General features: G+C 63.0%; 205 protein-coding genes, 2 tRNA genes, 3 rRNA genes and 5 pseudogenes (2 of these 215 cut by a window edge). 99 read left to right on the top strand and 116 right to left on the bottom strand.

All coding sequences use genetic code 11. The annotated features are described in order from the left end of the window. The 13 genes from J3A71_RS04145 to dksA form a co-directional block, all read right to left on the bottom strand. Positions 1–1644, bottom strand: the 5' portion of a protein-coding gene (locus J3A71_RS04145) for a DUF748 domain-containing protein (protein WP_070087006.1). Its footprint begins 1293 nt before the window's first position; only the first 1644 of its 2937 coding nucleotides appear in the window; it begins with the start codon at positions 1642–1644; the stop codon falls past the left edge of the window. Between the two features lie 78 nt (positions 1645–1722). After that, positions 1723–2592: an oxygenase MpaB family protein gene (locus tag J3A71_RS04150; RefSeq protein ID WP_016489159.1), complete on the bottom strand. Its 870-nt coding sequence runs from the start codon at positions 2590–2592 to the stop codon at positions 1723–1725. Between the two features lie 42 nt (positions 2593–2634). Beyond that, positions 2635–4569 (bottom strand): acetate--CoA ligase, encoded by a 1935-nt coding sequence (acs, locus tag J3A71_RS04155; protein ID WP_096426766.1) that lies wholly within the window; start codon positions 4567–4569, stop codon positions 2635–2637. Between the two features lie 198 nt (positions 4570–4767). After that, the gene (pgi, locus tag J3A71_RS04160) at positions 4768–6432 is read right to left on the bottom strand and encodes a glucose-6-phosphate isomerase (protein WP_096426765.1); all 1665 of its coding nucleotides are present in this window, start codon (positions 6430–6432) and stop codon (positions 4768–4770) included. Positions 6433–6669: 237 nt separating this feature from the next. Further along, on the bottom strand, positions 6670–7533 hold the full coding sequence (panC, locus tag J3A71_RS04165; RefSeq protein ID WP_060519959.1) for a pantoate--beta-alanine ligase: 864 nt from the start codon (positions 7531–7533) through the stop codon (positions 6670–6672). Continuing rightward, on the bottom strand, positions 7530–8330 hold the full coding sequence (panB, locus tag J3A71_RS04170; protein WP_016489155.1) for a 3-methyl-2-oxobutanoate hydroxymethyltransferase: 801 nt from the start codon (positions 8328–8330) through the stop codon (positions 7530–7532). Before panB ends, panC begins: the two co-directional genes overlap by 4 nt. Before the next feature lie 262 nt (positions 8331–8592). Further along, positions 8593–9072: a 2-amino-4-hydroxy-6-hydroxymethyldihydropteridine diphosphokinase gene (folK, locus tag J3A71_RS04175; protein WP_016489154.1), complete on the bottom strand. Its 480-nt coding sequence runs from the start codon at positions 9070–9072 to the stop codon at positions 8593–8595. Further along, positions 9069–10451, bottom strand: a complete 1383-nt coding sequence (locus J3A71_RS04180; RefSeq protein ID WP_016489153.1) for a polynucleotide adenylyltransferase PcnB — start codon at positions 10449–10451, stop codon at positions 9069–9071. The genes folK and J3A71_RS04180 overlap by 4 nt, the downstream gene beginning before the upstream one ends. Before the next feature lie 967 nt (positions 10452–11418). Then, positions 11419–12864, bottom strand: a complete 1446-nt coding sequence (locus J3A71_RS04185; protein ID WP_016489152.1) for a sigma-54 dependent transcriptional regulator — start codon at positions 12862–12864, stop codon at positions 11419–11421. A gap of 4 nt (positions 12865–12868) precedes the next feature. Continuing rightward, positions 12869–15844, bottom strand: coding sequence for a sensor histidine kinase (locus J3A71_RS04190; protein WP_016489151.1), 2976 nt, complete (start codon positions 15842–15844; stop codon positions 12869–12871). Beyond that, positions 15828–16004, bottom strand: coding sequence for a hypothetical protein (locus J3A71_RS04195; RefSeq protein ID WP_003250005.1), 177 nt, complete (start codon positions 16002–16004; stop codon positions 15828–15830). Before J3A71_RS04195 ends, J3A71_RS04190 begins: the two co-directional genes overlap by 17 nt. 157 nt (positions 16005–16161) lie before the next feature. Continuing rightward, entirely contained in the window at positions 16162–17049 is an 888-nt protein-coding gene (gene gluQRS / locus J3A71_RS04200; RefSeq protein ID WP_060519912.1) for a tRNA glutamyl-Q(34) synthetase GluQRS, read from the bottom strand. Between the two features lie 62 nt (positions 17050–17111). Next, positions 17112–17555 (bottom strand): RNA polymerase-binding protein DksA, encoded by a 444-nt coding sequence (gene dksA, locus J3A71_RS04205; protein ID WP_016489149.1) that lies wholly within the window; start codon positions 17553–17555, stop codon positions 17112–17114. 210 nt (positions 17556–17765) lie between these two features. Between dksA and J3A71_RS04210 the strand changes: the two genes are divergently transcribed. After that, positions 17766–18938 (top strand): pyridoxal phosphate-dependent aminotransferase, encoded by a 1173-nt coding sequence (locus J3A71_RS04210; protein ID WP_096426764.1) that lies wholly within the window; start codon positions 17766–17768, stop codon positions 18936–18938. Further along, positions 18938–19651, top strand: a complete 714-nt coding sequence (gene sfsA, locus J3A71_RS04215; RefSeq protein ID WP_023049291.1) for a DNA/RNA nuclease SfsA — start codon at positions 18938–18940, stop codon at positions 19649–19651. Before J3A71_RS04210 ends, sfsA begins: the two co-directional genes overlap by 1 nt. Here sfsA and J3A71_RS04220 read toward each other — a convergent pair. Then, positions 19641–19958 carry a Rieske (2Fe-2S) protein gene (locus J3A71_RS04220; protein WP_016489146.1) on the bottom strand — a complete coding sequence of 106 codons (318 nt, stop codon included), beginning with the start codon at positions 19956–19958 and terminating at the stop codon, positions 19641–19643. The genes sfsA and J3A71_RS04220 overlap by 11 nt on opposite strands. Positions 19959–20105: 147 nt before the next feature. Here J3A71_RS04220 and J3A71_RS04225 point away from each other — a divergent pair, with 147 nt between their 5' ends. Genes J3A71_RS04225 through J3A71_RS04240 form a run of 4 tightly spaced genes read left to right on the top strand, consistent with a single transcriptional unit; the run spans position 20106 to position 23694 of the window. After that, positions 20106–20990, top strand: a complete 885-nt coding sequence (locus J3A71_RS04225; RefSeq protein ID WP_023049290.1) for an ABC transporter substrate-binding protein — start codon at positions 20106–20108, stop codon at positions 20988–20990. 50 nt (positions 20991–21040) lie between these two features. Beyond that, entirely contained in the window at positions 21041–22024 is a 984-nt protein-coding gene (locus J3A71_RS04230) for an iron ABC transporter permease (RefSeq protein WP_161775545.1), read from the top strand. Then, positions 22024–22791, top strand: a complete 768-nt coding sequence (locus J3A71_RS04235; protein ID WP_016489143.1) for a heme ABC transporter ATP-binding protein — start codon at positions 22024–22026, stop codon at positions 22789–22791. Before J3A71_RS04230 ends, J3A71_RS04235 begins: the two co-directional genes overlap by 1 nt. A gap of 12 nt (positions 22792–22803) precedes the next feature. Continuing rightward, positions 22804–23694: a ChaN family lipoprotein gene (locus J3A71_RS04240; RefSeq protein ID WP_060519906.1), complete on the top strand. Its 891-nt coding sequence runs from the start codon at positions 22804–22806 to the stop codon at positions 23692–23694. Positions 23695–24017: 323 nt separating this feature from the next. Here J3A71_RS04240 and J3A71_RS04245 read toward each other — a convergent pair whose 3' ends face one another. From J3A71_RS04245 to J3A71_RS04305, 13 genes are read right to left on the bottom strand one after another with little or no spacing between them, the layout of a single operon-like run. Continuing rightward, complete coding sequence (locus J3A71_RS04245) at positions 24018–24263, bottom strand: DUF2274 domain-containing protein (RefSeq protein WP_000108283.1); 246 nt, start codon at positions 24261–24263, stop codon at positions 24018–24020. Beyond that, positions 24260–25540, bottom strand: coding sequence for a TrbI/VirB10 family protein (locus tag J3A71_RS04250; protein ID WP_003092274.1), 1281 nt, complete (start codon positions 25538–25540; stop codon positions 24260–24262). Before J3A71_RS04250 ends, J3A71_RS04245 begins: the two co-directional genes overlap by 4 nt. Positions 25541–25542: 2 nt before the next feature. Beyond that, positions 25543–26535: a P-type conjugative transfer protein TrbG gene (gene trbG, locus J3A71_RS04255; RefSeq protein ID WP_000776560.1), complete on the bottom strand. Its 993-nt coding sequence runs from the start codon at positions 26533–26535 to the stop codon at positions 25543–25545. Next, a complete protein-coding gene (gene trbF, locus J3A71_RS04260) occupies positions 26532–27236 on the bottom strand; it encodes a conjugal transfer protein TrbF (protein ID WP_001211312.1) in 705 nt (234 codons plus the stop codon). Before trbF ends, trbG begins: the two co-directional genes overlap by 4 nt. Before the next feature lie 18 nt (positions 27237–27254). Continuing rightward, positions 27255–28622: a P-type conjugative transfer protein TrbL gene (gene trbL, locus J3A71_RS04265; protein WP_209953645.1), complete on the bottom strand. Its 1368-nt coding sequence runs from the start codon at positions 28620–28622 to the stop codon at positions 27255–27257. Beyond that, positions 28619–28945, bottom strand: a complete 327-nt coding sequence (locus J3A71_RS04270; protein ID WP_014603538.1) for a hypothetical protein — start codon at positions 28943–28945, stop codon at positions 28619–28621. Before J3A71_RS04270 ends, trbL begins: the two co-directional genes overlap by 4 nt. A gap of 12 nt (positions 28946–28957) precedes the next feature. Then, positions 28958–29701, bottom strand: a complete 744-nt coding sequence (gene trbJ, locus J3A71_RS04275) for a P-type conjugative transfer protein TrbJ (RefSeq protein ID WP_003092277.1) — start codon at positions 29699–29701, stop codon at positions 28958–28960. Then, the gene (gene trbE, locus J3A71_RS04280; protein ID WP_000933135.1) at positions 29698–32148 is read right to left on the bottom strand and encodes a conjugal transfer protein TrbE; all 2451 of its coding nucleotides are present in this window, start codon (positions 32146–32148) and stop codon (positions 29698–29700) included. Before trbE ends, trbJ begins: the two co-directional genes overlap by 4 nt. Before the next feature lie 12 nt (positions 32149–32160). After that, positions 32161–32430 carry a VirB3 family type IV secretion system protein gene (locus J3A71_RS04285; protein WP_003092280.1) on the bottom strand — a complete coding sequence of 90 codons (270 nt, stop codon included), beginning with the start codon at positions 32428–32430 and terminating at the stop codon, positions 32161–32163. Continuing rightward, complete coding sequence (locus J3A71_RS04290; RefSeq protein ID WP_000150010.1) at positions 32427–32813, bottom strand: TrbC/VirB2 family protein; 387 nt, start codon at positions 32811–32813, stop codon at positions 32427–32429. Before J3A71_RS04290 ends, J3A71_RS04285 begins: the two co-directional genes overlap by 4 nt. Then, positions 32810–33880: a P-type conjugative transfer ATPase TrbB gene (gene trbB / locus J3A71_RS04295; RefSeq protein ID WP_023093367.1), complete on the bottom strand. Its 1071-nt coding sequence runs from the start codon at positions 33878–33880 to the stop codon at positions 32810–32812. The genes J3A71_RS04290 and trbB overlap by 4 nt, the downstream gene beginning before the upstream one ends. Next, positions 33877–34353: a ribbon-helix-helix protein, CopG family gene (locus J3A71_RS04300; protein ID WP_000085131.1), complete on the bottom strand. Its 477-nt coding sequence runs from the start codon at positions 34351–34353 to the stop codon at positions 33877–33879. The genes trbB and J3A71_RS04300 overlap by 4 nt, the downstream gene beginning before the upstream one ends. Beyond that, positions 34350–36347, bottom strand: coding sequence for an IncP-type conjugal transfer protein TraG (locus tag J3A71_RS04305; RefSeq protein WP_001163195.1), 1998 nt, complete (start codon positions 36345–36347; stop codon positions 34350–34352). Before J3A71_RS04305 ends, J3A71_RS04300 begins: the two co-directional genes overlap by 4 nt. Positions 36348–36652: 305 nt before the next feature. Here J3A71_RS04305 and J3A71_RS04310 point away from each other — a divergent pair, with 305 nt between their 5' ends. The 10 genes and pseudogenes from J3A71_RS04310 to J3A71_RS04355 all read left to right on the top strand — a co-directional run. Next, positions 36653–37558: a LysR family transcriptional regulator gene (locus tag J3A71_RS04310; RefSeq protein ID WP_023093368.1), complete on the top strand. Its 906-nt coding sequence runs from the start codon at positions 36653–36655 to the stop codon at positions 37556–37558. Positions 37559–37839: 281 nt separating this feature from the next. Further along, entirely contained in the window at positions 37840–38118 is a 279-nt protein-coding gene (locus J3A71_RS04315) for a hypothetical protein (protein ID WP_245353430.1), read from the top strand. 96 nt (positions 38119–38214) lie between these two features. Further along, positions 38215–38535 carry a transposase gene (locus J3A71_RS04320; RefSeq protein WP_010954361.1) on the top strand — a complete coding sequence of 107 codons (321 nt, stop codon included), beginning with the start codon at positions 38215–38217 and terminating at the stop codon, positions 38533–38535. Continuing rightward, positions 38532–38867, top strand: a complete 336-nt coding sequence (gene tnpB / locus J3A71_RS31290; RefSeq protein ID WP_004575513.1) for an IS66 family insertion sequence element accessory protein TnpB — start codon at positions 38532–38534, stop codon at positions 38865–38867. The genes J3A71_RS04320 and tnpB overlap by 4 nt, the downstream gene beginning before the upstream one ends. Before the next feature lie 63 nt (positions 38868–38930). Further along, a pseudogene (locus tag J3A71_RS04330) lies at positions 38931–39593 on the top strand (IS66 family transposase zinc-finger binding domain-containing protein); the annotation flags it as partial. A 187-nt stretch (positions 39594–39780) separates the two neighbouring features. Then, the gene (gene istA / locus J3A71_RS04335; RefSeq protein WP_019437638.1) at positions 39781–41295 is read left to right on the top strand and encodes an IS21-like element ISPpu7 family transposase; all 1515 of its coding nucleotides are present in this window, start codon (positions 39781–39783) and stop codon (positions 41293–41295) included. Positions 41296–41312: 17 nt separating this feature from the next. Beyond that, complete coding sequence (istB, locus tag J3A71_RS04340; RefSeq protein WP_019437637.1) at positions 41313–42068, top strand: IS21-like element ISPpu7 family helper ATPase IstB; 756 nt, start codon at positions 41313–41315, stop codon at positions 42066–42068. Positions 42069–42175: 107 nt separating this feature from the next. Beyond that, positions 42176–43069, top strand: a pseudogene (locus J3A71_RS04345) (IS66 family transposase); the annotation flags it as partial. Positions 43070–43100: 31 nt separating this feature from the next. Beyond that, positions 43101–43364 (top strand): hypothetical protein, encoded by a 264-nt coding sequence (locus J3A71_RS04350; RefSeq protein ID WP_245353429.1) that lies wholly within the window; start codon positions 43101–43103, stop codon positions 43362–43364. A gap of 95 nt (positions 43365–43459) precedes the next feature. Beyond that, a pseudogene (locus J3A71_RS04355) lies at positions 43460–43645 on the top strand (integrase core domain-containing protein); the annotation flags it as partial. 228 nt (positions 43646–43873) lie between these two features. Here the strand turns inward: J3A71_RS04355 and J3A71_RS04360 are convergent. The 4 genes from J3A71_RS04360 to J3A71_RS04375 form a co-directional block, all read right to left on the bottom strand. Then, positions 43874–44191, bottom strand: coding sequence for a multidrug efflux SMR transporter (locus J3A71_RS04360; RefSeq protein ID WP_000539741.1), 318 nt, complete (start codon positions 44189–44191; stop codon positions 43874–43876). 58 nt (positions 44192–44249) lie between these two features. After that, complete coding sequence (locus tag J3A71_RS04365) at positions 44250–44513, bottom strand: EexN family lipoprotein (protein ID WP_000717310.1); 264 nt, start codon at positions 44511–44513, stop codon at positions 44250–44252. A 32-nt stretch (positions 44514–44545) separates the two neighbouring features. Further along, on the bottom strand, positions 44546–45451 hold the full coding sequence (locus J3A71_RS04370) for a LysR family transcriptional regulator (protein ID WP_000405670.1): 906 nt from the start codon (positions 45449–45451) through the stop codon (positions 44546–44548). 93 nt (positions 45452–45544) lie between these two features. Beyond that, the gene (locus J3A71_RS04375; protein WP_000078291.1) at positions 45545–46948 is read right to left on the bottom strand and encodes a TolC family protein; all 1404 of its coding nucleotides are present in this window, start codon (positions 46946–46948) and stop codon (positions 45545–45547) included. A 100-nt stretch (positions 46949–47048) separates the two neighbouring features. Between J3A71_RS04375 and J3A71_RS04380 the strand changes: the two genes are divergently transcribed. The 9 genes from J3A71_RS04380 (at position 47049) to J3A71_RS04420 (ending at position 56733) form a co-directional block, all read left to right on the top strand. Further along, complete coding sequence (locus J3A71_RS04380; protein ID WP_023093369.1) at positions 47049–47690, top strand: TetR/AcrR family transcriptional regulator; 642 nt, start codon at positions 47049–47051, stop codon at positions 47688–47690. 131 nt (positions 47691–47821) lie between these two features. Then, on the top strand, positions 47822–48853 hold the full coding sequence (locus J3A71_RS04385; protein WP_225984323.1) for an efflux RND transporter periplasmic adaptor subunit: 1032 nt from the start codon (positions 47822–47824) through the stop codon (positions 48851–48853). A 24-nt stretch (positions 48854–48877) separates the two neighbouring features. Next, entirely contained in the window at positions 48878–51982 is a 3105-nt protein-coding gene (locus J3A71_RS04390; RefSeq protein ID WP_003092293.1) for an efflux RND transporter permease subunit, read from the top strand. A gap of 80 nt (positions 51983–52062) precedes the next feature. After that, positions 52063–52410 carry an SMR family transporter gene (locus tag J3A71_RS04395; RefSeq protein WP_038421338.1) on the top strand — a complete coding sequence of 116 codons (348 nt, stop codon included), beginning with the start codon at positions 52063–52065 and terminating at the stop codon, positions 52408–52410. Between the two features lie 15 nt (positions 52411–52425). Then, positions 52426–53046, top strand: coding sequence for a DUF3313 family protein (locus tag J3A71_RS04400; protein ID WP_000837791.1), 621 nt, complete (start codon positions 52426–52428; stop codon positions 53044–53046). Continuing rightward, positions 53043–54200, top strand: a complete 1158-nt coding sequence (locus J3A71_RS04405) for an ABC transporter permease (RefSeq protein WP_209953647.1) — start codon at positions 53043–53045, stop codon at positions 54198–54200. Before J3A71_RS04400 ends, J3A71_RS04405 begins: the two co-directional genes overlap by 4 nt. Then, complete coding sequence (locus J3A71_RS04410; protein ID WP_023093371.1) at positions 54197–55018, top strand: ATP-binding cassette domain-containing protein; 822 nt, start codon at positions 54197–54199, stop codon at positions 55016–55018. Before J3A71_RS04405 ends, J3A71_RS04410 begins: the two co-directional genes overlap by 4 nt. 91 nt (positions 55019–55109) lie before the next feature. Further along, positions 55110–56039: an MlaD family protein gene (locus J3A71_RS04415; protein WP_000433686.1), complete on the top strand. Its 930-nt coding sequence runs from the start codon at positions 55110–55112 to the stop codon at positions 56037–56039. A 94-nt stretch (positions 56040–56133) separates the two neighbouring features. Beyond that, positions 56134–56733 (top strand): ABC-type transport auxiliary lipoprotein family protein, encoded by a 600-nt coding sequence (locus J3A71_RS04420; protein ID WP_003124411.1) that lies wholly within the window; start codon positions 56134–56136, stop codon positions 56731–56733. A 66-nt stretch (positions 56734–56799) separates the two neighbouring features. Here J3A71_RS04420 and J3A71_RS04425 read toward each other — a convergent pair whose 3' ends face one another. The 9 genes from J3A71_RS04425 to J3A71_RS04465 all read right to left on the bottom strand — a co-directional run bounded on the left by J3A71_RS04425 (position 56800) and on the right by J3A71_RS04465 (position 64258). After that, positions 56800–58803: a relaxase/mobilization nuclease and DUF3363 domain-containing protein gene (locus J3A71_RS04425; RefSeq protein WP_000132148.1), complete on the bottom strand. Its 2004-nt coding sequence runs from the start codon at positions 58801–58803 to the stop codon at positions 56800–56802. A gap of 448 nt (positions 58804–59251) precedes the next feature. Continuing rightward, positions 59252–59839, bottom strand: a complete 588-nt coding sequence (locus J3A71_RS04430; protein ID WP_003092304.1) for a S26 family signal peptidase — start codon at positions 59837–59839, stop codon at positions 59252–59254. Next, positions 59836–60393: a DUF2840 domain-containing protein gene (locus tag J3A71_RS04435; protein WP_023093372.1), complete on the bottom strand. Its 558-nt coding sequence runs from the start codon at positions 60391–60393 to the stop codon at positions 59836–59838. The genes J3A71_RS04430 and J3A71_RS04435 overlap by 4 nt, the downstream gene beginning before the upstream one ends. Beyond that, complete coding sequence (locus tag J3A71_RS04440; RefSeq protein ID WP_000147048.1) at positions 60390–60653, bottom strand: hypothetical protein; 264 nt, start codon at positions 60651–60653, stop codon at positions 60390–60392. The genes J3A71_RS04435 and J3A71_RS04440 overlap by 4 nt, the downstream gene beginning before the upstream one ends. Beyond that, complete coding sequence (gene parA / locus J3A71_RS04445) at positions 60650–61288, bottom strand: ParA family partition ATPase (RefSeq protein WP_003092312.1); 639 nt, start codon at positions 61286–61288, stop codon at positions 60650–60652. The genes J3A71_RS04440 and parA overlap by 4 nt, the downstream gene beginning before the upstream one ends. Before the next feature lie 241 nt (positions 61289–61529). Then, the gene (locus J3A71_RS04450; protein ID WP_022652188.1) at positions 61530–62375 is read right to left on the bottom strand and encodes a replication initiator protein A; all 846 of its coding nucleotides are present in this window, start codon (positions 62373–62375) and stop codon (positions 61530–61532) included. 26 nt (positions 62376–62401) lie between these two features. Further along, entirely contained in the window at positions 62402–62686 is a 285-nt protein-coding gene (locus J3A71_RS04455; RefSeq protein ID WP_001247107.1) for a helix-turn-helix domain-containing protein, read from the bottom strand. Between the two features lie 111 nt (positions 62687–62797). Then, on the bottom strand, positions 62798–63568 hold the full coding sequence (locus J3A71_RS04460; RefSeq protein WP_003092318.1) for a DUF2285 domain-containing protein: 771 nt from the start codon (positions 63566–63568) through the stop codon (positions 62798–62800). Positions 63569–63910: 342 nt separating this feature from the next. Continuing rightward, positions 63911–64258, bottom strand: a complete 348-nt coding sequence (locus J3A71_RS04465; protein WP_016487838.1) for a DUF2958 domain-containing protein — start codon at positions 64256–64258, stop codon at positions 63911–63913. A 287-nt stretch (positions 64259–64545) separates the two neighbouring features. On the opposite strand from J3A71_RS04465, the gene J3A71_RS04470 reads away from it, so the two are divergent. Beyond that, positions 64546–64839, top strand: coding sequence for a helix-turn-helix transcriptional regulator (locus J3A71_RS04470; RefSeq protein WP_006379425.1), 294 nt, complete (start codon positions 64546–64548; stop codon positions 64837–64839). A 312-nt stretch (positions 64840–65151) separates the two neighbouring features. On the opposite strand, the gene J3A71_RS04475 is transcribed toward J3A71_RS04470, so the two are convergent. The 4 genes from J3A71_RS04475 to J3A71_RS04490 form a co-directional block, all read right to left on the bottom strand. Beyond that, complete coding sequence (locus tag J3A71_RS04475; protein ID WP_001273857.1) at positions 65152–65466, bottom strand: DUF736 domain-containing protein; 315 nt, start codon at positions 65464–65466, stop codon at positions 65152–65154. A 775-nt stretch (positions 65467–66241) separates the two neighbouring features. Continuing rightward, positions 66242–66451: a hypothetical protein gene (locus tag J3A71_RS04480; RefSeq protein ID WP_022580212.1), complete on the bottom strand. Its 210-nt coding sequence runs from the start codon at positions 66449–66451 to the stop codon at positions 66242–66244. Between the two features lie 61 nt (positions 66452–66512). Beyond that, on the bottom strand, positions 66513–68582 hold the full coding sequence (locus tag J3A71_RS04485; protein ID WP_000994919.1) for a ParB/RepB/Spo0J family partition protein: 2070 nt from the start codon (positions 68580–68582) through the stop codon (positions 66513–66515). An 80-nt stretch (positions 68583–68662) separates the two neighbouring features. Further along, a complete protein-coding gene (locus J3A71_RS04490; RefSeq protein ID WP_003092327.1) occupies positions 68663–69490 on the bottom strand; it encodes a DUF932 domain-containing protein in 828 nt (275 codons plus the stop codon). Positions 69491–69882: 392 nt separating this feature from the next. On the opposite strand from J3A71_RS04490, the gene J3A71_RS04495 reads away from it, so the two are divergent. Next, positions 69883–72339 (top strand): AAA family ATPase, encoded by a 2457-nt coding sequence (locus J3A71_RS04495; protein ID WP_001223964.1) that lies wholly within the window; start codon positions 69883–69885, stop codon positions 72337–72339. 66 nt (positions 72340–72405) lie between these two features. On the opposite strand, the gene radC is transcribed toward J3A71_RS04495, so the two are convergent. The 5 genes from radC to J3A71_RS04520 all read right to left on the bottom strand — a co-directional run bounded on the left by radC (position 72406) and on the right by J3A71_RS04520 (position 77959). Further along, on the bottom strand, positions 72406–72915 hold the full coding sequence (radC, locus tag J3A71_RS04500; protein ID WP_003092330.1) for a DNA repair protein RadC: 510 nt from the start codon (positions 72913–72915) through the stop codon (positions 72406–72408). A gap of 351 nt (positions 72916–73266) precedes the next feature. After that, positions 73267–74331 (bottom strand): PDDEXK nuclease domain-containing protein, encoded by a 1065-nt coding sequence (locus J3A71_RS04505; protein ID WP_003092331.1) that lies wholly within the window; start codon positions 74329–74331, stop codon positions 73267–73269. Beyond that, positions 74328–75527 carry a site-specific integrase gene (locus J3A71_RS04510; RefSeq protein ID WP_001062689.1) on the bottom strand — a complete coding sequence of 400 codons (1200 nt, stop codon included), beginning with the start codon at positions 75525–75527 and terminating at the stop codon, positions 74328–74330. The genes J3A71_RS04505 and J3A71_RS04510 overlap by 4 nt, the downstream gene beginning before the upstream one ends. A gap of 339 nt (positions 75528–75866) precedes the next feature. Continuing rightward, positions 75867–76145 carry a TfoX/Sxy family protein gene (locus tag J3A71_RS04515; RefSeq protein ID WP_016489141.1) on the bottom strand — a complete coding sequence of 93 codons (279 nt, stop codon included), beginning with the start codon at positions 76143–76145 and terminating at the stop codon, positions 75867–75869. Positions 76146–76396: 251 nt separating this feature from the next. Next, positions 76397–77959 carry a bifunctional aminoglycoside phosphotransferase/ATP-binding protein gene (locus tag J3A71_RS04520; protein ID WP_070086835.1) on the bottom strand — a complete coding sequence of 521 codons (1563 nt, stop codon included), beginning with the start codon at positions 77957–77959 and terminating at the stop codon, positions 76397–76399. Between the two features lie 114 nt (positions 77960–78073). On the opposite strand from J3A71_RS04520, the gene mrcB reads away from it, so the two are divergent. The 20 genes from mrcB to J3A71_RS04620 all read left to right on the top strand — a co-directional run bounded on the left by mrcB (position 78074) and on the right by J3A71_RS04620 (position 105987). Beyond that, complete coding sequence (mrcB, locus tag J3A71_RS04525) at positions 78074–80395, top strand: penicillin-binding protein 1B (protein ID WP_016489139.1); 2322 nt, start codon at positions 78074–78076, stop codon at positions 80393–80395. 15 nt (positions 80396–80410) lie between these two features. Further along, positions 80411–81214 (top strand): tetratricopeptide repeat protein, encoded by an 804-nt coding sequence (locus J3A71_RS04530; RefSeq protein WP_016489138.1) that lies wholly within the window; start codon positions 80411–80413, stop codon positions 81212–81214. Continuing rightward, entirely contained in the window at positions 81214–81546 is a 333-nt protein-coding gene (locus J3A71_RS04535; protein ID WP_016489137.1) for a YqcC family protein, read from the top strand. Before J3A71_RS04530 ends, J3A71_RS04535 begins: the two co-directional genes overlap by 1 nt. Positions 81547–81956: 410 nt before the next feature. Continuing rightward, complete coding sequence (locus J3A71_RS04540) at positions 81957–83681, top strand: acetolactate synthase 3 large subunit (protein WP_096426994.1); 1725 nt, start codon at positions 81957–81959, stop codon at positions 83679–83681. Between the two features lies 1 nt (position 83682). Then, a complete protein-coding gene (gene ilvN / locus J3A71_RS04545) occupies positions 83683–84174 on the top strand; it encodes an acetolactate synthase small subunit (protein WP_003250040.1) in 492 nt (163 codons plus the stop codon). Between the two features lie 54 nt (positions 84175–84228). After that, entirely contained in the window at positions 84229–85245 is a 1017-nt protein-coding gene (gene ilvC / locus J3A71_RS04550; protein ID WP_003250043.1) for a ketol-acid reductoisomerase, read from the top strand. Positions 85246–85395: 150 nt separating this feature from the next. Further along, positions 85396–86247, top strand: a complete 852-nt coding sequence (gene pssA, locus J3A71_RS04555; RefSeq protein WP_003250045.1) for a CDP-diacylglycerol--serine O-phosphatidyltransferase — start codon at positions 85396–85398, stop codon at positions 86245–86247. A gap of 79 nt (positions 86248–86326) precedes the next feature. After that, entirely contained in the window at positions 86327–87340 is a 1014-nt protein-coding gene (msrP, locus tag J3A71_RS04560; RefSeq protein WP_095117288.1) for a protein-methionine-sulfoxide reductase catalytic subunit MsrP, read from the top strand. Further along, the gene (msrQ, locus tag J3A71_RS04565; protein ID WP_023046899.1) at positions 87340–87951 is read left to right on the top strand and encodes a protein-methionine-sulfoxide reductase heme-binding subunit MsrQ; all 612 of its coding nucleotides are present in this window, start codon (positions 87340–87342) and stop codon (positions 87949–87951) included. The genes msrP and msrQ overlap by 1 nt, the downstream gene beginning before the upstream one ends. A 903-nt stretch (positions 87952–88854) precedes the next feature. After that, positions 88855–90391, top strand: a 16S ribosomal RNA gene (locus J3A71_RS04570). 77 nt (positions 90392–90468) lie between these two features. Then, positions 90469–90545: transfer RNA gene (locus tag J3A71_RS04575), tRNA-Ile, on the top strand. Positions 90546–90551: 6 nt separating this feature from the next. Further along, positions 90552–90627: transfer RNA gene (locus J3A71_RS04580), tRNA-Ala, on the top strand. 235 nt (positions 90628–90862) lie between these two features. Next, a 23S ribosomal RNA gene (locus J3A71_RS04585) occupies positions 90863–93755 on the top strand. A gap of 134 nt (positions 93756–93889) precedes the next feature. Continuing rightward, a 5S ribosomal RNA gene (gene rrf / locus J3A71_RS04590) occupies positions 93890–94005 on the top strand. The 16S, 23S and 5S rRNA genes sit together here with 2 tRNA genes alongside, the layout of an rRNA operon. Positions 94006–94283: 278 nt before the next feature. Beyond that, positions 94284–97766 (top strand): exodeoxyribonuclease V subunit gamma, encoded by a 3483-nt coding sequence (gene recC, locus J3A71_RS04595; RefSeq protein ID WP_096426762.1) that lies wholly within the window; start codon positions 94284–94286, stop codon positions 97764–97766. Further along, a complete protein-coding gene (gene recB, locus J3A71_RS04600; RefSeq protein WP_096426761.1) occupies positions 97763–101437 on the top strand; it encodes an exodeoxyribonuclease V subunit beta in 3675 nt (1224 codons plus the stop codon). Before recC ends, recB begins: the two co-directional genes overlap by 4 nt. Next, on the top strand, positions 101434–103521 hold the full coding sequence (gene recD / locus J3A71_RS04605; protein ID WP_096426760.1) for an exodeoxyribonuclease V subunit alpha: 2088 nt from the start codon (positions 101434–101436) through the stop codon (positions 103519–103521). Before recB ends, recD begins: the two co-directional genes overlap by 4 nt. Before the next feature lie 135 nt (positions 103522–103656). Further along, on the top strand, positions 103657–104223 hold the full coding sequence (locus tag J3A71_RS04610) for a YfiR family protein (protein WP_016489130.1): 567 nt from the start codon (positions 103657–103659) through the stop codon (positions 104221–104223). After that, on the top strand, positions 104220–105491 hold the full coding sequence (locus tag J3A71_RS04615) for a diguanylate cyclase (RefSeq protein WP_023046901.1): 1272 nt from the start codon (positions 104220–104222) through the stop codon (positions 105489–105491). The genes J3A71_RS04610 and J3A71_RS04615 overlap by 4 nt, the downstream gene beginning before the upstream one ends. Positions 105492–105495: 4 nt before the next feature. Then, positions 105496–105987, top strand: coding sequence for an OmpA family protein (locus J3A71_RS04620; protein ID WP_016489128.1), 492 nt, complete (start codon positions 105496–105498; stop codon positions 105985–105987). A 142-nt stretch (positions 105988–106129) separates the two neighbouring features. Here the strand turns inward: J3A71_RS04620 and J3A71_RS04625 are convergent, their stop codons facing one another. Next, complete coding sequence (locus tag J3A71_RS04625) at positions 106130–107080, bottom strand: LysR family transcriptional regulator (RefSeq protein WP_023046902.1); 951 nt, start codon at positions 107078–107080, stop codon at positions 106130–106132. A gap of 132 nt (positions 107081–107212) precedes the next feature. Here J3A71_RS04625 and J3A71_RS04630 point away from each other — a divergent pair, with 132 nt between their 5' ends. Beyond that, positions 107213–108739 carry a CoA-acylating methylmalonate-semialdehyde dehydrogenase gene (locus tag J3A71_RS04630; RefSeq protein WP_096426759.1) on the top strand — a complete coding sequence of 509 codons (1527 nt, stop codon included), beginning with the start codon at positions 107213–107215 and terminating at the stop codon, positions 108737–108739. 9 nt (positions 108740–108748) lie between these two features. After that, complete coding sequence (gene mmsB, locus J3A71_RS04635) at positions 108749–109627, top strand: 3-hydroxyisobutyrate dehydrogenase (protein ID WP_096426758.1); 879 nt, start codon at positions 108749–108751, stop codon at positions 109625–109627. A 232-nt stretch (positions 109628–109859) separates the two neighbouring features. On the opposite strand, the gene J3A71_RS04640 is transcribed toward mmsB, so the two are convergent. The 8 genes from J3A71_RS04640 to J3A71_RS04675 all read right to left on the bottom strand — a co-directional run bounded on the left by J3A71_RS04640 (position 109860) and on the right by J3A71_RS04675 (position 117128). Then, positions 109860–110204 (bottom strand): cupin domain-containing protein, encoded by a 345-nt coding sequence (locus tag J3A71_RS04640; RefSeq protein WP_003258412.1) that lies wholly within the window; start codon positions 110202–110204, stop codon positions 109860–109862. 119 nt (positions 110205–110323) lie between these two features. Next, positions 110324–111256, bottom strand: coding sequence for a phosphatidate cytidylyltransferase (locus J3A71_RS04645; RefSeq protein WP_016489124.1), 933 nt, complete (start codon positions 111254–111256; stop codon positions 110324–110326). Between the two features lies 1 nt (position 111257). Beyond that, complete coding sequence (locus J3A71_RS04650) at positions 111258–111881, bottom strand: lysophospholipid acyltransferase family protein (protein WP_016489123.1); 624 nt, start codon at positions 111879–111881, stop codon at positions 111258–111260. 10 nt (positions 111882–111891) lie between these two features. Next, a complete protein-coding gene (locus J3A71_RS04655) occupies positions 111892–112323 on the bottom strand; it encodes a hypothetical protein (RefSeq protein WP_023046903.1) in 432 nt (143 codons plus the stop codon). Next, positions 112320–113771, bottom strand: coding sequence for a phosphatase PAP2/dual specificity phosphatase family protein (locus J3A71_RS04660; RefSeq protein WP_096426757.1), 1452 nt, complete (start codon positions 113769–113771; stop codon positions 112320–112322). The genes J3A71_RS04655 and J3A71_RS04660 overlap by 4 nt, the downstream gene beginning before the upstream one ends. Beyond that, positions 113772–115526: a bifunctional alpha/beta hydrolase/class I SAM-dependent methyltransferase gene (locus tag J3A71_RS04665; RefSeq protein WP_096426756.1), complete on the bottom strand. Its 1755-nt coding sequence runs from the start codon at positions 115524–115526 to the stop codon at positions 113772–113774. It abuts the gene before it with no gap. Between the two features lie 31 nt (positions 115527–115557). After that, positions 115558–116163, bottom strand: a complete 606-nt coding sequence (locus tag J3A71_RS04670; protein ID WP_023046905.1) for a CDP-alcohol phosphatidyltransferase family protein — start codon at positions 116161–116163, stop codon at positions 115558–115560. Between the two features lie 83 nt (positions 116164–116246). After that, entirely contained in the window at positions 116247–117128 is an 882-nt protein-coding gene (locus J3A71_RS04675; protein WP_096426755.1) for a LysR substrate-binding domain-containing protein, read from the bottom strand. A 77-nt stretch (positions 117129–117205) separates the two neighbouring features. Here J3A71_RS04675 and J3A71_RS04680 point away from each other — a divergent pair, with 77 nt between their 5' ends. Further along, positions 117206–117970, top strand: a complete 765-nt coding sequence (locus J3A71_RS04680) for a sulfite exporter TauE/SafE family protein (protein WP_023046907.1) — start codon at positions 117206–117208, stop codon at positions 117968–117970. On the opposite strand, the gene J3A71_RS04685 is transcribed toward J3A71_RS04680, so the two are convergent. Next, the gene (locus J3A71_RS04685) at positions 117960–118274 is read right to left on the bottom strand and encodes a putative quinol monooxygenase (RefSeq protein WP_023046908.1); all 315 of its coding nucleotides are present in this window, start codon (positions 118272–118274) and stop codon (positions 117960–117962) included. The genes J3A71_RS04680 and J3A71_RS04685 overlap by 11 nt on opposite strands. A 163-nt stretch (positions 118275–118437) precedes the next feature. On the opposite strand from J3A71_RS04685, the gene J3A71_RS04690 reads away from it, so the two are divergent. From J3A71_RS04690 to ggt, 3 genes are all read left to right on the top strand, one after another. Further along, complete coding sequence (locus J3A71_RS04690; RefSeq protein ID WP_016489115.1) at positions 118438–119031, top strand: NAD(P)H-dependent oxidoreductase; 594 nt, start codon at positions 118438–118440, stop codon at positions 119029–119031. Positions 119032–119213: 182 nt separating this feature from the next. After that, complete coding sequence (locus tag J3A71_RS04695) at positions 119214–120110, top strand: LysR family transcriptional regulator (RefSeq protein WP_096426754.1); 897 nt, start codon at positions 119214–119216, stop codon at positions 120108–120110. Between the two features lie 117 nt (positions 120111–120227). Continuing rightward, complete coding sequence (ggt, locus tag J3A71_RS04700) at positions 120228–121895, top strand: gamma-glutamyltransferase (RefSeq protein WP_016489113.1); 1668 nt, start codon at positions 120228–120230, stop codon at positions 121893–121895. Positions 121896–122029: 134 nt separating this feature from the next. On the opposite strand, the gene J3A71_RS04705 is transcribed toward ggt, so the two are convergent. Together J3A71_RS04705 and J3A71_RS04710 are read right to left on the bottom strand one after the other, a co-directional pair. Then, the gene (locus J3A71_RS04705) at positions 122030–123949 is read right to left on the bottom strand and encodes a methyl-accepting chemotaxis protein (RefSeq protein ID WP_060517399.1); all 1920 of its coding nucleotides are present in this window, start codon (positions 123947–123949) and stop codon (positions 122030–122032) included. Between the two features lie 173 nt (positions 123950–124122). Then, positions 124123–125016, bottom strand: coding sequence for a neutral zinc metallopeptidase (locus J3A71_RS04710; RefSeq protein WP_016489111.1), 894 nt, complete (start codon positions 125014–125016; stop codon positions 124123–124125). 201 nt (positions 125017–125217) lie between these two features. Between J3A71_RS04710 and pcaH the strand changes: the two genes are divergently transcribed. Together pcaH and pcaG are read left to right on the top strand one after the other, a co-directional pair. Beyond that, positions 125218–125937 (top strand): protocatechuate 3,4-dioxygenase subunit beta, encoded by a 720-nt coding sequence (gene pcaH / locus J3A71_RS04715; RefSeq protein ID WP_016489110.1) that lies wholly within the window; start codon positions 125218–125220, stop codon positions 125935–125937. Between the two features lie 10 nt (positions 125938–125947). Further along, positions 125948–126553 (top strand): protocatechuate 3,4-dioxygenase subunit alpha, encoded by a 606-nt coding sequence (gene pcaG, locus J3A71_RS04720; RefSeq protein ID WP_003251601.1) that lies wholly within the window; start codon positions 125948–125950, stop codon positions 126551–126553. Positions 126554–126651: 98 nt separating this feature from the next. Here the strand turns inward: pcaG and trmA are convergent, their stop codons facing one another. From trmA to J3A71_RS04735, 3 genes are all read right to left on the bottom strand, one after another. Next, on the bottom strand, positions 126652–127737 hold the full coding sequence (gene trmA / locus J3A71_RS04725; RefSeq protein WP_016489109.1) for a tRNA (uridine(54)-C5)-methyltransferase TrmA: 1086 nt from the start codon (positions 127735–127737) through the stop codon (positions 126652–126654). After that, positions 127734–129029 carry an NCS2 family permease gene (locus J3A71_RS04730; RefSeq protein ID WP_016489108.1) on the bottom strand — a complete coding sequence of 432 codons (1296 nt, stop codon included), beginning with the start codon at positions 129027–129029 and terminating at the stop codon, positions 127734–127736. Before J3A71_RS04730 ends, trmA begins: the two co-directional genes overlap by 4 nt. Positions 129030–129251: 222 nt before the next feature. Then, positions 129252–130472 (bottom strand): MFS transporter, encoded by a 1221-nt coding sequence (locus J3A71_RS04735; protein WP_016489107.1) that lies wholly within the window; start codon positions 130470–130472, stop codon positions 129252–129254. A 356-nt stretch (positions 130473–130828) separates the two neighbouring features. Between J3A71_RS04735 and J3A71_RS04740 the strand changes: the two genes are divergently transcribed. From J3A71_RS04740 to J3A71_RS04750, 3 genes are read left to right on the top strand one after another with little or no spacing between them, the layout of a single operon-like run. Further along, on the top strand, positions 130829–132265 hold the full coding sequence (locus J3A71_RS04740; RefSeq protein WP_016489106.1) for a cytochrome ubiquinol oxidase subunit I: 1437 nt from the start codon (positions 130829–130831) through the stop codon (positions 132263–132265). A gap of 3 nt (positions 132266–132268) precedes the next feature. Next, positions 132269–133276, top strand: coding sequence for a cytochrome d ubiquinol oxidase subunit II (gene cydB / locus J3A71_RS04745; protein ID WP_016489105.1), 1008 nt, complete (start codon positions 132269–132271; stop codon positions 133274–133276). A 9-nt stretch (positions 133277–133285) separates the two neighbouring features. Further along, positions 133286–133441, top strand: a complete 156-nt coding sequence (locus J3A71_RS04750; RefSeq protein WP_016489104.1) for a DUF2474 domain-containing protein — start codon at positions 133286–133288, stop codon at positions 133439–133441. A 174-nt stretch (positions 133442–133615) separates the two neighbouring features. On the opposite strand, the gene J3A71_RS04755 is transcribed toward J3A71_RS04750, so the two are convergent. Together J3A71_RS04755 and J3A71_RS04760 are read right to left on the bottom strand one after the other, a co-directional pair. Next, entirely contained in the window at positions 133616–134740 is a 1125-nt protein-coding gene (locus J3A71_RS04755; protein ID WP_016489103.1) for a methyltransferase, read from the bottom strand. A 96-nt stretch (positions 134741–134836) separates the two neighbouring features. Further along, complete coding sequence (locus J3A71_RS04760; RefSeq protein ID WP_060517403.1) at positions 134837–135544, bottom strand: autoinducer binding domain-containing protein; 708 nt, start codon at positions 135542–135544, stop codon at positions 134837–134839. Between the two features lie 212 nt (positions 135545–135756). Here J3A71_RS04760 and J3A71_RS04765 point away from each other — a divergent pair, with 212 nt between their 5' ends. Further along, the gene (locus J3A71_RS04765; protein WP_024718028.1) at positions 135757–136533 is read left to right on the top strand and encodes a ferredoxin--NADP reductase; all 777 of its coding nucleotides are present in this window, start codon (positions 135757–135759) and stop codon (positions 136531–136533) included. A 33-nt stretch (positions 136534–136566) separates the two neighbouring features. On the opposite strand, the gene mscL is transcribed toward J3A71_RS04765, so the two are convergent. Further along, positions 136567–136986 carry a large-conductance mechanosensitive channel protein MscL gene (gene mscL / locus J3A71_RS04770; RefSeq protein WP_016489100.1) on the bottom strand — a complete coding sequence of 140 codons (420 nt, stop codon included), beginning with the start codon at positions 136984–136986 and terminating at the stop codon, positions 136567–136569. Positions 136987–137162: 176 nt separating this feature from the next. Here mscL and radA point away from each other — a divergent pair, with 176 nt between their 5' ends. Then, positions 137163–138533 carry a DNA repair protein RadA gene (radA, locus tag J3A71_RS04775; protein WP_016489099.1) on the top strand — a complete coding sequence of 457 codons (1371 nt, stop codon included), beginning with the start codon at positions 137163–137165 and terminating at the stop codon, positions 138531–138533. A 172-nt stretch (positions 138534–138705) separates the two neighbouring features. Here radA and J3A71_RS04780 read toward each other — a convergent pair whose 3' ends face one another. Further along, on the bottom strand, positions 138706–140223 hold the full coding sequence (locus tag J3A71_RS04780) for a nucleobase:cation symporter-2 family protein (RefSeq protein ID WP_016489098.1): 1518 nt from the start codon (positions 140221–140223) through the stop codon (positions 138706–138708). 263 nt (positions 140224–140486) lie between these two features. Next, positions 140487–140852, bottom strand: coding sequence for a PilZ domain-containing protein (locus tag J3A71_RS04785; protein WP_023047384.1), 366 nt, complete (start codon positions 140850–140852; stop codon positions 140487–140489). A gap of 177 nt (positions 140853–141029) precedes the next feature. Here J3A71_RS04785 and J3A71_RS04790 point away from each other — a divergent pair, with 177 nt between their 5' ends. From J3A71_RS04790 to yjiA, 3 genes are all read left to right on the top strand, one after another. After that, positions 141030–143096 (top strand): carbon starvation CstA family protein, encoded by a 2067-nt coding sequence (locus tag J3A71_RS04790; protein WP_209952692.1) that lies wholly within the window; start codon positions 141030–141032, stop codon positions 143094–143096. Between the two features lie 17 nt (positions 143097–143113). Further along, complete coding sequence (locus J3A71_RS04795; RefSeq protein WP_003251633.1) at positions 143114–143311, top strand: YbdD/YjiX family protein; 198 nt, start codon at positions 143114–143116, stop codon at positions 143309–143311. 144 nt (positions 143312–143455) lie between these two features. Further along, positions 143456–144433: a GTPase gene (gene yjiA, locus J3A71_RS04800; protein WP_024718027.1), complete on the top strand. Its 978-nt coding sequence runs from the start codon at positions 143456–143458 to the stop codon at positions 144431–144433. On the opposite strand, the gene J3A71_RS04805 is transcribed toward yjiA, so the two are convergent. Beyond that, positions 144393–145880: a methylenetetrahydrofolate reductase C-terminal domain-containing protein gene (locus tag J3A71_RS04805; protein WP_023047382.1), complete on the bottom strand. Its 1488-nt coding sequence runs from the start codon at positions 145878–145880 to the stop codon at positions 144393–144395. The two genes, yjiA and J3A71_RS04805, sit on opposite strands and share 41 nt — an antisense overlap. A gap of 208 nt (positions 145881–146088) precedes the next feature. On the opposite strand from J3A71_RS04805, the pseudogene J3A71_RS04810 reads away from it, so the two are divergent. Next, positions 146089–146865, top strand: a pseudogene (locus tag J3A71_RS04810) (5-methyltetrahydropteroyltriglutamate--homocysteine methyltransferase); the annotation flags it as partial. An 85-nt stretch (positions 146866–146950) separates the two neighbouring features. Here J3A71_RS04810 and J3A71_RS04815 read toward each other — a convergent pair. Beyond that, positions 146951–148129, bottom strand: coding sequence for an acetyl-CoA C-acetyltransferase (locus J3A71_RS04815; RefSeq protein WP_024718026.1), 1179 nt, complete (start codon positions 148127–148129; stop codon positions 146951–146953). A gap of 175 nt (positions 148130–148304) precedes the next feature. Between J3A71_RS04815 and J3A71_RS04820 the strand changes: the two genes are divergently transcribed. Together J3A71_RS04820 and J3A71_RS04825 are read left to right on the top strand one after the other, a co-directional pair. Then, positions 148305–148571: a PepSY domain-containing protein gene (locus tag J3A71_RS04820; RefSeq protein ID WP_016489091.1), complete on the top strand. Its 267-nt coding sequence runs from the start codon at positions 148305–148307 to the stop codon at positions 148569–148571. After that, on the top strand, positions 148568–149101 hold the full coding sequence (locus J3A71_RS04825; protein WP_060517407.1) for a cytochrome b/b6 domain-containing protein: 534 nt from the start codon (positions 148568–148570) through the stop codon (positions 149099–149101). The genes J3A71_RS04820 and J3A71_RS04825 overlap by 4 nt, the downstream gene beginning before the upstream one ends. Positions 149102–149225: 124 nt before the next feature. On the opposite strand, the gene J3A71_RS04830 is transcribed toward J3A71_RS04825, so the two are convergent. The 4 genes from J3A71_RS04830 to J3A71_RS04845 are packed head-to-tail and all read right to left on the bottom strand — an operon-like array spanning position 149226 to position 153360. Then, positions 149226–150335, bottom strand: a complete 1110-nt coding sequence (locus J3A71_RS04830; RefSeq protein ID WP_016489089.1) for an agmatine deiminase family protein — start codon at positions 150333–150335, stop codon at positions 149226–149228. A 3-nt stretch (positions 150336–150338) separates the two neighbouring features. After that, on the bottom strand, positions 150339–151424 hold the full coding sequence (locus J3A71_RS04835) for an extracellular solute-binding protein (protein WP_096426752.1): 1086 nt from the start codon (positions 151422–151424) through the stop codon (positions 150339–150341). 2 nt (positions 151425–151426) lie between these two features. Further along, on the bottom strand, positions 151427–152323 hold the full coding sequence (gene aguB / locus J3A71_RS04840; protein ID WP_023047706.1) for an N-carbamoylputrescine amidase: 897 nt from the start codon (positions 152321–152323) through the stop codon (positions 151427–151429). Continuing rightward, positions 152320–153360 carry an agmatine deiminase family protein gene (locus tag J3A71_RS04845; protein ID WP_095116116.1) on the bottom strand — a complete coding sequence of 347 codons (1041 nt, stop codon included), beginning with the start codon at positions 153358–153360 and terminating at the stop codon, positions 152320–152322. The genes aguB and J3A71_RS04845 overlap by 4 nt, the downstream gene beginning before the upstream one ends. 135 nt (positions 153361–153495) lie before the next feature. Here J3A71_RS04845 and J3A71_RS04850 point away from each other — a divergent pair, with 135 nt between their 5' ends. The 3 genes from J3A71_RS04850 (at position 153496) to J3A71_RS04860 (ending at position 156917) form a co-directional block, all read left to right on the top strand. Beyond that, positions 153496–154350, top strand: coding sequence for a LysR substrate-binding domain-containing protein (locus J3A71_RS04850; RefSeq protein WP_016489085.1), 855 nt, complete (start codon positions 153496–153498; stop codon positions 154348–154350). A 291-nt stretch (positions 154351–154641) separates the two neighbouring features. After that, entirely contained in the window at positions 154642–155853 is a 1212-nt protein-coding gene (fabV, locus tag J3A71_RS04855; RefSeq protein ID WP_016489084.1) for an enoyl-ACP reductase FabV, read from the top strand. 161 nt (positions 155854–156014) lie between these two features. Further along, on the top strand, positions 156015–156917 hold the full coding sequence (locus J3A71_RS04860; protein ID WP_096426751.1) for an alpha/beta fold hydrolase: 903 nt from the start codon (positions 156015–156017) through the stop codon (positions 156915–156917). Positions 156918–157028: 111 nt separating this feature from the next. Here the strand turns inward: J3A71_RS04860 and J3A71_RS04865 are convergent, their stop codons facing one another. Genes J3A71_RS04865 through J3A71_RS04880 form a run of 4 tightly spaced genes read right to left on the bottom strand, consistent with a single transcriptional unit; the run spans position 157029 to position 159000 of the window. Then, entirely contained in the window at positions 157029–157370 is a 342-nt protein-coding gene (locus tag J3A71_RS04865) for a HopJ type III effector protein (protein WP_016489082.1), read from the bottom strand. Beyond that, on the bottom strand, positions 157363–157659 hold the full coding sequence (locus J3A71_RS04870; protein WP_010955294.1) for a DUF1244 domain-containing protein: 297 nt from the start codon (positions 157657–157659) through the stop codon (positions 157363–157365). Before J3A71_RS04870 ends, J3A71_RS04865 begins: the two co-directional genes overlap by 8 nt. A gap of 9 nt (positions 157660–157668) precedes the next feature. Next, positions 157669–158406 (bottom strand): dihydromonapterin reductase, encoded by a 738-nt coding sequence (gene folM, locus J3A71_RS04875; protein WP_016489081.1) that lies wholly within the window; start codon positions 158404–158406, stop codon positions 157669–157671. Between the two features lie 33 nt (positions 158407–158439). After that, on the bottom strand, positions 158440–159000 hold the full coding sequence (locus J3A71_RS04880; protein WP_016489080.1) for an antibiotic biosynthesis monooxygenase: 561 nt from the start codon (positions 158998–159000) through the stop codon (positions 158440–158442). A gap of 218 nt (positions 159001–159218) precedes the next feature. Here J3A71_RS04880 and J3A71_RS04885 point away from each other — a divergent pair, with 218 nt between their 5' ends. Next, complete coding sequence (locus J3A71_RS04885) at positions 159219–160154, top strand: MerR family transcriptional regulator (RefSeq protein WP_096426750.1); 936 nt, start codon at positions 159219–159221, stop codon at positions 160152–160154. Here J3A71_RS04885 and J3A71_RS04890 read toward each other — a convergent pair. Together J3A71_RS04890 and J3A71_RS04895 are read right to left on the bottom strand one after the other, a co-directional pair. Beyond that, a complete protein-coding gene (locus tag J3A71_RS04890; RefSeq protein ID WP_023047711.1) occupies positions 160139–160756 on the bottom strand; it encodes a PilZ domain-containing protein in 618 nt (205 codons plus the stop codon). The two genes, J3A71_RS04885 and J3A71_RS04890, sit on opposite strands and share 16 nt — an antisense overlap. A gap of 59 nt (positions 160757–160815) precedes the next feature. Further along, positions 160816–161244, bottom strand: a complete 429-nt coding sequence (locus tag J3A71_RS04895) for a PAS domain S-box protein (RefSeq protein WP_060517415.1) — start codon at positions 161242–161244, stop codon at positions 160816–160818. A gap of 116 nt (positions 161245–161360) precedes the next feature. Here J3A71_RS04895 and J3A71_RS04900 point away from each other — a divergent pair, with 116 nt between their 5' ends. Continuing rightward, positions 161361–161816, top strand: coding sequence for a flavodoxin (locus tag J3A71_RS04900; protein ID WP_016489076.1), 456 nt, complete (start codon positions 161361–161363; stop codon positions 161814–161816). 126 nt (positions 161817–161942) lie between these two features. On the opposite strand, the gene J3A71_RS04905 is transcribed toward J3A71_RS04900, so the two are convergent. Continuing rightward, a complete protein-coding gene (locus J3A71_RS04905) occupies positions 161943–162836 on the bottom strand; it encodes a LysR family transcriptional regulator (RefSeq protein WP_016489075.1) in 894 nt (297 codons plus the stop codon). A gap of 97 nt (positions 162837–162933) precedes the next feature. Here J3A71_RS04905 and J3A71_RS04910 point away from each other — a divergent pair, with 97 nt between their 5' ends. From J3A71_RS04910 to J3A71_RS04925, 4 genes are all read left to right on the top strand, one after another. After that, a complete protein-coding gene (locus J3A71_RS04910; RefSeq protein WP_016489074.1) occupies positions 162934–163320 on the top strand; it encodes a CidA/LrgA family protein in 387 nt (128 codons plus the stop codon). Then, positions 163310–163996: an LrgB family protein gene (locus tag J3A71_RS04915; RefSeq protein WP_016489073.1), complete on the top strand. Its 687-nt coding sequence runs from the start codon at positions 163310–163312 to the stop codon at positions 163994–163996. Before J3A71_RS04910 ends, J3A71_RS04915 begins: the two co-directional genes overlap by 11 nt. 176 nt (positions 163997–164172) lie before the next feature. Continuing rightward, the gene (locus J3A71_RS04920) at positions 164173–165078 is read left to right on the top strand and encodes an alpha/beta hydrolase (protein WP_016489072.1); all 906 of its coding nucleotides are present in this window, start codon (positions 164173–164175) and stop codon (positions 165076–165078) included. Positions 165079–165192: 114 nt separating this feature from the next. Beyond that, positions 165193–166104 carry an SDR family oxidoreductase gene (locus tag J3A71_RS04925; protein ID WP_060517420.1) on the top strand — a complete coding sequence of 304 codons (912 nt, stop codon included), beginning with the start codon at positions 165193–165195 and terminating at the stop codon, positions 166102–166104. 386 nt (positions 166105–166490) lie between these two features. Here the strand turns inward: J3A71_RS04925 and J3A71_RS04930 are convergent, their stop codons facing one another. After that, positions 166491–167273 carry an IclR family transcriptional regulator gene (locus J3A71_RS04930; protein ID WP_016489070.1) on the bottom strand — a complete coding sequence of 261 codons (783 nt, stop codon included), beginning with the start codon at positions 167271–167273 and terminating at the stop codon, positions 166491–166493. A 173-nt stretch (positions 167274–167446) separates the two neighbouring features. Here J3A71_RS04930 and hmgA point away from each other — a divergent pair, with 173 nt between their 5' ends. From hmgA to maiA, 3 genes are read left to right on the top strand one after another with little or no spacing between them, the layout of a single operon-like run. Continuing rightward, positions 167447–168748 (top strand): homogentisate 1,2-dioxygenase, encoded by a 1302-nt coding sequence (gene hmgA / locus J3A71_RS04935; protein WP_016489069.1) that lies wholly within the window; start codon positions 167447–167449, stop codon positions 168746–168748. Between the two features lie 3 nt (positions 168749–168751). After that, positions 168752–170044: a fumarylacetoacetase gene (gene fahA, locus J3A71_RS04940; RefSeq protein ID WP_096426748.1), complete on the top strand. Its 1293-nt coding sequence runs from the start codon at positions 168752–168754 to the stop codon at positions 170042–170044. Positions 170045–170056: 12 nt separating this feature from the next. After that, the gene (gene maiA, locus J3A71_RS04945; RefSeq protein WP_016489067.1) at positions 170057–170689 is read left to right on the top strand and encodes a maleylacetoacetate isomerase; all 633 of its coding nucleotides are present in this window, start codon (positions 170057–170059) and stop codon (positions 170687–170689) included. Here maiA and J3A71_RS04950 read toward each other — a convergent pair. Further along, entirely contained in the window at positions 170683–171489 is an 807-nt protein-coding gene (locus J3A71_RS04950) for a tetratricopeptide repeat protein (protein ID WP_016489066.1), read from the bottom strand. The two genes, maiA and J3A71_RS04950, sit on opposite strands and share 7 nt — an antisense overlap. Before the next feature lie 123 nt (positions 171490–171612). Between J3A71_RS04950 and J3A71_RS04955 the strand changes: the two genes are divergently transcribed. Next, positions 171613–172632 carry a Glu/Leu/Phe/Val dehydrogenase dimerization domain-containing protein gene (locus J3A71_RS04955; protein WP_016489065.1) on the top strand — a complete coding sequence of 340 codons (1020 nt, stop codon included), beginning with the start codon at positions 171613–171615 and terminating at the stop codon, positions 172630–172632. A gap of 107 nt (positions 172633–172739) precedes the next feature. Here the strand turns inward: J3A71_RS04955 and J3A71_RS04960 are convergent, their stop codons facing one another. Continuing rightward, entirely contained in the window at positions 172740–173003 is a 264-nt protein-coding gene (locus J3A71_RS04960; protein WP_016489064.1) for a YebG family protein, read from the bottom strand. Between the two features lie 322 nt (positions 173004–173325). On the opposite strand from J3A71_RS04960, the gene J3A71_RS04965 reads away from it, so the two are divergent. Then, a complete protein-coding gene (locus J3A71_RS04965; protein ID WP_023048378.1) occupies positions 173326–173796 on the top strand; it encodes a phosphate-starvation-inducible PsiE family protein in 471 nt (156 codons plus the stop codon). Positions 173797–173799: 3 nt separating this feature from the next. Here J3A71_RS04965 and J3A71_RS04970 read toward each other — a convergent pair whose 3' ends face one another. After that, a complete protein-coding gene (locus tag J3A71_RS04970) occupies positions 173800–174090 on the bottom strand; it encodes a DUF3509 domain-containing protein (protein WP_016489056.1) in 291 nt (96 codons plus the stop codon). Positions 174091–174232: 142 nt separating this feature from the next. On the opposite strand from J3A71_RS04970, the gene J3A71_RS04975 reads away from it, so the two are divergent. Then, a complete protein-coding gene (locus J3A71_RS04975) occupies positions 174233–176191 on the top strand; it encodes a TadG family pilus assembly protein (RefSeq protein WP_231995291.1) in 1959 nt (652 codons plus the stop codon). Here the strand turns inward: J3A71_RS04975 and J3A71_RS04980 are convergent. Beyond that, positions 176176–178821: an ATP-binding protein gene (locus J3A71_RS04980; RefSeq protein WP_209952694.1), complete on the bottom strand. Its 2646-nt coding sequence runs from the start codon at positions 178819–178821 to the stop codon at positions 176176–176178. The genes J3A71_RS04975 and J3A71_RS04980 overlap by 16 nt on opposite strands. Further along, entirely contained in the window at positions 178818–179261 is a 444-nt protein-coding gene (locus J3A71_RS04985; protein WP_016489053.1) for a TadE/TadG family type IV pilus assembly protein, read from the bottom strand. The genes J3A71_RS04980 and J3A71_RS04985 overlap by 4 nt, the downstream gene beginning before the upstream one ends. A 75-nt stretch (positions 179262–179336) precedes the next feature. On the opposite strand from J3A71_RS04985, the gene J3A71_RS04990 reads away from it, so the two are divergent. Then, positions 179337–179774 carry a prepilin peptidase gene (locus J3A71_RS04990; RefSeq protein ID WP_016489052.1) on the top strand — a complete coding sequence of 146 codons (438 nt, stop codon included), beginning with the start codon at positions 179337–179339 and terminating at the stop codon, positions 179772–179774. A 279-nt stretch (positions 179775–180053) separates the two neighbouring features. On the opposite strand, the gene J3A71_RS04995 is transcribed toward J3A71_RS04990, so the two are convergent. Genes J3A71_RS04995 through cpaB form a run of 8 tightly spaced genes read right to left on the bottom strand, consistent with a single transcriptional unit; the run spans position 180054 to position 187463 of the window. Further along, positions 180054–180317, bottom strand: a complete 264-nt coding sequence (locus J3A71_RS04995) for a DUF3613 domain-containing protein (RefSeq protein ID WP_016489051.1) — start codon at positions 180315–180317, stop codon at positions 180054–180056. A gap of 15 nt (positions 180318–180332) precedes the next feature. Continuing rightward, the gene (locus J3A71_RS05000) at positions 180333–181034 is read right to left on the bottom strand and encodes a tetratricopeptide repeat protein (protein WP_024717469.1); all 702 of its coding nucleotides are present in this window, start codon (positions 181032–181034) and stop codon (positions 180333–180335) included. A 10-nt stretch (positions 181035–181044) separates the two neighbouring features. Continuing rightward, entirely contained in the window at positions 181045–181932 is an 888-nt protein-coding gene (locus J3A71_RS05005) for a type II secretion system F family protein (RefSeq protein WP_016489049.1), read from the bottom strand. A 2-nt stretch (positions 181933–181934) separates the two neighbouring features. Next, positions 181935–182816 (bottom strand): type II secretion system F family protein, encoded by an 882-nt coding sequence (locus J3A71_RS05010; protein ID WP_096426745.1) that lies wholly within the window; start codon positions 182814–182816, stop codon positions 181935–181937. Continuing rightward, the gene (locus J3A71_RS05015; RefSeq protein WP_016489047.1) at positions 182813–184069 is read right to left on the bottom strand and encodes a CpaF family protein; all 1257 of its coding nucleotides are present in this window, start codon (positions 184067–184069) and stop codon (positions 182813–182815) included. The genes J3A71_RS05010 and J3A71_RS05015 overlap by 4 nt, the downstream gene beginning before the upstream one ends. After that, positions 184066–185256 carry a pilus assembly protein gene (locus J3A71_RS05020; RefSeq protein ID WP_095116087.1) on the bottom strand — a complete coding sequence of 397 codons (1191 nt, stop codon included), beginning with the start codon at positions 185254–185256 and terminating at the stop codon, positions 184066–184068. Before J3A71_RS05020 ends, J3A71_RS05015 begins: the two co-directional genes overlap by 4 nt. Next, complete coding sequence (locus J3A71_RS05025; RefSeq protein ID WP_016489045.1) at positions 185253–186491, bottom strand: type II and III secretion system protein family protein; 1239 nt, start codon at positions 186489–186491, stop codon at positions 185253–185255. Before J3A71_RS05025 ends, J3A71_RS05020 begins: the two co-directional genes overlap by 4 nt. Positions 186492–186509: 18 nt before the next feature. Continuing rightward, positions 186510–187463, bottom strand: coding sequence for a Flp pilus assembly protein CpaB (gene cpaB / locus J3A71_RS05030; RefSeq protein ID WP_096426744.1), 954 nt, complete (start codon positions 187461–187463; stop codon positions 186510–186512). Between the two features lie 292 nt (positions 187464–187755). Between cpaB and J3A71_RS05035 the strand changes: the two genes are divergently transcribed. Together J3A71_RS05035 and J3A71_RS05040 are read left to right on the top strand one after the other, a co-directional pair. Further along, a complete protein-coding gene (locus tag J3A71_RS05035) occupies positions 187756–187926 on the top strand; it encodes a Flp family type IVb pilin (protein WP_016489043.1) in 171 nt (56 codons plus the stop codon). 22 nt (positions 187927–187948) lie between these two features. Then, a complete protein-coding gene (locus J3A71_RS05040; RefSeq protein WP_016489042.1) occupies positions 187949–188356 on the top strand; it encodes a response regulator in 408 nt (135 codons plus the stop codon). 65 nt (positions 188357–188421) lie between these two features. On the opposite strand, the gene J3A71_RS05045 is transcribed toward J3A71_RS05040, so the two are convergent. Next, positions 188422–188769: an HPF/RaiA family ribosome-associated protein gene (locus J3A71_RS05045; RefSeq protein WP_016489041.1), complete on the bottom strand. Its 348-nt coding sequence runs from the start codon at positions 188767–188769 to the stop codon at positions 188422–188424. 605 nt (positions 188770–189374) lie between these two features. Further along, positions 189375–189690, bottom strand: a pseudogene (locus tag J3A71_RS05050) (hypothetical protein); the annotation flags it as partial. A 327-nt stretch (positions 189691–190017) separates the two neighbouring features. Here J3A71_RS05050 and J3A71_RS05055 point away from each other — a divergent pair. From J3A71_RS05055 to J3A71_RS05080, 6 genes are all read left to right on the top strand, one after another. Beyond that, positions 190018–190323: a DUF3649 domain-containing protein gene (locus J3A71_RS05055; RefSeq protein WP_016489040.1), complete on the top strand. Its 306-nt coding sequence runs from the start codon at positions 190018–190020 to the stop codon at positions 190321–190323. Beyond that, positions 190320–191894: a PepSY-associated TM helix domain-containing protein gene (locus tag J3A71_RS05060; protein ID WP_016489039.1), complete on the top strand. Its 1575-nt coding sequence runs from the start codon at positions 190320–190322 to the stop codon at positions 191892–191894. Before J3A71_RS05055 ends, J3A71_RS05060 begins: the two co-directional genes overlap by 4 nt. Continuing rightward, entirely contained in the window at positions 191894–192220 is a 327-nt protein-coding gene (locus J3A71_RS05065) for a DUF3325 domain-containing protein (RefSeq protein WP_016489038.1), read from the top strand. The genes J3A71_RS05060 and J3A71_RS05065 overlap by 1 nt, the downstream gene beginning before the upstream one ends. A gap of 4 nt (positions 192221–192224) precedes the next feature. Further along, positions 192225–192800, top strand: a complete 576-nt coding sequence (locus tag J3A71_RS05070; RefSeq protein WP_016489037.1) for an RNA polymerase sigma factor — start codon at positions 192225–192227, stop codon at positions 192798–192800. Beyond that, positions 192797–193777 (top strand): FecR family protein, encoded by a 981-nt coding sequence (locus tag J3A71_RS05075; protein WP_096426743.1) that lies wholly within the window; start codon positions 192797–192799, stop codon positions 193775–193777. The genes J3A71_RS05070 and J3A71_RS05075 overlap by 4 nt, the downstream gene beginning before the upstream one ends. Before the next feature lie 217 nt (positions 193778–193994). Continuing rightward, positions 193995–196385 carry a TonB-dependent receptor gene (locus J3A71_RS05080; protein WP_096426742.1) on the top strand — a complete coding sequence of 797 codons (2391 nt, stop codon included), beginning with the start codon at positions 193995–193997 and terminating at the stop codon, positions 196383–196385. A gap of 113 nt (positions 196386–196498) precedes the next feature. Here the strand turns inward: J3A71_RS05080 and J3A71_RS05085 are convergent, their stop codons facing one another. Then, positions 196499–197374 carry an AraC family transcriptional regulator gene (locus tag J3A71_RS05085; protein WP_016489034.1) on the bottom strand — a complete coding sequence of 292 codons (876 nt, stop codon included), beginning with the start codon at positions 197372–197374 and terminating at the stop codon, positions 196499–196501. A gap of 252 nt (positions 197375–197626) precedes the next feature. Between J3A71_RS05085 and J3A71_RS05090 the strand changes: the two genes are divergently transcribed. Continuing rightward, complete coding sequence (locus J3A71_RS05090) at positions 197627–198529, top strand: DMT family transporter (RefSeq protein ID WP_016489033.1); 903 nt, start codon at positions 197627–197629, stop codon at positions 198527–198529. A 72-nt stretch (positions 198530–198601) separates the two neighbouring features. Here the strand turns inward: J3A71_RS05090 and J3A71_RS05095 are convergent, their stop codons facing one another. Both J3A71_RS05095 and J3A71_RS05100 read right to left on the bottom strand, forming a co-directional pair. After that, positions 198602–199576, bottom strand: coding sequence for a D-glycerate dehydrogenase (locus tag J3A71_RS05095; RefSeq protein ID WP_096426741.1), 975 nt, complete (start codon positions 199574–199576; stop codon positions 198602–198604). Between the two features lie 194 nt (positions 199577–199770). After that, positions 199771–200718 carry a LysR family transcriptional regulator gene (locus tag J3A71_RS05100; RefSeq protein WP_016489031.1) on the bottom strand — a complete coding sequence of 316 codons (948 nt, stop codon included), beginning with the start codon at positions 200716–200718 and terminating at the stop codon, positions 199771–199773. 192 nt (positions 200719–200910) lie between these two features. Here J3A71_RS05100 and J3A71_RS05105 point away from each other — a divergent pair, with 192 nt between their 5' ends. Genes J3A71_RS05105 through J3A71_RS05120 form a run of 4 tightly spaced genes read left to right on the top strand, consistent with a single transcriptional unit; the run spans position 200911 to position 205675 of the window. Next, positions 200911–202440 (top strand): efflux transporter outer membrane subunit, encoded by a 1530-nt coding sequence (locus J3A71_RS05105; RefSeq protein ID WP_016489030.1) that lies wholly within the window; start codon positions 200911–200913, stop codon positions 202438–202440. After that, a complete protein-coding gene (locus J3A71_RS05110) occupies positions 202437–204614 on the top strand; it encodes an FUSC family protein (RefSeq protein WP_060517435.1) in 2178 nt (725 codons plus the stop codon). Before J3A71_RS05105 ends, J3A71_RS05110 begins: the two co-directional genes overlap by 4 nt. Continuing rightward, positions 204604–204804 carry a DUF1656 domain-containing protein gene (locus J3A71_RS05115; protein ID WP_009685040.1) on the top strand — a complete coding sequence of 67 codons (201 nt, stop codon included), beginning with the start codon at positions 204604–204606 and terminating at the stop codon, positions 204802–204804. Before J3A71_RS05110 ends, J3A71_RS05115 begins: the two co-directional genes overlap by 11 nt. 10 nt (positions 204805–204814) lie before the next feature. Continuing rightward, positions 204815–205675 carry an HlyD family secretion protein gene (locus J3A71_RS05120; protein ID WP_016489028.1) on the top strand — a complete coding sequence of 287 codons (861 nt, stop codon included), beginning with the start codon at positions 204815–204817 and terminating at the stop codon, positions 205673–205675. A 36-nt stretch (positions 205676–205711) separates the two neighbouring features. On the opposite strand, the gene J3A71_RS05125 is transcribed toward J3A71_RS05120, so the two are convergent. Further along, complete coding sequence (locus J3A71_RS05125; protein ID WP_096426740.1) at positions 205712–206164, bottom strand: universal stress protein; 453 nt, start codon at positions 206162–206164, stop codon at positions 205712–205714. Between the two features lie 272 nt (positions 206165–206436). On the opposite strand from J3A71_RS05125, the gene J3A71_RS05130 reads away from it, so the two are divergent. From J3A71_RS05130 to J3A71_RS05145, 4 genes are all read left to right on the top strand, one after another. Beyond that, entirely contained in the window at positions 206437–207342 is a 906-nt protein-coding gene (locus J3A71_RS05130; RefSeq protein WP_060517440.1) for a LysR family transcriptional regulator, read from the top strand. A 116-nt stretch (positions 207343–207458) separates the two neighbouring features. Beyond that, complete coding sequence (locus J3A71_RS05135) at positions 207459–209000, top strand: MFS transporter (RefSeq protein WP_096426739.1); 1542 nt, start codon at positions 207459–207461, stop codon at positions 208998–209000. A gap of 28 nt (positions 209001–209028) precedes the next feature. After that, complete coding sequence (locus J3A71_RS05140) at positions 209029–210090, top strand: HlyD family secretion protein (protein WP_096426738.1); 1062 nt, start codon at positions 209029–209031, stop codon at positions 210088–210090. After that, entirely contained in the window at positions 210087–211538 is a 1452-nt protein-coding gene (locus tag J3A71_RS05145) for an efflux transporter outer membrane subunit (protein WP_096426737.1), read from the top strand. The genes J3A71_RS05140 and J3A71_RS05145 overlap by 4 nt, the downstream gene beginning before the upstream one ends. Positions 211539–211567: 29 nt before the next feature. Here the strand turns inward: J3A71_RS05145 and J3A71_RS05150 are convergent, their stop codons facing one another. The 14 genes from J3A71_RS05150 to J3A71_RS05215 all read right to left on the bottom strand — a co-directional run. After that, the gene (locus J3A71_RS05150; protein WP_016489022.1) at positions 211568–212380 is read right to left on the bottom strand and encodes an SDR family oxidoreductase; all 813 of its coding nucleotides are present in this window, start codon (positions 212378–212380) and stop codon (positions 211568–211570) included. A gap of 87 nt (positions 212381–212467) precedes the next feature. Continuing rightward, positions 212468–212932, bottom strand: coding sequence for a hypothetical protein (locus J3A71_RS05155; protein WP_016489021.1), 465 nt, complete (start codon positions 212930–212932; stop codon positions 212468–212470). Between the two features lie 141 nt (positions 212933–213073). Beyond that, on the bottom strand, positions 213074–214528 hold the full coding sequence (locus J3A71_RS05160) for a mannose-1-phosphate guanylyltransferase/mannose-6-phosphate isomerase (RefSeq protein WP_024717464.1): 1455 nt from the start codon (positions 214526–214528) through the stop codon (positions 213074–213076). 33 nt (positions 214529–214561) lie between these two features. Then, positions 214562–215209, bottom strand: a complete 648-nt coding sequence (locus J3A71_RS05165; protein WP_096426736.1) for an alginate O-acetyltransferase AlgF — start codon at positions 215207–215209, stop codon at positions 214562–214564. A 20-nt stretch (positions 215210–215229) separates the two neighbouring features. Beyond that, positions 215230–216387: an alginate O-acetyltransferase gene (locus J3A71_RS05170; RefSeq protein ID WP_096426735.1), complete on the bottom strand. Its 1158-nt coding sequence runs from the start codon at positions 216385–216387 to the stop codon at positions 215230–215232. 10 nt (positions 216388–216397) lie between these two features. Continuing rightward, a complete protein-coding gene (locus J3A71_RS05175) occupies positions 216398–217855 on the bottom strand; it encodes an MBOAT family protein (protein WP_016489017.1) in 1458 nt (485 codons plus the stop codon). A gap of 198 nt (positions 217856–218053) precedes the next feature. Next, positions 218054–219157, bottom strand: coding sequence for a mannuronate-specific alginate lyase (locus tag J3A71_RS05180; RefSeq protein ID WP_016489016.1), 1104 nt, complete (start codon positions 219155–219157; stop codon positions 218054–218056). Between the two features lie 8 nt (positions 219158–219165). Then, positions 219166–220605: an alginate O-acetyltransferase gene (locus tag J3A71_RS05185; RefSeq protein WP_209952697.1), complete on the bottom strand. Its 1440-nt coding sequence runs from the start codon at positions 220603–220605 to the stop codon at positions 219166–219168. Between the two features lie 13 nt (positions 220606–220618). After that, on the bottom strand, positions 220619–222178 hold the full coding sequence (gene algG, locus J3A71_RS05190) for a mannuronan 5-epimerase AlgG (protein ID WP_060517450.1): 1560 nt from the start codon (positions 222176–222178) through the stop codon (positions 220619–220621). Positions 222179–222200: 22 nt separating this feature from the next. Beyond that, the gene (locus tag J3A71_RS05195; protein ID WP_060517452.1) at positions 222201–223679 is read right to left on the bottom strand and encodes an alginate export family protein; all 1479 of its coding nucleotides are present in this window, start codon (positions 223677–223679) and stop codon (positions 222201–222203) included. After that, positions 223676–225103: an alginate biosynthesis TPR repeat lipoprotein AlgK gene (gene algK / locus J3A71_RS05200; RefSeq protein ID WP_096426734.1), complete on the bottom strand. Its 1428-nt coding sequence runs from the start codon at positions 225101–225103 to the stop codon at positions 223676–223678. The genes J3A71_RS05195 and algK overlap by 4 nt, the downstream gene beginning before the upstream one ends. Positions 225104–225115: 12 nt before the next feature. Further along, positions 225116–226282, bottom strand: a complete 1167-nt coding sequence (locus J3A71_RS05205; RefSeq protein ID WP_023047937.1) for an alginate biosynthesis protein Alg44 — start codon at positions 226280–226282, stop codon at positions 225116–225118. A gap of 37 nt (positions 226283–226319) precedes the next feature. Continuing rightward, positions 226320–227801: a glycosyltransferase family 2 protein gene (locus tag J3A71_RS05210; protein WP_033731751.1), complete on the bottom strand. Its 1482-nt coding sequence runs from the start codon at positions 227799–227801 to the stop codon at positions 226320–226322. A 70-nt stretch (positions 227802–227871) separates the two neighbouring features. After that, on the bottom strand, positions 227872–228514 hold the 3' end of the coding sequence (locus J3A71_RS05215) for a UDP-glucose/GDP-mannose dehydrogenase family protein (protein WP_023047936.1). The gene runs 674 nt beyond the window's last position; only the last 643 of its 1317 coding nucleotides appear in the window; the start codon falls outside the window, past its right edge; its stop codon occupies positions 227872–227874.

Here is a 228514-nt window from a genome sequence, read left to right on the forward strand (position 1 = left end):
GGTGCGGTCTTCGTTGATGATGAAACGCGCATACGGCTGCAGCAGGGTGACCTTGTCGATCGACAGTGCATCGCCGTGCACGTAGGACAAGCCGTCGACATTCACCTGCTGCCATTTAACGAAGTCGCGGCTCTTGATGGTGTCCAGGGTATGCAACTGGTTGACCTGCGCTTTGCCGGTAATAGTGAAAGCCAATGGCGCGGTGTTCTTCAGGTCGACCTTGAGGTCGCTGGCGAGCATGCCGCTGCGCAGCTCCAGCAGGATGAACGGGTTGATATAGGCCTGTGCCACACGCAGGTCGATGTCGCGGGTGCTCACATCCAGCTTGGCCCATATCGGCGCCAGGTTGACCTGGCCGGCCGCCTGCAGCTTGCCTTGCCTGCCTACGCCGGTGTCGAGCTTAAGCGTGAAGGGTGACTGGTTGAGGCTGTCGAAACCTTGCAGGTCGGCGTTGAGCGGGCCAATGTCCAAGGCTACCGGTTCTTTCTGGCTGCGGTCTGCCAGGTGCACCAGGTAGTTGCGCAGTTGCACGTCCTTGAGCAGCACTTGCCAAGGTTTGCCTGGCTCCTTGGCAGCTTTCTCTTCAGGCGTAGGCTCGGCGGCAGCGGGCTCGGCTTTTTCCTTTGGCGTGGCCTTGGCCGGTTGGCTGGCGAACAGCTTCTGCCAGTCGAGCTGGCCGTCTTTTTCCAGCGCCGCCCAGGTTTCCAGTTTTTCGCTGCGGATCTTGCCGACACTGACCCGTTGCTTGACCAGGTCGACGGAGGTTTCGCTCACGTCCAGGCTGGCCAGGCGCGCCAACGGGCGGCCATCCGGTGCCTTGATGGCGAACGGCGCGATGCGCACCGACACGTTATCCAGCAGCAGCTCGGTCTGTTTGGCGAGGTTGAGCGTGTAATGCGCATCAAGGCTGAGCACGCCATCTTCCAGCACCAGTGGCACGGCATCGCGCACGTAGGGCCAGAACAGCTTCATCTTGGCGTCGGTAACCTTCAGTGTGCCTTCGGAAGCGATCGGCGACAGGCTCAGGGTACCTTTCCAGTCGATCCGGCCACCATTGGGGCCGTTGGCCACCAGCGTCATGTCGGCATTGTCGTTGGGCAGGGTGCTGAGGTTTTTCAGCTCCAGGTTCATGTTGTCGTAGAGAAACTCGATTGGCTCGCTGGGGCGCAGGTCCTCGAAGTGCAGGTAGCCATCGACCAGCTTGATGCTGCCAATGCGTAGCGGGAACGGGTCGCTGGGCGGCTCGTCGGGTTTGGCCTCACTGGCTGGCAGCTTGAACAACCCGGTGAGGTTGAGGGAACCGTCCTTGGCGAACAGCACCTCGTTGCGTGGTTTGTCCAGTTCCACCGCTTGCACATGCAGGGCTTTGGTCCACAGGCTGTCGAGCGAAACGTTAGCGTACAGACGCTCGAAACCGACCTGCTCCTTGCCCGGCTCGCCGATCTGCAGGCCCCACAGCGTCAGCTCAAGGCTGAAGGGGTTGAGTTCGATCCGTTCGAGGTGGGCCGGCACGGTGGCGTACTGGGCCAACTGCTGGTTGGCGACGCGCAGCGCGACACCAGGAAGAATGAGGAAGCCGAGCAGGCTATAGAGGGCTACCAGGGCCACGATTGCGCCGGCGGCGCGAGTCAGTCCTTTGTACATGTGTCGCTTCGTCTGTCTAAGCAGGAGTGCTTGGAGTATGGCACGTTAAATCAGTTCCGCAGGCGCGACCACTTGGCCTCATTCGATGCCCATGCGCCGTTTGGCCCGATGCGCCGAGCCGTCGCGCATGGCCCAGCGCAGTACCGGTGCGGTGCGTTGCAGGCCCAGGCGAATCAGGCGCTGTTGCAAGGCTCCGTGCTGCAGGCCGAGCATGGCCTGTGCCCAGCCCGGCAGCAGGTCGATACCGGCGTGCAGCATCAGCTTGCCAACTGGCTGTGCCAGGCGGCTGGGGGCAGGGGCGTCGAGCAGGATCTGTATGACTTCATGGCTGCGCGTATCGCAATGCAGCTGCGGGCGCATGCGTTGCAGGTAGTCTTCGACCTGCTGACACGAACGTGGCACGTCACGGGCGCCAAGGCGCTCGGCGATCAGGGCGATTTCGTTGTAATAGGCATCCTGCTCGGTGCGCGGCAGGTGCGGGTTGCGATAACGCAGGTGGGCGGCGAGGAAACTGCTGACCTCCGCCACATGCACCCAGGTCAGCAGGTCCGGATCGCTGGCTGCGTAGGGGCGGCCGTCCGGTGCCGTGCCGGTGACCTGCAGGTGAATGGTGCGCACCTTGTCGATCAGCCATTCGGCATCGCCGGTGGCACCAAAGGTGGTACCGGAAATGAACTGGCTGGTGCGGCGCAGGCGGCCGAGCAGGTCTTCACGGAAATTGGAGTGGTCCCACACGCCGGCCAGGGCCAGCGGATGCAGCAGCTGCAGCATCAGCGCGCTGATGCCACCGACCAGCATGCTGGGGAAGTCGCCATGTACCTGCCAGCTGATGCTGTGCGGGCCGAACAGGCCGGGGTCGCCCTTGGGCGATTCCAGGTCGAGCTGGCCGAGGGCCAGCCCGGTGAGGCTCATGACCTGGGTTTCGATGCGGCGACGAAGGGCTTCCATGGCGACCTGAGGTTCAGGGCGGCCATGGACAGTGGCCGCCGGTTACTGGTTGAGGCGTTTATCGATCAGGCCCTGTACCACGCTGGGGTCGGCCAGGGTCGAGGTATCGCCAAGGTTGTCCAGCTCGTTGCAGGCGATTTTGCGCAGTATACGCCGCATGATCTTGCCTGAGCGGGTCTTGGGCAATGCGGGCGCCCACTGAATCAGCTCGGGCTTGGCGAAACTGCCGATTTCCTTGCTGACCAGGGCCAGCAGTTCGGCCTTGAGCGCATCGTCCGGGGTCACGCCATTCATGGGCGTGACGAAGGCGTACACGCCCTGGCCCTTCAGGTCGTGAGGGTAACCGACCACCGCTGCCTCGGCGACGCGGTCATGCAGCACCAGCGCGCTTTCCACTTCAGCGGTGCCGATGCGGTGCCCTGACACGTTGATCACATCGTCGATGCGCCCGGTGATCCAGTAGTCGCCATCGGCATCGCGGCGGGCTCCGTCGCCGGTGAAGTAATAGCCGGGCATGGGCTTGAAGTAAGTGTCGACCATGCGCTGGTGGTCGCCATAGACGCTGCGGATCTGGCCAGGCCAGCTGGCCTTGATGACCAGCAGGCCAGCGCCGGGGCCTTCGATCAGCTGGCCTTTTTCGTCCAGCAGTGCCGGTTGCACGCCGAACATGGGCTGAGTGGCGCAGCCGGGCTTGAGCGATTGCGAGCCGGGAAGCGGGGTGAGCATGATGCCCCCAGTTTCGGTCTGCCACCAGGTATCGACGATGGGGCAGCGTTTTTGCCCCACTTCCTCGAAATACCATTCCCAAGCTTCGGGGTTGATCGGCTCGCCGACGCTGCCCAGCAGGCGCAGGCTTTTGCGCGAAGTGCCCTGCAGCGGTGCGGACCCCTCGCGCATCAGTGCGCGCAGGGCGGTCGGTGCGGTGTAGAAGATGTTCACCTGATGCTTGTCCACCACTTGCCAGAAGCGCGAGGTGTCCGGGTAGTTGGGCACGCCTTCGAACATCAGCGAGATCGCGCCATTGGCCAGCGGGCCATAGACAATGTAGCTGTGGCCGGTAACCCAGCCTACGTCGGCGGTGCACCAGAACACCTCGCCGTCGCGGTAATCGAACACTACCTTGAAGGTCATCGTCGCCTGCAGCAGGTAGCCGCCGGTGGTGTGCAGCACGCCTTTGGGTTTGCCGGTGCTGCCGGAGGTGTAGAGGATGAACAGCGGGTCTTCGGCCTCCATCGGCTCGGGTGGGCAGTCGTCGCCGGCTTTGTCGGTCACCTCGTGGTACCAGACGTCGCGGCCTTCGGCCCAGCTCACATCGCTGCCGGTGCGGCGTACCACGAACACGCTGCTGACCGCGGGGCAGCTGGCCAGGGCCTTGTCGACGTTCTGCTTCAGCGGGATGCGCTTGCCACCGCGCACGCCTTCATCGGCGGTGATCACAGTGCGGCAATCGGCGTCGAGGATGCGGTCACGCAGGGCGTCGGGGGAGAAACCGCCGAACACCACCGAGTGGATGGCACCGATGCGGGTGCAGGCGAGCATGGCGAAGGCGGCTTCGGGGATCATCGGCATGTAGATGCATACCCGGTCGCCTTTTTTCACGCCGCGGGCCTTCATCGCATTGGCCAGGCGGCAGACCTGGCGGTGCAGTTCGCGGTAGGTGATGGCCTTGGCGTCGTGGGGATCGTCGCCTTCCCACAGCAGCGCGGTTTGCTCTGCGCGCTGGGCCAGGTGACGGTCGATGCAGTTGTAGCTGACGTTGAGCTGAGCGCCGTCGAACCAGCGAGCCTTGCCGGTGTTCAAGTCGCATTGCTGCACGCTTGACCAGGGCTTGACCCAGTCAAGGCGCTTGGCCTGTTCGGCCCAGAAGGTGTCAGGGTCGTCGACTGACTGGCGGTAGAGGCGGCGGTAGTCGTCGGGGGTGAGGCTGGCAGACTGGCTGACGGCCAGTGCCTGGGGGTAATTGCGGATATCGAACATGGCGGGTGGTCCTGCTCTTGTAAGGGGCGATGGACTGCAACGGCTATTCGATAGGACAGTGTAGCTGGGAGCGGTGTTCAACCTGTGCTGGCCTCTTCGCGGGTGAACCCGCTCCCACAGGGACCGCACGATGCTTGGAACTTGTGCAGTACCTGTGGGAACGGGTTTACCCGCGAATAGCCCCGTGCAGGCGTTAGATCACCCGCGGTGACGGCCGCGGAAGTAGTTGATCAGGCCTTGGGTGGAGCCGTCTTCGGCGCTGTCTTCCAGGGTGCCAACCAGGCGTTGGTACACACCCTTGCCCAGCTCTTTGCCCAGCTCCACGCCCCACTGGTCAAAGGCGTTGATGCCCCAGATGACGCTCTGCACGAACACCTTGTGCTCATACATTGCCACCAGCGCGCCGAGGCGGCGTGGGCTGATGCGCTCCACTACCAGGGTGTTGCTAGGGCGGTTGCCCGGGATCACCTTATGCGGGGCCAGCTTCTCGATGTCCGCTTCGTTCAGGCCTTTGCTGCGCAGTTCGGCCTCGGCTTCTTCACGTGTCTTGCCCTGCATCAGCGCCTGGCTCTGCGACAGGCAGTTGGCGTACAGCCACTGATGATGGTCGGCCACCGGGTTGAAGCTCACGACCGGCACGATGAAGTCGGCCGGAATCAGCTGGGTGCCCTGGTGCAACAACTGGTGGTAGGCATGCTGGCCGTTACAGCCGACGCCGCCCCAGATCACCGGGCCGGTGGCGGTTTTCACCGGGGCGCCGTCCTGCAGCACGCTCTTGCCGTTGGACTCCATGTCCAGCTGCTGCAGGTGCTTGGTAATGTTGCGCAGGTAGTGGTCGTACGGCAGGATCGCGTGGCTGCTCGCGCCCCAGAAATTGCCATACCACACACCCAGCAGGGCCAGCAGCACCGGCATGTTCTTGTCGAACGGCGCGGTCTGGAAGTGCTGGTCCATGGTGTGGGCACCTGACAGCAGCTCCTTGAAGTTGGCGGTGCCGATGGCCAGGGCAATGGGCAGGCCGATGGCCGACCATAGCGAATAGCGCCCACCCACCCAGTCCCACATCGGGAAGATGTTCTCTTCGCGAATGCCGAACGCCACTGCGGCGGCCTTGTTGCTGGAAACCGCGATGAAATGGCGGTACAGCTCGGCTTCCGAGCCGCCCTGGGCCAGGTACCAGGTACGCGCAGCCATGGCGTTTTTCAGGGTCTCGAGGGTGTTGAACGACTTCGACGAGACGATGAACAGGGTGGTTTCGGCGCGCAGGTTGGCCGAGAGCTCGTGGAATTCACTGCCGTCGATGTTCGCCAGGTAGTGGCAGCGTACGCCACGCTGGGCGTAGGGCAGCAGCGCTTCGGAAACCAGCTCGGGGCCGAGGAACGAGCCACCGATGCCGATATTGACCACGTCGGTGATCGGCTTTTCGCTGTAGCCGCGCCACAGGCCGTCATGGATGCGGCCGACCAGTTCGGTGATCTGGTTGAGTACCTTGTGCACTTCCGGCATGACGTTCACGCCGTTGACGCTCAGCTTGTCGCCCACCGGCCGGCGCAGGGCGGTGTGCAGCACCGGGCGGCCTTCGGAAGCGTTGATGATTTCGCCGCTGAACATCGACTTGATGGCGTCCTGCAGGCCCACTTCGTTGGCCAGGTTCACCAGCAGGTCGCGGCTTTGTTCGGTGATCAGGTTTTTCGAGTAGTCGAGGAACAGGCCGCAGCAGCTCAGGGAGAACTGGTCGAAGCGTTGGGCATCGGCGGCGAAGGCTTCGCGCATGCTGAAGCCTTGCATGGCGTCGCGGTGTTGCTGAAGCGCCTGCCAGGCGGGCAGCGCCGTCACATCGTGGGGTGTACGGTAATACGCCATTGCGCGGGGTTCCCTTGGTGCGTGATGAGGCCTTGGACACGGCAGTCATTGCCGGGTTCAGGCTGGCATCATTATAGGCAAAGGCCACGCACTGGGAATGGGTATGGCAGGGTGATTTTGGGGAGCGCTTTGCGCCCCATTCGCGGCACAAGGCCGCTCCCACAGTTTCTGTGTCGGGCTTGACGGCTGTGGGAGCGGGCTTGTCCCGCGAATGGGCTGCATAGCAGCCCCAGGCCGTTATGCGGTCTTTTCTTCCACATGCAGGTAAAGGTTGTCGATCAACCTGGTGTTACCCAGATAAGCCGCAGCAATCACCACCAAATCGCGATCATCGATCATTGCCGGGCGTAGGCTCACGGCATGGCGCACTTCCAGATAATCCGCGCGCAGCCCCGCAGCACTCAGCTGCGCCTGCCCCTCGGCGACCAGCGCGGCAAAGTCCCGTTGGCCACGGCCGATGGCCGCTGCGATGTGCTGCAGCGTGCGGTACAGCACCGGCGCGGTCGCACGCTGCTCCGGCGTGAGGTAGCCATTGCGCGACGACAGTGCCAGGCCATCCTCGGCACGCACAGTGGGCTCGCCAATGATCTGAACCGGCATGTTCAGGTCGCGCACCATGGCGCGGATCACCGCCAGTTGCTGGAAGTCCTTTTCACCGAACACGGCAAGGTCTGGCTGGACCATGTTGAACAGCTTGCTGACCACGGTGGCCACACCTTCGAAATGCCCCGGCCGGCTGGCGCCGCACAGGCCTTCGGACAGGTGGGGCACGCTGACGCGGGTTTGCACGCTCATGCCGTCGGGGTACATCTCTTCCACGGTGGGCGCGAACAGCAGGTTGCAGCCGGCCTGTAGCAGGCGCTCCTGGTCTGCGGCCAGGGTGCGCGGGTACTTGTCGAGGTCTTCGTTGGCGCCAAACTGCAGCGGGTTGACGAAGATGCTGGCCACCACGAAATCGGCGCGCTGCGCAGCCTTGGTTACCAGGGCCGCGTGGCCGCTGTGCAGGTTGCCCATGGTGGGCACGAAGCCGATGCGCTTGCCTTCACCGCGAGCGCGGGCGACGGCGGCGCGCAATTCACGGACGGTCTTGACTGTATTCATGCACTGAACCCGTGTTCGCTAGCAGGGAAGCTGACTTGCTTGACCGCCTCGACGTAAGCGACGAGCGCGCTGTGGATATCGGGCTGGCCTTGCATGAAGTTCTTCACGAACTTCGGCACTCGGCCGCTCAGCGACAGGCCGAGCATGTCGTGCAGTACCAGCACCTGGCCATCGGTGGCGCTGCCGGCGCCAATGCCGATCACCGGGATGCCCACGGCGTTGGTGATTTCTGCCGCCAGTTCGCTGGGTACGCATTCGAGCAGCAGCATGGCCGCGCCGGCCTGTTCGAGGGCGATGGCGTCGGCGCGCATCTGCCGGGCCTGGGCCTCCTGACGGCCTTGCACCTTGTAGCCGCCCAGCACGTTGACGGTCTGCGGGGTCAGGCCCATGTGTGCGCACACCGGCACACCGCGCTCAGCCAGCAGGCGGATGGTTTCGGCCAGCCAGGCGGCGCCTTCGATTTTGACCATGTGGGCGCCGGCGCGCATAAGCGTGGCGCTGTTGGCAAAGGCTTGCTCCGGGGTGGCGTGCGCCATGAATGGCAGGTCGGTGAGTATCAGTGCACCGTCATTACCGCGTTTGACGCTGGCGGTGTGGTAGGCCATGTCCGCCGTGGTGACCGGCAGGGTGCTGTCGTGCCCCTGCAGGACCATCCCCAGCGAGTCGCCTACCAGCAACACTTCAATGCCGGCCTGGCTGGCGGCCTTGGCGAAGGTCGCGTCGTAGCAGGTCAGCATGGTGATTTTTTCACCCTTGGCCTTGAGGCCATTGAGGGTGGTAAGGGTTACTTCAGGCATGTCGGAAAATCCTCGTTCAGGCGCTGTAAAAAACGACTGCATTCAACGCGTGTAGTCATCTTCCGGAGCGGCACATCATCGCGCGTGATGTTCGGGCACAGGTCCGTCCGGGCCTAAATACGGGTATGCGGCACTTTGGGGCCGCACGGGACGCCTATAGTCGTGAGCGAGGTGGGGGAAGTCAATCACCCTGTTACCGCATTGTTACGATCAGGGTGTTACTGGCGTTACCGTGCCAGTGTGCAACGCTGGAACGCCCGGTTTACAGGCGTTCAAGGCCGACGAACGGGCAGTCGCCGAGCAATTGCGCGAGGGCGCGGCCATCTGCCAGGTGGAAGTCGTCCGGCACCAGTTCGGCCAGTGGGTACAGCACGAAAGGCCGGGCATGCATGTGGTAATGCGGCACTTTCAGGCGTGGCTCGTCGAGTACCAGGTCACCGAACAGCAGGATGTCCAGGTCCAGCGTGCGCGGGCCCCAGCGCTCCTTGCGCACGCGGCCCTGGCCGTTCTCGATGGCTTGCAGTGCATCGAGCAGCGCCAGAGGCGGCAGCGCGGTGTCCAGGGCGGCGACAGCGTTGGTGTAACGCGGTTGGCCGGGCAGCAGCGAATCGCTGGTGTACAAGGCCGAAGCCGCCACCAGGCGAGTACCCTCCACCTGGTCAAGCGCCTGCAAGGCACTGCGCAGTTGTTCGGCGGGTGCGTCCAGGTTGCTGCCCAGGCCGACGTAGGCGCGAGTCTTCACTCGGACGCCTCGTCACCACCGCGTTTGCGTTTGCTGGTGCTGCGTTTGCGTTTGCGCGGGCCGGCACCTTCGTCACGGCTGCCCAGCTCGCGAATCATCTCGCGACGCTCGCTGTCGTTGGCATCCTGGTAGTCGGTCCACCACTGGCCGAGGTCGTCGGTATCTTCCCCGGCGCTTTCACGCAGCAGCAGGAAGTCGTAACCGGCGCGGAAGCGAGGGTTGTCCAGCAGCATGTCGGCGCGTTTGCCGCTGCGCCGTGGCAGGCGCTCCTGCATGTCCCAGATCTCGCGGATCGGCAGCGTGAAACGCTTGGGGATGGCGATGCGCGCGCATTGCTCGGCGATCAGGTCGTGGGCCGCGCCGTTCATGGCGGGTATCGGCGGCACGCCCTGGTTCTGCAGGTGCAGCACGCGGGCCGGCAGGGCTGGCCACAGCAGTGCGGCGAACAGGAACGCCGGGGTTACCGGTTTGCCCTGCTTCACGCGCAGGTCGGTGTTTTGCAACGCTTGGCTGATCAGTGTGTGGGCGTAGGTCGGGCGCTCGTCCAGGGCGTGTGCGCTGGCCGGGAACAACGGCTCGAACAGCTGCAGGTCGACCAGCATCTCGAAGGCCATGGCGCCTTGGCCTGAGAGGAACAGCTTGAGGCTTTCCTCGAACAGGCGTGCGGGCGGAATCTCGCGCAGCAGCGGGGCAAGCTCGCGGATCGGCTGGACCGTGTGCTTCTCGATACCGAAGTCCAGCTTGGCGGCAAAACGCACCGCGCGCAGCATGCGCACAGGGTCTTCCTGGTAGCGGTGGGTCGGGTCGCCGATCAGCCGCAGCAGGCGGTTGCGCACATCGTGCACACCGTTGGCGTAATCGAGAATGCGCTCGCTGACCGGGTCGTAGTACAGGGCATTGATGGTGAAGTCGCGGCGTTGCGCGTCTTCTTCCAAGGTGCCGTACACGTTGTCACGCAGGATGCGGCCACTGGAATTGTGCGACGAACGGTGGCTGTCGCCCTGGTCGTCTTCCGAGTGAGGGGCGCGGAAGGTGGCAACTTCGATGATCTCACGGCCGAAATGCACGTGGACCAGTTTGAAGCGGCGACCAATGATGCGCGCGTTACGGAATTCGGCACGGACCTGTTCGGGGGTGGCGCTGGTGGCGACGTCGAAATCTTTCGGCGTAATGCCCAGCATCAGGTCGCGGACACAGCCACCGACCAGGTAAGCCTGGTAGCCGGCGCTCTGCAGGCGTTCCACGATATTCACCGCGTGGCGGCTGAACTGGTGGCGCTGCAGCGAGTGCTGGCTCTTGTTGATCACCTCAGGCGTAGTGCGCCTGTGGTGCGTGCCCGGTACGGGCGGGCGGAAAGACTGGAACAGCTTCTTCAGCATGGGATGCACTGTGTGAAGGAATGTTCGGCCAATAATAGGAGAATGGCCGCATGATGGGCGGGGATTCTAGCATTTACTCGGGGAATGGTGTAGGCGGGTAGCAGGATGCCTGCCAGAAGGGTAGAAACGACAAGGGGAGCCTAAGCTCCCCAAGAAGTCGTTGCGTGCTCTTATTGTTTTTTTTGCTGGGCTTTTTGTTTTTGTTGAGTGCCCTGTCCACAAATCTCGAAGCTTGTGGACGACCCCCAATCCAGGGGTTAAGAGCAAACGGATTGCTTTGGCCGCTGATGTCACGTTGATCTGTCGATCCAACCAGTTCAGGCGCTGCTTTTTAGTGCAGTTTTTGTTGTTCTCTGCCTGGTCGTGGGGCAAGCCCCAAACACGCATCCTCTCCAAAAGAATCAGTTAGCTGCGCCTCCGCCGTCTTGTTTTTATTGTGCGTGAGCCGTTTCGTCTTGTTCTTATTTTAGGTTGCAGTGCTTGTTATTGTTTTTGTACTAAGCATATAGCAGGTGCCGTGCCAACTTTTGCAAACCCAGTAAAATCAAGGGGTTGAGGCATTTCAGCAGTTTTCACGGCGCTCAAAATGTCGCAATTTCGTTACCGTACGCCTCGGGAACTGTTACGGCGGAAAGGTTGGGTAACAGATTTTTGTGGGAACTGATGTGTTACCTGGGGTGTTTCCGGGCCCGATGTGTTCGCCACACCCTGTTTAGCGCCTATGCGATCGAGCGCCGCCCGCGCGGCGCTTCGCGGGGCAAGCCCGCTCCCACATTTGTTTCGGGCCAATCAATCCTGAGGCATCGGAGCTCGCCCCTCTGTTGTTCCATTCAATCACGTCGTGCAGCAAGGGGCCGCGCGCCAATGGTGGCAGGACATATTGGCCCGAAACAGATGTGGGAGCGGGCTTGCCCCGCGAAGCGCCGCGCGAGCGGCGCTCGATCTCGAAGGCGACGCTGTGCCGAACTCAATTATCGCTGGTAGCGTTGCTCTTGCGCCGTGGAATGCCCAGGCGCTGGCGGCGTTCCCACAGGCACTTGCGGCTGACGCCAAGCTTGCGTGCCAGTTCGGTCTCGGTCATGTGGTCCTGATGCTCGAGTACGAAGTGCTGGAAGTAGTCTTCCAGCGACAGGTCCTCGGTCGGCTCGTGGCTGGCATTGGCAGCGCTGGCCACCACCAGGGCGTTGTTGAGGATCTCGTCCTCTTCCAGGTCGCTCAGCTCGATGTCGATGCCCAGCAGTTCGGCAGAAATTTCCGCGCTCTCGCTGAGGATCACCGCGCGCTCCACGGCGTTTTCCAGCTCTCGCACGTTACCCGGCCAGCTGTAGTGACGAATGGCTTGCTCGGCTTCGGCCGAGAAGTGCAGGTCGTCGCGGCCGATACGCGCGCTCTGGCGCGCCAGGAAGGCGCTGGCGATTTCGTTGACGTCGCTGCCGCGCTCGCGCAGGGCAGGCAGTTTCAGGGCGATCACGTGCAGGCGGTAGTAAAGGTCTTCGCGGAACTGGCCGGCCTTGGCCAGGTTCTTCAGGTCGCGGTGGGTCGCGGCGATCAGGCGCACATCGACCTTTTGCGATTGCACCGAACCCACCCGGCGAATCTCGCCTTCCTGCAGCACGCGCAGCAGGCGGGCCTGGGCTTCCAGCGGCAGTTCGCCGATTTCGTCGAGGAACAGCGTGCCGCCGTCGGCGGCTTCTACCAGGCCCGCACGCCCGGCGCTGGCGCCAGTGAACGCGCCTTTTTCGTGACCGAACAGTTCGGACTCGATCAGTGTCTCGGGGATGGCTGCGCAGTTCACCGAGATCATCGGTGCCTTGGCGCGGCGCGACAGGTTGTGCAGGGCGCGGGCCACCAGCTCTTTACCGGTACCCGATTCACCCTGGATCAGCACGTTGGAGTCGGTGGGCGCAACCTTGCGGATCTTGCTGTACATGTCCTGCATCGGCGGGCACGAGCCGATGATGCCGATTTCGCCATTGGCCGCAGCCGCGCTGCCTTTGTCGGCCGGGGCGGCCTTGCCATTGGCGGCGCGTGGCTCGGCAGCCGGTGCGGCGGCCGGGGTGTTCTGCCGGTCGCGCAGGATACGCGCCACGGCCTGCAGCATCTCGTCGTGGTCGAATGGCTTGGCGATGTAGTCCACCGCGCCCATTTTCATCGAGTCTACCGCCGAGCGCAGGCTGGCGTAACTGGTCATGATCAGCACCGGGGTGCCCTGACCAAGCTTGATCAGCTCGGTACCGGGTGCGCCTGGCAGGCGCAGGTCGCTGACGATCAGGTCGAAGGTGGCAATGCTGAAGCGTTCCTGGGCTTCCTGCACCGAGCCGGCTTCGCTGACTTGGTACTGGTTCCGCTCGAGCAGGCGACGCAAGGCCGAGCGGATGATGGTTTCGTCTTCGACGATCAGAATATGCGGCATTGATTCAATTCTCTCGACGGTCTCGAATTTCAGGGGACGTCGCTACGACATGCCGGGGCAGGGTCACGCGGATCCGGGTGCCACGTTGCCGTTCGATATCGGCCGGGCTGTCGATGGTGATTTGCCCATAATGCTCTTCCACGATGGAATAGACCAGAGCGAGCCCCAGTCCGGTTCCCTCGCCAGGGTCCTTGGTGGTGAAGAAGGGCTCGAACAGGCGGTCCATGATGTTCTTCGGTATCCCGCTGCCCTCGTCCTCGACGATCAGGTCGACGGTGTGTTCGCTGACCTCGGTGCGCACGCGCACGGCACTGCCGGGCTTTGATGCGTCGCGGGCGTTGGAGAGCAGGTTGATCAGCACCTGGGCCAGGCGCTGCGGGTCCCCTTCGGCCCAGTGGTCGGGGTTGCAGAGGTTGAAGAACTGGACTTCGAAATTGCGCCGGTTCAAGGCCAGCAGACCGATGGCGTCCTGCGCCACTTCGGCCAGGCACACCGGTTCTTCGCTGTTCTGGTGGCTGCCGCCGGCATGGGCGAAGCTCATCAATGACTGGACGATGCGCGACACCCGCTTGGTCTGGTCGAGGATCTGGCTGGACAGCTCGATGATTTCGCCATCGCCCTCGCGTTCCTCGCGCAGGTTTTGCGCCAGGCAGGCGATGCCGGTTATCGGGTTGCCGATTTCGTGGGCCACGCCGGCGGCCAGGCGCCCAATGCTGGCCAGGCGCTCGGAGTGCACCAGCTTGTCTTCCAGTGCCTGGGTTTCGGTAAGGTCTTCCACCAACAGCACAAGGCCGCTGTTACCGGGTGCCAGGGGCTCGTCAATGGCTGCCTTGTGCAGGTTCAGCCAGCGCGGTTGCCCGTCCAGTGCCAGGCGCTGCTTGTGCAAGTGCTCGTCGGGCAGGTTGATGAAGCCTTGCAGCAGGCCGCGCCAGGGCTCGTCGATGGTGAGCAGACGCGAGCCGACCACGTGCTTGGCGGCGATGCCGGTGAGCTCTTCCATGGCCTTGTTCCACATCAGGATTTCCTGGTCCTTGGCCAGCGAGCACACGCCCATGGGAAGCTCTTGCAGGGTCTGGCGATGGTAGCGGCGCAGGGCGTCGAGCTCGGCGGCCAGGCCGGTCAGGCGCGAGTGGTAGTCTTCCAGGCGGCTTTCGATGAAATGGATGTCTTCGGTCACATAGTTTTCGTTACCGGACTTGTAGGGCAGGAAGGTTTCGACCATGTCCTGGGCCACGCTCGGGCCCATCAGGCCGGACAGGTTGGCCTCGATGCGGTCGCGCAGGCGGCGCAAGGCGTAGGGGCGGCGCTCGTCGAACGGTAAGTAGAGGTCACGCAGGGCCTGCTCCACTTCTTTTTGTGCAGCCTTGGCACCCAGCGGCTTGGCCAGTTGGGTGGCAAACTCCTGCGGCGAGGCGGCGTGCAACTCGCGGCGCTGCGGGCGGCGTACGTTGTCCACGGCGCAGGCTTCTGCCGCGCTGACTTCTTCGCTGCTGGCGTTGGTGAACAGCGAGATCAGGGTGAACAGCAAAACGTTGGCCGCCAGCGAGGCAATGGCCGCCATGTGCCAGCTGGTATCGTCCAGCACATAGATCATGTCCAGCAGCGGTATATAGAAGCCCTGCAGGTTGCCCAGCAGCGGCAGCAGCATGGTCACCATCCACACCAGGGTGCCGGCCAGCAACCCGGCGATGAAGCCGCGCCGGTTGGCGGTGGGCCAGTACAGCACCGATAGTACGCCCGGCAGGAACTGCAGGGTGGCGACGAAGGCGACAATGCCCAGGTTGGCCAGGCTCTGGTGGTTGTTCTGGGTCAGGTAGAACATGAAGCCGGCGGTAATGATGGCGACGATCAGCGCGCGACGGGTCCACTTCAGCCAACGGTAGATGTTGCCTTCGGCCGGGGGCTGGTACAGGGGCAGCACCAAGTGGTTGAGGGCCATGCCCGACAGTGCCAGGGTGGTGACGATGATCAGGCCGCTGGCGGCTGACAAGCCGCCGATGTAGGCCAGCAGCGCCAGTGCTTCGTTGTTGGCGGCAATCCCCAGGCCCAGGGTGAAGTACTCGGGGTTGGTGCTGGCGCCCAGGCGCAGGCCGGCCCACAGCACCAGCGGCACGGCCAGGCTCATCAGCAGCAGGAACAGCGGCAGGCCCCAGCTGGCACTGACCAGCGAGCGCGGGTTGAGGTTTTCGGTGAAGGCCATGTGGTACATGTGCGGCATGACGATGGCCGAGGCGAAGAACACCAGCAGCAGGGTGCGCCATGGGCCTTCCTGCAGCGGGGTGTGCAGGGCGGCCAGGGCGGTCTGGTTCTGCAGTAGCCAGACCTCCAGCTCGTGCGGGCCGCCGAATACGCCGTACAGGGCGTAAAGGCCTATGCCGCCCAAGGCCAGCAGCTTGATCACCGACTCGAAGGCGATGGCGAATACCAGCCCTTCGTGTTTTTCGCGCGTGGCAATGTGTCGCGAGCCGAAGAAGATGGTGAACAGAATGATCAGCGTACAGAACGCAAAGGCTACCCTGGCCTTGACCGGCTCACCGGTGAGGATGCTGATCGAGTCGGCCACCGCCTGTATCTGCAGCGCCAGCAAGGGCAACACGCCGATCAGCATGATGATGGTGGTCAATGCGCCGGCCCAGGTGCTGCGAAAGCGGAACGCCAGCAGGTCGGCCAGCGATGAAAGCTGGTAGGTGCGGGTGATCTTGAGGATCGGGTAGAGCAACACCGGTGCCAGCAGGAATGCGCCGGATACCCCCAGGTAACAGGCCAGGAAGCCATAGCCGTACTGGTAGGCCAGGCCCACCGAGCCATAAAAGGCCCAGGCACTGGCATACACGCCCAGCGACAGGGTGTAGGTGAGGGGGTGGCGAATGATCGAACGCGGGATCAACCCGCGCTCGCTGATCCAGGCCACGCCAAACAGCACCATGAGGTACCCGGCGCTGATCAGGATCATCTGGGTCAGGCTAAAGCTCATCGGCATCTCGTTGGCTCTGCAGGATGAAGGTGACGACGATCAGGATCAGCCAGAGCAGGTACGGGCGGTACCAGGCTCCGGTCGGTTCGATCCACCAGTCCATGATGGCCGGGGAGAACAGGTAGATCCCCACGACCAGAAGCAGGACCAAACGATAGATGTACATGCTGGCCTCGATGGTTGGGCGCTGCGGGCTTGGACTTATTATTGGCGCAAATGACTGGGGGGATGCTAGCGGGAATCCATTGCGTTAGCCAAGGGTTTGAAATTATTGGGCTTTTGTTATTGAGGGTTGGTTTACCCGCGAAAGCGCCGGGCCTGCCTCAGCGCAAATCAGCCTCAGGCACCGTGGTCCGCTGCGCGATCGCCTCCGGCCGCCACTGCTTGCGGGCTATCGCCAACACTTCAGCCGGCGTAGCCAGTAGTAAATCGGGGTCTGTTTCTTGCCCCAGCGCCCGCAATGCCCGCAACAGCAGCGGTGTAGCCTGCTCAGCCTGCAGGGGTGGCGACCGGTACGACTTGCCCAGCTTGTGCCCATCCGGCTGCACGATCAGCGGAATATGCAAATAGCGCGGCTGTGAGAAGCCCAGCAGCTCCTGCAGGTACAGCTGACGCGGGGTGTTGTCGAGCAGGTCGGCGCCGCGCACGATGTCGGTAACACCCTGCCAGGCATCGTCCAGCACCACCGCCAGCTGGTACGCATACAGCCCGTCGCGGCGCTGGATGACAAAGTCGCCCACCTCACGCCCCAGGTGTTGCTGGTACTCGCCCTGCACCCGGTCGGTAAAGCGGTAGATCAGCTCTGGCACGCGCAAGCGGATCGCCGCACCTTCACGGGCATGGCCGGCATTGCGGCACAGGCCTGGGTAAATGCCGTTGTAACCCTCCAGCTGCTTGCGCGAGCAGGTACAGGCATAGGCCAGGCCCATGTTGAACAGGCGGTCGACGACCGCGGCATAGGCGTCGTGCCGCTGGCTCTGGAACACGACCTCGCCATCCCATTCCAGCGCGTAACGCTCCAGGGTTTGCAGGATGGCATCACGGGCACCGGGCATTTCCCGGGGTGGGTCGGTGTCTTCCATGCGCAGCAACCAGCGACCGTTCACGGCGCGGGCGTCGAGCCAGGAGGCCAGGGCGGCGACCAGCGAGCCGAAGTGCAAAAAGCCGCTGGGGGTGGGGGCGAAGCGCCCGATGTAGCTGGAGTCGGTCATGTCAGGCTGGGCATATAAATGAAACGGGGCGCATGAAGCGCCCCGTTCAGGTGGAAGAAAGGTCAGCCTTTACCGACCGTTTTTTCCTTTTTCTCGGCAATTTCCTTGCAGTCGAAACACAGGTCTGCGGTCGGACGGGCTTCCAGACGGCGCAGGCCGATCTCGATGCCGCAGGAATCACACCAGCCGTACTCTTCGTCCTGGATCTTCTGCAGGGTCTTGTCGATTTTCTTGATCAGCTTGCGCTCGCGGTCACGGTTGCGCAGCTCAAGAGCAAATTCTTCTTCCTGGCTGGCACGGTCGGCCGGGTCCGGGAAGTTCGCAGCTTCATCCTTCATGTGGTCTACGGTGCGATCCACACTGTGCATGAGCTCGCCTTTCCAGGCATTGAGAAGCTTGGTGAAGTGCTTCTTCATGGGCTCACCCATGTACTCTTCGCCCTTGGTCTCTTTATAGGGCTCGACACCGTACATGGTTCCGGTTTTTTGCTTTTCTACGGTGGACATGAATAGACCGCCTCTCACTCATCTGATCCAATGCGCAGGATGCTCCATCCCCGGCGACCGCCGGCCCTGCGACTGCGAGCCGCCGAACTTACCAGATAGATCGGGGGTGCGCTACCCCGCCCGATCCTGCTTATTGACATCGGCGCGAGCCGTACGTTCGTTGGCGTGCAGAGGTAGAATCTCCAGTTTAGACCCAATTGAGAGAAGGTCATGGCCCACCCCTACAGTGCGCGCAGCCGCGCCATCGAACCCTTCCACGTCATGGCGCTGCTGGCCCGGGCCAACGAGCTGCAGGCGGCCGGGCACGACGTGATCCACCTGGAAATCGGCGAGCCGGACTTCACCACGGCCGCACCGATCGTCGCCGCCGGCCAGGCCGCGCTGGCTGCCGGGCACACCCGCTACACCGCTGCACGCGGCCTGCCGGTACTGCGTGAAGCGATCGCCGGCTTTTATGGCCAGCGTTATGGCCTGAATATCGACCCGCAGCGCATCCTGATTACCCCAGGTGGTTCTGGCGCGCTGCTGCTGGCCAGCAGTCTGCTGGTCGACCCGGGCAAGCACTGGCTGCTGGCCGACCCGGGTTACCCGTGCAATCGCCACTTCCTGCGCCTGGTCGAGGGCGGGGCGCAGCTGGTGCCGGTGGGCCCGGAGGTGAACTACCAGCTGACCGCCGACCTGGTCGAACGTTACTGGGACAAGGACACGGTCGGTGCCCTGGTCGCGTCGCCGGCTAACCCGACTGGTACTGTGCTGGGGCGCGAAGCGTTGGCCAGCCTTGCCAAAGCCACCCATGAGCGGCATGGCCACCTGGTGGTGGACGAGATCTACCATGGCCTCACCTATGGCATGGACGCGCCAAGTGTGCTGGAAGTCGACGACTCGGCGTTCGTCCTGAATAGTTTTTCCAAGTATTACGGCATGACCGGTTGGCGCCTTGGCTGGCTGGTGGCCCCACCCGGCGCAGTGGCCGACCTGGAGAAACTGGCGCAGAACCTGTACATCAGTGCACCGAGCATGGCCCAGCATGCCGCGCTGGCATGCTTCCAGCCCGAGAGCCTGGCCATTTTCGAGGAGCGCCGCGCCGAGTTCGCCCGCCGCCGCGACTACCTGCTGCCCGCCCTGCGCGAACTGGGCTTCCGCATAGCCGTCGAGCCGCAGGGGGCGTTTTACCTGTATGCCGATATCAGTGCCTTTGGCGGTGATGCGTTTGCCTTCTGCCGGCACTTTCTGGAAACCGAGCACGTGGCCTTTACGCCGGGCCTGGACTTTGGCCGTCACCTGGCTGGGCACCATGTGCGCTTTGCCTACACCCAGAGCCTGCCGCGCCTGGAAGAGGCGGTGCAGCGCATTGCCCGTGGCCTGCGGAGCTGGCAAGGCTGATGCAGTTCTATCCCCCACTCGAACAGGGCCGCCTGCTGCGCCGTTACAAGCGCTTTCTGGCGGACATCGAACTGGCCAGCGGCGAACAGCTGACCATTCACTGCCCGAACACCGGTTCCATGCTCAATTGCATGCGTGAAGGCGGGCAGGTGTGGTTTAGCCGCTCCAACGACCCCAAGCGCAAACTGCCAGGCACCTGGGAAATCAGCGAAACCCCACAGGGGCGGCTGGCCTGTGTGAACACTGGGCGGGCTAACGCGCTGGTCGAAGAGGCACTGCGGGCCGGCGTCATCGCCGAACTGGCCGGTTTTACCGCGCTCAAGCGCGAAGTCGCGTACGGAGAGGAAAGCAGCCGCATCGACTTTCGCCTGGAGTTCGACGGTGCCCCTGCGTATGTCGAGGTGAAGAGCGTGACCTTGGGTTACCCCGACAGCACGGTCGCGGCTTTTCCCGATGCGGTGACACAGCGCGGTGCCAAGCACCTGCGCGAGCTGGCGAAGCTGGCCCGGCAGGGCGTGCGGGCGGTGCAGTTGTACTGCGTGAACCTGACTGGCATCAATGCCGTACGCCCAGCTGAGGAAATCGACGCAGCCTATGCCCAGGCCCTGCGTGCGGCGGTGGCGGACGGGGTGGAGGTGCTGGCCTACGGCACCCGCCTGAGCGCCGAAGGCATTGTTATTGATTGCCGCCTGCCGGTGCTGCTTACGCCGTGAGCCAGATGCCTTGGCTGTCTTCGTGACAGCCCAGGGCCAGCAGTTGCTCACCCTCGCAAGGGCCGGCTACGCACTCGCCGCTTTCAATCAGGAACAGCGCGCCATGGTGGGCGCAGTGGATGAGGCTGGCGCTGTCATCGAGAAAGGCATCTTGCGTCCAGTTCAGCGGGATGCTGCGGTGCGGGCACCGGTTGCGGTAGAGGTACACCTGGCCCTGGCGGCGCACGCCGAACAGTTCGAGGCCGTCTACGCTGAAGGCGCGGCTTTGGCCTTCGGCCAGGGTGTGGGAGGTACAGAGCAAGTGCATGGCGAGGACGACTCATGAAACAGATGATGACTTGACGCGTCAATGCGAATAATTATCAAATTGCCCGCATTCGCTGCGCCTGGCCCCTATGGTGCGCAGTTCTGTCGCCCGCCACAAGGCGCGCGGCTCGCCTTCAGAAGGAACCCCATGATGCGCCGTCCAGTCGCCTTGCTCGCCCTCTGCGCAAGCCTTGTGCTCTCCACCACGGCCCTGGCGGCCGAGTTGCCGCAACGCTGGGTCAGCGCGGGTGGCGCCCTGAGCGAGTGGATAACTGCATTGGGCGGCGAAGCGCGGCTTGTCGGTGTGGACACCACCAGCCAGCACCCGGCATCGCTGAAATCACTGCCCAGCGTGGGTTACCAGCGGCAGTTGTCCGCTGAAGGCATTCTCAGCCTGCGCCCGGATGTACTGGTGGGCACCGAGGAAATGGGCCCGCCGCCGGTACTGGCGCAAATTCGCAAGGCCGGTGTGCAGGTGGAGTTGTTCTCCAGCAAGGCCGAACTGACGGCGGTGGATGAAAACCTCAAGCATCTGGGGCAGTTGCTTGGCGCAGAGCAGCAAGCTTCGGCGTTGGCGGCGGGCTACCACCAGCAGATCGAGGCGGTGCAGGCCAAGGTCAAGCAGGCTCAGGCAGGGCAAAAGGCACCTGGGGTGCTACTGCTGGTCGGCCATGCCGGGGCCAAGCCGCTGATCGCCGGGCAGGGCACTGCGGGTGACTGGCTGCTGGGCCAGGCGGGTGGGCACAACCTTGCAGAACATCAAGGCTACAAGAACTTCTCCAACGAAGCCTTGGCGGCGCTGGACCCGGATGTGATCGTGTTTTCCGACCGGGCGCTGGCCGATGAGCAGGCCTTGCAGGCGCTGTTGAAAGAAAACCCCGCGCTGGCTGCCTCGCGGGCTGTGCGTGAGAAACGCCTGGTGTCACTGGACCCGACGCTGCTGGTAGGCGGGCTTGGCCCACGCCTGCCATCGACCTTGCAGTCGCTGGCAGCCACCTTCTACCCGGCGGCCCAGGCCAGCTTCGCGCAATGAAACAGCGGGTCCAGCCACGTACGTTGTTCATTTGCCTTAGTCTGCTGTGCCTGTTGGCGGTGTGGTTGTCGCTGGCCTTGGGGCCGGTCAGCCTGCCGCTGTTCGACACCCTGCGCGCCGGCCTGCGCCTGTTGGGGCTGCCGATTGCGGCTGACGGCCTGCAGCAGGCCGAGATGATCCTGGGCCAGATCCGCCTGCCGCGTACCTTGCTCGGGCTGGCGGTGGGCGCGGTGCTGGCGCTGTCCGGCGTGGCCATGCAGGGGCTGTTCCGCAACCCGCTGGCCGATCCAGGGCTGGTGGGGGTTGCCGCTGGGGCGGCGATGGGTGCAGCGGTCGCCATTGTCGGTGGTGCCTGGTTTGGCGGCATGCCGGACGCTTTCGCGCCCTATCTGTTGTCGTTCTGCGCTTTTGTCGGGGGGCTTGGGGTGACCGCGTTGGTCTACCGACTGGGGCGGCGCGATGGCCAGACCAACGTTGCCACGATGCTGCTGGCGGGCGTGGCCATGACTGCGCTGGGCGGCGCGGCCGTTGGGCTGTTCTCTTACCTGGCCGACGACGCCACCCTGCGCACACTGACATTCTGGAACCTCGGCAGCCTGAACGGTGCCAGCTACGAACGGCTGTGGCCGTTGCTACTGGTGGCGGCGGGGGTAGCGGTGTGGCTGCCGCGCCGGGCCAAGGCGCTGAATGCCCTGTTACTGGGTGAGTCGGAGGCGCGCCACCTGGGCGTTGACGTGGAGCGACTCAAGCGCGAGCTGGTGTTCTGCACGGCGCTGGGCGTAGGTGCGGCAGTGGCAGCAGCAGGGCTGATCGGTTTTATCGGCCTGGTGGTGCCGCACCTGGTGCGCTTGCTGGCAGGGCCTGATCACCGCGTGGTGCTACCGGCCTCGTTGCTGGCCGGGGGCGTGCTGATGCTGTTCGCCGACCTGGCGGCGCGGCTGCTGCTGGCACCTGCCGAGTTGCCGATTGGTATTGTCACGGCCTTCATCGGTGCGCCGTTCTTTCTGGTCCTGCTGATAAGAGGGCGCAGCTGATGTTGCAAGTCGAAGGCCTGCACCTGCGGCGGGGGAGCAACGAAGTGCTGCACGACATTCACCTGCAACTGAGCCCGGGGCAGGTGGTGGGTGTGCTCGGCCCCAACGGTGCCGGCAAGAGCAGCCTGCTGGCTGTGTTGTGTGGCGAGCTGGCGCCCGAGCGAGGGCGGGTGACGTTGCAGGGCCGGCCCCTCACCGATTGGCCTGGGCAGGAGCGGGCCAGGCGCCTGGCAGTGTTGCCACAGGTGTCCAGCCTGGGCTTCTCGTTCCGGGTCGAGGAAGTGGTGGGCATGGGGCGCATGCCTCATGGCACCGGGCAGCAGCGCGATGCGCAAATTGTCGAAGCGGCGTTGCAGGCGGCGGATGCCTGGCACCTGGTGGGGCGCAGTTACCTGGCGCTCTCCGGTGGCGAGCGCCAGCGGGTGCACCTGGCCCGCGTGCTGGCCCAGCTATGGCCGGGCGAGGAGGGGGCCACGCTGCTGCTCGACGAACCGACCTCGATGCTCGACCCACTGCACCAGCACACTACCCTTGAATCCGTGCGCCGCTTCGCCGACCGCGGCGCTGCGGTGCTGGTGATCCTGCATGACCTGAATCTGGCTGCGCGCTACTGTGACCGTATCCTGTTGCTGGAGCAGGGGCGCTGCCATGCGTTTGCCACGCCCGAAGCGGTATTGACGCCAGCGGCACTGAAGGCGGTGTACGGTATCGACGTACTGGTGCAGGCGCACCCAGAGCGTGGGCACCCACTGATCATCACACGCTAGGAGGCATTGTCGATGCGTCATCTGCTGCTGTCGGGTTTCTCGCTTTGCCTGATGTTTTCACTGGGCGGCTGCCAGGCCAGCCTGCCGCCACTGCCCTCCTGGCAGAGCAGTGAAGGGCGCACGCATGCCGAGTTGGGGCACATCATCGATCTTGCCAGTGGCCGGGCGATCAGCCCTGAGCAACTGGTGCAGCGCCTGGCAGGCACCCCTCGCGTGCTGGTGGGCGAAAAACATGACAACCCGGACCATCACGCGTTGCAACTCTGGCTGCTACGCGCGATGCAGGGGAAGCGCGTGCAAGGCAGTCTCCTGCTGGAAATGCTGCAGCCTGAGCAGCAACCGCTGGTCGACAAGGTTCAGGGGCAGCCGCTGCCGGCGAACTTGCCCAAGGCGCTGGCCTGGCAGGAAGGGTGGGATTGGCAGCTGTACGGGCCGATAGTGCGTGAGGCCTTGCAGGACCGAGTGCAACTGCTGGCCGCCAACCTGTCGCCGGGTGAGATGCGTCAGGCCTATCGACAGCCAGCCCCGCTGACTGGCAAAAGGTCCAATGCACCGGCGGTAAAGGGTGCTTTGCTCGAGCAGGTACGCGCTGGCCATTGTGGGATGCTGCCGGAAAGCCAGTTGCCGGCGATGCTGGCTGTGCAGCAGCAGCGCGACCGGCGCATGGCCGAGCGGTTGCTGTCCGCGCCGCAGCCAGCGTTGCTGTTTGCCGGGGCCTATCACGTGCGCAAGGACCTGGGCATACCCTTGCACCTGGCAGATCTGGGGGCGTCGGCGTCGGGGGAGACCAAGGTATTGCTGCTGGCCGAGGTGGGCGAGCAGGTTGAGCCAGGCCAGGCTGATTACGTGTGGTACACCGCGGCGATGCCGGAGCAGGATTACTGCGCGCAGTTTCGCCAGTAGTGTGGGCCAGGCGGCACAAACCCCCAGGCAAAAAAGTGCCGGTGTCAATTCTTTCGCGCAAATCAAGAAGGACTTGAAACCGTATATGGGACAGTAGGTTAGCTCCTTTCGGGGCCGCTTAGAAGAAGAGCGGCGTTGTCGGCTAGGAGCGACATAGGAGCGTTGGGAGAGAAAGCCGCATCGCACTGTGTAGTGCTGGATTGCCGAGGAACGGCGGGCCTGTCGCATCATCATAGCCCAACAGGCTCGGCGGCATCCAGAATGAAGAACGCGCAGCCTGGGCTGCGCGTTCGATGGATGCCGTTGAATAGCATGCGGTGCAATCATGGCGGCTTCGGTGGTGTGCTGCGGGTCGCCGTGCCCTTCCTGAATCCTCGATCCCCCGCCATGAACGCTTCCAGCATATGCGGGATCAGCGTCGCCGCATCAACGGCCTCGCCATACGCCTGCGCGTGTAGCGCGGCGTAGCGGTCGAGGTCGACTTTCAAGCTGGTCGGGCAAACGAAAGTCAGCTTGGTGCTCTCGGTCTTCGGCAGCGGGCCGAGCCGCAGCTTCTTGGTCGTGCTCATCGTGAAGTCCCCCGGTTGAAGAACAGCGGCTGGTACGGCCGCAGCACCAGATCCCGGTTGACGATGATGCGAACCGGCAGGCCCGGCCGTTGCGTTAAGGTCGGCTGGATGTTGAGGTTGCGCCGGGTCATCTCCTGGCCGACCTGATTGATGCTGTCCTGCGCGCTGTCGCGCCCAGCGATGATGACGCGATCACCATCCTGCCGGTTCTCCGGCGCGGCCAGCTCGGCACCGACGCCCAGCAGCGTGGTGAGTGCCGCACCGGCAAAGATGCGGCCCCAGTGGTAGTCCACATCGTCCTCCAGCCCGGCATAGCCGGCTGGGTCGGTGCCGGCCAGGTTGTCGAGCGTGAGCGAAGACGTGTCCGGCAGGATGATCCGGTTCCAGACGACTTGAACGCGGCTCTGCCCGTAGCTGACCTGGCTGTTGTATTTGCCCAGGATGCGCGAACCCTGCGGAATCAGCAGGAAGCGCCCGGTGGCTGTGTCATAGACCGGCTCCGTCACCGTGGCGATCACGTCGCCGGGCAAGTCCGACTTGATGCCCGTCACCAAGGCACCTGCGACCACTGTTCCGGCCATAACCTGATACGGCGAAATTGGCAGAGTCAGATTGCCGGAATTACGGGTTTCAGTGGGGCCAGCTTTCATGAAAGCCTCTTTCTGGTCTTGCCGGTTTTGCACCGCTGTCGGGTCAGCAGGTTGGGCCGCCGTGGAGGCCGGCCCGGCCGCCAGCGGGTCAAACGCCGCATTGGCGGCGAAGCCCGGCGCAGCGGCCACCTGTGTCTGCGCTACCGGCGCCGCATTCTGCCCACCCGAGCGGAAGAACACGGACGAGGCCGCGGCCGCCTCGGCTTCTTTTCGCAGGGCATCGTTCGGGTCGTGACCGGGGGCCGCGTAGGCAGCCGTCGCCGGTTGCTGCGACTTCACGATAGCCGGGCCAAGATCGCCCGGCAGCGGTGGCCCTAGTTCGGGAACGGCAGGCAGCAACGCCGGCGGCAGCTTGGAATAGTCCGTCGGCAGCGCATCCAGTCCTTCCGACTTTGACACGCGATCGACGTTGTAAAGCTCGGTCTGCTCGCCTGTGCTGCGTCGATGAGGTTGCAGCGACCACATCAGCGCGCCGAGCACGGCGACCGCTAGGACGCCGGCAAGGATGGCCAGCGAGCGCCGGTTCAGGCGTGTGACTGGACGCGGCTGGGCGCGCAGCGCCACTGCCTCCGGCGCCACCTTGTCCGCCTGCGGCGCGGCAAGGTCGGGAGTGTCATCCTGGCTCATGGTCAGTTCCTCCGTGCAACACCATCGGTGCGCTCGATCCGCACCACGTCGCCGCCATCGCCGCCCAGCCGCAGTTCGGCCGCGCCGAACAGGCGATCCACGACGTAGTACGGCGAGCGAAAACGGTAGTTCACCAGTTGCCCGTCGCCCTGCGCGCCGATGACAAACAGCGGCGGCAGCTCGCCCTGGGCGATGCCCGGCGGGAACTGGATATAGACCTTCTCTCCATCATCGAAGGCGCGCAGAGGCTTCCACGGCGGGTTGCTGCCCGATACCGCGTAGCGGAAGCGGATCTTGTCCAGCGACAGGCCCGTATCGACAGGCGTTGTTGCCTGCGCTGCCTGCGCCTGGCGCTGCAACGCGAGCATTCGGTCTTTCGGATAGTCCCAGGACACCGACGCCATCCATGCCCTCTCGGTCGAGGTCAGCTCCAGCAGGTAGGTGCGCCGACTGGTGGTGATGACGAGATTGGTTTTCAGACCGGAGCGGATAGGCTTGACCAGCACATTGACGCGCAGATCGGCCCCGCCGCCGCTGGACGTGTCGCCCACGATCCAGCGCACGGTATCGCCGGCGGCGACCGTTACCAGTTCCTCGCCCGGTTGAAGCGAAACCACCGTCACGCGCCCCGGCGACGCATAGACCTGATAAAGCGCGCCATCGGTGAACGGCCACACCTGAATCGCGTTGACGTAGCCCTCACGGGTAGGCGCGATACGCGCTTCTGCATTGGCACGGGAAACGCGCACCTTTTCGTCGGCCGGCTCCGGCGCAACGGGGGCCTCATCGAGTTCCGGCAGGGGCTTCAACTGCGCCGGCAGCGCCAGCGGTTCAGGGACGGCGACGACTTCGACGGGCTTGGGCGGTTCGGGCAACGGCTGGGCCAGCACCGTCTCGTCGAGCGAGATGGATGGCGGCGGCTTCCCCTGCGAGGCGCAGCCCGCGAGGGCCAGCAGCGTCAAAGGAACAACGTAAAGGCGGAAACGAAGTTTCATGGTTTGGCTCCTTCGGAAGAATCCAGTTCGCGGCTCCATGACAGGCCGTTGACGTAGATACCCAATGGGTTCTTGAGCAGGCGCTGTTCAGTACGCGGGGTTTGCAGGACGGTCGAAAGCACGGCGTTCCAGCGTTCGGTGCCGGCGGGCGCACCGTTGACATAGCGCTGCTCTGTCCAGCGCACGTTGAAAGACGTGTCGCTCGCGCGAACCACGCTGGTGATTTGCACCGTTACCGATTCCTTGCCGATGCGGGCGAATGGGTCATTGGTGCGGGCGTAGTCGTTGAGCACCGCCGCGCCCTTGTCGGTGGTGTAGTCGTAGGCATCGAGCCAGTTCTGCCGCACCACGATGGGGTCGATGGACAGCGAGCGAACCAGCGTCACGAAGCGCGCCAGGTGGTGCGCGATCTGCGCGTCGCCGGGCCGGTACGGCGTGGCGGCCTCTCCCACGGCGCGCACCTGCCCGGCTTGATCGACCTCGATGACATAGGGCGTCACGATGGACTGCGCCGAGCGCCACACCAGGCCGCCGGCCATCAACAGCGCGAGCACTAGGCAGCCGAAGGCCATCAGGCGCCAATTCTTCGCCTGCACGCGGGCGGAGCCGATACGGTCGTCCCACACCTGGGCGGCGGCTTGATACGGGGTGGCAGGCTGCGGCGTATCGGCGTAGCGCACCTGCGGTCGTTTGAATCGCATGGGTGTTCTCCTTGAAGGTTAGGTATCGGAATCCCGCAGGCTCGGGCCTTGCCCGGAGCCGCCGCCGTCGCCGCCGCGCAGCGTGTGGGCGGCAGTGGTCGCGGCATGGGTAGCCTGCTGGCGGCGGTGCATCCGCTTGGCCCAGGCCGGTTGCTGTTGCTTCTGCGAGCCTGCGGTGCCGTCTGCGGTCTGGCCGGGGCCAGCACCGTCGCTGCCGGCTTCTGTGCCGTTCCAGCCAGCGCGGAAGGAGTCGGCCACCTTCTGCCCAACAGCGGAAGCACCAGAGGTGACGCTGCGGCCTGCGGCTTGTGCGCCAGTCTTGGCGACATTGCCGAGGCCAGCCGCCGCGCCCTTGGCACCGCCGCCGGCCGCAGCGGAACCGGCCTGGAACGCCGATCGGGCACTGCCGGCCGCCGAAGTCGCGGCACGCGCACCGGCACCGGCCAGCTTTGCGGCCGCCGGGACCATTCGTGCCCCGGCCATGACGGCGCCGCCCACGCCCGTTACGGCGGCGCCGATGGCAACGCCGGTGCCGACAGCCCCGACCGCAGCACCAGCCATCGCGCCCGCACCAAGCTGTGGCGCACCGGACACCAGGCCGGTGGCGATACCGGGGCCGAAAATGCCCAGCGCCAGCAGCGCGAGCGAGGCCAGCATCACGACCAGCGCGTGGTCGATGGATGGTTCGTCGGGATGCACCTGGAACTCGGCGAACAGGCCTGAACCGATGCCGACGATGACGGCCAGCACCAAGACCTTGATGCCTGACGACACCACGTTGCCTAGCACCTTTTCCGCGAGGAACGAGGTCTTGTTCCAGAGTGCAAACGGGATCAAGACGAAGCCGGCGAGCGTAGTCAGTTTGAACTCGATCAGCGTGATGAAAAGCTGTACGGCCAGCACGAAGAAGCAGAGGATCACCACCAGCCAGGCGATGAACAGAACCACGATAGGGTCGATGTTCACGAACACCTCGGGGAACCCAGCCATGTCCCCGATCTGTTCCAGAATCGGCGCGGCTGCGTCGATGCCGGTCTTCGCCAGCCGGCCCGGCTGAAGGAAGTTCTCCATCGTGATGGCCGAGCCGGTAGCGGTAATTCCCAAGCCGGCGAACGAGCGGAACACGATGCTCGCCAGCCAGTTGAAGTTGCCGATGATGTAGGCGAACGCGCCGACACAGAGCACCTTGCGCAGCAGCTTGGCGATCACGTCGTCGCCCTGGCCGGTGGCGTGGCTCATGGCCCAATACAGGCCAGCGATCGTCATGTCGATGACGATGAGCGTGGCGGTGAGAAATGCCACTTCGCCCTGCAATAAGCCGAAGCCCGAGTCGATGTAGCGCGAGAACGTATCGAGGAAACGGTCGATGATGGTCACGTCGTTCATGGCGAATCCTCGGGCGGAGTGAGCGGAACGGCGCCCTCTGGCAATTCATCTGCGGGCGTATCGAAGCTCGGCGGAATCGGCGGGAGTTCAGCCAGCGAGTTGTATTCATCCGGCCCGGTATGGCCGGCGAAGAAGCGCCGCCGGAAGGCTTCAGCGGCGGCGCGGCAGGCATCCTCGCCCACGGCCTGCCGGTCGGCCGCGCATTGCCCGCGCAACGCCTTGAGCCGCACCGGATCTGCGGCCAGGGCGTCGGCCAGGTTCTCGGCCGGCTGCTGGCCGCACGCGGTCAGCAGCACGGCCATCAGGACGGAAGCGCATCGCATGGCCGCCTCCGGTCAGTTGTTATAGAAGTTGACGGACTGCGGCGTGTACGGCGTGCCGGTGCCCAGAAAGCGCCGCCGCACTTCGCGGGCGCGCTCCATAGCCGCCGCTTGCCGCGCCAGTTCCAGTGAAGCGGCCCGGTCTTGCGTGATCTGGAGCTGCTGCGCCTGGATCGACTGCTTGGCCTGCAAAGCCAGGAGCTGGTTCGTCGCCTGCATCGCTTGCAGCGCGCCGGTGGCCGACTGGCTCTGGCTCACGAGATCGGCCAGCGCGCTTTCGTCTTGGGCGAGGTTCTGCGACACCTGCGCCTGCATCCGCATCGCGGTGTGCAAGCCGTTCAAGGTGTTCTGCCAGCGTTCGCGGGCGTCCTGTGCCATGCGGTCGCCGCTGATGGTGGCGGCGTACTGTTCCGGGTACAGGCGGGCGAACGTGGCATCCATGCTCTGCACGTCGTAGGCCAAGCCGCGCGCCTCGGCGATCAGGCGCTCGGTGGTGGCGAGCGTCGAGCGCAGGCGGTTGACGATGTTGAAGTCGAGATTTGCCAGGTTCCTGGCCTGGTTCATCAACATCTGCGCCTCGTTCTGAAGCTGGTTGATCTGGTTGTTGATCTGTTCCAGCGTGCGCACGGCGGTCAGCGTGTTCTGCACGAAGTTGGACGGGTCGAACACCGTCAGCGCGGATGCGGGCTGCACGGCCAGCAGCGATACCGACAGCACGGCAGCGAGTGAGACAGAGAGCAAACGGGGCTTGGTCTTCATGGTGAAACCTCCAGCGGTTGAGAAGCGAGAAAGGAAGCTGCCGCCGGAGCGGACGGCAGCAGGTCGGCGGCCCAGCCGAGGCCGCGATGGCGCAGCCACGCGCCGGCGAAGCCGGGAGCGCCGGCCTGCGTCAGCACGCGGTCAATATCGCGTTGGTCTTGAGGGGTGGATGCGCCCGCGAATGCGAGCGCGACAGGCCCCAGGTCGAGGTCGAACAGGCGATTGCCGAGGCGCGACTGGTAGTAGTAATCGCGCTTGGGCTGTGCGGTCGCCACGATCTCAATCTGGCGGCTGTTCAAGCCGAAGCCTTCGTAGATCGTGCGAATCTGCGGCTCGGTGGCCTGCGGGTTAGGTAAGAAGATCCTGCTCGCGCAGCTTTCGATGATGGCTGGCGCGATGGTCGAGTCCTTGATGTCGGCCAGCGACTGCGTGGCAAAGATGACGCTGACGTTCTTTTTTCTGAGCGTCTTGAGCCATTGCCGGATGCGGGCCGCGAAGGACGGCTCATCGAGGAACAGCCACGCTTCATCGAGGATCAGCAGCGTGGGCGCGCCGTCAAAACGTTCGTCGAAGCGGGCGAACAGGTAGCGCAGCACTGCTTGCACGGCGGCGGGGCTGTGCATCAGTTCTTCCATCTCAAAGCCCTGCACGTCGGCCATGCCCAGCCGGTCGTGGTCAGCGTCCAGCAGCTTGCCGTGGGCGCCGCCCAACACATAGGGCGCGAGCGCTTGGCGCAGCGCGTTGGACTGCAATAACACCGACAAGCCGGTCATGGTGCGCTGCTCCACTGGCGCACCGGCAAGGCTTCGCAGCGCCGACCAAATGGCAGCCTTCTCGTCCGGGCCGACCGTCACGCCTTCGTGCAGCAGCCGGCCCTCCACCCATTCGGCGGCCCAGGTGCGGTAGCCCTCGTGGGCTATTCGCGCGAGTGGCTGGAAGGCGATGCCGCCATCGGCACCGAGGTCGTAGTGCTCACCGCCAAGGCCGAGGATGGTGGCGCGCATCGAGCGCCCCATGTCGAAGGCGAAGATCCGCGAGCCGAAGTAGCGCCGGAACTGCATGGCCAATATGGCGAGCAGCACCGACTTGCCCATGCCGGTCGGCCCGGCGACAAGGGTGTGCCCCACGTCGCCGATGTGCGTCACCAGCCGGAACGGCGTCGCGCCATCGGTGCGGGTGACGATCAGCGGCGGGCCATCGAGGTGTTCGTTCTTCTCCGGCCCAGCCCATACCGCTGACATCGGCATCATGTGCGCCAGGTTCAGCGTCGAAACGATGGGCTGACGCACGTTCGCGTATGCGTTGCCGGGGACGGACGACAGCCAGGCATCGACTGCGTTGAGGGTTTCGGGGATGGTCACGAAACCCCGGCCCTGGATGACGCGCTCCACCATGCGCAGCTTCTCGTCGGCCACGGCCGGGTCGGCGTCGAGCACCGTCACCGTGGCGGTGAGGTAGCCGAAGGCGACTTGATCGCTGCCCAGCTCCTGCAAGGCGGCATCGGCGTCGGCGGCCTTGTTGCTGGCATCGGTATCGACCAGCGGGCTTTCCTGCTGAAAGATCGTTTCGCGCAGCAGCGCGATGACGTTCTTGCGCTTGGCGAACCATTGGCGCCGCAAGCGCCCCAATTCCCGTTCCGCCTCGGCTTTGTCCAGGCACAGGAAGCGCGTACTCCAGCGATACGCAAAGCCCAGGCGGTTGAGGTCGTCCAAGATCCCCGGCCAGGTCGAGGTCGGGAAGCCTCGTACCGACACCACGCGCAGGTGCTGATCGCCCAGCATGGGCGCCAGGCCGCCGACCAGCGCGGCATCGGCCAGCAGTGCGTCGATATGGAACGGCACGTCGGGCACGCCGACGCGATAGCGCCGCGTGGAGACTGTGGCATGCAGGTAGGTCAGCGTCTGGCTATCGTCCAGCCAGGCAATCTCCGGCATCACACCATCGAGCAGGTCGAACACGCGATCGGTCTCTGCCACGAAGGAATCAAGCCGACCACGCCAGTCCACACCCTCAGTGGGCCGGTTCTCGTACAGCATCCCAGCCGCACGGGCGCGAGACTCTTGCGGCGGTAGGTGTTGCAACGTGAAGTGATAGACGCTCTCGAAATGGCCATCCGACTCCTCGAACGCCGCGCGTCGCTCCTCATCCACCAGCCAGGACAGTGGTTCGGGAAAGGAGGATTGCGGATAGCTCGATGCCCGCATCCGCTCGGCCTCGATATAGAAGGCCCAGCCAGACCCGGTACGGCGAAGCGCGTTGTTCTGCCGCGCCGACGTGGCAATCAGCTCGCCCTGTGTCGCACTGTCCAAGTCGGGGCCGCGAAACTGGAACGTGCGTTGAAACGAACCATCTTTGTTCAGCACAACGCCCGGCGCGACCAGCCCGGCCCAGGGCAGCCAGTCGGCAAGCAAGGCCGGGCGCTGACGATATTCGGCAAGGTTCAGCATGGCGTCCTCCCCTCACACGTCCAGAAGCGGGCGGTGTTTGATATGCCGCGCGAAGACCTGCATGAACTGCGGATCGACGCGCGCACCCCATACGGCCAGCGAGTGGCCGACGATCCAGAGCACCACGCCGGGAATCCACAGTTGCAGGCCCAGCCCGACGGCGGCGGCTAGCGTGCCGTTGGCAATCGCCACGGTGCGCGGCGCACCGCCCAGCAGGATCGGCTCGGTCAGCGAGCGATGCAGCGGCACTTCAAAGCCCGGAAGATCGGTGGCCTTACTCATACGACGGCCCCTCCGGAGAAGCTGAAGAACGACAGGAAGAACGAGGACGCGGCGAACGCGATGGACAGGCCGAACACGATCTGGATCAGCTTGCGAAAGCCGCCGCTGGTATCACCGAACGCCAGCGCAAGCCCCGTCGAGATGATGATGATCACCGCCACGATCCGGGCGACTGGCCCTTGGATGGATTCGAGGATGGAGGTCAGCGGCCCTTCCCACGGCATCGAGGAACCGGCGGCCTGCGCCGTGCCCGCCAGCAACAGCATCAGCGCGGCCAGCAGCAGCCCTTGCCCTGCGGGACGGGCCAGGTGGCGCAGCCGCGCCATGCTGGACAGGCGAGAAATAGGATTTACGGAAAGACGGAAAGCATCAACGTGCGTCATGGCAGTTCTCCAGGTTGGTCAGGGGTCGAGGAAGGCGCAGCGGCAGCGGCTGCAAGAGGAACCGGCGGCAGCTCGGGAAACGGCGTTTCCAGCGCATCTGTCAGGCGATAGCCCGCACCGTCGAAGCCGACGACACGGGAGATGGTTTCGACGTGACGTTTGCGGCCACGGCCTGCGATGTGAATCACCACGTTGACCGCCTCGGCGATCAGGGCGCGGGGCGGATTCACTGCCACTTCGAGGATCAGTTGCTCCAGACGCAGCAGTGCGCCCAAGGCGGAGCCGGCATGGATGGTGGCAATGCCGCCGGGGTGGCCGGTGCCCCAGACCTTCACCAAGTCCAGGGCTTCGCCGCCACGCACTTCGCCGACGATCACGCGGTCAGGCCGCAGGCGCATCGTGGCCCGCACCAGCTCGGTCATTGTGACGACGCCGGCGCGGGTGCGCAGCGGCACATGGTCGCGGGCCGCGCATTGCAGCTCGATGGTGTCTTCGAGCACCAGCACGCGGTCGCCTGTGGCGGCGATCTCGGCCAGCAGCGCGTTCGCCAGCGTGGTCTTGCCGGTGCTGGTGCCGCCGGCGATCAGGATGTTCTGCCGCTCGCGCACGGCGCGGCGCAGGAACTCGGCCTGCCCGGCGGTCAGGATGCCGTCGGCCACGTAGCGATCCAGGCCGATGATGCTCACGGCCCGCTTGCGTAGCGCGAAGGCTGGCCCCGGGGCGGCCGGAGGCAGGATGCCCTCGAAACGCTCGCCGGTTTCCGGCAACTCGGCGGTCAAGAGCGGCTGGCCGCGATGCACCTCCGCGCCGACATGCGCGGCGACCAGGCGGATGATGCGTTCACCATCGGCCTCGGGCATCTCCACGCCCAGCGGCGAGCGACCCGACGACAGCCGATCCACCCACAGGGTGCGATCGGGGTTGAGCATGATTTCCACAACATCCGGATCTTCGAGCGCAGCGGCGATCAGCGGCCCCATCGCCGTGCGCAGCATCTGGATGCGGCGATCCTGGGACGCCGCGGCGGATGAGCGAGATTCAGGCGGAATCTGCGGAACGGCACTCATGACGCACGCTCTGCAGCTCGCTCATCGGCGGACGCCATCGCTGCTGCGTCATCCATCCGCATCGGATCGGGGTGCAGTTCCTCCACCACGTCGCGCACCAGACTGCGGCCACGCAGCAGGTGGCGACCCAACTGCTCGACGAACTGCTCGAAGCGCGCTTTGCCCTGGGCGCGGGCCGCGTCCTTGTGGGCTTCTGGCACCGGCGTGCTGATGGTCAAGAAATAGCGGATGAACAGCGCCAGCGTTTCGATCTGGATGTTCTGGTCGCGCTCCATGCGTTCGGTCTGCCGCGACAGTCGATCCAGCCGCTTGGCAATGGCGGCCTCACGCTGGTCGCCCGCATCGGGTGACAGCCAGGACGCCAAGGCCGCTGCGACGATGGAGGACTTGGACACGCCTTTCTTGGCGGCAAGTTCATCCAGGCGCTTGGCGTGCTCGGGCTGGATGAAAAGATTGAGGCGGTATTGGCTCATAGGTCGATTCCGTCGTTGGGGTCGAGAGAAGCCAGCCGGGCCGTGCGCTGCATGGCCGGGTCGAGCTGGCCGGGAAGCGGGAGCGCCAGGTCGTCGTCATCGAGCAGCTCCAGGTCGTTCGCACACGCGTCCAACTCGGGCTCGTAGGCGACGGTTTCGGAGAGTTCGAGCTGGCGGCGCGGGCCGCCGTCATCGGTGCCGCCCGGACCATCGGCGGATACCGAGGTCGGCGCCGTAGGTACGGCCGGGATCGCCAAGCCGCTCCAGTCGTCGGGGCGGGCTGGCGGCGCGTCGGCGTACCTCCCGACTGCGAGCACGGGCGGTGGCAGGACGCGATCCTTGAAATTGGCGTCGACGTAGTAACGCAGCTTCTTCGCGCGGATCGGGGCAACGCTGGACACCATGACTACGGCGTCCTCAGGTGGAAGCTGCATCACCTCGCCGGGCGTCAGCAGCGGACGTGCAGTTTCCTGACGCGACACCATCAGGTGCCCCAGCCACGGAGCGAGGCGGTGGCCCGCGTAGTTGCGCTGCGCGCGAAGCTCGGTGGCGGTGCCGAGGGTTTCGGAAATCCTTTTCGCCGTCCTTTCGTCGTTGGTGGCGAAAGTCACCCGGACATGGCAGTTGTCGAGGATGGAATGGTTCTGCCCATACGCCTTGTCGATCTGGTTCAGGCTTTGAGCGATGAGAAAGCTGCGGATGCCGTAGCCGGCCATGAAGGCAAGCGCGGACTCGAAAAAATCGAGGCGACCCAGCGCCGGAAACTCGTCCAGCATCAGCAGCAGCTTGTGCCGGCGCGCGATGCCATCGCTGCCGTCGAGCGATTCGGTCAGCCGCCGCCCGATCTGGTTCAAGATGAGCCGGATCAGCGGCTTGGTGCGGCTTATGTCGGAGGGCGGCACCACCAGATAGAGCGATACCGGGTGCTCGGCGGAAATCAGGTCGGCGATGCGCCAATCGCAGCGCGATGTGACTTCGGCCACGGTCGGGTCGCGGTACAGGCCGAGAAACGACATGGCGGTGGAGAGCACGCCCGATCGCTCGTTGTCCGACTTGTTGAGCACTTCGCGGGCAGCGGATGCGACAACCGGGTGAGGCGCATCGCCCAGGTGCTTCGTCGTCATCATCCGGTGCAGCGTCAGCTCGAACGGACACGCCGGGTCGCTGAGGAAGTTGGCGACGCCGCGCAGCGTCTTGTCCTCGCCTGCGTACAGAACATGCAAGATTGCACCGACCAGTAGCGCGTGGCTGGTCTTCTCCCAATGATTGCGCTTCTCTAACGCACCTTCAGGGTCAACCAGAATGTCGGCGATGTTCTGCACGTCGCGCACTTCATGTGCGCCGCGCCGGACTTCAAGCAGCGGGTTGTAGGCGGCCGACTGCCTATCGGTGGGGTTGAAAAGCAGGCAGTGCGAAAAGCGCGAACGCCAGCCCGCCGTGATCTTCCAGTTCTCTCCCTTAATGTCGTGAATGACGGCGGACGCCGGCCACGAAAGCAACGTAGGCACCACCAAGCCCACGCCCTTGCCCGAGCGCGTGGGTGCGAAGCTCAGGACATGTTCCGGCCCCTCATGTCGGAGGTATTGGTCGTCGTGTTGGCCGAGGAAGACGCCCGCCGGGAGGGTCAGTCCAGCTTTGCGGATGTCGACGGCATCGGCCCAGCGTGCCGAACCATAAGTCGTAACCAGCCGCGACTGCCGAGAACGCCATACCGACATGGCGATGGCGACGAGTAAAGCGAACAAACCGCTACCACCCGCAATCGCACCGCCTGTGTCGAAGACGTGCGGCGCGTAGGCATCAAAGAAGAACCACCATTCGAACAAGCGCCACGGGTGATAAACCGGTACACCTAGAAGATCGAACCAGGGCGATCCGAGGCGTACTTGATAGCCAAGGGTCGCTGCTGTCCATTGTGTGGCGCCCCAGACGCCGGCGATCACGATGCCGATTACCACAGCGATCTGGCCGAACAGAACGTTCGTCCCTTGCATGACCTGTCCTCCGATTTCTCCTGCGCTGGTGTCTCATTGAAAGCGTTGCACAGGGGGTGTCGCAGGCGTCAGGATCGGTTCTGGGCTAGTGCCGGTCAAAGACCGTTCGCAGCACAATGGTCGAGGGAAAAGAAAGAATGAGCGCGGTGGCGAGTCAAAGAAAAGCGCCGCAAGCGAAAGCGCACTGCGGCGCATACAGAGTTCCAAGCAAGTTACCCAAAAAAAGCCGTCAATGGGCCTTGCTTCCACTCATAGGCAATATTTAGATATCATGAAAAACGATGATATTTAAGATTGGAATAAAAATGAAAAATATCAAGAGTATGGATCTCAACTTGCTCAAGGCGCTGGACGCATTGTTAGACGAACGCAATGTGACACGGGCGGCGGCCCGTCTGGGACTAACCCAGCCGGCCTTGAGTGGCATGCTGACGCGGTTGCGCGAGAGCTTCGGTGACCCGCTTTTCGCGCGCTCGCAGCGGGGTATCGTTCCAACGCAGCGGGCGCTGGATCTAGGGATGCCTGTCAAGCAGGTGCTCGCCGAAATCGACGCGCTGCTCCAGCCACCTTCCTTCAATCCGGCCACCGCACAACTGACCTTCTCCATCGCCGCGACGGACTATGCGCTGCGTGCCGTTGCTGTCCCATTTCTATCGGCACTTAAACGGCACGCACCGCGTGTACGAGTCTCATTAGTGCCAGTCGAGAGCGGGCAGCTACAGAACCAGCTTGAGCGCGGTCAGATCGATTTAGCCCTCCTGACGCCAGAGATCACTCCGCCAAATCTGCATGCCCGAGAGCTGTTCAAGGAACACTATGTGTGTGTCCTGCGGGAAGACCATCCTGCGGCTATGGGGCGCAAGCTGACCGTTAAACAGTTCTGTGCTCTCGACCATGCGCTTGTTTCCTACGATGGTGGAGGTTTCCGCGGCGTCACCGACGATGCGCTAGAACAGTTGGGCAAACGACGCAGCGTCACACTGTCGGTCAAGAGCTTTCTGATCTTGCCAGACATCCTGCGTGCCAGTGACATGGTTGCGATCTTGCCGAGCCGCTTGGTCGCCGGTATGGACAAGCTGGCTATCTCCCTGCCGCCGGTGAAGATACCGGGGTTCACCAAGACGGCTGCTTGGCACGAACGCACCCATCACGATCCAGCACATCGCTGGATACGAGCACTGCTGTTCACTTCCTGTGCTAACAACAAGTAGGCAAGATCGCTCCTATCGTCATGCTCAGCACAACTCTACCTCGCACTACAAATAAGCAATCAGTCGGCTCAATTGGAGACGCGCCCTTTCGTAGCGCCGCTGCGAGATAGCCTAGTCGGTGGATGGCAGAACCTAGGCCTTGATATCATATTTTATGATATCAAAAATAGAAACTTAGGATTTCACTTATTGCAGATGGAGGCTCATGATTTGCTCCATGACCACTTGAATGACGCAGCCACCCCTGTTGCGTCATCGACATTTTGTGAAGGAGCTTCGATATGAGCAAGCAACAGAACGCCATCCTCTGGCCCGAAGGCTACACGCCGGGCTTTACTGAGAATTTCGCCTCCAATGAGATCATCGCCGCCGGCTTGAGCGCGGCCGACGTATGGCCTCTACTCGTCACACCATCGCTGTGGCCAAGCTACTACGCCAACTCGGCTAACGTGTGCTTTCATGACGGCAAAGGCCCGGTACTGGCCGACGGCGATCGGTTTTACTTCGAGACCTTCGGCTTCCCGGTAGAGGGGCAGTGCAACGAATACGTGCCACCGTAAGCGTCCGGCGAACTCACCTTCCGAACTCCAGCATTAAGGGCGATGGTGTCCGCGTATTTTTAAGCGGACGCGATCACCCTTATCGCCAGGATTTCTATGCGCCAACGAAGCTCTTATCCGAAACCGTTCAAAGCCCAGGTCGTTCAGGAATGCCTGCAACCTGGCGCAACCGTGTCCAGTGTCGCCATCAACCACGGCATCAATGCCAACGTCATCCGCAAATGGCTGCCGCTCTATCGAGATCAGCCCGCAGCGGCTTCACTACCAGCTTTCGTCCCGCTAAAAGCCGCACCTAAACGGCCAGTCGAAGCGTCAGTGATCATCGAGTTGCCCGTGGCCGGGCAAGTGATCACGGTGAAATGGCCAGCCTCGGATCCCGAGGGTTGTGCGCAATTTATTCGGGCTTTCGCTCAATGATCCGCATCGATGCCATCTGGCTGGCCACCGAGCCGATGGACATGCGCGCTGGCACCGAGACAGCATTAGCCCGGGTGATTGCGGTGTTCGGTGCGGCGAAGCCGCACTGCGCTTATCTGTTCGCCAATCGCCGGGCTAACCGGATGAAAGTGCTGGTGCACGATGGCGTCGGTGTCTGGCTGGCAGCGCGTCGACTGAACCAAGGCAAGTTCCACTGGCCCGGCATTCGCCACGGCTGCGAGGTCGAACTCGACAGCGAACAACTCCAGGCGTTGGTGCTGGGCCTGCCGTGGCAGCGCGTCGGTGCAGGCGGTGTGATTAGCATGCTGTAAACGCCGGCCATTTGGCCGGTCTACTTGTCGTCGCCCCGCGCCTGCTCTGGCACAATCGGCGGCATGACTTTCTCGCCCAACCTCGACCAGATGACCCCGGAACAGCTTCGTGCCTTGGCGGCACAGGCGTTGCAATTGCAATCCCAGGTCGAGGCGATGAGCAGGAAGATTCAGAACGATGAAATCCTCATCGAACAGTTCAAGTTCGAAATCGCCCTGCTCAAACGGCACAAGTTTGCCAAGCGCAGCGAGCAAATCAGCCCGGCGCAAAGCAGCTTGCTGGATGACCTGCTCGACACAGACCTTGAAGCTATCGAGGCCGAGCTAAAACAGCTTCTCCCAGATGCGCCACAGGCCGAACCACGACAATCCCCGAAACGTGCGCCTTTGCCGCCGCAGTTTCCACGCACGGTGATTCGTCACGAACCCGAAAACACCCAGTGCGTCTGTGGCTGCCAACTTCAACGCATCGGCGAAGACGTCAGCGAGAAGCTGGATTACACGCCGGGCGTGTTTACCGTCGAGCAACATGTGCGGGGCAAATGGGCCTGTCGCCAGTGCGAAACCCTGATCCAGGCCCCGGTGCCAGCCCAGGTTATCGACAAAGGTATCCCGACCACAGGTTTGTTGGCCCACGTGATGGTGGCCAAGTTTGCCGATCACTTGCCACTGTACCGGCAGGAGAAAATCTTTGGTCGCGCCGGACTGGCTGCGGATTCCACGCTGACTCGGACACCCATTCCACGCGCATCCGGACAGTGATTCCACGCTGATCCGGACACTCATTCCACGAGCATCCGGACACCGACTCCACGGTCATCCGGACACTTTTCTGGCAGGCAGCCACGCAGGATTTATTCACTACCATCGATCTCTTTTTCGAAGCAGAGAGGTCGTTGTGGAGCGTTTATCCATGCGTAAAATCCGAGAGGTGTTACGCCTCAAGTTCGACTGCGGCCTGTCCGTGCGCAAGATCGCCCGCAGCCTGGGCATTGGCCACAGCAGTGCCGGTGATTACCTCTGCCGTTTTGCCGCCAGCGGCCTCACCTGGCCCTGTTCGTTGTCCGATGCCGAGTTGGAGCAGCAACTGTTCCCGCCGGCCCCGGCGGTTGCCAGTGAGAAGCGGCCTTTACCCGATTGGGCATGGGTGCATGCCGAACTGCGCCGCCCCGGGGTGACCCTGGCGCTGCTCTGGCAGGAGTACCGCCTGAGCCAGCCTCAGGGCTTTCAGTACAGCTGGTTCTGTGAGCACTACCGAGCCTGGCAGGGCAAGTTGGACGTGGTGATGCGTCAGGAGCACCGCGTCGGCGAGAAGCTGTTCGTCGACTATGCCGGCCAGACGGTGCCGGTTATCGATCGCCACAGCGGCGAGATCCGCCAGGCGCAGGTGTTCGTCGCGGTGCTCGGCGCGTCCAGCTACACCTTCGCCGAAGCCACCTGGTCGCAGCAGCTGCCGGACTGGCTAGGCTCCCATGCCCGCTGCTTCGCCTTCCTCGGCGGCGTGCCGGAGATCGTGGTGCCGGACAACCTGCGCAGCGCGGTGAGCAAGAGTCACCGCTACGAGCCGGACATCAACCCGAGCTACCGCGATCTGGCCGAGCACTATGGCGTGGCGGTGGTGCCGGCGCGGGCACGCAAACCGCGCGACAAGGCCAAGGCCGAAGTCGGCGTGCAGGTGGTCGAGCGTTGGATCCTCGCCGCACTGAGGAATCGGCAGTTCTTCTCCCTGGATGAACTCAACACGGCCATCGCCGGGCTGCTGGAGCGGCTCAACCAACGCCCGTTCAAGAAGCTGCCGGGCTCCCGGCAGTCGGCCTTCGACAGCCTGGATCGTCCGGCGCTGCGCCCCCTGCCGGAGCAACCCTACGTCTACGCCGAGTGGAAGAAGGCGCGGGTGCACATCGACTACCACGTCGAGGTCGATGGGCATTACTACTCGGTGCCGTATCAACTGGTGAAGAAGCAGCTGGAGGTGCGCCTGACGGCGCGCACCGTCGAGTTTTTCCACGCCAACCAGCGAGTGGCCAGCCACCTGCGCTCAATGCACAAGGGCAGGCACAGCACGCAGGCCGAGCACATGCCCAAGAGCCATCGCGAGCATGCCGAGTGGACGCCGCAACGGCTGATCCGCTGGGCCGAGCAGACCGGGCCGAACACCGCCGGCGTGATCCGGCACATCCTCGAACGGCGCATCCATCCGCAGCAGGGCTACCGGGCCTGCCTGGGCATCCTGCGCCTGGGTAAAACCCACGGTGAGGCGCGTCTGGAGTTGGCCTGCCGTCGCGCCATCAGCCTCGGCACGTGCAGCTACAAGAGCCTCGAATCGATCCTGCGCCAGGGGCTGGAAAACCTGCCGCTAGCTCAAACCAACCTGCCGCTACTACCGGACGACCACGCCAACCTGCGCGGATCCGCCTACTACCACTGACCCCAAGGAATCCCACCATGCTGCCCCATCCGACCCTGGACAAGCTGCAAACCCTGCGCCTGCACGGCATGCTCAAGGCGCTGAATGAACAACTGAAAACCCCGGACATCGACAGCCTGAGCTTCGAAGAACGCCTCGGCCTGCTGGTCGACCGCGAGCTGACCGAACGCGATGACAAGCGCCTGAGCAGCCGCCTGCGCCAGGCCCGGCTCAAGCACAACGCCTGCCTCGAAGACATCGACTACCGCAGCCCGCGCGGACTGGATAAGGCGCTGATCCTGCAACTGAGCAGTGGTCAGTGGCTGCGCGACGGCCTCAACCTGATCATCGGCGGCCCCACCGGTGTCGGTAAAACCTGGCTGGCCTGCGCCCTGGCCCACCAGGCCTGCCGGGAGGGCTACAGCGTGCGCTACCTGCGCCTGCCACGTTTGCTGGAAGAACTGGGTCTGGCCCATGGCGACGGCCGCTTCGCCAAGCTGATGAGCAGCTACGCCAAGACCGACCTGCTGATCCTCGACGACTGGGGCCTGGCCCCGTTCACCGGCGAGCAACGGCGCGACATGCTGGAGCTACTGGACGACCGTTACGGCCAGCGCTCGACCATCGTCACCAGCCAGATGCCGGTGGACAACTGGCACGAACTGATCGGCGATCCGACCCTGGCCGATGCCATCCTCGACCGCCTGGTGCACAACGCTTATCGGATCAATCTGAAGGGTGAATCAATGCGCAAACGGACGCAGAAATTGACGACGCCAGCCAACCCGGACTAACAATGCCACCCCTGCGTCGCTGCGCTCCGACTGCCTGTCCGAATGAGCGTGGAACAGGTGTCCGGATCAGCGTGGGCTGAGTGTCCGAATGGCGTGGAATCCGCAGACTGGCAATTGCTCGTTCGACCTTGGCGCAATGGGTCGGACAAACTGGCGTGAGACTTCAGCCGCTAGTTGATGCGCTGCGTGAAGCGGTGCTGAACCAGGGCGTGATCCACGCTGATGAGACACCGGTGCAAATGCTTGCGCCAGGCGAGAAGAAAACCCACCGGGCCTATGTCTGGGCGTACAGCACGACGCCGTTTTCAGGGCTCAAAGCGGTGGTTTACGACTTCAGCCCAAGCCGTGCTGGCGAACATGCGCGCAACTTCCTGGGTGACTGGAACGGCAAGTTGGTCTGCGACGACTTCGCTGGCTACAAAGCCGGTTTCGAACAAGGCATCACTGAAATCGGCTGCATGGCCCACGCCCGGCGCAAGTTCTTTGATTTGCACGTGGCGAACAAAAGTCAGCTGGCTGAACAGGCCCTGCACTCGATCAGCGGCTTGTACGAGGTCGAACGTCAGGCGCGGGACATGAGTGATGAAGAGCGCTGGCGAATACGACAAGAATTGGCGGTGCCGATCCTCAAAAAACTGCATGACTGGATGTTGGCTCAGCGAGACCTGGTGCCCAATGGATCAGCCACGGCCAAAGCCCTCGATTACAGCCTGAAACGCTGGGTAGCGCTGACGCGCTACCTGGATGATGGGGCTGTGCCCATCGACAACAACCAGGTCGAAAACCAGATACGGCCATGGGCACTCGGGCGCTCGAACTGGTTATTTGCGGGATCCCTGCGCAGCGGTAAGCGGGCTGCGGCAATCATGAGTTTGATCCAGTCGGCGCGCATGAATGGGCATGATCCGTATGCCTATCTCAAAGATGTGCTGACGCGGCTGCCGACCCAACGGGCCAGTGAGATCGGACAGTTGCTGCCGCATCAGTGGGTGCCGGCCTGACTTACGCAAGGTGAGTTCGCCGGACGCTTACGTGCCACCTGCGGATGGGCAACCCGGCCGCGTGGCCTGGCACGGCTGGTCCGGCGAGGAAGGCACAGATACGCGCCTGGATGTGCATCACGCCTGGCTGGTTGAGAACCTGGACGGCAGGCGCGTGCGCATCCTCACGCAGGAAACTCAGAAGGGCAAACCGGCCGAGGAGCTGCACAACGCCAAACCCAACCCGATGATCAACGGCCATCAGGACTGGCTCGACAGCTTGGTCGAGGCAGCGCGCAAAGCCAAGCAGGCGTAGTGGTCTCCGGCCGCTTGATCCCAAGCGTCTGAACGGAGAAAACCATGATGAGAACTCCCCTCAGGATTCTGCTGGTCCTGACTTCGCAGGCAACGATGGGCGACGAACTGCTCAACCGCGAATGGTTCCGCAGTCGGACCGAAGCGAAGGTGCTGATCGAACGTTGGCGACAGTTCTACAACGAGCAGCGGCCGCATAGCGCGCATGCTTACAAACCGCCGGCGACGATCCGGCGCAACTGGATCCAATCCGATAGCATCCCCTCCGAACTCACTGCCTGACTGGCTACAAAGTTCGTACTCAGGTCACCTTGGCGCAGGCACTGAAGGTGGAGCCACCCGGAATGGGTGCTCCCACCGCCTTACGCGCACTGGCTCGAACTCTCCCGAGGCGCCGGCAAGCTCGTCACATAGCGACTAGAGAGAGGAGGTGACCGTACGAGTTCCCAGCGCCCGATCCACTCTGGGAGCTGGGTCGCCTAGCGACTACGCTACCAATGGAGCTAGCGATCAACTCGATAACTTGAGCGTGATAACGCCCAGGATGATCAACGCCACGCCAAGGTATCGCATCAGGGAGGTTGGGTCGCCATAGAAATGAATTCCGACTAAGAAAGTTCCCGCCGCTCCGATACCCGTCCACACCGCATAAGCAGTCCCAATCGGTATCTGACGCTGAGCAAGCCATAGGAAGGCGCCGCTAATTGTCATGAAAGAGACGGCTACTGCGACCCCACTCCAACGCGATGTTGGCTCTTGCGCCATTTTCAGCCCGACCGGCCATCCGATTTCAAACAATCCAGCCAAAACAAGATAGATCCAACCCATTGCGATTCTCCTTCAAATTTTTCATATCCGGCATACATACTCCGGCATGACCACCAGCTTAGAACTTCGGCGGCTCTTTAGGCGTGGTGTGGGGCACATCGCCATCTTCGTAAAAGCGCTTTCGCGTAGCCTCGGCAACCCGGTTACATAGTTGGTCGCCCAGCATTGGTCGATCCAACTTGCATTGCTTGCGCAACTCTTTCAGACGCTCAGGATTGAGCGCTAATTCATCGACTGTCGGAAGGTTGGCTTTATCTGGTTTCCCAGATGGGCTGCAGGCTGCCAATGTCGAGGAAAGCAATATGAGAGCAATCTTCTTCATGGTTAATTTTCTTTGGGAGATTGTGTGATGGTTTACCGCCGACCTTTGGCATCTGGAGATTTGATCGAATGAACGCGTTCCATGAAGCGAGTCAGCATTTCTGACGGCTCGCTGGCCGGCCGTAGTAGATAGGTCGTGAGCATTGGCGAACGTCCAGTCAGCGGCCGTGCGACCACCCCCTGTTCCCTGCTGGCTGTGATATGCGCGCCTCCTGTGAGGCCTAGTGCAAGTCCCGCCGAAACCAGGACCATCATTAGATCGCTGGAAGTCACGCGTTCGGCAATCAGTGGCTCTATGTCCACGCGACGTAGCACCCGTTCAACTTGCCGAGCATGGCCCTCACACGCCACCGCGTCGCAGAGCACCAGCGGATACCGCAACAGCTCTTCTAGGGGAATCTGTTTGTGGGATAGCAAGGGGTGCCGTGCGGGCACAGCTACCATCAGAGGGTCACTCCACACCGGCACGGCGATGATGCCTTCGCCGACTTCATCCGATTGAGCGAAGCCGAGATCGTACAGTTCGCCACACAATCCCTTGATTTGCTGTGCCAAAGGCACCTCGAAGAAGCGAACTTCCACTTCCGGCTCTTCCTGCCGGCAGAGCGCCAACAACGCAGGCAGGCGCGATGGCGTGATTCCATCAGACAATGCAATACGGAGCTGGCAATGAAAGCCATTGGCTGCGGCGTTCACACTGTCGCGCGCCTGCTGCAAAGCTGCGAAGACACGCGGCACGCTCTCAAAGAAGAGCCTGCCCGCACGAGTCAAGCGGGTGCTCCGAGTGGTTCTCGCAAATAGCGCTACGCCCAACTCTTCCTCAAGTTCCTTGATGGCGCGCGACAGCGGCGATGTCTCTATGTGGAGGCGCTCTGCGGCTCGGGCAAAGTGCAGCTCCTCTGCCACCGCCAGAAAGTAGCGCAGGTGTCGAATTTCCATGTTCGCATTCCTCATCACTCAGGCCTCACCACCTTCGCCTTGCGTCACGCTATTTAGCTAGCCTTCGCAAGCTGCTCCAGCATGTTTCTGCGATCAAACAGGAGAGCCGGATAATGCTTTTGCCAGGACGCCCCATTGCATGGCTGTCTCGGCCCGCGTGCGGATCAGCGAAGCCTGCGCTGACAGCACCCCGGCCTCAGCCTCGGCCACCACCGTGGCGTCCACTTGTCCCGCCTCGAACAGACGTCGGCTGCGATCGAGCTGACGCTCCGCGACTGCGACACCCTCGGCCTGATGCTCCAGTGCTGCGTGCTGCGTATGCCAACCGAGATATGCGTTCTCTACGTCCTGCAAAGCACTCAACAAAGTGCGCTCGAACTCCGCACGGGCAGCTCGGCTGCGCGCCTCTCCGGTCTCGATGCCGGCACGGATCGCGCCACCATCGAAGATCGGCAACGACACCCCGGCCCCAAGTGAAAAAATGTTTCCAGTGATGCGGGTTCCCACACTCTCTACGCGCTGCCGTCCGCCGCTCAGGTCCAACACCAGCCTGGGGAAGCGTTCGCCTTCGGCTGCGTTCCAGCGCGCGGTTTCGGCGGCGAACTTCGCTTCGGCGGCGCGCACGTCGGGCCGCTCACTCAGCAGGTCCGCAGGTATGCGTGTCGGTGTCCAGTCCGGGACGGCGAGCGACGCAAGAGTTGGGGAAGCTGCAGGCGCTCCGGGCGTTTGTCCCACTAGTACATCGAGTGCATGCGTCGCCTCGCCGCGCGCACGCCGCAGTTGCTCTTGCTCCACGCGCAGTGCGACGACGCCGGCGCGGGTACGCTCGATGTCGAAGCCGGTAGCTTGTCCGGCCTCGAACTTCCGTTGCATCAGCAAGACGAGTCGTTCTGCGGATGCCAGCCGCGCCGCGGCTAGCGCTTCGAGCTCACTGGCTTGGCGCTGCTGCACAGCCGCCGACACTGTTTCAAACGCGACCTGCCACCGCGTGGCAACCCACGCTTGTTCGGCTGCCACCGCATCCAGGCGCGCACCTTCTGCTGCCTGCGAAAGCCGTCCCGACAGGTCTGCCTCCCACGATGCGGACAACGTGGCGCGGCCATCATTGCCGATTGCAACGTTCTCTGAATAGTCGCGTCCTCGAGTTGCCTGCGTGCCCGCGGACAACGAGGGGAGCAGGGAGGCCCGTGCTCGCCGCGTGGCGGCCGATGCCTCGTCCACGCGCGCTCGCGCAATCGTCAGTTCGGTATTGCGCTCCAGCGCCGCCCGGACCAAGGCATTGAGGTGCGGATCGCCGTAGGCCGTCCACCAATCGACGGGAAGAGTACGGCGGGACGATTTGTCCAAGATGCCTTCACCTCCCTCTTCATTTGAGAAATGGGCCGGTACATCCAGGCGAGGTGGATCGGCAGAGTGCGGGGCATGGCTGCAGGCCGCAAGAAGCAGTAGCGGAGAAATCATGGCAATGAGGCGATAGCGTTCAAGAATTTGAGACATGGCAGCTCCTTGCGCTCCGAAAAAGTCTTGACGGACTGTTGTATGGCTTCTACTATACCGTCTGGACTGTATATGACTCAAGCTTTTTTGGAGCACGACCATGCCGCCCCGCGCGAAAACAAAGTTGCCCCCCCCGTCCACTGCCCATAGCAGCGCCGATGCGCAGCCCGGCCTCCAGCAAGGAGCCCAGCGAACTCGCGACCGCATCCTGCAGGCCGCCCGCGAACTGGTGCTGGAGGAAGGTGCCAGTCGCTTGACACTGGACGCCGTCGTTGTGCGGGCCGGGTTGAGCAAAGGGGCGTTTCTCTATCACTTCAAGACCAAACGCGATTTGTTCGTGACACTGATCGACGAGATGATCCGGGCGTTCGACGCGGTACAAGCCAATCACGAGCGCAGGTTTGCCGGAGATCCGGACCCCTGGCTGTCGAGCCAGGTGGAAGCGATGCCCGACGACGAGATGCAGAAGATGGGCGCAGCGCTGCTCGCGGCAGCTGCGGAAGATCCAACACTTCTCGACCCACTGCGCGAGTGGTACCGCGTGCAGTACGAACGCGTGCGTCGATCCCCGCGTGGCACCGAGACCGCGGCACTCATCATGCTGGCATTGGATGGCGCCCTGTTCGCCGATCTTCTGGGTTTGCCAATACTCGCACCCGCAGAGCGGCGGCATTTCTTTCGGGCGCTCCAGGATCTCGCCTCGGGCCATCTCGAACTTGTCCCGGCAAAAGGACGCACATGAGTCGCGTCCGTAGCGGTGTCATGACCGCGTGCGCACCGCGCTCCTTGGCGGTTGCTTGCACACTATCCATTTCGACTCTGCTCTCAGGGTGCGGAAACTCGCAATCCACCGTATCCGAGCCTCCGCGCGCAGTGAAGCTCGCCGCCGCGCAGTCGGATCTCCCGCATAGCTCTCGCATCGAATTGACTGGCTCGGCGCGAGCAACCGAGCGCAGCATCCTAGGATTTGAAACAGGAGGACGGATCGCCAAGTTGAACGTCGACGTGGGTGAACGGTTCTCCCGCGGCCAAGTCCTGGCAGAACTTGATGCGCAACCTGACCGGCTTCGCGTGACACAAGCGCAAGCATCCCTGGCGGCCGCCGAAGCCGGCCTGATGGATCGACGTGTACAGACAGATCAACAGCGCCGGTTGCTCGAAAGCGAAGTCATCTCCCCTGCTGCGTTCGAGAGCGCGAAGGCGCAGCTAGCGGTCGCAGAGGGTCAAGCGCGCACTGCCAAGGCGGCGCTTGGCCTGGCCGAACGAGCACAACGTGGCACGATGATCGTCGCTCCTTTCGATGGTGTCGTGGCGGAAAAGCTGGCTTTGGCGTTCACCGACATTGCTGCTGGTGCGCCGGTATTTCAGGTCGACGGCGTGCGCAGTGGCACTGAGATCATCGCGAACGCGTCTACTACACAGGCACCTCACATAGATGTCGGCCAACGCGCAGAACTGAGCTGGAGCGGAGCCGAACAACCAATCCGAGCGGTGGTACGTCGTGTCGGTCTGCGCGCCGAAAATGGCTCGCTCCTACCCGTGGTGCTAGTGCCTGAAGATAACGCGCAAGCGCGCGCACTTCGGCCAGGTATTCCCGTACAGGTCGTGCTCGACGCACCTGCGGCAACCTCCAAGACCTCTCGGCCCGAGACTGTATCCATACCTTATGCCTCGCTGGTGCTCGGCACGAAGCCGGGCGAGGCTTCCGTCTTCGTCTACACCCCTGAAGATAAGAAGGTGCACCGTCGCGCGGTGCGCTTCACGCCGGTACAGGAAGGAGACAGCGCGCGCGTCCTCGCTGGACTCAAGCCCGGCGAGACGGTGGTTGCCGCCGGAGGAGGATGGCTCACCGATGGACAGCCAGTGACACCACTGGAAGCCACCACTCAATTGACCAAGCGCTAACGCGATCCACCAGGTTACTTCATCATGAAGATCACCGAGATGGCGCTGCGCGCCAGTCGACTTACCTACTTTGTAGCGCTCATCATTTTCGTCGCCGGCATCGCGACCTTCCTGAATTTTCCTTCTCAGGAGGAGCCGACTGTCACGGTCCGCGATGCGATGGTCACGGCGTTGAACCCGGGGCTGCCCGCCGAACGCGTTGAGCAACTCATTGCCCGGCCGATCGAGGAGCGCTTGCGCGAACTGGCAGAGGTCAAGCGCGTGACGAGCACCGTGCGCGCAGGCAGCGCCATGATCCAGGTCACGATCTGGGACCGCTACACCGACTTGGCACCGATCTGGCAGCGCGTCCGGGCCAAGGTCGCCGATTCGAAGGATGCCTTACCACAGAGCACGATGGGGCCTTTCGTCGACGAAGACTTCGGCCGCGTCGCGGTTGCCTCGATTGCGGTCACTGCACCAGGTTACTCCATGAGCGAGATGCGCGTCGCGCTCAAGCAGATGCGCGACCGCCTGTACACCGTGCCTGGTATTGAGCGCATCACTTTCTACGGCCTGCAGGAAGAGCGCGTCTATCTCGAATTCGATCGGCCTAGGCTCGCGCGATTGGAGCTGACACCACAGGGGGTGATCGACCAACTCGTCAAACAGAACGTCGTCGCTTCGGGTGGACAAATTGTTGTCGGCGGCATCAATGCAACCTTGGCGGTCAGTGGCGAAGTGCGTGACGCTCCCTCCCTGCGAGCAATGCCGATCGCGCTGCCACGACCGCAAAGTAGTACGGCGCCCGTGCCGACGATCGCATTGGGTGAACTGGCGCAGGTGAGTGTGCGGCCAGCCGATCCGCCGGAATCTGCTGCCATCTACAAAGGCCAGCCCGCTGTCGTCATGGCGGTTTCGATGGCCTCCGGTCAGAACGTGGAGCAGTTCGGAAAAGCGCTCAAAGCACGGGTTGCAGACCAGGAGAAGCTGCTGCCGGCGGGTTTCGATCTGTCATACGTCACTTTCCAGGCCGATGTCGTCAAGCACGAGATGGGCAAAATGAACCACGTCATGATGGAGACGATCATCGTCGTCCTCGGTGTCGTCGTGCTATTTCTCGGTTGGCGCACCGGGATCATCGTGGGCATGATCGTGCCGTTGACGATCCTCAGTGCACTCATCGTCATGCGCGCGATGAACATCGAGCTTCAGAACGTCTCGATGGGCGCCATCATCATTGCGCTCGGCTTGTTGGTGGACAACGGCATTGTGATTGCCGAAGACATCGAACGCCGCCTGGCCGGTGGCGAAGATCGTAAGCATGCCTGCCTCGAGGCGGGCCGCACGCTCGCCATTCCGCTGCTCACGTCCTCGCTCGTGATCGTGATCGTGTTCTCGCCGTTCTTTTTTGGCCAGAACGCCACGAGCGAGTATCTGCACAATCTCGTGGTCGTGCTGGCACTGACGTTGTTCGCTTCGTGGCTGCTGTGCCTGACTGTCACGCCCCTATTGTGCTACCACTTCGCCAAACCCCATCACAAGCAGGAGCAGGGCGACGCCTATGACACCCGCTTCTACCGTGGCTACCGGCGCGTACTGGAGTGGGTGCTCCACCATAAGGCGGTCTATGTAGCGTCGATGATCGCGGCGCTTGCCATTGCGCTGTATGGCTTCACCACCCTGCCGTACGATTTCATGCCCAAGTCCGACCGGCTTCAGTTCCAGATTCCGGTGCAGCTCGCCCCCGGTACCGACTCGCGCGAAACGCTCGCCCGCGTGAAGCAGATCAGTGGTTGGCTGGGCGACACGAACATCAATCCAGAAGTCTCCGATCACATCGGCTACGTCGCCGATGGTGGCCCGCGCTTCATCCTTAGCCTGAATCCACCACTGCCGGCATCGAACATCGCGTACTTCGTTGTCACATTGAAGCCGAAGAGCGACATCGACGCCGTCCTCGCCCGCACCCGCAGCTACTTTGCGCAAGCACATGGCGACGTGCGCGCCGAGCCCAAGCGTTTCTCGCTCGGTGCGACCGAGTCAGGGACTGCCATTTATCGCGTCAGCGGTCCGGATGAGGAGGTATTGTTGGGGGCCGCGTCCAAAATCGAAGCAGCGCTGCGCAAGCTGCCCGGCACCATCAACGTCAAGAACGATTGGGATACGCGCGTTGGCCGCATCGACGTACGGGTCGACCAGGACCGCGCGCGTCGGGCGGGCGTGACGACTGAAGACATCGCTGGCGGGCTGGATGTCCGCTACAGCGGCAGATCGATCTCGGTTATTCGCGACGGTGACACCTCCGTCCCGATCGTCCTGCGCAGTATCGTAAGCGAGCGTCGCAGCACGGCAGACGTAGGCGCGACGCTCATCTATCCCACCAACGGCGGTCCAGCGGTGACGCTGGCTCAGGTCGCAGACGTATCGCTCGCGAGCGAGCCCTCGGTCATCCAACGGCGCAATCTCATCCGCACGATCACCGTGCAAGGACAGAACACCTCTTACACCGCCCAGGAGATCATCAACCGCCTGGCGCCTAGCGTCGCTGCCCTGGACCTGCCCGCGGGCTACTCGGTTGAACTTGGCGGCGAGATCGAGGAAGCCGCCGAATCGAACGCCGCGCTGTCGACCTACATGCCCCTCGCATTTCTGGCGATGCTGATGCTGTTCGTATGGCAGTTCAATTCTTTCCGCAAGCTCGGTGTGATCCTCGCGACGATCCCTTTCACGCTTATCGGCGTGGTATTGGCTCTGAAGCTGACCGGCACACCTTTCAGCTTCATGGCGACCTTCGGCGTACTGGCCCTGTTCGGGATCATTGTCAACAACGCCGTGCTCTTGCTGGAACGCATCGACCAGGGGCTAGCGGAAGGCCTGCCACGCCATGAAGCCTTGGTTGGGGCCGCGATACAACGGCTTCGTCCAATCGTGATGACCAAGGTCACCTGCATTTCGGGACTGGTGCCACTCATGCTCTTCTCCGGACCATTATGGAAAGGGATGGCGATCGCGATGATCGGTGGGCTGGCACTCGGAACGCTGGTGACGTTGGGCTTGATTCCGCTGCTTTACGAAGTCCTGTTTGGAATCAAGCGAATTGGGCCGTGGAACCTGAGTGTCGCCACCGCGCATGGAGATCGCTCATGAGTCTCTTGCGAGCCGCCGCGTGCTGCGCATTCTCAGAATTCGTATGCACCCACGCTTCATGCGTATGTCTCGCTAGGCTTATGCGATTCAGCACCCATCCGCTGATCTGGAAATCCTGGTCGATTGTCATTGCCGCAGGGGTTCTAGGAGCGGGCTATCCACTGGGCCTGCGGGCCATCACGGCGGGCGGTCCGATGCGCTGGGTCGGCCTCTGTGTGGCAGTGACGTGCATGGCGGCCAGCGGCGCACTTTTGTGGTTCGCGCTCAAGCGGATTCCGATCAGCGCGGCCTCTGCAGCCTGGGCAGGAATCGGGCTACTTGGAAACTTGGGCGTCGGCGCCCTCCTACTAGGCGATGTCGCATCGGTAACGCGCTGGTCTGGCACCGCCCTCATCGCAGCAGGCATTGCCTGTCTTAGTTTCGTTTGATCAAGGAGACCCATTATGAAGAGCAAAACTGCATTGATCCGCGGCGGCATCTTTTTTTGCGTAGCAGGCGCGCTCTCTGGATGCGCGACCAACAGCATGACGCGCTCCGGATTTCTCGGCGACTACGAGAAGTTATCGCCGACACGATACGAGAACGTACTGATGTACCGCGCAGCGGGATTCGAGCCCAAGCGTTATGCCGCTGTCGTGGTGGAAGAAGCGCAGATCAAGACCGCCTCGGGTCGCATCGATGGGCTCGATGACGCGCAGCAGCGCGAAGTGCTAGACCATGTGACGAGCGAACTGAAACGCCAGGAAGGCAAAAGTCCCGCCCCCCCAGGTGGCGCGGGACAGGTTCGGGTGCGTGTAGCGGTCACCGAACTGCAGACACCGAATCGGGCAGTCAATGCAATGACGACCCTGCTGGTTGGACCCGTGACGACGGGTGGTGCCAGCCTAGAGTTCGAAGCAGTCGATTTAAGGACGGGACGCCGGGTTGCTGCCGCCAGTTGCTTCGAGCGCGGCAACGTCATTAAAGAGTTCGCCGGTTCGTACACATTGCTGGGTCATGCCAAAGCGGCGATCACGAACTGCATCGAGCGCATCGACAGCGCTTGGCGGGACACGCAGCCATGAGCAACGCTTCACAGGCTTGGCTCCGGCAGGATGCCATGGTCGGCGGTGATCACAAATGGCTGGCGGGTGGCGACTGGACGATAGAGCACTACGCCAGTCTGGCAAAATCCGTGTCCGCCGCCCGCATCAGTCATGCCGAGGGGTACGCCACTCCCTTACTCGACTGGACGCAAGTCCAGAGACTGGACACCGCCGGCGCGGCTCTGCTGGTGGAAATTCTCGGGCCAGACTCGATACTCGACCGGCCGGAGGCAGCTCCAAATCTGTCCTCGGATCGCCTCGCCCTAATGAGAGCGCTGGCCGCCGCTGCTACCGATCAGCAGAAGACGGAGAAAGCAGCGGTGAGCGGGAATCCTCTGCTCCGCGGTCTGGGACGCATAGGCCTGACCTTGGAACAGGGCTGTCGTGCGTGTCTTGGTCTGGCCGGGTTCGTGGGCCAGATCATCGAAACATGGAGCCGTACCGTTCGTCACCCGCGTCGCTGGCGCGCGACCTCGGTGATCGCTCAAATCCAGCGATCAGCGGTGGACGCCATTCCCATCGTGGCGCTACTGAGCTTCATGGTAGGAATGGTGGTGGCGTTCCTGGGAGCAACGGTGCTGGCCAACTTCGGTGCGAGCATCTTCTCGGTGCATCTGGTCGCCTTCTCGTTCATGCGCGAGTTCGGAGTGCTGCTCCCGGCCATATTGATTGCAGGCCGTACCGCAAGCGCGTACACCGCCCAAATCGGTTCGATGAAGGTAAATGAAGAGATCGATGCGCTTCGCTCCAACGCGCTCGACCCCATCGAGTTACTGGTGCTGCCACGCGTGCTGGCGCTTCTTGTGTCCTTGCCACTGCTCACCTTAGTAGGCATCTTGGCTGGCATTGCGGGCGGCGCCACCGTATGCGCACTGAGCTTGGAAATTCCTCCCGCACAGTTCCTTGCCATCGTGCAGGAAAAAATCGAGGTGCGCCATTTTCTTGTCGGAATGAGCAAGTCCCCGCTCTTCGCGGTGATGATCGCCGCTATCGGCTGCCATGAAGGGTTCAAGGTCGCCGGTAGCGCTGAGTCGGTAGGCGACCACACGACGTCTAGTGTCGTGCAATCAATCTTCATGGTGATCCTGATAGACGCCATCGCTGCACTGTTCTTCATGGAGATGGGCTGGTGAGCGCGGTGAAGCAAGACACCGACAACGGTGTGCGACACGCTATTGAAGTGCGCGGCCTGGACAACAGGTTTGGAACCCAGCAGGTCCATCAGGACCTAGACCTGGACGTGCGGCGCGGGGAAATCCTTGGCGTGGTGGGAGGGTCAGGCACCGGGAAATCCGTGCTCTTGCGTAGCGTCGTCGGGCTGCAGAAGCCGCATTCGGGCGTGGTCCGTATCGGGGGGCGCGACCTACTGCGAGCCCAATGGCTTGCGCGCGCGCGTATGGAGCGAAGGTTCGGCATTCTGTTCCAGAAGGGCGCGTTGTATTCATCGCTGACCGTCTTGGAGAACGTCGCTCTTCCTTTGATCGAGCATGTCGGTCTGGCGCGGCCTCTTGCCGAGCGTTTGGCAAGAAGCAAGCTGGGCTTGGTGGGGTTGCCTGCCGGAGCGGGAGACAAGTATCCGGCCTCGTTGTCCGGAGGCATGGTGAAACGAGCAGCACTGGCGAGAGCCTTGGCGCTTGATGCGAACATCCTGTTTCTTGACGAACCCACCGCAGGACTGGATCCAATCGGGGCTGCATCTTTCGACCAATTGATTCTGACCCTGCGCAATGCACTGGGCCTCACGGTGTTTCTGGTAACCCACGACCTCGATACGCTGTACACCATATGCGACCGTGTCGCGGTCCTGGCGAACCAGAAGGTACTCATCAACGACGGCATCGAGGCAGTCGAGCGCTTCAAGCACCCGTGGATACAGGAATACTTTCACGGCCCCCGTGGCCGTGCGGCCGCACAGGCCACTGGTGCTTCCAGCCAAGAGACGCAGCCATGAAACCCCTCCGCATCTGCATCATTCTTCCGTCGCGCACGCATTGGGCTGGGCGCACGCAATATTTAAACTCTGAGAACGAGGTGGTCTGATCATGGAACCACGTGCCCATCATGTATTCATTGGTCTGTTCGTCGTGCTGCTCGGTGCGATTGGTATTGGCTTCGCGCTTTGGCTCAGCGACACACGTTCCGACCACGATTACCAGTATTACCGGATTATGTTCGATGAGCCAGTGACCGGGCTTACGCCCGGCAGCCAGGTTCAGTACAGCGGAATCACGATTGGCGAAGTCGTTGCACTTTCTCTTTCACCGCGAGACCCAAGGCGGGCGATAGCGCGCGTACGCATCAATGCCACCATCCCGGTCCGGCAGGATACCCGCGCTGAATTGGTCATCACGGGAATTACCGGCAACGCGGTGATCGAGTTGAGCGACGGTGGGCCAAACGTGCCATTGCTGGATCGGAGAGAGGACGAGGAACCGTTGATCCTCGCACCACGTTCGGCGATGGCATCCCTGGTCTCCGGTGAGGGGAACAGCATGACGACACTCAACGGCATCTTGCTGCGCACGCAGGAGTTACTGTCGAAGGAGAATTTGGCTCTTGTGCACCGCAGTCTGGTGAATCTTGAACAGACCACGGGCGCGGTCGCTGACCAGAGGGCCGAGATCGCGACGTTAATCAGCAATCTGACCGAAGCAAGCAGAGAATCGACAGCTGCCGTGCGCCAAGCAAATAGCACTCTTCGCGATGCCAACCTGCTACTAAATAACGATGGTAAGCAAATCATGGTGAACACGCGTGATGCAACGGCATCCCTCGAACGCGCCGCTTTCAGGGTTGAGACGCTACTGCAAAACAATCAGGAATCGCTGAACCAGGGCTTGGCCGCCACAGGTCCTGCCATGCACGAACTCCAGCAGGCGCTGGCCAATCTAAACACCGTGCTGCGCCGACTGGATCGCAATCCGGCGCAATACCTGCTCGGTGGAGAGAACATTGAGGAAACCAAGCCGTGAACACTTCCGCCAGGATGATTCCCGTCGCTGCCGTGACTATGACGCTAGTACTCGGCTTGTCCGCGTGCAGTGTGCTTCCCAAAGCTAAGCTCCAATGGTCACCTACAAATTGCCCGACTATCACATCGCCCAGGCGGAGAGTACGCCGCGCGCCGTTCCGGGACCCGGGGCGCTGCGCGTCTACGCCCCTGAGAGTAGTCGCGTCCTGGATTCGGAGCGGCTGTTCATTGCGCAGCCCGATGGTCGCTTGTCGGCTTGGCAAGGAGTGCGTTGGGCCGACCCCGCACCGGTGCTGCTGCGTGACCGAATCGTCGAAGCCTTCATGCGCGATGGGCGGTCGACTTCCGTGATTACCGATAGCACCCCAATGAGCGCCGATATGGAGTTGCGCAGTACGCTGCGGGCGTTCCAGCTCGAATACCGCGGCACTGAAGCGATCGCCGCGGTTCGGCTCGATGTGCAACTGGTCGATCCGGCCAAACGGACTGCTATTGCCAGTAGACGCTTCGAAGCAATCCAAGCCACAGGCAGCAAGCGAGAGGCCGATGTGGTGAGCGCGTTCGGTGTCGCCACGGATATATTGGCCGGGCAGATCGTTGAATGGGCAGTTCAGGTCGGGGCAGCGCGTTTGCGAGTTGCACCGGAATTGGCAAGCAACCATGCACCCACAGCGTCGTCGATAAGCACAGACTAGTCGTCTTAACGGAGCACAGAAGCTAGGGCCAAAACGCTGCTCGACACCTTAACTCGGTACGACAGCCTACGGCCCCGATCCAATCCCAGGACCTCTTTGCCGTCCAACCTCCCATGACACACCGCCGCCGCGTACAGTCGCGGCGATCTGCTGCCCCAGTCGTGGCTCGATTATCGGCCGCCAAGGCACCAGACTGAATCCCATGCCGTCATCGAGCAGCGCATAGCGACCGCTGGCGAGCATGACCGAGCGCCGGTAGATGCCGGCTACGCGCTGCCCGTCTGTGACGTGCCGATGCTCCAATCCGCTATCGGCGGCAATGTGCTGGGCGGCCTGCGCCAGCTCCCGATTGCGCAGCGTTTCCAGCAGATTCCGGGAGAGAATCAGCCGCTGCCCGCGCCGCTGGGCCAGCCCCTGTTCTTCGAGGAAGTCGGCGCGCTGCTGCAAGGCTTGCCTAGCATCGCCGCCAAAGCCCAGGTCGCCCAGTCCCTTGCCGCCGCCGATCAACTGCTGATCCAGCCAGGTCGCGCCGATGACGCGGGCCTGCCGTTCAATCGGCAGATGCGATTTCAGTTCGACCGCCACGCCGCCCAGCCGCTGCGCGTCGTACTGGCGGCCACGCTCGGCCAAGTCGTCCGGCACCTTCCATAACCCCTCGGCCACGCGCTCCACGATGCCGGCCCGCCGTAGGGCTTCCAGCCGGCGGATATGGGCCGCCACAGCCTCTTGCGGGTCGCGGCCGGGCTTGGCTCGGCCTTGCTCGATCGCCAGGTGGTGATCGGTGCGGTACAGGCCATTGCTCGCCAGCGTGGCGATGTTCTTGTCGGCCGCCCGCACCTCGGCGGAACCGCGTACCTCCACCACCGCGCCGATGGGATAGTTCGCCAGCTCGTCGCGGGCGTCCAACGCGACGTAGTGGGCTTTGCCGTCCAACCCGTCGATGACCAGATAGCCGCGGTCGTGCAGCTCGTCGGCCAGACCCTTAGCAGCCACGCGACCGACGATAGTGCGGCCGTCGTCGCCCGGCTCGAACACCGCCAGCTCGCGAGGCTTGCCGCTCATGGCCCGCTGCATCGTTCGGATGATGTCGCCACGCTCGCCCAGGGCACGCAAGGTCTTCTCCGCGTCCGCATGGACGGCCCAGGTGCCGGGCTGCACCTCGTCGGCCAGGCCCAGGCGCTGCAAGTGTTGCAGGCGGCCGATCAGCAGCAGGCGCTGGCGTTGCAGCCGGGGTTCGTTGAAGCGTTCGATCTGCACCCGGCCATCCTCGCCGGCCTCGCGCTGCAACGTGCGGTCGAGGCTCGTCCACCGCTCTTGCTCCACCTCGCGCTGCAAGGTCTGCTGGATCTCCAGTTCGGTGCGCGGCCCCAGCCATTCCGTCGCCAGCTCGGCGGCGCGATGGCGGAAGCCGTGGGCGATGTAGTCGCCCGCGATGATGAGGTCTTTGCCGGTATCGTCGCGTCCGCGCACGATCAGGTGCGTGTGCGGGTTGTCGGTGTTCCAGTGATCGACCGCCACCCAATCCAGCCGCGTCCCCAGGTCGGCCTCCATCCGGTTCATCAGGTGCCGGGTGTAGGTGCGCAGGTCGTCCAGCTCCGCACTGTCTTCAGGTGAGACGATGAAGCGGAAATGATGTCGGTCGTCCTGGCAGCGTTCCTTGAAGGCATCGAGGTCGGCTTCGTCGGTCTGCGGCCCGTAGGCACGGCCCGGCTCGCCGTTCCGGCCGGCACCGTCGCGCTCGATGTAGCGCAGGTGCTTGGCGAGCGACTGCGGACTGGCGTTGCGCTGGTTGACCAGCAGCGTCTTGATGGTCACGCGCCGTGACATAGGGGTCAGCTTTGCGCCTGCGAAGCGCGCCGCCGTATGGCCGCGTCCAAGCCGTGAGCCGGGCCGCTGGCCGGCGTGCTGGCCGCTCCCGCCAGCGGTAGGACGGCGCACCGCCGACTTGCCGCCGCTGGCCTTGCCAGCCTGCTTGAGCACCTTGGAAACGAAGCTCTGGCCCTGGCCTTTGCCTCGGTTCTTCGGCGCGCCAGGGCGCACCCAGAAATCATGGTCGCCGCGGTCGGTCATGGCTGTGCTCCCTGCAAGCTCCGGCGTGTCCGAGCGTGCGAAGCACGCGGACATGCCTGCATCGGCGCGTGCCTCGCGCCCCACGCGGCACGGCGGCGAAGCCGCGCCGTGCCGCGCCACCCCCACGTGCAGACTGGCTTTGCGGGCGGCAGAGTGCCGAACCCTTTTGTCTTGCCTTCCGCCTTTGCCCCTCGCTCCCGCTCCGGGCATCGGCGGCCCGGCGGCGCTGCTGCACGAGCAGCCAGCCCGCCGGCGAACACGCCAATGGCCGCAGGCCAGGCGCGTTCGAGGCAAGACGCCTGCACGTTGGGCGGCTGCGCCGAAGGCAGCGCGAAGTGCGGTGCGAATGCACCCGCACTGCACGCGCGACGACACGGCGACGAACAGTAGAACGACATGCCCGATGGCACGATGAGAGGCGCGGCAAAGTGCAGCGAATCGGCGGCCATCATGGACGTGTCTCCAGCCAGATCGGATGCGCAACGCCGATCACGGCGAACGCGCTGACCGGCCCGAAATAGCGGCTGTCGAACGACGCCGGGTTGGTCGCGCTCAACAGGAACAGTTCGCCCGGTTGGAGACGGCGGCAAAGCTGCAAGGATGGCAGCGGCCGGCCCAGCCGGTCGGCAGGCAGGGCGGCGGCCACCGGCACGCCGTCGATGCGAACCTGGCCGGCGACGATGCAAACGTGTTGTGGCGCGACTGCGCCCACACGTTTGAGCAGCGGAACGCGGGTCGGCAGGTAGCCGCGCTGCGCAGCCAGCATGGCGGCCCTGTCGGGCAGCGGCATCAGCACGATGCTGTCCACGGACAGCGGACGTGGCCGCGAGGCGGTGCGCGGGTCGAACGGTTCGATGCGATACCAACCGACCGCCACGCTGTCGGACGGGTTGTAGGCCATTCGCGGCAGGGGCTGCACGAACGCCGCCCAGGCCAGCGCAGCGAGGCCGACGGTGGCGAAGCCTGCCAGCACGAGGCGAGCGCGCAGGCGCGAGCGAGGATGCGGCACGGGGCCGGTCGTGGAAATCGTGGTCATGGCAATGCCCTCCCGGCCAGCCAGGCGGCGTGCCGTTCTGCGGTGTATGTGGGTAGCGCCGAGCGCGCTGCGAGCCGGTTCGCGAGCGTGCGCCAGTACGCGGGCGATGTGTCTGCGGCTGCGATGCCCAGCGCCTCGATGCCGTCGATGCGTTCCAGCACGGCGCGCACGTTGGCATCGCCTTCGGCGTGCAGCAGCAGACGCGCGCCCGGCTGCACGCCGGGGATGCGCTGCACGGCGTCCAGCGGCGTGGCGGTCTGCATCACCATGAGCTGCCAGCGGATCGTGCCGTAGTCGTTGGCCTGCCAACGGATGCGGCACAGAACCGCGTTCGGCAGGAACACGGCGCAGCGCCGCCAGCGGTCGAGCTGGAGCGTGCGCGCCGGTTCGCCGAAGCGCAGGTAGAGCTTGAAGCGCGGTTCGATGTAGGCCAGCGCCACGCGCGTCAGCGGCACGTTGCCGGCCTGGCCGGCGAGTGTCGAAGGCGCCGGCGGCGGCGCAGCCGTGGGCGCACTTGCTTTGGGGGTGTGGGCGGTCGAAGCGGATGCGTTCACGGCGTGCCCTCCGGGGGAAACTCCCGCTCCAGCAGGTCGCGCAGCAGTTCGGCTACGGTCACGCCTCGCGTGAAGGCCGACACCTTGATGCGCGCCCGCATGGCGGGCGTGATGTCGAGCGTCAGTCGAGCGGTGTAGAGGTCGCCTTTCTGCACGGCATCTGCGTCGCCCTGGCGAATCCACGCTTCGGCGTGCGGATTCGCTGGGGGACGCGCACCGATGCCGACGCGCTTGCTGCGTGGTGGTGGCTTCCCAGTCATGTCGGCCACCGCAGCAGTTCGTCGGTGAGCGCGGCGATCTCGCGGGCAGCGGCGCTGTCGGGCGCGGTTTCGCGGGCGAGCCGGCCAGCGGCTACGCTGTCGGCAAAGACGATGCGCTGGTGGATCTCCGAGCGCAGCGCGGGCAGCGGCTGTTCGGCCAGCGATTGCCGTGCCTCCCTGCCGATGATGGTGGTGCTGACGCGCCGGTTGATGACGAAGGCCGCGCGCAGCGCTGGCCGGAACACCTGTGCTTCGCGGATCAGTGCGACCATCTCGGCAGAAGCCCATACGTCGTAGGGGCTGGGCTGCACGGGGATCAGCACGCGCTCGGCCGCCAGCAGCGCGGAACGCGCGAGGGCGGCGATGCGCGGCGGGCCGTCGATGATGATGTGATCGGCCCGCCTGGCGAGTTCTGGCGCTTCCTGATGCAGCGTTTCGCGGGCAAGGCCCACGGCGCTGAACAGACGGGGCAGGCCCTGCTGGCTACGCCGCTGCGTCCAGTCGAGCGATGACCCCTGCGGGTCGGCATCCAGCAGGATGACATGCAGGCCGCGCATCGCCAGTTCGCCGGCGATGTGCGTGGCGAGCGTGGTCTTGCCGACGCCGCCTTTCTGGTTGAGAAACGCGAAGATCATGGCGCGGCCCTCCGAGCTGGAAAGCCGGCCTGGCCGTGCCGTTTCGTGGTTGTCCACCGAAACGGCGCGCTTCTACTAAAAGTTATGTATTTCTTGTTAGGTAAGTTAGAGGGAACGCAAACCCGCGCCGTTGTTGGCTTTCCGGCGTTTTCGTACTCCTGATAGCACGAGGGTCGTACTCCTGATAGCACGATACCCGGTACTCCTGATAGCACGAGGCCGTCCACAGGTTCTCCCGCAGTTATCCCCGTGCCGCGTGCGGCACGGGCCGGAAGGTCAGCAGCTCGGTGTTGTCGTCCGGCATCCGCTCGATGCCGAGGACGTAGCCGGGCAACGACTGCCGCGCCACCAGGGCGCGCACGTCGTAGGCGAAGTCCGAGAAGCGGGCCGCGCTGCCGGATTTGCGGTACAGGTGTCGGAAGTCGAATTGCCAGCCGTGCTCCTGCCGCCCGCCATGCTTGCGCACCAGGCGGTACAGCCAGCGTTCGATACCGCCCTTCAAGCGGAAATAGGCCGGGTCGATGGTCAGCACCAGGGCGGCGTCGAGCACGCCGGCATAGAACCAGTCCGGCAAGATCAGCTCGATGCCCAGCGGGGTGCCGCTGGCGTCGGCGAGTTCCTTCCACTCGTTGATCCACGAGAAGCGATGCAAGCGCCTTCCCGTGGTTTCGCGGATGGACGTGGCCACCGTGGTCGATTGCAGCCGGTCGAGGGCGGCCTTCAGGCGCTGGTAGTCGTTGAGGGACGTGCCGCGCCCGATGAAGCGCAAAATCTCGTAAGGCGTGGCGCGTATCCAGCGCGACGGGCGCAGGCCCGCGTCGCGCGCCTCCACGATCTGCGAGGCGGCCCATATCAGCACGTCGGCATCCCATATCGTTGCGATGCCGTGCTCCTGCGTGCCTTCCACGCGAATGGTGACGTTCCCGCTGCGGAAGTCGATCGGCGCCGTGCGCCGCGACTTGGCAAGCGAGAAGAACGGAAAGGCCATCAAGTCCTGGGAATCGCGTGGCGCCATGTCGCCCGGCAGCGCGCGGAACAGATCGAGCTGTTCGCGCTGCGGCAAGGCTTGCCCTGGCGGGCTGGACATGGCGAAGGCCACCCACGCGCCGACGATCAGCGGCCATCACGGTAGTCGCCCGCGTGGCGCTCGGCGTATTCGGGATCGGACGTGGCCTCGTAGCTGCGCTGGTCGGCCCAGGCATCGAGGTCGGACACCGCGTACATGACGCGGCGGCCGAACTTGCGGAACTTGGGGCCGCCGCCGATCACCCGCTGCTTCTCCAGCGTGCGCGGCGACAGCCGCAGGTAGTCGGCGGCTTCGTCGTTTGTCAGGTAGCGTTGAGGCTGCGAGGTCGCAGTGACGGCAGCGGCGGCAGGCCGCGAGGGAGCAGGTCGCATGGGATGTACCTCCATCAAGCCCGGCCACACCACGCGGCCGGATAGAGGCACTCTCAAGAAAGCAAGGCTTCTTGCTAAGGGACGATTCGCACGGGTCGAGAAACGTCCCCCCTAATGCGACGGGAACATTGGAAGCTGCGCTAGTCGGCGGTAGCCGCCGTGCATCAGCTCATCGCCGCGGCGTACCAGCCGCCGTACGCGGGCACGCAATGCACTGTCTTTGTGCCAGTCGGCCGCGACGGCATCCGCGCCGAACAGACCTTCGCCCACCTCGCGCAAGGAGGCTCCCGCGAGGGTCGCGTCGAGCGCTTGCAAGGTATGCAGTTCCAGCAGCGCGGCGGGCGTGGGGCGGGAGCGGGCTGTTGCCACAGGCGTGGCCACGGTTGCGGCAGATAGCGCATCCAGCTTCGCAGCGAGCGTGCGGTAGCGCGCACAGGGCGTGGCGCAGGCGCGTGTGGCGTAGAGATAGGCCGAACCATCTTCCAGGTCGGGTGCGAGTGCCAGCCGAACGCAGCAGCCTGGCCAATGCGATACGAGCACCAGGCGCTTGCCGTCGTGGGTCAGTTGCTTGCGCCCAGGAATGCGCCAGAACTCGAAGGTATGCGCATCGGGTGGTGGGTCGGCGTCGGGGTATAGCTGCACCACGGCATCGTGATCGGGGAACCAAGCAGGATGTGCGTCGCGCGCATCCAGGCCGGGATCTTCCAGCAGGCGCAGGCCCCAGGCCTGCGCCGCATCAGGCTTGCGACGCCGGCGTAGCCAGTCGCGCCGGTAGCTTGGATTCCTGCGCAAATACTCCCAAGCCAGCGCTGGGCCATCGAGGTGCAGCGTGTAGAGATACGCGGCCGTGGGATACCAGTGTTGGCTGCTGCGGTCAGTCATGGCGAAACCTCCCTGTTTCTGGGAACGTCGCCACAATTCCGCTGTGCGGGAGCTATCGAATCGCCATCAAGTGGTCATCAAACTCGGGTTACGCTTTAACTGCTGGTGTCAAGACAGATTCGCTCCAGTGCATTGCCGAAATCGTCTAAATGCGACGACTGCACCGCCCGGAAATGGGGTGCAGCATTGAACACCGTGCCGAATCTCGCGCCTGGCATCATGACTGTTTTGGTCAGGAGCGCACCACCCTGGTGCAAGCATGCGGATCAAGACTTGCCAGGTCTTGGCTAAGACCGAAATAGTCACAATGCGATACTTTTTGCCTGGTCGCGCTGGAATGCGTCAATCGGTGATCGAACCGTTTTCCTGAGCCAGTCGAACGTATTCCGACAGCGGCCGCGTCGGCTGGAAATACCGATCTCGTATCACGGGCTGCTTGAGCGGCCCGACGATGGACGCCAGATCGGACAGCTTCACCGTCGCCAGGGCAGGCATCCCGATCCCGAGGTCGATCAGGCCGTAGGCCGTATCGCCATCGGTCGGATCGAGCGCGGCCAATAGCCAGGTCGCATGTGCGTCCGGTGTGAACAGGCGCACCACGGGCAGCGGGTCACATTCCTGGCCTGCGGCGCGGGTGAGGCCGTGGGCCAGTAGGTGCACCCGGTCTTCCTCGGTGACAAGCGTGGTCAAGGCCGCGCCCCTTCCACGAACACACGCAATCGCCGAGGCGCATCTGTGCCTGCGGACGGATGCACGTATGCGCAAGCGCACGAAGCCGCAAAAGCGGAGAGGCACGAAGGCGTATTGGTGGAAGTCAGGAAAGACACGGATGCGGTTCCCTGGGTCTGAGGAAATCCGCAGATGCGGATCTCCGTAAAAGCACGGAAAAGGAAAACATCACCACCAAATGAACACTATAGATTGTAGTCCTATAGGGCGCAATGGGCTGTCATCTTGGTTTTTTGGGGAAACCATAGGTGGCAGCGAAGAACTCATTGGCAGCGGCGATTCGGACGGTAAGGAAGGCGCGTGGTTTGAGCCAGGAAGCGTTCTCCAACGTGTCCAGTCGCACCTACATGAGCACGCTGGAGCGCGACCTGAAAAGCCCAACCATCCAGAAGCTGGCCGATCTGTGCGAGGTCATGGAAGTGCATCCGCTCACGCTGCTCACATTGGCTTATGCCGGTGACAGCACCCGCGAAGCTGATGAATTGCTGGCACAGGTGCGCCAGGAACTCAGGGCGATATTGGAAGAGCCCGACACGCCTTAGCGCGTTGGCGTGTGGTACTGAATTGCAGCAAGCGGAGCGCGCAGCGCCGCAGGCGCGAAGGCGTGAGGGATTGAAGCCGGATGGCCGTGACGGCTTGCCGGCACGGGGCGAAGCCCGAAAGCCCGGCGGCGCTTACAGCGCCGACACGCCACACACCGCTCGTTGACACGGATTGCGAGCCACAAGGCACGCATGCAGGCCCGCCGTGACGGGCGTATCCAGCACGCGGCAGCAGCAGAAATCCTGCGCGTGCGGTGCTGCGATCAGCAGCATCGCGCCCCGCCGCAGTGGGCGGGACGCGGTAAGCGGCTGTCAGGCCGCCTTCGGCTTGTTGCGCGACCAGATCAGGTCGTGCGTGCCGTCCTCGTTCTCGATCAGGCGGGCATAGACCGTCGCCGGGAACGAAGGGTCGTCGATGGATACGGACAGGTATTCCCGCCCGGCCTCGCTGGTCTTCTTCCACGCTGCGCCGACTTCGTGGCCAGCCGCTTGCAGGTGGAAGTCGGGGGCGTTCTCGGTGTCGCCCTTGTCGTTGGGAACCAGCTTGACCTTGACGTTGAGCGTCAGGGTGCGAAGCGTGCCGGTGAAGCCGTCTTTCTCTGCGGTGAAGGTGCCGATGTTAGCCATGATGTTTCTCCTTTCGGGTTGAACAAGGTCGCGCCAGTGCGTCCTTGTTGTGATCCGGCCGGCGGGGGATGGGCTGGTCGCACCGCACAGCGGTCGCAACAACGTGGAGAACCTGGAAGCGAAAAGAATTTGTCCCGCGAGGAATGCGCGCAGCGCAGGGGAAATTGTTTTCGCTGCAAGGTTGCGGCCATCAAGCACAAGGCGCAGCCGCGCCACCGCCAGGATTCACAACAAGACAAGGACGCACAGGCCGCCCGCTCCCGAATGGAGACGTGGCCAACTCGGCATCCCCGCGTGACGGCTGCACCGGCTTGCGCCCTGACGCGGGCCAGGTCAATGCCCCGACGACAAGGCCAGAGCGCCCCTGCCGCAGCTCACGGCCACATACTGAGGCGTGGTGTGGAAGCTCCATAGAAGCGAGGCTGGGCGGCGTGTCGGTGAACCGTCTTTCGTGACGTACAGACAACGAACCGCCAGCGTCGGGGACGGCACGCTTTCGTGCAACCTGCCGCAGCAAGCCGGGGCGTAGCCACACCAGCCCCGCCCATTGCGGCGGGGCTCGGTCGAATCGTTGGCGGCGCGATGCGCCGCCACACTTGCTGGCTTCGTGGATTTCGCGCACGAGCGCCCTTGTGCGTGGCCCCATCGCCGCCTGTCCGAAGGCGGCGATGGGGCGTTTTGGCTTTGAGCAGTGAAACCGGGCGCGGCCACCGCCGCGCCCGGAGTTTTCGACCACCGGCCCCAAGGCGGCACGGCTTGGGGCCGGTGCGGCTCGTTATTCCTTGGTTTCGATGATCCACCACACGGCGCGCGGCAAGGCGCGGCCCGTGAGGGGATGCAGATCGGTCAGGTCGGCGCGGGCCGTCCAGCCACGCGGCGGACGGTAGCCGCGCACGTCGCCGTCGCCGTGCCAGCGGCGGGCGCGCACCGTGCCGGAGGCATAGGTCGCAGCTATGCGGGGGCGGTTTGCGGGTTGGTGGGTCATGGCAGGCATCCTCAACATGAAGCGCCCCGGCCGGAACCGGGGCGCTATCTACGGTGCGAAGTCACGCGGCCAAAGCCTCGGCCTGCGGCTGGTCATCCGCCACGGCGGCCACTTCTTCCTGTGCTTCGGCTTCGCCATCCGCCGGCGCGTCCTGCCCGGTCTGCTGCGGGCCTTCGGAGCGGAAGATGGCGGGCATCCAGCCGGTGCCAGCGGCCAGCCGTTCGGCTTCGCTGGCAATGTCGCCCTTCTTCAACTTCGCCAGTCGGGTGACGTGCGAGGGCGCGAACCCGCCAACGGCTTCCAGAATCGCGGCCTTCGGCACATGCCGGAAGTAACCCTCATTGGTGGGCTGCCACCACGCGGCCATATCCAGCCCCACGGCCTGCGCCAGTTCCGCGCCGGGCTGGTGCGGCGTGGCGCGAGGCGTCACCACGTCCACCGTGGAAGCTAAGCACACGGCCAACAGCCGCACCAGTTCATCCTGTGATTTCGCCAGCAGCGCGGCGAACAGTTCGGCGCTGTCCTCCGGCAAGGTTTCGCCTGCCACCTGTTGCAGTTCGCGCAGCGCCACGGCGGCGGGTGATTCCGGCCAGTCCGGGGCCATGCCTTCCAGCCGGTCTTGCACCGTGAGGCGCACACCCAGCGGCAGGTCGTGCCCGTAGTGCCTTTCCTGCAAGACGGTCTGCACCATGCCATGCACCACGGCGGCCAGCGCTGCTTGCGGATGCCGTGCAACTTCGATTTGCAGCGCAGCGGTACGGTGCGCGCTCAACCGCTGCGCCAGTCGGTCAGACATGGCGGCGGTCTTGGGCTGCTCGTCGTCCTCGCCTGCGTCCTCGTTCGCGGCTTCGCCTTCGCTGCCGAAACCCTGCCGCAGCCGCTCCAGCGTGCGCAGTGCCTTGGCCTCCGCTTCGCGCAGCAGCCCGCGATGAATCGCGGCCTGCCCGTCGCGGTCGATGGTGACAATGGCACCGGCTGCGGCCTTCACGTTGGCCGCATAGTCCAGCAAGCCATCTTCCAGCGCCTGCAACTGCTCGCCCAGGCGTTCGCCTTCTTCCTGCAAGGCATCGGCCTTTTCCTCGTCCTCGTCGTCCAGCGCGGCATCCACCGCCTCGGCCAGTTCGTGCAGCTTGGTTTGCAGCTTCTCGATGCGCTGCGCGTCGCGCTTGTTCGGACTGCGGCGTTCCCTTGGCGCACGCTGGAAGGCTTGCAGATCGGCATGGGTCATGCCCGGCGTGGCATCCACCCACGCCCAGCCCTCGGCCTGCACCTTGGCGGCGATACCTGCCAGCTTGTCCTGCGCCAGCCGTTCCAGCAGTGCGGCATCGGTCAGATACACGCCTTTGTCGCCCTCCGCGAACAGGTCGCGGCGGATGCCACCGCCTTCCTGCTCGTAGCCGTCCAGCCCGACAAAGCGCACCAGCGGATGCCGGTAGGCGTCGATTTCGCGTTCGGTCAGGCGGTCGCGCAGGTTGTGCGGGCCGCGCTGCCATGTGGGCGCATCGTAGAACGCGGCTTCCTGCGCAGCATGGTCGTCGGTGATGGCGAGGGCCATCAACTGGTCAAGGCTCACGGCCTCGGCCCGGTAGTCGGCCAGCAGGCGCGGCGACACGTTGGCGAGTTTCAGACGGCGCTGCACCACCAGCGGCGTGACGCTGAAATCCGCTGCAATGTCCTCGATGCTGCGGCCTTCGGCCACGAGCGCGGCGAACGCCTCGAACTGGTCGGCGGGGTGCATGGCTTCGCGCTGCACGTTCTCGGTGAGGCTGGCCGTGCGGGCGGTGCCATCGGCCACCAGCAGGCAAGGCACCTCCCATTCCTTGCTAATGCGGTGCTTTTTCGCCAGCAGCTTCAACGCTGCGAGGCGACGGTCACCGGCCACGACCTCGTAATGCTCGCCATCGGCGGCGGCAATCACGATGAGGTTTTGCAGCAGGCCGACACGCTGGATGCTGGCGGCGAGTTCGGGAATGGACATGCGCGGGGTCTTGCGCACGTTGCGGCCAGTGGGACGCGACACCAGCCGCGACAGCGGAACCAGAATCAGGTTCTTGGTCGGATCAGCGGCTTCCAGCGGGATAGCGGCGGCGGTGTTGATGGCGCGGGCTTCGGTTTGGGTAACGGCGTTCATGGTGATAACTCCTATCGGTTCAGGGATGCAGCAGCGAAGAAAGCGACAAGGGCTGCTGCCTGCCCCTGCCGCGTGGGGATTCAGGCTTTCAACTGGCGCATGCCATCGGCCAGCAGCCAGAGGGCGCGATTTAGTCGGATGTTTTGGTCGATGCCCTGCACCGGGCGGGTTTGCTGTCGGCGCCCGTTGGCGCTGCGGCCACGCAGCCCGCCTTGGGTCAGGTTTTCTTGGGTGCGGTTGAACACGCTCCACAGGTCGGGGCGGCGGTCGTCGAAGCGGCGCGGCATCAGGATTTGCGATTCCGTGATGGGCGCGGGCTTGTCGGGGTCGTCGTACTTGAGGGCGAGCGCGGCGCGGGCGAACACTTCGGATTCGCCATCGTCCAAGGTGATGCCGCGCATGGCATCGCGCGATTCCTTCACCCGATCGAAACCGCTCAAGACTTCGTAAGCCCCCTCAATGACCAGACCGGCCACGTCGCCTTTATGGGGCACTCGCACATCGGCCACGGTGTTGCCGCAGACAAGGCCATTGCTGCACACGAACCGGAACATTCCGGCCAGCATCTGATAGCTGCTGGTGCCGTCGTGCGAGTTCAGCAGCACGATTTCGTTGGCCTCCGCGCCGTTGATCTGGCTGGCATGGCGCAAGCGAATCATGTGTTTGGTGTGCTCGCGCTTGCCTTCGTCGCGCACGCGGGTTTGCGTCACCATGAAAGGCTGGAAGCCTTCTTTGCGAAGCTCGGTCAGCACGGCGGCGGTGGGGATATAGGCGTACCGCTGCGAACGGCTCTCGTGCGGGGCATCCGCGAAGATGGACGGGGCCACGCGGTGAATCTGGTCGTCGGACAGCGGGTAATCGCTGCGCAGCGAGGGGGAGCGGAAAGCGAAACGGGATGCGAGTTGCATGGTCTTTCTCCTGACAAAAGAGGTTTGCTGTTCACACCGCACACCGGATTTCTAGATTCGGAGCCCAGCCTTTCGGCTGTTTGGTGCGGTCGGCACGAGGAACCCGGTTGGCCCTGTTGCCACCGTCTTTCCTGAGTTCATCGCCCGCGCCCAAAGGAGCGCGCGGACGGGGGCCGTCAAGGAGCCAAGCGCAGGGTTGGTGCGGCCCGCAGGCGCAGCCGAGGACACGGCCCTGCGCGCCTTGACGGCACACGGTCGCGGGCTACGGTCGCGGGTAAGGTGATGAAGTCAGGGGAGACGGCTGGACAAGGCAACGGCCATCCCTTTGTGCTGACCGCACGCAAGCGAAGCGCGCAGGCCCGAAGCTGGAAGCCGGGCCGTAGGCGTCAGCGATGCGGAAGGCTGGCGAAGCCAGTCCCGCCAGGGATGAGCGACTAGCGAACCTGGAGCAGCGCGATCCGCGAAGCGGAGACGCAAGAGGACTCTTCGTTTACCATTTGTTTCGCAAGCAAATGATGGGAAAGCAAGAACACGGAGATATAGAGATGATTGTCTGCATCAACCGCCTCAAACAGTTCGGAATCTTCAGCGACTTCAATGGAACGAAGATCCAAAAGTTCGGCCGGTACAACCTGGTCTATGGTTGGAATGGAACAGGCAAGTCAACGTTATCGAATCTATTCTCTTGCTTTGAGCTTCGCTCGATGGTTCCCCGCTTCAGCACGGGCCAATTTTCAGTAGTTCTGGAGGATGGCTCAACGATCACGGAATCCACACTCCACTCATCCCAATTGAATATTCATGTTTTCAATCAACGCTTCGTGCATGAGAACATTGATTGGGACAAATCCGTAAAGAGCATCCTTCTTATTGCGAAAGAGAAGATTGATGACTTGCAGAAGCTGGAGAAGCTGAAGAGCGAGCTTCAGTCGAAAAAGAAGGCTCACGACGACAAGCAAAGCGATATCAAGAAGCAGCGTGAGGCATTAGAGAAGTTCCTGACCAATGCTGCCAAGAAAATGAAGCTTGGACTTCAGGCGATTGATACGAGCGACAGTTATTACTTGAATTACGACCGCCGCAAGCTCTTCAACTTCATACAGAATAACGGCGAGACAATTATCAAGGCGGAGTCGGTTCTTCCAGATGAGAGGGTTATCGACCTTACGAATGCCGCCAAGCCAGATCAGCTTCCAAGCATTGCTTTCGCCTCAACGGCCATTGAGCCGGACTACTTTAAGAAAGCGGCGGGCCGCATCAGAGATTTGATTGGGACTACGGCGGTCAATCAAGCAATCCAGCGGCTGACCGATAACCCGGAAATCCGCGAATGGGTTCAAGCAGGCTTGGAAATCCATAAAAACCACGACTCGCAATCCTGCGAGTTCTGCGGCTCTCCGTTCGCCCAGCTTCGTGCCGAGGCGCTTGCTGCCCACTTCAGCAAGGAGTTCACGGAGTTTCAGAGCCGACTTCAGAACGCGGCGACATGGATTGAATCTCAAGGCGCTCCAGCTAATCAGTTTCCCGCATCGACCGAGTTTTATAAAGAACTATCGGCCGAGGCAGAGAAGCTTCAAAAGGACTACGCAACTGCTGCTGAAAAGATCGACCAGCAAATCGACGCCTGGCGGGAAGCCCTGAAGGCCAAGATCACAGACCCTGGGAAGACAGACATTCAGATCTCGGATGTGGTTGAAGACGATGTCACCAATTTCAATGACATCCTGAAATCGATTGTTGCTCTCGTTGGAAAGCACAACAATAAGACTTCAAATTTCAAATCTGAGACCTCAAAAAGCAAGGTGGCACTGGAGCTTCACTTTGCTGCGGCTGAGGTGCAAGAGTTTGACTATGCTGGAAGTGAGAAGAAGTGCAATGACCTTGAGTCAGAAGCAAAGAACGACCATAAGGAAATTGAAAAAATTAGTCTAGAGGTCGGAGCCATAGAAGCGGCGCTCTCGAATGAAACGGTCGGGGCAAAGGAGTTCAATGACATCCTGCATCGCTTCATTGGCCGCTCTGAGCTTTGCCTGAACTTCAATCAGAAGAAGAAAGGCTATGAGATCATCAGAAACGGGGTTGGTGAGCACGATGGGAATTTGAGCGAAGGTGAGAAAACTGCGATTGCATTTGTCTATTTCATCACGAAGCTCAAAGAAAATGGAAATAACATCAAGGATACGATCGTCGTCGTTGACGATCCGGTCTCAAGCTTTGATTCTAATCACTTGTTTCACGCCTACTCGTTTTTGAGAACGCAATGCACTGAAGCCAAGCAACTTTTTGTGCTGACTCACAACTTCACTTACTTTAAGCTAGTGAGAGACTGGTTCACTGGCACCAATAGGAATCGAGTCAAAAAAGGCAACGCCGAGAATTGCTTCTTTTATCGCCTGGATGCGCCACCTGGCTCCCCTCGTCACTCCCTACTTGTGGATGCCGACGACTCACTCAAGAACTACGGTTCCGAGTACCACTATATCTTCAAGAAGCTCTACGAATATAGGGCGCACACAACACTCAATCGAGATGAGGCGTTCTTGACCGCCAACCTCGCCCGAAAGCTTGTTGAATCGTTTTTCACCTTCAAATATCCAAGGCGTCGAAGCGACATTAGTCAATTGATGGAGGCTGGCCTAAAAGATTGCACCATCACGACACCAGAGCTTAAAGAAAAAATCTACCGCTTTATCAATAAGTATTCACATAGCGACGTTATTGAGATAACAGAGGAATCCGCAGAAAACTTGGCAGGCGAAAGCCACAGCGTCATCGGGAACATCTTCCAGTGGCTGGAAGAGGTGGACAAGAAACATTACGACGAGATGATTCAGGTTGCGACGGCCTGAGCATCAGGCCGCGAGGGCCATAGCTATGCCACCAGGCGCAGCAAAAAGGGGCCGAAGCCCCTTGGGCTAGATCAGCCCATGCTCGGCGAACGATGCCGTTTCGTTGCCCGCAACGATGATGTGATCGAGCACGCGCACGTCCACCAGACCCAACGCTTCCTTGAGCCGCTGGGTCAGCGCCCGGTCAGCCGCGCTCGGCTCGGGGTTTCCGCTCGGATGGTTGTGCGAAACGACGACCGCCGCCGCATTGAGCCGCAGCGCCTCCTTGACCACTTCGCGCGGATACACCGACGCACCGTCAATAGTGCCGTGGAACATCTCCCTGTATTCGATCAGACGATGGCGCGTATCCATGAACAGCACTACGAACACCTCATGCTCGAAGCTGGCCAACTTTGTACGCAAGTATTCCTTGACCGCCGCCGGCGAAGTGAACTCTGCTCCGCGCCGCATTTTCCGGTCAATGACCTGGCGCGCAGCTTCCAGAATGTCGTCGGCCGATGCCGGTAGATAGCGCCCGTGCGCGTCGCGCACCAGCAGACAGGAATCGAACGAGGGAAAGGACAGTTGCGACATGATCGTGCTCCGGTTGCTCGGGCGGAATTGCCCGGAACCGGCGGCAGCACGGCGCAGCGCAAGCAGTCAGGGGTCGCAGACGGCCGCCAGGACGCAAGCGCGCATGGCGCGCGCCGCCCTTGACGGCGAGAACGCCGTGATACGGTGAAGGGAACAGCAAGACCGCCCACACCCGCCCACTGCACAGAGTCGATTTTTGGCAAGCGGAGCGCGCAGGCCCGGATCAACGAGCCGGGACGGAGGCGTCAGTGATGGAAGCCCGACAGGGGCGAGACTCGCGCAGCGAAGCTCGATGCGCAGCACGACAGCGCGACGGCGGCACGCCGGGACGCCCGACTGCTTGGGACAGGACTACTCGTTGTCCGTCTTGCGCTGCTCGATTTGCAACTGCGCCCGTTGCGTTGCCTGTTGCAGCCGCTCCACCAGCACGCCCCTCGGCGGCAAGGCGGTCAGATACTCGGCAACGTGGATGCCGGACTTGTCCAGCTCCAGCAATTCGATCTGCTCGCGCTTCTTGCCGGTGCAAAGGATGATCCCGAGCGGCGAGGCTTCCTCCGGCTCCCGTTCGTGCTTGTCTAGCCACCGAAGGTAAAGCTCCATCTGCCCTTTGTAGGCCGCCTTGAAGTCACCTACCTTCAACTCCACCGCAACCAGCCGCCGCAGCTTGCGGTTGTAGAACAGAAGGTCAAGGTGGAAATCCTCGTCGTCGATCGGAATGCGCTTCTGCCGGGCGACGAATGAGAAGCCCGCGCCCAGCTCCAGCAGGAAGGACTCCATTTCACGGATGATCGCCGCTTCCAAGTCGCCTTCCTGCCAAGTGTCCCGCAGGCCCAGGAAGTCGAGGATGTACGGGTCGCGCATGACCAGGGCCGGCGACATGCGCTGCGCATCGCGCAGGGTCGCCAACTCCTGCGCTATGGTTTCTTCCGGCTTTTGGGAAAGCGCCGTGCGCTCGTACAGCATCGAGTCGATACGCTCGCGCAGCGTCCGCACGCTCCAGCGTTGGGTGCTGGCCATCTGTGCGTAGTAGTCCCGCTGGAGCGGGTCTTTCAGCGGCATCAGGGCGATGAAGTGCGTCCAGCTCAATTCTCGTATCAGTGATACGAGAATTCGCTCGTCGGGGAAGGTGGCGGCGAACTGCACCATGCGGCGCAAGTTCTGCTCTGCAAAGCTGCTGCCGTACTCCTCCACCAACTGCGCAGCCAAGGTGGGCAGAACTTCCTTGCCGTAGGCGCCCCGGCGCCTGTCCAAGACCTGCGTGTGGATGCGTTGGCCGATGCGCCAGTAGAGCATCGTAAGCTCGCTATTCACCGTCGAGGCGGCGCGCAAGCGCGCCGCCTCGATCAGTGCCCGAATGTCGCCCAGCAGCGCCGCGGGCGCTGCGAGCGATGCTGCTGATGGCCGGCGCCCGTTCATGCCACCGCCTCCGCAAGCTGCCGCGCGCCCGTGATGGCTTGGCGGCGGCTGGCCACCAGCTCGGCCGCCTCGCGCACCGGCTTGTCCTCGGTGTGGACGTAGTGCATGAACATCGCCACGGTCTTGTGGCCCGTCAGCTTCATTCCCACTTTGGTCGGCACACCGGAATTGGCAATGTCGGTGGTCGAGCGATGACGGATGCCGTGCGTGCCTACGTGCGGCACGCTGGCGGCCTTGAGCGTCCGGCACCAGCCGCCATAGTGCTCGCCAAAGGTCAGGTGCTTGGCCGGGTCGTTCGGCGACGGCAGGACGTAAGGGCAGCCTTCCAGACGCGGCGCCGTCGAAAGCAGCCGATAGGCTTCCTCGCTCATGGGCTTGGAAATGCCGCCAACCTTGCTGTCGGGCCACACCACGCGCCGGTTCTCGAAGTCCAGCCAGCTCCATTCGAGCGGGCAGATTTCGGAGCGCCGCGCCGCAAACTCGAATTGCAGCCGGATCGCCAACGGGATGACGTAGTTCTCCAGCCCCTCCGCCTCCAGTTTCTCCAACTGGCGGAAGATCCGCACCATTTCCTCGTCCACGATGAGCCGGGTTTCCTTGCCCGGCGGGTACATCGGGACGTGGCGGCACGGATTCGTGCCGTCCGGGCGGAAGCCCCAGACTTCGGCCAAGTTGAACATCTTGCGCAGCACGCCGAAGGTCTTGTTGGCCTCGGTCGGCTTGTAGGCCAGCTTTTCCATGAGCCCCGCAATGTCGGGCCGCTTCACGTCATGCACCTTCTTGCGGCCCAGCAGCGGGATGATGTTGCGGTCGATGACGCCCTGGTAGCCGTCCTGCGTGCTGACCTTGTTGCGCTTCTTGGAGTAGTCCTCCATGAACTTTTTGCACAACTCGGCCATCGTGGGCGCCTTGCGCGCCTCGGCCTTGGCACCGCCGGGATCACCACCCCGGCGAACCTCGGCCAGCCAGTCCTGCGCTTTGACCCGCGCCTGTTCGACGGTTAGCTCCCCGTAGAGTCCCAGCGAGGGCTTGCGGGGCTGGCCAGAGTTCGTGCGGTACTGGAGCATGAACACCCGGCGTCCCGTCGAGGTAATCTTGCAAAGGAAGCCGGGCACGACGGTATCCCGTAGTTCGATGTCCTTCGCCTGGGGTTGCGCCGACTCTACGGCGGTCTTGGTGAGCTTGATCTTTGCCATGATGACTCCTTGGAACGACCCGGATTCCAGGAGCCAGATAGGAGCGGCGCGAGGGAGAACCGGGTCAAGTTTCAGAAAGCACCGGCATATGATGGAAGCGCGTAAGCTATTGATAAACCTGCTGTATCGGGCTACGTCGCAGTCCAGCGAACTACCGGGCTGGAGTCATCGTGAAACAAAAAAAGACCCGGCAAAATGCCGGGTCAATAACCGTGATTAGCCTGATGAGGAGATAATCTGAGAGTCCGAACCAGGGGCTCTTAGGTTATCCAACCAGTCTCGCGACCAGCTGTGATAATCATAACAATTCTCATTCAGGCGTCAATCCCTTCCCCACGATTATTTTGGATTTTTTTGCGTAGGATTTTTCGCGTCCAGTTGTTGATTGAGCGCTTCTTTGCGTTCGAGCGGCAAATCGTTCCAGTGCATGTCCAGCAAGGCGCCCTCAATGGCGTACAACAGCACCTTGGAGGCGCGGAACCCTCGAGTCTTGACGGCCTGGTAGGCACCCACCGCACCCAGGCGACGCAGATCCGATGCGCTGTGGATGCCGGCGGCATGCAGCCACTGCGCAGAGGTCTTGCCAAGGTTCTTCAGGTGCTGCAATTCATCGTTCATCGAGCCTCCTTGCGATGGCTGAACGTGGATTGGAGGATAAATCGCGAGCAGGTCAGAGAGGAGTGTAGCGGGGGTTAAGAAATGCGCGGCCTTTTGCCATCGGGGGCGATGAACTGCCTTTGGGAAGTAGCCTGTTCTGACCCCATCGCCGGCAAGCCAGCCCCACAGGTACACCGCAGGCCTTGAGGGCGAGGGTGTAACTGTGGGAGCTGGCTTGCCGGCGATAGGGCCGGTACAGGAAAACGGCGAACTTACAGGCCTGGCAACCGCTGGCGAATCTGCTCGATCACCTGGTCCATGCTGCCAGCATCCTGGGTATCGACCCGTGTGCTCTGCACCAGCTCCTGCGCATCCAACGCTTCACGGCTCGCCTGCTGGGCCTTGACCACATCCAGGGTGGCATCGGAGGGGTCGGTGTTTTCGGCCTGACGCTGCTCCAGCCAGCTGGCGATGACGGCCTCGGGTGCGTGGCAGTCGAGGATCAGGAACGGCACACCGGTCTGGCTGGCGACGTCTGCAGCAGCCTGGCGCTGTTCACGCTTGAGGTAGGTGGCATCCAGCACCACCGGGAAGCCGGCGCGCAAAACGGTGGCTGCCACTTCATGCAAACGTTGGTAGGTGGCGGCACTGGCATCCGGGTCATAAATGCCGGCAGTCAGTTGGCCGGCGTGGTCGTGCGGCTGATCGCCGAACAGGCGCTTGCGCTCGACGTCGGAGCGCACGCGAATGGCGCCCAAGGCCTCGACCAGGCGCATTGCCACGTGGCTCTTGCCCACTGCCGAGACACCATGGGTGATGGCCAGCAGCCGCGAAGGGATGGCGCTGTAGCTTTCCGCCAGGTTGGCGTAGTTGCGGTAGGTGCGCAGGGTAGTGGCCCGCTGCACGCCATCGGCATTGGCCGGCATGCTGAACAGCGCGACCTTGGCCCGTACCAGGGCGCGATAGGCTTTGTAGAAGTTGAGCACCTCCAGGCCTTCATAATCGCCGGTCAGCTCCAGGTACTGACTGATGAAACGTCGTGCCAGGCACTTGAGGCCGCGATCTTCCAGGTCCATGGCGAGGAAGCCGGTGTCGGCCCAGACATCGGTCATGCGGAACGGTTCGTTGAACTCGATGCAGTCGAAGATCACCACCTGGCCGTTGATCAGGGTCGCGTTGCCCAGGTGGATGTCGCCATGACACTCGCGGGTAAAGCCATTGGCCTTGCGCGAGGCGAACAGGCCTTGCAGCCGCTCGAAACTGCTCCGCGCCCACGCCTGCAGGTTGTCCAGTTGCAGCAGGTCGGCCTTGTCGCTGAGGAATGGGCGGATCTGCTCGAAGTTCTGCTCGACCGGGGCCATGACGCTTTCAGGCGAACCGTAGGGCTGCTCGGCAGATACCTTGGGGGTCTGCAGGTGAAACTCGGCGATTTGCCGGGCCATCTGGTCAATGTGCGCGGCATTCAGTTCACCATTGGCCTGCAGGGTGCTGAGCATCTGCCCCTGAGGGAACTGGCGCATCTTCAGCGCGTATTCGATGGCCTCGCCGTCGCCACCGATCTGCGGCGCTTCGACACTACCGGTCACCGCCAATACCTCCAGGTACAGGCCATCGGTCATGCGCTGATTCAGGCGCAACTCTTCGTTACAGAAATGCTGGCGCTGACCCAGTTCGGTGAAATCGAGGAAGCCGAAGTTCATCGGTTTCTTGATCTTGTAGGCGTACTCGCCGGTGAGCAGCACCCAGGAGATATGCGTCTCGATGAGCTGGAACCCATCCACGGGGTGAGGGTACAGGGCGGGGTTCTGCAACGCAGTGATAAGAGCTTGGCTCACGGCAAATCCTTCCGGGGCAGGGAATTCGAATGCGCCATTATGGTCAATGGTGCCGTCCCTGCCTACCGCTGGGCCGTCTGCCCAGCCTTTATAAAGTGCGTATAATCCGCCGCCATGACCCGATCTCGAAATCCTCGTACCCCTCAGAAACCCTCGACCAGCCGTTCTCGCGCCTGGCTGGGCTGGGCTTTGAAGCTCAGCCTGGTAGGCCTGGTGATCGTTGCCGGCTTCGCGGTTTACCTCGATGCTGTCGTGCAGGAGAAGTTCTCCGGCAAGCGCTGGACCATCCCGGCCAAGGTGTATGCCCGGCCGCTGGAGCTCTTTACTGGTCAAAAACTGAGCAAAAACGACTTCCTTACCGAACTCGATGCGCTCGGCTACCGGCGTGAGAGCGCGGCCAACGGCCCGGGTGCGGCGGCCGTCAACGGCAATACCGTCGACCTCAACACCCGTGGCTTCCAGTTCTACGAGGGGATGGAACCGGCGCAGTTCGTGCGCGTGCGCTTCTCCGGCGATTACGTGGCGGGCCTTTCTGCGGCCAACGGCAAGGCGCTCGACGTGGTGCGGCTGGAGCCGCTGATGATCGGCGGCATCTACCCGAAGAACCTCGAAGACCGCATCCTGATCAAGATCGATCAGGTACCCAAGTACCTGCTCGAAACACTGGTAGCGACCGAAGACCGCGACTTCTACAGCCACTACGGCGTGTCGCCCAAGTCCATCGCCCGGGCAATGTGGGTCAACACCTCGTCGGGGTCCATGCGCCAGGGGGGCAGTACCCTGACCCAACAGCTGGTGAAGAACTTCTACCTCAGCAGTGAGCGCAGCCTCAGCCGAAAGCTGACCGAGGCAATGATGGCGATGCTGCTTGAGCTGCATTACGACAAGCGCGAGATTCTCGAGGCCTACCTCAACGAGGTGTTCGTCGGTCAGGATGGCCAACGTGCAGTTCACGGTTTCGGTCTGGCCAGCCAGTTCTTCTTCAGCCAACCGCTGTCTGAGCTGAAACTGCACCAGATCGCCCTGCTGGTAGGCATGGTCAAAGGCCCGTCCTACTACAACCCGCGGCGTTACCCTGACCGTGCCCTGGCTCGCCGCAACCTGGTGCTCGACCTGGTGGCCGAGCAAGGCGTGGCCAGCCAGGCGGAAGTCGATGCAGCGAAGAAGATGCCGCTGGGCGTGACCAAGCGCGGCAGCCTGGCTGACAGCTCGTTCCCGGCCTTCCTCGACCTGGTCAAGCGTCAACTGCGCCAGGACTACCGCGACGAAGACTTGACTGAAGAAGGCCTGCGTATTTTCACCAGCTTCGACCCGATCCTGCAGATGAAGGCCGAAACTTCGATGAGCGAGACCTTCAAGCGCCTGTCGGGGCGCAAGGGGGCTGACGAGGTGGAATCGGCAATGGTCGTGACCAACCCGGAAACCGGTGAGGTACAGGCGCTGATCGGCAGCCGCCTGGCAGGCTTCGCCGGTTTCAACCGGGCCATTGATGCTGTGCGGCCGATCGGCTCGCTGGTAAAACCGTCGGTGTACCTGACTGCGCTGGAGCAGCCGAGCAAGTACACCCTGACCAGCTGGGTGCAGGATGAGCCATTTTCGGTCAAGGGTGCCGATGGTCAGGTCTGGCGCCCACAAAACTACGACCGTCGACCGCATGGCACCATCTATCTGTATCAGGGGCTTGCCAACTCGTACAACCTTTCGACTGCCAAGCTTGGCCTGGAAGTGGGCGTGCCCAATGTGATCAAGACTATTGGCCGGCTAGGGGTAAATGTCGACTGGCCAGCCTTCCCGGCCATGCTGCTGGGTGCTGGTGGCATGTCGCCGATGCAGGTTGCAACCATGTACCAGACCATCGCCAACGGCGGTTTCAACACCCCGATGCGCGGTATCCGCAGCGTGTTGACTGCCGAAGGCGAGCCGCTCAAGCGCTACCCGTTCCAGATCCAGCAAACCTTCGACCCGGGCGCCATCTACCTGGTGCAGAACGCCATGCAGCGGGTCATGCGCGAAGGTACCGGGCGCTCGGTGTACAACACCTTGCCGCGCTCGCTGACCCTGGCGGGCAAGACCGGTACCAGTAACGACTCGCGCGACAGCTGGTTCTCCGGCTTCAGCCAGGACCTGCTGGCCGTGGTGTGGATGGGCCGTGACGATAACGGCAAAACACCCTTTACCGGTGCCACCGGTGCCCTGCAGGTATGGACCAGTTTCATGAAAAAGGCCGACCCGCTGCCGCTGGACATGCCGCAACCGGACAACGTGGTGCAGGCCTGGATCGACCCTTACACTGGCCATGGGTCTGATGCCAGCTGTCCGGGAGCGGTGCAGATGCCGTATATTCGCGGGAGTGAACCGCCCGCCGGTGCGACCTGTGGCGGCGAGCAGAATCCTGCCGAGTCGGTCATGGACTGGGTCAAAGGCTGGATGAATTAAGCACAGGCTGCATTGATGAGGTGTGACGTGAACAAGTGGCTGTTTCCTGCCGTGACGGCGTTGGCTGTGCTCCAGGGGTGCTCAAGCGTCCCGCGCGGCAATATACCGGTGGTCGATTCGAGCACCCGCGTGTCCAACAGCGAGCGCGTGACGGCTAACCGCTCGGCGGGTGGCTATAACACGGGCACCGCGCAAGCGCAGACGCTGCCCGAAGACTCCGGTGTTACCGTGATGATTCCGCAGGGCGCTGGCGCTTCAGGTATCCAGACGTTCCCGGCTGCCAATGGCGCGGCACCGATCAGCACCTCGCCTATCACGCCTGGCCCGATTACCCCGGGCCCGGTCAGTTCGGCGCCGATGACCACAAACCCGAACCCGATCGCCGACGAGCCGTTCGACATCGCGGCCATGAACAGCGCCCCGGCAAGCACCAGCGCGCCAACCGGTATTCCGCGCAGCAGCACCGCTGCCGGTGGTCTGTCGGCCGACGAGCAGCTAGATGGCCCGGTGCTGGCCCTGTTGACCACCGCGCAGACCCAGCAGGGCAGTGGTGACTTCAACGGCGCTGCTTCGAGCCTTGAGCGTGCCCAGCGCATTGCCCCGCGCGAGCCGCAAGTGCTGTACCGCCTGGCCCAGGTACGCCTGTCGCAGGGTGATGCCGCCCAGGCCGAACAGTTGGCGCGTCGCGCCCTGACTTACGCCAACGGCCGGCCAAGCCTGCAGGCCGAGCTATGGAACACCATCGCCCAGGCCCGTGAAAAGCAAGGTGACAGCGCTGGCGCAGCACTGGCCCGGCAGAAGGCACGGGTCAATTCGTGATGATCGAGCAACGTATTCTGGATATTGCCGACCACCTGTTGCTGATCGAACGTGAACTGGTGGTGCAGGGGTGGTGGGATGACGAGCCACCCAGCGACGAGGCATTGGCCAGTACTGTGCCGTTCGCTGTCGATACCCTCAGTTTCGAGCAGTGGCTGCAATGGATTTTCCTGCCGCGCATGAAGATCATCATCGAGCTGGGCCATCCCCTGCCCAACGCCTCCAGCATCCTGGTCATGGCCGAGACCGTGTTTACCGACCGGCCGGAGCAAAGTCGTGAGCTGCGCCGACTGTTGGCAGCATTTGACCAATTGATCGCTCCTTCCGCCTGATTTCTTCAGTTTTTCCTTCAAGGGCCGCAGATTGTGGCCCTTTTTTGTGGAAATCTTATTTATTCTGCTGCTGAAGCGATTTTTAGTGGTGGCAGGAATTCATCTTGGGGAAAAATTGGCAATAATTTTTCTTGACATGTTGGCGCCGAATCACAAGAATCCAACTTCCGCTGTAGAGGGACTGCCAGAAGCAGACCCGCTAGGCAGATCATGAGGTGCACACCCGCGCCGACCTGTTACACCCCGCAACGCGTTACCTCGCGCTGGGTGGGAAAACCCCGCAACACTCTGGGGTGCTCCCAATACTTGCTCAGTCAGTGCTGACGTTTTCGCTCATGCTCTGCTTGGCAGTAAACCTATTAAGACCCGTCCACTAGGGACGGTATTCTGGCGTTTTAGAGGTGAACAACGTGGAGCTTTTATCTGGCGCTGAGATGGTCGTCCGCTTTTTGCGTGACGAAGGCGTTAAGCACATCTACGGGTACCCTGGTGGTGCTCTCCTGCATGTTTACGACGCGCTGTTCAAAGAACCGGAAGTGGAACACATCCTGGTTCGTCACGAGCAGGCGGCAACCCATATGGCGGACGGCTATGCCCGCGCCACCGGCAAGGCCGGTGTGGTGCTGGTAACCTCCGGCCCGGGCGCGACCAATGCCATTACCGGCATTGCCACCGCCTACATGGATTCGATTCCGATGGTCATCCTGTCCGGCCAGGTGCCTAGCACCATGGTGGGTACCGATGCCTTCCAGGAAACCGACATGATTGGTATCTCACGGCCGATCGTGAAGCACAGCTTCATGATCAAGAACCCGACCGAGATCCCTGAAGTCCTCAAGAAAGCTTTCTACCTGGCGCAATCCGGTCGCCCAGGTCCGGTCGTGGTCGACATTCCAAAAGATATGACCAACCCGGCCGAGAAGTTCGAATACGTCTATCCGAAAAAGGTCAAGCTGCGTTCCTACAGCCCGGCGGTCCGTGGCCATTCTGGCCAGATCCGCAAGGCTGCCGAGATGCTCCTGGCTGCCAAGCGCCCGATCGTCTACTCCGGTGGTGGCGTGATTCTGGGCGGTGGCTCCGAAGCCCTGACCGAAATCGCCAAGTCGCTGACCCTGCCGGTCACCAACACCCTGATGGGGCTGGGTGGCTTCCCGGGTACTGACCGCCAGTTCCTCGGCATGCTTGGCATGCACGGCAGCTACACCGCCAACATGGCCATGCACAATGCCGACGTGATCCTCGCTGTGGGCGCACGCTTTGACGACCGTGTGGTCAACGGCCCGGCCAAGTTCTGCCCGAACGCCAAGATCATCCACATCGACATCGACCCGGCGTCGATCTCCAAGATGATCAAAGCCGACGTGCCAATCGTTGGTCCGGTCGACAGCGTGCTCAGCGAAATGCTCGGCATCCTCAAGGAAATCGGCGAGCAGCCTGACAAGGCGGCGCTGGATGCCTGGTGGAAGCAGATTGACGAATGGCGTGGCGATGGCGAGCTGTTCCCTTACGACAAGGGCGATGGCAACGTCATCAAACCGCAGAAAGTCATCGAGACCCTGTGCGAAGTGACCAATGGCGATGCCTTTGTGACCTCCGACGTGGGCCAGCACCAGATGTTTGCGGCGCAGTACTACCGCTTCAACAAGCCGAACCGCTGGATCAACTCCGGTGGCCTGGGCACCATGGGCTTCGGCTTCCCGGCGGCGATGGGCGTGAAGCTCAACTTCCCGGACCAGGACGTTGCCTGTGTGACCGGCGAAGGCAGCATCCAGATGAACATCCAGGAGCTGTCCACCTGCATGCAGTACGGCCTGCCGGTGAAAATCGTCAACCTCAACAACGGTGTGCTGGGCATGGTCCGCCAGTGGCAGGACATGGCCTACAACGGTCGTCACTCGCACTCGTACGTCGAGTCGCTGCCTGACTTCATCAAGCTGGCCGAGGCCTATGGCCATGTGGGTATCCGCATCACCAGCCTGAAGGACCTCAAGCCGAAGCTGGAAGAAGCGTTTGCGATGAAGGACCGCCTGGTGTTCATCGACATCGCGGTTGACCGCAGCGAGCACGTCTATCCGATGCAGATCAAGGATGGCTCGATGCGTGACATGTGGCTGAGCAAGACGGAGCGTACCTGATATGCGGCACATCATTTCCCTGCTGCTGGAAAACGAACCAGGTGCGTTGTCCCGTGTGGTCGGCCTGTTCTCCCAGCGCAACTACAACATTGAAAGCCTGACCGTGGCGCCGACCGAAGACCCGACCCTGTCGCGTCTGACGCTGACCACCGTTGGCCATGACGAAGTGATCGAACAGATCACCAAGAACCTGAACAAGCTGGTCGAAGTGGTCAAGCTTGTCGACCTGTCGGAAAGCGCTCATATCGAGCGCGAACTGATGCTGGTCAAGGTCAAGGCCACCGGTGCCCAGCGCGCCGAGATCAAGCGCACCACGGATATCTTCCGTGGCCAGATTGTCGACGTGACCGCCAGCGTGTACACCGTGCAGCTGAGCGGCACCAGTGACAAACTGGACAGCTTCATCCAGGCGATCGGCACTGCATCGATTCTCGAAACCGTGCGCAGCGGCGTTACCGGCATTGCCCGTGGCGACAAAGTGCTCAGCATCTAAATTCAAAAATTAGCGATGGCTCCGCAGGGGCCGAGATATAACCAGGGGTATTTCATGAAAGTTTTCTACGATAAAGACTGCGACCTTTCCATCATCCAGGGCAAGAAAGTCGCCATCATCGGTTACGGCTCCCAGGGCCACGCTCAAGCGTGCAACCTGAAGGACTCCGGTGTAGACGTTACCGTCGGTCTGCGTAAAGGTTCGGCTACCGTTGCCAAGGCTGAAGCCCACGGCCTGAAAGTTGCCGACGTTGCAACCGCTGTCGCTGCGGCTGACCTGGTCATGATCCTGACCCCGGACGAGTTCCAGGGCGCGCTGTACAAGAACGAGATCGAGCCGAACATCAAGAAGGGCGCTACCCTGGCCTTCTCCCACGGCTTCTCGATCCACTACAACCAGGTTGTTCCGCGTGCCGACCTCGACGTGATCATGATCGCACCGAAGGCCCCGGGCCACACCGTTCGCTCCGAGTTCGTCAAAGGCGGCGGCATCCCTGACCTGATCGCTATCTACCAGGACGCTTCGGGCAATGCCAAGAACGTCGCCCTGTCTTACGCTTCGGGCGTTGGTGGTGGCCGTACCGGCATCATCGAAACCACCTTCAAGGACGAGACTGAAACCGACCTGTTCGGTGAGCAGGCCGTTCTGTGCGGCGGTACCGTCGAGCTGGTCAAAGCCGGTTTCGAAACCCTGGTCGAAGCTGGCTACGCGCCAGAAATGGCCTACTTCGAGTGCCTGCACGAACTGAAGCTGATCGTTGACCTCATGTACGAAGGCGGCATCGCCAACATGAACTACTCGATCTCCAACAACGCCGAATACGGTGAGTACGTTACCGGCCCGGAAGTCATCAACGAAGAATCCCGCAAGGCCATGCGCAACGCCCTGAAGCGCATCCAGGACGGCGAGTACGCGAAGATGTTCATCTCCGAAGGTGCTACCAACTACCCATCGATGACCGCCAAGCGCCGCAACAACGCCGCTCACGGTATCGAAATCATCGGCGAGCAACTGCGCTCGATGATGCCATGGATCTCGGCTAACAAAATCGTCGACAAGACCAAGAACTAAGTCTTATCGATAGATGAAAAACGCGGCTTCGGCCGCGTTTTTTCGTTCTGGGAGCCCGCTTCTGGTATAAAGCAGACCAGTGGCCTGCTGTCAGAACCTGTTTCGCGGGCCCGTGTCGAACATTTTCCATCCTGTTGCAAGGTACCCTTTATGAGCGAACGTCCCGAAGAGCCGAACAAGCCCTCCGACGCCGAAAGCCTGCTACCTGTCGATGAGCACGTTGAAGAAGGGCATGACGCCGAAGGCCGCAAGGTGCGCCACCGCGGCATCTACCTGCTGCCCAACCTGTTTACCACCGCCAACCTGTTTGCCGGCTTCTATTCCATCATCAGCTCGATGAGCGCACAGAGCGCCCTGAGTGCCGGTGACCCGCGCGAGGCGAGCAAGTACTTCGCCTTTGCCGCCATCGCCATCTTCGTGGCCATGGTGCTCGATGGCCTGGACGGCCGCGTTGCACGCATGACCAATACCCAGAGTGCCTTCGGTGCCGAGTACGACTCGCTGTCGGACATGGTTGCCTTCGGCGTGGCCCCTGCTTTGCTGGCATTTGGCTGGGCGCTGGGTGACATGGGCAAGGTCGGCTGGATGGTCGCCTTCATTTATGTGGCCGGTGCCGCGTTGCGTCTGGCACGCTTCAATACCCAGGTCGGCACTGCCGACAAGCGTTACTTCATCGGCCTGGCCAGCCCGGCTGCCGCAGGGGTGGTGGCGGGTACCGTGTGGGCGTTCAGCGATTACGGCATTCAGGGCTCCAAGCTGTCGTTCCTGGTGGCGCTGCTGGTAGCGGCTGCCGGCATGCTGATGGTCAGCAACATCAAGTACAACAGCTTCAAGGAGCTGGACCTCAAGGGGCGCGTGCCGTTCGTGGCCATCCTTGCCGTGGTGCTGGTATTTGCCGTCGTGTTCAGCGACCCGCCGCGCATCCTGCTGCTGATCTTCCTCGCCTATGCGGCATCTGGCCCGATCCAGTTCCTGCTGAAGGCGCGCCGGCGCAAAGCGTGAAAATCGCTTAACGCTGGAATAACCTTCCGGCTCCATAGTCATACTGGTACATCCGTTACCCAGTGCTATGGAGCCGCCCATGCTCATCAAGCTTCCCAGGTCTTCCGAGTGCAAGGCCTCGCAGATCACGCCAGAAGGCATCTACCTTTCCCGTCGCACATTGCTGGGTGGCTCGTTGGCCGGTCTGGCGCTGGGCGCCCTGCCAGGCGGGGCTGGGGCTGCAGAAGTCTCGCGTTATGCCGATGTGCAGGCCGGCACCGCGCCAGCCTGGTTCGCCGACAAGCTCGCTGCCACGCGCTGGCAGGCGATGACGGTGAAGGACGAGGCGATCACGCCGTTCAAGGATGCCACCCATTACAACAATTTTTACGAGTTCGGGCCCGACAAGGGTGACCCGGCAGCCAATGGCGATAGCCTGAAGACCGAGCCGTGGTCGGTTGTGGTGGATGGTGAGGTGGGCAAGCCTGGGCGCTATGCGCTGGAAGACTTCGTCAAGCCTTATCAGCTTGAAGAGCGGATTTATCGGCTGCGTTGCGTAGAGGCTTGGTCGATGGTTATCCCTTGGTTGGGATTCCCTTTGGCGCAGGTGCTCAAGCAGGTGGAGCCCACGTCCAAGGCGCGGTATGTGCGCTTCGAAACATTGAAGGATCCGCAGCACATGCCCGGGCAGCGTTCGGGGTTCGCCCTGATCGACTGGCCTTATAGAGAGGGGCTTCGCCTGGACGAGGCAATGCACCCTTTGGCGATCCTGGCGGTAGGCATGTATGGCCGCGAACTGCCGAACCAGAATGGCGCGCCGTTGCGCCTGGTGGTGCCGTGGAAGTATGGCTTCAAGAGCATCAAGTCGATCGTGCGCATCAGTTTGGTGGCTGAACAGCCCGGCACTACCTGGGAAGGGCTGGCGCCGGATGAGTATGGCTTCTATGCCAATGTGAACCCTACGGTCGATCACCCGCGCTGGAGCCAGGCACGTGAGCGCCGATTGCCCAGCGGGTTGTTCAGCCCCAATGTGCGAGAGACCCAGATGTTTAATGGCTACGCCGATGAAGTGGCGTCGCTGTATACCGGGCTCGATCTGCGGAAGAACTATTGATGCGTTACCCCTGGTTTCGCCTGGCTATTTTCGTCGTGGGATGTCTGTTCCCGGCGTGGTGGTTATATGAGGCAGCGATGAACCTGCTGGGGCCTGACCCCGGGAAGATCATGATGGATCGCCTTGGGCTTGGGGCACTCACCTTCCTGTTGGTGACCTTGAGCATGACGCCACTGCAGAAGGTGACGGGCTGGTCGGGGTGGATCGTGGTGCGTCGGCAGCTGGGGTTGTGGGTGTTTGCTTATATAGTGCTGCACATCCTTTGTTACCTGTTCTTTATTCTTGGGCTGGATTGGGGGCAGTTGGCGGTGGAGCTGAGTAAGCGGCCCTACATTATTGTGGGTGCGCTTGGGTTCCTGTGCTTGCTGGCCTTGGCGGCTACCTCGAATCGGTATAGCCAGCGGCGGCTGGGGGCGCGGTGGAAGAAGCTGCACAGGTTGGTGTATCTGGTTCTTGGGCTGGGGTTGCTGCACTTTTTGTGGATTGTGCGTTCGGACCTGCGGGAGTGGGCTGTCTATGCGTTTATTGGTGCTGTGCTGATGGTGCTGCGGATTCCTGCTGTTGGGCGGGGGCTTTCGAGGGTTGGTCGGAAGCAGGGCAGGGCGGTTTGAGAGTGAGGTGGGGCTGCCAAGGGTCGGTCTCGAGATAGTAGTGGCTGTGAAAGGTGCTTGCCTTTGATCTTATGGCGCCTGTGAGATCGAGCGCCGCCCGCGCGGCGCATCGCGACGCAAGGCCGCTCCCACATTTGTTTCGGGCCAGTTACTCCTGCCTCTTCCGCACTCGCACCCTGGGTGTATGGCTGGAGATTGCAGTGAAGGGGCGGCGCAACCTTCAATATTGAAGGGAACAAACAAGGGGGCGCGCGCCAATGGCACAGGCTGGACTGGCCCGAAACAAATGTGGGAGCGGCCTTGCGTCGCGATGCGCCGCGCGGGCGGCGCTCGATCTCACAGGCGCTGACTGTGTTGTGGCGGATACCTGGTGGCCTTTCTACGGTGTTTCCTGCTTATATTTCAGTTTCTTGAAATTAAAGGTTGACGCCCTTCTGAATCCCCTTATAATGCGCCCCACTTCCAGCGACATCGGAACGACAAACTCCTTGAGATTCAATGAGTTAAGTAGTTAAGGTGGCGTTGAAAGGGCTACGATCGAATGATCGCAAGCGGTTGAAATGGTGGTTGACAGCGCTTCTAAACGCTGTATGATTCACCTCCCGCTACGAGAGATCGCAGCGAGTTAAGTGTTTGAAGCTAAACGAGTTTCTCGCAAAAAACTTCAAAATAAACGCTTGACAGGCTCTGAGGAAAGCGTAGAATGCGCGCCTCGGTTGAGACGAAAAGCTCTTAACCAAACGCTCTTTAACAAATTGAATCAAGCAATTCGTGTGGGTGCTTGTGAGTATGGACTGATAGTCAAAAAGATTATCAGCATCACAAGTGACCATGCGAGAAATCACATAGTCATTTGAGATTGCTGAGCCAAGTTTAGGGTTTCTTAAAAACCCAAGCAGTATTGAACTGAAGAGTTTGATCATGGCTCAGATTGAACGCTGGCGGCAGGCCTAACACATGCAAGTCGAGCGGATGAGAAGAGCTTGCTCTTCGATTCAGCGGCGGACGGGTGAGTAATGCCTAGGAATCTGCCTGGTAGTGGGGGGCAACGTTTCGAAAGGAACGCTAATACCGCATACGTCCTACGGGAGAAAGCAGGGGACCTTCGGGCCTTGCGCTATCAGATGAGCCTAGGTCGGATTAGCTAGTTGGTGAGGTAATGGCTCACCAAGGCGACGATCCGTAACTGGTCTGAGAGGATGATCAGTCACACTGGAACTGAGACACGGTCCAGACTCCTACGGGAGGCAGCAGTGGGGAATATTGGACAATGGGCGAAAGCCTGATCCAGCCATGCCGCGTGTGTGAAGAAGGTCTTCGGATTGTAAAGCACTTTAAGTTGGGAGGAAGGGCATTAACCTAATACGTTAGTGTTTTGACGTTACCGACAGAATAAGCACCGGCTAACTCTGTGCCAGCAGCCGCGGTAATACAGAGGGTGCAAGCGTTAATCGGAATTACTGGGCGTAAAGCGCGCGTAGGTGGTTTGTTAAGTTGGATGTGAAAGCCCCGGGCTCAACCTGGGAACTGCATCCAAAACTGGCAAGCTAGAGTACGGTAGAGGGTGGTGGAATTTCCTGTGTAGCGGTGAAATGCGTAGATATAGGAAGGAACACCAGTGGCGAAGGCGACCACCTGGACTGATACTGACACTGAGGTGCGAAAGCGTGGGGAGCAAACAGGATTAGATACCCTGGTAGTCCACGCCGTAAACGATGTCAACTAGCCGTTGGAATCCTTGAGATTTTAGTGGCGCAGCTAACGCATTAAGTTGACCGCCTGGGGAGTACGGCCGCAAGGTTAAAACTCAAATGAATTGACGGGGGCCCGCACAAGCGGTGGAGCATGTGGTTTAATTCGAAGCAACGCGAAGAACCTTACCAGGCCTTGACATGCAGAGAACTTTCCAGAGATGGATTGGTGCCTTCGGGAACTCTGACACAGGTGCTGCATGGCTGTCGTCAGCTCGTGTCGTGAGATGTTGGGTTAAGTCCCGTAACGAGCGCAACCCTTGTCCTTAGTTACCAGCACATTATGGTGGGCACTCTAAGGAGACTGCCGGTGACAAACCGGAGGAAGGTGGGGATGACGTCAAGTCATCATGGCCCTTACGGCCTGGGCTACACACGTGCTACAATGGTCGGTACAGAGGGTTGCCAAGCCGCGAGGTGGAGCTAATCTCACAAAACCGATCGTAGTCCGGATCGCAGTCTGCAACTCGACTGCGTGAAGTCGGAATCGCTAGTAATCGCGAATCAGAATGTCGCGGTGAATACGTTCCCGGGCCTTGTACACACCGCCCGTCACACCATGGGAGTGGGTTGCACCAGAAGTAGCTAGTCTAACCTTCGGGAGGACGGTTACCACGGTGTGATTCATGACTGGGGTGAAGTCGTAACAAGGTAGCCGTAGGGGAACCTGCGGCTGGATCACCTCCTTAATCGACGACATCAGCCTGCTGATGAGCTCCCACACGAATTGCTTGATTCATTGTCGAAGACGATCAAGACCCTATATAGGTCTGTAGCTCAGTTGGTTAGAGCGCACCCCTGATAAGGGTGAGGTCGGCAGTTCAAATCTGCCCAGACCTACCAATATGCGGGGCCATAGCTCAGCTGGGAGAGCGCCTGCCTTGCACGCAGGAGGTCAGCGGTTCGATCCCGCTTGGCTCCACCACTCGCTTTACTTGATCAGAACTTAGAAATGAACATTCGTAGATGAATGTTGATTTCTGACTTTTGTCAGATCGTTCTTTAAAAATTCGGATATGTGATAGAAATAGACTGAACACCAGTTTCACTGCTGGTGGATCAGGCTAAGGTAAAATTTGTGAGTTCTGCTCGAAAGAGCGACGTGCGAATTTTCGGCGAATGTCGTCTTCACAGTATAACCAGATTGCTTGGGGTTATATGGTCAAGTGAAGAAGCGCATACGGTGGATGCCTTGGCAGTCAGAGGCGATGAAAGACGTGGTAGCCTGCGAAAAGCTTTGGGGAGTCGGCAAACAGACTGTGATCCAGAGATCTCTGAATGGGGGAACCCAGCCAGCACAAGCTGGTTATCTTGTACTGAATACATAGGTGCAAGAGGCGAACCAGGGGAACTGAAACATCTAAGTACCCTGAGGAAAAGAAATCAACCGAGATTCCCTTAGTAGTGGCGAGCGAACGGGGACCAGCCCTTAAGTTGGTTTGAGATTAGTGGAACGCTCTGGAAAGTGCGGCCATAGTGGGTGATAGCCCCGTACACGAAAATCTCTTATCAATGAAATCGAGTAGGACGGAGCACGAGAAACTTTGTCTGAATATGGGGGGACCATCCTCCAAGGCTAAATACTACTGACTGACCGATAGTGAACTAGTACCGTGAGGGAAAGGCGAAAAGAACCCCGGAGAGGGGAGTGAAATAGATCCTGAAACCGTATGCGTACAAGCAGTGGGAGCCTACTTTGTTAGGTGACTGCGTACCTTTTGTATAATGGGTCAGCGACTTATATTCAGTGGCGAGCTTAACCGAATAGGGGAGGCGTAGCGAAAGCGAGTCTTAATAGGGCGTTTAGTCGCTGGGTATAGACCCGAAACCGGGCGATCTATCCATGGGCAGGTTGAAAGTTAGGTAACACTGACTGGAGGACCGAACCGACTACCGTTGAAAAGTTAGCGGATGACCTGTGGATCGGAGTGAAAGGCTAATCAAGCTCGGAGATAGCTGGTTCTCCTCGAAAGCTATTTAGGTAGCGCCTCATGTATCACTGTAGGGGGTAGAGCACTGTTTCGGCTAGGGGGTCATCCCGACTTACCAAACCGATGCAAACTCCGAATACCTACAAGTGCCGAGCATGGGAGACACACGGCGGGTGCTAACGTCCGTCGTGAAAAGGGAAACAACCCAGACCGTCAGCTAAGGTCCCAAAGTCATGGTTAAGTGGGAAACGATGTGGGAAGGCTTAGACAGCTAGGAGGTTGGCTTAGAAGCAGCCACCCTTTAAAGAAAGCGTAATAGCTCACTAGTCGAGTCGGCCTGCGCGGAAGATGTAACGGGGCTCAAACCATGCACCGAAGCTACGGGTATCACCTTTTGGTGATGCGGTAGAGGAGCGTTCTGTAAGCCTGTGAAGGTGAGTTGAGAAGCTTGCTGGAGGTATCAGAAGTGCGAATGCTGACATGAGTAACGACAATGCGAGTGAAAAACTCGCACGCCGAAAGACCAAGGTTTCCTGCGCAACGTTAATCGACGCAGGGTTAGTCGGTCCCTAAGGCGAGGCTGAAAAGCGTAGTCGATGGAAAACAGGTTAATATTCCTGTACTTCCAGTTATTGCGATGGAGGGACGGAGAAGGTTAGGCCAGCCTGGCGTTGGTTGTCCAGGTTTAAGGTGGTAGGCTGAAATCTTAGGCAAATCCGGGATTTCAAGGCCGAGAGCTGATGACGAGTTGCCTTTAGGCGACGAAGTGGTTGATACCATGCTTCCAAGAAAAGCTCCTAAGCTTCAGATAACTGGGAACCGTACCCCAAACCGACACAGGTGGTTAGGTAGAGAATACCAAGGCGCTTGAGAGAACTCGGGTGAAGGAACTAGGCAAAATGGCACCGTAACTTCGGGAGAAGGTGCGCCGGCGAGGGTCAAGGACTTGCTCCGTAAGCCCATGCCGGTCGAAGATACCAGGCCGCTGCGACTGTTTATTAAAAACACAGCACTCTGCAAACACGAAAGTGGACGTATAGGGTGTGACGCCTGCCCGGTGCCGGAAGGTTAATTGATGGGGTTAGCGCAAGCGAAGCTCTTGATCGAAGCCCCGGTAAACGGCGGCCGTAACTATAACGGTCCTAAGGTAGCGAAATTCCTTGTCGGGTAAGTTCCGACCTGCACGAATGGCGTAACGATGGCGGCGCTGTCTCCACCCGAGACTCAGTGAAATTGAAATCGCTGTGAAGATGCAGTGTATCCGCGGCTAGACGGAAAGACCCCGTGAACCTTTACTATAGCTTTGCACTGGACTTTGAATTTGCTTGTGTAGGATAGGTGGGAGGCTTTGAAGTGGGGACGCCAGTTCTCATGGAGCCATCCTTGAAATACCACCCTGGCAACTTTGAGGTTCTAACTCAGGTCCGTTATCCGGATCGAGGACAGTGTATGGTGGGTAGTTTGACTGGGGCGGTCTCCTCCCAAAGAGTAACGGAGGAGTACGAAGGTGCGCTCAGACCGGTCGGAAATCGGTCGTAGAGTATAAAGGCAAAAGCGCGCTTGACTGCGAGACACACACGTCGAGCAGGTACGAAAGTAGGTCTTAGTGATCCGGTGGTTCTGTATGGAAGGGCCATCGCTCAACGGATAAAAGGTACTCCGGGGATAACAGGCTGATACCGCCCAAGAGTTCATATCGACGGCGGTGTTTGGCACCTCGATGTCGGCTCATCACATCCTGGGGCTGAAGCCGGTCCCAAGGGTATGGCTGTTCGCCATTTAAAGTGGTACGCGAGCTGGGTTTAGAACGTCGTGAGACAGTTCGGTCCCTATCTGCCGTGGACGTTTGAGATTTGAGAGGGGCTGCTCCTAGTACGAGAGGACCGGAGTGGACGAACCTCTGGTGTTCCGGTTGTCACGCCAGTGGCATTGCCGGGTAGCTATGTTCGGAAGAGATAACCGCTGAAAGCATCTAAGCGGGAAACTTGCCTCAAGATGAGATCTCACTGGGATCTTGAATCCCCTAAAGGGCCGTCGAAGACTACGACGTTGATAGGTTGGGTGTGTAAGCGCTGTGAGGCGTTGAGCTAACCAATACTAATTGCCCGTGAGGCTTGACCATATAACACCCAAGCAATTTGCTGACGCAGATTGCGGTGGTGAAGATGATACGAACCGAAAGTTCGCAACAAACCACAAACATCACATATCCGAATTCGCTGGGCTGTCCATCTGGACATTCTGGCTACAGAATTTCTTGACGACCATAGAGCATTGGAACCACCTGATCCCATCCCGAACTCAGCAGTGAAACGATGCATCGCCGATGGTAGTGTGGGGTTTCCCCATGTGAGAGTAGGTCATCGTCAAGATTCATTTCGCAAAACCCCTATCTGCGCATGCAGGTAGGGGTTTTGTCTTTGTGGGCAAAAAATTCAGCCCAGCTCGAATCCCTGTGGGAGCGGGCTTGCCCCGCGAACACGGGCGAAGCCCGTGCCATCCACCTCGCAGCCTGTTTCGCGGGCACGCCCGCTCCTACAGTGAAAGGGGCAACGCCAGCCAAGGGGGCTCAAAATGATGGCATTCGGCCCTTTCATGTTCGCGTGATATCGTTCCCCCTCAGCCACCAGCGCCTGCCAGAGACCCGCCGATGCCCAACATCACCCACCTCCACCCCGGCTTCATGATCGTCCACGGCAACCGCCTCGACGACCTGCGCAGCCTGGTGGTGAGCTGGATGCGTCGCTACCCCTTGGCGCCGCTGGAAAACGAAATTGCCCTGGTGCAAAGCAATGGCATCGCCCAATGGCTCAAACTCGCGCTGGCTGAAGACCCGCAGGCAGATGACCTGGGCGGCTGCGGCATCGCCGCCGCAATCGATGTGCAACTGCCCGGCAGCTTCATGTGGCAGTTGTACCGAAGCGTGCTGGGCCGTGACGAAATTCCCGAGGTTTCCCTGCTCGACAAGGCCCCGCTGACCTGGCGACTGATGCGCCTGCTGCCGGCCCTGATCGAGCGCCCGCATTTCGAGCCGCTGCGGCGCTTCCTCACCGACGACAGTGACCTACGCAAGCGTTACCAGCTCGCCGAGCGCCTGGCTGACCTGTTCGACCAGTACCAGGTCTACCGTGCCGATTGGCTCAAGGACTGGGCTGCGGGCGAGCACATCCTCAACACCGCCCGCGGCGAGCGCAAAGCGCTGCCCCCGGGCAACCGCTGGCAAGCCGAACTGTGGCGTGCGCTGCTGGAGGATGTTGGCCAAGAGGGGATGGCACAGAGCCGCGCCGGCGTGCATCAACGCTTCGTCGAGCGTATCAACAGCTTGCAGCAGGCACCCGCAGGGCTCCCGCCGCGGGTGATCGTGTTCGGTATCTCTTCGCTGCCTGCCCAGGCCCTGGAGGCATTGGCGGGCCTGGCGCGTTTCAGCCAGGTGCTGCTGTGCGTGCACAACCCCTGCCGCCACCACTGGGCCGATATCGTTGCCGACAAGGATCTGCTGCGCCATCAGTACAAGCGCCAGCAGCGCAAGCAGGGCATGCCCCTGCAACTGGACGACCAGTCGCTGCATCAACATGCCCACCCGTTGCTGGCAGCCTGGGGCAAACAAGGTCGCGACTGTATCAACCTGCTCGACAGCTATGACGACCCTGGCAGCTACCAGGGTGTGTTCAGCGATGGCCGCATCGACCTTTTCAGTGACGGTTCGCCCACAACCCTGCTTAACCAACTGCAGGACGACATTCTTGAACTGCGCCCGCTCGCCGAAACCCGCGAGATGTGGCTGCCAGTCGACACGGCGAAGGACCGCTCTGTTCGATTCCACATTGCCCACAGCCCGCAACGTGAAGTGGAGATCCTGCACGACCAACTGCTGGCCCGCTTCAGCGCCGACCCGACGTTGCGCCCGCGTGACGTGATCGTCATGCTGCCGGCTGTCGACACCTATGCGCCTCATATCCGCGCAGTGTTCGGCCAGTTGCACCGCAATGATCCACGCTACATTCCGTTCACCCTCACTGACCAGGGCCAGCGCGGTCGCGAGCCTTTGCTGATCGCCCTCGAACACCTGCTCAAGTTGCCAGACAGCCGCTTTGCGGTCAGCGAAGTACTTGACCTGCTGGACGTCCCGGCAGTCCGCGCCCGCTTCGGTATCCGCGAAAACGAATTGCCCACGCTGCACCGCTGGATCGAGGGCGCAGGTATCCGTTGGGGCATCAACGCCGAGCAGCGGGCCAGCCTGGGCTTGCCCGGCGGGCTTGAACAGAACAGCTGGCGCTTCGGCCTGCGGCGCATGCTGCTGGGCTATGCCGTGGGGGTGGGCGAAGCCTGTGACGGCATCGAACCCTATGATGAAATCGGTGGCCTGGACGCGGCACTGATCGGCCCGCTGGTCGCACTGCTTGATGCGCTCGAAGTGGCCTGCCAGGCCTTGTCCGAGCCTGCGACCGTCAGCGAGTGGGGCGAGCGCCTGCATGCTTTGCTGCAGGTGTTTTTCCTCGCTGAGGGCGAGCGTGACGAGCTCCTGCTGATGCAGCTGCAGGAGCTGCGCGATGGCTGGCTTGAAGTGTGCGAGGCCGTCGGCCTGCAAGACCCGTTGCCGCTCACCGTAGTGCGTGAAGCCTGGCTGTCGGGCCTCGACCAGGGCAAGCTGTCGCAACGCTTCCTCGCCGGCTCGGTGAACTTCTGCACCCTCATGCCTATGCGCGCCATCCCGTTCCGAGTGGTCTGCCTGCTGGGCATGAACGATGGTGATTACCCGCGCGCCCAGCAACCACTGGACTTCGACCTGATGGCCAGCGACTACCGCCCCGGTGACCGCTCACGGCGCGAAGACGATCGTTACCTGTTGCTGGAAGCGCTGCTGTCGGCGCGTGACCAGCTGTACGTCAGCTGGGTCGGGCGCAGTATCCGCGACAACAGCGAGCGACCTGCCTCGGTCCTGGTCGGCCAGTTGCGTGATCACATCGCTGCAGGCTGGCATCTGGCCGGGGCGCAGGAGGGTTCGCCAGCGCAACCGGGCGAGCAACTGCTGCACGCACTGACCCAGGAGCATCCCCTGCAGCCTTTCAGCTCACGCTACTTCCAGAAGGGCAGCCCGTTGTTCAGCTTCGCCCACGAATGGCAGCTGCTGCACCAGCAGGGCGAGGAGGATGAGCAGATTGATACCGGCCTGCCGCCTTATCTTGACGATGAAGCCCTGAGCCTGACCCAGCTCAATGACTTTTTGCGCCACCCGGTGCGGCATTTCTTCAGCCAGCGCTTGAAGGTGTACTTCGAGGCGCTGGAAGCGCCCACTCCGGACGAAGAACCTTTTGTCCTTGATACCCTGCAGCGCTATGGCGCCAGTGAAAGCCTGCTTGGCGCCGCGCTGGCCGAACCGGATAACGCCGAACAGGCCTTGCGGGCCCAGGCCAGGCGCCTTCAGGCCTGTGGTTTGCTGCCGCTGGCCGGTTTCGGCGAGCTGCTGCAAAGCGAGTTGATCGAACCGCTCCCCGACCTGCTGCAACGTCACCAGCAGTTGCTGCAACGCTGGCCGCAGCCGGTCGAGGGCGCCTTGCCGGTGCATTTCAAGCACGGCCAGCACCGCCTCGAAGGCTGGCTGGGGCGGGTCTTCCAGGCGGATGACCAGAGCCTGCTCAGTATCACCACCGTACCCAATACGATCAGCGCAGGGCGCAACAACCTTAAGTGGCACCGCCTGATCGCCCCTTGGGTTACGCACCTGGCGGCCTGTGCGGCGGGCTATTCCTATTACAGTGCCTTGGTAGCCAGCGACCTGACCCTGTTGCTCGCACCGCTGGCGCAACAGCAGGCTGCGCAGCTGTTGGGCGACCTGCTGGTGGCCCGTCAGGCGGCGATGAATGCGCCGTTGCCCGTCGCGGCCAAGACCGCGTTCGCCTGGCTGGCCGAGGACGATGCGGATAAAGCCCTGGCTGCAGCTGCGCGCGCCTACGAAGGCGATGAACGCACCCGTTTCGGCGAGCGAAGTGAGAGCATTGCCTTGGCCCGCCAGTTCCGCGACTTTGCCGCACTCACCGCTGACGAAACCTTTGAAGGCTGGTGCGAAACCTTGTACCGCCCATTGTTCACCGCCCCTTGGCAGACCCTGGGCAACTCGGAGAAAGGCGCATGACCCAGGACCGTCCCCTGGCACTGAGTTTCCCCCTGCACGGCAGCCAGCTGATCGAGGCCAGCGCTGGCACGGGCAAGACCTTCACCATCTCGGCGCTGTACTTGCGCCTGATCCTCGGTCATGGGGGCGAGCAGGGCTTCGCACGCGAGCTGCTGCCACCGCAAATCCTCGTGGTCACCTTCACTGATGCAGCCACCAAAGAGCTGCGCGAACGCATCCGCGCGCGCCTGGCGGAGGCTGCACGGTTCTTCCGTGGCGAACTGGAAGGCGCCGATCCGCTGTTGCACCAACTGCGTGACGATTACCCGCAAGAGGCTTGGCCACGTTGTGCCGGCCGCCTGGAAATCGCCGTGCAGTGGATGGACGAGGCGGCGGTATCGACCATCCACGGCTGGTGCCAGCGCATGCTGCGTGAGCATGCCTTCGACAGCGGCAGCCTGTTCACCCAGACCCTGGAAACCGACCACAGCGAGTTGCTGGGCCAGGTGATGCGCGATTACTGGCGGCGCTTCTGCTATGGCATGCAAGGTGACGCACTGGCCTGGGTGCGTGATAACTGGGGTAGCCCCGATGCTTTGCTGCCGCGCATTCGCCCACTGTTCGGCCGCGTGCGTGCCCAGCAGGATGGGCCAGAGCCAGCCGCATTGATCCAGTCCTCGCTGCAGCAACGTGGCGAACAGTTGGTCAGGCTGAAAGCACCGTGGGCGCAGTGGGCCGAAGAACTGCGGCAGATCTGCCGCGATGCGCTGGCTGCCAAGCAGGTCGATGGCCGCAAGATGCAAGCCCGTTACTTCGAGCCTTGGTTCGACAAGCTCTGCGCCTGGGCCGGGGATGAGCAACGGGTAGAGCTCGACTTGGGCACGGGCTTCACCCGCCTGACCCCGGCGGGCATGGCCGAGGCCTGGAAGGGGGAACCGCCCGAGCACCCGGGCCTGAACGCCATGCAGAGCTTGCAGCAGCAATTGCAGGCCCTGGACAGTCCGGATGCCGCCCTGCTCGAGCACGCGGCCAATTGGGTATCGGCGCGTTTCGAAGTGGAGAAGCGCCGGCGTGCAGAAATGGGCTTCGACGACATGCTCGTGCGCTTGCAGCACGCCCTCGCCAGCGAGGCCGGCGAGCGCCTGGCCAGCCTGATCCGCGAACAGTTCCCGGTAGCCCTGATCGACGAGTTTCAGGATACCGACCCGGTGCAGTACGGCATTTTCGAGCGCATCTACCCTGTCAGCGAAAACCGCGCAGAAACCGGGCTGTTCATGATCGGCGACCCCAAGCAGGCGATCTACGCCTTTCGAGGGGCCGACATCTACACCTACCTTGCTGCCCGGCGCGCCACCAGCGGCCGCCTGCACAGCCTGGACACCAACTACCGGTCCAGCAAGGCCATGGTCGCGGCGGTCAACCAGGTGTTCCTGCAGGCCGAGGCGCGTGAGGCGGGGCGGGGGGCGTTTCTGTTCCGCGAGGCCGATGACAACCCGTTGCCGTTCGTCGAGGTCCGCGCCAAGGGCCGTGGCGAACAGCTGCTGATTGACGGGGTTGCCAGTGCAGCCCTGCACTGCTGGCAGCTGCAAAGCGAAGAACCAGTCTCCAGCAGTGTCTACCGCCAGCAGCTGGCAGCCAGTTGCGCCAGCCATATCGTCGCCTTGCTCAATGGCGGTCAGCAGGGCACGGCGGGCTTCCAGAATGCCGAGGGCGAATTGCGCCCGTGCCTGCCCTCCGACATTGCCATCCTGGTGCGTGACGGGCATGAAGCGCAGATGGTGCGCGCCGAATTGGCCGCACGCGATGTGCGCAGTGTGTACCTGTCAGACAAAGACTCGGTATTCACGGCTCAGGAGGCCCACGATGTGCTGGCCTGGCTCAAGGCCTGCGCCGAGCCAGACTCGGAGCGCCTGCTCAAGGCGGCCCTGGCCAGCCTCACCCTGGGCTTGTCGCTGGTAGCGCTGGACCGCTTGAACCAGGACGAACGGGTCTGGGAAGGCTGGGTCATGCGTTTTCGCCATTATCGCGATACCTGGCAACGCCAAGGCGTGTTGCCCATGCTGCGGCACCTGCTGCATGACTTCGAGCTGCCGCGCACGCTGGTCCGCCGCAGTGATGGCGAGCGTGTCCTGACCAACCTGCTGCACCTGGCCGAGCTGTTGCAGCAGGCGGCGGGTGAGCTGGACGGCGAACAGGCGCTGATCCGCCACCTCGCCGATCACCTGGCCAGTTCCGGGCAGGCCGGTGAAGAGCAGATCCTGCGCCTGGAAAGCGATGAGCAGCTGGTCAAGGTGGTGACCATCCACAAGTCCAAGGGCCTGGAGTATCCCTTGGTCTACCTGCCGTTCATCTGCACCAGCAAGCCGGTGGATGGCAGCCGCCTGCCACTGGCCTGGCATGACAGCGAAGGTAACGCCCACCTCACCCTCACCCCGGACCCGCTACAGATCGAGCGCGCCGATGACGAGCGCCTGGCCGAAGACCTGCGTCTGCTCTACGTAGCCCTGACCCGTGCCCAGCATGCTTGCTGGCTAGGTGTTGCCGACCTCAAGCGCGGTAACCAGAAGACTTCGCAGCTGCACCGCTCGGCTTTTGGCTACCTGCTGGGTGGCGGCCTTGCCCTGGCGGGCTCGGAGCAGCTTGCAGGCTGGTTGCAAGCGTTGGCGTCAACATGCCCGTACATCACCTGCTCGGGCCTGCCGCAGGCTGATGACCGGGTGTATCGCATGCCGCACGCCGAATGTGAGCGTGTGCCCGCACGCAAACCGCGCCGCGCGGCAGCCGAGCATTGGTGGATCGCCTCGTATAGCGCCCTGCGCATCGGCGATCAGACGCTTGTTGCCGACAGCTCGCAGGCACAGCAGTTGCTGGATGACGAAGTGGTCGATGCCCAGATACTGCGAGAGGTACCGGCCGACAGTGGCGATATCCACCGCTTTCCGCGAGGGCCGAACCCTGGCACTTTCCTGCATGGCTTGCTGGAATGGGCCGGCCGGGAGGGCTTCAGCCAGGTCAGCGAAAACCCTCAGCAGATCGAGCGTACCGTGGGCCAGCGCTGTAATCGCCGTGACTGGGCGGGCTGGATTCCCACCCTCAGCCACTGGATGCAACGCCTGCTGGGCGAGACGCTGCCATTGCCGGGCTGTGAAAAGGGCGTGACGCTCGGGCAGTTGCGTCATTACCAGATCGAAATGGAGTTCTGGTTCGCCAGCCACCGGGTCGACACCGAACAACTCGACCGCCTGGTGGCGCGCCACACCCACCCCGGCCTGGCGCGCCCGGCGGCGCAGCCGACCGTGCTCAACGGCATGTTCAAAGGTTTCATCGACCTGGCGTTCGAGCTGGATGGGCGTTACTACGTGACTGACTACAAGTCCAACTGGCTGGGCCCGGATATCCAGGCCTACGACGCCATGGCCATGGAAAAGGCCATTCTCGAGCACCGCTACGACCTGCAGTACGTCTTGTACCTGCTGGCCCTGCACCGCCAGTTGCGCGCTCGCTTGCCGGACTACGATTACGACCGCCATGTTGGCGGTGCATTGTTCATCTTCCTGCGGGGCGCCAGCAGCAGTGGCCACGGTGTGTATCACACCAAGCCACCGCGCGAGCTGATTGAACGCCTTGATGCGCTGTTCCGTGGCGAGCACCCGCCGGCACAGCAAGACCTGTTTGCCGGAGCCGTGATATGAGCCGCGCCAAGAGCCGAAACCTGGTCGACCTGTTGCCCACCCCGTTGCACGCCGAACACCTGCTGGCGCTGGCGCCACAGCATGACAGCGGTGACCTGCTGCAACTGCTCGACCGCTGGGTAGAGCGGGGCTGGCTGCGTGCCCTGGACCGCGCGTTCGTCTCGTTCCTCGAAGAGCGCGCCCCCGGTAGCGACCCCCTGCTATTGCTGGCGGCGGCGCTGGCCAGCCACCAACTGGGCCACGGGCATGTCTGCCTGGACCTGCAACAAACCCTGGCCGAGCCCGATTTTGCATTGTCACTGCCGCCGGAAGGCGACGCCTTGACAGGCCCCTTGCTGCTGCCCTCGCAGTTGCTGGCCGACCTCGATTTGAAGGACTGGCGCCAACGCATCGCCGCCAGCGCGCTGGTGGCTGCCGGCGATACCCCGGGGCAGCAGGCGCGGCCACTGGTGCTCAGCGGTGAGCGCTTGTACCTGCGCCGCTACTGGCGCTACGAGCGGCGCATCGACCAGATCCTGCGCCAGCGCCTGACCCAGGCCGAGGCGCCGCTGGCCGATCTGTCAGGTCGCCTATCGCAACTGTTCGAAGGGGGAGCGCCAGCTGGCCAGGTGGACTGGCAGAAGCTTGCCTGTGCGCTGGCAACCCGTGCCGGTTTCAGCATCATCACCGGTGGCCCCGGCACAGGCAAAACCACTACCGTGGTGCGCCTGCTGGCCTTGCTGCAGGGGCCGGCAGTGGAGCAGGGCAGGCCGCTGCGCATCCGCTTGGCCGCGCCGACCGGCAAGGCTGCTGCGCGCCTGACGGAGTCGATTGGCCAGCAAGTCGAGCGCTTGCAGGTCAGCGCCGAAGTACGTGATCAGATCCCCACTGAAGTCAGCACTGTGCACCGTCTGCTCGGCAGCCGCCCCGGCTCGCGGCACTTTCGCCACCATGCAGGCAACCCGTTGCCGCTGGACGTGCTGGTGGTCGATGAAGCGTCGATGATCGACCTGGAAATGATGGCTAACCTGCTCGACGCCCTGCCACCCCGCGCGCGCCTGGTGCTGCTGGGCGACAAGGACCAGCTGGCTTCGGTCGAGGCCGGTGCGGTGCTGGGCGACCTGTGCCGGGATGCCGAGGGGGGCCACTATTCGTCGGCGACCTCTGCGTGGCTGGAACAGATCAGCGGTGAGTCGCTGGCCGCCAGCGGCCTGAAGGCCGGTGATGAGCAGCGCAACCCGCTGGCCCAGCAATTGGTGATGCTGCGCTTCTCACGGCGCTTCGGGGAAGGCAGCGGTATTGGTCAACTGGCGCGGCTGGTCAACTGCCAGGACTCCCATGCGGCGCGCAACCTGCTGGCCACGCCGCCGGCCGATGTGCACAGCCTTGCCCTCAAGCACGAGCAGGACCGGGCTTTCGACCGCCTGCTACTCGACGGCCTGAACCGCGGTGCCGAAGGCCCGCAAGGCTATCGCAGCTACCTGCGCACACTTGGCCGCTACCGGCCTCCACTCGAAACTGCATTTGACGACCCCGCGTGGGAGCAATGGGCGGGCAAGGTGCTGCACAGCTTCGAGGACTTCCAGTTGCTGTGCGCGGTGCGTCGTGGCGCCTGGGGTGTCGAAGGCCTCAACGAACGGGTGGCGCGGGTGCTGCACGCTGCCGGGCTGATCGATAGCCAGCAGCCCTGGTACGAAGGCCGTCCGGTGCTGGTGACCCGCAACGACTACGGGCTGGGGCTGATGAACGGCGACATCGGTATTGCCCTGCGCCTGCCGGACGAGCGTGGTGAGCCGCTGCTGCGGGTGGCCTTCCCGCGTAACGACGGCAGTGGTGGTGTGCGTTTCGTGCTGCCGAGCCGGCTCAATGAAGTGGAAACGGTATTCGCCATGACCGTGCACAAGTCCCAGGGCTCGGAGTTCAGCCACACCGCCCTGGTGCTGCCGGATGCGCTCAACCCGGTGCTGACCAAGGAACTGGTGTACACCGGCATCACCCGGGCCAAGCACTGCTTCAGCCTGGTCGAGCCACGCCAGGGCATTTTCGAAGAAGCGGTGGCGCGCAAGGTGCGGCGTATTTCCGGGTTGATGCTCGAACAGGTGTAAGACCGCGAGGCCCTAGCGCTGGCTTGCCGGCGAAAGGGCCATCAATCCCGATACATGAGGGGCTCCTTCCTACAACGATGCGGCCATGTGCTATCGTTGCGCCGATAGCGGTAAGGACTTTAAGAGATTTCCCACATGAACGTGGCCGCAAGGCGAGTGACAAGCTGTGCGCTTTCGCTACTGCTGGCCGGCCTGTTCTATTGCGCAGACCCTGCCCGGGCAGACCCCGGCACAACCGCCGCCCAGGCGCAGCAACGTGCAAAGGCCGTCACCCAGGTGGTCCTGGGCATCTTCAGTTACGCCCGCTGGCCCGTCGAACCCTCACCCTTGCGTTTGTGCCTGGTCGGCCCGACCGAGTACGCCGATGACCTGATCAAAGGCCATGTTCAGGAGTCCGGGCGCCCGCTGCAGGTGCGGCGCCTGCTGGCAGAAGACACCCAGGTCGCCCAGGCCTGCGATGCCATCTACATCGGCAAACTCGACCAAGGCCAGCGCGACCGGCTGTTCGAGCGCGTCAGCGGCCACCCGGTACTGAGCATCAGCGAAGCGAACGACCCGTGCACGGTTGGTAGCCTGTTCTGCCTGCGGGTCAGCGATCAGCAGGTGGCCTTTGACGTCAACCTCGACTCGGTGGCGCGTTCCGGCGTACGCATCCACCCCAGTGTGCTGCAATTGTCGCGGCGCCGGGCGGTGCAGCCATGAAGCCGACCCGCAAGCATGGCGTGCGCCCAACCCTGCGTTCGGTGCTTGGGCGTGGCCACCTCAGCGTTGCCTTGCTCGCCGTGGGCCTGGCCGGTATTTCACTTACCCTGCTGGGCGTGCTGGCCTTGCGTGTCTATGCCAATCACAACCTGCACCTGATCGCCCGTTCGATCAGCTACACCGTGGAAGCGGCGGTGGTATTCGATGACAGTGCCGCAGCCAATGAATCGCTGGTGCTGATCGCCAGCAAAGAGGAGGTGGCCGAGGCCAAGGTCTTCAACGACGAAGGCGAGCTGCTGGCGCACTGGCAACGGGGCGATACGGGCATGCTCGCCAAGCTTGAAGTGCAGGTTGCCACCGCCTTGCTGGATGAACCGATCAACCTGCCGATCCTGCACCAGCAGCAGCAGGTCGGGCACATCGAACTGGTTGGCCAGGGCCGTAGCCTGTTGCTGTTCCTGCTGAGTGGCTTGGCCGGCATCCTGTTCTGCACAATACTCAGTGCCTTGGCTGCGCAATACCTGTCGCGGCGCCTGCTCAGCGATATCGTCCGCCCGCTGCGTGGCTTGGCCAGCGTCGCCCACGCCGCCCGCCGCGAGCGCAGTTTTGACCGGCGCGTGCCGGAAGCGGGGATTGCAGAACTCAACGAACTGGGCAACGACTTCAATGCCTTGCTCGACGAACTCGAGGTATGGCACAGCCACCTGCAGAACGAAAACCAGACCCTGGCGCACCAGGCCAGTCACGACAGCCTGACCGGCCTGCCCAACCGCGCCTTCTTCGAGGGGCGGCTGAGCCGTAGCGTGCGTAACGCGGCGCGGCAGCAGGAACACTTGGCGCTGCTGTTCCTCGACAGCGACCACTTCAAGCAGATCAACGACACGCTCGGCCATGCCGTGGGCGACGAAGTGCTGATCAGCGTGGCCGACCGCGTGCGGGCCCAGCTGCGCGAACACGACCTGGTGGCACGCTTGGGCGGTGATGAGTTCGCGGTGCTGCTGACGCCTTTGCAGTCGCGCGAGGACGCCGAGCACATTGCCGAAAAGATCATTGCCAGCATGCAGCTGCCCGTGCAGTTGGACAGTGGCCGCAGTATCGCCACCTCACTGAGTGTCGGTATTGCCTATTACCCGGATGACGGCGCTGACCCCGCCAGTCTTCTCAATGCCGCCGATGCGGCGATGTACCAGGCCAAGCGCAAGCGCCGTGGCCATTGGCAAGTGGCGCAGACGGAACGGTCCGCCAGTGAAATCAAGAACAGGAGTTGAACACGTGATACACGCTTTACGCTTTTCCCTTTGGACCTTGTTACTCGCCGTGCTGGCGCTGACCGGTTGCCAGAGCGCACCCCCCAAGGGCCTTACCCCAGAACAGATTGCCGTACTCAAGCGCGAAGGGTTTACCCCGACCGATGAAGGCTGGGCTTACGACTTGTCTGGCAAGGTGCTGTTCGGCAGCGATCTGGACGGCCTCAATGGCCAGAGCCAGGCGATTGTCGAACGCATTGGCAAGGCGTTGCTTGGCGTTGGCATCCAGGGCGTACGGGTGGATGGCCATGCCGATTCGTCGGGCAAAGCGGCGTACAACCAGCAGCTGTCCGAGCGCCGCGCGCAGAGCGTGACCAGGGCGCTGGTCGGGGTTGGCATGCAGGCGCAGAACATCCAGAGCCGCGGCCTGGGCAGCACACAACCGGTGGCGGACAACCGTACCAGTGCGGGGCGCACCGAGAACCGTCGGGTGTCGATCGTGGTGGCGTCCTACTGACCGCTGTCCGCTGAGCTATCACACTTCTTTGTATGAGCAGCCTTGTGCTGCGAAGAGGCCAGACCAGGCACAGCAGCCGTATTGCCATGACTGGCCCCTTCGCAGCACAAGGCTGCTCCTGCAAAGGCGCTACGCAGCACCGTCACTCCTGGGCAAAGCGCATCTCGCGGGTTTCCCCCATCAACAACGGTGCATTCGCCTCGGTCACCCCACGGATGTAATCCCACAGCAAGGTAATGCGCTTCAACTTGCGCAAATCCTCCCGGCAGTACATCCAGAACTGCCGCGTCACCTCGATCTCCTCGGGCAGCACCGTCACCAGTCGCGGGTCTTGCGCCGCAAGGAAGCACGGCAGTATTGCCAGCCCACGCCCCTGCAACGCGGCGGTGTACTGCGCAATCACACTGGTACTGCGCAAGTGTGCGCTGGCGCCGGGAATCAGGTTGGCCAGGTACAAAAGCTCCGAACTGAACGCCAGGTCATCCACGTAACTGATGAACGGGTGTTTGGCCAAGTCCGCTACCTGGCGGATCGGTGCATGGCTGTCCAGGTAGTCCTGGGTCGCATACAGCCGCAAGCGGTAGTCGCACAGCTTGCAGCACACATAAGGCCCATGCTCCGGTCGCTCCAGGGCAATTACGATGTCCGCCTCACGCTTGGACAGGCTGATGAAGTGCGGCAGCGGCAGGATATCCACAGAAATCGCCGGGTAGGCATCGACGAAGTGGCTTAGCTGCGGGGTAACGAAAAAGCTGCCGAAGCCTTCGGTGCAGCCCATGCGTACATGCCCCGACAATGCCACGCCCGACCCGGACACCTGCTCGCACGCCATGTGCAGCGTGCTTTCGATCGATTCGGCATAACCGAGCAAGCGCTGCCCCTCGGCGGTAAGGACAAAGCCGTTGGTCCGCGACTTTTCAAACAACAGCGTGCCCAACGCCCCCTCCAGCGAGCTGATGCGCCGCGACACCGTGGTGTAGTCCACGCTCAGGCGTTTGGCAGCGCTGCTGGCCTTGCGGGTGCGCGCCACTTCGAGGAAAAACTTCAGGTCGTCCCAGTTGAGCGCGCTCAGGGATGTGAGGTCTTTTTGCATGATGATCCGGTTTTTTTGTGCGTTCTTGTTGGATGTTTGCACATCTATACTCGAAACAAGCCTCAGGACGCCACCTCGCGTTTGCTTGGCGCTGGCGATCTCGTCCCGACAATAATTCCAAGGAGAACGCAGATGAACGCACCGCAATCCCCAAACCAGGCCAAGGTAGAGCAGGTGAAGCTGCTGATCGACGGCCAGTGGGTCGAGTCAAAGACCACCGAATGGCGCGACATCGTCAACCCGGCCACCCAAGAGGTGCTGGCGCGGGTGCCGTTCGCCACCGTCGAGGAAGTCGACGCTGCCGTGGCCGCTGCCCACCGCGCCTTCCAGACTTGGCGAAACACCCCGATCGGCGCGCGCATGCGCATCATGCTCAAGCTGCAGGCGCTGATCCGCGAACACACCAAACGCATTGCCCAGGTGCTCAGCGCCGAGCAGGGCAAAACCCTGGCCGACGCTGAAGGCGATATTTTCCGCGGCCTGGAAGTGGTCGAACACGCCGCGTCCATTGGCACCCTGCAAATGGGCGAATTTGCCGAGAACGTCGCCGGCGGTGTCGATACCTACACCCTGCGCCAGCCAATCGGCGTATGCGCCGGTATCACCCCGTTCAACTTCCCGGCCATGATCCCGCTGTGGATGTTCCCCATGGCCATCGTGTGTGGCAACACCTTCGTGCTCAAACCGTCCGAGCAAGATCCGCTGTCGACCATGCTGCTGGTCGAGCTGGCGCTGGAAGCCGGCGTACCGGCCGGCGTGCTCAACATGGTGCATGGCGGTAAGCAAGTGGTGGATGCCATCTGCACTCACCCTGATATCAAGGCCATTTCGTTCGTCGGCTCTACTGAAGTCGGCACCCACGTGTACAACCTCGGCAGCCAGCACGGCAAGCGCGTGCAGTCGATGATGGGTGCCAAGAACCACGCAGTGGTGCTGCCCGATGCCAACCGCACGCAAACCATCAACGCCCTGGTCGGTGCCGCCTTCGGCGCGGCGGGCCAACGCTGCATGGCCACCTCGGTGGCGGTGCTGGTGGGCAAGGCCCGTGAGTGGCTGCCCGACATCAAGGAAGCGGCAAGCAAACTTAAGGTCAATGCCGGCTGCGAACCGGGCACCGACGTTGGCCCGGTGGTTTCCAAACGCGCCAAGGAGCGTGTGCTGGGCCTGATCGAAAGCGGCATCAAGGAAGGCGCCAAGCTGGAACTCGATGGCCGCGAGGTCACGGTGCCCGGTTACGAGCAGGGCAACTTCGTTGGCCCAACCCTGTTCTCGGGCGTGAAGACCGACATGCAGGTCTATACCCAGGAAATCTTCGGCCCGGTACTGGTTACCCTGGAGGTCGATACCCTCGACGAGGCCATCGCCCTGGTCAACGCCAACCCGTTCGGTAATGGCACCGGGCTGTTCACCCAGAGCGGCGCGGCAGCGCGCAAGTTCCAGAGCGAAATTGATATCGGCCAGGTCGGCATCAACATCCCGATCCCGGTACCGGTACCGTTCTTCAGCTTCACCGGCTCCCGCGGCTCCAAGCTCGGCGACCTCGGCCCGTACGGCAAGCAAGTGGTGCAGTTCTACACTCAGACCAAGACCGTCACCGCTCGCTGGTTCGATGACGACAGCGTCAATGACGGTGTGAACACCACCATCAGCCTGCGCTAAGGAGAAGTCATGCGTATTGCATTCATTGGTCTGGGCAATATGGGTGCGCCCATGGCCCGCAACCTGATCAAGGCCGGGCATCAACTGAACCTGTTCGACCTCAACAAGGCCGTGCTGGCCGAGCTGGGTGGGCAGATCAGCCCATCACCCAAGGACGCGGCAGCCAACAGCGAGCTGGTGATCACCATGCTGCCGGCTGCTGCCCATGTACGCAGCGTGTACCTGAACGAAGATGGCGTGCTGGCCGGTATTCGTGCCGGTACGCCTACCGTGGACTGCAGCACCATCGACCCGCAAACCGCCCGTGATGTGTCCAAGGCGGCAGCGGCCAAAGGCGTAGACATGGGCGACGCGCCGGTGTCCGGTGGCACTGGCGGCGCGGCGGCCGGCACCCTTACCTTCATGGTAGGCGCCAGTGCCGAGCTGTTCGCCACGCTCAAGCCGGTACTGGAGCAGATGGGCCGCAACATCGTGCACTGCGGTGAAGTCGGCACCGGGCAGATCGCCAAAATCTGCAACAACCTGCTGCTGGGCATCTCGATGGTCGGTGTGTCCGAGGCCATGGCTCTGGGCAACGCGCTGGGCATCGATACCAAGGTGCTGGCCGGCATCATCAACAGTTCGACCGGGCGTTGCTGGAGTTCGGACACCTACAACCCGTGGCCGGGCATTATCGAAACGGCGCCGGCATCGCGTGGTTATACCGGTGGCTTTGGCGCCGAGCTGATGCTCAAGGATTTGGGGCTGGCCACTGAAGCGGCACGCCAGGCTCACCAACCGGTGATCCTGGGTGCTGTGGCCCAGCAGCTGTATCAGGCCATGAGCCTGCGTGGCGAGGGTGGCAAGGACTTCTCGGCCATCGTCGAGGGTTATCGCAAGAAAGATTGACGCAAGAGGTGGGCTTCATCGCGGGCCAGGCGGCCTTCCCTCTGTAACTGCGCACCAGAGGGAAGGGCACCTGCCCCGCGATTTTTTTTGCCCGTATTTCAGGCTAGAGATGGTTGTAGGAGCAGCCTTGTGCTGCGAAGAGGCCAGCCAAGACAACACAACTGCTGTGTCTGAACTGGCCTCTTCGCAGCACAAGGCTGCTCCTACACAGGGCTATGTGTAGCTTCAGGGATCAGGCGAAGACAAAATACTTGCGCACGGTCTCGACCACTTCCCAGGTGCCTTTCATACCTGGTTCGATCACGAACACGTCGCCGGCCTTCAGGTGCTTCGGCTCTTCGCCTTCCGGGGTGATGATGCAGTAGCCATCGAGGAAGTGGCAGAACTCCCACTTCTCGTAGTTGACCTCGAACTTGCCCGGGGTGCAGATCCAGGTGCCCATGATCTTGCTGCCGTCGGCCGACAGGTAGGCATTGAGGTTGACGGTGTGCGGATCGCCGCCGATGCGCTTCCACTTGGTGGCGTCCACGACCGGCGTCGGGCAGGTTTCGCGCAGGACGGTGATGAAATCGGACATGTGGCAACTCCTGGTGACTGGCTGAATGACGGGTCACCATAGGGCCATCGGCCGAGCCGCAGTTGCCTGGGCTCGACGTCCAGCTGTCTGGTCGCGCTATGCCAGACGTTTGATATTCGCTACGCCCACCAGTACCGCACAAAGTGGAAGAACACTGGCGCGGCAAAGCACACCGAGTCCATGCGATCGAGCATGCCGCCGTGGCCTTCGATCATGTGGCCCCAGTCCTTCACCCCGCGGTCGCGCTTGATCGCCGACATCACCAGCCCGCCGAAGAAGCCCATGGCGTTGACCGCCAACGCCATCAGCGCGGCCTGCCAGAAGGTGAACGGGGTGATCCAGCACAACAGGGCGCCGATCAGGGTGGCCAGTGCCACGCCGCCGGCCAACCCTTCTACGGTCTTGGACGGTGACAGGTTGGGGGCCACCTTGTGCTTGCCAAACAGCTTGCCGCACACGTACTGCAGCACGTCGCTGATCTGCACCACCAGGATCAGCCAGGCGATCAGCAGCAGGTTCCGCCCCTCGTAGCCGGGGATGTCCAGGGTCATCAAGGCGGGCACCGACGATACGCAGTACACCGCGATCATCAGCCCCCACTGCACCTTCGACGCACGTTCGAGAAAGCGCGTGGTATCGCCGCCGAAGCTGGCCAAAATCGGCAGCAGCAGGAACAGGTACACCGGGATGAAGATGCTGAACAGGCCGTACCAGTCCATGGCGATCAGCACGTACTGCACCGGCAGTGCCACATAAAACGCTGCCACCAGCGCCGGGTAGTCGCTGCGCCGGGTCGGGGTGAGGGTCATGAACTCGCGCAGGGCGTAGAACGACACACCATAGAACAGCACGATCACGCCGTATTTACCGAACAGGAAGGCAATGCCGATTACCAGCACCATCACCCACCAGGCGTTGATGCGGGCGTTGAGGTTGTCGATTACCGCGTGTGGCGCCGGGCCGGCGCGCCACTTGAGCAGGCGGCCGGTCACGCTGGCGAGCAGCAGCAGGGCGCCGATGCCGGCGAACAGGGAAAGGGTGTTGTCGTCCATCTCAGGCATCCTTCGGGGCCAGGTTCAGCAGGGCCTGGCTGGCCCGCTCGAGAAAAGCCTGCTTGCTTTCGTCAGCGTGCAGGTGCAGTGGTTCGCCAAAGCTCAGTGTGCACAGCAACGGCAGGGGCAGGGCACGGCCCTTGGGCATCACGCGGTTGAGGTTGGCGATCCATACCGGTACCAGCTCGACATCGGGATGGGCCGCGGCCAGGTGGTACAACCCGCTCCTGAACGGCATCAGTGGCTCGTCACCCAGGTTACGCGTGCCTTCCGGGAAGAAGATCAGCGAGTCGCCTTGGGCCACGGCTTCAAGGATCGGCTGTAGCGGGCTGCCTTGCCCTTCGCTGCGTTGGCGGTCGATCAATACGCCGTTGAACACCTTGCGAATGAGAAAATCGCGGATGCCCGGCTTGGCCCAGTAGTCCGCGCCGGCCACCGGGCGGGTGCGTTTGCGCAAGGGCTGCGGCAGTGAAGCCCACAGCAATACGAAGTCACCGTGGCTACTGTGGTTGGCGAAGTACAGGCGCTGCACTGGCAGCGGCGTGCAACCCAGCCACAGGGCGCGGGCGCCCGTGATCAGGCGGGCGGCGGAGGTGATGAGGTAGGCGGTCAGGTTGGCGAGCATGGATCGGTGGTCATCCCTTCAAAGGCAGTGTCAGCAGGGTAGCCAAGGCCAGCGACAACTGCAGGCCCAGGCACACTGCCTGGCGGCGCAACAGGCCCAACGCGGCCTGGCTGCGTTCAGGCCAGGCGCGGGCGTCCGTGGCCTGCGGTTTCAGTTTCAGCTCGAACAGGGCGCGGTCCAGGGCCTGGGTGTCCGCTGCCAGGTGGTTGCTGCTGGCGAGGTGGGTGAACAGTTCGGCATCCATGGCCACGCGGATGGCCCAGTACTTGTGCACTACGCCAAGCACCAGCAGCACGCCGCACAGCAAGCTGGCCAGCGTTTGAAGGGGCGCACCCAGCAACGGCGCAAGGCCGTAGGCCAGGGCCAGCAGGGTGAACCCGTCGGACACGCGTTCCAGCTGTTTGCCGCGGCCCAGCAGGCAGGCCACCACCCGCAGGTTCATGGCTGTGCTCCAAGTTGTTGCAGGGCCCGGCGGTGTGCCGGGTGCAGGACGATGCCGGGGCGGGCTTTGCGGATCAGTGCTTCGGCCTGCTGGGCGTCGCTGCAGCGGCCGGAGAGCAGCAGCCAGGCGGCCACGGCGCTGGCGCTGCGTGAATAGCCCAGAGCGCAGCAGACCAGTACGGGGCCTTGGGCGCGCAGGCGTTCGATGGCGTCGGCGGCCTGCTGTAAAAGGGCAACGTCCGGCGCTATCAGGTCCAGGGTAGGGAAACACTGATACTCAAAGGCTGGCGCGGCCGTTGTAGGAGCGGCCTCGTGTCGCGAAAGGGGCGCGAAGCGGCCCCGGTTTTTCAGCTTTGCGGCAGACATCGCCGGGGCCGCGGCGCAGCCCTTTCGCGACACAACGCCGCTCCCACAAATGTGCGCAGCAGGGCGGCTGAGAGCGCACGGCAGCTCGGCGCACAAATCGACAATTGCGGCGAACGGCGTGCTGCGCCCAGGGACCCTCCCCAGATACACGCCATCGCACACCTCATCGGCCTGCGGGTGGTGCCAGGTCCAGAGCCGCGAATTGACCCACGCTCCGACCAGGTACGGTGTCAGCAGCCATATGGCCGCGCTCGACAAGCGCCCATCGGCGCCTTTCTGAAACCCGCCTGCACCGAACACGGCATAATTCAGCGCAACCAGCGCCAGCGATAGACTCGGCCAAGCCAACCACAACCAGGCACCGCTCAATTCAACGGCAGGCACTGCGCACAACACTGCGCCCAGGGCATAACAAAACGCGACCCACCAGCGCTTGGCATCCCGTGCAAAGTGCACCTGCTGCCAGGGCAGCCGCCCTTGATACGGCCACAGCCAGACGCAGGCAAACCCCGCCAATGCCCCCGTGGGTACATCGATGAAATGGTGCTGCCAGGTGGTCAGTACCGACACCCCGATCAACGCCATCCAGCCATGCATCAGCCATCGCCAGGGCTGACGCCGCACATGCCGGGCAAACATCGTCCAGATGATCACCAGCAGCGCAATGTGCAGCGAAGGCGCCTGGTTGAACGGCTTGTCGAACCCCATTAGCACATCGAACAGCCAGCCGAACAGCCCGCCCAGCTCCGGCCGTTCGAAGGTGAACCGCAGCGGCCACAGCAGGAAGCAGGTGACACTGATCACTTGTGCGCTGAGCAGTGCCAGCGCATGCCGGTCCATTTCCTGGCGCGTACGCGGCAGCAGAAAGGACAGCCCGTAGAGCAAGTCGATCGACCAGTACGGGATGATCGTCCAAGGCCACAGCGGCATGCTGCGCTCCCAGCCGAACACCAGGCTGCCGACATCACTGCGGCCGGCGGTATGGTTGTTCGCCAGCCCGTAACTGAGGAAGAACAACGGCCCCAGCAGCAGAAGCCAGAACACCCCTCGGCGTACCAGCCCAGGCTCGCGTGGTGGGTTCATTCAGCGCACCCGCTGTGCCAGGCTGACGCTGAAAATACCCCATTCATCGATGCGCTGGGCCAGCTTGCGGAAGCCGGCTGCTTCTACCAACTGGTCCATTTCGGCCTGGCTGCGGCGTCGCATCACCCAGGCCTCGCCGCCTCGGTGGCTGGTGAGCGCGCGGGCGATCATTTCCAGTTGTGGGTGCCACGGCTGGCCGGTGTAGACCAGATAACCGCCATCTTCCACGGCATCGGCCAGGCCGGCCAGCGAATTGCCCACCAGTTGGTTGCTGGGGAACAGTTCGTAGAGCCCCGATACAACGGCCAGGGTCGGTGGCTGTTCCAGCGTGGCGAGGCTCTGGCGGTCGAAGGCATCGCCCTGGACGAAACGGGCGATGTCAGCCAGGCCCTTTTCGGCGATCAGCGCGCTGCCTTGCTGCACGTTCAGCTCGCTGTAGTCGCGCAGCAGGATCGAATCAGGCAACTGCTCAAGGTCTTGCAGGGCTTCGAGGATGTAGCGGCCATGACCGGCGGCGATATCGACAATGTGCACTGGCCGTTGTTGTTCGCGCAGCCGGTTGATGGCCAAGCGCAGCAGCTCTTCGACGTGGAGCTTGCGCTGGCGAATACCGCGCCAGCCGATAGCGTCGAGGTAGTGCTGGTCGATCAGGCGGCCCAGCTTGCCCTTGCCGGTCGGTTGGTTGCGGTACACATAGTCGAGCGTGCTGCCCGAGTCGAAGCCGGTGTCAAAGCCCAGTTTCACACCCGCAGACAGTCCCTTGCCCAGGCTTAGCCCAGCGCGGCTAGCGCGCCAGTAAAGGTCACGCGGCGAGTGGCGTGGCAATGGTGCGGCCAGGCTTTCGGCTTCGGCGCAACTGGCGCCGGTCTTGTCGGCATCGAGCAGTGAGGGCAGCGCGGCGGGGCTGGCGAAGCAATGCTCCACAAATCGCTCGATGCGCTTCAGGGCATGGGCCCGGTCACGTTCGCCAAGGGTATCGTGGAAGAAACCCGGCAGGAGGTGCATTTCCTTGCGCGTGCTGCCCAGCCGTTCGAAAAAGCGTTCCTGCGGCTGGCGCTCGACCACGAAATCGGCCCCGGATACCAGCAACTGGGTCGGTACCTGAATGGCCTGGGCATCCGCCACCACCCGGTCAGCGGCTTCGTACAGGCCCAGCAGCATGGTCACCGAAATCGGCCGGCTGATCAGCGGGTCGGCCACGTATGACATGACCCGCTCGGGGTCGTGCGTGAGCAGGCGGGGCTTGACGTAGCTGTTGACGAAGAAGTTGCCGCGCAAGGCCTTGAGCAGCTTCAGGCCCGGGCGGGCGAACGGCACGTAGAGCTTGACCTTGAACGCTGGTGAGGCCAGTACCAGGCAGCGCACCTTGGGTGCATAGTCGTGGGCCCAGGTGGCAATCAGTACAGCGCCGACGCTTTGCGCCAGCACCACCATGTCGTGCTCGGCGATGCCGTGATGTGCCTGGATATGTTCGATGAAGGTTTGCACGTCGCGCACGCTGGTGGCAAACCCCGGGCTGTCGCCACGTGCGCCTGGCGACTGGCCATGGCCGCGGGCATCCCAGGCGAAGAAGTCATAGCCCTGCATGTCCAGTTCATCGGCCAGGTGGGCCATGCGCCCGCCGTGTTCATGGCCGCGGTGGAACATCACCACGGCCCGGCGTGGCTGGTGCTCGTTGCGGTTGGCAGGCCAATGACGGTAGTGCAACTCGACACCGTCATGGGTGGAGAAGTGCAGCGCTTGCGCTTGGCGCATGATCAACGTCCTTTTTGCGGCGGCTTTGGGCTCAGCGGGTTTCGGCCAGCCCCTGGCGAACCCGGTTGTAGAGGGTATAGAGCGAGAGCGCGAGGATGACCAGCAGCAAGCCATTGACCCAGCTGCCGTTCAGCAGGCCAAAGGCGACCCCGGTGCCCAGCACGCCGAAGGCAAAGGCCCGGTCGCTTTTGCCCATGGGGCCGTCATAACGCCGCGATGCACCGGCCAGCGGGCCCATGACACCGGCGTATTCACTGAAGGTGGCACACAGCACCAGCAGCACCACCAGCGTTGGTGAAACCCCGGCCAGCAGGGCGAAGGGCAGGTACAGGGCGGCGTCGGCGATTACGTCGCAGAGTTCATTGAGGTAGGCGCCGAGGGTGGATTGCTGGCCGAACTCCCTGGCCAGCATACCGTCGACCGCATTCAGCGCCATGCGCAGCAGCATCCAGACCGGTATCAGGATGAACAGCCAGGTAATGTGGGGCAGGCTGGCCAGCAGCAGGCCCAGCAGGATCGACACCACTGCGGCGGCGACGGTGACCTGGTTGGCGGTGACACCGCGGTCGTAAAGGCGCTGGACTGCCGGGCGCAGCAGGGCCTGGAAGCGTGGTTTGAGCTGGTAGATCGATGCCACTGTGAAATCCTTTTTCGTGGTGCGATGGGAGGATTGTGTGCGACCGGCCAAAAAAATGCACTTCCTGTGCAGGAACTACCGCTTCAACGGGTGAGGGTGGTTACCAATGCTGCGGCATAGCCCGGTAACGCCGCAAAATCCCGCGCGCACACCAGCAACTTGCGGTTGGCCCACGCCTCTTCCAGCGCCACCCAGTGCATTGGCAACACGCCCTGCCAGCGCTTCACGGCTGCCAGCGGCACCACCCCGACGCCGGCCCCGCCAGCAACCATGCGGATCACCCCATCGAAACCCTCGGCCCGCACCCGTACTTGCATGCGGCGCCCCTCGCGCAGTGCCTGCTCCTCCAGATACTGCGCCAACGCGCTACTGGCGCCCAGCCCGACATGGCCATGGACCAGGCTGTCGATGAAGCGGGGCGCGGCCTCACTGGCCAACGGGTGGCCCAAGGGTGTCACCAGCACCAGCGGGTCATCGCGAAACGGGCGGGTCTGCAGGTGTTGATTGGGCGCGGCGGTCGATACGATGCCAAGGTCCGCCATGCCCTGGGTAATCGCCTGCACGATGCGCAGGCTCGGCAACGCCTGCACATCCACGCTGACCCCGGGGTTTTCAGCCAGATAGCTGGCCAGCAGCTCCGGCAGGTACTCTGTAAGTGCTGCTGTGTTGCACAGCAAGCGCACCTGGCCCTGCTGCCCTTGCGCGTACTGGCCCAGATCAAACTGCAGGCGCTCGACCTGCTGGCCTATCAGACGTGCATGCTGCAGCAGTGCCTGGCCAGCCGGGGTCGGCTGCACGCCACGGCGGTTGCGCGCCAGCAACGGGATACCCAGCGATGCCTCCATGGCGCGGATGCGCGCGCTGGCGGCCGGCAGCGACAGGTGGCTGCGGCTGGCGCCGGCGGTGATGTTGCCGCATTCCAGGGTGTGCTGGAACAGTTTGAGGTCGATCAGGTCGAAATGCATGTGGCTCTGTCATTGCAAGAGTCTGGCTGAGTATATGGCAGATTTTCCCGCAGCCCGGAACCGGCCATCATCCGCCCATGACTACTTCGCTCGCTTTCTACCAGAACATTGGCCCGGCATTGTCGCTGCTGGTGGTACTGACCTTCCTGCTGGCGGGTGCGGTGAAGGGGGTAATCGGCCTGGGCCTGCCGACCATCGCCATGGGCCTGCTGGGCCTGGCTATGCCACCGGCGCAGGCTGCAGCATTGCTGATCGTGCCTTCGACCCTCACCAACATTTGGCAACTGGCCAGCGGCGGGCACCTGCGTGCGTTGCTGGCGCGGCTGGGGCCGATGCTGGCGCTGATCTTCATTGGCACCCTGCTGGGCAGTGCCTGGTTGGGGATCGACAGTGGCCCATGGGCCGCGCACGCACTGGGTGCGGCCTTGTTGGCATATGCGTTGTACGGCCTGCTCGGCCCAAGCTTGCACCTGGCGCCCGCGCACGAGCGTTGGCTAGGGCCGGTCTGCGGGCTGATGACGGGGGTGATCACGGCGGCAACCGGGGTGTTCGTGATACCTGCTGTGCCCTACCTGCAGAGCCTGGGCCTGAGCCGTGAACAGATGATCCAGGCCCTGGGCCTGTCGTTCACGGTTTCAACCGTGGCGCTGGCGGTTGGCCTGGCCGGGCAGGATGCCCTGGGGGGCCAGGCGTTGGGGGCTTCGCTGCTGATGCTGGCGCCCGCCTTGCTCGGCATGCTGGCCGGGCAGTGGTTGCGTCAGCGCATCAGCGCGCTGCTGTTCAAGCGTTGCTTTTTCATCGGCCTGGCCGCACTCGGCGGCCACTTGCTGATCAACGGCTAGCGGACGAGGCACTGAGCATGTCGACCCGCTGGATATCGAAATCGCGCTCCAGGTAGTCCATGCGCTTTTCAAAAAACGCCTTCATGTGCGGCAAAGCCGAGTGCACGTCCAGTGCAGCCTGGTCGGCCCACACTTCAAAGAACACGAACAGGCTTGGGTCCTGCTGGTCGCGCAGCATGTGGTACTCGATGCAGCCCGGTTCCTGGCGGCTGGGCTCGACGTAGGGGCGGAACAGGGTTTCGAACGCATCAGCCATTTCCGGGCGGGTCTTGGCTTTGAGGATGAAGGCGAACTGCTCACTCATGGGGCACTACTCGATGATGGGTGGTGAAACGATTCTAAGGCAATAATGCTTTACCCATTCGTGACTTCTGCTCAATTGTATTTTGCCCCGTCATTGCTGTATCCCAGCCCCGCGAGCCTCTAACCTGCCGGCATCAAATTTTCACTCGGCCCGGGAGGCCAGCATGAAAAAGATCCTTCTGCTTAATGGTGGTAAACAGTTCGCCCATTCCGAAGGCCGCCTCAACGCGACCTTGCACGAAGCGGCCATCGCTCACCTGGACCGTGCCGGTTACGATGTGCAGCAGACCTTCATCGACGGCGGCTACGACGTGCAGGCCGAGGTCGAGAAGTTTCTCTGGGCCGATGTGATCGTGTACCAGATGCCGGGCTGGTGGATGGGCGCACCCTGGACCGTGAAAAAGTACATCGACGAAGTCTTTACCGCGGGCCATGGCAGCCTTTACGCCAACGATGGCCGTACCCGTTCGGACCACTCGCAGAAATACGGCAGCGGTGGGCTGGTGCACGGCAAGCAGTACATGCTGTCGCTGACCTGGAATGCGCCGCAGCAGGCGTTCGATGACCCGAGCGACTTCTTCGAAGGCAAAGGTGTGGATGCCGTGTACTTCCCGTTCCACAAGGCCAACCAGTTCCTTGGCATGACTGGCCTGCCGACTTACCTGGCGGTGGATGTGATGAAGCGCCCGGATGTGCCGGCGGCGTTGGCTGCTTATGAGGCACATCTGGACAAGGTGTTCGGCAGGGCACAGCAGTAGGTTGCCTTTTCCGGCCTCTTCGCGGGGCAAGCCCGCTCCCACAAGTTCTCCACAGTTCCTGATTGTTGTGCAAAACCTGTGGGAGCGGGCTTGCCCCGCGAAGAGGCCGGTAAAGGCGCTGCTGGACGTGGCCTCGACAAGCGGCTATCTAATCCTTGCGCAGACCAACCACAGGCCCAGATGTGAAAACCCGATCCGAAGAACTCCAGGTATTCGTCGCCGTCATCGACTGCGGCTCGATTTCTGCTGCCGCCGATCAGATGGGCCAGACCCCATCCGCCGTCAGCCGCACCTTGTCGCGCCTGGAGGGCAAGCTGGGTACCACCCTGGTCAACCGCACCACCCGGCGCATGGACCTCACGGAAGAGGGCCGTTACTTCCTTGAGCGCTCGCGGCAGGTTCTGGAGCAGATGAACGAGATGGAAGAGCGTCTGTCGATGAACCGCCAGACACCCAGCGGGCGCTTGCGTATCAACGCCGCTGCGCCGTTCATGCTGCATGCCATCCTGCCGTGGATCGGCGAGTTTCGTCGCCAGTACCCCGGCATCGAGCTTGAACTGAACACCGATGATCTGATCATCGACCTGCTGGAGCAAAGCACCGATGTGGCGATCCGCATCGGCGAGCTGGCCGATTCCAGCCTGCACGCACGCAACCTGGGGTGCAGCCCGGTACAGGTGCTGGCCAGCCCGGCCTACCTTGAGCAGCACGGCACGCCGCAGCGGGTCGAAGACCTTGCCAGCCACTGCCTGCTCGGTTTCAGCCAGCCCGAATCGCTCAACCATTGGCCGCTGCGCCACGCTCAGGGTGACCGCTTCAGCATCCGCCCGGCGCTGATCGCCTCCAGCGGTGAAACCCTGCGCCAGCTGGCGTTGGCCGGCGAGGGCATCGTCAGCCTGTCGCACTTCATGACCCACGAGGACATCCGCACCGGGCGTCTGCAGGTGCTGCTGAGCGAGGCCAACAATGGCTACCGCCAGCCGATCCACGCGGTGTACTACCGCAACACCCAGCTGGCGCTGCGTATCCAGTGCTTCCTCGATTTCATCCAGCGCAAGCTGGCGATGTACGCCTGCTGAGTTGCCTGAACGCGACAGATCCTGTCCACAGGCGGCGAAATTTCCTACGGTTGATTGCACAGTCGAAACGCTTGGGTCTTACTGAGTGCTCAACAAAAACAACACCAAGGAAGTGTCATGCGTATTGTCCCGTTCCAGTACCTGGCTCTCGCAGCCGCGATCCTGAGCTGTTCCTCGGTTTATGCCGCCACGCTGGAGGGCGGCGCGGTGGCTGCACCCGATCAATATGGTGCACAGGTGGCCGCCGATATTCTGAAAAAGGGCGGTAACGCGGTAGATGCCGCAGTGGCCACTGCCTTCACCCTGGCGGTGACTTATCCGGAGGCCGGTAACATTGGCGGTGGTGGGTTCATGACCCTGTTCGTCGACGGCAAACCGTACTTCCTCGACTACCGCGAAGTCGCGCCAAAGGCCGCTACACGCAACATGTACCTGGACGACAAGGGTGAGGTCATCGAAAACCTGAGCCTGGTCGGGGTTCGCGCTGCGGGTGTGCCAGGCACGGTGATGGGCCTGTGGGAGGCGCACCAGAAGTTCGGCAAGCTGCCCTGGAGCGAGCTGCTGACCCCGGCCATCGGCTATGCGAAAAACGGTTTCAAGGTGGCTGAAAAACAGTACCAGTACCGCAACGATGCCCAGGGCATGTTCAAGACTGCGACCAACTTCAATGACTACTTTGGCAACATGAAGGTCGGCGAGTTGTTCAAGCAGCCAGAAATGGCTCAGACCTTGGAACGCATTGCCGACAAGGGCGTGAGCGAGTTCTACCAGGGCAAGACCGCCGACCTGCTGGTGGCACAGATGCAGGCTGACAAGGGCCTGATCACCAAGGATGACTTGAAGGATTACAAAGCCGTATGGCGTGAGCCGATGGCGGTGAGCTGGCGTGGCAATGTGGTCTATACCGCACCACCGCCAAGTTCTGGCGGTGTCGCCCTGGCCCAGCTGTTGGGCATCAAGGAAGACCGCGCGGCGGACTTCAAGGGCGTAGCGCATAACTCGGCGCAGTACATTCACCTGTTGGCCGAAATCGAGAAGCGCGTTTTCGCTGACCGTGCCGACTACCTGGGCGACCCGGCCTTTACCAAGGTGCCGGTGGACCAATTGGTGGCCAAGGACTACCTGGCCAAGCGCGCCGCGCAGGTCAACCCCAAGGCCATTTCCGACACCGACAAGGTCAAACCGGGCCTTGAGCCGCACCAGACCACGCATTTCTCGATCGTGGACAAGCAGGGCAATGCGGTCAGCAACACCTACACCCTCAACCTCGACTACGGCAGTGGCGTGGTGGTGAAGGGCGCAGGCTTCCTGCTCAACGATGAGATGGACGACTTCAGCGCCAAGCCAGGCGCTGCGAATGCCTTTGGCGTAGTCGGTGGCGATGCCAACGCAATCGAACCGGGCAAGCGCATGCTGTCCTCGATGAGCCCCAGCCTTATGACCCGTGATGGCAAGGTCGAGCTGGTCATCGGTACCCCAGGCGGTTCGCGGATCTTCACCTCGATCTTTCAGGTGATGAACAACCTGTACGACTACGGTATGCCGCTGGACAAGGCGGTGGCGGCACAGCGCGTGCACCATCAGTTGCTGCCCAAGGACACTATCTACTTTGACAGCTATGCACCCCTGACCGGGCCGGTGGCGGATGAGCTGAAGAAGATGGGCTACGTGCTTGAGGACCAAGGCTGGGAGATGGGCGATATCCAGGCGATCCGGGTGGATGGGGCGAAGCTTGAGACCGCTTCCGATCCGCGTGGGCGTGGGGTGGGGATGATCGTCAAGTAAGCGGACACCTGTACCGGCCCTATCGCCGGCAAGCCAGCTCCCACAGGGACCGCACAGGCCTCGTGGGCATCGGCATCCCTGTGGGAGCTGGCTTGCCGGCGATAGGGCCGCAAAGCGGCCCCGGGTTACCCAGGTCAGACGCGGAACTGGCTGACCAGCATTTGCAACTGCCCACCCAACCGCGCCAGCTCCACACTCGACGCTGCCGTCTCGTCACTGGCCGCCGCCGTCTGCTCGGACACATCACGCACATTCAGGATGCTGCGGCTGATCTCTTCAGCCACCGCACTCTGCTGCTCCGCCGCCGCCGCAATCTGCTGGTTCATCGACTGGATGCCCGACACCGTACTGGTGATGTTCTCCAGCGAGGCTCCGGCCTTGCGCGCCAGCTCGACGCTGCTGTCGGTCAAGCTACGGCTGCCCTGCATGGCGTTCGCCACTTGCTGGGTGCCATGCTGCAGGCTGGCAATCAGCTCTTCGATCTCTTCGGTGGACTTTTGCGTGCGCTGGGCCAAGCCGCGCACTTCGTCGGCGACCACGGCAAAACCACGCCCGGCCTCGCCAGCCCGTGCCGCCTCGATCGCCGCATTGAGCGCCAGCAGGTTGGTCTGTTCGGCCACCGACTTGATCACGTCCATGACGCTACCGATCTTCTGGCTTTCCTGCTGCAGCAGGTTCATGGCTTCGGTGGAACGGTGCATGTCCTCCGCCAAGCGCTCGATCTGGCCAATCGCTTCGCCGACCACGCGGTCGCCGGCGCGGGCTTCGTCGTCGGCACCGGTGGCGGCATGCGAGGCCTGCTCGGCGTTGCGCGCCACTTCCTGAACGGTCGCGGCCATTTCGTGCATGGCAGTGGCCACCTGGTCGGTTTCGACCTTCTGGCTGTTGGCGCCGGCACTGGTCTGCTCGGTGACCGCCGACAGCTCTTCGGCGGCGCTGGCGATCTGGGTGACGCCATCACGGATGCCGCTGATCAGCTCGCGCAGGGTGGTGCCCATGCGCGCGATGCCTTGCTGAAGCACGCCCAATTCGTCGCGGCGGGTGATGCGCGCGTGGTGGGTGAGGTCGCCGCTGGCGATCTTTTCCACCGCTACCAGGGTTTCACGCAGTGGGCCGGTGATCTGGCGGGTGATCAGTACCGCTGCCAGGATGCCGACCAGCAGTGCCAGCAGGGTAGCGATGGCCTGCAGGCTACGGGCCTGGGTGCTCTCGATGTCGCGGCGTTCCAGCTGGATCTGGTACAGCGCATCGCTGCGCTTGACGATATCGGCGCCCTGCACGGTCATTTCGGCGCGTGAGGTGGTGATGTTGGCGACCGCGTCGCGGAACTGGCGCACGGCGTCACGGTAGGCCAGTACCGCGCTTTCGAACTGTTGCAGGCGGGCGTCTTCGGTGGGCAGCTGGCGCTTGAGGTTGTCGATATCGGCTAGCGCTGCATCCAGCTGGCGCAGGGCGGCCTGCTCGTTGGCAGCGCTGTTGTCGGCAATGTAGCCGCGCACGTCGATGCGCACCTGCAGCAGTTGCTGGCGGGCCTTGCTGATCAACAGGTACTGGGCCAGGCGTACGCTGTCGGCCTCTGGGCGCGCCATGACTTCCTGGCTGAGGGCGTCCATCGCCTGATCGGCGCGGGTGGCCGAGCTGTCCATGGAGACGCGGGCTGCGCGGGTGGCGTCGTAGCCTTGGCGCATCTTGTTGAGCGATACCTTGTAGGCGCTGATGGTTGCGCCCAGCTCATTCAGCAGTTTGACGTTGTCCGGGCTGTTGAAGGTGCTGGCCAGGTAGGCCTGCTGCTTGCTGAAGGCATCCAGCTTGGTCTGGGTGTTGGCGGCGGCGGCATCGTCGCCGTTGGCGATCATGTACTGCAGACGCGCAATACGCAGGTCGGTCAGGTCTTTGTTGAGCTGGCCGATGTCACCCATCCAGTTGCTGCGGTCGATGAGGCTGCCCAGGCTGGTCCAGCCAGTCAGGGCCAGCAGGCCAGTGAGGATCAGCACCAGGCCGAAGCCCAGGCCAAGTTTTAGGTTGACGCTGATGTTGGCGAACCAGCTGTTCATGCACGCACTCCAGAAGTAGTTTTCGCTCTCTTGATCTTCGATCGCAAGGCGTTGTTGTTCTGGGTGCCCGCTGACTCGTGCAGGGGTTATCGGCAATGATCCGGGAAGCTGAAACGCTTTTTCAGCAGATTTGTAACTGGATAACCAGGGGCCGCTATGCAGCCCCGGCAGTTTCAGAGGCTGCGCGCGCTGAAGGTATCGCAGCTGTTCACCTCACCTTGCGCAAACCCGGCCTTGAACCAGCGCACTCGCTGCGCCGAGGTGCCATGGGTGAAGGAGTCCGGTACCACGCGGCCGCGGCCTTGCTGTTGCAGGCGGTCATCGCCAATGGCGTTGGCCGCGTTCAGCGCTTCCTCGACGTCGCCCGGCTCCAGCCAGTTCAGGCGTTTTTGCGCCTGGTAGGCCCATACGCCGGCCAGGCAGTCGGCTTGCAGCTCCTGGCGTACCAGCAGCCCGTTGTCGCCCTCCATGCGCTGGCCGTTGCGGCGGGCGGCGTCGACCTTGGCCGAAACGCCCAGCAGGGTCTGCACATGGTGGCCGATTTCGTGGGCAATCACGTAGGCTTGGGCGAAGTCGCCGGCCGCAGCGAAGCGGGTTTCCATTTCACGGAAGAACGACATGTCCAGATAAACCCGCTGGTCTGCCGGGCAGTAAAAGGGCCCCACGGCCGCCGAGGCAAAGCCGCAGGCCGAATTGACCTGGCCACTGAACAGCACCAGCTTGGGGTCACGGTATTGCTTGCCGGCTTCGGCAAACAGCGCTTTCCAGGTGTCTTCGGTGTCGCCCAGGACCGAGGCAACGAACTCGGCTTGCTGGTCGTTGGCCGGTGGCGCCTTGCCGCCCGCACCACTGGGCGCTGTCTGCTGTTGCTGCTGCGCCATCTGGCCGGTGAGCTGGCCAAGAATCTGCAACGGGTCCTGCCCGGTGAGCCAGCCGATGCCGACGATCAGCAGAATTGCGCCGAGCCCCAGCCCCTTGCCGCCGCCGAAGCGCATGCCGCCGCCACCGCCACCTTCGCCCCGGGCATCGACCACGTTGTCGCTGCGTCGGCCTTTTCGCCATTCCATGTGTGCTCTCCCGAGCCGTGAAACAAGAAGACAAAGATTAGTTCACGGCAGCGTCAGGTGTCAGGCCAAAGTGTTCATGCATAACCATTTGGTTATGGAACTAGTGGTCGATTTCAATATTCAATGGCCGCGACCTGCCGGAAACTGTAAGTCCGCCTGCCACGCCCAGGCGTTCACATAATTCCAAGAGAGGAAACCGGCATGCCCGCCCAGGACAACAGCCGCTTCGTGATCCGTGATCGCAACTGGCACCCCAAAGCCCTTACGCCTGACTACAAAACGTCCATTGCCCGCTCGCCGCGCCAGGCACTGGTCAGCATTCCACAGTCGATCAGCGAAACCACTGGTCCGAACTTTTCCCACCTGGGCTTCGGCGCCCACGACCATGACCTGCTGCTGAACTTCAACAACGGTGGCCTGCCAATCGGCGAGCGCATCATCGTGGCCGGCCGCGTCGTCGACCAGTACGGCAAGCCTGTGCCGAACACCCTGGTGGAGATGTGGCAAGCCAACGCCGGTGGCCGCTACCGGCACAAGAACGACCGTTACCTGGCACCGCTGGACCCGAACTTTGGTGGTGTCGGCCGTTGCCTGACCGACAGCGACGGCTACTACAGCTTCCGCACCATCAAGCCGGGCCCGTACCCATGGCGCAACGGCCCGAACGACTGGCGCCCGGCGCACATCCACTTCGGCATCAGCGGCCCGTCGATTGCGACCAAGCTGATCACCCAGTTGTATTTCGAGGGTGACCCGCTGATCCCGATGTGCCCGATCGTCAAGTCGATCGCCAACCCTGAAGCTGTACAGCAGTTGATCGCCAAGCTCGACATGAGCAACGCCAACCCGATGGACTGCCTGGCCTACCGCTTTGACATCGTGCTGCGCGGCCAGCGCAAGACCCACTTCGAAAACTGCTGAGGAACCCGCCATGCCAATCGAACTGCTGCCGGAAACCCCTTCGCAGACCGCCGGCCCCTACGTGCACATCGGCCTGGCCCTGGAAGCGGCCGGCAACCCGACCCGCGATCAGGAAATCTGGAACCGCCTGGCCAAGCCGGACGCGCCAGGCGAGCACATTCTGCTGCTCGGCCAGGTGTATGACGGTAACGGCCATCTGGTGCGCGACTCGTTCCTGGAAGTGTGGCAGGCCGACGCCAATGGCGAGTATCAGGATGCCTACAACCTGGAGAACGCCTTCAACAGCTTCGGCCGCACCGCCACCACCTTCGATGCTGGCGAGTGGACGCTGCACACGGTCAAGCCGGGTGTGGTGAACAATGCTGCTGGCGTGCCGATGGCGCCGCACATCAACATCAGCCTGTTTGCCCGTGGCATCAACATCCACCTGCACACGCGCCTGTACTTCGATGATGAAGCACAAGCCAACGCCAAGTGCCCGGTGCTCAACCTGATCGAGCAGCCGCAGCGGCGTGAAACCTTGATTGCCAAGCGTTGCGAAGTGGATGGGAAAACGGCGTATCGTTTCGATATCCGTATTCAGGGGGAAGGCGAGACCGTCTTCTTCGACTTCTGAGTTGAAGCCCGGGGCCGCTTTGCGGCCCATTCGCGGGGCAAACCCGCTCCCACAGGTACTGCACTGTCCTGTGGGGGCGGGCTTGCCCCGCGAATGCTTTAACGCCGAACCAGCAACACCCCACTCTCCATGTGGTGGGTATAGGGGAACTGGTCAAACAGCGCACAGCGCTCGATGCGGTGGGTGTCCTGCAACTGGGCGATGTTCGCCGCCAGGGTTTCCGGGTTGCACGAGATGTACAGAATCCGCTCGAAACGCCGGGTCAGCTCGCAGGTGTCCGGGTCCATCCCTGCCCGCGGCGGGTCGACGAACACCGTACCGAACGTGTAGCTCTTCAGGTCGATGCCTTCCAGGCGACGGAACGGCCGCACCTCATTCAGCGCCTGGGTCAGCTCTTCTGCCGACAAACGCACCAGTCGCACGTTATCCACAGCGTTCTCTTCGAGGTTGCTGAGCGCAGCATTGACCGAGGTCTTGCTGATTTCGGTCGCCAGTACCTGACGCACGCGGGTGGCCAGTGGCAGGGTGAAGTTGCCGTTGCCGCAGTACAGTTCCAGCAAATCGTCCTGGCGCTCGCCAATGGCCTCGTAGGCCCAGCTCAGCATTTTCTGGTTCACCGCGCCGTTGGGCTGGGTGAACGCACCTTCCGGCTGGCGATAGCTGAACACACGGCCGGCCACGTCGAGTTTTTCCACCGCGTAGTCGCGGCCGATCACCAGGCGCTTGCCCTTGGAGCGGCCAATCACGCTCACACCCAGCGCTTCGGCCAGTTGCCGCGCTTGCGCTTCCCAGGCCTCGTCCAGCGGGCGGTGGTAACACATCGTGATCATCGCATCGCCGGCCAGGGTGGTGAGGAACTCCACCTGGAACAGGCGATTGCCCAGTTCCTCACTGGCTTGCCAGGCCGCCTTCAGGCGCGGCATCAGTGCATTGATGCGCTCGCTGGCAATGGGGAAATCGTCGATCAGAATCGCCTTGTGCTTGTCGCCCGGGGCGAACATGGCGTAGTGGCGCTGGCCGTCCTCGCGCCACAGGCGGAACTCGGCGCGCAGGCGGTAGTGCTCGCGCGGCGAGTCGAAAACTGCGGGTTCCGGCGCACCGAAGGGCGCCAGCAGCTCGCGTAGCCGGGCCACCTTGGCGTCCAGCTGGGTGGCGTAGGAGGAGGGGTCGAAAGCAGCACTCATGCGTTGAACCAGCCCAGCTTGATGACGAACAGGATGGAAAGGATCACCAAGGCCGGGTTCAGGTCGCGGTGGCGGCCGGAGATCAGCTTGACGGCGGTCCAGGAGATGAAGCCGAAGGCGATACCGTTGGCGATCGAGTAGGTCAGCGGCATGGCCAGGGCGGTCACTACCACCGGCGCGGCTTCGGTGACGTCGTCCCAGTTTATTTCTGCCAGGCCCGAGGCCATCAGCACCGCGACGAACAGCAGCGCCGGTGCGGTGGCGAACGCCGGCACGCTACCGGCCAGCGGAGCGAAGAACAACGCCAGCAGGAACAGCACGGCAACCACGATGGCGGTCAGGCCGGTGCGGCCACCGGCGCTCACGCCCGCAGCGGACTCGATATAGCTGGTGGTGGTCGAGGTCCCCAGCAGGGAACCGGCCATGGCGGCGGTGCTGTCGGCGATCAGGGCGCGGCCCATCTTCGGCATGTGGCCGTCCTTGCCCATCAGGCCGGCGCGCTTGGCCACGGCGATCAGGGTGCCGGAGTTGTCGAACAGGTCAACGAACAGGAATGCGAAGATCACGCTGATCAGGCCCACGTCGAGGGCACCGGCGATGTCCAGCTGCAGGAAGGTGGGTGCCAGCGAAGGGGGCATCGACACGACCCCGCCGAACGGCGTCACACCCATTGCGATCGACGCGACGGTGACGGCCAGGATGCCGATCAACACCGCGCCGCGCACCTTCAGCGACTCAAGGCCGACGATCAGGAAGAAGCCCAGCGTGGCGAGAATCACCGAGGGCTGCTTGAGGTCGCCCATGCCCACCAAGGTGGCTGGGTTATCGACGACGATGCCCGCGTTATGCAAGGCGATCAGCGCCAGGAACAAACCAATACCAGCAGCGATGGCCGAGCGCAGCGGCAGCGGGATGCTGTTAACGATCCACTCGCGGATGCGGAAGATCGACAGCAGGAAGAACATCACCGCCGACAGGAACACCGCGCCCAGCGCGACTTGCCAGGTGTGGCCCATGTGCAGCACCACGGTGTAGGTGAAGAACGCGTTCAGGCCCATGCCCGGCGCCAGGGCGATTGGGTAGTTGGCAATCAGGCCCATGGTGGTGGAGCCGATGGCCGCTGCCAGGCAGGTGGCGACGAAGATCGCGCCCTTGTCCATGCCGGTCTCGCCGAGGATGCTCGGGTTGACGAACAGGATGTAGGCCATCGCCAGGAAGGTGGTGACGCCCGCGAGAATCTCGGTGCGCACGTTGGTGTTGTGTGCTTTTAGTTGAAACAGCCTTTCCAGCATGCCCGCTCCCCAAGGCGCCCCCGGCGCCATGAATGTATCGACCCCATCAGCAAAGCACAGACCGTACCGGTTGCCGTGGTTTTGTGTGGGGAGGAAAAAAGCCGCGCATCATACCAGCATGCTTGGCGGGGGCCTATGGCCGTTGGGGAATGGGTTTCCATAGCCGGTACCGGCCCTGTGGGAGCGGGCTCGTCCCGCGAAGAGGCCGGCACAGGCAACTGATCAACCGTTATGCAACCGGTCCCGCTTGGCCAGTGTCGGGAACATTTTAATCCACACCCCGGTCACCACCAGCGTGCCCACCCCGCCCATCACCACTGCCGGCACTGTGCCAAACCAGTGCGCCGTCACCCCGGATTCGAACTCGCCGAGCTGGTTCGAGGCACCAATGAACAACCCGTTCACCGCGCTTACCCGGCCACGCATTTCATCTGGTGTCTCCAGCTGCACGAACGAACTGCGAATGACCATGCTGATCATGTCCGCCGCGCCTAGCACCACCAGCACCGCCAGCGAGAACCAGAACGAGGTCGACAGGCCGAAGGCGATGGTGGCCACGCCGAACACGCCGACAGCGGTAAACATGGTCCGCCCGACGTTGCGCTCGAACGGGAAGCGTGCCAGCCACAGCGACATGCACAACGCCCCCACCGCCGGTGCCGAGCGCAGCAGGCCCAGGCCCAGGGGGCCGGTCAACAGGATGTCCTTGGCGAACACCGGCAGCAGCGCGGTGGCCCCACCCAGCAATACAGCGAACAGGTCCAGCGAAATGGCGCCGAGAATATCGGGCCGGCTGCGGATGAAGCGGATGCCGGCCAGCAGTGATTCGATGCTGGCGCGACCGCGCTGCACGACCTGGCCGCGTGCCTGCAGGCTCAGGGTGAGCACGCAGGCGATGGCGTACAGGGCCACGGTGGGGCCATACACCCAGAGGCTGCCAAAGGCATACAGGAAGCCGCCCACCGCCGGCGCCACGATGGTTGCCGACTGGGTCGCCGACGCCGACGCTGCTACTGCCCGAGGGAACAGGCCGGGCGGCACCACGTTGGGTAACAGCGCCTGGGTTGCCGGCATTTCGAACGAGCGCGTGGCGCCGAGCAGGAAGGCGAGGGCGAAGATCAACTCGCGGGTGACGTTGTCGGTGGCGCTGCCTACGGCCAGTGCCAGGGCAATCAGCCCCTGCAGGCTCTGGCACAGGGCAGCGACCTTGCGCCGGTCATAGCGGTCAGCCACATGCCCGGTGTGCAGCATGAACAGCACACGCGGGGCGAACTCGACCAGGCCGACCAGCCCCAGGTCCAGCACATTGCCGGTCAACTGGTAGAGGTGCCAACCAATGGCCACGGTGAGCATCTGAAAGCCGCTGGCGGTGAATACACGGGCCAGCCAGAAGGCCAGGAAGGGACGGTGGTGACGCAACAACTGCGGTGCGGAATCGGACATCGGAAACCAAGGGCCTCGGCGCAGTAGAGGGGGTGCGCAGCGTATCACCTGTTTGTAACAAGTGGTTACTGTTTGCCCGGATCGGCACTTTTTCACGCTGTATGAAAGAGGGTGGGGCAACGGGTCACGCGACAAACAACCACACGGCTCGCCGGCCTATTCGGGACTATGCTTCTAGGCATTCGTTGATCTGGGTCAACCGTTGCTTTTGCAACAACCGACGAACGAATTGGCCTGCGGGCCGGAATCCCCACGATCGAACAGAACAATTCCAACGCGCCGCACTCGACTACCGTGGGGGCAGTGGGCGACGGGGCCACAAGCCCGGACGCCGGATTATCTGAAGAGGAAGCACCATGTTCGGAATAGAGGCCTTAGAGCTCGCCCGAATGCAGTTTGCCTTTACCGTGTCGTTCCACATCCTGTTCCCGGCCATCACCATTGGCCTGGCCAGCTACCTGGCAGTCCTCGAAGGGCTATGGCTGCGCACCCACCAGCAGGTCTACCGCGACCTCTATCACTTCTGGTCGAAGATCTTCGCCGTCAACTTCGGCATGGGCGTCGTCTCTGGCCTGGTCATGGCCTACCAGTTCGGCACCAACTGGAGCCGTTTCTCCGAGTTTGCCGGCGCCGTGACCGGACCGCTGCTGACCTATGAAGTACTGACCGCCTTCTTCCTCGAGGCGGGTTTCCTTGGCGTCATGCTGTTTGGCTGGAACCGTGTGGGCCGCGGCCTGCATTTTTTCTCCACGTGCATGGTGGCGCTCGGCACGCTGGTCTCCACGTTCTGGATCCTCGCTTCCAACAGCTGGATGCAAACCCCCCAAGGCCACGAGATCATCGATGGCCGGGTGGTGCCGGTGGACTGGTTTGCAGTGGTGTTCAACCCATCGTTCCCCTACCGACTGATGCACATGGCCACGGCCGCGTTCGTTTCCACAGCCTTTTTCGTCGGCGCCTCGGCGGCCTGGCACCTGCTGCGTGGGCGTGACAACCCGGCTGTGCGCAAAATGCTGTCGATGGCCATGTGGATGGCGTTGATCGTGGCTCCGGTCCAGGCGGTGATCGGCGACTTCCACGGCCTTAATACGCTCAAGCATCAGCCGGTGAAAATCGCGGCGATCGAAGGGCATTGGGAGAATGTACCTGGCGAGCCGACCCCGTTGATCCTGTTCGGTATCCCCGACATGAAGGCCGAGACCACGCGCTTCAAGGTCGAGATCCCGGCGCTCGGCAGCCTGATCCTGACCCACAGCCTGGACAAGCAGGTGCCGGCGATGAAGGAGTTTCCACCCGAGGACCGGCCCAACTCCACCATCGTCTTCTGGTCGTTCCGGATCATGGTCGGGCTCGGCTTCCTGATGATCTTCGTTGGCCTGTGGAGCCTGTGGCTACGCAAGCGCGGCACGCTCTATACCTCCCGCCCGTTCCTGTATATGGCGCTATGGATGGGGCCCTCCGGGCTGATCGCATTGCTCGCCGGCTGGTTCACCACCGAGATCGGCCGCCAACCGTGGGTGGTGTATGGCCTGATGCGTACGGCGGACGGTGTGTCGAATCACAGCTACGCCCAGCTTGGTTTCACGTTGGTGGCCTTTGTGGTGGTGTATTTCGCCCTGTTCGGCACCGGGCTTGGCTACATGATGCGCCTGGTGCGCAAGGGCCCGCAGACTGGAGAAGGCGACGCGCCTACACCGGGCGGACCTGGCCAGAAGCGCACGCCCGCGCGGCCGCTGTCTGCCGCCGATGATGGCCATGAGGCCAAGACTGCCAGCCTGAGCAAGGAGGACTGAGCCATGGGTATCGACCTTCCGCTGATCTGGGCCGTAATCATCATCTTCGGCGTCATGATGTACGTGGTGATGGACGGTTTCGACCTGGGGATCGGCATGCTTTTCCCCTTCGTCAAGGGCGAGCAGGACCGTGATGTGATGATGAACACCGTCGCCCCGGTATGGGACGGCAACGAAACCTGGCTGGTCCTGGGCGGTGCCGGGCTGTTCGGGGCGTTCCCGATGGCCTATGCAGTGATACTCGAAGCATTGTACCTGCCACTGATCCTGATGCTGATTGGCTTGATCTTCCGCGGTGTTGCCTTCGAGTTCCGCTTCAAGGCCACGTCCGACAAGCGGCATATCTGGGACAAGGCGTTCATCTGGGGCTCACTGGTCGCTACCTTCTTCCAGGGCGTGGCCCTGGGCGCCTTCCTCGAAGGCTTCAAAGTGGTCGACCGGCATTTCGCCGGGGGTACCCTCGACTGGCTCACCCCGTTCAGCCTGTTCTGTGGCGTGGGGCTGATCGTTGCCTACACCCTGTTAGGGTGCACCTGGCTGATCATGAAGACCGAAGGGTCGCTGCAACAGAAGATGCACGATCTTGCACGGCCGCTGGCGCTGGTATTGCTGGTAGTGATCGGTATCGTCAGCCTGTGGACACCCATCGCTTATCCACAGATCGCCGACCGCTGGTTCAGCATGCCTAACCTGATCTGGTTCATGCCGGTGCCGCTGCTGGTACTGGTGACGTTCTACGGGCTGCTCAAGGCGGTGGCGCGCAATGCGCACTACACGCCGTTCCTGCTCACCCTGGTGCTGATCTTCCTCGGCTACAGCGGGCTGGGTATCAGCCTGTGGCCGAACATCATCCCGCCGTCGATTTCGATCTGGGATGCTGCAGCGCCACCGCAAAGCCAGGGCTTCATGCTGGTGGGCACGCTGTTTATCCTGCCGTTCATCCTCATGTACACCTTCTGGAGCTACTACGTGTTCCGCGGCAAGGTGACCCATGAAGACGGCTATCACTAGGAGGGCCGCATGATGACCGGCAAACATGGCCTGGAAGAGAAGAAACCGCTGTGGCAGCGACTGGGTTGGCTGGTGCTGATCTGGGCAATGAGCGTTGCGGCCCTGGGGGTGGCAGCGTGGGTGATGCGGCTTTTCATGGGAGCAGCAGGATTGACCACCCATTGAGAACAACGGGGACATCTGTGGGAGCGGGCTTGCCCCGCGAACACCGGCAAAGCCGGTGCCATGCACCGCGCGGCCCCCTTCGCGGGACAAGCCCACGCCCACAATGACCGGTGTTCTCTGCGTGACAGCGCAGCCCAAGGGCTGGGCAACCTCCCACAGGATGCCCGCAGGGGCTTACTTGCGGGCTTTCAGGATGACGAACTTGGGCGTCGCCGCCACCTGCTCCACCCCTCGGAACAACCGCGCCAGCTTGCTGTGATAGCCCAGGTGGCGGTTACCCACGATATACAACGCCCCACCCACCACCAGCGCTTCGCGCGCCTGCTGGAACATGCGCCAGGCAAGGAAATCGCCCACCACCTGCTGCTGGTGGAACGGCGGGTTGCACAGCACTACATCGAGCGACTGCTTCTCCACCCCTGCCAACCCATCGGCTGCAATGAAAGTCGCCGGGCGCTCGCCCAACGCGGCTTGCCAGTTTTCCTGCGCCGATTGCACCGCCATGTACGATTCGTCGACTAGCGTGTACTGGGCATCGGGGTTGGTCAGTGCGCTGGCAATTGCCAGCACGCCATTGCCGCAGCCAAGGTCCGCCACCCGTGCGTTGCCCAAGTCGCGTGGGAGGTGTGGCAGGAATGCCCGGGTGCCGATATCCAGGCCTTCACGGCAGAACACGTTGGCGTGGTTGACCAGCTCCAGCGCAGGCGCGTCGAGGCGGTAGCGGCTCGGGTAGGGCGAGCTTGCGGCCGGCCGTTCGGCCAGCGTCGCGGTCAGCAGGCGAGCCTTTTTCTGCGCCAGCGAGGCTTGCACCGGGCCGATGTACTTTTCCATCAGGTCGCCGGCTGCGTGTGGCAAGTGCTTGATCATCGCCCCGGCAATCACCTGCGCGCCTGGCGCCAGGTGGCCCTGCAGGCGGATCAGTTGTTCTTCAAGCAGGGCCAGTGTCTTGGGCACGCGCACCAGCACCCGGTCGAACGTGCCATTCCAGTGTTCGCTGGCCGGTACGAAGGGCACGCTGTCGAACGGCAAACCGTTGCGCGCCAGGTTCTTTTCCAGGGCAAGGTGCGCCAGGTGAGAATCGCCGCTGCTGACCACCTGCAGCCGGCCCGCCAGGCTGGCGGCCAGGGCACCGAAGCTGTCATTGAGCAGCAGTACCCGGCAGTTGGCGTCGGGTGCCTGTGCGTGCAACTGCGCAAGCAGGTACTCGTCGGCGGCGTCGAACGCCTGCAGCGGGTCGTTGGCCTGTTCCGGCTGGCGGATCAGGTCGAGTTCGGCGTAGGGGGTGGTCAACAGGGGCATGGCGTCTGGCTCGGGTATGAAACTGCCCGTTGCGGTTCGCCCCGGGCTTTGCCGGGCAATTCTACAGGGCTTTGCCCAAGGTCGCAGGTCTGAAGGTCAGATCCAGCCACGCAGGGCAGCGATGGCGATGGCGCCGGCCTTGTTGGCGGCGTTGGTCTTGGTGATCACGCTGCGGATATGGAAGTTCACGGTGCTCTGCGACAGTGACAGGATGCAAGCCACGTCGGCTGCGGTCTTGCCAGCGGCCGACCATTTCAGTACTTCCAGTTCACGCTCGCTCATTTTAGGTTGCGGTGGGCACAGTGCGCTCAGGTGGTGTTCGCCGAGTACGGCATGCAGGGTATGGCACAGCCACTGTACGCTGCCGGCCTTGTCGTACAGCTCCACGATGTCGATTGATTGGGCTGGTCTGGCCACGCTGATCTGGCTTTCATTGTGCTGCAGGTCGTGCAGTGATTGCGTCCAGCCATGACGCAAGCCGTACTGGCAGGCCGCTTCGCGAAACTGCGGGGCCTCACGATACAGTTCGTCGGTCCACAGCACCGGCATGGTCGAACTGTGGCTGACGCTGGCGGCCGGGTCCTGCTTGTAGAACTCATCGCGCTGGTAGCGCTCGATCCACTCCGCCGGGTAGTTGCTGTAGAGGTACACCCTGGGTGTCTGCGTGGCGATCTGGATGCGCATGTTCAGCCCGAGGTACTCCATGTCCAGGTCTTGCGCCAGATGTACCGCGATGTCGAACAGCTTCCGTGGGCTGCGTTCGTTGACGAACGCTTGAAGGTGTTCGGGATTCCAGTGAAGCATCAGAAATTCCTCGGGTGCGTCGGATCCAATCCATTTGGGTACCCGGCTTATTGTAGGAAAAGACCTACCATGGCGTTGGGAATTTTTTGTTATAGCGCTTAGGGGTTTCTGCAAATTCGGCACGATCCGGTTGTGTGAGGCCCTACAAAGCAGTGGTTTTTATCCGCGCCACTTTGCGCGACACTGTGCGCACGTCAACCCTGGAGCCCGATATGACCGCTAGCGCCGAAAAGTTCACCCGCCAGACCCTGCTCGATGTTCAGCCGCTCACGCCGAACCTCTTCAGCCTGCGGGTTACGCGCGATGCGGGGTTCCGCTTCCGTTCCGGACAGTTCGCCCGCCTTGGTGTGACCAAGGCCGATGGCAGCGTGGTGTGGCGCGCCTACTCAATGGTCAGCGCACCCCATGACGAGCACCTCGACTTCTTCTCCATCGTGGTGCCAGGGGGGGAGTTCACCAGTGAGCTGAGCCGGCTGGGGGCGGGTGATACCTTGCTGATCGACCGCCAGGCCTTCGGTTTCCTTACCCTTGACCGCTTCGTGGGCGGGCGCGACCTGTGGCTGCTGGCGACCGGCACCGGTATTGCGCCATTCATGTCGATCCTGCAGGACTTCGAAGCCTGGGAGCGTTTTGACAGCATCAAGCTGGTGTATTCGGTGCGTGAAGCGAAAGAGCTGGCCTACGTGGATGAAATCGCAGGGCTGGAGCAGCGCGACTATCTGGCTGAGTATGCCGGCAAGCTGCAGTTCATTCCGGTGGTGACCCGTGAGCAGCACCCCGGGGCTTTGAATCAGCGGATTACCACGCTGATCGAGAATGGCGAGCTGGAGCAGGCGGCGGGGTTGGAGCTGTCGCCCGAGCATTCGCGGGTGATGCTGTGCGGTAACCCGGAGATGATCGATGAAACTCGCAAGGTGCTGAAGGCGCGTGACTTGCAGCTGAGCCTGAGCAAGCGGCCGGGGCAGGTGGCGGTCGAAAACTATTGGTAATGCTATTGGGGCCGCAAAGCGGCCCCAGCAACCTCAAGGCAACCGATTCTGGTTCTGCGTCTTGAGCAAATCGCGAATTTCGGTCAGCAGCGTCTCTTCAGCAGAAGGCACCGGCGGCGCAGTCGGTGCCACGGCTTCTTCGCGCTTGAGCCTGTTGATCGCCTTCACCCCCATGAAGATGGCAAAGGCAACGATCAGGAAGTCGATCACGGTCTGGATGAACTTGCCATAGGCCAGCACCACTGCCGGAATGTCACCGTCGGCAGCCTTCAGGGTAATGGCCAGGTCGCTGAAGTCCACCCCCCCGATCAACAGGCCCAGTGGCGGCATGACCACGTCGCCGACGAAGGACGAGACGATCTTGCCGAAGGCCGCGCCGATGATGATACCGACCGCCATGTCGACGACATTGCCTTTGACCGCGAAGGCCTTGAACTCACTGATCATGCCCATGTTTGGTTCCTTGTAACAAAAGGTAAGGTTAACGCAGTGTAAGCCACTAAAACGCTTCATGCGTTGTGTTCAGGGCTACTGACTGCGCTTAGAACGAATAGTTTTGTCGCATCCCGAAGCGTTCGAGACACGTCCTGCTCGGCTATGATGGCGGTTTTTTCCAGGAGACCCCACCCATGGCCAAGGCCAAGCGCTTGTATGGCTGCACCGAGTGCGGCGCGACCTTCCCCAAATGGGCCGGCCAGTGTGGCGAATGCGGAGCCTGGAACACGCTGGTCGAAACCATGATCGAAAGCGGTGGTGCGGCTGCGCCCAGCAGCGGCCGCGCCGGCTGGACCGGCCAGCAAGCGCAGATCAAGACCCTGGCCGAAGTCAGCGTTGAGGAAATCCCGCGCTTCACCACCAGCAGCACCGAACTGGACCGCGTGTTGGGCGGTGGCCTGGTGGATGGCTCGGTGGTGCTGATTGGTGGCGACCCAGGCATCGGCAAATCGACCATCCTGCTGCAGACCTTGTGCAACATTGCCTCGGGCATGCCGGCGCTGTACGTCACGGGTGAAGAGTCGCAGCAGCAAGTGGCCATGCGCTCGCGGCGCCTGGGCTTGCCCCAGGACAAGCTCAAGGTCATGACCGAAACCTGTATTGAAACCATTATCGCCACCGCGCGGGTCGAGAAGCCTCGGGTAATGGTGATCGACTCGATCCAGACTATTTTCACCGAGCAGTTGCAGTCGGCTCCTGGTGGGGTAGCCCAGGTGCGCGAGAGCACGGCGCTACTGGTGCGTTACGCCAAGCAGAGCGGCACGGCGATCTTCCTGGTCGGCCACGTGACCAAGGAAGGCTCGCTGGCCGGCCCACGGGTACTGGAGCACATGGTCGATACCGTGCTGTATTTCGAAGGTGAGTCCGACGGCCGCCTGCGCTTGTTGCGAGCGGTGAAAAACCGCTTTGGTGCGGTCAACGAACTGGGCGTGTTCGGCATGACCGACCGGGGCCTGAAAGAGGTGTCCAACCCGTCGGCGATCTTCCTTAACCGTACCCAGGAAGAAGTACCGGGCAGTGTGGTGATGGCGACTTGGGAAGGCACCCGGCCAATGCTGGTCGAGGTACAGGCGCTGGTCGACGACAGCCACTTGGCCAACCCGCGCCGGGTAACCCTGGGCCTGGACCAGAACCGCCTGGCCATGTTGCTGGCGGTGCTGCACCGCCACGGCGGTATTCCCACCCACGATCAGGACGTGTTCTTAAATGTGGTAGGCGGGGTCAAGGTGCTGGAAACGGCGTCGGACCTGGCGCTTCTGGCGGCAGTGATGTCCAGCTTGCGTAACCGGCCACTGGCCCATGGGCTGCTGGTGTTTGGCGAGATCGGCCTGTCGGGCGAGGTGCGGCCGGTGCCTAGCGGGCAGGAGCGGTTGAAGGAAGCGGCCAAGCATGGCTTCAAGCGGGCGATCGTGCCCAAGGGCAATGCGCCGAAAGAGGCGCCGGCGGGGCTGCAGGTAATTGCCGTCACCCGCCTGGAACAGGCCCTGGATGCATTGTTCGAGTAATCCGTAGTCAGGCCCGGCCCTATCGCCGGCAAGCCAGCTCCCACAGGACAACAGTTTCCAGGTCCTGTGCAGTACCTGTGGGAGCTGGCTTGCCGGCGATAGGGCCAGTACAGTCAAACGAAAAAGGGGCCGACGATGCGCGTCGGCCCCCCTCTCACCGCTCAGTCAGCGGTCAATGCTCGGCAACTGCCTCGCGCCTGACCGTCTGGTTGCCGTGCTCGTCCAGCTCCAGCATCGGCACTTCGTTGCCTTCGGCATCGAACAGCTTGCCATCCTTGAAGTAGTCGCCATCACGCAGCGCGGAAATGTCGGAGTACTGGATGGTGCGTTCGTAAGCTGCAGCGAACACGGACTGGTTTTCCGAGTTGCCGGTGGTGAAGTGGTTGAATATCAGGTTCAGCAGGATGGCCATGATTGCCGCCGAGCTGATGCCCGAGTGGAAGATGGTCTCGAACCAGTTCGGGAAGTGGTGGTAGAAGGTTGGTGCGGCGATCGGGATCATGCCGAAGCCCAGCGAAGCCGCGACGATGATCAGGTTGACGTTGTTCTTGTAGCTGACCTTGGACAGGGTGCGGATACCGCTGGCCGCCACGGTGCCGAACAGCACGATGCCCGCGCCGCCCAGTACCGGGGTCGGTACTGCCGCAATCACCCGGCCCATGACCGGCAGAAGGCCGAGTACCACCAGAATCACGCCACCCGTGGCCACCACGTAACGGCTCTTGACCCCGGTCACGGCCACCAGGCCAACGTTCTGGGCGAACGCGCTCTGGGTAAACGAGCCGAAGATCGGCGCCAGGATGCTCGATGCCATGTCGGCGCGCAGGCCGTTGCCCAGGCGTTTGGAGTCAACCTTGGTCTCGATGATCTCACCCACGGCGAGGATGTCGGCCGAGGTTTCCACCAGGGTTACCATGATCACGATGCACATCGACAGGATCGCGGCGATGTGGAATTCCGGCATACCGAAGTGGAACGGCGTGGGGAAGGCGAACATCGGGCCTTCGGCGACCTTGCTGAAGTCGGTCATGCCCAGCGCCCAGGCGATGAGGGTGCCGAACACCATGGCCAGCAGGATCGACAGGCGCGAGATGGTCGCGCTGCCCAGCTTGCTCAGCAGCAGCACGATGGCAAAGGTCAGCCCCGCCAGGCCGATGTTGGCCACGCTGCCAAATTCCGGCGAAGCGCTGTTGCCGCCCATCACCCAACGAGCGGCGACCGGCATCAGCGTCAGGCCGATGGTGGTGATGACGATGCCGGTCACCAGCGGCGGGAAGAACTTGGTGATGCGCGAGAACACCGGGGTGATCAGAAAGCCGATCAGCGATGCTGCCATGACTGCGCCGAGCACACCGGGCAGGCCACCGCCGCCCTCGCTGCTGAGGATGGCACCCATGGTCGCCACACCGGCAAACGACACGCCCTGCACCAGCGGCAACTGGCAGCCGAAGAACGGCAGGCCGAGGGTTTGCAGCAGGGTGGCCAGGCCACCGGCAAACAGCGAGGCGGCAATCAGCATGCCGATCTCGGCGCCGTTGAGGCCTGCGGCCTGCCCCAGGATCAGGGGTACCGCGACAATCCCTCCGTACATGGTCAGCACATGTTGCAGACCGTAGGCCAGGTTGGCACCAAGGCCGAGGTTTTCGTCCTCGGGGCGCTTGGCGGGAGACGTGCTAGGGGACGTAGTCATGGAGCAGGCTCTCTGTTTATTTTTGTGTCGCTACTGTAGACAGTTCCTGCAAATGATTGCCACTAGAATTGTATACAATATTTTGATCGGAGCGCGCACATCGGCGGCCTCCGGATGTGCGAAAACCCAATGCAGAAGGCGTACCAACTCATCAAATGCTGTATTAGAGGGGTGTGTACAAAGTGCAGCTACCCAGCCTTAAAGCTGTCTGGGTAGACAGGAAACACAACGCGGGAAGGCTATTAGCTAGCTAAAAGATTTCATTATTCGATGAGTTCGCGCAGCTCACGCATCATTCTGGTGCTGTCAGCCCCGTTCAATTCCACAAGACGGTGCAAATGGCTCATCGAATCAATGTCGATGTACAAGCAGATGAAGCCCAGTCGGTTCGGTTCTTCGTGGCGCAGTTCGACCTGCATCTGCACCTCGGTCACTTCGTCGTTGAGCACAATGTAGGCTTCGAAGTCCTGGCTCAGGTCGGGATCCCAGGGTTGCGGGCTTTCGACCAGCAGGCCTTTGAGGGACAGGTCGAGCAGTTTCACCTCCCAGCAACGTTCGCCCTGGCACAGCCTGGTCGGGGCGTCGAACGGGATACGCAGGAAACGGCGGCGTTCGTCGTGATCGCTCATGGCATGGATCCTCGGGTAGGTCCTAAAGTGACATCCTGACTATAGTTAAAATGCTACGTGCATCAGGTACCGCAATCTGGCCGCAGAGGCTCTAGACCAAAGCAAGTGTGGCAATGCGCGATGACTCGCCCTAGACTCGGTGGGCGGTCTTTCCAATCCACCAGCTGGAAGCTAACCATGAACAACAATAATAGCCTGCTACGCCACATTCCGTGGCTGGCGCTGGCAGTCATAGGGGCCTGCGCGCTGGGTGTGGTCGCCCTGCGTCGCGGTGAGGCAATCAACGCCTTGTGGATCGTGGTCGCGGCAGTGGCCATCTACCTGGTTGCCTACCGTTACTACAGCCTGTTCATCGCTACCAAGGTGATGCAACTGGACCCGCGCCGTGCTACCCCTGCGGTGCTCAACAACGACGGCCTGGACTACGTCCCGACCAACAAACACATTCTTTTCGGTCACCACTTCGCTGCCATCGCCGGCGCAGGCCCCTTGGTCGGCCCGGTGCTCGCCGCGCAAATGGGCTACCTGCCCGGCACGCTGTGGCTGATCGCCGGCGTGGTGCTGGCCGGTGCGGTGCAGGACTTCATGGTCCTGTTCCTGTCCACCCGCCGCAACGGCCGTTCGCTGGGCGACATGGTGCGCGAGGAGATGGGCCGCATTCCGGGCACCATCGCCCTGTTCGGCTGCTTCCTGATCATGATCATCATCCTCGCGGTGCTGGCGCTGATCGTGGTCAAGGCCCTGGCCGAGAGCCCGTGGGGCATGTTCACCGTCATGGCGACCATCCCGATCGCGATGTTCATGGGCATCTACATGCGCTATATCCGTCCGGGCCGCATTGGCGAGATCTCGGTCGTTGGCGTGGTACTGCTGCTGGCCTCGATCTGGCTGGGCGGCGTAATTGCTGCGGATCCGGTCTGGGGCCCGGCGTTCACCTTCACCGGCGTGCAGATTACCTGGATGCTGGTGGGCTACGGCTTCGTCGCCGCAGTGCTACCGGTGTGGCTGGTGCTGGCGCCGCGTGACTACCTGTCGACCTTCCTCAAGATCGGCACCATCGTTGGTCTGGCCATCGGTATCCTGATCATCGCGCCCGAGCTGAAAATGCCCGCGCTGACCCAGTTCACCGACGGCACTGGCCCGGTATGGAAGGGCACCCTGTTCCCGTTCCTGTTCATCACCATTGCCTGTGGTGCGGTGTCCGGCTTCCACGCGCTGATCTCTTCGGGGACCACGCCCAAGCTGCTGGACAACGAAACCAACGCCCGCTACATCGGTTACGGCGGCATGCTGATGGAATCGTTCGTTGCCATCATGGCCATGGTCGCCGCGTCTGTGATCGAGCCGGGCGTGTACTTCGCCATGAACAGCCCGGCCGCCGTGGTGGGCGCAGACGTTGCCTCGGTGGCGCAGACGGTCAGCAGCTGGGGCTTCCTGATCACCCCCGAGCAGCTCGAAGCCGTCGCCCGTGACATCGGCGAGCACACCATCCTGGCCCGTGCCGGCGGTGCGCCAACCCTGGCGGTCGGTATCGCGCAGATCCTGCACCAGGTGTTGCCAGGTGAGAACACCATGGCGTTCTGGTACCACTTTGCGATCCTGTTCGAGGCGCTGTTCATCCTCACGGCGGTGGACGCCGGTACCCGTGCCGGGCGCTTCATGCTGCAGGACCTGCTTGGCAGCTTCGTGCCGGCGCTCAAACGCACCGAGTCGTGGGGGGCCAACCTGCTTGCCACCGCGGGTTGCGTGGCAATGTGGGGTTATCTGCTGTACCAGGGCGTGATCGACCCGCTGGGTGGCATCAACACCTTGTGGCCGCTGTTTGGCATCTCCAACCAGATGCTGGCCGGTATCGCCTTGATGCTCGGTACTGTGGTGCTGATCAAGATGAAGCGTCAGCGTTACATCTGGGTCACCTTGGTGCCGGCCGTGTGGCTGCTGATCTGCACCACTGCCGCAGGCCTGATCAAGCTGTTCGACCCGAACGCGGCCGTTGGCTTCCTGGCCCTGGCCAAGAAGTACAGCACTGCACTGGACGCCGGCCAGGTACTGGCCCCGGCCAAGGACATCGGGCAGATGCAGCACGTGATCTTCAACGCCTACACCAACGCGGGCCTGACGATTCTATTCCTGCTGGTGGTCTTCAGCATCCTGTTCTTCGCCATCAAGGTCGGCTACGCCGCCTGGGGCCGCAAGGAGCGCAGCGACAAGGAAACCCCGTTCCAGGCCCTGCCTGACGCGTAATCGAGAGGACTGCAATCATGTTCAACGACTTGGGTCGACTGGGAAAATACCTGGGGCAGGCAGCCCGCCTGATGGTCGGTATGCCCGACTACGACAACTATGTCGAACACATGCAGAAGACGCATCCGGACAAGCCGGTGATGAGCTACGAGGCGTTCTTCCGCGAACGCCAGGAAGCCCGTTACGGCGGCAAGTCCGGGCCCAAATGCTGTTGAACCCTAAGCGTTGACCTGTCCGGCCTCATCGCCGGCACGCCAGCTCCCACAGGTACTCCATAGGCCACAAGTCTGTGCAGTACCTGTGGGAGCTGGCTTGCCGGCGATGAGGCCACTGTTTTTTCCGCACAGGAGATGTTCTGCGTGCAGACGCCTATTCCCGTAACCGTACTCACAGGTTTCCTTGGTGCTGGCAAGACCACCTTGCTCAAGCACATGCTCAAGGCCGAGCACGGCCTGAAGATTGCCGTGATCGAAAACGAATTCAGCGAGGCCGGCATCGACAGCCAGCTGCTGGGCGACGAGCCGGTGCAGGTGATGACCCTGGCCAATGGCTGCGTGTGCTGCAGCATCCACGGCGACCTCACGCGCGCCTTGTACCTGCTGCTCGAACGCCTGGACGCAGGCGAGATCGCCTTCGAGCGCCTGGTCATCGAATGCACCGGCCTGGCCGACCCGGCGCCGGTGGCGCAAACCTTTTTCATCGACGAGGAGCTGCGTGAGCGCTATATCCTTGACGGCATCATCACCCTGGTCGATGCGGTTCATGCCGAACTGCACCTGACCCAGACCATCGCCCAGGCCCAGGTCGGCTTTGCCGATCGCCTGCTGCTGAGCAAGACCGACCTGGCTGAACCGGCTGCGGTGCAGGCTCTGCGCGAGCGCCTTGCGCGCATCAATGGCCGGGCCGCCATCGGTGTCGTCGAACACGGCCGCATCGACCTGGCTGAGCTACTGGATGTGCGTGGTTTCAACCTCAACCCTGACCTGGGCGCAAACCTGAAACCGGCGCTTCGCCCGGTGCTCAAGCCCGCCACGCCGGACAGGATCTCGACGCTGGTGCTGCGCACGGAAACCGCGCTGGATATCGACCGCCTCAGCGGTTTCATGAACGAGTTGCTGGAAACTCATGGCAAACAGCTGCTGCGCTACAAGGGCGTGCTGAACATCGCCGGTGAAGACCGCAAGCTGGTCTTCCAGGGCGTGCTCAAGCTCTACGGCTTTGACTGGGACGCCCAGTGGGCCGAGGGTGAACCCCGTGAGAGCGTGATGGTGTTCATCGCCGATGAACTGCCCGAGGCTATGATTCGGGCTGGCTTCGAGGCGCTGGCTGCGGGCTGACCCGCCGCGGCGTTGCGGCCTGGAACCACTGCGGCCACGAGCTGCGGTGGCGGGTTTCAACCTCGATGCACGGGATCAGGCGCTCGGTCAGCACAGCGGTCTGCCGCACTGCCTTGGCGGTGCGGTACTTGACGCTGTGGATGCACTCGCGGTCGCCGAACTCGCAGCGGTTCAGTGCGGTACCGCCGCAAGGGCCGTTGGCCAAGCCCTTGGGGCAGGTTTCCGGGCAGACGTACAGCGTGTCTTCCAGACGGCAGCGGCCGCACGTATCGCAACCCACCCATGGCCGTTTCACCGCACGTTCCACTTTGTGCAACACCTGAGCACCAACGCGCGTAGCCCACAGCGGCCGGCGAACCGCCCAGCCAAATGCCTTGCTCAAGCCATTGCGGCGGCTGAACAGCAGCGAATGCATGCCGTGCATCAGGTGATAGCGTGCTTTCTCTTTGAAGGAGGCATCGACCCGCGATTCGCCCTGCCGCCAGGCCGCTTGCGGCGGATGGAAGATCACCGCCGGCAGCCCGGGCATCTGCCAACTGGCCTGCCAGGCGGGCGCCCACTGCTCCAGCGTGTGGACCTGGGTTTGCCAGTGCTCGATACGGGCTTCCAGGGCCAGCAGCTGTTTGAGTTCGTGAACCCCTGACAGGTGCACACCGGCGTAACCCATCAGCTTTACACCGATGATCTGCAAGGCCAGGCGGTCAACACTGCGCGCCTGGGCAAACACCTTGGACTGCGCGGTCTCCGCTTCGAGCATGTCACGCATGGACGGGGTGACAGTGACGCCGGCCACGTGGTCGAGCATGGCCGCACGCCCGTGGGTAAGGCTCATGAGGCAGGCCAGCATGGGCAGGGGCGTGGGCTGGCGGCGCATCCAGTGCATGGCTTCCTGATGCTTGGCGGCGTCGAAGCCCAGTTGCAGCGTGAGGAAGTCGGCCCCCGCTGCCAGCTTTTTCTCGGCCTTGAAATACTGGGCGCCGCCTTCTTCCTCACAGTACTTGAACGGGTTCAGGGCAGCGCCCAGCAGCCAGTGCGGGCAAGCCTGGCGGGCGAGCTGCAGGGCGGCGACCGATTCCAGGTAGCGTACGGGGCGTTGGCCGGGCTCGTGGCCGGGCAGGCGGTCGCCGGTCAGCAGCAACAGCTGGTCGAGGCCCGCGGCGTCCATACGCTGCAGTTGGGCGAGCAGGTGGTGACGCTCGCGGTCCTTGCCGGAAAAGTGCGGCAAGGCAGGTACCGGGTTGCTGAAAGCGGCGAGGGCGTCCAGCGGCGACATGTCCAGCGGGCTGCCGACGCGATCGCCGATGGCCACGGTCATCGGCCAGCCGCACAGGTGCGCACGGGCCATGATCGCTTCCATGGCGGCGAAGCGTTCTGTGGAAGGCTTGGGGACGAACTCCATGACGCAGACGAAGTTCTGTTCGCGCAGCGCGGTTTTCAGCAGGCTCATGTGGCCGGGCACCTGGTGTGGTCAGGGTGGCATTGTGCGGCACAAGGCGGGCGGGGTCATGTCCGGATGCGCAGGGTGGTGCTCTGAATGAGACATCAGCATGATCATGAAAAAATCTTGGGTTCATCTCAAATTTAATGAGTTTGTCTCAAACCATTGTCAACCGGACAATCCCCTCATTCATTTATGCATGCTGAAGGGACAAGACATGGCACTGGCACACAACCTGGGCTTTCCACGCATCGGTGGCAACCGCGAGCTGCGTGCCCGCCACTGGCAGGTGCAGAAAGACGCCGGCATCGAACTGCTGCCCGTTGGCGACTTTGCCTGGCTTGACCAACCGTTCGACCTTGGCTGGGCGCAACTCTTCGACGAAGTGGCGCAAGCCAAGGCCTTGGGCCACGCGGTCAAGCCAGTGGTAATCGGCCCATTGACCTATTTGTGGCAGGGCGAATACAACGACGGGACCGACAAGCTGGAGCGCCTCGAGACCCTGCTGCCGCTCTATGACCAGTATCTCAACCGCCTGGCTGCGCTGGGCGTCGAGTGGGTACAGATCGATGAGCCGATTCTCGCCGAAGATCTGCCTCAAGACTGGAAAAACGCTTTCGAGCGCGTCTATAACATCCTTCAGCGCGCGCCCTTGAAGAAGCTGATTGCCACCTACTCGGGTGGCCTTGGCGGCAACCTCGGCCTGGCCGCCAACCTGCCGGTCGATGGCCTGCACATCGACCTGGTGCAGGCACCCGACCAGTACGTGACCATCCTCGACCGCCTGCCGGCCTACAAAGTGCTTTCGCTGGGCCTGGTTGACGGCGTCAACCCCGCGCCTTGCAACCTGGGACAGACCCTGGACCTGCTGCACGATGCCCATGAACGCCTGGGAGAGCGGCTGTGGCTGGCGCCATCTTGTGCGCTGCTGCACTGCCCGCTGGACCTGGCTGTGCAGAAGTGCCAGGAAGTCGCGGTGCTGGCTGCTGCACTGGAACAGAACCGCGCTGCGGCTTGATCATCGGCTGCCTGTGCCGGCCTCTTCGCGGGTTTACCCGCGAATAGGCCGGGCCTGCTGATCAGCGCTCGATCGCCAGCGCCACGCCTTGCCCACCCCCGATGCACAAGGTCGCCAGGCCTTTCTTGGCGTCCCGCTTGATCATCTCGTGCAGCAAGGTCACCAGCACCCGGCACCCGGAAGCGCCAATCGGGTGGCCCAGGGCAATCGCCCCGCCATTCACGTTGACCCGCGCAGCATCCCATTCCAGCACCTTGCCCACTGCCAGCGCCTGTGCGGCAAAGGCTTCGTTGGCTTCGATCAGGTCCAGTTCGGCCAGTTGCCAACCGGCCTTGTCCAGGCAACGCTGAGTCGCTGAAACCGGGCCGATACCCATGATTGCCGGGTCTACCCCTGCACTGGCATAGGCGGCGATCTTCGCCAGTACTGGCAAGCCCAGGGCTTTGGCCTTGGCGGCACTCATCAGCAGCACGGCGGCGGCGCCGTCATTCAGGCTGGAGGCGTTGCCAGCGGTAACGCTGCCATCCTTCTTGAACGCAGGACGCAGTTTGGCCAGGGAATCAGCGGTGGTGTCCGGGCGTGGCTGTTCGTCCTGGGCGAACACCTTGGGCTCACCTTTTTTCTGCGGCAATACGATCGGGGTGATTTCATCGTTGAAGCGCCCGGCCTCGATGGCCGCCACGGCCTTGCGCTGCGACTCGGCGGCAAAGGCGTCCTGCTGTTCACGGCTCAGGCCGTACTTGTCCACAAGGTTCTCGGCGGTGATGCCCATGTGGTAGTCGTTGAAGGCATCCCACAGGCCATCGGTGATCATGCTGTCGATCAGCTGGCCATGGCCCATACGCTGGCCAGTGCGGGCTGAAGGCATCACATAGGGGGCAAGGCTCATGTTTTCCTGGCCACCGGCAATCACAACATCGGCATCACCGCAGCGGATGGCCTGTGCGGCCAGGTGCAGTGCCTTGAGGCCCGAGCCGCAGACCTTGTTCAGGGTCAGTGCCGGTACGCTGTAGGGCAAGCCGGCCTTGATCGCGGCCTGACGCGCCGGGTTCTGGCCGGCACCGGCGGTGAGCACCTGGCCGAGGATCACTTCGTCCACCTGCGCCGGGTCCAGCCCGGTCTGCTCCAGCAGGCGCTTGATCACGGCGGCACCGAGGTCGACCGCAGGTACCGTGGCCAGGGCGCCCTGAAAGCTGCCGATGGCGGTGCGGGTAGCGGCGACGATGACCACGTCATTCATGTTGTTGTTCTCCGTGCGATGGGCGTAATGCCCAAGCATCGGTGGCTTTGGCTCATTTGTTAAGTTTGTTTTTCTTTCGGATTGATGTGAAAAACAAATCAATGGGCGCTCGGCGGGCTATCCAACTAAGCTGAATTCCGTGCTGTTTTCACTCAACTGAATGGAGCCCATACCCATGCGCACCCTCATCGCCTTGATGCTACTGATCGGCAGCAGCACAGCATTCGCCGCCACCCAATGCACCACCGCAGACAAAAGCACCTGGCAAGACCAGGAAAAGTTCCAGGCCCAGCTCAAGGAGCAGGGTTACAAGATCAACAAGTTCAAGGTTACCAAGGGCAACTGCTACGAGATCTATGGTCTCGACAAGGATGGCCGCAAGGTCGAGATCTACCATGACCCGGTGAGCGGCAAGGCGGTCAAGTCCGAGTACCACGATTGAACAGCGACGGCACGGTGCAGCTGTGGGACCCGCTCCTGCGGCTGTGCCATCTCTCCATCGCCGGTGTGTTCTTCGCCGACTATTTTTTCAACGAAGAAGGTGACGACTGGCACCAGTGGCTGGGTTACTACGCACTGGCCTGTGTCGTGGTGCGCGTGGTCTGGGGCTTTGTCGGGCCACCCAGTGCGCGCTGGGACGATTTCTGGCCAACCCCGGCGCGCCTGGCAGTGCATGCCCGTGCGCTGATGCGCGGCGAGCCTTGTCATCGCCTGGGGCATTCGCCAATTGGCGCCCTGGTGATGCTGTTGATGCTCACCGGTATCGCAGGGCTGGTCCTGACCGGCTGGGCGTCCCAGGAGGTGGACGCGCTGTGGGGCGCCGATTGGCCGACCGACCTGCACAGCTGGTTGGCCGATGCGGTGTTGGCGTTGGTGTGTGTGCATGTGCTGGCGGCCATCTACGAGAGTGTGCGCCTGCGCGAGAACCTGCCGTTGTCTATGATCACCGGGCGTCGACGGCGCCGGGATTGAATTTAACTGTGCCGGCCTCTTCGCGGCTAAAGCCGCTCCCACAGGTATTACACAGCCCTTGATAGCGGCGGGGCCCTTGTGGGAGCGGCTTTAGCCGCGAAGAGGCCAGGTCAGGCAACACAACTCAAACAGCCGGACACTGATGGGTCACACAGTGAATCCCGCCACCCCCGGCGGCAATGGCATCAATATCCAGCTGCACGATATCGCGCCCCGGGTACAACGCCGCCAGCAACGCCCGAGCCTCTTCATCCGCCTGCGCATCACCAAACTGCGGCGCGATGATCGCGCCATTGATCACGAAGTAATTGACGTATCCGGCCGCAAAGTCTTCATTGCCCTTGCTGAACCTGTTACGCCGCCCGCGCTGTGGCGGTGACACGACATGAATCTGCAACGTCCGGCCTTCTGCATCGGTGGCGCGCTTGAGAATCTCAAGATGCTTGCGCGTCACGCCGTGGTCATACGATTCCGCGTCGTTGTCCAGGTTGGCAATCACCACCCCCGGCCGCACGAAGCGGGCATAGAAATCCACATGCCCGTCAGTGATGTCCTCACCGGCGATGCCCGGCAGCCAGATAACCTTGCTCAACCCCAAGCGCTCCTTGAGCTCGGCCTCGACCTCGGCCTTGCTCCAGCCCTTGTTGCGGTTGGCATTGACCCAGCTGCTTTCGGTCATGATGCCGGTGCCATGGCCATCCACTTCGATGGCACCTCCTTCACCGACCAACTCGCTGCGCTGATAGCGCGCGCCGGCGAGTGTGGCGATCCGCTTGGCCAGCTGTGCATCGTTGCGGTGGCGCTGCTTGTTGCCCCAGCCGTTGAAGTTGAAATCCACCGCGCCCAGCGCGCCGTCGTCATTGAGGACGAAGTTGGCGCCGATGTCGCGCATCCAGATGTCGTCCAGTTCGCACTCGACAAAGCTTGTGCGCGGGCTGGCGCAGTGCTGCTCGGCCAGCTTTCGTTCGCTTGCCCGGCAGAACACGGTGACCGGCTGATAACGCGCGATGGCTTGGGCTATGCGGCCCAGGGCAGCTTGCACATCGGCGGTGAAGTCTTCCCAGATGACATCCTGGGCGCCGAAGGCGATGAAGGCGCGCTGCTGCGGTTCGCCCTCGTCAGGCATGAGCCAGCGCCCGGGCTCGTCGGCGCGAGTCAGGCCCAGGGGCAAGCCAAGGCCGGTGCCGAGGCCGGCCGCCAGTGACAGTTGCAGGAAGGTTCTACGGCTTGGCATGGCTCAGTCCTGTGCAGTCTTGAAGCGTGTCCACACGCGCATGCGTGCCTGCATGTCAGCCTGTGGAATATCGCGGCCCGGTATTAGTCGGGCATAGGTTGCTTCGTCGAGGTAGATATCGGGGTTGTCGCGCATGCGTGGGTCCACCGCCTGGCGCGCCTTGGCGCTGGCTGTGGGGTAACCGGTGAAGTTGCTGATGGCAGCCATGTTCGCCGGGCGCATGACGAAGTTGATGAAACGATAGGCGTATTCCGGGTGCCTGGCGTCGGCCGGGATGGCCATGGTGTCCATCCACACCGTGGTGCCTTGGCGGGGCACGCGGTACTGGAAGTCCAGGTGCTTGCCTGCGGCCTCGGCCGTGCGCTGGGCCTGGATCACGTCGCCGCTATAGCCCAGGGACACGCACAGGTTTTCGTTGACCAGTTCGGTCACCGGCTGCGACTGGAACTTGCGCACATACGGGCGTATGGCCTTGAGCAGCTCGCTGGCGGCGGCCAAGTCTTCACGCTTGGCGCTGCGTGGCTCGCGCCCCAGGTAGTTGAGGACCACAGCCAACACTTCGTCGGGCGAGTCGATGACCGAGATACCGCAGTCGGCGAACTTGGCCGCCAGCTCCGGCTTGAACAGCAGGTCGAGGTTGTCCAGCGGCGCATCGGGCATGCGCTGGCGGACTTTCTCGGCATTCACCGTCAGGCCGATGGTGCCCCAGGTGTAGGGGACGGTCGCCTGGCTGGCCCTGGGGTACCGGGCATGCAGCTGGCGCAGGCCAGGCTCGATGTCGTCCAGTGCCTCAAGGCGGCTGTGGTCCAGTGGCTGCAGGCTGCCGGCGCGCATCAGCCGTTCGGCAACGGTGTCACCGGGGAACACCAGGTCGTAGCCACTGCGCCCGGACATCAGCTTGGCTTCGAGTACTTCACTGCCGTCCATGACGTCGTAGATGACCTGGATGCCGGTTTCGGCCGTGAACTGCTTCAGGGTGTCCTCGGCAAAATAGTCGGCCCAGTTGTACAGGCGCAAAACGGCCTGTTCGGCCTGGGCCTGGCTGGCGCAAATGGCCAGCGCCCATGCGGCTAGAACGTGGTGTTTCATGCTCAGGCCCTCAGGGTATGTGGATGCTTGCCGTCCAGAGTCAGCAGTGGGGCGTACATTTCCGGGCGACGGTCGCGGTAGATGCCCCAGCTCAGGCGGTCATCGCGCATGCGTGCCAGGTCCAGGTCGTGCAGCCAGATGCCGCCGTTGTCACGGTCGGCCTCGGCGAGCATGGCGCCCTTGTGGTCGCAGATGAACGACGAACCATAGAAGCGCATGCTCAACGAAGCGTCGCTGGCGGCGACTTCATCGCCTACGCGATTGGCCGCCACCACCGGCAACAGGTTGGCGGCGGCGTGGCCGCGCATGGCCACCTGCCAATGGTCGCGTGAGTCCAGTTCGGCGCAGCCGGGCTCGGAGCCGATGGCGGTGGGGAACAACAGCACTTCGGCGCCCATCAGTGCCAGGCAGCGAGCGGTTTCGGGGAACCACTGATCCCAGCAGATACCAATGCCCAGGCGGCCAAAGGCGGTATCCCAGACCTTGAAGCCGGTGTCGCCAGGGCTGAAGTACTCCTTCTCCTGGTAGCCGATAGCGTTGGGGATGTGGGTTTTGCGGTACACCCCGAGCAGGCGGCCGTCGGCATCGGCCACGGTCAGCGAGTTGAAGAAGGCATTGCCGGCGCGCTCGTACCAGCTCAGCGGCAGCACCACGCCCAGCTCGCCGGCCAGCGCAGCGAAGCGCTGCAGCATCGGGCTGCCGGGGTAGGGCTGGGCGAGGGCCTGGTGCTGGTGGTCCTGTTCGATGCAGAAGTACGGGGTAGCGAACAGCTCCTGCAGCAGGATCACCTGGGCGCCTTTGGCAGCGGCTTGGCGCACAAGCTGTTCGGCGCGGTCGAGGTTATCGGGCAGGTTCCAGCTGCACGGCATCTGAGTGGTGGCCACCCGTAGCAGGCTCATGGCTGTACCTCCGGCTGCTGCTGGGTAATGCAGTGGATGCCGCCACCGCCGTGGGCTATGTGGTCGATACGCACGGGTACGATCTGCCGGCCCGGGAAAGCGTGGGCCAGCTGTGCAGCGGCCTCCTTGTCGGCGGCGATGCCATAGGCCGGCATGATGATTGCGCCGTTGGCGATGTAGAAGTTGGTGTAGGACGCACAGAACACTTCGGCGTTATGGTCGACCGCGGCGGTGGCTTCGTACAGGTCCAGCAGTTCGAAGTGTCGGCCCCGGGCGTCCGTGGCCAGTTCCAGGGCACGGCGGTTTTCCCGCACAACTTCGGCGTACAACGAGCCTTGATCATGCGTGGCGTCGACCAGCAATACGCCTGGCCGGGCGAAGGCACACACGCCGTCGATGTGGCCGTCGGTCATGTCGCCGGTGACGTATTGCGGGTCACCCGGCAGCCAGACGGTCTTGCTGATGCCCAGATGGCGGGCAAAGCAGGCTTCGAACTCGGCCTTGCTCACACCAGGGTTGCGGTTGGGGTTAAGCAGCACCGATTCTGTGGTGATCAGCGTGCCTTCACCATCGACATGCACCGCGCCACCTTCGTTGCATAGCGAGGTGCTGAAACCGTCGAGGCCTAGCTGGTCGAGGATGCGCCGGCCCAGGCTGCGGTCCAGACCATGCTGCGACTTGTCGCCCCAGGCATTGAAGCGCCAGCTCAGGCCGGCCAGGCCATGCTGCGGGTGGCAGACGAAACTCGGGCCGCTGTCACGGCACCAGCTGTCGTCCACTGCCAGTTCGATCAGCTCGATGTTGGCACCGCAGAGCGCGCGGGCGCTGGCCACGGCAGACGGGTCGACCACCATCTTCACCGGCTCGAAACGAGCGATGGCCGCTGCGACCCGAGCGTAGTCCTGCTGTACATCGGCCAGGCGCACGTTCCAGGCGCTTTCCCACAAGTCCTGATTGTGTGGCCAGATCATCCAGGTTGCCGCGTGCCGTGCCCATTCGGCGGGCATGCGCCAGCCACTGTCGAGGAACAGGTGCATAGTGAACTCCGATCTATGAAGGATTTTTATCAACGAAGCCCGCCGTCGCGGGTTTTGGTATTCATGCTATGGCTAGGCCTGGCGGGCGACAAACGATAGATTTAGCGCACATCTGATTAGCAGGGCTTATCAATCATGCTTAAACACTGGCCACCTCTTAATGCCCTGCGCGGTTTCGAGGCTGCGGCGCGGCTGGGCAGTTTCCATAAGGCTGCCGAGGCGCTGAACCTCACGCAGTCGGCCATCAGCCAGCAGATCCGCAGCCTGGAAACCTACCTGGAGCAGCCGCTGTTCCACCGCAGCGGGCGTAGCGTGAGCCTGACCGATGCCGGGCATGACCTGCTCAGCACCACCCAATCGCTGTTGCAGCACCTGGCCGTGGGCATTCGTCGGCTTGACCAGTACCGCAAGCCTGACCAGTTGGTGGTCAACACCAGCCCGGCATTTGCCAGGCATTGGCTGTTGCCGCGGCTGGCTGACTTTCACCGGCGTTGCCCGCAGGTCGACTTGTGGTTGTTCACCAGCTTCGAGGTGCCGGACATGGCCACCGAGACCATCGACCTGGCCATCCGCGATGACCTCAGTGCCCAGGCCGAGTGCAGCTTCAGCGTGCTGCATCAGGATCAACTGTACCCGGCCTGCCATCCTTCAATGGCCGCTTCGGTTGTGCGCACTACCTTGCATGGCGAGCGGGAGATGGACTGGAGCCATTGGCAGCTGGAGGGTGGCGAGGATGTGGGGCAGCAGGGCAAGGGGCTGAATTTTTCCGATCCCGGGCTGTTGCTGGATGCGGCGAGCGAGGGGCTGGGGGTGGCCCTGGTCAGCCAGTTGCTGGCACAGCGGGCGATGGAGGAGGGGCGTCTGCAGGCGTTGTCGGCGCAGCGGGTACGGGGGCCGGCGTGGGCTTGCCTGGTGCATCGGGACAGTCAGGAAGATCCGCTGGCCCGGCAGTTTCTGGAGTGGTTGAAAGGTGCTTTGGCCTCAGAGTGATGTTGGCATTACTGGCCCTATCGCCGCCAAGCCAGCCCCCACAGGTACCCCACAGGGCGGAAGGTTTGCGCAGTCCTTGTGAGAGCTGGCTTGAACTGGCCTAATGATTTTGGACACCTTCATCGGGCGCTATGCCGACGATAGGGCCGGTACAGGTAAACCCAGGTTTTGCATCCTTTTGATCACCCCGTAATATGTGTCGGATAACCTGCGGGGGTAGTCTCACCCTCTGATCAATCGGAATCGCCCCACGCGGCGCTTCCCCGGCATAAACCTGACGAGGTACAGACATTGGCCATCATTCATCCTAAGGTTCGCGGTTTTATCTGCACCACGACTCACCCGAAGGGCTGCGAGCTCAACGTCCGTGACCAGATCGAAGCCACCCGCAAGCTGGGCGTGCGCGAGGATGGCCCGAAAAAGGTCCTGGTCATCGGTGCTTCCAGTGGCTACGGCCTGGCCGCACGTATCACCGCAGCGTTCGGTTTCAAGGCCGACACCTTGGGCGTGTTCTTCGAAAAACCAGGCACCGAAACCAAGGCCGGCACTGCTGGCTGGTACAACTCCGCTGCCTTCGACAAGTTTGCCAAGGCCGAGGGCCTGTACAGCAAGTCGATCAACGGTGACGCCTTCTCCGACGAGGCCCGTGCCAAGGTCATCGAGCTGATCAAGAACGAGATGGGTGGCAAGGTCGACCTGGTCATCTACTCGCTGGCCTCGCCTGTGCGCAAACTGCCGCAGACCGGTGAAGTCATTCGCTCGGCACTGAAGCCGATCGGCGAGCCTTACAAGTCGACCGCCATCGACACCAACAAGGACACCATCATCGAGGCCAGCATCGAGCCGGCCACCGAGCAGGAAATTGCCGACACCGTCACCGTCATGGGCGGCCAGGACTGGCAGCTGTGGATCGACGCCCTGGCAGGCGCCGACGTATTGGCCGAAGGCGCTCGCACCGTGGCCTTCAGCTACATCGGCAGCGACATTACCTGGCCAATTTACTGGCACGGTGCGCTGGGCCAGGCCAAGCAGGACCTGGACGAAACTGCCTTGCGCCTGAACGAGAAATTGGCCAGCGAAGTGAAAGGCGGCGCTAACGTGGCCGTGCTGAAATCGGTGGTCACCCAGGCCAGCTCTGCCATTCCGGTGATGCCGCTATACCTGTCGATGGTCTTCAAGATCATGCAGGAGAAAGGCGTTCACGAAGGCACCCAGGACCAACTGGACCGTATGTACCGCGACCGTCTGTATCGCGCCGATGGTGCGCCGGCCGAAGTCGACGAGAAGGGCCGTCTGCGCCTGGACGACTGGGAGCTGCGCGACGACGTACAGGACGAGTGCAAGGCCCTGTGGCCAAAGGTCACCACCGAGAACCTGTTCGACCTGACCGACTATGCCGGTTACAAGAAGCAGTTCCTCAACCTGTTCGGCTTCGAGCGTGCTGACGTCAACTATGACGACGACGTGGCCACCGATGTGAAGTTCGACTGCATCGAGCTGTAAGCCGAACCGGGCTGGCCCTATCGCCGGCAAGCCAGCTCCCGCAGCTAGACCACAAGCCTCATGGCCTGTGGAATTCTGTGGGAGCCGGCTTGCCGGCGATAAGGCCAGCACAGGTTCAAGATTTTTTGCTAGTTTTGGCGCACAACAACAGGGAATGCGCCATGAGTAGCCTCACCCAACCCGCCACCCCTTTTCGCCAGGCCACAGCCGATGGCTACAGCCTCGGCGGCTTCTGCTGGCGTCACGCCCAGCCTGACCCCCAGCGCCCGCTGGTGATCATCAACGCGGCCACTTCGGTACGCTGCCGCTATTACTCCCGCTTTGCCGACTACCTGTTTGCCCAGGGCTGCGATGTGCTGACCTACGACTACCGTGGCATCGGTGAATCTCGTCCGGCTTCGTTGCGTGGCTTCCAGGCATCGTGGAGCGACTGGGGCCGTCTGGACTTCGAAGCGATGTTGGCGCATGCGGTCGAGCGTTTCCCCGGCCAGCCAATAGACGTGGTGGGGCACAGTTTTGGCGGTTGTGCAGTCGGCCTGGCACCGTCGGCCGGCCAGATACGCAGGGTAGTGATGGTAGGCGCACAGTTTGCCTACTGGCGCGATTACGCGGCTGATCAACGCTGGCGGCTGTTCGGCAAATGGCATGTGGTGATGCCTTTGCTAACCCGCGCTTTGGGCTACTTCCCTGGCAAGCGCCTGGGCTGGATGGAAGACACCCCGGCAGGGGTGGTGGATGACTGGACCACCCGTACGCCACGCTATGAGCACCGGCCAAGTGGGCGCCGGCTGGAGAGGGTACCGTTTGCACACGTCCAGGCAGCGACGCTGGCCATCAGCTTGACCGATGACCCGTTTGGCACTGTGGCGGCGACCGAGCGCTTGCTGAGTTATCTACAGGGTGCCCGTCACCTGCGTATTGCGCCTGTGGATATCTCAGTCGAGGAAATTGGCCATTTCGCGTTTTTCCATGACCGGTTTCGCGAGAGCCTGTGGCCGGTGGCCTTGCATTGGTTGATGCAGGGAGCGCTGGATGAAGGTGGGCCTGGCACCCTCATGGATTGAGGGTGCATTCTGTAGGAGCGGGCTTGTCCCGCGAATGGAGCCACGCGGTGCCTGGCACCGGCTTTGCCGGTGTTCGCGGGACAAGCCCGCTCCCACAGAGCCCCGCTTGTCTCACGGCTTGCGCGACAGCGGCTGCCCGGCAAATTTCACACCGGCCAAACCATGCTCGATCAGCGCACGGATATTGCCATGGTCGCTGCCCTCAGGCGTGGCCAGCACATCACGGTAGTGCTCGCCAAAGGCCAGCAGCGCTTCCTGGTCGCTCAGCCCTTCCAGCAACGCCAGGCCCAGTGTCTTGCACGAGCCTTCGTTTTGCCCGGCTGCGTTCTCCACGCCGCCGTTGTTGAAGGCCTGCGGCTGATAGCTGTAATTGTCGGCAATGAACGCCAAGGTATCGGCAAATACATGGTGGCCGCTGGCCAGGCTGGCGCGCAGGGTGTTCAGATCAGTCACGAGGTTTTCCTTTTTCGAACGCCGCTTGTTGTTCGGCGCTGGCTTCTTTCTGGTATTGGGCTTTCCACTCGGCGTAGGGCATGCCGTACACCGCTTCACGGGCGTCATCCAGGCTCAGGTCGAGCTGGCGCTCGTCAGCTGCGGCCTTGTACCACTTGGACAGGCAGTTGCGGCAGAAACCGGACAGGTTCATCAGGTCGATGTTCTGTACATCGGTGCGCTTTTGCAGGTGTTCGACCAGGCGCCGGAACGCGGCGGCTTCGAGTTCGAGCTGTTGCTGTGGGGTCATGGGCTTCTCTCAGATCATGCGGTTCTTCAAGTGGCGGCCACCGTTGATGACCACCTGGCTGCCAGTGCTGTACTGGCTGGCGAGCAGGTACTTGACTGTCTCGATCAGTGGGCCGGCGCCGGGTTCGAACTCCAGCAGGGCCTTTTTCAAGGTTTGCTGGCGGTAGGCTTCGTCGCCCCCTTCCTTGAGGATCAGCAGCCCGGGCAGGATACCGTTCACATGCACCTTGGGCGCATATTTTTCAGCGAACGACAGCACCATGTTCTGCAGCGCAGCCTTGGTGGCAGCGTAGCCGATGTGGCTTTTGCTGCCGCGCGAAGAGGTTTCGTCGCAGATATGGATGATGTCGGCTTTGTCCACCTTGGCCAGCAGGTCGCCCAGGGCCAGATTGAGGTGGTAGGGCGCTTCGACGTGCAGGCGGAACATGGTCTCGAGGTTGTCGAGCCCGTCATCGAGCCACAGCGAGGCGTTGTGGATGATGGCGCGCAGGCCGTCGTAATGGGTATGCAGGTGATCGATCAGGGCCTGGCGATCGGCTGCCAGGCACAGGTCGGCCTGAAAGTGCACGATGTTCGGGTGGGCCGTCTGTGGATGGACGCTGCGGCTGGCACTGACCACCGTATGGCCGGCCTGTGCCAGTTCAAGGGCCAGGGCCAGCCCGACGCGCTGGCTGGCTCCGGTAACGAGAATGGGGCTGTTCATGTTCGGGGCGGTCAACTTGTCTGTCCTTTGGTTGCCGCCCAGCATACCCGAACTGTTTCCTTGTTGTATGGCCTGGGTTCAGCGGCTGCGCAAGGCGCCAGTGGTGGCCGGGGAGGCATGCAGCCAACTGGCCAGCAGGCGGGTGGACAGGGGGATGAACAGGTACACCATCAGCGGCGTCAGGGCCAAGGTACTGAGCATTACCCGGGGCAGCATGTCCAGCGTCGCCAGCCAGGGGCCGAACAGCAGATTGAACGCCAGCGAGACTGGGAAAAATGCCAGCCAGATGGCCACGGCCTGCTTCCAGCGCGGTGGTTTTTGCACCGTATTGGTGCCAAACCAGTCGTCGATACCACTGACGCGCGCCTCTTTGGGGCGCTCGAACAGCCCGTTGCCGCGCTGCAACCAGGCCCGGCGCGAGGCGGAATGCTCCCAGGCATGCAGGGTGGGTTCGTCGCTGAAGCGGAAGATGATCTGGAATTCGTCGCCATCGGCGGGCGGGGCGAGGATGCCGGAACCGAGGTAGCCGGGGAAGTCGGTGGCCAGCTGCTCGCCTTCATGCAGCCAGGCCAGCAGGTCCTGGTAGCGGCCATGGGCGGCGCGGCGCGACACCATCAAGGTGACGGGTGGGGTAGACATCGTGTATCTCCTGGCAACGGGGCTGGCGGGTAGCTGGCCCCTTTGGCTACGTGGCCCGGGGTGGTGGGCAACGCAGGTGTGCATGCAAGAATCGGGCGCGGATTATCGCGCCTGTGTGATCTTCGGCAAATGTCAGCCGGCAAACGGTTGCACCCTGCGATCGGTGTCGGCGTAGTAGAATGAGCGCTCAACTTCCGCACTCAGGGTACGCCGTGCAGATGAACGAACATGGACGTGATCCGCTGATCGAAGTGGCTCTTGAGCAGCAGGAGCTGTTTCCGATCCGCGAAGTTTCCCGACTGACGGGTGTCAACGCCGTGACCCTGCGTGCCTGGGAGCGCCGCTACGGGCTGATTCAGCCAACCCGCACCGACAGTGGCCACCGTCTTTATTCCCAAGCGGACATCGATGATATCCGCCGTATCCTCGGCTGGCTTGAGCGCGGCGTAGCGGTGAGCAAAGTGGGCAGCATCCTCGCTCGCGGCCATGCCCTTGCCGCGCAGGTCAGCGGGGCGACGGACGCCTGGTTGCGCTGGCAGCACCAGGCGCGTCAGGCCGTGCAGCGGTTTGACATGGCCGGCCTGGACCGGCTGTTCGACGAGGTGTTTGCTGCCAACACCCTGGACCAAGTGTTCGCTGAGGTGTTCATGCCGGTTTGGCACGACCTGGCGGCCGGGCAGGGCGTCTATGGGCAGGCCAGCGAGTGGCTGTTCCTTGACCAGTTCTTGCGTGGCCGGGTATTTGCCCGTTTGCAGCTCGCCCATGTGCCGCGTGGCCGCACAGTGCTGCTGGCAGCGTTGCCAGGGCAATGCCACGAACTGGAATTACTGGTGACCGGCCTGAGCCTGGGCAGCGACGAGATTGGCGTGACGCCCTTGGCAAGCGGGCAGCCGCTGCAGGAGCTGGCGCTGGTCTGCGAACGCCTGGAACCCGATGCTCTGGTGCTGTTTTCCCACCACCCACCCACGGCTGAACTCACCCGCCGACTGGTGCGCATGGCTGCGGTACTGGAATGCCCGTTGTTGCTGGCCGGCGAAGCTGCAGAAGTGGCACAGGACCACCTGGCAGGCAGCCAGATCGCCTGTCTGGGGGCGCAAGGTAGTGTGATGCGCCAGCGCTTGCGGCAGTTTCTGGCCGGTCAGCTCGATACTTGAGTGTGCAGTTCGGGGTGCGCCCGGCGATGGGCCTGGAGGATGTAGTCGCGCAGGCGGTCGATCTCTTCTGCCGGGCTCTGGCCCAGGTCGTAGGCTGCCAGGTCCGGGCCGATGCGCCGGCCCAGCACACCATGCAGTTCGATCGGGCTGATGTCGCCCGGTGCGAAGTTCAACTCGAAACGGGTGGGCGCTGTTGGCAAGCCGCGGATCTCAACCAGTACACCTTTGAACGAAATATCGCGGACCCACAGGCCGCTTTGCTGCTCATGGCTGTCGAGCAACGGGCTGGGCGTATCCATCGGCAGCCGCCACGCGCGCAGCATGGGGCCGTCTTCGTAGATTTCCGGTGAACCCACTTGCAGATGCAAGGCGTGGAACTCGTCTTCCACCAACTGCAGGGGGAAGCTGATCTGCTGGTTGTTGAACTGGGCCTGCAAAGTCACTTGTTCGTTGGCCACCAGGCGGGTCAGCAAGCTCTGGATGCGACGGTCGCCATTGACCAGCAGGCTCGACATCGAGTCGGCCAGGTTCAACTGTGGAGAATGCTGCATGCTCTGGATGAAATCCAGCTCGTCCTGGGTCAGGAGCGCGTCTGCTTGCATGATCGAACTCGGTGGTGGCGATTTCTTCAACGGTATTGACCGTGCGTGGCGTACTTGGTTCAGGTGCGTTCGTCGGGTAGCAGGCTAGCGCGCAGCTCGGCCAGTTCGCGCTCCAGTGCGACCTGGCGGCTGACATCCTTTTGAATCCCGATGAAATAGGATCGCCGTTCACTTTCGAGCCTTACCGGTGTAATGGACAGCTCGTTCCAGAATGCGCTGCCATCCTTGCGGTAGTTGCGCAGCACTTCGCGACAGGGGCGGCCTTCGGCCAAGGCCCTGCGGATGCGGGCACGGCCAAGCTGGTCACGGTCGTCGGCCTGCAGGAAGCGGCAATCCTGGTAGAGGATTTCGTCGCGGCTATAGCCGGTCAGGCGTTCGAAGGCGGCGTTCACGTAGATCAGGATGGTGTCGTCGCCTTCCTGTTCGGCAACCACGATCCCGTCATTGGACGCATCGACCATCGATTGCAGCAATTGCGCGTTGATCATGTCTGGGCCATTGAGCAAAGAAAGGCTGAAGGCGGCGACTTTGGTAGAGGCGGCCTTTTGCCAGCGCTGAATGCTAGTATCCTACGTTTTCACTCAGTTTCGGAATCCTCTACCCGATGAAAGTCGCCATTATTTCCGGATCGGTCTATGGCACCGCCGAAGAAGTCGCCCGTCACGCCGAATCGCTGCTGAAGGCAGCAGGCCTGGAGGCCTGGCATGCGGCGCGTGCCACCTTGCAGGACCTTGAAGGTTTTGCCCCAGACGCCTTGCTGGCCGTGACCTCGACCACCGGCATGGGCGAGCTGCCGGACAACCTCATGCCGTTGTACAGCGCCATTCGTGACACCCTGCCTGCGGCCTGGCGTGGCCTGCCGGGTGCAGTGATTGCGCTGGGCGACGCCAGCTATGGCGATACCTACTGTGGTGGTGGCGAACAAATGCGCGAGCTGTTTGCCGAGCTGGGCGTGCGCGAAGTGCAGCCGATGCTGCGCCTGGATGCCAGCGAGACGGTGACCCCGGAAGCCGATGCCGAACCGTGGTTGGCGGAGCTGCTTCAAGCGTTGAAAGCCTGACGGGGCATGTTCGCGTGTCCTGGCCTCTTCGCGGGTAAACCCCACATGTAGGGCGCAGTTTTCCCAAACTGTGGTGTCCCTGTGGGAGCGGGTTCACCCGCGAAAGGGCCGGCACTGGCTCAATCATTAGCTACTGCCCGGCACCGGCCACTCGCGCAGCAACGCCAACCACGCCTGCGCCGCCCGTGACAGGTACGCCCCGCGCCGCCAGATAAAGGCAATATCCCACCGCAAATCCTGCGGCGAACGCAGCGGCAAACGCACCACCCCAGGGCGCTCAAGCGCTTTTGCCACCACCCGGGGCAGCAACACCACGCCTTGGCCCGCTGCCACCAGCGCTGCCAAAAAATCCGCCTGGCCACTGCGGCCGCCTTCCTTCGGGATAAACCCTTGCTGCTGGCACGCCTTCAGCAGCCGGTCATTGAGCACGAAGCTGCGCTGAAACAGCAGGAACGGCGTATCGGCCAGTTGCCCCAGGTCGACCCCGTCCAGGCCCGCCAAGGCATGGCCAGCCGGCAGCAGGGCATCCAGCGGTTCATTGCAAAACGGCTGGTAGTCGAACGTTTCGTCGCTAGGCGTCAGGCTGCCGCCCAGTTCCAGTTCGCCACTCTTCACCGCCTGCTCCACGTTACGGCTGCCACCTTCGAGCAACTGGATCGCGATGTTAGGGTGGCGCCGCCGATACTCGGCGAACAAACTGGCGAACAAGGCGTCACTGCCCAGCATCGGCAACCCCAGGCGCAGCTCGCCACGCTCCATCTGGCTTAGGTCGTCGAGTTCATTTAGCAGTGCCTGGCGTTGGCGTAGCAGGGCCTCGCCACGCTCCAGCACAATGCGCCCGGCAGCCGTCAGGTGCAGCTGCGAGGCCTGGCGCTCCAGGAGCGGCTGGCCCACATCTTGCTCCAGCTGTGCTACCTGCTTGCTCACCGCCGACTGGCTGATGTGCAGGGTTTGCGCCGCCTGGGTAAAACCGCCGCGTTGGACCACTTCGATAAAGCTGCGCAGTTGTTTGAATTCCATGCTCGGATTCCATTATGGAATGGCGACCAGTCTAACAATTCGCTTCTGGCCTAGGCAGCCGAATCTTAAAATGAGGGCTTGTCGAGGAATCCGCACCATGAAACCCGCGTTAATGAAAAAAGCCCTGCGCCTGCTTGTCGAGCTGGCGATCCTTTGTTCTTTGTTCCTGCTCGGCGGCCAGCTCGCCAGTTGGCTGGGCTGGCCGATCCCCGGTGGCGTGATGGGCCTGGCACTGTTGCTGATACTGTTCGCTTCGGGTGTGCTCAAGCCGGCCATGCTGCAATTGGGCGCTGGCTGGCTGATGGCTGAGATGCTGCTGTTTTTCATCCCGGCGCTGATGAGCCTGCTTGATTACGGTTCGCTCATCCGTGAAGAGGGCTGGCGCATTTTGCTGGTGATCGCCGTGAGCACGCTGATGGTGATGGTGGTGACTGCTTTGACCGTGGAGCTGGTGTGTCGCTGGAGTTTGCGCCATGAGCCTTGAACCCATGCCGCTGTTCTGGTTGGCCCTGACCCTGCTGGCGTATCTGGGCAGCCGCTGGCTGTACCGGCGCAGCAAGCGCTACCTGCTGTCGCCGTTGATCCTGGTGCCAGTGTTGCTGCTGGCGGTGGCAGTGCCGCTGCATACAGCCTATGCCGAATATGCCCGCAACACCCACTGGTTGATGAGCGTGCTCGGCCCGGTGACCGTGGCCTTCGCGGTGCCGATCTGGCAGCAGCGGGCCATGCTGGCGCGCCATTGGCCGGCGCTGATGGTGGGCATGGTGGCGGGCAGCAGTGCCTCGATCGCCAGCTCATGGGGCCTTGCGCACCTGCTGGCGCTGGACAACGCAACCAGCCTGTCGCTGGTGCCGCGTTCGATCACCACGCCGTTTGCCATGCCCTTGGCCCATGACCTGGGTGGGGTGCCAGAGCTGACGGCGGTGTTCGTGATGTTCACCGGCGTGCTCGGCGCCATGTTCGGTGGCGTGCTGCTGCGCTGGTTGCCGCTGCGCACGCCGTTGGCACGGGGTGCGCTGTTCGGCGTTGGCGCGCATGGTGCCGGGGTCAGCCGGGCCCAGGAGGTAGGCCGCGAGGAAGGCTCGGTGGCCGGGCTGGTCATGGTCCTGACGGGGCTGTTGAACCTGTTCGCGGCACCGCTGCTGGCCATGCTGCTCTGACCGTTCGTGCCACTGACTCGCTCAGTCATCAAGCTGGCTGGCAACGCAAGTTTCAGCCCATGGCCTGCTGGCTAGACTCTGCCTCGACATAGAGAGCACATGTATGTGCCGAGGTGACATGCAATGACCGCAGCCTTGCCCTATTCCGCCAACACCAAATCACCGGGACCGTTCTGATGCCTATGGCCGAAATTCCATTGTGCGTCTGGCGTACCCGGGGACAGAGTTTCACTTTCCGGGGCCAGAGCATCCGCTACTGGACCGCAGGGCAAGGAGAGCCCCTGCTTCTGTTACACGGTTTCCCCACCGCCAGCTGGGATTGGCACTATTTGTGGGGGCCTTTGAGCCAACGCTTCAGGGTGATCGCTTGCGACATGCTGGGCTTTGGCGATTCGGCCAAGCCGGTCGATCACGCCTACAGCCTGATGGAGCAGGCGGACTTGCAGGAGGCTTTGCTTGGCCACCTGCAGGTCGACCAGCCGGTGCACCTGCTGGCCCACGACTACGGCGGCAGCGTCGCCCAGGAATTGCTGGCACGGCACCATGAACAGCGTGCCGAGGTTGCCAGCTGCGTTTTCCTCAACAGCGGGCTGTTCCCCGAAAGCTGCCGCATGCTGCTTATCCAGAAACTGCTACTCAGCCGGTTCGGCTGGCTGGTCGGGCGTTCGTTCGGGCGTGATGACCTGGTGCGCAACGTGACGCAGGTCTACGGCCCTTGCACCCACCCCAGCGAAAGTGCTCTGGATGATTTCTGGAGCCTGATTGCCGCCAACCGGGGGACGCGCATCCTGCACAAGCTGGTGGGCTATATGCCCGAGCGCAGATTGCACCGCGAGCGCTGGGTCGGGGCGATGCAGCGCTCAGGCGTGCCACTGCGCCTGATCAATGGCGTGGTCGACCCGCTTTCCGGCACGCACATGCTTGAGCGCTACCGGCAACTGGTGCCGGAACCGGACACCGTGCAGCTACCGGGCATTGGCCATTACCCGCACACTGAAGCGCCAGCCCAGGTGCTGCGCCACTACCTGGCCTTTCGTGAGCAGCCTGTGAGCTTCTATCCGCAGAAAGTGGCGTGGTCCTGACCGGGCCGCATCGCCCTGCGTTATTGCCAGGCATTCAGCCTGCGTGAGCTTTGTTGTCCGCCCGTTGCTTGCGGCGGACACTCGGCTTACCTGAACCTGCCTGGAGCCATGAGCATGAGCGAGCCTGTCCGTCTGCAAGATCGCGTGGTGATTGTCACCGGAGCCGGCGGTGGCCTCGGCCGTGCCCATGCGCTGCTGTTCGCCGCACGTGGCGCCAAGGTGGTGGTGAACGACCTCGGCGGCTCTACCCACGGTGAAGGTGCCAGCGCCTCGGCCGCCGACCGGGTGGTGGAAGAGATCCGCGCCGCCGGTGGCATCGCCATCGCCAACCACGATTCGGTCAGCCAGGGTGCACGTATCGTCGAGCAGGCCCTGGACAGCTTCGGCCGGGTCGACGTGCTGGTAAACAATGCAGGTATCCTGCGTGACAAGACCTTCCACAAGATGGACGACAGCGACTGGGAGCAGGTCTACCAGGTGCACGTTGAAGGGGCCTACAAAGTCACCCGCGCGGCCTGGCCCCACCTGCGTGAGCAGAACTGGGGGCGGGTGATCTTCACCGCTTCTACCTCTGGCATTTACGGCAATTTCGGCCAAGCCAACTACGGCATGGCCAAGCTGGGCTTGTACGGGCTGACCCGCACCCTGGCGATCGAAGGGCGCAAGCACGGTATCCTGGTCAACGCCATCGCCCCCACCGGTGGCACGCGCATGACCGAAGGTCTGATCCCGCCCCAGGTATTCGAGCGGCTCAAGCCCGAGTTGGTCAGCCCGCTGGTGGTGTACCTGGGCAGCGAGCAGTGCCAGGGCACCGGTGAGCTGTTCGAAGTAGGCGGCGGCTGGGTGGGCAAGGTGCGTTGGGAGCGCAGCCTGGGGGTGGGCTTCGATCCGCGCGAAGGCTTTACCCCGGAGCAGGTGGCCGAGAACTGGGCACGGATCGGTGACTTTGAGCGGGCAGTGCATCCGCAGGACAGTTTGCAGGCGCTGCAGCAGATGATGGCGAACCTGCAGAAGTACCCGCTGTAGAGAGCTTGCAGGGTACTTTGTGGGAGCGGCCTTGCGTCGCGATTGGGCCGCAGAGCGGCCCCAGGATATCAGCCGCACTGCATAAATTGCCGGGGCTGCTTTGCAGCCCGATCGCGACACAAGGCCGCTCCCACAGGGGCCGCGTCAGCCAGTCGAGAGCGCATGTTGTTCAGGGCAAAAAAAAGGCCGCTGCAAGCCGCAGCGGCCAATCGAGACGTCAGATCAAGGAGCTTCAAAATCTACGTCGGTGAACCTCGCCGGCATGAAAGGCGGGGGGAGAGCCCTTCATGCCGGCCAGTGAGTAAAGAATAAGCGCTTGATCCGGTAGGAAAAATAGCGGCTTATGACATTCACCTTTACGTATCGGGCAATAGTGCCGCCGGCGTTCAGGCAGCAGGCGAATAGCCCATCCGCCAGCTGGTTTCCCGCGCTGCCGCCAGCAGCCGTTGCGCCGCCGGACCGTGCTCGTCGGCATGGAAGATCGATGTCGGCCCGACCACGGTCATTACGGCAGCAATCTGCCCCAAGGCGTTGAACACCGGCGCCGACAGCGCATCCACGCCCGGCATCAGCAGCCCGTGCACATGGTGCAGGCCGCGTTCGCGGATGCCCGCCAGTACTGCCTGGTAATCGTCTGCACGCTGCTGCAGGGCAGCCAGTTCCCGATCACGCAACTCCAGGGTCTCGCGCTCAGGCAGGTAGGCAGCGAACACCAGGCCTGTGGACGAAGTGAGCAGCGGCAGCACCGAGCCCATCTGCGTGACCACAGTCACTGCACGCACCGCGGGTTCAATGCTGACCACGGTGGCGCCCTGGTTGCCCCACACCGCGATGAAGCAGCTCTCGTTCAGTTCGTCGCGCAGTTGCGACAGCGGCAGTGCGGCAATTTTCAATACATCAATGCTGCCCAGCGCCGCCAGCCCCACCCGCAGTGCCTCGCGGCCCAGGCCGTAATGGTTGGTGGCTGCATCCTGCTCGGCAAAGCCGCTGGCAATCAGTGCCTGCAGGTAGCGGTGCACCTTGCTCGCCGGCATCTGCACATGTTCTGACAGGCGTGACAGCGAGGTGGAAGGGGAGAGCTCGGCAAGGGCTTTGAGGATGTCTGTACCAACCTCCGCCGAGCGAACTTTCTGCTTGCCGTTGTCGGCGGAGGAGCTGGCTTTGGTCATGGACATCTGCTTCCGGATTCGTCGAGTCGCGCCTTTATAGCTTGACGCCATGCGCGTAGCAAATTACGTTATTCGTAATCTGATTACGATAAAAACAATGCAGACGCGCTGTCACCCGCATCGGGCCAGCAGCCAGCTGCCCGCAATGGCTCGACCAGAGCCCGGAGGCATCGATGAATCGCGACACATCACCCGACCTTCACTACCTCAGCGGCTTCGGCAATGAGTTTGCCAGCGAAGCGCTGCCAGGTGCCCTGCCGGTCGGGCAGAACTCGCCGCAGAAGGCACCCTACGGGCTGTATGCCGAGCTGCTCTCGGGCACCGCGTTTACCATGGCCCGCAGCGAGCTGCGCCGTACCTGGTTGTATCGTATTCGCCCGTCTGCATTGCACCCGCGTTTCGAGCGCCTGGCACGCCAGCCGCTGAGCGGGCCGCTGGGGGCCATCAACCCCAACCGCCTGCGCTGGAGCCCCCAGCCGATGCCTGCCGAGCCGACCGACTTCATCGAAGGCTGGCTGCCCATGGTGGCCAACGCCAGCGCGGAGAAACCGGCCGGCGTGAGCATCTACATCTACCGCGCCAACCGTTCCATGGAGCGGGTGTTCTTCAACGCCGATGGTGAACTGCTGCTGGTGCCCGAACAGGGCCGCCTGCGCATTGCCACCGAACTGGGTGTGCTGGAGGTCGAGCCGCTGGAAATTGCAGTGATCCCTCGTGGCATGAAGTTCCGCGTCGAACTGCTCGACGGCCAGGCCCGTGGCTATATCGCCGAAAACCACGGTGCACCGCTGCGTCTTCCGGAGCTGGGCCCGATCGGCAGCAACGGCCTGGCCAACCCGCGCGACTTCCTTGCCCCGGTGGCGCACTACGAAGAGGCCGAAGGGCCGGTGCAGCTGGTGCAGAAGTTTCTCGGCGAACACTGGGGGTGCGAACTGCAGCACTCGCCGCTGGATGTAGTTGCCTGGCACGGCAGCAACGTGCCGTACAAATACGACCTGCGCCGCTTCAACACCATTGGTACGGTCAGCTTCGACCACCCGGACCCGTCGATCTTCACCGTGCTGACTTCGCCGACCAGCGTGCACGGCCTGGCCAACATGGACTTCGTGATCTTCCCGCCACGCTGGATGGTGGCCGAGAACACCTTCCGACCACCATGGTTCCACCGCAACCTGATGAACGAGTTCATGGGCTTGATCAGCGGTGCCTACGATGCCAAGGCAGAGGGCTTCCTGCCCGGTGGCGCGTCGCTGCACGGCGTGATGAGCGCCCATGGCCCCGATGCCGAAACCTGCGAAAAAGCTATTGCCGCCGACCTGGCGCCGCACAAGATCGACAACACCATGGCCTTCATGTTCGAGACCAGCCAAGTGCTGCGCCCGAGCCAGCAAGCCCTTGAATGCCCGCAATTGCAGGCCGACTACGACAGTTGCTGGGCCACCTTGCCGAGCACCTTCAACCCGAACCGGAGATAACCCATGAACCACACTGCCAATGCCCGTAGCTGGGTCGAGCATGCCAACGGGCACAGCGATTTCCCGCTGCAGAACCTGCCATTGGGTATCTTCAGCCGGCCGGGTGAAGCCAGGCGCTGTGGCGTGGCCATCGGCGACGCGATCCTTGACCTGGAGGCGGTGCTGGCCGCCGGCCTGTTCGACGGCGCCGCCAAGGCCGCCGTCGAAGCCACCCGTGGTGGGGCGTTGAACGCATTCTTTGCGCTGGGCCGCAGCGCCCGTGTCGCCCTGCGTGAGCGCTTGCAGGTGCTGCTTGGCGAACACAGCGAACACCAGGCTGCGCTGCAGGCCGCGCTGTACCCGGCCAGCGCCTGCCAGTTGCATGTACCCGCGCAGATCGGTGACTACACCGACTTCTACGTGGGCATCGAGCACGCCAAGAACGTGGGCAAGCTGTTCCGCCCCGACAACCCGTTGCTGCCCAACTACAAGTACGTGCCGATCGGTTATCACGGTCGCGCCTCGACCATCCGTCCGTCCGGCACCGACGTGCGCCGGCCCAAGGGCCAGACCTTGCCGGCCGGGCACACCGAGCCGAGCTTTGGCCCTTGCGCGCGGCTGGACTACGAACTGGAGCTGGGCATCTGGATTGGCCAGGGCAATGACATGGGCCAGGCGATCCCGGTCGGCGACGCCGCCGAGCACGTGGCCGGCCTGTGCCTGCTCAACGACTGGTCGGCGCGTGATATCCAGGCCTGGGAATATCAGCCATTGGGGCCGTTCCTGTCCAAAAGCTTCATTACCACGATCTCGCCCTGGGTGGTCACTGCCGAGGCGCTGGAGCCCTTCCGCTGCGCCCAGCCTGCACGCCCGGAAGGCGACCCGCAGCCGCTGTCATACCTTTTGGACAAGCGCGACCAGGCCGCCGGTGCATACGATATCGAGCTTGAAGTGCTGCTGCTGACCGAGCGCATGCGCGAGCAGGGCGTTGCCCCGCACCGCCTGACCCTGAGCAACACCCGCAGCATGTACTGGACCGTTGCCCAGCTGGTGGCGCACCACAGCGTCAATGGCTGCCAGTTGCAGTCGGGCGACCTGTTCGGTTCGGGCACCTTGTCGGGCGCTACGCCGGGTTCGTACGGCAGCCTGCTGGAAATCACCGAAGGCGGCAAGCTGCCGATTGAACTGGCCAGCGGCGAGGTACGCAAGTTCCTCGAAGACGGCGACGAAATCATCCTGCGTGCCCGCTGCGCGCGTGACGGCGTGGCCAGCATCGGTTTTGGCGAATGCCGTGGCACGGTTATCGCAGCCAACTGAGGAGGCAGGGGCATGGAGCTGTACACCTATTACCGTTCCACCTCGTCCTACCGGGTGCGCATTGCCCTGGCCCTGAAGGGGCTGGCTTACCAGTCCCTGCCGGTCAACCTGCTGCAGGGCGAGCAGCGCGGTGCGGGCTATGTCGCCGTCAACCCGCAGGGCCGCGTGCCCGCCTTGCGCACCGATGGCGGCGATTTGCTGGTGCAGTCGCCAGCGATCATCGAGTACCTGGAAGAGGTTTATCCACAGCCTGCGCTGCTGCCAGCCACGGCCGAAGCGCGTGCCAAGGTACGTGGCGTGGCGGCAATCATCGGCTGCGACATTCATCCGCTGCATAACGTCAGCGTACTCAACCGGCTGCGCCAGGCGGGCCAAGACGAGGGCCAGGTCAACCAGTGGATCAGCCACTGGATCAGCCAGGGGTTGGCGGCAGTAGAGCAACTGGTTGGTGACCACGGTTACTGTTTCGGTGACCAACCCGGGCTGGCGGATGTTTACCTGATCCCCCAGCTGTATGCCGCCGAACGCTTCAACGTCGACCTCGACAGCTTCCCGCGCATCCTTCGGGTTGCCGCACTGGCAGCTGGGCACCCGGCGTTCGCCAAAGCCCACCCTGCCCAGCAGCCCGACAGCCCGGCTCAGTGAAGCGAACGGTTCGCCGTCGGAAGCTTGCCGATACGTTCGGACAGCTTCAGGCGCTGGACCGGGTCTTCCGTCAGCAGTAACGCATGCTCCAGGTCGAAGCGCTCGGCCTGTGGGCAGTCCAGGTGCTGGTACAGCGAGGCGCGGGTCACGTAGTCGCTGACTTGCACCGGGCCCAGTTGCATGATCCGCTCGGCATCGATCAAGGCCGCCAGGTGGTTATCGTTGCTGATGTGCAACTGGCGCAGGTTGCGTGACAGGCGTTGCAGCATCTGCAGCGGGCTGGCACTGCGCAGGTGTTCTGCCGTCAGCGCAACCTGCGGGCCGAACTGGCGGGCCAGCAGCTCACGGCAATCATTGGGGTACAGGCGTCGGCCACCACAGGGGTCTAGCAGGTGGTCGGCACCCGGCACACGCAGCAGGAAATGGCCAGGGAAGCCCACGCCCTCCAGCGGGATGGACAAGCGCCGGGCCAGCTCCAGGGTAAGGATGGCCAGGGTAAGCGGCTGGCCACGGCGGCGTTGCAGCACCTTGTCCATCAGTGCAGCCTGCGGGCGCAGCGGGTGGTACTCATCCTGCTGAAAGCCAAGGGCATTGAGTTGGCGCAGCAGTGGTTGGGCCAGTTCGCACAGTGGCAGCATCGGCAGGTTGGCGCTGATCTCACGCTGCAGGTCATGCAGAATGGCAAGGCTGTCTGTGGGCTCGACGCTGCGGTCGTGCTCGGCGGCAATCCACAAGGCGGCTTCCAGCAGGGCGACAGGCTCGCGTTCCAGGCAGGCCAGGCAGGCTTGACGTGGCTTCATTGGGTATCTCCACACACGCTTGAGTATTAGCCGTGGCGGGCGGTTTCGTCCAGTGGTCCGGCGACCACCCCGGCTTCGGGCCGGTGCCTATACTGGAAGGAGCACCTCGTGGGGAGCCTGTCGATGTTCGCACTGATGCAAAGCACCCGTACCCAGTCACTGCACCTGTTCAATGACCCACCTACGGGCCTGAAAGCGGTTGTAGCGATCCACAGCGAGCAGTTGGGCCCAGCCATGGGCGGTTGCCGCTACCTGCCCTACGCCGATGATGAAAGCGCCATGACGGATGCCATTCGCCTGGCCCAGGGCATGAGCTACAAGGCGGCGTTGGCGGGCCTGCCGCTGGGTGGCGGCAAGGCGGTAATCATGCGCAACCCGCATGTGGAGAACCGCGCCGCGTTGTTCGAGGCGTTTGGCCGTTTCATCGATACCTTGCATGGGCGTTTCATCATCGCCGTAGACAGCGGCACCTCGACCCTGGATATGGACTGCATCGCCCAGAGTACCCCCCACGTAACCAGCACCACGGCCTCGGGTGACCCCTCGCCGCATGCGGCAATGGGGGTATTCGCTGGCATTCGCGCCACCACCTCGTTCCGGCTGGGCAGCGATGACCTCAGAGGCTTGCGGGTGGCGGTGCAGGGGTTGGGTAATGTCGGTTATGCGCTGGCGGAACAACTGCATGCGGTGGGGGCGGAGCTGCTGGTCAGCGACCTGGACCCAGGTCGGGTGCGGCTGGCGATGGAGCAGTTCGATGCCAAACCGGTGACCAACGATGCATTGATCAGCACCCCTTGCGATATCTTCGCACCCTGCGGTGTGGGGCCGGTATTGAACGGGCAGAGCGTGATGCAGCTGCGCTGTGCGGCAGTGGCGGGGGCGGCGAACAACCAGCTGACTACCTTGCAGGTGGCAGACCAGCTGGAATCACGCGGGATACTGTATGCGCCAGACTACGTGATCAATGCCGGTGGGCTGATCTATGTGGCGCTGACCCACCGTGGCGAGGACCTGGGCACCATTACCGCGCACCTGGCGCGCATTCCTTCACGGCTCACCGAAGTGTTTGGCCATGCGCAGGCGGAAAAGCGTTCGCCGGCGCGGGTGGCGCAGATGTTGGCGGAGCGGCTGTTGTATGGCTGAAGGTTGATACTGGCTTTGCTGGCCTCTTCGCGGGCTTGCCCGCTCCCACAGGTATTGCACAAGCCTCGAAGGCAGTGGGGGCCCTGTGGGAGCAGGCGCCGCCGATGTCACTCGGCTGCGCCACCTTCCAGCAACTCGGCCAACGCATCCGGCTGGCTCTTGAACGCCCGGGCGAACACATCGCGGTTCTTGGCCATGTAGATACCGGCTTCTTCAACCTGCTGCTCGGTCAGCGACGGCACCGCCTTGTGCAGCACTTCGGCCAGGCGCTCGGCCAGTTCGAGCATCTTGTCGTGACGGTCTGCTTCGGCCTTATCCATAAACAAGCGCTCCGGGTCGCGGCTGCTGCGGTACACCACTTCGACGGCCATTCATCACCTCTATGCCTTTTTGCTGGTTGCGTTGCGATTTACTGTATTTATATACAGTAATGGCAATGTTGGTTGGTTCGCAAGCAGAAATTGTAGCGTTCCCATGGGGCAGCACAGGTTGCAAGGCAGATGCAGAACCTGTGGGAGCGGGTTCACCCGCGAAAGGGCCGGCCCAGGCGACCCGTCTTCTTGCCACGTCCCGACGTGCCTTGCGGCAATCGGTCGTCTTCTCAAGACAGGGGCTTGGCCCTTTAACTGCATGGCACAAGCGTCACACCGGTGACGCATCATCCTTACAAGACGTATCGGGGAATGGAACATCGTGAACATCAAATGGGCAGAAAAACTGCGCAAGGGCCTGCACGGCTCGGCCGACTCGCTGGGCAACCTGTGTGTCGAGGCGTTCCATTACCTGGCGCTGTTCGGCATCGGCGCAATCACCGCCTATGCGGCGGTGGTCACCTTCCTGGACATGCTCGGCAAGGGCGGGATCAGTGTCGATGACATCCTGCTGCTGTTCATCTACCTGGAGCTGGGGGCGATGGTCGGCATCTACTTCAAGACCAACCACATGCCGATCCGCTTCCTGCTGTACGTGGCCATCACCGCACTCACCCGCCTGCTGATCGGCGATGTTTCGCACCACAAGGCACCGGACGAAGGCCTGCTGTACCTGTGTGGGGGCATCCTGCTGCTGGCGTTTTCGATCCTGGTGGTGCGCTACGCTTCGTACCGCTACCCCTCGACCAAGGTGCTGGACGCCAACGGCAAGACCGTGGAGGAGGGCAAGTAGCCCTCAGTTGGCAACGAAATGGCGCGGCTCGTGGCGGGCGTCACGGGTCAGCGCGGCCAGCACTTGCATGGGGTTCTGGCTGAGTTCGATGGCGAGGCCCAGGCGGATGCTGTCGATCACCCGTTGCAGGCGCACCGGGTCGTTGCGCTGGGCCTGGGTGATGAGGCGCTTGGCGACTACGCCGGCGTCGTCCGACAGGGTGAGCATGATGCTACCGTCGAGGTTGGCAATGCTCAGGTTGACCCGGTATTCGGGGGCGAAGGCAGCACTGATTCGGTCGAAAGGGTTATTCATGCCTGAGGGCCTGCAAAGATTGTCTGCTGAAGTTGACCGGCCCCTGTCAGGTTGGTTCCTGGTGGGCAATTAGCCATTATCGTAACTACACTCCTTGAATCGCAGCCGCGACGCATGGCCAATGGCCGGCAAAGGAGTGCCCGTGGTTCCCTCATCTGCTGCCCGTCAGCGTGGCGCAATCGGCCTAATGGCGGTGGTTACCCTGGGCCTTGCCCTGCTGTTCATGCTGGTGGTGATTGACAGCGGCCGCCTGTTTCTTGAACAGCGCAAGCTGCAGCGCATTGCCGACATGTCGGCGCTGGAGGCGGCAGGCCAGTTTGCCGTGTGCACCGGCAGCGGGCCACAGGCGACCGCGATTGCCCGGGCCGCCGCCACACGCAACGGCCATGCGGCCAGCAACCCGCTGACCGCCAGTTGCGGGTACCTGCAGACCGGCGCCAACAGCTTGCGCACCTTCACCAGTGACAACACTCGCAATGAAGCCATCCGGGTGGATGTGAGCAACACGGTGCCCACCAGTTTTGCTGCGGGGGTGTACACCTTGGCGCAGGGCAATGGCGTGCCGTTGACCACCACCTTGCACGCGCATGCCGTGGCATCGTCGCCTCTGCCGCCGCAGGCGATGTTGAGTATTCGTACCACGCTGGCGACCGTCGACTCGCGGCAGTCGGTTTTGCTCAACGCTCTTCTCGGCGCCCTGGGTGGTACGGTTCAGCTTGATGTGGCCGGCTGGCAAGGCATCGCCAGTACCCAGCTCAATCTGCTTAGCTACCTTGACCAACTCGCCATCGATCTCAAGCTCAAGGCGGGCGACTACCAGCAACTGCTCACTGCCGATGCCACCGCTACCCAGTTGCTGCAAGCGGCGGTAAAAGTACTGCAGCAGAGTGGTGCGGCGGCAGATGTGGTGACCAACCTGGGCAAGGTGGCACTGGGCGCCAGCAACAGCACGTTATTGCAACTGGGGGACTTGCTCGATATTCAGAACGGCACAGCGCAGGCCGGGCTGGATGCCAGCATTCAATTGCTGCAACTGGTGCAGGGGGTAATCCAGCTGGCGGTCAGCGAAAGTGCGGCAACGGTGGATTTGCCAATCAGCGTGCTGGGGCTGGTCAATGGTCGGGTACGGTTGAAAGTGATCGAGCCGCAGCAGATTTCTGCGGTGGGAGACCCGCGTACCGATGAGCTGCGGGTGCATACCGCACAGGTGCGGGCGATGATTTCGCTGGATTTGCCTTTGCTCAACTCGGTGCTTGGGTTGCTCAATGCCGTGTTGGATCTCGTCGGGCCGATCACCAATGTGCTTAACAATCTGCTCAGCCTGAACCTCGCCAGTACATTGCAATCGGTGCTATGCCTGGTCGGCGTGCCGTGTACGGTCACCGATATAATCCTGGTCCCGGACAAGCTGTCGCTGGACATCGGCCTTGAAGTGGCAGAAGCGACGACGCGGCTCAACCCGTTATCGCCTGAAACGTTCAGTTGCTCACCCAAACGTTTGACGACTCAGACTCAGAGTTCAGCCGCCAAGATTGCGGTGGGGCGTTTTGAGTCCGTGGACGCGTTCTTTACCAGTGGTACCACCGTTGTCAAAGCGTTGCCTTTGGTCGACATCGGGACCAAACGCTGCACCCGGCTGCTCATACTGCCTGCGATCTGTGATGCACGTAGCCCCTTCGCTGGTGGCGGCCTGGGCCTGCGCGTCAACAGCAAGGTGCTGGGCAGCGGAGCGGTCGAACGCCCGCTGGTGTTCCAGGCCCCCAACAGCACACCGCCGAACATCGGCCTTCCCTCGGTGTACCAGAGCATGCAAACCGCCAACAACAACGTAGTCGGCAGCCTCACCGATACCTTGCAAGGCATACAGCTGGAAGCCTATAAACCCACTGCAAACAGCGGCCTCGGTGAAGTACTGGTAATCGTCGGCAACGTCCTTGGCGGCGTCAAAGGCATCGTCGAACCCTTGATCAAGAATTTGCTCAGCCCGTTGCTGGACCCCTTGGTCAACGTGTTGCTCAAGGTCCTCGGCATCGACCTGGTCAACGCCGAAGTCGGGGCCAACCTCAGTTGCTCCGGCGGCCGTGCTCAGCTGGCGCTGTAGACGGGCAACCAGACCTGGAAGCACGCACCTTCGTTGCGGTTGTGCGCTTCGAACCGGCCGCCCATGGCTTCGACGATACTGTGGCTGACCGACAAGCCCAAGCCGGTGCCCGCTCCGGCGGCCTTGGTGGTGAAGAACGGTTCGAAGATGCGTTCGAGCAGGCGTGGGTCGATACCGCCGCCGTTGTCTTCCACCAACAGGCACAGCTGCCCGTCCTCGACGCGCTGGCTCACGCTGATCCGCGGCTTGGCAACCCTCCGTTCGAGCAACGCATCCCGGGCGTTGACCAGCAAGTTGATCAGCACCTGCTCGAGCTGGTCCTCATGGCCCAGTACTTCCGGGCACAGGTCTGGCTCTTCAACAAGCAAGGCCACGCCTTTGCCGCTCAACCCCTCAGCCAGCAACCCCAGCGCACCTTGCACCGCCACCCAGGCGGCGAACACCTGCTGTTCTACCTCGGACCGGCGCCCATAGGTGCGCAGATGCTCGACCAGGCGCGCAATGCGTTCGACCTGGGCATCGATCCGCTGCAGCTTGCCCGCCACATACTCGGCATCGACCACGCCACTTTCCAGGCGTTTGAGGGTATTGACCAGCGCAAGGCGCATGGTCGCCAGCGGCTGGTTGATTTCATGCACGAAGCCCGTTGCCAATTCGCCCAGCGTGGCCATCTTGGCCCCTTGCAGCAGTTGCTGCTGGCTGTGGCGTACCGCTGTGTTATCGCGCCCCACCGCCTGCACTTCCTGCAACTGACCGTGCTCATCGAACAGGCCACGCTCGGCCCACACCCACCAGGCTGTTCTGCGTCCGGGCAATTGCAGGCAGATTTCGGCACTGGCCAACGGCTGCGCCGGCGTCAACATAGACAGGCGCTGGAGAAAGGCCTCCCGTTGGCTGTCGGACAGCCACTGACCAAGGTTCATGCCCGTCAATTGTTGCGGCGCGCATTCCAGCTGTTCGGCAAGCGGGTGGTTGCCAAACAGCAGCTCGAGGTCTGGGCGATAGCGGCAGATCATGGCTGGCGAGTCCTCTACCAGCACCCGGTAACGCTCCTCGCTCTGGCGCACACGTTCGGCCGCCTCGGTCAATTCACTGACGTCGAGCCACAGCCCGACAGCCTCCACAGGCTGGCCCAGGTCGTCACGCAGCAGGCGGGCTTCGTCCAGTATCCAGTGGTAACCGCCAAGGTGATCGCGCAGGCGATAGCGGCAGCGTACCTGGCCATCGCGCAGCAGCGTACGGGTGCGTTCGAGCCACGTCGGGTGGTCGTCGGGATGCACGGCCTGAGCAGGGTGGCGCGCCAGTTCACTGTCTTTGGGCCAGCCCAGCAGCGGCATCAGGCTGGCGCTGAAAAATTCACTGTGCAGTGCACCTTCGGCATAGCGCTGGACGTAAATCACTGCGGGCGAGCTGGCGATCAGGTTTTCGAGCCGGGCGCGCGCGGCCCCGGCCTGTAGTTCCTGGGCTTTCAGCGCGCTGATATCGAGCACAAACCCCTGAACCTGACGGCCTTGCAGCTGGCCCGCCCACTGTAGCCAGCGCGGGCTTGCCAGGCGGTTGGCTGGCAGCAGGCGCAGGTTCAGGTTCAACGCAATGCCTGCGCGCAGTTGTTCCAATGCCATGCGTGCGGCTTCGCGATCGGCCGGGTGTATCCGGCCTAGCCATTGCTCTGCGGTGGCTTCGGCCGGTAAACCCAGGCGCAAGGCCAGGGCGGGGTCGAATTGCAGCGGCCCTTGCAGAGGCCATGACCACCAGCCGGCCCCCAATTGCTGTTGCAGTTCATCCAGGTGGCGTGAACGTTGCCGCAACTGGTGCTGGCGCAGGCGACTGAGCAGGGGTTCGATCAGCGCTTGCAGCAGGGCCGCAACCGTTTCGCTAGCAGGCGGCCGCTGTGCCCCTGCGCACAGCAACCAGGCCTGCACGGTATGGCCGTGCAAATAGGGCACGGCCAGTAATGGCAAGCCGGCACACGATGACTGCAACAGCGGGTTTCCGGCAGCCACTTCTCGGCCGCGTGGCGGTAGCGTTTGTAGCCAGGGGCGCAACCGCTCGTCATCGGCCCAGGGCCAGTCGTTGTCGCTGCTGGTGTAGGTGTACCAGCCGCCATCGCCCAGTAGCATCAGACGCAGAGAGCCCGCCTGCCAGTGCTCAGCCAGGTGCTTCAGTTGATCGGTGGCTGTCACCATCAGGCGGTCTTCGTCGCAGTCACGCAGGGCGCGGCCAAGCGCGGCTGCCAGTGCCTGTTGCGTCAGGCGATGGCCTTGTTGCTCGTGCTCGCCCAGCAGGTCGCCGATATCGAACAACTGCAGCAGCCAGCCATCTGCCTGGCGCTGGAGCCAGCCGCGGGTGTGCAGGGCAGGGCCGTGCACGGTAGCGAAGTCGAGGTCCAGCGGTTGCCCCTGCCAGTCGGCAGGGGGGCCTTCAAGCACCAGCCAGCTGTGCCGTTGCAGGTAGTCATGCACACGGGGGGCGCTGTGCGAACTCGCAGGGAGCACCGTGCGCAGTGGGCCAGCAAGGCGCAGCACGTGCCCTTGGTCATCCAGCCAAAGTTGCAGCCCCACCGCTTGCGGGGCCGTCGCTGCCTGCTCGGTGGTCTGGCCGCCCAGCCAGCGCTCGAACAACCCGCTCACAGCTGCAAGCTCGCTTCGGCCCGCAGGCGGTCGGGCAGGCGCGGTACTTCACCGATCAGTGGCAGTACCAGCATCGGCAGCACGTTGGTCAGTTTCGTTTTGGGGTAATTGATGGTCACGGTCAGCAATTTGTTGGCGCCCAGGGTTACCTGCGCGTCACTGGCGGGCTGGAAGTTGAACGCGGAGGGCATCCACTGTAATTGTTGGCTGATGACCTGATGGGCCAGGGTTTGCACATCGGTGCTGTAGCTGGCGCTGTTCGGGTCCAGGGCCACGCAACGGCGCACGGCTTCGGCGCTGGCCTGGTTGAATGACTGCAGCATCAGCATCGGCAAGGTGTAACTGACCAGGCCGTAGAACACCGCGAAAAAGATCATGAATACGGCCGCGAACTCAATGGCCGCTGCGCCGTTTTGCCGTTTTGCCGGGCCTGCTTTCATGATTGCGTCTACCCTGACCATGAATCCTGAGTAACAGCATAGAACCGATCGACGAACAGGGATGGCCATTTGCCTATGCATAGCCTTGCAGTGCTTGTCTGGCTTGTGTTGTGCGCGGGGCAGGATGCCTGGGAACGGCAGATTTCCAATGTCCTGACGCTGGGTGCTGCCGCCTGTGCGCTGGCCTGGTTGCTGGCCACCGGGCACAGTTGGCTCGGTGCCCCGGGCAGCGATGCCGCGCTGGCTTTCGTCATCGTGCTGCTGCTGACGCTGCCCGGCTATATGCTGGGCCAATTCGGGGCTGGCGACGTCAAGCTGCTCGGCGCACTGGCCCTGGCCAGCAGCCTGGCCCACGTACTCGGCACTTTTATGGGTGCCGGTGTGGCACTGGTTGTGTGGCAAATGGTACGGCGCAGGGCACGCCAGCCGGGGGAGAAAAGGCCGTTTGCGCCCTGCTTGCTGGCCGGTTTTGCCGTTTCGCTTGCCTGGCTTGAGTATCGCGTCGCCTGTTAGATCGAGCGCCGCCCGCGCGGCGCATCGCGACGCAAGGCCGCTCCCACATTCGTTTCGGGCCAATCCCGCTTGTGCCATTGGCGCGCGACCCCTTGTGTGTTCCATTCGCTATCGAAGGTTGCGTCGCCGCTTCTCTGCCATCTCCAGCCGTGCACCCAGGGAGCGCGCGCCGATGGCGCAGGAATAACTGGCCCGAAACAGATGTGGGAGCGGCCTTGCGTCGCGATGCGCCGCGCGGGCGGCGCTCGATCTAACAGGCGACGCAAAAATACCCGCGAACTAATTATTGCGCTCTGCCATCTTGGTCCAGCGGTAGAAGTCGGGGATTTCATACTTGTAGGTATCCAGCCAGCGCTGCATGGACTGGTCACGCTCCCGCGCGGTTTGCACCTGCAGGCGCCTGGATGCCTGCTCGCCGCTGGACTGCACGCGCAACAGCCGTTCGGTGGCCGTTTCGTCCGGAGCGGCATGGGGCGGGTATTGCTCGGCCATCAAAGTCGCGCTGCCTACGCAGCAGGCCAGTAGCATCACGTACCTGATCATGATCACCTCCGTGTATCAATTGACCATCATGTCCGGGGCCCTGGCCGATGCGATCGGGCCTCGGCCGCCGGCCTTGATCTTGCTGGCGCGTGCCTGGGCTTCGGCAAATTGCCCCGCTTTGAGCTGCAGCCGGCCTACCAGGTCGGTGGCCTGCTGCCAGTTGTCCTGCACCAGCGCCAAGGTCACCAGGTTGACCGCAGGCAGCGGGTTGTCGTCTTTCAGTTCGATGGCCGTCAGCAACTCGAAGCGCGCCTGCTCATAGCGCCCCAGGTTCATCAGCACCACGCCAAGGTCGTTGCGCACCCGCTCATCGGTAGGCGCGAGCCTTACTGCCCGCTGGAGGTTCTGCAGGGCCTGGACGTCGTCGCCCCGGGCCGAGGCCAATTGGCCAAGGCCATGTTCGCCTTCGGCGGCCAGGCAACCGCCCAGCAGGCTGCGGTACAAAGGTTCGGCCTCGCTGAGGCCAAGCAGCCGTGACACCTTGGCCTTGCGCAGGCGAACCTGTTCGAAGGTGTCCGGCAGTTGCTGCAGGTGGGCCAGGCTGGCGTGTGGGCGCCCGTCGTTGAGCATTTCGTCTGCCAGGTTCAATGACAGTTGCTGGTCGGCGTCAGGCTTGCTGCAACTGGCGGTGGCGAACAACTGGCGCAGCCCTTCCGGCTGTTGCCCGGCGCATCCGGTCAGCAACACCAGGCTTGCGCACAACAGGATTGTCTTCATCATTCAGTCCTCATGGGCTCAACGCCCGCGCCAATGCAGAAAAGCCTGGCCCGGCAAGGACAATGAGCAAGGCCGGAAACAGGAACACCATCATCACTGCCGACATCTTTGCCGACATCATCGATACCCGTTCTTGCAGGCGGGTCAGGCGACGGTCGTCGAGCAGCGCCTTCAGTGCCTGCAGCGACTTCATCGCGCCGCTGCCTTGTGCCAGCAATTGGCGCAGGATCACGCAGGTATCGGTGAACTCATCCACAGCCAGCAGCTGGGCGACTTTTTCCAGCTCCGGGCCCAGCGCCATGCCTGAATCCACCCGTTGCAGCACCTGGCGCAACTCTGCGCTGATGTGCGGGATCAGCGTTCGGCCTTCCTGGCTCAGCACACGCAGTGCCTGCTCGACGGCCAGGCCGGTCTCGAAAAGAATCCGCAGCAAGGGGATCATCAGGCTGACTTCTTCGGCGATGCGCTGCTGGCGACGTGCCGCAGCCACGGCCAGCAGGCGCTTGGGCAGCAGGTAACCGACGCCCAGCGCGCACAATGGCCAGACCACCCAGCCGGCTGCCGCGCTGCCCTTGAACCCCTGTTGCAACAGCAGTGTCAGCATCACGGCCAACAGCGGCAGGCCCAGCTGAACAGCGGCAAACAGGGCGCGCTGGCGGCTGCGGCGCCAGCCGATACGTTCGAGCAGGGCCTGGCTTTCGCCGTCGAATCTTTGCAAGCGCTGCCCCCACGCGCTGCTGCCCAGCCAGTGCAGCCAGTCGCCCAGGCGTTCGTCGCGGGTTAGTCGCCCCTGCAGGCGTCGGGTCACCAGTACCCGCGCTCGCCATTGGCGAATGACCTGCAGGCCAAACAGGCTGGCGGCAATGAACAGGCACAGGGCGCAGATCAGCAAGGCCATGGTCACAGGCTCCTCATCATTCGCCACAGCACCAGGCAACCGAGCACCTGCAGGGCAAAGGCCAGCAACAGCATCATCTGGCCGCTGCTGTCCCGCCACATGGCCAGCAGGTAATGCGGGTTGGCCATCAGGAAGTAGCCGACCATCGCCAGCGGCAAGGAGCCGAGAATGATCGCGGTGATGCGGGTCTCGCCGGTCATCGCCTTGAGCTGACGCGCCCCTTGTTCACGCTCGCGGATCAGTTTGATCAGGTTTTCCATCAGCTCGCTGGCATTGCCGCCGTAACGCTGGTTGATGCGCAAGCCAAGGGCGAACAGCCGCAGTTCGTCCTGCTTGTGCAGTTCGGCCAGCTCGCTCACAGCATCCTCCAGCGCCACGCCCAACTGTACGTTGCGCTGCACCCGCGCCATGGCTGAGCGCAGGGGATCGCGGCTACTGTCGATACCGCCCAGCACCGCGTCATTGAGGGTGCGGCCGGCCTTGAGGCTGCGCACGCTGTAGTCCAGCAGGCCAGGCAACTGGTCGACGATTTGCCGCATCTGCCGGCGGCTTTGCCAGCTCAGGATCAGGTACGCAAGGGTTGGCAGGCCGACCAGCAGCATCAATGCGGCCACCCAGCCGGCGGCGATCAGCCCCAGCAGCACCACGCCCAGCCACGCCAGCAACCAGCGCTGTGGCTCGATGTCGACAGCCCCCAAGCCGGCGCGCTGCAGCAGGGCGTCGAGCCATTCGCGCCGGGCGGTGCCATTGCGCACAATGCTGAACGCCCGCCCCAGGCGTTGCAGGATGCGCTCTTCGTGCCGCTTGTACAGGCTACGGCGCAACAGCAGCAGGGCGACGCCCAGCAGCAGCGGGGACAGCGCCAGCAGCAAGGGGCCGGTCACAGCACGCCCTCTGCGCGCAGCTTGCTGCCCGCCGGGTTGGGTGCTTCGCGCAGAAAGGTATCGCCGCCACGACGATCGAGGCGGAACAGGGTGTTGGTCACGTACACCTCATCGCGCACGCCGACCACTTCCAGCACCTCGCTGACGCAGCGTCGGCCGTCGGGCAGGCGGGTCAGCTGGATCACCACATCCAGCGCCGCGCAGACCATCTGCCGCAAGGTCTTCTCGGCAATCTGCCGGCCGCTCAGGCCGACCAGGGTTTCCAGGCGCAGCAGCGCATCCTGTGCGGTGTTGGCGTGCACCGTGCTCATCGAGCCATCGTGGCCGGTGTTCATCGCAGTGAGCACGTCGAGCACTTCGCTGCCGCGGATCTCGCCCAGAATGATGCGGTCTGGGCGCATGCGCAGGGCGTTGCGGATCAGTTCGCTGGCCTTGATTTCGCCATGCCCTTCGGCATTCGGCGGGCGGGTTTCCAGGCGCACCACGTGGGGATGGTGCAGCTGCAGCTCGGCGACGTCTTCGATGGTTACCAGGCGTTCGCGGGGCGCGATCATCTGGCTGAGGATGTTCAGCAGGGTGGTCTTGCCGGTGCCGGTACCGCCACTGACCAGGATGTTGCAACGTTTGCCCACGGCGCGTTCGAAGAAGTCGAAGATGGACTGGTCGATGGCGCGTGTGGCCAGCAGGTCGGCGCTCTTGAGCATGTCCTGGCGGAACTTGCGGATCGACAGGCACGGGCCGTCCAGCGCCACAGGCGGAATGATCGCATTCACCCGGCTGCCGTCGGGCATGCGCGCGTCGACCATTGGCGAGGATTCATCCAGGCGCCGGCCAAGCGGCGCGAGGATGCGCTGCATCACCCGCTCCACATGGTGAGCGTCGATAAAACGCAGGTCGGTCTGTTGCAACAGGCCCGCCCGTTCCACGAACACCCGATGGGGGCCGTTGACCAGGATTTCCGTAACGGTGGGGTCTCGCAGCAACACTTCCAGCGGGCCGAAACCGGTCAGCTCATCTACCAGCTCTTCGGCCAGGCGCTCCATTTCGTAGCGCGACATGGCCAGGCGCAGGCGCGCGACGTAATCGCCCACCTGCTCCAGCACGAACTGGGTCAGTGCTGGCCGGGCGCCTTCGAGCAGGTTGCGGCCGCTGTCCTCGATGGCGTCGATGGCAAAGCGGTGCAGTGCACGCTTTAGCGCGTAGGGGTCGCCGGAGGCGTGTTGCTGGCCACCAAAGGGTTGGTCATTGCTCATTTGCTCCCCCAAAGCCGACGCAGCCAGGTGAAGGCGGGTGGTGCGAGGTTTTCCGAGCGCCGTGCCAGGCGTTCGCCGAGGCTGCGCAGGGCTTGAGTGAGGTTTTCACGCGGGGCCAGTTCGAACAGGCTCAGGCCCTGGTTCTTCACATTCAGGCGCACTTCGGGGCTGTAGGGGATGGCCTTGAGCAAGGGCAGCCCGTAGCGTTTGGCCAGGGTATCGGCATCGGGTGCAACGTTGCTCAGGTAGCGGTCCACCAGCAGGCTGGCGTGCTCCAGCTTCATGCCGTGGTCACGCCACAGGTCGAGCACTTCAAGGTTGCGTCGGCAGTCGAGGATATTCTGGTCGGTGTAGACGATCAGTTTGTCGCAATGGCTCACCAACGTGCGCAGGGCTTCGCTGTCGGCATGCCCAGTCAGGTTCACGACAATGTGCTGGAAGTGCTGGCGCAGGGCGCTGAGCAGCATGTACAGCTCGGCGGCGCTGGTTTGTTGCAGCGGGTCGTCGGCCTCGGCGTAAGTGAGCAGGCGCAAGCCTTTCTTGTCGCGCGTGAATGCGCTGTCGATCAGTGTGGTGTCGAGGCGGCGCAGGTGGCGCAGGGCGTCGCCGAAAAAGAACGAAGCCTCCAGGCCGAGCAGCGCCAGGCTGTCGCCACGCGGCAGGCCCAGGTCCAGCAGCAGGGTTTGCTGGCCGCTCTCCTGCACCACCCGGGCCAGGTGGGTGGTGAGCAATGCGCCGTCTGCATTGGCTTGTACACCGAACAGCACGGTCAGCCCGCCAAGGCTGGGGTTGCTGGTCACCGCCGGCATGCGCTTGCCCAGGCGCCTCACCAGCCCGGCCACTTCGCTGGGGCGTGAGCCATAGGCGACGAAATCGCGGGCGCCTGCGCGCATGGCATGCAGCACCAGTTGGTTGTCCATGCCATCGCCAAGGGCGACAATCGCCAACATCGGCCTGGCCTCCAGCACCCCCTCGATCAAGGCGCACTGGCTGACCAACTGTTCGCGGTCCAGGCCGATGAACATCAGGTTGCTGAAGGTGGCGTTGACCAGCGCCAGCAGCTCGTCGAGGCTGCCGGCACTGGCACCGATCACCTGGCCTTGCGGCGCCAGTGCGCCCTGTAGCCAGTGCAGGTCCTCTTCATTGCGGGTGATGGCGAGGAAGGTGGGGTTCAGGCTCTCGTTCATTGGGATAACCCACCCTTGCCGTCGAAGTTGCCGTTTTCCAGGAAGAACAGGCGCCCCCAGCTGGGGTCGTAATTGCGCAAGTTCTCACCCGGCAGTTCCGGCAGCCGCGCGTTGGCGGCCAGCGGCTGGACCAGGTGTGGAGTTACGATCATCAGCAGTTCGGTTTCTTCGCGTTTGAGCGTCGATTGCCGGAAGAATGCGCCCAGGATTGGGAGGTTACCGAGGCCAGGCAGTTTGTCGACATCGGACCTGGTGTTGCTGCTGACCAAGCCGCTGATGATGAAGCTTTCGCCATCGGCAAGGGCAATGCTGGTGTCGGTGCGTCTTACGGTCAAACCCGGCACTTGCGTGCCGGCGATGGTTACTACGTTGCTGTAGTCCAGCTCGCTGACCTCCGGCGCCACCTTGAGGGTGATCCTGCCGGGGCTGATGATGGTTGGTGTCAGCGCCAGACGTACGCCGAACTCCTTGTATTCGATGGACACGTTGTCGCTGCCCGAGCTGGGGACTGGAATCGGAATTTCGCCACCCGCCAGGAAGCTTGCGGTCTGGCCGCTGAGTACGGTCAGGCTCGGGCGGGCCAACGTGTAGGCGAAGCCGCTGCTTTCCAGTGCGTTGATCATGGCAAGGAAGCGGCTACTGCCGCCGCCCCAGACGATGTTGAAGACGTTCTCTGTGAGCGGGATCTCCGGGTTCGCAATGGGTACCGAACCTGGGGATACAGAGGTGTTAGGCACTGTTCCAGGCGCACCGATCAGGCTGTTGTTCGAACCCTTGAAGAACAGCCGTGCGCCAGCTTCTCTGTACTTGTTTCGGCGTACTTCCACGAAACGGATATCGGCCTGCACCTGGCTGATCAGTTGTGCATCCTGCGACGGCAAAAAACTGTCTTCGGCCATGTCGGCACTGGCCCGGCCTTTGACGAATACCATGGCCCGGTGCGGTGACGGGGCGCATGCTGTCCACAGCATCAACGTGGTATTGCCCTGGCCCACTGCGGTAATCACCACACCGCGGTCACCGCTGGCCTGCACATCGGCCACCTTGGGCTCGCCTACGGCAACCCGGCTGATCGCCAGTGGCAGGCGCAGTTCCTGCTGCAGGCCCTGGTCTATCTCGATGACCGAAGGGAGCTGACTGATCGCCTCGCAGCCTTTGCCCACTGCCTGGGCCTGGGGCAACAGCGCGGCCAGCAGCCCGGTACAACATGCTTGTCTCAAAAAGGAACTACGCATCGCTGCATCCTTGCCGGGTCAGGGGGTTTTATTCGTATCGTCAGCCTGTGCGCCACGGATGATGTGCATGGCGGGTGTGGGTTTGCTGGTCGCCAGGCTGGCAGCGTTGGCCACCGGCGACTGGGAGAGCTGGCTGAAGCGGTAGAGTTCGCGGTTGGCGGCCTCCACCTGCGGTTGGGCATCGGGCTCGTTCCAGTACCGCGCCAGGCGCTGCTCATCGGCACTGCGCACGGCCAGGCGCAAGGTGCCAGCCTGGGCAGCCAGCATCAAACGGCTGGCCAAGGCCTCCGGCACTGCCAGCGCCACGGTGCGGGTACCTGTGCCGTTGTTCATACTGGCTTGTTCGCGCCGGGCCTTTTGCTCTTCGGCGGTCTGCGCCGGGCGGCCGTCGTTGGCCAGGCCCGTCTGGTCGCCGACACTGAGCACGCGCAAGGCCGGCAGCACCACTTGGGCGGAGGATTGCGGGTTGTTGGGCTCTTCACGCAGGAACAGCAACACGTCCACGTAGTCGCCTGGGCGCAGTTGGCCGGCGGCGCCGACCACTTCGTCCACACCGACTGCCACCGCCCGCTCGTTGGCACGGATCATCCGGGCCAGCGGCCCGCCAGCCTGGAAGCTGGACTCATCCAGCCAGGTGCCCGCTGCAAGTGGCCTGGCGCTGGTGCGCCCGATCACCTGGGCGGTTTGCTGGTAGGCCCCGGTGGGGGCAACCTGCAGGCGCTCGATCAGCACATCGTCTTCACTGACCGGCGTATTGGCGGGTAAAGCCTTGCGCAGGACGACCACGGCCGTACGCGGTGGCTCCGGTGGAGTGATGGGGGGTGGGGCAACGGCTGCAATCGGTTGTTCGGCCGCAGGGGTAACCGGTGCGGGCGTGGCCGCCGGGCGGCTCAGCACAACACCCCAGTAGCCGGCCAACAGCGCTGCCAGCAGGAAGAAAGCAGCCAAGGCTAGGGTCAAGCGACTGCTCATCTCGGCCTCCCTGCACGTTGCAACTGATGGCAAAAAGTCACTATTTCGCTATAGGACGGTAGCGCAGCCATTGCCATTTGCCATGAGCGGGAGGGCTTTTTTTTGGAATTGTGATTAAGTCGAGGCAATACAGAGGGTTAGCAGTATTGCGGGTGTTAATTCTCTTGAGCTAATCCTTTGTGATTAATCCTTTGATACATTTGCAGTCCGCCTCAGCTTGGCGATTCTTTGATGGCAAATAGGTGTCACTTTGATACCGCAATCGCCGGCATGTGCCGCAAGGAGCTGAGACATGAAACTGTTCATTCTGCATTGCATGACCTTCCTGCATCGCAAGGACGGTGCGTCCGGTATCGAATACGCGGTCATCGCGACGATGGTCGCAGTGGTGCTGGCCGCCTTCGTTGGCGACATCTCCACGGCCGTCAACACCACCTTCACCACGATCAAAAATGCCCTTTGACCGGTGAGCAGGAGCCAACGCCATGCAGAACGCTTTCTCGCGCCAGCAGATCCTTTTGGTGGATGACGAGCAGGACGCTCTGCTGGAGCTGGCCGAACTTCTCGAAAATGAAGGCTTCGCCTGCCTGACCGCGACATCGGTACAGGTTGCCTTGCAACAGCTTACCCGTCATCCGGACGTTGCCCTGGTGATCACCGACCTGCGTATGCCGGAGGAAAGCGGCATTGGTCTGATCAGGCGCATGCGCAATCACACGGCCCGCCAGCACCTGCCGGTGATTGTCATGTCCGGGCAGGCCGACGTGGATGACGTCAGTGAAATGCTGCACCTGCAGGTGGTGGATTTTTTCCGCAAGCCGCTTTATCACGCGCGTTTGCTGAAGACCCTGGAGAACCTGTTCCCCGTACCAAAGCTGAGGGTAGTGAGTTGAGGAAGGCCTTCAATGGCCTTTAATAAAAACGCCCGGCACTTGGCCGGGCGTTTTTCATTGTGCGGTCAGGCGTCCGGGTCGCTCAGTTCAAGGGCGCCGCGCTTGCTGCGCAGCTTGCCGTAGAAGTGTTCCAGCGCGTGGTTGAGCTTGGTGGCGGCACCGTCGACTGCCTGGTCCACCGAAGTGGCAGTGTGGGTCACGGAAATCGGTTGGTGGCCTTTGGGGCGAGCCTCCATCTGGCAGCGTTTGTCATGCGGTCCGGGCTTGGCGCCGTTCTCGTCGCGCAGGTGAACCTCGATGCGGGTGAGGTCTTCTTCGTAACGTTCCAGGGAGCTTTGCAGTGTACTGCGGACCCACTGGTCGAGACGGGCGTTGCTTTCGAAATGGTTGCTGCTGTTGACCTGGATTTGCATGATTCAATCCTTATTCAGCTTGCTCGCATGGAGACGCGCTCAGGTCCTTGAGACCCTTGGAATTTCTGCGCCTCTTGACTCTAAGGTCAGGCAACCGCGGACCGAATTCAAGCCCTTTTTGAAAATAAATTTCTTGTTGCAAATGGGGCTGGCAGGCGTGGCCACGCCGAGCGATGTGGTGAGCAGCAGGGCGTGGACGAGGGGGCTGGGGCGCAACGGCATGGGTCGGGTCCTGAGAGAGGGGGCTGCCATGTCTGTCACGCAAGGTTGGGAAAATGGCTCAGTTGATTTGATCTTTTTTTTTGCGGGTGTTTTCGCCATGAATTTTTTGTCGCCTGTGAGATCGAGCGCCGCCCGCGCGGCGCTTCGCGGGGCAAGCCCGCTCCCACATTTGTTTCGGGCCAATCAGTCCTGTGACAAAGGAGCGCGATCGCCTTGGCGCATGGCTCGATATCGAGTCGTACAAACAAGGCGGTCGCGCGCCTCTCTTGCAGGCATAACTGGCCCGAAACAAATGTGGGAGCGGGCTTGCCCCGCGAAGCGCCGCGCGGGCGGCGCTCGATCTACGCCCCCCTGCAAAACCCGCGGCGGTCACCTGGTAGCCCTCACCCCACATCCACCATCACCCACGACCGGGTGAAGCGCCGCACCCGAACCGGCAGTGCTACCTCCAGCATTTGCAGGATGCGCTCACTGTCATCCAGCGGATACGACCCGGAAATCCGCCAGGCGCATCTGCGAGGCCACCAGCATGCCGTCGACCCAGGCGCCCACATTGTGGTCGAGCGCCGAGACCGACTGCCAGCCCCCGTTGAAGCGGCCGCCGTGCCGGTGTAGCGCCCCTTCGCCGGTACGCAGCAGCAATGGTCGGGGATCGTTGGCCACTTGCAGCGCCAGTTCACCTTCGAACAGCCGCACCCGGGTAAGCCAGTTGTGATGGGCGCGGTACAGGCCTTCGACCGTGGATGTGAGCGCGCTGGGCACCGTGATACTCCGGCGCTGTGTAGCGCAAATAGTAGTAAGAATTGTTCGCGCTGTATTGCAGGGCAAAGTGCTCGGCAATCTCCACCGGCCCTATCGCCCGCAAGCCAGCTCCCACAGAAGCCCGCTGTCTTCAAGCCCTGTGCAATACCGGTGGGAGCCGGCTTGCCGGCGATAGGGCCAGAACAGGCAGCACATCGCTAACTCTTTGCCTATGAGAATTGAAATCATTATTATTGCACCCCCAGAAAACATCCGGACCTTGCCATGACGCGCAAAACTGCCGGCCTTCCGCACAGCTATCGGCTGGCCGTTGCCTCACGCAGCCTGGCCGCGCTATTGGGCGGCTACCTGTTGGCGTCCATGGCCAGCGTCTGCATTGCCCTGGTAGTACCGCTGCCAACGGTCGATGCCACGCTGACCGGCCTGTTGTTGTCGTTCGTCTTTTACCTGCTGGCATTCATCTGGTGCTTTGCCTGTCGCAGCGCCTGGCGTGCCTGGCTGGGCGTGTTGGCGCCCAGCCTGCTGTTGGCCATGATCAGCGGCGTTGCCTACTGGATGAAAAACCCATGAAAGAAGGCTTCCGCCAGGCGATGGCCTGGCTGCACACCTGGACCGGCCTGATCTTCGGCTGGCTGTTGTTTGCCATCTTCCTGACCGGCACGTTGTCGTATTTCAAGGAAGAAATTACCCACTGGATGCAGCCCGAAGTGCGCAGTCATGCCTTGGACCCGGCCCTCAGCCTGGATAAGGCCCAGCAGTATCTGCAGGACAACGCCGGGCATTCCGCGTCCTGGTTCATCCGCATGCCCAACGAGCGCGAGGCGGGCCTGAGCGTGGGCTATCGCGATCCCAATGGCGGGCCGCGTGGCTTTGTCAACAAAACCCTGGATACGCAGACCGGCCAACCGGTTGAGGCGCGCGACAGCCGTGGTGGCGATTTTTTCTACCGTTTCCACTTCCAGCTGCAGATGCCATACCCGTTTGGCCGCTGGCTGTCGACCTTCTGCGCCTTCATCATGCTGCTGGGGCTGGTCACCGGCATCATCACCCACAAGAAGATCTTCAAGGAGTTCTTCACCTTCCGCCCCGGCAAGGGCCAGCGGTCCTGGCTGGACGGGCACAACGCCATAGGCGTGCTGGTGCTGCCATTCCACCTGATGATCAGCTACAGCAGCCTGGTGCTGTTCATGTACATGGTGATGCCGGCGGGCATCATGGCCAGCTATGGCAATGACACCGGCAAGTACTTCAACGACCTGTTCGGGCGCGACGATGCGCCCAAGGCAGCCCAACTGGCGACGCCGCTGGTCGCCCTGCCAAGCCTGTATGCCAAGGTGCAGGCGCTGCAGCCCGGGGCGCGCATTGGCAACATCCAGGTGCAGAACCCGGGTGACAGCAATGCCCGCGTCACCTTTACCCAATCGGCTGCCGACCACGTGGCTTATCGGCGCAGTGCCAACTGGACGTTTGACGGCGCCAGTGGCGCGCTGCTGAGCCAGGGCAAGCCAGAGAGCGGGGTAATGATGACCGCCTTCAGCTTTGCCGGGTTGCACATGGGCAACTTTGCCGGGCCCTGGCTGCGCTGGTTGTACTTCTTTTTTGGCATTGCTGGCACTGCGGTGATCGGCACCGGGCTGGTGATGTGGCTGGGAAAGCGCCAACTCAAACATGCCAAGCGCCCGCACATGCCGGGTGAGTTGCGCCTGGTCGAGGTGCTTAATATCGCCAGCATGAGCGGGCTGTTGCTGGCGGTGGCGGGCTTCTTCTGGGCCAACCGCCTGATTCCGGTGGGCATCGAGGGCCGCGCCAATTGGGAGGTCAATGCCTTCTTCATCGCCTGGGGCTTGTCATTGGTGCATGCCGTGCTGCGCAGCGGGCGCCGGGCTTGGGGCGAGCAACTGGCCCTGGGTGCGCTGGCCTTTGCCCTGTTGCCGCTGCTCAACGGCCTTGGCACCGACCGGGGACTGAACCATTCGTTGCAGGCGGGTGACTGGGCCATGGCGGGCTTCGACCTGACGGCACTGGGTACCGGCCTGTTCCTGGCCTGGCTGGCCGGCAAGATGCTGCGCAGCCCCAAACCGGTAGCCAGGCGAGCACGCGCGGCACAAAAACCGGGCACTGAAACGGCGCAGGTGAACTGATGCTGGGTAACGCACTGATTGCATTCGCAGGCTTTGTCGCCCTGTGCCTGGCCATGGAAAAGCACTTCAGCGAACTGCTAGGGCGCAAGCCGCGCCCCGGGCAGTTACGGGTGTTGCGGGTTGCCGGTTGGCTGCTGCTGATGCTGTCGCTGGTCCTCAGCGTGCACCTGCGTGGTTGGGCCCATGGCTTGGTGGAGTGGACGGCGGTGATGATGGCCGGGGTGACCGTGTGGGTGTTTGGCTTGCCCTACCAGCCGCGCCTGCTGCTGGGCGCAGCTGCCGCCAGTGTGGTGCTCGGGCCTTTGCTGGCCGTGTTCGCTGTGTGAACCCGTGAGCGAGCAGAGGGATATCATCGAGCCCGAGGCCGACAGCGCGGGCGGGCGTGCACGTTTCGTCCAGGTGTTCCTGGCCCAGCGTGCGCGCATGGAGGCACTGGTCAGCCGGCGTGTAGGCTGTCGCGCCACGGCTTCAGACCTGGTCCAGGAGCTGTTCCTGCGTTTCTGGCGCCGCCCCGAGGTCAAGGTCGAGGCGCTGGACACGTACCTGTTGCGTTGTGCCGGCAACCTGGCGATCGACCACCTGCGCAGTGAAGGCAGCCGTGAACGCGTGGCAGAAGCCGCGCTGCCAATGGACGACACGGGCATGGCTCAGGCGCCCGAGCAGGCGCTGGAGGTCGACCACGACCTGCAGCGCATCGAAGCCGCCTTGCGCGCCTTGCCCGAGCGCACCCGGCAGATCTTTCTGCTCAACCGCATCCACGGCTGCAAGTACGGTGAAATCGCCAAGGCTATGCAGCTGTCCCAGAGTGCCGTGGAAAAGCATATGATGCGCGCCCTTGAAGCGTGCAAGGCGAGTGTTGCCGAGCCCGCGCCCACCCCACGCCGGCCTGGGAGTGCCCGTCGATGAGCCGTTTGCCCCCGATCACCGAGGCGCAGTCCCAGGCCGCTTTGCAATGGCTCAGCCGCATCAATGAGCAGCCCGCGCAAGCGGAAGGGGCTGCGTTCAAACGCTGGTTGCTGGCCGACCCCGGGCACCGTGAGGCCTACCAACAGGCCCAGGCGCTGTGGCAGAAAAGCGCCGCTCCGGCCGCGCGACTGGCCGACGAAGAACAGGACGCCCTGCAGCACTACCTCAATGCAATGGCCAGGCCACCGACCCGTGGCCCGTGGCGGCGGATGGCGGCAATGGCGATGGCGGCCTGCCTGATGCTGGCCGTGGGCGTTGCCGGGGGCTGGCACCCGGGATACTGGTTGCAGGAGCTGCAGGCTGACTACAGCAGTGCCGGGCAGATTCGCCAGATGACCTTGGCCGACCAGTCGCAGGTGACGCTTGATGCAGGTAGCGCCATTGCAGTCGATTTTGCCCAGGGTGAGCGCCGTGTGCGGTTGCTGCATGGCGCGGCATACTTTGAGGTCACTCATAACGGTGAGCCATTCGTGGTCGAAGCGGGCGGTGGCGAAGTGCGAGTGCTCGGTACCCAGTTTGAGGTGCGTGAGCAAGGCGAGGGCGCCCAGGTGACAGTGCGCAGTGGGCGGGTCAGGGTCAGCCCCGCGCAAGGCACTTTGGCGGGTGAACTGACTGCCAACCAGCAGGTGGCCTACAGCGCAGGCAGGGTAGGCGACACCTTGGTGGTGGACAGTGACAACCGCCTGGCCTGGCGGCAGGGGTGGCTGAACTATTACCAGGTGCCGCTGGCGCAGGTGGTCGAAGACCTTGGGCGCTATTACCCGGGGCGCATCCTGTTGCTGGATGGCGAACTGGGGCAGCGCAAGGTCAGCGGCAGCTTTCCGGTGACCGAGCCGCTGCTGGCGCTGGATTCGCTGGGCAAGGTCATGGGCTTTTCGCGGCAGACCGTGTTCGGGCGTTTGACCTTGATCCGGTAGTTGCCTGTGCCGGCCTCTTCGCGGGCATGCCCGCTCCCACAGGTACTGCACCGGATTTTGAACTTGTGCCATCCCTGTGGGAGCGGGCGTGCCCGCGAAGAGGCCGGTACAGGGAAAATATTTTCAGTTAGCGGGTGAGGTAACAGGACGTGGCATCCGTGTAATGAGTGAAAGTGCGATTCATTCGCAATCATCACCCTCTCACAGGTCAGCGTCCATGAAGTTCTCCCCGCGTTGCGTCCCTCTCTGGCTCGGCCTTGCTGCGCTGCCGGCCTTCGCCGTCGCCCCCCTGGCAAGCGCCGCCGAGCAGCTGCAGGCCTTTGCCTTCGCCCAGCCGGCCCAACCGTTGGCCCAGGCGCTCAACGCCTTCAGCCGCACCACCGGCCAGAGCGTGGTCTACACCCTCGAACTGCCAGGTGTACAGGCCCCGGCATTGAATGGCCGGTTCAGCGCCGAGCAGGCGCTGCAACAGCTGCTGGGCAACGCCGGGCTGGCCTGGCGGCGCGTCGACGCACGCACCCTGACCCTCGAACCCGCCGACACTTCAGGCGCCCTCAACCTGCAGGCCACCAACGTAACCTCGCAGCTGGACGACTACAGCTACCAGCCCCCGGCCAGCGCTTCGATCATGCGCGGGCAGGGGCCGAATCAGGACATCCCGCAGACCATCAACGTGGTACCGGCCCAGGTCATCCGCGACCAAGCCCCGCGCAACCTCGATGATGCCCTGTCCAACGTCAGCGGCATTACCCAGGGCAACAACTTTGGCGGCACATCCGACACGGTGATGAAGCGCGGCTTTGGCGACAACCGCGACGGCTCGATCATGCGCGATGGCATGCCCATCGTGCAGGGCCGCAGCCTCAACGCCAGCACCGAGCGGGTCGAAGTGCTCAAGGGGCCGGCCTCGCTGCTGTACGGCATCCAGGACCCGGGCGGGGTGATCAACGTGGTCAGCAAGCGCCCACAACTGCAGCAGTACAACGCCCTGACCGTGCGTGGCTCGACCTACGGCAGCGGCAAGAACGGCAGTGGCGGCGGGCTGGACAGCACCGGTGCGCTGGGCGACAGCAACTTCGCCTACCGCCTGATCGTCGATCACGAAGACGAAGACTACTGGCGCAACTACGGCGTGCACCGCGAATCGCTGGTGGCGCCGTCGCTGGCCTGGCTGGGCGAAGACACGCAGGTGGTGCTGGCCTACGAGCACCGCGAGTTTCTCTACCCCTTCGACCGTGGCACCGCGTTCGGCAGCAACGGCCACCCGCTGAACATCCCCGCCACGCGCCGCCTGGACGAGCCGTTCAACGACATGGAGGGGCGCTCCGACCTGTACCGCCTGGAAGTCGATCATCAGCTGGCCGACGACTGGAAGCTGCACTTTGGCTACAGCTTCAACCGCGAGACCTATGATGCAAGCCAGGTGCGGGTGACCGGCGTCAACGAAGCCAAAGGCACGCTGACGCGCAGCATCGACGGCACCCACAACGCCATGAGCCGCGACCAGTTCGCTACTCTGAGCCTGGCCGGTAATGTGGAATTGGCCGGCATGCAGAATGATCTGTTGTTCGGCGTCGACCATGAAGACCGCAAAGTGTATCGCGGCGACCTCATTCGCCAGACTGCCCGCTCCACCTTCAGTTACCTGAACCCCGTTTATGGTCAGGAGGTGGAAGGCACCAGCATACGAGCCAGTGACAGCGACCAGACCGACAAGCTGCGCACCGATGCACTGTTCATGCAAGACGCACTGCACCTGGACGAGCACTGGATACTGGTGGCCGGCGCACGTTTCCAGCAATACGACCAGTATGCCGGCCGTGGCCGGCCGTTCACGGCCAATACCGATACCAGCGGCCAGGCATGGGTGCCGCACGCAGGCATCGTCTACAAGGTTGATGACCAGCTCTCGTTCTATGGCAGCTACAGCGAGTCGTTCAAGCCCAACTCCAGCATTGCACCGCTGACCGGCGGTGTGGTGCTGGACGCTTCGGTCGCACCCGAAGAGGGCAAGTCCTGGGAGCTGGGAGCCAAGCTCGACATGCCCGGTAGCCTGACCGGTACCCTTGCGCTGTTCGACATTACCAAGCGCAACGTGCTGGTCGCCAATTTCGACAGCGGAACCGGCGAGACCGTCTACAGCAATGCAGGGGAAGTCAGTTCACGGGGTGTGGAGCTTGACCTGACCGGGCAGCTCAGCGAGCGCTGGAGCCTGATCGGCAGCTATGCGTTTACCGATGCCAAGGTGACCAAGGACCCTGATCTTGAAGGCAAACGCCTGCAGAATGTGGCCAGGCACAGCGGTTCGTTGTCGGCGGTGTACGACTTCGGCAGCCTGTTCGGTGGCGACAATCTGCGCTTGGGGGCAGGCGCGCGTTACGTGGGTGAGCGGGCGGGCAACGCGACCAACACTTTCGACTTGCCGTCGTACACCGTGGCCGACGCGTTCGCCAGTTACGAGACCAAGCTTGATGAGCACAACGTGCGTTTGCAATTGAACGTGAAGAACCTGTTCGACAAGGTTTATTACAGTTCGGCGGTGAACCAGTACTTTGTGGCGATTGGGGATGCCCGGCAGGTGAGTTTGTCCAGCACCTTCGAATTCTAGGTATTTGCGGCTGCTTTGCAGCCCTGTCGCGGCACAAGGCCGCTCCTGCAAGGAAACGATGATCCCTGTGGGAGTGGCCTTGTGCCGCGAAAGGGCCGCAAAGCGGCCCCATTTCACGCCTTGAATGCCGAGCGATATTCCCCAGGCGTTGCACCAAGCGCCTGCCGGAACCGGTTACTGAAATGGCTGGCACTGGCAAACCCGCACAAAAGGGCAATCTCCCCCAGCGGCATCACCCCCAGTTGCAGCAGCTGGCAGGCCCGGTGCAGTCGCCGGGCCAGCAGGTATTGGTGCGGCGGTAGCCCGAAACTGGTACGGAACATGCGCGCAAAGTGGTATTCGGACAAGTTGCAGCGCAAGGCCAGTTCACCCAGGGTAACCGGCTGGTCCAGGTGCGCCTCGATGTAGTCGACCAACTGCCGGCGCAGGTTCGGCGCCAGCCCACCTTTCAGGCGCAGGCCCTGGCGCAGCCCCACCTGGCTGAGCAGCGCATGGTCGACGATCTCGTGTGCCAGGCTGCTGGCCAGCAGGCGCTCGCCGGGCTCGTCCCAGTCCAGCTGAATCAGGTGGCGAAAACGTGCGGCCTGTTGCGGGTCGTCCAGAAAAGTCGCTTCCTGCAATTGCAGCTCTCGCGGTTCCCGATCGAGCAGGCGCACGCAGCCCAGGGCGAACTGTGCCTCGCTGACATACAGGTGGGCCAGGCGGATTGCACCATTGACCACCCAGTTCGATTCCTGCCCGGCCGGCATCACGCACAGCTTGCCGGGCGCACCTTTGTCGGCCGGGCGCTGGCGGCGGAAGGTGCCGGTGCCGTCGGCGATGTAGCACGACAGGGTGTGATGGGTCGGCGCCTGGTAGTCGCGGGCATCGTCGCGGTTGCTCCACAACGCCCCCGCCAGCCCATCGCCCAGGTGTGCGCTGAGTTCCAGCCGGGCGTGGGGCGAGGCGTGCATGGCGTTGAACACTTGCAGCTGGGTGAGTGGCGTCATGGGTGGTTCCTCTGACGGCCATCGTACTGCGCTTGCGCCGCAGTGACAGCTAGCTGAGAGGGAAAAGCGCAAGTTTGTGCAAGCGGTTAATGCCAGGAGGACGAACACTGAGGGCCTCGGCGAGGGCTGCGCCCTCGATTCGCGGGACAAGCCCGCTCCCACAGCATGCGAAGGCTGCACGGTATTTGTGGGAGCGGGCTTGCCCCGCGAAGCGCCGGGCACCGATTTTGAAAGGCCCAAGGAACCGCCGCCATGAACCTGTCACTCTACCTGCTCACCGTCCTGATCTGGGGCACCACCTGGATCGCCCTGAAGCTCCAGCTGGGCGTGGTCGCCATCCCGGTCTCGATCGTCTATCGCTTCGCCCTTGCGGGCCTCATCCTGTTCGCCATCCTGCTGCTCACCCGTCGCCTGCAACCCATGAACCGGCGCGGCCACCAGATCTGCCTGGCCCAGGGCCTGTGCCTGTTCTGCGTCAATTTCATGTGCTTCCTCACCGCCAGCCAGTGGATTGCCAGTGGCCTGATCGCCGTGGTGTTTTCCACGGCGACCTTGTGGAACGCCCTGAACGCGCGGGTGTTCTTCGGCCAGAAGATCGCCGCCAATGTGCTGGGCGGCGGTGCCCTGGGCCTGCTCGGCCTGGGGCTGCTGTTCTGGCCGGAGCTGTCGCACCATGCGGCCAGCCGTGAAACCCTGTACGGCCTGGGCCTGGCCTTGCTCGGCACGCTGTGCTTCTCGGCGGGGAACATGCTGTCGAGCATGCAGCAGAAGGCCGGGCTCAAGCCCATGACCACCAATGCCTGGGGCATGGTCTACGGCGCCGCCATGTTGATGGTTTATTGCCTGTTCAGCGGCATTCCTTTCACCATGGAGTGGAACACCCGCTACATCGGTTCGCTGATGTACCTGGTGATTCCGGGTTCGGTAATCGGCTTCACTGCCTACCTGACCCTGGTCGGGCGCATGGGGCCGGAGCGGGCAGCCTACTGCACCGTGCTGTTCCCGTTGGTGGCGTTGAATGTGTCGGCGGTGGCCGAGGGGTATCAGTGGACGGCGCCGGCCTTGTGCGGGCTGGTGGCGGTAATGGCGGGGAATGTGCTGGTGTTTCGCAAGCCCAAGGCTAAGGTGGCTGAGGGTATTTTGGTGGCTAAATAGATAATCTGTTGCCTGTACCGGCCTCTTCGCGGGCAAGCCCGCGAAGAGGCCGGTACAGGCAAAGTAAGGCTGTCAGCCCTTCCATACCTGCGGGTTCACCAGGTCGCGCGGCCGCTCACCCAGCAGCGCCGCGCGCAGGTTGTCCATCGCGCGGTTGGCCATGGCCTCACGGGTTTCGGCAGTGGCCGAACCAATGTGCGGCAACGTCAGCGCATTGGGCAGTTTGAACAGCGGCGAATCGCTCAGTGGCTCCTTCTCGTACACATCCAGGCCAGCCCCACGAATGGTGCCGTTCTGCAACGCTTCGATCAGCGCTGCTTCATCCACCACCGGCCCGCGGGCGATGTTGATCAGGAAGGCACTTGGCTTCATCAGCTTCAGTTCCCGGGCGCTGATCAGCTTGCGGGTGGCGTCGGACAATGGCACCACGATAACGACGAAGTCCGCTTCGGCTAGCAACTGCTCCAGGCTGCGGAACTGTGCGCCCAGCTCTTGCTCAAGCGCGGTTTTGCGGCTGTTGCCCGCGTAGATGACCGGCATGTTGAAGCCGAACCGGCCACGACGGGCAATGGCGGCACCGATGTTGCCCATGCCGACGACACCCAGTGTCTTGCCATGCACATCACTGCCGAAGAGCGCCGGCCCCACGGTGGCCTGCCAGTTGCCGGCCTTGGTCCAGGCATCCAGTTCGGCCGTGCGGCGGGCGCAGCCCATGACCAGGGAGAAGCCCAGGTCGGCGGTGCTTTCGGTGAGTACGTCGGGGGTGTTGGTCAGGGCGATGCCGCGTTCGTTGAAGTAGTCCAGGTCATAGTTGTCGTAGCCGACCGACACGCTGGACACTACCTCCAGCCTGGCCGCGCCTTCAAGCTGCGCACGGCCCAGCTTGCGGCCAACGCCGATCAGGCCGTGGGCCTCAGGCAGGGCTTCGTTGAACTGGGCGTTGATGTCGCCGAGCTTGGGGTTGGGCAAAATCACGTTGAAGTCTTGCTGCAGGCGCTCGGCCATGGCCGGGGTGATACGGCTGAAGGCCAGGACGGTCTTTTTCATCGGGCAACTTCTCTGCAAGGCGGTGGGACGAGGGTGGATTCTTCGCGGGTAAATCGGAGCGCTTCACCGCCGCTCCCACAGGTTATGTGCAGGCCTTGAGGGCAGCGCTGTACCTGTGGGAGCGGGCATGCCCGCGAATGGGCCGACAATGGTTAGCAACCTACCATTGTCCACCCCCGCCATGCAGCAGCTTTTTAATTGGCGATCAGCACCTGATGGGTTTTCAGGTCCGCCTCATGGGCGGCGAGAATCTCCGGCAGCGAGTTGCGCAGGTACTCGACCCACGTCTTGATCTTGGCATCCAGGTACTGCCGCGACGGGTAGATGGCGTACAGGTTCAGTTCCTGCAGGCGGTATTCGGGCAGCACCCGCACCAGGCTGCCATCCCGCAGGCCATCGATGGCCGAATAGATCGGCAGCACGCCTACACCCATGCCGCTGCGGATGGCAGTTTTCATGGCGTCGGCGGTATTGACCATGAACGGCGAGCTGGTGATGTTGACCATCTCCTGGCCTTCCGGGCCGTCGAACAGCCATTTTTCCAGCGGGATCACCGGGCTGACCATGCGCAGGCAGGCATGCTTGAGCAGGTCGGCGGGCTTGTGCGCCACGCCGTGGCGGGCGATGTAGTCGGGCGAGGCGCAGACGATGCTGTAGGTGATGCCCAGGCGCTGCGACACGAACCCCGAGTCGGGCAGTTCGGTGGCCAGCACGATGGACACGTCATAGCCCTCGTCAAGCAGGTCGGGCACGCGGTTGGCCATGGTCAGGTCGAAGGTGACGTCCGGGTGCGATTCACGGTAGCGGGCGATTGCATCGACCACGAAATGCTGGCCGACCCCGGTCATCGAGTGCACCTTCAGCTGCCCGGCCGGGCGGGCATGGGCATCGCTGGCTTCGGCTTCGGCTTCTTCCACATAGGTAAGAATCTGTTCGCAACGCATCAGGTAGCGCTTGCCGGCCTCGGTCAGCGCAATGCGGCGGGTGGTACGGTTGAGCAGCCTTGTTTGCAGATGGGCTTCCAGGTTGGAGACCGCCCGCGACACGTTCGCGGTGGTCGTGTCCAGTTGCGCGGCAGCAGCGGTAAAGCTGCCAAGCTGGGCTACGCAACTGAAAGCACGCATGTTTTGCAGGGTGTCCATGGGTCACTCTCGATGTAGAGGACAAAATTGTGTCACGAAGTAACGCAGAAAAGATGAAAAGTTGCCTTCGACCAAAGGCGGATTATCGCTGTTTTGGTAACAAAGATTCGCAGGAATCTGCGCTTATCGCCAGTGCTGCCGCCCCCTAGAATTGCCCGGCCCCCTTCACCTCTTCCTCGGGAAATCGCAGCTGTGCCGCGTCGCATCATCAGAACGCTCAATGCGTTCAGTGCCTGTGCCCTTGCCCTCACCTTGAGTGGCTGTATCGGAACCTGGGGCATCGCCCCGCAAAGCAAGACGCTGCAAGCCAATACCTTGACCACCGACGCGGCCATACGCGAAGCCGCGACCGACGCCCATTGGCCCGACCAGCAGTGGTGGCACGCCTATGGCGACCCGCAGCTGGATCGCTGGATTACCCTGGCGGTAGCCGGTAGCCCTAGCCTGGCCATGGCCGCGGCGCGTGTGCGCGAGGCCAAGGCCATGGCCGGCGTGGTCGAGTCGGCCGAAAAGCTCCAGGCCAATGGCCAGGCCACCCTCAAGCGCCACAACTGGCCTGAGGACCAGTTCTACGGCCCGGGCGCGCTGTCGGGCGCCAACACCTGGGACAACAACGCCGCCATCGGCTTCAGCTATGCCCTCGACCTCTGGGGCCGTGATCGCAATGCCAGCGAGCAGGCTGTGGACCAGGCGCACATGAGCGTGGCCGAAGCCCGCCAGGCGCAGCTGGAGTTGCAGAACAACGTGGTGCGTGCCTATATCCAGCTGAGCCTGCATTTTGCCCAGCGCGATATCGTCAAGGCCGAACTGGAGCAGCAGGAGCAGATCCTGGCCCTGGCCAAGCGCCGCCTGGATGCCGGCATCGGTACCCATTTCGAAGTCAGCCAGGCCGAAGCGCCGCTGCCGGAAACCCACCGTCAGCTCGACAGCCTGAACGAAGACATTGCCCTGACCCGCAACCAGCTGGCCGCACTGGCCGGCAAGGGCCCGGGGGAGGGCGCGCAATTGCAGCGCCCGGCCCTGGCCTTGGCCGCGCCGCTGAAACTGCCATCGAACCTGCCCGCCGAACTGGTCGGCCAGCGTCCCGATGTGGTTGCCAGCCGCTGGCAGGTGGCTGCCCAGGCGCGAGGTATCGACGTCGCCCACGCCGGCTTTTTCCCCAACGTCGACCTGGTCGGCAGCCTGGGCTTCATGGCTACCGGCGGTGGCCCGCTGGAATTCCTGACCGGGCGCAAGTTCAACTACAACGTCGGGCCGGCCATCAGCTTGCCAATCTTCGACGGCGGCCGCCTGCGCTCGGAACTGGGTGTGGCGTCGGCGGGGTATGACGTGGCTGTGGCCCGTTACAACCAGACCGTGGTGGGGGCACTGAAGAACATCTCCGACCAGTTGATCCGCCGCGAGTCGATGAAAGAACAGTCGCATTTCGCTGCCGAGTCCGTCGCCGCCGCGCAGAAAACCTACGACATCGCCATGGTTGCCTTCCAGCGCGGCCTCACCGACTACCTGAACGTACTCAACGCGCAGACCTTGCTGTTCCGCCAGCAGCAGGTGCAACAGCAGGTGCAGGCCGCCCGCCTGATTGCCCATGCCGAGCTGGTGACCGCCCTGGGTGGTGGCCTGCAGGCCGGTCAGGATGCGCCGAAAGAGGAACGCCAGGCCGCGCCGAAAACCCCGGCCACCCTGGCCATTTTCGACAAGAAGCCGGATAACGCCGAATGAGCACTTCCAGTTTGCCCGTGCGCTGGCTGCAAAGCCTGGAGTGGCGCCGGGGCTTCTTTGCCTGGGCCCGCACCGACGGCGTGACCTGGGTGTACATCTTCAAGGTGCTGGCCGCCGCGTTCATCACCCTGTGGCTGGCCATGCGCCTGGAGCTGCCGCAACCGCGCACAGCCATGATCACCGTGTTCATCGTCATGCAGCCGCAAAGCGGGCATGTGTTCGCCAAGAGCTTCTACCGGGTGCTCGGCACCCTGGCCGGCTCGGCGATGATGGTGGCGCTGATTGCCATTTTCCCGCAGAACACCGAGCTGTTCCTGCCCAGCCTGGCCTTGTGGGTGGGGCTGTGTTCGGCAGGCGCCATGCGCTATCGCACCTTCCGTGCCTATGGCTTTGTGCTGGCCGGCTACACGGCCGCGATGATCGGCCTGCCGGTGCTTCAGCACCCCGACCAGGCCTTCATGGCGGCGGTATGGCGGGTGCTGGAGATTGCCCTGGGCATTCTGGTGTCGACCTTCGTCAGCGCCGCCATCCTGCCGCAGTCGGCCAGTGCCGCCATGCGCAACGCCTTGTACCAGCGCTTTGGCGTTTTTGCCGGGGTAGTGGTCGAGGCGCTGCGTGGCGATAGCCAGAAGGACCGTTTCGAGAGCAGCAACGTGCGCTTCGTTGCCGAGGCCGTGGGCCTTGAGAGCCTGCGCAACGTCACCGCCTTCGAAGACCCGCACATGCGCCGTCGCAGTGGCCGGCTGGTACGGATGAACAGCGAGTTCATGGCCATTACCACGCGCTTCAACGCCCTGCACCGTTTGCTGGAGCGCCTGCGCGCCCGTGGCCCGCTGCAGATCGTCAGCGCCATCGAGCCAGGCCTGAACACCTTGGTGGAGCTGCTGCAGCCTTACGTGGGCCGGGCGTTGACCGACGCCGATGCACTGCGCCTGACCCTGGAACTGGCTGCCTACAAAGAGGGGCTGCAAGCGCAGGTGCGGGGCCTGCGCGCCGAGTACCTGGCGACCGACCCCAGCGAATCCGACCTCCTCGATTTCCACACCGCCTTCGAACTGCTGTACCGCTTCGTCGACGAGATGTTCAGCTACGCCCAAACCCACGCCTCGCTGGCCGCGCACAAGCATGAGCGCGAACAGTGGGACGAGCCCTACGTGGCGCAGACCAGCTGGCTGGTGTCGCTGGCCGCGGGAGTGCGTGCCTCGGCGGTGCTGTTGCTGCTGGGCAGCTACTGGCTGCTCAGCGACTGGCCCAGCGGCGCCATGATGACCCTCATCGCCACGGTTACCGTGGGCCTTTCGGCGGCGTCACCCAACCCCAAGCGCATGTCGTTCCAGATGGCCTGCGGCACAGCCATCGGCGCCTTTGTCGGCTTCTTCGAAACCTTCTTCGTGTTCCCCTGGATCGACGGTTTCCCGCTGCTGTGCATGGTGCTGGCGCCGGTGTTCGTGCTGGGCGCGTTCCTTTCGTCGCGCCCTGCCTATGCCGGTTACGGCATCGGCCTGCTGGTGTTCTTCGCGATTGGCTCGGTGCCGAACAACCTGACGGTGTATGACCCGTACACCTTCATCAACGACTACATCGGCATGGTCATCGGCATGTTCGTTTGTGCCGCCGCCGGGGCGATCATCCTGCCGCCCAACAGCCGCTGGTTGTGGAACCGCCTGGAGCAGGAGCTGCGCGAGCAGGTGCTTTTCGCCATCAGTGGCCGCCTGCGCGGTATCGGTACGGCCTTCGAAAGCCGTACCCGCGACCTGCTGCACCAGGCCTATGGCCTGGCGGCTGGCAAGCCGCAGGTGCAGAGCCAACTGATGGGCTGGATGTTCACCGTGCTGGAAATCGGCCACGCCGTGATCGAGCTGCGCAAGGAACAAGCTCGCGCACCGGTGCACCCGGCCTACGCCGAGTCGCAGCCGTGGCGCCAGGCCATCCGCGTCATGGGCCGTGCCCTGACACGTTTGTTCTTGCAGCCAAATGCCAGCAACCACGAACGCGCCCTGGTCGCCGTGGACCATGCCATTGCCAGGGTGCAGGCCACCGACGAACCGTTCGCCCGTCATTTCGACACCTCGGTACTGCGCCGCGCGCAGAGCTACCTGCACTTCATCCGTTCCTCCTTGCTCGACCCACAGTCGCCACTGGCACCGGCGAAAGGATTGCACCATGCCCCGTGAGATCGCCTTTCATGGCGTTTACATGCCCACCATGACCTTGATGTTCCTGTTCGCCCTGGGCCTGGCCTGGGGCCTGGACCGGTTCATTGCCAGCCATGATGGCTACCGCTTCTTCTGGCACCCGGCGCTGTTGCGCCTGAGCCTGTTCGTCTGCCTGTTCGGCGCCATGGCGCTTACTGTCTACTGGTGAGAATCCTTCGATGAAAAAGTTCTTCAGCCTGATCGCCACCCTGCTGGTGCTGGTCGCTGCCGTGGCCATCGGTCGCCAGTTGTGGCTGCACTACATGACCACGCCGTGGACCCGCGACGGCCGCGTACGCGCCGACATCATCAACGTCGCTGCCGATGTGCCAGGCTACGTGGTGGACGTACCGGTCAAGGACAACCAGCGGGTGAAGAAGGGCGACCTGCTGATCCAGATCGACCCCGAGCACTACCAGTTGGCGGTCGACCAGGCCAAGGCCATGGTGGCGTCACGCAAGGCCACCTGGGAAATGCGCAAGGTCAACGCCAAGCGCCGTGCCGACATGGACAACCTGGTGATCTCCAAGGAAAACCGTGACGACGCCAGCAACATCGCCAACTCCGCCCAGGCAGACTACCAGCAAGCCCTTGCCGAACTGGCGGCAGCCGAGCTGAACCTCAAGCGCACGCATATCGTCGCCACAGTGGATGGCTACGTGACCAACCTGAATATCCACAAGGGCGACTACGCGCGCACCGGTGAGGCGGTGATGGCGGTGGTCGACGAAAATTCGTTCTGGGTGTACGGGTTCTTCGAGGAGACCAAGCTGCCGCACGTGAAGGTGGGTGACCAGGCCGAGTTGCAGATGATGAGCGGCGAGCGCATCAAGGGGCATGTGGAGAGCATTGCCCGCGGCATCTATGACCGCGACAACCCACAAAGCCGCGAGCTGATCGCCGATGTGAACCCCACCTTCAACTGGGTGCGCCTGGCACAGCGGGTGCCGGTGCGTATTCACATCGATGAAGTGCCGGAAGGGTTTTTGCTGGCGGCGGGGACGACGTGTACGGTGGTGGTGAAGCCGAGTTCGCCTTGAGAGATGTGTTGCCCGTAAGGTGGCACATGTCCCGATTCATACACCCGTCGCCCCCACCAACACAGGTACCTGGACCTGATCGATCACCTTCGAGCTGATCGACGGGTCGAGCAACCGCCCCAACCGTGTCAGGTGACGGTGGCCCATGATGATCAGCTCGCAGTTCAATTCCTGCGCCTTGGCCACAATCACATCAACGGGCTGGCCGGCCACCATGCACCCCTGGCAGGTGAAGCCGGCTTGCTGCAGCTCGCGCACGGCCGCGGCTACGGCGTGGTCGGCATGCTGCTGTTCCTCGCAGGCGGCGGGGTATTCTTCCAGTTCCTCGGTGGTGTAGGGCGCAGGTTGCTCATGCACGGCGAAGGTGGAATCGATGGCCAGCAGCACGTGCAGTTCGTGTTCACCGGGGCAGCAGTAGCGGCGCGCGAGGGTGAGCAGGGCGCTGGAAGCAGGGGAGGCGTCGATGGCGATCAGGACGGGGCTGGGCATGGGGATCCTTGGCTGAGGCTGAGTAATGTGCTTGCAGGTCGGGCCCTTTCGAGGGGCAAGCCCGCTCCCACAGGACTCCCAAAATGCCCAAACGCTGTGGAGTAACTGTGGGAGCGGGCTTGCCCCGCGAAAGGGCCCGACCTGCCCATCACCCATTTATGGCCGAACATGCCCAGTGAATAAATGCCCCACCACGCAAGAGCGCATTGCGTCTGATGCAATCCACCAACCTGCTACCATCGCGTTTCCCACAGCTGTAATGGAAAACGGCCATGCAACTCCCGGACATGAACCTGCTCGTCGCCCTCGATGCCCTGCTCGACGAAGGCAGCGTCGTGGGCGCAGCGCAGCGCATGAACCTGAGCCCGGCCGCCATGAGCCGCACCTTGGGGCGCATTCGCGATGCCCTGGGTGACCCCATCCTGGTGCGCGCCGGCCGTGGCCTGGTGCCGACGCCGCGGGCGCTGGCCTTGCGCGAGCAGGTGCATGGGCTGGTAGAGCAGGCCGGGCAGGTGTTTCGCAGCCGTGACGATGTCGACCTGGTTAACCTGGACCGTGCCTTCAACATCCGCACCAATGATCTGTTCATTGCCCTGTACGGCGCTCAGCTGCTGCGCATGATGCTGGCCCAGGCGCCGCGTACGGTGTTGCGGTTCGTCCCGGAGGGCAGTGGTGACGATGATGCGGTGCTGCGCAACGGGCATATCGACCTGATCATCAGCTCGGCCATTGAGCTGGGGCCGGAAATCAAGGTGCAGAGCCTGTTCAACACCTACTTCGTGGGCCTGGCGCGGGAGGGGCACCCGATCTTCGACGCCCCGATCACCCCTGAGCGATTTGCCGCCTACCCGCAGATCAGCGTGTCCCGACGCGGCCGGGCTAATGGACCCATTGATGTGGCGTTGGCCAATCACAAGGTGGAACGTCGAGTGGCCCTGATCACCACCAGTTTCCATTCGGCGATGTTCTCGCTGCCGGATTCGGACCTGATCCTGCCGATACCCGCCAATATCCTCAACAGCGTGCAGCGGTTGAAGTTGCCATTGCGCTCGTTCGAGATCCCGGTGCCGTTGGAGAAGGTCAATGTGATGCAGGCGTGGCACCCGCGCTTTGACAACGACCCCGCGCACCGTTGGTTGCGCCAGACGTTGAAAGCGTGTGGCCGCATAGACCCGTGATTTCGGCATCGATTGCGTCTGACGCAATATACAACTATCAACAAGTCAGTTTTCGTCAGCATTCGACCTTCTTAAACTTGCCCCAGCCCTGAAATTGTTGCTGGAGATGTATTCCCATGAGTTCCCTGACCGCGCCCTCTTCGGCGCTGGCCGCCGCCCCCGCGCCGGCCGCACCTGCGCAGACGGCGTTTGGCCTGCAGGTGGTGGTCGGGCTGTTCGGTGTGTTGCTGGCCGTGCTGTGTGCAGGCCTCAACGAGTCGGTCACCAAGATTTCCCTCGCCGATATCCGCGGTGCCATGGGCATCGGTGCCGACGAGGGCGCCTGGTTGCTGGCGGTGTACAGCGCCGCCTCGGTCTCGGCCATGGCCTTTGCGCCCTGGCTGGCCACCACCTTCTCGCTGCGGCGCTTCACCATGAGCGCAATCGCCCTGTTCGCCGTGCTCGGCCTGTTGCAACCGTTCGCCCCCAACCTGCACAGCCTGATGCTGCTGCGTGTGCTGCAGGGCTTTGCCTCGGGAGCCCTGCCGCCGATGCTGATGAGCGTGGCCCTGCGCTTTTTGCCACCAGGTATCAAGGTCTATGGCCTGGCGTGCTACGCCCTGACTGCCACCTTCGGCCCCAACCTCGGCACACCACTGGCGGGGCTGTGGACCGAATATGTCGGTTGGCAATGGGCGTTCTGGCAGATCATCCTGCCCTCGCTGCTGGCCATCGTCTGCGTCGGCTGGGGCCTGCCACAGGACCCGCTGCGCCTGGAGCGTTTCAAGCAGTTCGACTGGCGTGGCGTGCTGCTTGGCCTGCCGGCCATCAGCTGCATCGTGCTGGGCCTGTCGCTGGGCGACCGCTGGGGCTGGTTCGATTCGCCGCTGATCTGCTGGCTGCTGGGCGGTGGTCTGCTGTTGCTGGTGCTGTTCATGTACAACGAGTGGTCCGAGCCGTTGCCGTTCTTCCAGTTGCGCATGCTGCAGCGGCGCAACCTGAGTTTTGCCCTGGTGACCCTGGCCGGTGTGCTGATCGTGCTGTCGGGTGTGGGCAGCATCCCCTCTGCCTACCTGGCGCAGATCCAGGGCTACCGCCCGGCGCAGACCAGCCCGTTGATGATGCTGGTGGCCATGCCGCAGTTGATCGCCCTGCCGCTGACGGCGGCGCTGTGCAACATCCGTGCGGTGGACTGCCGCTGGGTGCTGGGTATTGGCCTGGCGATGCTGGCGGTGTCCTGTGTCGGCAGCAGCCTGCTGACCAGCGAGTGGATCCGTGGCGACTTCTACCCGTTCTACCTGTTGCAGGTGTTCGGCCAGCCGATGGCGGTGCTGCCGCTGCTGATGCTGTCCACCAACGGCATGACGCCGCAGGAAGGCCCGTTCGCCTCCAGCTGGTTCAACACCGTGAAAGGCCTGGCCGCCGTGATCGCCGGTGGCCTGCTGGATGCCGTTGGCACCCTGCGCCGGCACTTTCATTCCAACCACCTGGTGGACAGCCTGGGCAACGCCCCGCTGGTCGACGACAGCGCTGCGGGCTTGGCCAGGCGCATCCACGACCAGGCGCTGGTACTGACCTCGGCTGACCTGTACCTGGTCCTGGCCTGCATTGCCGTGGCGCTGATCTGCCTGATTCCTTTCGTGCCTACCCGGGTCTATCCGCCGCGTGCGGTGGCCTGACCCCTGGATGAATTCGAGAACCGCTGAAATGACCAACAACCGCAAAACCCTGTTCATCGGCTCGGTGCTGGCCGTGGCTGTCCTGGCTGGCATCGTCGGCCCCTGGATATTTGGCAGCGACCACCGGCAGAGCACCAACGACGCCTACGTGATTGCCGACTACACCGTGGTCGCGCCAAAGGTGGCCGGCTTTATCAAAGAAGTGCTGGTGGAGGACAACCAGCAAGTCAAGGCCGGCCAGTTGCTGGCGACCATCGACGCCCGTGATTACCAGGCCGCCCTGGACGCCGCGCAGGCGCAGTTGCTGGTGGCCCAGGCGCAAAGCGCCGATGCCCGCGCCACCCTTGAGCGCCAGGCATCGTTGATTGCCCAGGCCGAGGCTGCTGTCAAAGCCGCCCAGGCCGAAGCGGCGTTCGCCGACCATGAGGTCAACCGCTACAGCCGCCTGGCCGAGCAGGGCGCCGGTACCGTGCAGAACGCCCAGCAGGCGCGCAGCGGCGTCGACCAGGCCCGTGCGCGCCTGGCCAATGCTCAGGCGGCGTTAGTGGCAGCGCGCAAGCAGGTGGATATTCTGACCGCCCAGGTGGCCAGCGCCGATGGCCAGCTGAAACGGGCCGAAGCGGGCGTGGAAAAGGCCCAGCTCGACCTGTCCTACACACGCATTACTGCGCCGGTGGACGGCATGGTCGGCGAGCGCGCACTGCGCGTAGGCGCCTACGTCAACCCGGGTGCCCGCCTGCTGTCGGTGGTGCCGTTGCAGCAGGCCTATGTGGTCGGCAACTTCCAGGAAACCCAGCTGACCCACGTGCAGCCTGGCCAGCCGGTGAGCATCAGCGTCGACACCTTCTCCGGCGAAAAGCTGCAAGGGCATGTGGAAAGCATTGCCCCGGCTACCGGCGTCACCTTCGCCGCCGTCAAACCGGACAACGCCACCGGCAACTTCACCAAGGTGGTGCAGCGCATTCCGGTGAAGATCGTATTCGATGATGGCCAGCCACTGCTCACCCGCCTGCGTGTGGGCATGTCGGTGGAAGCGACCATCGATACCCGTGGCGACAAGCTGGACGGCAAAGAGGTAAGCGCACGATGAAACCGGCATTACGCTTGAGCCCGGTACTGCTGGCCGTGTTGCTGGCGGGCTGCACCATGGGCCCGGACTTCCTGCGCCCTGACAGCCAGGCACCGCAGCAGTGGGCGCCGCTGCAAGGCGAGGCGGCGGCCAGCCAGCCGCAGGCCCAACCGCTGGAACTGCGTTGGTGGGAAACCTTCCATGACGCACAGCTCAGTGCCTTGATCCAGCGCGTTGCCGAGCGCAACCTCGACCTGCAGATGGCCAGCGCCCGCTTGCTGCAAAGCCGCGCCCTGCGCAGTACCGTGGCTGCCGATGAAGTGCCGTCGGTGGATGCAAGCGCCGGCTACAGCCGCGCCCGCAACAGCGCCGAAGGCCTGAGCGATCCGTCTGGCAAGGCAGGCAAAGCGGCGTACAACCTTTGGCAAGGCGACCTGGTGGCCGGTTGGGAGCTGGACCTGTGGGGCCGCGTGCGGCGCCAGGTCGAGGCTGCCGATGCTACTGTCGAAGTGGCCGAGAACGACCGCCGCGGGGTGCTGCTGGCCTTGCTCTCGGAAACCGCCGGCAATTACATCCAGCTGCGCGCCGTGCAGCACACCCTCGATGTGACGCAGGACAACCTCAAGGTTGCCCGGCACAGCCTGAAGCTGTCCGAAAACCGCCAGGCCGAAGGCGTTGCCACGCGCCTGGATGTGGCCCAGGCCAGCGCCCAGGTTGCTTCGATCGAGTCGCGATTGCCAAGCCTGGAAGCCCGGCGTGATGACCTGATCAACGCGCTCAGCCTGCTTGCTGCCGAACCGCCGCGCAGCTTGCAGGCCGAATTGCTGCAGGGCGGCGAGCTGCCCGCGCCGCAGCAGCAGTTTGCCATCGGCCTGCCCTCCGAACTGGCCGAGCGCCGGCCGGACATCCGCCAGGCCGAAGCCCGCCTGCATGCCGCCACCGCCAGCATTGGCGTGGCCAAGGCGGATTTCTACCCGAGCATCCGGCTGTCGGGCAGTGTCGGCTTCCAGGCCATGCAACTGTCGGATTTCGGCGGCTGGGATTCGCGCCGCTTTGCCTTCGGGCCGCAGCTGTCGCTGCCGATTTTCGAGGGCGGCCGGCTCACTGGCACCCTGGAGCTGCGCGAGGCGCAGCAGCAGGAAGCGGCGCTGAACTACCGCAAGGTGGTGCTGGGGGCATGGCATGAGATTGACGATGTACTTCGCCTGTACAACGCCAGCCAATTGCGCCGTGACCACCTGGCCGAGGCCGTGCGACAGAACCGCATCGCCCTGGAAACTGCCCAGCGCCAGTATGTGGAAGGGGCGGTGGACTTTCTCAATGTGCTGACGGTGCAGGGTGCATTGCTGGCCAGCGAGGAGCAGTGGATCGACAGCTCGGCGGCGGTGTCCCAGGCGTTGGTGGGGCTGTACAAGGCCTTGGGGGGTGGCTGGCAGGCGTTTGATGAGCAGCCCGCGAAGAAAGCGTAAAGGCAGGGCCGGTACAGGTAGCCGAGATCTCAGAGCGGGCGCAGCAGGCCAAAGCGCTTGCGCAGCGCCCAATCCAGCAACCGCCGTGGCAGCAACCTCGCCATCAGCGGCAACGCCGTACTGCCATTCCCCAACCGCACCATCCCCGGTACCGGCGATTTGCCGACTGCCGCCAACACACCCTGGGCAAACACCGCCGCCGAAGTCGGCTTGTCCTGCGAAGCCCGCGCCCGCGCCTGGACATGCTCACGCAACGGCCACCATGGTGAGTCCGCCGCCAGTACCTGCTCGGCCTGGCGCTGGGCATTGTTGGCGAACTGCGTGTCAATCGCCCCCGGCTGCACTTCCATCACCTGCACACCGAACGGCGCCAGTTCCAGGCGCAAGGCATCGCTCAGCGCATGCACGGCCGCTTTCGAGGCGCAGTAGGCACCGGCGAATGGCGTGACCAGCACACCGGAAACGCTGCCGATGTTCACCACCGTGGCGCGTGAGCGGCGCAGCAGCGGGAACAGCGCGCGGGTCACGCCGACCACGGCAAACACGTTGGTTTCGAACTGTTGGCGCAGGGCATCCACACCACCGTCCAGCAACGGGCCCATGGCGCCGTAGCCGGCGTTGTTGATCAGGATATCCAGGGTTTCGAGTTCTTCGGCCAGGCGGGCGAGGGCCTCGCTGTCGTTCACATCCAGTTGCCGGGCGGTGAAGCCGGCGGCGTTCAGCACTTCAACATCCTCTGCCTTGCGAGCAGTGGCCCAGACGTGGTGGCCGGCATCGCGAAAGGCGTCGGCGAGGGCGCGGCCGATGCCGCTGGAACAACCGGTGATCAGGACGGTGGGCATGATTGGGGCCTGTTGTAAGGAGGATTGGTTTTCCTGTGCCGGCCTCTTCGCGGGTTCACCCGCGAAAGGGCCGGTACAGGCGATCTATCAATTGGCAAATGTACCTTGCAGGTGCTCGGCACGGAATTCCAGGGTCTGTGGCCGGTAACCGGCGCGCAGGGGGGGCAGCGGCAGGCAGTCCTTCCACTCGGCCCCCGGCTGCAAATCACCCGGCCCTCGGTAGCGCGGGGCGTTGTAGGTGCTTTCGGCCAGGTTCACCGTGTCGCCCGGTGCATACGCCGCCACTCGCCAGCGCAGTTCGGTCAGCGGGGCCTTGTTGCCGTTTTTCATGTGTACCTGCAACGCGCGGTCAGCCGGGCATTGTTCGGGGGCATAGGCAAGGCGCAGGTCCAGGCGGGCCAGTTGCGAGGCTTCGCGGGTTTCCTGCCAGGCAACGAACAGGGCTACCAGGCCCAGGCCACATACGGCGGCCAAGGAGATCGGTAGGGCCTTGGCCGGGTAGCGCAGCAGCAGCACCAGCCAGGTGAGGATGAGGAAGGCGCCGATGATCATGGGGCTTGCAGACCTAGGTTGCGCGGGGTCTGACCATCGTAGCCTGAAATGGGGGAGGGCTCAAAAACGCGAGCCCGCCCCCAGCCCTTGTGGGAGCGGGCTTGTCCCGCGAAAGGGCCGCAAAGCGGCCCCAAGGGTCACTTACTGCGCGATGGTCTTGACCGATACCCCACGCTCGACCGGCGTGGAAGTGCGCCCATACACATCCTCGAAACGCTCGATATCATCCTCGCCCAGATAGCTGCCGGACTGCACTTCGATGATTTCCAGCGGGATCTTGCCCGGATTGCGCAGGCGGTGGACCGAAGCGATCGGGATGTAGGTCGACTGGTTCTCGGTCAGCAGGAACACGTTCTCGTCACAGGTGACCTCGGCAGTACCAGACACCACAATCCAGTGCTCGGCACGGTGGTGGTGCATCTGCAGCGACAGGCTGGCACCCGGCTTGACGGTGATGTGCTTGACCTGGAAGCGGCCGCCCATGTCCACCGAGTCGTACGAGCCCCACGGGCGATACACTTCCAGATGGTTCTGGGTTTCAGTACGGCCCTGCTCGTCGAGGGTCTTGACCATCTGCTTGACGCCCTGGACCTTGTCCTTGTGGGCAATCATCATGGCGTCCTTGGTCTCGACCACCACGATGTTCTCCAGGCCGATCACCGACACCAGCTTGCCGTTGCCGTGGATCATGCAGTTGCGGCTGTCCTGCACCACCACGTCGCCCTTGGTGACGTTGCCGTTGTCGTCCTTCTCGTGCACGTCCCACAGCGACGACCAGCAGCCCACGTCGCTCCAGCCGGCCGACATCGGCACCACGCAGGCGCGCTGGGTCTTTTCCATCACCGCGTAGTCGATGGAGTTGTCCGGGCAGCAGGCGAAGGTCGCTTCATCGATGCTGAGTACATCGTCCTCTTCCTCGCTGCGCTCCAGGGCCAGCACGCAGGTGTCGTAGATGTCGGCGTCGTGCTTTTTCAGCTCTTCGAGGAAGCGGCTGGCGCGGAACAGGAACATGCCACTGTTCCAGAAGTAGCCACCGGCCTGGACGAACTCGGCGGCACGTTTTTCGTCGGGTTTTTCCACGAACTGGGCCACGCGCGCCACGCCCTCGGGCAGCAGCGCGTCCTGGCTGGAGCGGATGTAGCCGTAGCCGGTTTCCGGCTTGGTCGCCGGTACGCCGAACAGCACCATTTCGCCACGCTCGGCGGCAACGGTGGCCAAGGCCAGGGCGCGCTGCAGGGCCTTCTGGTCGTCGATCACGTGGTCGGCGGGCAGCACCAGCATCAGATCGTCGCGGCCTTCGTTGACCAGTTTCATGGCGGCCATGGTCACGGCCGGCGCGGTGTTGCGGCCAAACGGCTCCATCAGGATGCCCTGGGTTTCCAGCTTCAGCGCAGCGAGCTGCTCCTGGACGATGAATTTGTGGTCCTTGTTGCAGACCACGATCGGCGTGTCCATGCCTTCGAACGCCAGGCGCTCGAGGGTTTGCTGGAACAGGGTGTGTTCGCCGGTCAGGGCCAGGAACTGCTTGGGGAACTGCTTGCGCGACAGAGGCCACAGACGCGAACCGCTACCACCAGAAAGAATTACCGGGATCATCATGTTTCTCCAATAGTCGTTAAAGGCAGGGGATCAGTTGCTAGCCACGGGGCGAGTTACCCACACCGGCGACAAAGCGTTGCCGGAACCGGTTACGTACAGCACGGCGGCTTCGCCGCGCTCCAGGGCGACGGGTTTCACGTCACCCACTTTCTTGTCGCCCTGGTACAGCGCCAGGTTGACCTTGACCGGGTTGATTTCGCGTTCGCCACGGCCGTTGGCGGCCACCGGCTTGACCACTTCGGTCTTGCCGTCGGCGGTTTTCAGGGTCAGCTGCTGGTCGCTCAGGTTCTGCACGCGCACCAGGGCTTTCTGCTTGTTCTTGAACGGTGGTTCTTCGATCAGCTGCGGGTTGCCGGTGCCGCTGTTGACCAGGGTGTAGTACTTGTCCGAGGCCAGCTTCACCGGCATGCTCTTGCCGCCGACCTGGGCGGTGTAGTCGCCGCCTGGCAGGAAGCTGAAGTCGCTGCTGGCCTGGGCGCCAACCTGCTTGATCTGGGTGTTGCCGACCGACGCGGCAGCCGGTGCGCTGGCTGCGTTGTACAGGCGCACAAAGGTCGAGCCTTTCGGTGCGCTAGGGCCATACAGCGCAGCATCGGCACCGGCGAAGGCCTGCATCGAAGCAAGGGAAAGGCCGGCCGCGAGGGTGAGGGCTTTGGCAATGGAAGTCTTGGTAGTCATGTGCATTTCCTCTCTATCGTTCAGTGGTTCGTCCGGGTGGACGACAAGGCCAGGTTTTCTTCGGATTTACGGGCGTTTTTCAGCTGCGCGATCCACTGCGGATCGAAGCTGCTGAGGTCGTTTTTCATGGGTAGATAACGTTCGGGGAATTCCCACACCACCACTTGCGGTGCGGCGTTTTTAAAGGCATCGCTTTGCAGGTACTTGAGCATCGGCAGCAATGGGCCGTGGCCGTCTTCGGCGTAGTTGGCGACGTCGCTGCGCAGCGCCTGCTGCAGCGCGCCAAGGAAGTTCCAGTGCGGGTTGGCGCTGTAGCTGGTCCCCACCAGCGCGACGGGGATCTCGTTGTTGGCGAACAGCGCGTCATCGCCTTCAGCAGCGGCTTGCGCCGGGCGGGTGCTGCGTTGTTGCAGGTTGTCCGGGGCCGGCAGCAGGTTGCTGAACAGCGGGTCCAGTGGCAGGAAGTTGGTCAGGTCGCCTTTGTAGGGCGCCGTGCTGCCGACTTCGGTGACGAAGGTTTGCGGGTCACCGTTGAGCAGGTTCTGCCGGCTTACAGCCTCGGCCAGCGCCTGGGCGACGACTTCGGCGCCCATCGGTGTCCAGTGGGTGTCGGTGCGCAGGAATACCTGACCACGCGCCTTGGCTTGTTCCATGGCCGCTTGCAGGTCCGGGGCGAACACGTTGGCCTGGCGCACCTGGGCATGGAACTGGTTGTACAGGTCATCGTGCAGGCTGGCCGGCTGCTCCTTGCCCAGGTATTCCGAATAGACGCGCGCCTTGGCCGGGATGATCGCCAGCACCAGCTGGCTACCGTGCTGCTGCAAGGTGTCGCGCACGCCACGGATCAGCGCCAGGTTTTCCTGCATCAGTTGTTCGGCGCCAGCCGTGGGCTTGAACTCTTCGTCGCTGAACAGCCACTGGTCGCGGCCCAGCACCACACCGGGGCGGCCCTCGTTGAACAGCTTGAAGTCCATGGCCGCCCAAAGGTTGGTGCCCAGGCGTTTGATCGGGAACTCGGCGTCGTAGTGGGTCTCGGCGGCCTTGGCCAGCTTGCCGTTGAGCAGGGTCATCTGCTCGGTGCGCTGAAAGCTTTGCAGGCCACCGGTGGACCACACGCCCATGCCCACCAGCAAACCGAGGAACGACAGGGAGTAAGTAATGCGTAATGTGCGGTTCATGTCATCGGCCTCAGAACTGGAAGTACAGGAACGGCGAGTAGCTTTGCGCCGAAAGCTTGAGGATCGAGGCCACGAACAGCAGCAGCACCAGGGCGCGGGTCATCACCCGGGTCCAGTCCAGGCCGATGGAGCCGTCGTTGTTGACCTGCACCGGAGTGGCCTGGGGCGTCGGCTTGGCATTGCGGTAGAAATCACGCAGGCCGAAGAACGCCAGGGAGATGTAGGCGACGATCAGGGTGGCCACTTGCAGGCCGGTCAGCTGGGCGCTGTTGAGCTCCGACAGCTGCCAGTCGCCAAAGCTGAACATGGCACCGTACATGCGGGCGGCCACATGCAGGTTCTCGGCGCGGAAGATCACCCAGCCCACCACCACCAGCAGGAAGGTGAAGGCCCACTTCACCGGGTTGAAGCGCTGCGGGTTGGTGTCGATGCCCAGCGCGCGTTCGATGGCCAGCCACATGCCGTGCCAGGCGCCCCAGATGATGTAGGTGAAGTTGGCGCCGTGCCACAGGCCGCCCAGCAGCATGGTCAGGAACAGGTTGCGGTAGGTGTTGAAGGTGCCTTTGCGGTTACCGCCCAAGGTGATGTACAGGTAGTCGCGCAGCCAGGTCGACAGGCTGATGTGCCAGCGCCGCCAGAACTCGGTAATCGACTGGCTGATGTACGGCTGCTTGAAATTCTCCATGAAGCGGAAGCCCATCATCAGGCCCAGGCCGATGGCCATATCGCTGTAGCCGCTGAAGTCAAAGTACAGCTGCGCGGTGTAGGCCAGCGCGCCCAGCCAGGCATCACCCGTGGTTGGATTTTGCAGGGCAAAGCAGTGGTCGGCCACCACCGCCAAGGTGTCGGCGATGAACACTTTCTTGATGAAACCCTGCATGAAGCGGGTGCAGCCTTCGGAGAACTTGTCCAGGGTGTGGGTGCGGTTGTTGAACTGGTCGACCAGGTCTTTGAAGCGCAACACGGGGCCGGCAATCAGGTGCGGGAAAATGGCCACGAACGCCGCGAAGTCGATCAGGTTGCGGGTAGCCGGGGTGTCGCCGCGGTATACGTCGATGATGTAGCTGATCGACTCGAAGATATAGAACGAGATACCGATCGGCAGCAGCACGTGGGTGAGGATGAACGGCTCCAGGCCGAACGAGGTCATGATCGCGTTCAGGCTGTCGACGCCGAAGTTGGCGTACTTGAAGTAGCCGAGGATGGCCAGGTCGACGCCCACGCCCAGCAGCAGCCAGCGCTGCGCCGGTTTGGTTCGCACGCCGGCGGCACCCACTTTGAGGCCGATCCAGTAGTTCCACAGGGTGACCCCGGCGAACAGTGCCAGGAAGTCCACCCGCCACCAGGCATAGAAGATGTAGCTGGCAATCAGCAGCAGCAGGTTGCGATAGCGTTGCCCGCTCAAGTAGTACAGGCCGAGGAAGATCGGCAAGAACAGGAACAGGAACACGTTGGACGAGAAGACCATCCCGGTTCTCCTAATTTGTTCACAGCATCCAGGGCAAAGCGCCCCCCAAACCCCCCAGTGCAAGACTGGAAGGCAACTTAGATCCCTGTGGGAGCGGGCAAGCCCGCGAACAAGGGCAAAGCCCTTGCCATGCACCGCGGTGGCTTCTTCGCGGGCATGCCCGCTCCCACAGGTGCCGCCCCCACAATGGGGCTCAATTCATTTTTTGCTCTCTGCGTTCGGGTCGTAGACCCGGGTCAGGTCGCCGCCCAGCCGGAAGCTGTTGAACGGCTGCATGTGCTGCTTGCGATCAAGCGTGTCGCCGACACAGTGATAAAGCGCACACCAGGGCTCGAGCCAGGCGTACTTGCCGTCGACCTTGAGGTCGGTCATGTCCTGTTTTTCACCCGCGCGGGCCTTGAAGTGGCTGGGGTCGCGTGCACCGGCCAGTACCCCTTCGCCCAGGCGCTGCAGGGCGAAGTTGTTCTCGCTGCGCAGGTCGACGTTATTGGCCTGGGCGAAGCTGGCAATCATCGCCAGCGGCGGCAGGGCGTAGTTGTGGTAGGCCAGCGCACGCTGCTTGCGCTTGATTTCGTTGGGCAGGAAGCCCTGGTCATCCACCTGGTTGGCGCCTACCTTGTATTCCTTCACGGCCCAGTCGAACAGGTCGCGACGGTCGGTGGCGACAGCGGTCGCCATGACTGACCAGGCTGCCCAGTAGCTGTGGTTGTTGATCTTCTCCAGCGGCAGGTCGCTCCAGTCGCGCACGGTCTGCTCGGCCAGGCGGGCGAACCATTTTTCGATCAGCTCGGCCTCGGCGCGGTGCGCGGCCAAGGGCTGCGAGTTGGAGAACTTCAGGCGCAGCCACGAACCGCTCATGCTGCCCAGCGCCCATTTGCGCATCGACTTGCCGGTGTGGTTGTAGTCGGTGGACATCAACGCATCGGCGCGCGCCCAGGTACCCAGCCACGTCAGGGTGCAGTCGAGCTGCGCCGGGCGGCCGTCGCGCATGTACTGGCCAACCATCTTGCTCACGCCTTTCTCAAGGGTGGTGATGTCTTCGGTCGACTTGCGAAAGGCCTTTTCCGAGGCTGCGTTGAGCGTTGCCCGTGCCTTGTCCGAGCCTTCGTATTTGCTACGGAACTGCAGCGCACCGGTATAGGGCTTGGGCGCCGCTTCACAGCGGAAGTTACCATCGCTGGTCTTGAGTTTTTCGATCCCCTCGTAGTAACCCTGTGGGGGTACCAGCGCGGCGTGCGCGGCACCGCCAAACAGGGCCAAGGCGAGCAGGGCGGGGCTGGAAATTCGCTTGAGCATGGTCATGGGTCGCCTCACTGGCCGGCTTGCGCGGTTTGCGCAGGCACGGCGAAGTTGTTGCGTTTGCAGAGCTTGGCCTCGACCTTCTGGGTGCCGCTTTCCGGCCCCTGTACTTCGAACGCCAACAGGCTTTGGCTGGCCCAGTCTTCGTCTTCGCGCATCTGGAAGACAAAGCGGCCGCCGGTGTCGGAGGTTTCCGGTTTCTCCAGCTTGATGTCCTCGTGGCGGCCGTTGAGGTACCAGAGGGTGGCCTGCAGCACCTTCACCGACGGGTCTTCGAACTTGACGTCCATCTGCAGGTTGCGGTTGATCAGGTCTTTGATCACGCCGCCCTTGCCGTTGACCATCAGCTCGTTCTTGCCGGGCTTGAGGGTGGTGCTGGCGCTCATCAGGGCCGGGCGGTCGTCGCAGCCGTCATCGAGCAGGCCCAGGATTTGCCGCCAGATGGTTTCCTGGTCCAGGCGGTACAGCGGGGAGAATTCCCAGACCAGGATCTTCGGCGGGTTCTTCTGGAATTCCTCACTGCCCAGGTACTGGATCATCGAGCCTTCCAGGCCACCGCCGGGGAAGGCGACGTTGAGCACGTCGGCGCCGATATACTGCTCGAGGAAGCCCGAGAAGTTGTAGTTCTTGCCACTGTGGCTGGTGCCGACCAGGGTGATCTGCGCGTTGCCGCCGTCACCGAACAGGTCATCGCCGCCGCTCGAGCCTTTCGGTTCGGTGGCGAACTGGTCCATGTACTGCACGGCGTAGCTGGTGCCGCAGAGCTGGCCGGCAACGTTGTGCAGGGTGCCGGTCTTGCCCATGCGCCCGGACTTCTTGGTCTCGAATTCCTTGCGCGGGATGCCTTCGAAGGCCGGCATCTTGTGCACGGTGTCGGCCACGATTTTTGCTGCGCGCTCGGCGCCATATGGGGTCCAGTGCTGGTCGCCGCGGAAGTAGAAGTCCTTGCCCTGGTCGGCGGCGGCCAGTTGCTCGTTGGTCAGCGGCGACAGGTCGGGCACGTTGTAGCCCATGCTGGCGAAGCGCTTGAGCATCGCCTGGTAGTTGCCCAGGGCCTTCTGGTAGTCGAAGGCGGCTTTCTCGGCCGGGTTGAGCATGTTGCGGTTCACCAGGCCACGGGTCGGCTGGTACACCAGCACCAGCTCCACGCCGCGCTTCTTGAACGCGTCGTGCACCTGCTGCAGGCGCTTGTAGCCGGCCGGGGTGGTGTTGAACTCGGTGCGCAGGTCTTCGCGGGTACGGAACAGCCAGTCGCCCTTGGCCTGCACCAGCGTGGTGAAGTTCTGCTGGTAGCGAGTGGTGTAGCGGCTGGCGTCGTGCGCTTCGGGGCACAGCTGGCAGCAAGGTTCGGCGCTGAAGGTGGGGGCCTTCACTTCGTCGGCGCGCACGCCTTGGCTGATCGCCAGGAGGGCGGCGGACAGGCCCAGCAGTTTGATCAGGTGTGGGGTCATGGTCTGGGCTTCCTTAATCGATCATTTCGGTCTGGCGTTCGACCGGGTCGATCAGCACAGCTTTTTGCTGGCGCACCAGCAGGTCGAGGATTTCGTCCTGGCGCTCGCCCAGCACACCATTGAGGCTGATGCCGCTGGCCTTGCGTGGGGCGAGCATGGACACCTTGTACAGCTCGACCGACAGCGGCGAGTCGATCGACAGCGGGCCGGAGCCGTTGGCCGCCAGCTCGCCACCCACCACGATCAGCGACACCTTGGTGTCGAATGGGTCGAGGGCGATGTCGCGGTCAGTGTCGGACAGGTCCTTGATGTGGCCGTATACGCCGACCAGGCCGTTGGCCATGGCGATGTTTTCGTACAGGCGGATGTTCACGCTGTTACGCACGCGGATCCCGTGGCGGCGGTTGTTGATCAGCTTGTTGCCCCAGATCAGGTTGTCGCCGCTTTCGTACAAGGTGATGCCGTCGGTGTGGTTACGGTAGATCTCGTTGTAGGCCACCAGGTTGTTGACGCTGTTACGGTCGATCACTACGCCCGAGAGCTTGTTGTCGTAGCTCTTGTTGTTGATGATCCAGCTGTCGTTGACCTCACGCGAAACGATGATGCCGTGCTTTTTCTTGGTGCCGTGCACCGTGTTGCCGGCAATGATCAGGCGGTGCGATCGGTCGTGCGGGTCGATGCCGTAGACGATGTTGTCGCGGTAGGTACTGTCCTTGACCACGAAGTCCTGGGTCTCGTAGCAGTAGAAGCCGTACCACATGTCGCTGAACGCCGAGCCGATGATCCAGCCGGTGGGTTCCGGGCGGCCCATGCGCTTGGCCATATTGGGCGTGTACTGCGAGATGCTCACGCCATACGACTTGGACTTGGCGTAGCCGAAGCTGGCCATCTTCGTGTTGACGATGTAAGTCTCGGTACCGCCCCACGACAGCAGGAACGGTCGGAATTCCTTGGGCGAGCGGAAGGTGGCCGGGCCGTTGTCTTTTTCGCGCCAGCCGGTCACCTGGGTGTCGGTGACGAACAGCTTGCCGTCGTTGACCAGGAACGAGCCGCCCTCCTGGGACAGGCGCAGCTGTTTGACCTTGCCGTCGATCTCGAGGATACCCTTCTGCCCGACCACGATCGGCAGGCGTGCCAGGTAAACCCCTGGCTCGACCTCGCTGAGGTACTGCCTGGGTACCTGCTTGCTCAACTCGACCAGGTCGACATGGCCATCATCGACGAAGATCGCCTGCGGGATGCCGTGCTGGCGCTGCACCCACTCGGCTGCCTTGTTGTCGCCGCCGACGAACTCCTTGAGGGTGTCCTCCTGGAACATACGGCGCAGGCTGACCTTGCCTTTGTGGCGGCGGTCGATCTTCTTCTGCACCGCTTCGGCGGTGAAACCGGTCAGGTCAGGCAGCTTTGGCGGGTCCATCTGCAGCGGCTCGATCGGTGCGCTGGCCACGGTGTAGGTCTTGGCCTGCTGCAAGCCCTTGGCGATTACCTGGGGCTCTGCGGCAGCGGCCAGGCCGCTTGCCAGCAGCAAAGCGCTGGCCAACAGGCTGTGACGTAAGTGCGGGTGAAGGTTCATAACGGTCAGTCCCCTAGCGGCCTCAGAAGCGCCAGATCACATCGACGAAGGCGCGGTGCATGTACGAGTCCGCTTCCTTGCCGTAGGCGTCGCCCGGCTTGAACACACCGGCACGCAAGCGCACCAGGGCGGACGGCTCGTCGATGGCCTGGCTCATCGAAGCCGGCAGCAGGCCTTGCTTGAAGTACTTGGTCACGACCACGTCCATTTCCTGGCCAAGGTCTTTTTCGCCGTCGACCAGTTGGCGGCTGATGCCGTTGTCGTTGACGGCTGCGTTGATGCCGCTGGAGCCGATGTTCTGGTTGCCGTCGACGCGCCAGAACTTGTGGTAGATCAGGCTGGCGTCGTAATCGTCGCGCAGTTGCCAGGAGGCGAAGAGGGTGGCGGCCTGCAGGTTGCCCAGCTCGCCGCGGAAGGCTTCGCCGAAGCGGTGCACGCGCGAGCGGGTGCCGGTGAAGTTGGAGCGGTTGCTCTCAAGGCCGGTCTGCTCGAAGTTGTTCGAGCCGTCGTCACCGCCGCCGCCGCTGCCGCGGGCGTAGGCCGCGCCGACCTGCCATTGCGGGTCCAGGCGCAAGCGGATGCCGAGGTCGGTGGCCCAGGCGTTGACGTCGCCGCTCTGCGTGCCGGTGGCAACCTGGTCGTCGCCTACGGCCTGGCTGCTGAGCTTGTCGCGGTCACCGGTCAGCCAGGTGACGCTGCCCCAGTAATTGACGGTGTGGTCGTTGCGCCAGTTGTAGGCATCGCTGTTGGCTTCAAGGCCCAGCCAGGTCAGGTCGCCGGTGCGGGTCTTGTCCAGCGCATCGACGGTTTCGCCGGGGTTTTTCAGGCTGCCGCTGTCATGGGTGTGGTGGGCGCGTACGCCCACCCAGTGGCCAGGGGTCCACTGCGTAGCGACGTTGCCGTAGATGTGCGTGCGGTCCTTGTCTTCCGGGGCCAGCTCGGTCAGGTCGGTGCGGTACTCGCTGAAGCGCTGGGCCACGCCCAGGTCGGCCTTGAGCAGGGTGGTGTCGAAGGTCCAGTTGAGTGCTTCGATGTTGGTGTCGCGCCACATGCCATCGTCGCTGCGCAGGCGCTGGCGACCGAAGCGCAGTTGCTCGCCCGGGTAGGCGGTGAGGCCGCTGTAGCCCACCCAGAACTCACGCATGGCCAGGTAGCTTTTGTCTGGCTGGCGGCTGTCTTCGCCGGTGTCGGTGGTGCTGCCGTCGTCGTTCTGGCGCAAGGTGTCGGTTTCGATGGTGTCGGTGGCTGCGACCGCCTGGCCCATGGCGTAGGCGCTCCAGTTGCCCCGCTCGCCGTACACCCATGGGCGCAGGTCCAGGCCCAGGCCGTTGACGTCGCCGCCAGGCCGGGTGCCCAGGTCACGGTCGTCTTCCGACTGCCCGGTAATCTTCACGTCCAGGCCGAAGTTTTTCTCGGCGGTCATCTCCGCCAGGGTCGGGCAGGACCACAGCAGGGCGAAGCTCAGGCCGATGCCGGCTTTCACGAAGGGATTGAGCGTCATAGCGAGTCCTCACCGTCTACTTCTTTTTCGTCGTCCTGCAGGGCTTCGAGGGCCAGGGTGCTATGTGCGCCCTGCGCCATGCTGCCGCGTGCACGCTTCTCCTGGTCCAGCAGTTGCTGGGCCTGGCTGCGCTGTTCAGGTGACAGTTGCTGATCGAGCTGCTGCAGCAGTTCAGCCGATTGCGGCGTCGGGTTGGCCTGCGACAGCTGGGCGAATACCCAGGCGTTGCCGGGTTGCGGGCGAATGCCATGGCCTTCGCTGAACAGCTGAGCCAGGGCATAGTCGGCGCTGTTCTGCCCGCCACGGGCGGCGGCCAGCAGGTTGTCGACGGCCTTCTGCGGCTCGACATTGCCCAGGTAGCCGCGGCGGTACAGCTGGCCCAGGTAGTAATGGGCGCTGATTTCACCGGCATCGGCCGCCGCTTGCAGGTGCTGCTCGGCTTTTTTGGCGTCGGCTGGCAGGGTTTTACCTTCGTAGTACAGGCGGCCCAGCAACAGTTCGGCGCGTGGTTGTTCGGCCTTGCGGCCCTTGTCGATGTAGGCCAGCAACTGGTCGGTGTCGCCCAGTTCGGGGAAGTCGTACAGCAGTTGCGCCAGGCTGACCCAGGATGCCGGATTGGCTGGGGCCACCTGCTCAAGCAGGTCCTTGGCGGTGTTCTCATCGGTCTGGCCGAGGCTGCGATCGGCCAGGACCCGGGCCACGCTGTCGACCCGGGTGGCCGGCACTGCGCCACGGGCGTAGGCAGCTTTCAGCTGGGCGAGCAGGGCGGCTTGCTGATCGGCCTGAGCGCGCTTCTGGTACACCGTGGCCAGTTCGACGTAGCAGATGTCGGTGGTGTTCAGTGCGGCCTTGCACATTTTCTCCACCTCGCCCAGGTGCTGGTCGTAGGTGCCCTGGGTACGGTACAGCAGCACCTGGGCCAAGCCCGCTTCCGGGTTGCCGGCGGTGCGCCACTGGTCGATCTGCTGCTGCGCGTTGACCGTTGGGAAGCTCTGCGGATAGCTGAGGTAAAGCATTGCCAGCGGGATCAGGGTATTGCTTTCGCCCTGTTTCGCCGCCTGCCTGAGCAGGGTTTCGGCTTCCTCGCGCTCGGCCTGGGTGCTGTCAGGCTTGGCCACCAGCAGGCGGCCCAGACGCGCCTGGGCACGGGGCGAGGTAGCGGCTGCGGCGCGGTAAGTGGCCTCGGCTTCCTTGATTTGCGACGGGTCGCGGGTGGCCACCTTGATGTCCGCCAGGCCCACTTGCGCATCGCTGTAGCCCAGGTCGGCCAGGGCCTTGTAGTTGCGCTCGGCCAGTGCCGTGTCGCCGCGTTTCATGGCTTCGTTGGCCAGGCGCTGGTCAGGCAGGCCTGCACAGCCGGCCAGGGTGATGGCGGCTGCCAGGGCACACAGGCCCAGGCTTGCGCTCTTCTTGCAGGGCTTCATGCGGTGATCCTCTTACAGGCCACGGGCCACGGCTTTGTCTACAAGCCAGTTCAGCGACGGGCCACGGTCGCTGTTGACCGCTGCCGGGCGGCCGGCGAGTTCGGCAGGCATGCCACTGTCAGGCTTGATCTGCACGCGGATGTCGGAGGACAAGTCTTCGCTGTTCAGGCTGGTGCTGCTGACGATCTGGCCAGTGCGCACTTCGTCTTCGCCGGCGACCTGGAAGTTGACCTGGGTACCTGGCTTGACCTCGTCGAACTGGCGGTAGCTGAAGCGGGCCTCGACCATCGGCGTGGTGGTGCGCGGAATCAGCTGGAAGATCGGCTGGCCCTTGGCTGCGTACTGCCCGTCGTCCACCAGTTGGCGGGCAACCACGCAATCGCAGGGGCTGGTGAGGGTGCCAGACAGCTGCTTGCCGAACAGTTCCTCGATCTTCGCCGGCTCCAGTTGCGCGTCGTCCAGGTTGCCCTTGAGCATGTCCAGCATGCTGGTGGTGAAGCTGGCCAGTGGTGCGCCCTTGGCAATCTGGCCACCGCTGTCGACCAGGCTGCTCACGGTGCCGTCGCGCGGCATGGTGACGGTGGTGGTCGGTACCGCGACCACACCGGCTTCGGCGTGGCTGACGAAGTACATGCCGTACAGCGACTTGGCGACAAAGCCGAAAGCCGCGACGCCGACCACGAATACGCCGAGGGTGACGGTGACTGCCTTGAGTCGGCCGAAGGCGCTCAGGCCCGACCCACCGTCTTTCTGCTTGCGTGCCTTGGTGAAATTGTCGCGCTGCAAGGTGCTCAGCACATCGCCGATGCTGATCAGCTCGCCCGACAGGTGGCTGGTGATGATGTGCCGCAAGGTAGCGATGTCGCGTGGTTCAAGGTTCTGGAACTGCGCACCGGTCCGGCCATTGTCCGGGTTGTACGAGCGCACCTGGAACTCGATGTCGATCGACAGGCCCAGGTTGTCGACCACGAACTGCAGGCGCCCGCGCAGTACTTCGCCCACCGACAGTTGCTGCTTGGTGTGGAAGCTCAGGCCACCGGCGGAAAGGTCGTCGACCTTCACTTCATGGGTTTGGCGCTGGGCGTCCAGGAAACGCAGCTTGGCGGGAATGCGCACCCGGGCGTGTTGGCGCTGGGCTTCGGACTCATGCACGACATTGACGTTCACGGCGGTATTCATGGGGGTTTGTTCCTGTTAGATCCGATCCGGGTTGGGCTCACACGACCATGAACAGCACAGCAACGAAGATGCTGGCAGCCGAGAAGGTCATGGTCCGCGAGGACCAGGTGTTGAACCATTGTTGAAAGCTGGCGAGGTCACGCTTGAGGGCAGTGGGCTGACGCGTCCACGACTGCTTGTCGAGGCGGAAGAACACGTAGATCTTCATCAGCGCGCCGATGATCTGGTTGTAATAGAGAATCAGCGGGTAGGCCGGGCCTACGTTGTGGCCGGAGCACAGCAGCATGATGGTGAGGATCAGGCGGGTGATGCCGATCCACAGCAGGTACACCAGCAGGAAGGCCAGGCCGAACTTGAGGCTGGCGATCACCGCCACCGTCAGCCCTAGCAGGCTGGTCCACATCGACACGCGCTGGTCGAACAGCACGATGCTGGTGAACAGCCCCAGGCGGCGCAGGCCCAGGCCCAATGCACGGGAGTTCTGCCGCAGGTTGTTGCCGTACCAGCGGTACATCAGCTTGCGGCTGGCCTTGAAGAAGCTCTTTTCTGGTGGGTGCTCGACCGTGTTGATGGCAGCGTCCGGCACGTAGAAGGTGTCGTAGCCCAGGCGCATCAGGCTGAACCAGCTGGATTTGTCGTCACCGGTAAGGAACTTGAAGCGGCCCAGGCGCCAGTGCATCAGCGAGTCGCTTTCAACGTCGGCGATGAACTCAGGGTTGGTCACCACGCTTGCGCGGAACATCGACATGCGCCCGGTCATGGTCAGCACGCGCTTGGACAGGGCCATGGAGCACATGTTGATGTGGCGCTGGGCGAAGCGCAGCTTGTGCCACTCGCTCATGATGTAGCCGCCGCGCACTTCGCAGAACTCGTTGGTGGTCAGGCCGCCGACGTTGGGGAACAGCTTGAACCACGGCACGGTCTTGCGTACCACACCATCGGCCAGCACGGTGTCGCCGTCGATCACGGCCACCACGGCGTTTTCGTCCGGCAGCATGCGCGAGATGGCGCGGAAGCCGTAGGCCAGGCCATCGCGTTTGCCGGTACCGGCAATGCGCACGATGTCCAGCTTCACATGGGCCGGCGGGTTGTACTTGGCCCACAGGCTTTTCACCAGCAGTTCATCGGACATCTCCACCAGCGAGCAGACCACGGTGGTAGGGAAGCCACAGTTGATCGCCTCGCGAATCACCGAGCTGTAAACCTGGGCCGTGGTCAGTGCCTCGATACGGAAGCTGGTCACCATCAGGTAGACATGCGATGGGTCGGTGGCATCGCCCATTTTCTGCACCTTGCGGCGCAGGTACGGGTACACGCCGTAAAGAAAGATCATGCCGCGGATGAAATGGGTGGCGCCCATGGAATAGCGCCAGATGCCGACTGCGCCGACCAGGAAGATGAAGTGCTTCGATTGCGAGTCGAAGATATCGGCTGGCAGGGCCAGGGCGATCAGCATGAGCAGGCTCATGTAGAGCAGCCACCCGGCGCACTGCAACAGCACGGTCTGGAGCCTTTGCATGTTCAGCATCCGTCGAGAATTCGGGAAAGGGTGGGCGACGCAGGCTCGGCCGCGTCGCCCGGCCGAGGGCTTACCAGCAGATGCCTTCGGTACGGCTGGTGGTGCTGCTCGGTTTGCTCATGAAGCCGACCAGGTCGATCACCTGCTTGCCGGCTGGCGCTTGCTGGGCCAGCGTGCGGAACTGCTCGTCACGGTTGCCCAGGACGATGATGTCGGCGTTGTCGATCACCTGCTGGAGGTCGGCATTGAGCAGCGACGACACGTGCGGGATCTTCGACTCGATGTAGTCCTTGTTGGCGCCATGCATGCGGGCGTACTGAACGTTCTCGTCAAAGATGTCCAACTGGTAGCCCTTGCCGATCAGGCGCTCGGCCAGTTCTACCAGCGGGCTTTCGCGCAGGTCATCGGTACCGGCCTTGAAGCTCAGGCCAAGCAGGGCGACCTTGCGCTTGTCGTGGGCTTCGATCAGTTCGAAGGCGTTTTGCACCTGCGATTCGTTGCTGCGCATCAGCGAGTCGAGCAGCGGGGCGCGCACGTCCAGGCTGGCGGCACGGTAGGTGAGGGCGCGCACGTCCTTGGGCAGGCATGAGCCGCCGAAGGCAAAGCCTGGGCGCATGTAGTACTGGGACAGGTTCAGTACCGTGTCCTGGCAGACCACGTCCATCACTTCACGCCCATCAACGCCTACCGCTTTGGCGATGTTGCCGATTTCG

Source organism: Pseudomonas sp. PvP089, from assembly GCF_017875165.1.
GTDB classification, from domain to species: Bacteria; Pseudomonadota; Gammaproteobacteria; order Pseudomonadales; family Pseudomonadaceae; genus Aquipseudomonas; species Aquipseudomonas fortuita.

Coding starts and splice junctions, on each gene's coding strand:
- recB (WP_096426761.1), top strand. CDS start 97,763: ATGACCCAGGACCGTCCCCTGGCACTGAGTTTCCCCCTGCACGGCAGC.
- J3A71_RS04685 (WP_023046908.1), bottom strand. CDS start 118,274: ATGAGTGAGCAGTTCGCCTTCATCCTCAAAGCCAAGACCCGCCCGGAA.
- recD (WP_096426760.1), top strand. CDS start 101,434: ATGAGCCGCGCCAAGAGCCGAAACCTGGTCGACCTGTTGCCCACCCCG.
- gluQRS (WP_060519912.1), bottom strand. CDS start 17,049: ATGACCGACTCCAGCTACATCGGGCGCTTCGCCCCCACCCCCAGCGGC.
- J3A71_RS05165 (WP_096426736.1), bottom strand. CDS start 215,209: ATGACTACCAAGACTTCCATTGCCAAAGCCCTCACCCTCGCGGCCGGC.
- pcaH (WP_016489110.1), top strand. CDS start 125,218: ATGCCCGCCCAGGACAACAGCCGCTTCGTGATCCGTGATCGCAACTGG.
- J3A71_RS04400 (WP_000837791.1), top strand. CDS start 52,426: ATGAAGAGCAAAACTGCATTGATCCGCGGCGGCATCTTTTTTTGCGTA.
- J3A71_RS04455 (WP_001247107.1), bottom strand. CDS start 62,686: ATGCGACCTGCTCCCTCGCGGCCTGCCGCCGCTGCCGTCACTGCGACC.
- J3A71_RS04425 (WP_000132148.1), bottom strand. CDS start 58,803: ATGACCGACCGCGGCGACCATGATTTCTGGGTGCGCCCTGGCGCGCCG.
- radA (WP_016489099.1), top strand. CDS start 137,163: ATGGCCAAGGCCAAGCGCTTGTATGGCTGCACCGAGTGCGGCGCGACC.
- J3A71_RS04990 (WP_016489052.1), top strand. CDS start 179,337: ATGCATAGCCTTGCAGTGCTTGTCTGGCTTGTGTTGTGCGCGGGGCAG.
- trbE (WP_000933135.1), bottom strand. CDS start 32,148: ATGCTGAACCTTGCCGAATATCGTCAGCGCCCGGCCTTGCTTGCCGAC.
- J3A71_RS04630 (WP_096426759.1), top strand. CDS start 107,213: ATGAACGCACCGCAATCCCCAAACCAGGCCAAGGTAGAGCAGGTGAAG.
- J3A71_RS05125 (WP_096426740.1), bottom strand. CDS start 206,164: ATGCCCAGCCCCGTCCTGATCGCCATCGACGCCTCCCCTGCTTCCAGC.
- panC (WP_060519959.1), bottom strand. CDS start 7,533: ATGAATACAGTCAAGACCGTCCGTGAATTGCGCGCCGCCGTCGCCCGC.
- J3A71_RS05025 (WP_016489045.1), bottom strand. CDS start 186,491: ATGCGTAGTTCCTTTTTGAGACAAGCATGTTGTACCGGGCTGCTGGCC.
- panB (WP_016489155.1), bottom strand. CDS start 8,330: ATGCCTGAAGTAACCCTTACCACCCTCAATGGCCTCAAGGCCAAGGGT.
- folM (WP_016489081.1), bottom strand. CDS start 158,406: ATGCTGGGCGGCAACCAAAGGACAGACAAGTTGACCGCCCCGAACATG.
- fahA (WP_096426748.1), top strand. CDS start 168,752: ATGAACCACACTGCCAATGCCCGTAGCTGGGTCGAGCATGCCAACGGG.
- trbJ (WP_003092277.1), bottom strand. CDS start 29,701: ATGAAGACCAAGCCCCGTTTGCTCTCTGTCTCACTCGCTGCCGTGCTG.
- J3A71_RS04785 (WP_023047384.1), bottom strand. CDS start 140,852: ATGAGCGATCACGACGAACGCCGCCGTTTCCTGCGTATCCCGTTCGAC.
- J3A71_RS05005 (WP_016489049.1), bottom strand. CDS start 181,932: ATGGCCTTGCTGATCTGCGCCCTGTGCCTGTTCATTGCCGCCAGCCTG.
- J3A71_RS05075 (WP_096426743.1), top strand. CDS start 192,797: ATGAGCCGTTTGCCCCCGATCACCGAGGCGCAGTCCCAGGCCGCTTTG.
- J3A71_RS05170 (WP_096426735.1), bottom strand. CDS start 216,387: ATGAACCGCACATTACGCATTACTTACTCCCTGTCGTTCCTCGGTTTG.
- hmgA (WP_016489069.1), top strand. CDS start 167,447: ATGAATCGCGACACATCACCCGACCTTCACTACCTCAGCGGCTTCGGC.
- trbG (WP_000776560.1), bottom strand. CDS start 26,535: ATGAAACTTCGTTTCCGCCTTTACGTTGTTCCTTTGACGCTGCTGGCC.
- J3A71_RS04970 (WP_016489056.1), bottom strand. CDS start 174,090: ATGAATAACCCTTTCGACCGAATCAGTGCTGCCTTCGCCCCCGAATAC.
- J3A71_RS04850 (WP_016489085.1), top strand. CDS start 153,496: ATGCTTAAACACTGGCCACCTCTTAATGCCCTGCGCGGTTTCGAGGCT.
- J3A71_RS04925 (WP_060517420.1), top strand. CDS start 165,193: ATGAGCGAGCCTGTCCGTCTGCAAGATCGCGTGGTGATTGTCACCGGA.
- J3A71_RS04430 (WP_003092304.1), bottom strand. CDS start 59,839: ATGACCACGATTTCCACGACCGGCCCCGTGCCGCATCCTCGCTCGCGC.
- J3A71_RS04780 (WP_016489098.1), bottom strand. CDS start 140,223: ATGACTACGTCCCCTAGCACGTCTCCCGCCAAGCGCCCCGAGGACGAA.
- J3A71_RS04530 (WP_016489138.1), top strand. CDS start 80,411: ATGAGGTGTGACGTGAACAAGTGGCTGTTTCCTGCCGTGACGGCGTTG.
- J3A71_RS04375 (WP_000078291.1), bottom strand. CDS start 46,948: ATGTCTCAAATTCTTGAACGCTATCGCCTCATTGCCATGATTTCTCCG.
- J3A71_RS04270 (WP_014603538.1), bottom strand. CDS start 28,945: ATGCGATGCGCTTCCGTCCTGATGGCCGTGCTGCTGACCGCGTGCGGC.
- J3A71_RS04180 (WP_016489153.1), bottom strand. CDS start 10,451: ATGCTGAAGAAGCTGTTCCAGTCTTTCCGCCCGCCCGTACCGGGCACG.
- J3A71_RS04895 (WP_060517415.1), bottom strand. CDS start 161,244: ATGATCAACGCGCAATTGCTGCAATCGATGGTCGATGCGTCCAATGAC.
- J3A71_RS05055 (WP_016489040.1), top strand. CDS start 190,018: ATGACGCGCAAAACTGCCGGCCTTCCGCACAGCTATCGGCTGGCCGTT.
- algG (WP_060517450.1), bottom strand. CDS start 222,178: ATGAACCTTCACCCGCACTTACGTCACAGCCTGTTGGCCAGCGCTTTG.
- J3A71_RS04300 (WP_000085131.1), bottom strand. CDS start 34,353: ATGAGCCAATACCGCCTCAATCTTTTCATCCAGCCCGAGCACGCCAAG.
- J3A71_RS04845 (WP_095116116.1), bottom strand. CDS start 153,360: ATGCACCTGTTCCTCGACAGTGGCTGGCGCATGCCCGCCGAATGGGCA.
- J3A71_RS04615 (WP_023046901.1), top strand. CDS start 104,220: ATGAAGCCGACCCGCAAGCATGGCGTGCGCCCAACCCTGCGTTCGGTG.
- algK (WP_096426734.1), bottom strand. CDS start 225,103: ATGAAGCCCTGCAAGAAGAGCGCAAGCCTGGGCCTGTGTGCCCTGGCA.
- J3A71_RS04420 (WP_003124411.1), top strand. CDS start 56,134: ATGGTCACCTACAAATTGCCCGACTATCACATCGCCCAGGCGGAGAGT.
- J3A71_RS04900 (WP_016489076.1), top strand. CDS start 161,361: ATGAAAGTCGCCATTATTTCCGGATCGGTCTATGGCACCGCCGAAGAA.
- J3A71_RS04490 (WP_003092327.1), bottom strand. CDS start 69,490: ATGCAACTCGCATCCCGTTTCGCTTTCCGCTCCCCCTCGCTGCGCAGC.
- mmsB (WP_096426758.1), top strand. CDS start 108,749: ATGCGTATTGCATTCATTGGTCTGGGCAATATGGGTGCGCCCATGGCC.
- istB (WP_019437637.1), top strand. CDS start 41,313: ATGCTGCCCCATCCGACCCTGGACAAGCTGCAAACCCTGCGCCTGCAC.
- J3A71_RS05160 (WP_024717464.1), bottom strand. CDS start 214,528: ATGATCCCGGTAATTCTTTCTGGTGGTAGCGGTTCGCGTCTGTGGCCT.
- J3A71_RS04320 (WP_010954361.1), top strand. CDS start 38,215: ATGCGCCAACGAAGCTCTTATCCGAAACCGTTCAAAGCCCAGGTCGTT.
- J3A71_RS04610 (WP_016489130.1), top strand. CDS start 103,657: ATGAACGTGGCCGCAAGGCGAGTGACAAGCTGTGCGCTTTCGCTACTG.
- cpaB (WP_096426744.1), bottom strand. CDS start 187,463: ATGAGCAGTCGCTTGACCCTAGCCTTGGCTGCTTTCTTCCTGCTGGCA.
- recC (WP_096426762.1), top strand. CDS start 94,284: ATGCCCAACATCACCCACCTCCACCCCGGCTTCATGATCGTCCACGGC.
- J3A71_RS05180 (WP_016489016.1), bottom strand. CDS start 219,157: ATGACCATGCTCAAGCGAATTTCCAGCCCCGCCCTGCTCGCCTTGGCC.
- J3A71_RS05150 (WP_016489022.1), bottom strand. CDS start 212,380: ATGCCCACCGTCCTGATCACCGGTTGTTCCAGCGGCATCGGCCGCGCC.
- J3A71_RS04955 (WP_016489065.1), top strand. CDS start 171,613: ATGTTCGCACTGATGCAAAGCACCCGTACCCAGTCACTGCACCTGTTC.
- J3A71_RS04870 (WP_010955294.1), bottom strand. CDS start 157,659: ATGACCCCACAGCAACAGCTCGAACTCGAAGCCGCCGCGTTCCGGCGC.
- J3A71_RS04380 (WP_023093369.1), top strand. CDS start 47,049: ATGCCGCCCCGCGCGAAAACAAAGTTGCCCCCCCCGTCCACTGCCCAT.
- J3A71_RS04830 (WP_016489089.1), bottom strand. CDS start 150,335: ATGCCAAGCCGTAGAACCTTCCTGCAACTGTCACTGGCGGCCGGCCTC.
- J3A71_RS05080 (WP_096426742.1), top strand. CDS start 193,995: ATGAAGTTCTCCCCGCGTTGCGTCCCTCTCTGGCTCGGCCTTGCTGCG.
- J3A71_RS05095 (WP_096426741.1), bottom strand. CDS start 199,576: ATGAAAAAGACCGTCCTGGCCTTCAGCCGTATCACCCCGGCCATGGCC.
- J3A71_RS04765 (WP_024718028.1), top strand. CDS start 135,757: ATGACCGCTAGCGCCGAAAAGTTCACCCGCCAGACCCTGCTCGATGTT.
- msrQ (WP_023046899.1), top strand. CDS start 87,340: ATGCGTTACCCCTGGTTTCGCCTGGCTATTTTCGTCGTGGGATGTCTG.
- J3A71_RS04210 (WP_096426764.1), top strand. CDS start 17,766: ATGGCCCACCCCTACAGTGCGCGCAGCCGCGCCATCGAACCCTTCCAC.
- J3A71_RS04365 (WP_000717310.1), bottom strand. CDS start 44,513: ATGAAGAAGATTGCTCTCATATTGCTTTCCTCGACATTGGCAGCCTGC.
- parA (WP_003092312.1), bottom strand. CDS start 61,288: ATGATCTTCGCGTTTCTCAACCAGAAAGGCGGCGTCGGCAAGACCACG.
- J3A71_RS04440 (WP_000147048.1), bottom strand. CDS start 60,653: ATGACTGGGAAGCCACCACCACGCAGCAAGCGCGTCGGCATCGGTGCG.
- J3A71_RS05140 (WP_096426738.1), top strand. CDS start 209,029: ATGACCAACAACCGCAAAACCCTGTTCATCGGCTCGGTGCTGGCCGTG.
- istA (WP_019437638.1), top strand. CDS start 39,781: ATGCGTAAAATCCGAGAGGTGTTACGCCTCAAGTTCGACTGCGGCCTG.
- maiA (WP_016489067.1), top strand. CDS start 170,057: ATGGAGCTGTACACCTATTACCGTTCCACCTCGTCCTACCGGGTGCGC.
- J3A71_RS04250 (WP_003092274.1), bottom strand. CDS start 25,540: ATGAGCCAGGATGACACTCCCGACCTTGCCGCGCCGCAGGCGGACAAG.
- J3A71_RS05045 (WP_016489041.1), bottom strand. CDS start 188,769: ATGCAAATCCAGGTCAACAGCAGCAACCATTTCGAAAGCAACGCCCGT.
- trbF (WP_001211312.1), bottom strand. CDS start 27,236: ATGCGATTCAAACGACCGCAGGTGCGCTACGCCGATACGCCGCAGCCT.
- J3A71_RS05205 (WP_023047937.1), bottom strand. CDS start 226,282: ATGAATACCGCCGTGAACGTCAATGTCGTGCATGAGTCCGAAGCCCAG.
- J3A71_RS05000 (WP_024717469.1), bottom strand. CDS start 181,034: ATGAAGACAATCCTGTTGTGCGCAAGCCTGGTGTTGCTGACCGGATGC.
- trbB (WP_023093367.1), bottom strand. CDS start 33,880: ATGAGTGCCGTTCCGCAGATTCCGCCTGAATCTCGCTCATCCGCCGCG.
- ilvN (WP_003250040.1), top strand. CDS start 83,683: ATGCGGCACATCATTTCCCTGCTGCTGGAAAACGAACCAGGTGCGTTG.
- J3A71_RS05145 (WP_096426737.1), top strand. CDS start 210,087: ATGAAACCGGCATTACGCTTGAGCCCGGTACTGCTGGCCGTGTTGCTG.
- J3A71_RS04995 (WP_016489051.1), bottom strand. CDS start 180,317: ATGATCAGGTACGTGATGCTACTGGCCTGCTGCGTAGGCAGCGCGACT.
- J3A71_RS05090 (WP_016489033.1), top strand. CDS start 197,627: ATGAACCTGTCACTCTACCTGCTCACCGTCCTGATCTGGGGCACCACC.
- J3A71_RS04395 (WP_038421338.1), top strand. CDS start 52,063: ATGCGATTCAGCACCCATCCGCTGATCTGGAAATCCTGGTCGATTGTC.
- J3A71_RS04705 (WP_060517399.1), bottom strand. CDS start 123,949: ATGAACAGCTGGTTCGCCAACATCAGCGTCAACCTAAAACTTGGCCTG.
- J3A71_RS04750 (WP_016489104.1), top strand. CDS start 133,286: ATGATGACCGGCAAACATGGCCTGGAAGAGAAGAAACCGCTGTGGCAG.
- aguB (WP_023047706.1), bottom strand. CDS start 152,323: ATGAGCCTGCTACGGGTGGCCACCACTCAGATGCCGTGCAGCTGGAAC.
- J3A71_RS05120 (WP_016489028.1), top strand. CDS start 204,815: ATGAAAAAGTTCTTCAGCCTGATCGCCACCCTGCTGGTGCTGGTCGCT.
- J3A71_RS04190 (WP_016489151.1), bottom strand. CDS start 15,844: ATGCCGATGAGCTTTAGCCTGACCCAGATGATCCTGATCAGCGCCGGG.
- J3A71_RS05040 (WP_016489042.1), top strand. CDS start 187,949: ATGCAGAACGCTTTCTCGCGCCAGCAGATCCTTTTGGTGGATGACGAG.
- J3A71_RS04880 (WP_016489080.1), bottom strand. CDS start 159,000: ATGTCTACCCCACCCGTCACCTTGATGGTGTCGCGCCGCGCCGCCCAT.
- J3A71_RS05115 (WP_009685040.1), top strand. CDS start 204,604: ATGCCCCGTGAGATCGCCTTTCATGGCGTTTACATGCCCACCATGACC.
- J3A71_RS04415 (WP_000433686.1), top strand. CDS start 55,110: ATGGAACCACGTGCCCATCATGTATTCATTGGTCTGTTCGTCGTGCTG.
- J3A71_RS04495 (WP_001223964.1), top strand. CDS start 69,883: ATGCGGAAGGCTGGCGAAGCCAGTCCCGCCAGGGATGAGCGACTAGCG.
- J3A71_RS04675 (WP_096426755.1), bottom strand. CDS start 117,128: ATGCATTTCGACCTGATCGACCTCAAACTGTTCCAGCACACCCTGGAA.
- J3A71_RS04625 (WP_023046902.1), bottom strand. CDS start 107,080: ATGCAAAAAGACCTCACATCCCTGAGCGCGCTCAACTGGGACGACCTG.
- J3A71_RS04185 (WP_016489152.1), bottom strand. CDS start 12,864: ATGCCGCATATTCTGATCGTCGAAGACGAAACCATCATCCGCTCGGCC.
- J3A71_RS05130 (WP_060517440.1), top strand. CDS start 206,437: ATGCAACTCCCGGACATGAACCTGCTCGTCGCCCTCGATGCCCTGCTC.
- J3A71_RS04475 (WP_001273857.1), bottom strand. CDS start 65,466: ATGGCTAACATCGGCACCTTCACCGCAGAGAAAGACGGCTTCACCGGC.
- mrcB (WP_016489139.1), top strand. CDS start 78,074: ATGACCCGATCTCGAAATCCTCGTACCCCTCAGAAACCCTCGACCAGC.
- J3A71_RS05060 (WP_016489039.1), top strand. CDS start 190,320: ATGAAAGAAGGCTTCCGCCAGGCGATGGCCTGGCTGCACACCTGGACC.
- J3A71_RS04835 (WP_096426752.1), bottom strand. CDS start 151,424: ATGAAACACCACGTTCTAGCCGCATGGGCGCTGGCCATTTGCGCCAGC.
- J3A71_RS04290 (WP_000150010.1), bottom strand. CDS start 32,813: ATGACGCACGTTGATGCTTTCCGTCTTTCCGTAAATCCTATTTCTCGC.
- J3A71_RS05185 (WP_209952697.1), bottom strand. CDS start 220,605: ATGACCCCACACCTGATCAAACTGCTGGGCCTGTCCGCCGCCCTCCTG.
- msrP (WP_095117288.1), top strand. CDS start 86,327: ATGCTCATCAAGCTTCCCAGGTCTTCCGAGTGCAAGGCCTCGCAGATC.
- J3A71_RS04885 (WP_096426750.1), top strand. CDS start 159,219: ATGAACGAACATGGACGTGATCCGCTGATCGAAGTGGCTCTTGAGCAG.
- J3A71_RS04405 (WP_209953647.1), top strand. CDS start 53,043: ATGAGCAACGCTTCACAGGCTTGGCTCCGGCAGGATGCCATGGTCGGC.
- J3A71_RS04515 (WP_016489141.1), bottom strand. CDS start 76,145: ATGAACGATGAATTGCAGCACCTGAAGAACCTTGGCAAGACCTCTGCG.
- J3A71_RS04240 (WP_060519906.1), top strand. CDS start 22,804: ATGCGTCATCTGCTGCTGTCGGGTTTCTCGCTTTGCCTGATGTTTTCA.
- J3A71_RS04660 (WP_096426757.1), bottom strand. CDS start 113,771: ATGAACCCACCACGCGAGCCTGGGCTGGTACGCCGAGGGGTGTTCTGG.
- J3A71_RS04305 (WP_001163195.1), bottom strand. CDS start 36,347: ATGCAAGGGACGAACGTTCTGTTCGGCCAGATCGCTGTGGTAATCGGC.
- J3A71_RS05155 (WP_016489021.1), bottom strand. CDS start 212,932: ATGATCATCGGCGCCTTCCTCATCCTCACCTGGCTGGTGCTGCTGCTG.
- J3A71_RS04150 (WP_016489159.1), bottom strand. CDS start 2,592: ATGGAAGCCCTTCGTCGCCGCATCGAAACCCAGGTCATGAGCCTCACC.
- J3A71_RS04730 (WP_016489108.1), bottom strand. CDS start 129,029: ATGCTGGAAAGGCTGTTTCAACTAAAAGCACACAACACCAACGTGCGC.
- J3A71_RS04480 (WP_022580212.1), bottom strand. CDS start 66,451: ATGACCCACCAACCCGCAAACCGCCCCCGCATAGCTGCGACCTATGCC.
- dksA (WP_016489149.1), bottom strand. CDS start 17,555: ATGTCCACCGTAGAAAAGCAAAAAACCGGAACCATGTACGGTGTCGAG.
- J3A71_RS05135 (WP_096426739.1), top strand. CDS start 207,459: ATGAGTTCCCTGACCGCGCCCTCTTCGGCGCTGGCCGCCGCCCCCGCG.
- J3A71_RS04960 (WP_016489064.1), bottom strand. CDS start 173,003: ATGGCCGTCGAAGTGGTGTACCGCAGCAGCCGCGACCCGGAGCGCTTG.
- J3A71_RS05035 (WP_016489043.1), top strand. CDS start 187,756: ATGAAACTGTTCATTCTGCATTGCATGACCTTCCTGCATCGCAAGGAC.
- J3A71_RS04710 (WP_016489111.1), bottom strand. CDS start 125,016: ATGGAATGGCGAAAAGGCCGACGCAGCGACAACGTGGTCGATGCCCGG.
- tnpB (WP_004575513.1), top strand. CDS start 38,532: ATGATCCGCATCGATGCCATCTGGCTGGCCACCGAGCCGATGGACATG.
- J3A71_RS05015 (WP_016489047.1), bottom strand. CDS start 184,069: ATGAGCAATGACCAACCCTTTGGTGGCCAGCAACACGCCTCCGGCGAC.
- J3A71_RS04510 (WP_001062689.1), bottom strand. CDS start 75,527: ATGGCAAAGATCAAGCTCACCAAGACCGCCGTAGAGTCGGCGCAACCC.
- J3A71_RS04640 (WP_003258412.1), bottom strand. CDS start 110,204: ATGTCCGATTTCATCACCGTCCTGCGCGAAACCTGCCCGACGCCGGTC.
- J3A71_RS04820 (WP_016489091.1), top strand. CDS start 148,305: ATGCGCACCCTCATCGCCTTGATGCTACTGATCGGCAGCAGCACAGCA.
- J3A71_RS04760 (WP_060517403.1), bottom strand. CDS start 135,544: ATGCTTCACTGGAATCCCGAACACCTTCAAGCGTTCGTCAACGAACGC.
- J3A71_RS04645 (WP_016489124.1), bottom strand. CDS start 111,256: ATGGACGACAACACCCTTTCCCTGTTCGCCGGCATCGGCGCCCTGCTG.
- J3A71_RS04235 (WP_016489143.1), top strand. CDS start 22,024: ATGTTGCAAGTCGAAGGCCTGCACCTGCGGCGGGGGAGCAACGAAGTG.
- J3A71_RS04460 (WP_003092318.1), bottom strand. CDS start 63,568: ATGACTGACCGCAGCAGCCAACACTGGTATCCCACGGCCGCGTATCTC.
- ggt (WP_016489113.1), top strand. CDS start 120,228: ATGCGTATTGTCCCGTTCCAGTACCTGGCTCTCGCAGCCGCGATCCTG.
- J3A71_RS04805 (WP_023047382.1), bottom strand. CDS start 145,880: ATGAGCCTGCTGAAAACCGCGCTGCGCGAACAGAACTTCGTCTGCGTC.
- trmA (WP_016489109.1), bottom strand. CDS start 127,737: ATGAGTGCTGCTTTCGACCCCTCCTCCTACGCCACCCAGCTGGACGCC.
- J3A71_RS04790 (WP_209952692.1), top strand. CDS start 141,030: ATGAACAACAATAATAGCCTGCTACGCCACATTCCGTGGCTGGCGCTG.
- J3A71_RS04665 (WP_096426756.1), bottom strand. CDS start 115,526: ATGCGCCAAGCGCAAGCGCTGCACTTCTCCACCCATGACGGTGTCGAG.
- J3A71_RS04220 (WP_016489146.1), bottom strand. CDS start 19,958: ATGCACTTGCTCTGTACCTCCCACACCCTGGCCGAAGGCCAAAGCCGC.
- J3A71_RS04860 (WP_096426751.1), top strand. CDS start 156,015: ATGAGTAGCCTCACCCAACCCGCCACCCCTTTTCGCCAGGCCACAGCC.
- J3A71_RS04360 (WP_000539741.1), bottom strand. CDS start 44,191: ATGGGTTGGATCTATCTTGTTTTGGCTGGATTGTTTGAAATCGGATGG.
- J3A71_RS04815 (WP_024718026.1), bottom strand. CDS start 148,129: ATGAATGACGTGGTCATCGTCGCCGCTACCCGCACCGCCATCGGCAGC.
- J3A71_RS04655 (WP_023046903.1), bottom strand. CDS start 112,323: ATGAACCTGCGGGTGGTGGCCTGCCTGCTGGGCCGCGGCAAACAGCTG.
- J3A71_RS04915 (WP_016489073.1), top strand. CDS start 163,310: ATGAGCCTTGAACCCATGCCGCTGTTCTGGTTGGCCCTGACCCTGCTG.
- J3A71_RS04315 (WP_245353430.1), top strand. CDS start 37,840: ATGAGCAAGCAACAGAACGCCATCCTCTGGCCCGAAGGCTACACGCCG.
- J3A71_RS04950 (WP_016489066.1), bottom strand. CDS start 171,489: ATGAAGCCACGTCAAGCCTGCCTGGCCTGCCTGGAACGCGAGCCTGTC.
- J3A71_RS04310 (WP_023093368.1), top strand. CDS start 36,653: ATGAAAAATATCAAGAGTATGGATCTCAACTTGCTCAAGGCGCTGGAC.
- J3A71_RS04920 (WP_016489072.1), top strand. CDS start 164,173: ATGCCTATGGCCGAAATTCCATTGTGCGTCTGGCGTACCCGGGGACAG.
- J3A71_RS04905 (WP_016489075.1), bottom strand. CDS start 162,836: ATGGAATTCAAACAACTGCGCAGCTTTATCGAAGTGGTCCAACGCGGC.
- J3A71_RS05100 (WP_016489031.1), bottom strand. CDS start 200,718: ATGGACACCCTGCAAAACATGCGTGCTTTCAGTTGCGTAGCCCAGCTT.
- trbL (WP_209953645.1), bottom strand. CDS start 28,622: ATGAACGACGTGACCATCATCGACCGTTTCCTCGATACGTTCTCGCGC.
- J3A71_RS05175 (WP_016489017.1), bottom strand. CDS start 217,855: ATGGTCTTCTCGTCCAACGTGTTCCTGTTCCTGTTCTTGCCGATCTTC.
- cydB (WP_016489105.1), top strand. CDS start 132,269: ATGGGTATCGACCTTCCGCTGATCTGGGCCGTAATCATCATCTTCGGC.
- J3A71_RS05195 (WP_060517452.1), bottom strand. CDS start 223,679: ATGACGCTCAATCCCTTCGTGAAAGCCGGCATCGGCCTGAGCTTCGCC.
- J3A71_RS04505 (WP_003092331.1), bottom strand. CDS start 74,331: ATGAACGGGCGCCGGCCATCAGCAGCATCGCTCGCAGCGCCCGCGGCG.
- pcaG (WP_003251601.1), top strand. CDS start 125,948: ATGCCAATCGAACTGCTGCCGGAAACCCCTTCGCAGACCGCCGGCCCC.
- J3A71_RS04245 (WP_000108283.1), bottom strand. CDS start 24,263: ATGAGCACGACCAAGAAGCTGCGGCTCGGCCCGCTGCCGAAGACCGAG.
- pssA (WP_003250045.1), top strand. CDS start 85,396: ATGAGCGAACGTCCCGAAGAGCCGAACAAGCCCTCCGACGCCGAAAGC.
- J3A71_RS04370 (WP_000405670.1), bottom strand. CDS start 45,451: ATGGAAATTCGACACCTGCGCTACTTTCTGGCGGTGGCAGAGGAGCTG.
- J3A71_RS04910 (WP_016489074.1), top strand. CDS start 162,934: ATGAAACCCGCGTTAATGAAAAAAGCCCTGCGCCTGCTTGTCGAGCTG.
- J3A71_RS04195 (WP_003250005.1), bottom strand. CDS start 16,004: ATGTACATCTATCGTTTGGTCCTGCTTCTGGTCGTGGGGATCTACCTG.
- J3A71_RS04390 (WP_003092293.1), top strand. CDS start 48,878: ATGAAGATCACCGAGATGGCGCTGCGCGCCAGTCGACTTACCTACTTT.
- J3A71_RS05110 (WP_060517435.1), top strand. CDS start 202,437: ATGAGCACTTCCAGTTTGCCCGTGCGCTGGCTGCAAAGCCTGGAGTGG.
- J3A71_RS05020 (WP_095116087.1), bottom strand. CDS start 185,256: ATGAACGAGAGCCTGAACCCCACCTTCCTCGCCATCACCCGCAATGAA.
- sfsA (WP_023049291.1), top strand. CDS start 18,938: ATGCAGTTCTATCCCCCACTCGAACAGGGCCGCCTGCTGCGCCGTTAC.
- J3A71_RS04755 (WP_016489103.1), bottom strand. CDS start 134,740: ATGCCCCTGTTGACCACCCCCTACGCCGAACTCGACCTGATCCGCCAG.
- J3A71_RS04485 (WP_000994919.1), bottom strand. CDS start 68,582: ATGAACGCCGTTACCCAAACCGAAGCCCGCGCCATCAACACCGCCGCC.
- J3A71_RS04450 (WP_022652188.1), bottom strand. CDS start 62,375: ATGTCCAGCCCGCCAGGGCAAGCCTTGCCGCAGCGCGAACAGCTCGAT.
- J3A71_RS05065 (WP_016489038.1), top strand. CDS start 191,894: ATGCTGGGTAACGCACTGATTGCATTCGCAGGCTTTGTCGCCCTGTGC.
- J3A71_RS04535 (WP_016489137.1), top strand. CDS start 81,214: ATGATCGAGCAACGTATTCTGGATATTGCCGACCACCTGTTGCTGATC.
- J3A71_RS04735 (WP_016489107.1), bottom strand. CDS start 130,472: ATGTCCGATTCCGCACCGCAGTTGTTGCGTCACCACCGTCCCTTCCTG.
- mscL (WP_016489100.1), bottom strand. CDS start 136,986: ATGGGCATGATCAGTGAGTTCAAGGCCTTCGCGGTCAAAGGCAATGTC.
- J3A71_RS04285 (WP_003092280.1), bottom strand. CDS start 32,430: ATGAGTAAGGCCACCGATCTTCCGGGCTTTGAAGTGCCGCTGCATCGC.
- J3A71_RS04650 (WP_016489123.1), bottom strand. CDS start 111,881: ATGCTCGCCAACCTGACCGCCTACCTCATCACCTCCGCCGCCCGCCTG.
- ilvC (WP_003250043.1), top strand. CDS start 84,229: ATGAAAGTTTTCTACGATAAAGACTGCGACCTTTCCATCATCCAGGGC.
- J3A71_RS04740 (WP_016489106.1), top strand. CDS start 130,829: ATGTTCGGAATAGAGGCCTTAGAGCTCGCCCGAATGCAGTTTGCCTTT.
- J3A71_RS04680 (WP_023046907.1), top strand. CDS start 117,206: ATGACTACTTCGCTCGCTTTCTACCAGAACATTGGCCCGGCATTGTCG.
- acs (WP_096426766.1), bottom strand. CDS start 4,569: ATGTTCGATATCCGCAATTACCCCCAGGCACTGGCCGTCAGCCAGTCT.
- J3A71_RS05210 (WP_033731751.1), bottom strand. CDS start 227,801: ATGCAAAGGCTCCAGACCGTGCTGTTGCAGTGCGCCGGGTGGCTGCTC.
- J3A71_RS04690 (WP_016489115.1), top strand. CDS start 118,438: ATGAAAAAGATCCTTCTGCTTAATGGTGGTAAACAGTTCGCCCATTCC.
- J3A71_RS04930 (WP_016489070.1), bottom strand. CDS start 167,273: ATGACCAAAGCCAGCTCCTCCGCCGACAACGGCAAGCAGAAAGTTCGC.
- J3A71_RS04795 (WP_003251633.1), top strand. CDS start 143,114: ATGTTCAACGACTTGGGTCGACTGGGAAAATACCTGGGGCAGGCAGCC.
- J3A71_RS04225 (WP_023049290.1), top strand. CDS start 20,106: ATGATGCGCCGTCCAGTCGCCTTGCTCGCCCTCTGCGCAAGCCTTGTG.
- J3A71_RS05085 (WP_016489034.1), bottom strand. CDS start 197,374: ATGACGCCACTCACCCAGCTGCAAGTGTTCAACGCCATGCACGCCTCG.
- J3A71_RS04890 (WP_023047711.1), bottom strand. CDS start 160,756: ATGCAAGCAGACGCGCTCCTGACCCAGGACGAGCTGGATTTCATCCAG.
- pgi (WP_096426765.1), bottom strand. CDS start 6,432: ATGGCGTATTACCGTACACCCCACGATGTGACGGCGCTGCCCGCCTGG.
- J3A71_RS04985 (WP_016489053.1), bottom strand. CDS start 179,261: ATGAAAGCAGGCCCGGCAAAACGGCAAAACGGCGCAGCGGCCATTGAG.
- radC (WP_003092330.1), bottom strand. CDS start 72,915: ATGTCGCAACTGTCCTTTCCCTCGTTCGATTCCTGTCTGCTGGTGCGC.